This window comes from Rouxiella sp. WC2420 (assembly GCF_041200025.1).
Classification (GTDB): Bacteria; Pseudomonadota; Gammaproteobacteria; order Enterobacterales; family Enterobacteriaceae; genus Rouxiella.
The window spans coordinates 1,147,656-1,378,341 of the sequence record NZ_CP165628.1 but is presented as its reverse complement, the minus strand read 5'-3'; the positions used below and the strand labels follow the sequence as shown (position 1 = coordinate 1,378,341).

203 protein-coding genes, 3 pseudogenes and 1 riboswitch (1 of these 207 running past the window's edge) are annotated in these 230,686 nt (G+C 50.8%); of the genes and pseudogenes, 91 read left to right on the top strand and 115 right to left on the bottom strand.

Annotation, left to right across the window (positions count from 1 at the left end):
• Positions 1-957 precede the first annotated feature (957 nt).
• From AB3G37_RS06450 to AB3G37_RS06420, 7 genes and pseudogenes are all read left to right on the top strand, one after another.
• Positions 958-1,731, top strand: a complete 774-nt coding sequence (locus AB3G37_RS06450) for a glutamine amidotransferase (protein WP_369790073.1) — start codon at positions 958-960, stop codon at positions 1,729-1,731.
• Between the two features lie 19 nt (positions 1,732-1,750).
• On the top strand, positions 1,751-2,524 hold the full coding sequence (locus AB3G37_RS06445; RefSeq protein WP_009638675.1) for an ATP-binding cassette domain-containing protein: 774 nt from the start codon (positions 1,751-1,753) through the stop codon (positions 2,522-2,524).
• 32 nt (positions 2,525-2,556) lie between these two features.
• On the top strand, positions 2,557-3,561 hold the full coding sequence (locus tag AB3G37_RS06440) for an autoinducer 2 ABC transporter substrate-binding protein (protein WP_369790072.1): 1,005 nt from the start codon (positions 2,557-2,559) through the stop codon (positions 3,559-3,561).
• 40 nt (positions 3,562-3,601) lie between these two features.
• Positions 3,602-4,615: an ABC transporter permease gene (locus tag AB3G37_RS06435; RefSeq protein WP_369790071.1), complete on the top strand. Its 1,014-nt coding sequence runs from the start codon at positions 3,602-3,604 to the stop codon at positions 4,613-4,615.
• Positions 4,612-5,601, top strand: a complete 990-nt coding sequence (locus AB3G37_RS06430) for an ABC transporter permease (RefSeq protein ID WP_369790070.1) — start codon at positions 4,612-4,614, stop codon at positions 5,599-5,601. Before AB3G37_RS06435 ends, AB3G37_RS06430 begins: the two co-directional genes overlap by 4 nt.
• Positions 5,601-6,914 (top strand): M20 family metallopeptidase, encoded by a 1,314-nt coding sequence (locus AB3G37_RS06425; RefSeq protein WP_369790069.1) that lies wholly within the window; start codon positions 5,601-5,603, stop codon positions 6,912-6,914. The genes AB3G37_RS06430 and AB3G37_RS06425 overlap by 1 nt, the downstream gene beginning before the upstream one ends.
• Before the next feature lie 141 nt (positions 6,915-7,055).
• A pseudogene (locus AB3G37_RS06420) lies at positions 7,056-7,271 on the top strand (helix-turn-helix domain-containing protein); the annotation flags it as partial.
• 71 nt (positions 7,272-7,342) lie between these two features.
• On the opposite strand, the gene eutC reads toward AB3G37_RS06420, so the two are convergent.
• The 3 genes from eutC to eat are packed head-to-tail and all read right to left on the bottom strand — an operon-like array spanning position 7,343 to position 10,958.
• Positions 7,343-8,140: an ethanolamine ammonia-lyase subunit EutC gene (eutC, locus tag AB3G37_RS06415; protein ID WP_369790068.1), complete on the bottom strand. Its 798-nt coding sequence runs from the start codon at positions 8,138-8,140 to the stop codon at positions 7,343-7,345.
• Entirely contained in the window at positions 8,140-9,528 is a 1,389-nt protein-coding gene (locus AB3G37_RS06410) for an ethanolamine ammonia-lyase subunit EutB (RefSeq protein WP_369790067.1), read from the bottom strand. The genes eutC and AB3G37_RS06410 overlap by 1 nt, the downstream gene beginning before the upstream one ends.
• Positions 9,529-9,548: 20 nt before the next feature.
• Complete coding sequence (gene eat, locus AB3G37_RS06405; RefSeq protein WP_369790066.1) at positions 9,549-10,958, bottom strand: ethanolamine permease; 1,410 nt, start codon at positions 10,956-10,958, stop codon at positions 9,549-9,551.
• 286 nt (positions 10,959-11,244) lie between these two features.
• Here eat and AB3G37_RS06400 point away from each other — a divergent pair, with 286 nt between their 5' ends.
• Positions 11,245-11,790 carry a nucleotidyltransferase family protein gene (locus AB3G37_RS06400; RefSeq protein ID WP_369790908.1) on the top strand — a complete coding sequence of 182 codons (546 nt, stop codon included), beginning with the start codon at positions 11,245-11,247 and terminating at the stop codon, positions 11,788-11,790.
• A 6-nt stretch (positions 11,791-11,796) separates the two neighbouring features.
• On the opposite strand, the gene AB3G37_RS06395 is transcribed toward AB3G37_RS06400, so the two are convergent.
• Positions 11,797-12,726 (bottom strand): LysR family transcriptional regulator, encoded by a 930-nt coding sequence (locus AB3G37_RS06395; RefSeq protein ID WP_369790065.1) that lies wholly within the window; start codon positions 12,724-12,726, stop codon positions 11,797-11,799.
• A 104-nt stretch (positions 12,727-12,830) separates the two neighbouring features.
• Here AB3G37_RS06395 and AB3G37_RS06390 point away from each other — a divergent pair, with 104 nt between their 5' ends.
• Entirely contained in the window at positions 12,831-13,850 is a 1,020-nt protein-coding gene (locus AB3G37_RS06390; protein WP_369790907.1) for a bile acid:sodium symporter family protein, read from the top strand.
• An 84-nt stretch (positions 13,851-13,934) separates the two neighbouring features.
• Here the strand turns inward: AB3G37_RS06390 and AB3G37_RS06385 are convergent, their stop codons facing one another.
• The 3 genes from AB3G37_RS06385 to zipA form a co-directional block, all read right to left on the bottom strand.
• Positions 13,935-14,171 (bottom strand): DUF3820 family protein, encoded by a 237-nt coding sequence (locus tag AB3G37_RS06385; protein ID WP_369790064.1) that lies wholly within the window; start codon positions 14,169-14,171, stop codon positions 13,935-13,937.
• A 45-nt stretch (positions 14,172-14,216) separates the two neighbouring features.
• Positions 14,217-16,241 carry an NAD-dependent DNA ligase LigA gene (gene ligA, locus AB3G37_RS06380; protein WP_009638692.1) on the bottom strand — a complete coding sequence of 675 codons (2,025 nt, stop codon included), beginning with the start codon at positions 16,239-16,241 and terminating at the stop codon, positions 14,217-14,219.
• A 92-nt stretch (positions 16,242-16,333) separates the two neighbouring features.
• Positions 16,334-17,371, bottom strand: a complete 1,038-nt coding sequence (gene zipA / locus AB3G37_RS06375; protein ID WP_369790063.1) for a cell division protein ZipA — start codon at positions 17,369-17,371, stop codon at positions 16,334-16,336.
• Between the two features lie 238 nt (positions 17,372-17,609).
• Between zipA and cysZ the strand changes: the two genes are divergently transcribed.
• From cysZ to crr, 5 genes are all read left to right on the top strand, one after another.
• On the top strand, positions 17,610-18,368 hold the full coding sequence (gene cysZ / locus AB3G37_RS06370) for a sulfate transporter CysZ (protein ID WP_009638694.1): 759 nt from the start codon (positions 17,610-17,612) through the stop codon (positions 18,366-18,368).
• 155 nt (positions 18,369-18,523) lie between these two features.
• The gene (gene cysK, locus AB3G37_RS06365; protein ID WP_369790062.1) at positions 18,524-19,489 is read left to right on the top strand and encodes a cysteine synthase A; all 966 of its coding nucleotides are present in this window, start codon (positions 18,524-18,526) and stop codon (positions 19,487-19,489) included.
• A 403-nt stretch (positions 19,490-19,892) separates the two neighbouring features.
• Complete coding sequence (gene ptsH, locus AB3G37_RS06360; protein WP_003038086.1) at positions 19,893-20,150, top strand: phosphocarrier protein Hpr; 258 nt, start codon at positions 19,893-19,895, stop codon at positions 20,148-20,150.
• A gap of 122 nt (positions 20,151-20,272) precedes the next feature.
• Complete coding sequence (gene ptsI / locus AB3G37_RS06355; protein WP_009638696.1) at positions 20,273-22,000, top strand: phosphoenolpyruvate-protein phosphotransferase PtsI; 1,728 nt, start codon at positions 20,273-20,275, stop codon at positions 21,998-22,000.
• A 47-nt stretch (positions 22,001-22,047) separates the two neighbouring features.
• On the top strand, positions 22,048-22,557 hold the full coding sequence (crr, locus tag AB3G37_RS06350; RefSeq protein WP_009638697.1) for a PTS glucose transporter subunit IIA: 510 nt from the start codon (positions 22,048-22,050) through the stop codon (positions 22,555-22,557).
• Between the two features lie 74 nt (positions 22,558-22,631).
• Here crr and AB3G37_RS06345 read toward each other — a convergent pair whose 3' ends face one another.
• The 9 genes from AB3G37_RS06345 to AB3G37_RS06305 all read right to left on the bottom strand — a co-directional run bounded on the left by AB3G37_RS06345 (position 22,632) and on the right by AB3G37_RS06305 (position 31,022).
• The gene (locus AB3G37_RS06345; protein ID WP_369790061.1) at positions 22,632-23,984 is read right to left on the bottom strand and encodes an ATP-binding protein; all 1,353 of its coding nucleotides are present in this window, start codon (positions 23,982-23,984) and stop codon (positions 22,632-22,634) included.
• Positions 23,965-24,648, bottom strand: coding sequence for a response regulator transcription factor (locus tag AB3G37_RS06340; protein WP_009638700.1), 684 nt, complete (start codon positions 24,646-24,648; stop codon positions 23,965-23,967). The genes AB3G37_RS06345 and AB3G37_RS06340 overlap by 20 nt, the downstream gene beginning before the upstream one ends.
• Before the next feature lie 213 nt (positions 24,649-24,861).
• A complete protein-coding gene (gene cysM / locus AB3G37_RS06335) occupies positions 24,862-25,743 on the bottom strand; it encodes a cysteine synthase CysM (protein WP_009638701.1) in 882 nt (293 codons plus the stop codon).
• Between the two features lie 132 nt (positions 25,744-25,875).
• Complete coding sequence (gene cysA, locus AB3G37_RS06330; protein WP_369790060.1) at positions 25,876-26,970, bottom strand: sulfate/thiosulfate ABC transporter ATP-binding protein CysA; 1,095 nt, start codon at positions 26,968-26,970, stop codon at positions 25,876-25,878.
• Complete coding sequence (gene cysW / locus AB3G37_RS06325; protein WP_369790059.1) at positions 26,960-27,835, bottom strand: sulfate/thiosulfate ABC transporter permease CysW; 876 nt, start codon at positions 27,833-27,835, stop codon at positions 26,960-26,962. The genes cysA and cysW overlap by 11 nt, the downstream gene beginning before the upstream one ends.
• Entirely contained in the window at positions 27,835-28,665 is an 831-nt protein-coding gene (gene cysT / locus AB3G37_RS06320) for a sulfate/thiosulfate ABC transporter permease CysT (RefSeq protein ID WP_009638704.1), read from the bottom strand. The genes cysW and cysT overlap by 1 nt, the downstream gene beginning before the upstream one ends.
• The gene (locus AB3G37_RS06315; protein WP_369790058.1) at positions 28,665-29,693 is read right to left on the bottom strand and encodes a sulfate ABC transporter substrate-binding protein; all 1,029 of its coding nucleotides are present in this window, start codon (positions 29,691-29,693) and stop codon (positions 28,665-28,667) included. The genes cysT and AB3G37_RS06315 overlap by 1 nt, the downstream gene beginning before the upstream one ends.
• Positions 29,694-29,878: 185 nt before the next feature.
• Positions 29,879-30,472: an RpoE-regulated lipoprotein gene (locus AB3G37_RS06310; protein ID WP_369790057.1), complete on the bottom strand. Its 594-nt coding sequence runs from the start codon at positions 30,470-30,472 to the stop codon at positions 29,879-29,881.
• 106 nt (positions 30,473-30,578) lie between these two features.
• Entirely contained in the window at positions 30,579-31,022 is a 444-nt protein-coding gene (locus tag AB3G37_RS06305; protein ID WP_009638707.1) for a DUF2919 domain-containing protein, read from the bottom strand.
• Between the two features lie 283 nt (positions 31,023-31,305).
• On the opposite strand from AB3G37_RS06305, the gene AB3G37_RS06300 reads away from it, so the two are divergent.
• Positions 31,306-31,695 (top strand): YgiW/YdeI family stress tolerance OB fold protein, encoded by a 390-nt coding sequence (locus tag AB3G37_RS06300; protein ID WP_157135344.1) that lies wholly within the window; start codon positions 31,306-31,308, stop codon positions 31,693-31,695.
• 199 nt (positions 31,696-31,894) lie between these two features.
• Here AB3G37_RS06300 and AB3G37_RS06295 read toward each other — a convergent pair whose 3' ends face one another.
• The gene (locus tag AB3G37_RS06295; RefSeq protein WP_009638709.1) at positions 31,895-32,320 is read right to left on the bottom strand and encodes a GNAT family acetyltransferase; all 426 of its coding nucleotides are present in this window, start codon (positions 32,318-32,320) and stop codon (positions 31,895-31,897) included.
• Between the two features lie 309 nt (positions 32,321-32,629).
• On the opposite strand from AB3G37_RS06295, the gene amiA reads away from it, so the two are divergent.
• The 3 genes from amiA to AB3G37_RS06280 all read left to right on the top strand — a co-directional run bounded on the left by amiA (position 32,630) and on the right by AB3G37_RS06280 (position 34,959).
• The gene (amiA, locus tag AB3G37_RS06290; RefSeq protein ID WP_369790056.1) at positions 32,630-33,514 is read left to right on the top strand and encodes an N-acetylmuramoyl-L-alanine amidase AmiA; all 885 of its coding nucleotides are present in this window, start codon (positions 32,630-32,632) and stop codon (positions 33,512-33,514) included.
• Positions 33,515-33,583: 69 nt separating this feature from the next.
• Positions 33,584-34,507 carry an oxygen-dependent coproporphyrinogen oxidase gene (gene hemF, locus AB3G37_RS06285; protein WP_369790055.1) on the top strand — a complete coding sequence of 308 codons (924 nt, stop codon included), beginning with the start codon at positions 33,584-33,586 and terminating at the stop codon, positions 34,505-34,507.
• Positions 34,507-34,959, top strand: a complete 453-nt coding sequence (locus AB3G37_RS06280; protein WP_009638712.1) for a YaiI/YqxD family protein — start codon at positions 34,507-34,509, stop codon at positions 34,957-34,959. The genes hemF and AB3G37_RS06280 overlap by 1 nt, the downstream gene beginning before the upstream one ends.
• Positions 34,960-35,109: 150 nt before the next feature.
• Here AB3G37_RS06280 and AB3G37_RS06275 read toward each other — a convergent pair whose 3' ends face one another.
• The 6 genes from AB3G37_RS06275 to AB3G37_RS06250 all read right to left on the bottom strand — a co-directional run bounded on the left by AB3G37_RS06275 (position 35,110) and on the right by AB3G37_RS06250 (position 41,904).
• Complete coding sequence (locus AB3G37_RS06275; RefSeq protein ID WP_009638713.1) at positions 35,110-36,072, bottom strand: sugar-binding transcriptional regulator; 963 nt, start codon at positions 36,070-36,072, stop codon at positions 35,110-35,112.
• 195 nt (positions 36,073-36,267) lie between these two features.
• Entirely contained in the window at positions 36,268-37,125 is an 858-nt protein-coding gene (locus AB3G37_RS06270) for a phosphogluconate dehydrogenase C-terminal domain-containing protein (RefSeq protein ID WP_009638714.1), read from the bottom strand.
• A gap of 52 nt (positions 37,126-37,177) precedes the next feature.
• Positions 37,178-37,978 (bottom strand): sugar phosphate isomerase/epimerase family protein, encoded by an 801-nt coding sequence (locus AB3G37_RS06265; RefSeq protein WP_369790906.1) that lies wholly within the window; start codon positions 37,976-37,978, stop codon positions 37,178-37,180.
• Between the two features lie 2 nt (positions 37,979-37,980).
• Positions 37,981-38,766, bottom strand: a complete 786-nt coding sequence (locus tag AB3G37_RS06260; protein ID WP_009638716.1) for a triose-phosphate isomerase family protein — start codon at positions 38,764-38,766, stop codon at positions 37,981-37,983.
• The gene (locus AB3G37_RS06255) at positions 38,766-40,526 is read right to left on the bottom strand and encodes a dihydroxyacetone kinase family protein (RefSeq protein WP_369790054.1); all 1,761 of its coding nucleotides are present in this window, start codon (positions 40,524-40,526) and stop codon (positions 38,766-38,768) included. Before AB3G37_RS06255 ends, AB3G37_RS06260 begins: the two co-directional genes overlap by 1 nt.
• 10 nt (positions 40,527-40,536) lie before the next feature.
• The gene (locus tag AB3G37_RS06250; protein ID WP_009638717.1) at positions 40,537-41,904 is read right to left on the bottom strand and encodes an MFS transporter; all 1,368 of its coding nucleotides are present in this window, start codon (positions 41,902-41,904) and stop codon (positions 40,537-40,539) included.
• Between the two features lie 523 nt (positions 41,905-42,427).
• On the opposite strand from AB3G37_RS06250, the gene rpiB reads away from it, so the two are divergent.
• The 4 genes from rpiB (at position 42,428) to AB3G37_RS06230 (ending at position 48,832) form a co-directional block, all read left to right on the top strand.
• A complete protein-coding gene (gene rpiB / locus AB3G37_RS06245; protein ID WP_369790053.1) occupies positions 42,428-42,877 on the top strand; it encodes a ribose 5-phosphate isomerase B in 450 nt (149 codons plus the stop codon).
• A gap of 222 nt (positions 42,878-43,099) precedes the next feature.
• Positions 43,100-44,050, top strand: a complete 951-nt coding sequence (tal, locus tag AB3G37_RS06240; protein WP_009638719.1) for a transaldolase — start codon at positions 43,100-43,102, stop codon at positions 44,048-44,050.
• Between the two features lie 16 nt (positions 44,051-44,066).
• A complete protein-coding gene (tkt, locus tag AB3G37_RS06235) occupies positions 44,067-46,061 on the top strand; it encodes a transketolase (RefSeq protein ID WP_369790052.1) in 1,995 nt (664 codons plus the stop codon).
• 377 nt (positions 46,062-46,438) lie between these two features.
• Positions 46,439-48,832 carry a membrane-bound PQQ-dependent dehydrogenase, glucose/quinate/shikimate family gene (locus tag AB3G37_RS06230; RefSeq protein ID WP_369790051.1) on the top strand — a complete coding sequence of 798 codons (2,394 nt, stop codon included), beginning with the start codon at positions 46,439-46,441 and terminating at the stop codon, positions 48,830-48,832.
• A 79-nt stretch (positions 48,833-48,911) separates the two neighbouring features.
• Here the strand turns inward: AB3G37_RS06230 and AB3G37_RS06225 are convergent, their stop codons facing one another.
• Complete coding sequence (locus tag AB3G37_RS06225) at positions 48,912-49,985, bottom strand: DUF1176 domain-containing protein (RefSeq protein ID WP_369790050.1); 1,074 nt, start codon at positions 49,983-49,985, stop codon at positions 48,912-48,914.
• A 269-nt stretch (positions 49,986-50,254) separates the two neighbouring features.
• Between AB3G37_RS06225 and AB3G37_RS06220 the strand changes: the two genes are divergently transcribed.
• Entirely contained in the window at positions 50,255-51,460 is a 1,206-nt protein-coding gene (locus AB3G37_RS06220) for a hypothetical protein (protein ID WP_369790049.1), read from the top strand.
• 42 nt (positions 51,461-51,502) lie between these two features.
• Here the strand turns inward: AB3G37_RS06220 and nudK are convergent, their stop codons facing one another.
• The gene (nudK, locus tag AB3G37_RS06215) at positions 51,503-52,078 is read right to left on the bottom strand and encodes a GDP-mannose pyrophosphatase NudK (RefSeq protein WP_009638385.1); all 576 of its coding nucleotides are present in this window, start codon (positions 52,076-52,078) and stop codon (positions 51,503-51,505) included.
• A gap of 157 nt (positions 52,079-52,235) precedes the next feature.
• Between nudK and AB3G37_RS06210 the strand changes: the two genes are divergently transcribed.
• Positions 52,236-53,006: a response regulator gene (locus AB3G37_RS06210; RefSeq protein ID WP_369790048.1), complete on the top strand. Its 771-nt coding sequence runs from the start codon at positions 52,236-52,238 to the stop codon at positions 53,004-53,006.
• Positions 53,007-53,021: 15 nt separating this feature from the next.
• On the opposite strand, the gene AB3G37_RS06205 is transcribed toward AB3G37_RS06210, so the two are convergent.
• A complete protein-coding gene (locus AB3G37_RS06205) occupies positions 53,022-53,306 on the bottom strand; it encodes a helix-turn-helix domain-containing protein (RefSeq protein WP_009638387.1) in 285 nt (94 codons plus the stop codon).
• A gap of 406 nt (positions 53,307-53,712) precedes the next feature.
• On the opposite strand from AB3G37_RS06205, the gene acrD reads away from it, so the two are divergent.
• The gene (gene acrD, locus AB3G37_RS06200) at positions 53,713-56,871 is read left to right on the top strand and encodes a multidrug efflux RND transporter permease AcrD (RefSeq protein ID WP_369790047.1); all 3,159 of its coding nucleotides are present in this window, start codon (positions 53,713-53,715) and stop codon (positions 56,869-56,871) included.
• Between the two features lie 358 nt (positions 56,872-57,229).
• Here the strand turns inward: acrD and ypfM are convergent, their stop codons facing one another.
• Positions 57,230-57,289: a protein YpfM gene (gene ypfM, locus AB3G37_RS06195; protein ID WP_139804174.1), complete on the bottom strand. Its 60-nt coding sequence runs from the start codon at positions 57,287-57,289 to the stop codon at positions 57,230-57,232.
• A 245-nt stretch (positions 57,290-57,534) separates the two neighbouring features.
• On the opposite strand from ypfM, the gene AB3G37_RS06190 reads away from it, so the two are divergent.
• A complete protein-coding gene (locus tag AB3G37_RS06190) occupies positions 57,535-57,981 on the top strand; it encodes a GNAT family N-acetyltransferase (RefSeq protein ID WP_369790046.1) in 447 nt (148 codons plus the stop codon).
• A 44-nt stretch (positions 57,982-58,025) separates the two neighbouring features.
• Here the strand turns inward: AB3G37_RS06190 and AB3G37_RS06185 are convergent, their stop codons facing one another.
• Positions 58,026-59,324 carry an MFS transporter gene (locus AB3G37_RS06185; protein WP_369790045.1) on the bottom strand — a complete coding sequence of 433 codons (1,299 nt, stop codon included), beginning with the start codon at positions 59,322-59,324 and terminating at the stop codon, positions 58,026-58,028.
• 121 nt (positions 59,325-59,445) lie between these two features.
• Entirely contained in the window at positions 59,446-60,336 is an 891-nt protein-coding gene (locus tag AB3G37_RS06180; RefSeq protein ID WP_369790044.1) for a polysaccharide deacetylase, read from the bottom strand.
• Positions 60,337-60,528: 192 nt separating this feature from the next.
• Between AB3G37_RS06180 and AB3G37_RS06175 the strand changes: the two genes are divergently transcribed.
• The gene (locus tag AB3G37_RS06175) at positions 60,529-61,233 is read left to right on the top strand and encodes a GntR family transcriptional regulator (protein WP_369790043.1); all 705 of its coding nucleotides are present in this window, start codon (positions 60,529-60,531) and stop codon (positions 61,231-61,233) included.
• 34 nt (positions 61,234-61,267) lie between these two features.
• Here the strand turns inward: AB3G37_RS06175 and AB3G37_RS06170 are convergent, their stop codons facing one another.
• The gene (locus AB3G37_RS06170) at positions 61,268-61,405 is read right to left on the bottom strand and encodes a hypothetical protein (protein WP_369790042.1); all 138 of its coding nucleotides are present in this window, start codon (positions 61,403-61,405) and stop codon (positions 61,268-61,270) included.
• On the opposite strand from AB3G37_RS06170, the gene AB3G37_RS06165 reads away from it, so the two are divergent.
• Genes AB3G37_RS06165 through AB3G37_RS06150 form a run of 4 tightly spaced genes read left to right on the top strand, consistent with a single transcriptional unit; the run spans position 61,404 to position 63,815 of the window.
• Positions 61,404-61,778, top strand: a complete 375-nt coding sequence (locus tag AB3G37_RS06165) for an ArsC family reductase (protein WP_369790041.1) — start codon at positions 61,404-61,406, stop codon at positions 61,776-61,778. The two genes, AB3G37_RS06170 and AB3G37_RS06165, sit on opposite strands and share 2 nt — an antisense overlap.
• On the top strand, positions 61,779-62,906 hold the full coding sequence (gene dapE, locus AB3G37_RS06160) for a succinyl-diaminopimelate desuccinylase (RefSeq protein ID WP_369790040.1): 1,128 nt from the start codon (positions 61,779-61,781) through the stop codon (positions 62,904-62,906).
• Positions 62,903-63,583: a M15 family metallopeptidase gene (locus tag AB3G37_RS06155; protein WP_369790039.1), complete on the top strand. Its 681-nt coding sequence runs from the start codon at positions 62,903-62,905 to the stop codon at positions 63,581-63,583. The genes dapE and AB3G37_RS06155 overlap by 4 nt, the downstream gene beginning before the upstream one ends.
• Before the next feature lie 40 nt (positions 63,584-63,623).
• Positions 63,624-63,815, top strand: a complete 192-nt coding sequence (locus tag AB3G37_RS06150; RefSeq protein ID WP_369790038.1) for a YpfN family protein — start codon at positions 63,624-63,626, stop codon at positions 63,813-63,815.
• A gap of 73 nt (positions 63,816-63,888) precedes the next feature.
• Here the strand turns inward: AB3G37_RS06150 and ypfH are convergent, their stop codons facing one another.
• The 7 genes from ypfH to dapA all read right to left on the bottom strand — a co-directional run bounded on the left by ypfH (position 63,889) and on the right by dapA (position 72,123).
• Positions 63,889-64,515, bottom strand: coding sequence for an esterase (gene ypfH, locus AB3G37_RS06145; RefSeq protein WP_369790037.1), 627 nt, complete (start codon positions 64,513-64,515; stop codon positions 63,889-63,891).
• Between the two features lie 183 nt (positions 64,516-64,698).
• Positions 64,699-66,921: a tRNA(Met) cytidine acetyltransferase TmcA gene (locus AB3G37_RS06140; protein ID WP_369790036.1), complete on the bottom strand. Its 2,223-nt coding sequence runs from the start codon at positions 66,919-66,921 to the stop codon at positions 64,699-64,701.
• 4 nt (positions 66,922-66,925) lie between these two features.
• Positions 66,926-67,378: a DUF441 domain-containing protein gene (locus AB3G37_RS06135; protein WP_009638401.1), complete on the bottom strand. Its 453-nt coding sequence runs from the start codon at positions 67,376-67,378 to the stop codon at positions 66,926-66,928.
• A 787-nt stretch (positions 67,379-68,165) separates the two neighbouring features.
• Positions 68,166-69,050: a neutral zinc metallopeptidase gene (locus AB3G37_RS06130; RefSeq protein ID WP_369790035.1), complete on the bottom strand. Its 885-nt coding sequence runs from the start codon at positions 69,048-69,050 to the stop codon at positions 68,166-68,168.
• A 204-nt stretch (positions 69,051-69,254) separates the two neighbouring features.
• Positions 69,255-69,968: a phosphoribosylaminoimidazolesuccinocarboxamide synthase gene (gene purC, locus AB3G37_RS06125; protein ID WP_009638403.1), complete on the bottom strand. Its 714-nt coding sequence runs from the start codon at positions 69,966-69,968 to the stop codon at positions 69,255-69,257.
• Between the two features lie 151 nt (positions 69,969-70,119).
• Positions 70,120-71,181, bottom strand: a complete 1,062-nt coding sequence (gene bamC / locus AB3G37_RS06120; RefSeq protein ID WP_369790034.1) for an outer membrane protein assembly factor BamC — start codon at positions 71,179-71,181, stop codon at positions 70,120-70,122.
• Positions 71,182-71,241: 60 nt separating this feature from the next.
• Positions 71,242-72,123 carry a 4-hydroxy-tetrahydrodipicolinate synthase gene (dapA, locus tag AB3G37_RS06115; RefSeq protein WP_009638405.1) on the bottom strand — a complete coding sequence of 294 codons (882 nt, stop codon included), beginning with the start codon at positions 72,121-72,123 and terminating at the stop codon, positions 71,242-71,244.
• 149 nt (positions 72,124-72,272) lie between these two features.
• On the opposite strand from dapA, the gene AB3G37_RS06110 reads away from it, so the two are divergent.
• Both AB3G37_RS06110 and bcp read left to right on the top strand, forming a co-directional pair.
• Entirely contained in the window at positions 72,273-72,836 is a 564-nt protein-coding gene (locus tag AB3G37_RS06110; protein WP_369790033.1) for a glycine cleavage system transcriptional repressor, read from the top strand.
• Between the two features lie 56 nt (positions 72,837-72,892).
• Positions 72,893-73,360, top strand: a complete 468-nt coding sequence (bcp, locus tag AB3G37_RS06105; RefSeq protein WP_009638407.1) for a thioredoxin-dependent thiol peroxidase — start codon at positions 72,893-72,895, stop codon at positions 73,358-73,360.
• Positions 73,361-73,503: 143 nt separating this feature from the next.
• On the opposite strand, the gene AB3G37_RS06100 is transcribed toward bcp, so the two are convergent.
• Complete coding sequence (locus AB3G37_RS06100) at positions 73,504-74,568, bottom strand: AI-2E family transporter (RefSeq protein ID WP_369790032.1); 1,065 nt, start codon at positions 74,566-74,568, stop codon at positions 73,504-73,506.
• Between the two features lie 316 nt (positions 74,569-74,884).
• Here AB3G37_RS06100 and AB3G37_RS06095 point away from each other — a divergent pair, with 316 nt between their 5' ends.
• On the top strand, positions 74,885-76,333 hold the full coding sequence (locus tag AB3G37_RS06095; protein ID WP_369790905.1) for a M48 family metalloprotease: 1,449 nt from the start codon (positions 74,885-74,887) through the stop codon (positions 76,331-76,333).
• Between the two features lie 29 nt (positions 76,334-76,362).
• Entirely contained in the window at positions 76,363-76,719 is a 357-nt protein-coding gene (gene arsC, locus AB3G37_RS06090) for an arsenate reductase (glutaredoxin) (RefSeq protein ID WP_369790031.1), read from the top strand.
• Between the two features lie 7 nt (positions 76,720-76,726).
• On the opposite strand, the gene hda is transcribed toward arsC, so the two are convergent.
• The 3 genes from hda to upp all read right to left on the bottom strand — a co-directional run bounded on the left by hda (position 76,727) and on the right by upp (position 79,728).
• A complete protein-coding gene (gene hda, locus AB3G37_RS06085; protein WP_037379161.1) occupies positions 76,727-77,428 on the bottom strand; it encodes a DnaA inactivator Hda in 702 nt (233 codons plus the stop codon).
• Positions 77,429-77,623: 195 nt separating this feature from the next.
• Complete coding sequence (gene uraA, locus AB3G37_RS06080; protein ID WP_009638412.1) at positions 77,624-78,916, bottom strand: uracil permease; 1,293 nt, start codon at positions 78,914-78,916, stop codon at positions 77,624-77,626.
• A 185-nt stretch (positions 78,917-79,101) separates the two neighbouring features.
• On the bottom strand, positions 79,102-79,728 hold the full coding sequence (gene upp / locus AB3G37_RS06075; protein ID WP_009638413.1) for a uracil phosphoribosyltransferase: 627 nt from the start codon (positions 79,726-79,728) through the stop codon (positions 79,102-79,104).
• 254 nt (positions 79,729-79,982) lie between these two features.
• On the opposite strand from upp, the gene purM reads away from it, so the two are divergent.
• The 7 genes from purM to mgtE all read left to right on the top strand — a co-directional run bounded on the left by purM (position 79,983) and on the right by mgtE (position 88,712).
• Complete coding sequence (gene purM / locus AB3G37_RS06070; RefSeq protein WP_369790030.1) at positions 79,983-81,020, top strand: phosphoribosylformylglycinamidine cyclo-ligase; 1,038 nt, start codon at positions 79,983-79,985, stop codon at positions 81,018-81,020.
• Positions 81,021-81,604: 584 nt separating this feature from the next.
• The gene (gene purN / locus AB3G37_RS06065; RefSeq protein WP_009638415.1) at positions 81,605-82,243 is read left to right on the top strand and encodes a phosphoribosylglycinamide formyltransferase; all 639 of its coding nucleotides are present in this window, start codon (positions 81,605-81,607) and stop codon (positions 82,241-82,243) included.
• Between the two features lie 294 nt (positions 82,244-82,537).
• Positions 82,538-83,113 (top strand): spermidine N1-acetyltransferase, encoded by a 576-nt coding sequence (gene speG / locus AB3G37_RS06060; protein WP_009638416.1) that lies wholly within the window; start codon positions 82,538-82,540, stop codon positions 83,111-83,113.
• Positions 83,114-83,307: 194 nt separating this feature from the next.
• The gene (gene ppk1 / locus AB3G37_RS06055; protein ID WP_369790029.1) at positions 83,308-85,392 is read left to right on the top strand and encodes a polyphosphate kinase 1; all 2,085 of its coding nucleotides are present in this window, start codon (positions 83,308-83,310) and stop codon (positions 85,390-85,392) included.
• A gap of 21 nt (positions 85,393-85,413) precedes the next feature.
• Positions 85,414-86,961 (top strand): exopolyphosphatase, encoded by a 1,548-nt coding sequence (gene ppx / locus AB3G37_RS06050; RefSeq protein WP_369790028.1) that lies wholly within the window; start codon positions 85,414-85,416, stop codon positions 86,959-86,961.
• Between the two features lie 63 nt (positions 86,962-87,024).
• Positions 87,025-87,216: a YfgG family protein gene (locus AB3G37_RS06045; RefSeq protein WP_009638419.1), complete on the top strand. Its 192-nt coding sequence runs from the start codon at positions 87,025-87,027 to the stop codon at positions 87,214-87,216.
• Between the two features lie 62 nt (positions 87,217-87,278).
• On the top strand, positions 87,279-88,712 hold the full coding sequence (gene mgtE, locus AB3G37_RS06040; RefSeq protein ID WP_369790027.1) for a magnesium transporter: 1,434 nt from the start codon (positions 87,279-87,281) through the stop codon (positions 88,710-88,712).
• A 112-nt stretch (positions 88,713-88,824) separates the two neighbouring features.
• Here the strand turns inward: mgtE and AB3G37_RS06035 are convergent, their stop codons facing one another.
• The 5 genes from AB3G37_RS06035 to alkA form a co-directional block, all read right to left on the bottom strand.
• Positions 88,825-89,007: a DUF2474 domain-containing protein gene (locus AB3G37_RS06035; RefSeq protein WP_009638421.1), complete on the bottom strand. Its 183-nt coding sequence runs from the start codon at positions 89,005-89,007 to the stop codon at positions 88,825-88,827.
• A gap of 72 nt (positions 89,008-89,079) precedes the next feature.
• Positions 89,080-90,087 (bottom strand): cytochrome d ubiquinol oxidase subunit II, encoded by a 1,008-nt coding sequence (cydB, locus tag AB3G37_RS06030; RefSeq protein ID WP_009638422.1) that lies wholly within the window; start codon positions 90,085-90,087, stop codon positions 89,080-89,082.
• 2 nt (positions 90,088-90,089) lie between these two features.
• Positions 90,090-91,505: a cytochrome ubiquinol oxidase subunit I gene (locus AB3G37_RS06025; protein ID WP_009638423.1), complete on the bottom strand. Its 1,416-nt coding sequence runs from the start codon at positions 91,503-91,505 to the stop codon at positions 90,090-90,092.
• Positions 91,506-91,703: 198 nt separating this feature from the next.
• Positions 91,704-92,168, bottom strand: coding sequence for a DUF2946 family protein (locus AB3G37_RS06020; RefSeq protein WP_369790026.1), 465 nt, complete (start codon positions 92,166-92,168; stop codon positions 91,704-91,706).
• 202 nt (positions 92,169-92,370) lie between these two features.
• On the bottom strand, positions 92,371-93,111 hold the full coding sequence (gene alkA, locus AB3G37_RS06015; RefSeq protein WP_369790904.1) for a DNA-3-methyladenine glycosylase 2: 741 nt from the start codon (positions 93,109-93,111) through the stop codon (positions 92,371-92,373).
• 232 nt (positions 93,112-93,343) lie between these two features.
• Between alkA and AB3G37_RS06010 the strand changes: the two are divergent.
• Together AB3G37_RS06010 and yegD are read left to right on the top strand one after the other, a co-directional pair.
• Positions 93,344-93,580, top strand: a pseudogene (locus AB3G37_RS06010) (N-acetyltransferase); the annotation flags it as partial.
• A 205-nt stretch (positions 93,581-93,785) separates the two neighbouring features.
• Positions 93,786-95,138, top strand: a complete 1,353-nt coding sequence (gene yegD / locus AB3G37_RS06005; protein ID WP_369790025.1) for a molecular chaperone — start codon at positions 93,786-93,788, stop codon at positions 95,136-95,138.
• A gap of 163 nt (positions 95,139-95,301) precedes the next feature.
• On the opposite strand, the gene AB3G37_RS06000 is transcribed toward yegD, so the two are convergent.
• Complete coding sequence (locus AB3G37_RS06000; RefSeq protein ID WP_369790903.1) at positions 95,302-96,258, bottom strand: aldo/keto reductase; 957 nt, start codon at positions 96,256-96,258, stop codon at positions 95,302-95,304.
• 298 nt (positions 96,259-96,556) lie between these two features.
• Between AB3G37_RS06000 and mdtD the strand changes: the two genes are divergently transcribed.
• The 12 genes from mdtD to AB3G37_RS05940 all read left to right on the top strand — a co-directional run bounded on the left by mdtD (position 96,557) and on the right by AB3G37_RS05940 (position 110,669).
• Positions 96,557-98,011, top strand: a complete 1,455-nt coding sequence (mdtD, locus tag AB3G37_RS05995) for a multidrug transporter subunit MdtD (protein WP_009638430.1) — start codon at positions 96,557-96,559, stop codon at positions 98,009-98,011.
• On the top strand, positions 98,008-99,399 hold the full coding sequence (baeS, locus tag AB3G37_RS05990; protein WP_369790024.1) for a two-component system sensor histidine kinase BaeS: 1,392 nt from the start codon (positions 98,008-98,010) through the stop codon (positions 99,397-99,399). Before mdtD ends, baeS begins: the two co-directional genes overlap by 4 nt.
• On the top strand, positions 99,399-100,118 hold the full coding sequence (gene baeR, locus AB3G37_RS05985; RefSeq protein WP_369790023.1) for a two-component system response regulator BaeR: 720 nt from the start codon (positions 99,399-99,401) through the stop codon (positions 100,116-100,118). The genes baeS and baeR overlap by 1 nt, the downstream gene beginning before the upstream one ends.
• Before the next feature lie 118 nt (positions 100,119-100,236).
• Positions 100,237-100,596, top strand: a complete 360-nt coding sequence (locus AB3G37_RS05980; protein WP_369790022.1) for a YegP family protein — start codon at positions 100,237-100,239, stop codon at positions 100,594-100,596.
• Positions 100,597-100,769: 173 nt separating this feature from the next.
• A complete protein-coding gene (gene yegQ, locus AB3G37_RS05975; protein WP_369790021.1) occupies positions 100,770-102,164 on the top strand; it encodes a tRNA 5-hydroxyuridine modification protein YegQ in 1,395 nt (464 codons plus the stop codon).
• A gap of 466 nt (positions 102,165-102,630) precedes the next feature.
• Positions 102,631-103,530, top strand: coding sequence for a lipid kinase YegS (gene yegS / locus AB3G37_RS05970; protein ID WP_009638141.1), 900 nt, complete (start codon positions 102,631-102,633; stop codon positions 103,528-103,530).
• 249 nt (positions 103,531-103,779) lie between these two features.
• Positions 103,780-104,994, top strand: coding sequence for a D-mannonate dehydratase ManD (gene manD / locus AB3G37_RS05965; protein WP_369790020.1), 1,215 nt, complete (start codon positions 103,780-103,782; stop codon positions 104,992-104,994).
• 2 nt (positions 104,995-104,996) lie between these two features.
• Positions 104,997-106,010 carry a Zn-dependent oxidoreductase gene (locus tag AB3G37_RS05960; RefSeq protein WP_369790019.1) on the top strand — a complete coding sequence of 338 codons (1,014 nt, stop codon included), beginning with the start codon at positions 104,997-104,999 and terminating at the stop codon, positions 106,008-106,010.
• Positions 106,011-106,169: 159 nt separating this feature from the next.
• Entirely contained in the window at positions 106,170-107,459 is a 1,290-nt protein-coding gene (locus tag AB3G37_RS05955) for an MFS transporter (protein WP_369790018.1), read from the top strand.
• 62 nt (positions 107,460-107,521) lie between these two features.
• Complete coding sequence (locus AB3G37_RS05950; RefSeq protein WP_009638137.1) at positions 107,522-108,868, top strand: MFS transporter; 1,347 nt, start codon at positions 107,522-107,524, stop codon at positions 108,866-108,868.
• Positions 108,869-108,993: 125 nt separating this feature from the next.
• Complete coding sequence (locus AB3G37_RS05945) at positions 108,994-109,680, top strand: GntR family transcriptional regulator (RefSeq protein ID WP_009638136.1); 687 nt, start codon at positions 108,994-108,996, stop codon at positions 109,678-109,680.
• Positions 109,681-109,784: 104 nt separating this feature from the next.
• Entirely contained in the window at positions 109,785-110,669 is an 885-nt protein-coding gene (locus AB3G37_RS05940; protein ID WP_369790017.1) for a hypothetical protein, read from the top strand.
• Here the strand turns inward: AB3G37_RS05940 and thiD are convergent.
• From thiD to AB3G37_RS05925, 3 genes are all read right to left on the bottom strand, one after another.
• Positions 110,654-111,472, bottom strand: a complete 819-nt coding sequence (gene thiD, locus AB3G37_RS05935) for a bifunctional hydroxymethylpyrimidine kinase/phosphomethylpyrimidine kinase (protein WP_369790016.1) — start codon at positions 111,470-111,472, stop codon at positions 110,654-110,656. The two genes, AB3G37_RS05940 and thiD, sit on opposite strands and share 16 nt — an antisense overlap.
• Positions 111,469-112,290 (bottom strand): hydroxyethylthiazole kinase, encoded by an 822-nt coding sequence (thiM, locus tag AB3G37_RS05930; RefSeq protein WP_369790015.1) that lies wholly within the window; start codon positions 112,288-112,290, stop codon positions 111,469-111,471. Before thiM ends, thiD begins: the two co-directional genes overlap by 4 nt.
• Positions 112,291-112,325: 35 nt before the next feature.
• A riboswitch (TPP riboswitch) is annotated at positions 112,326-112,422 on the bottom strand.
• 36 nt (positions 112,423-112,458) lie between these two features.
• Complete coding sequence (locus AB3G37_RS05925) at positions 112,459-113,184, bottom strand: thymidylate kinase (protein WP_369790902.1); 726 nt, start codon at positions 113,182-113,184, stop codon at positions 112,459-112,461.
• 158 nt (positions 113,185-113,342) lie between these two features.
• Between AB3G37_RS05925 and AB3G37_RS05920 the strand changes: the two genes are divergently transcribed.
• Positions 113,343-114,056 carry a hypothetical protein gene (locus AB3G37_RS05920; RefSeq protein WP_009638131.1) on the top strand — a complete coding sequence of 238 codons (714 nt, stop codon included), beginning with the start codon at positions 113,343-113,345 and terminating at the stop codon, positions 114,054-114,056.
• A 42-nt stretch (positions 114,057-114,098) separates the two neighbouring features.
• Entirely contained in the window at positions 114,099-114,875 is a 777-nt protein-coding gene (locus tag AB3G37_RS05915) for a hypothetical protein (RefSeq protein ID WP_369790014.1), read from the top strand.
• Positions 114,876-114,949: 74 nt separating this feature from the next.
• Here the strand turns inward: AB3G37_RS05915 and AB3G37_RS05910 are convergent, their stop codons facing one another.
• Entirely contained in the window at positions 114,950-115,309 is a 360-nt protein-coding gene (locus AB3G37_RS05910) for a diacylglycerol kinase (RefSeq protein ID WP_009638129.1), read from the bottom strand.
• Between the two features lie 206 nt (positions 115,310-115,515).
• Positions 115,516-116,640, bottom strand: coding sequence for a hypothetical protein (locus AB3G37_RS05905; RefSeq protein WP_009638128.1), 1,125 nt, complete (start codon positions 116,638-116,640; stop codon positions 115,516-115,518).
• 862 nt (positions 116,641-117,502) lie between these two features.
• Between AB3G37_RS05905 and AB3G37_RS05900 the strand changes: the two genes are divergently transcribed.
• The 4 genes from AB3G37_RS05900 to AB3G37_RS05885 are packed head-to-tail and all read left to right on the top strand — an operon-like array spanning position 117,503 to position 121,610.
• Positions 117,503-119,248 (top strand): fatty acyl-AMP ligase, encoded by a 1,746-nt coding sequence (locus tag AB3G37_RS05900; RefSeq protein ID WP_237713110.1) that lies wholly within the window; start codon positions 117,503-117,505, stop codon positions 119,246-119,248.
• Positions 119,245-120,159, top strand: coding sequence for an NAD-dependent epimerase/dehydratase family protein (locus AB3G37_RS05895; protein WP_369790013.1), 915 nt, complete (start codon positions 119,245-119,247; stop codon positions 120,157-120,159). Before AB3G37_RS05900 ends, AB3G37_RS05895 begins: the two co-directional genes overlap by 4 nt.
• A gap of 31 nt (positions 120,160-120,190) precedes the next feature.
• Complete coding sequence (locus AB3G37_RS05890; protein WP_009638125.1) at positions 120,191-120,451, top strand: acyl carrier protein; 261 nt, start codon at positions 120,191-120,193, stop codon at positions 120,449-120,451.
• Positions 120,438-121,610 (top strand): aminotransferase class I/II-fold pyridoxal phosphate-dependent enzyme, encoded by a 1,173-nt coding sequence (locus tag AB3G37_RS05885; protein WP_369790012.1) that lies wholly within the window; start codon positions 120,438-120,440, stop codon positions 121,608-121,610. The genes AB3G37_RS05890 and AB3G37_RS05885 overlap by 14 nt, the downstream gene beginning before the upstream one ends.
• A 146-nt stretch (positions 121,611-121,756) precedes the next feature.
• Here the strand turns inward: AB3G37_RS05885 and AB3G37_RS05880 are convergent.
• The 3 genes and pseudogenes from AB3G37_RS05880 to AB3G37_RS05870 form a co-directional block, all read right to left on the bottom strand.
• Positions 121,757-122,328: pseudogene (locus AB3G37_RS05880) on the bottom strand (YtfJ family protein).
• Positions 122,329-122,421: 93 nt separating this feature from the next.
• Positions 122,422-123,258: a hypothetical protein gene (locus AB3G37_RS05875; RefSeq protein WP_369790011.1), complete on the bottom strand. Its 837-nt coding sequence runs from the start codon at positions 123,256-123,258 to the stop codon at positions 122,422-122,424.
• On the bottom strand, positions 123,255-124,592 hold the full coding sequence (locus AB3G37_RS05870) for a lipopolysaccharide biosynthesis protein (protein ID WP_037379037.1): 1,338 nt from the start codon (positions 124,590-124,592) through the stop codon (positions 123,255-123,257). The genes AB3G37_RS05875 and AB3G37_RS05870 overlap by 4 nt, the downstream gene beginning before the upstream one ends.
• 565 nt (positions 124,593-125,157) lie before the next feature.
• On the opposite strand from AB3G37_RS05870, the gene lptF reads away from it, so the two are divergent.
• Together lptF and lptG are read left to right on the top strand one after the other, a co-directional pair.
• The gene (lptF, locus tag AB3G37_RS05865) at positions 125,158-126,228 is read left to right on the top strand and encodes an LPS export ABC transporter permease LptF (RefSeq protein ID WP_009638119.1); all 1,071 of its coding nucleotides are present in this window, start codon (positions 125,158-125,160) and stop codon (positions 126,226-126,228) included.
• Positions 126,225-127,304 carry an LPS export ABC transporter permease LptG gene (lptG, locus tag AB3G37_RS05860; RefSeq protein ID WP_009638118.1) on the top strand — a complete coding sequence of 360 codons (1,080 nt, stop codon included), beginning with the start codon at positions 126,225-126,227 and terminating at the stop codon, positions 127,302-127,304. Before lptF ends, lptG begins: the two co-directional genes overlap by 4 nt.
• 29 nt (positions 127,305-127,333) lie before the next feature.
• Here the strand turns inward: lptG and AB3G37_RS05855 are convergent, their stop codons facing one another.
• From AB3G37_RS05855 to AB3G37_RS05810, 10 genes are all read right to left on the bottom strand, one after another.
• Positions 127,334-128,566, bottom strand: a complete 1,233-nt coding sequence (locus tag AB3G37_RS05855; protein WP_369790010.1) for a mechanosensitive ion channel family protein — start codon at positions 128,564-128,566, stop codon at positions 127,334-127,336.
• A 186-nt stretch (positions 128,567-128,752) separates the two neighbouring features.
• On the bottom strand, positions 128,753-130,030 hold the full coding sequence (locus tag AB3G37_RS05850; protein WP_369790009.1) for an OprD family outer membrane porin: 1,278 nt from the start codon (positions 130,028-130,030) through the stop codon (positions 128,753-128,755).
• Positions 130,031-130,330: 300 nt separating this feature from the next.
• Positions 130,331-131,479, bottom strand: a complete 1,149-nt coding sequence (argE, locus tag AB3G37_RS05845; RefSeq protein ID WP_369790008.1) for an acetylornithine deacetylase — start codon at positions 131,477-131,479, stop codon at positions 130,331-130,333.
• Complete coding sequence (locus AB3G37_RS05840) at positions 131,472-132,146, bottom strand: DUF1028 domain-containing protein (protein ID WP_369790007.1); 675 nt, start codon at positions 132,144-132,146, stop codon at positions 131,472-131,474. Before AB3G37_RS05840 ends, argE begins: the two co-directional genes overlap by 8 nt.
• The gene (locus AB3G37_RS05835) at positions 132,143-132,577 is read right to left on the bottom strand and encodes a RidA family protein (RefSeq protein ID WP_009638113.1); all 435 of its coding nucleotides are present in this window, start codon (positions 132,575-132,577) and stop codon (positions 132,143-132,145) included. Before AB3G37_RS05835 ends, AB3G37_RS05840 begins: the two co-directional genes overlap by 4 nt.
• 24 nt (positions 132,578-132,601) lie before the next feature.
• Positions 132,602-133,876, bottom strand: a complete 1,275-nt coding sequence (locus AB3G37_RS05830; protein WP_369790006.1) for a flavin-containing monooxygenase — start codon at positions 133,874-133,876, stop codon at positions 132,602-132,604.
• Positions 133,877-134,108: 232 nt separating this feature from the next.
• Positions 134,109-135,098, bottom strand: a complete 990-nt coding sequence (locus AB3G37_RS05825) for an isopenicillin N synthase family dioxygenase (protein ID WP_369790005.1) — start codon at positions 135,096-135,098, stop codon at positions 134,109-134,111.
• Between the two features lie 29 nt (positions 135,099-135,127).
• Positions 135,128-136,546, bottom strand: coding sequence for an amidohydrolase family protein (locus AB3G37_RS05820; RefSeq protein ID WP_369790004.1), 1,419 nt, complete (start codon positions 136,544-136,546; stop codon positions 135,128-135,130).
• A gap of 10 nt (positions 136,547-136,556) precedes the next feature.
• Positions 136,557-137,546 (bottom strand): ABC transporter substrate-binding protein, encoded by a 990-nt coding sequence (locus AB3G37_RS05815; RefSeq protein WP_369790003.1) that lies wholly within the window; start codon positions 137,544-137,546, stop codon positions 136,557-136,559.
• A 263-nt stretch (positions 137,547-137,809) separates the two neighbouring features.
• Positions 137,810-138,745, bottom strand: coding sequence for a LysR family transcriptional regulator (locus AB3G37_RS05810; RefSeq protein WP_369790002.1), 936 nt, complete (start codon positions 138,743-138,745; stop codon positions 137,810-137,812).
• Between the two features lie 178 nt (positions 138,746-138,923).
• Here AB3G37_RS05810 and AB3G37_RS05805 point away from each other — a divergent pair, with 178 nt between their 5' ends.
• The 11 genes from AB3G37_RS05805 to AB3G37_RS05755 all read left to right on the top strand — a co-directional run bounded on the left by AB3G37_RS05805 (position 138,924) and on the right by AB3G37_RS05755 (position 150,312).
• Positions 138,924-139,892, top strand: coding sequence for a 2Fe-2S iron-sulfur cluster-binding protein (locus tag AB3G37_RS05805; RefSeq protein WP_369790001.1), 969 nt, complete (start codon positions 138,924-138,926; stop codon positions 139,890-139,892).
• A complete protein-coding gene (locus AB3G37_RS05800; RefSeq protein ID WP_369790901.1) occupies positions 139,892-141,193 on the top strand; it encodes an amidohydrolase family protein in 1,302 nt (433 codons plus the stop codon). Before AB3G37_RS05805 ends, AB3G37_RS05800 begins: the two co-directional genes overlap by 1 nt.
• Positions 141,183-141,644 carry a RidA family protein gene (locus AB3G37_RS05795; protein WP_009638105.1) on the top strand — a complete coding sequence of 154 codons (462 nt, stop codon included), beginning with the start codon at positions 141,183-141,185 and terminating at the stop codon, positions 141,642-141,644. The genes AB3G37_RS05800 and AB3G37_RS05795 overlap by 11 nt, the downstream gene beginning before the upstream one ends.
• A 24-nt stretch (positions 141,645-141,668) precedes the next feature.
• A complete protein-coding gene (locus AB3G37_RS05790; protein ID WP_369790000.1) occupies positions 141,669-142,547 on the top strand; it encodes a creatininase family protein in 879 nt (292 codons plus the stop codon).
• A 13-nt stretch (positions 142,548-142,560) separates the two neighbouring features.
• Positions 142,561-143,544, top strand: a complete 984-nt coding sequence (locus tag AB3G37_RS05785; protein WP_369789999.1) for an ABC transporter substrate-binding protein — start codon at positions 142,561-142,563, stop codon at positions 143,542-143,544.
• Positions 143,541-144,368 carry an ABC transporter ATP-binding protein gene (locus AB3G37_RS05780; RefSeq protein WP_369789998.1) on the top strand — a complete coding sequence of 276 codons (828 nt, stop codon included), beginning with the start codon at positions 143,541-143,543 and terminating at the stop codon, positions 144,366-144,368. The genes AB3G37_RS05785 and AB3G37_RS05780 overlap by 4 nt, the downstream gene beginning before the upstream one ends.
• A 4-nt stretch (positions 144,369-144,372) precedes the next feature.
• Positions 144,373-145,188, top strand: a complete 816-nt coding sequence (locus tag AB3G37_RS05775) for an ABC transporter permease (protein ID WP_369789997.1) — start codon at positions 144,373-144,375, stop codon at positions 145,186-145,188.
• A 45-nt stretch (positions 145,189-145,233) separates the two neighbouring features.
• The gene (locus AB3G37_RS05770) at positions 145,234-146,637 is read left to right on the top strand and encodes an FAD-binding oxidoreductase (protein ID WP_369790900.1); all 1,404 of its coding nucleotides are present in this window, start codon (positions 145,234-145,236) and stop codon (positions 146,635-146,637) included.
• A gap of 128 nt (positions 146,638-146,765) precedes the next feature.
• Entirely contained in the window at positions 146,766-148,058 is a 1,293-nt protein-coding gene (locus AB3G37_RS05765) for a TonB-dependent receptor (protein WP_369789996.1), read from the top strand.
• Positions 148,059-148,529: 471 nt separating this feature from the next.
• Entirely contained in the window at positions 148,530-149,813 is a 1,284-nt protein-coding gene (locus AB3G37_RS05760) for a TonB-dependent receptor (protein ID WP_369789995.1), read from the top strand.
• 58 nt (positions 149,814-149,871) lie between these two features.
• Positions 149,872-150,312: a GNAT family N-acetyltransferase gene (locus tag AB3G37_RS05755; RefSeq protein ID WP_009638097.1), complete on the top strand. Its 441-nt coding sequence runs from the start codon at positions 149,872-149,874 to the stop codon at positions 150,310-150,312.
• A gap of 82 nt (positions 150,313-150,394) precedes the next feature.
• Here the strand turns inward: AB3G37_RS05755 and AB3G37_RS05750 are convergent, their stop codons facing one another.
• The 5 genes from AB3G37_RS05750 to AB3G37_RS05730 all read right to left on the bottom strand — a co-directional run bounded on the left by AB3G37_RS05750 (position 150,395) and on the right by AB3G37_RS05730 (position 155,015).
• Positions 150,395-151,033, bottom strand: coding sequence for an aldolase (locus AB3G37_RS05750; RefSeq protein ID WP_009638096.1), 639 nt, complete (start codon positions 151,031-151,033; stop codon positions 150,395-150,397).
• A 19-nt stretch (positions 151,034-151,052) separates the two neighbouring features.
• Positions 151,053-151,820 carry a DeoR/GlpR family DNA-binding transcription regulator gene (locus tag AB3G37_RS05745; RefSeq protein ID WP_009638095.1) on the bottom strand — a complete coding sequence of 256 codons (768 nt, stop codon included), beginning with the start codon at positions 151,818-151,820 and terminating at the stop codon, positions 151,053-151,055.
• A gap of 60 nt (positions 151,821-151,880) precedes the next feature.
• The gene (locus tag AB3G37_RS05740) at positions 151,881-152,579 is read right to left on the bottom strand and encodes a molybdate ABC transporter substrate-binding protein (RefSeq protein ID WP_369789994.1); all 699 of its coding nucleotides are present in this window, start codon (positions 152,577-152,579) and stop codon (positions 151,881-151,883) included.
• Positions 152,580-152,868: 289 nt separating this feature from the next.
• On the bottom strand, positions 152,869-153,783 hold the full coding sequence (locus AB3G37_RS05735) for an AEC family transporter (protein ID WP_009638093.1): 915 nt from the start codon (positions 153,781-153,783) through the stop codon (positions 152,869-152,871).
• Between the two features lie 338 nt (positions 153,784-154,121).
• Positions 154,122-155,015 carry a LysR family transcriptional regulator gene (locus AB3G37_RS05730; protein ID WP_369789993.1) on the bottom strand — a complete coding sequence of 298 codons (894 nt, stop codon included), beginning with the start codon at positions 155,013-155,015 and terminating at the stop codon, positions 154,122-154,124.
• 85 nt (positions 155,016-155,100) lie between these two features.
• On the opposite strand from AB3G37_RS05730, the gene AB3G37_RS05725 reads away from it, so the two are divergent.
• Entirely contained in the window at positions 155,101-155,880 is a 780-nt protein-coding gene (locus AB3G37_RS05725) for an NAD(P)H-dependent oxidoreductase (RefSeq protein WP_369789992.1), read from the top strand.
• Positions 155,881-156,059: 179 nt separating this feature from the next.
• Here the strand turns inward: AB3G37_RS05725 and guaA are convergent, their stop codons facing one another.
• Entirely contained in the window at positions 156,060-157,637 is a 1,578-nt protein-coding gene (gene guaA, locus AB3G37_RS05720) for a glutamine-hydrolyzing GMP synthase (RefSeq protein ID WP_009638090.1), read from the bottom strand.
• Positions 157,638-157,899: 262 nt separating this feature from the next.
• Positions 157,900-159,366, bottom strand: coding sequence for an IMP dehydrogenase (gene guaB, locus AB3G37_RS05715; protein ID WP_009638089.1), 1,467 nt, complete (start codon positions 159,364-159,366; stop codon positions 157,900-157,902).
• Positions 159,367-159,545: 179 nt separating this feature from the next.
• Between guaB and xseA the strand changes: the two genes are divergently transcribed.
• Together xseA and AB3G37_RS05705 are read left to right on the top strand one after the other, a co-directional pair.
• Positions 159,546-160,949, top strand: coding sequence for an exodeoxyribonuclease VII large subunit (gene xseA / locus AB3G37_RS05710; protein WP_369789991.1), 1,404 nt, complete (start codon positions 159,546-159,548; stop codon positions 160,947-160,949).
• 390 nt (positions 160,950-161,339) lie between these two features.
• Positions 161,340-161,792 carry a DUF3757 domain-containing protein gene (locus AB3G37_RS05705; RefSeq protein WP_369789990.1) on the top strand — a complete coding sequence of 151 codons (453 nt, stop codon included), beginning with the start codon at positions 161,340-161,342 and terminating at the stop codon, positions 161,790-161,792.
• A gap of 56 nt (positions 161,793-161,848) precedes the next feature.
• On the opposite strand, the gene katE is transcribed toward AB3G37_RS05705, so the two are convergent.
• The 12 genes from katE to AB3G37_RS05645 form a co-directional block, all read right to left on the bottom strand.
• The gene (gene katE / locus AB3G37_RS05700) at positions 161,849-164,107 is read right to left on the bottom strand and encodes a catalase HPII (protein ID WP_369789989.1); all 2,259 of its coding nucleotides are present in this window, start codon (positions 164,105-164,107) and stop codon (positions 161,849-161,851) included.
• Between the two features lie 273 nt (positions 164,108-164,380).
• Entirely contained in the window at positions 164,381-165,862 is a 1,482-nt protein-coding gene (gene der, locus AB3G37_RS05695) for a ribosome biogenesis GTPase Der (protein ID WP_369789988.1), read from the bottom strand.
• 328 nt (positions 165,863-166,190) lie between these two features.
• Positions 166,191-167,372: an outer membrane protein assembly factor BamB gene (gene bamB / locus AB3G37_RS05690; RefSeq protein ID WP_009638960.1), complete on the bottom strand. Its 1,182-nt coding sequence runs from the start codon at positions 167,370-167,372 to the stop codon at positions 166,191-166,193.
• 11 nt (positions 167,373-167,383) lie between these two features.
• Complete coding sequence (locus tag AB3G37_RS05685) at positions 167,384-168,004, bottom strand: YfgM family protein (protein ID WP_369789987.1); 621 nt, start codon at positions 168,002-168,004, stop codon at positions 167,384-167,386.
• Between the two features lie 13 nt (positions 168,005-168,017).
• Positions 168,018-169,292: a histidine--tRNA ligase gene (hisS, locus tag AB3G37_RS05680; RefSeq protein WP_009638958.1), complete on the bottom strand. Its 1,275-nt coding sequence runs from the start codon at positions 169,290-169,292 to the stop codon at positions 168,018-168,020.
• A 150-nt stretch (positions 169,293-169,442) separates the two neighbouring features.
• A complete protein-coding gene (gene ispG, locus AB3G37_RS05675; protein WP_369789986.1) occupies positions 169,443-170,564 on the bottom strand; it encodes a flavodoxin-dependent (E)-4-hydroxy-3-methylbut-2-enyl-diphosphate synthase in 1,122 nt (373 codons plus the stop codon).
• A 162-nt stretch (positions 170,565-170,726) separates the two neighbouring features.
• Entirely contained in the window at positions 170,727-171,734 is a 1,008-nt protein-coding gene (gene rodZ, locus AB3G37_RS05670) for a cytoskeleton protein RodZ (RefSeq protein WP_369789985.1), read from the bottom strand.
• Positions 171,724-172,491, bottom strand: a complete 768-nt coding sequence (pilW, locus tag AB3G37_RS05665) for a type IV pilus biogenesis/stability protein PilW (protein WP_009638955.1) — start codon at positions 172,489-172,491, stop codon at positions 171,724-171,726. Before pilW ends, rodZ begins: the two co-directional genes overlap by 11 nt.
• A 94-nt stretch (positions 172,492-172,585) precedes the next feature.
• Positions 172,586-173,821, bottom strand: coding sequence for a bifunctional tRNA (adenosine(37)-C2)-methyltransferase TrmG/ribosomal RNA large subunit methyltransferase RlmN (locus AB3G37_RS05660; protein ID WP_009638954.1), 1,236 nt, complete (start codon positions 173,819-173,821; stop codon positions 172,586-172,588).
• Between the two features lie 235 nt (positions 173,822-174,056).
• The gene (ndk, locus tag AB3G37_RS05655) at positions 174,057-174,482 is read right to left on the bottom strand and encodes a nucleoside-diphosphate kinase (protein ID WP_009638953.1); all 426 of its coding nucleotides are present in this window, start codon (positions 174,480-174,482) and stop codon (positions 174,057-174,059) included.
• Between the two features lie 181 nt (positions 174,483-174,663).
• Complete coding sequence (gene pbpC / locus AB3G37_RS05650) at positions 174,664-177,009, bottom strand: peptidoglycan glycosyltransferase PbpC (protein WP_369789984.1); 2,346 nt, start codon at positions 177,007-177,009, stop codon at positions 174,664-174,666.
• Between the two features lie 18 nt (positions 177,010-177,027).
• Complete coding sequence (locus AB3G37_RS05645; RefSeq protein WP_369789983.1) at positions 177,028-182,043, bottom strand: alpha-2-macroglobulin; 5,016 nt, start codon at positions 182,041-182,043, stop codon at positions 177,028-177,030.
• Positions 182,044-182,287: 244 nt separating this feature from the next.
• Between AB3G37_RS05645 and AB3G37_RS05640 the strand changes: the two genes are divergently transcribed.
• The 4 genes from AB3G37_RS05640 to AB3G37_RS05625 are packed head-to-tail and all read left to right on the top strand — an operon-like array spanning position 182,288 to position 186,099.
• Positions 182,288-182,926 (top strand): transcriptional regulator, encoded by a 639-nt coding sequence (locus AB3G37_RS05640; RefSeq protein ID WP_369789982.1) that lies wholly within the window; start codon positions 182,288-182,290, stop codon positions 182,924-182,926.
• Positions 182,927-182,972: 46 nt separating this feature from the next.
• Positions 182,973-183,953, top strand: a complete 981-nt coding sequence (locus AB3G37_RS05635; protein ID WP_369789981.1) for a threo-3-hydroxy-L-aspartate ammonia-lyase — start codon at positions 182,973-182,975, stop codon at positions 183,951-183,953.
• A 4-nt stretch (positions 183,954-183,957) separates the two neighbouring features.
• Positions 183,958-184,902, top strand: coding sequence for an ornithine cyclodeaminase family protein (locus AB3G37_RS05630; protein ID WP_369789980.1), 945 nt, complete (start codon positions 183,958-183,960; stop codon positions 184,900-184,902).
• Positions 184,903-184,920: 18 nt separating this feature from the next.
• The gene (locus AB3G37_RS05625) at positions 184,921-186,099 is read left to right on the top strand and encodes a DSD1 family PLP-dependent enzyme (protein ID WP_369789979.1); all 1,179 of its coding nucleotides are present in this window, start codon (positions 184,921-184,923) and stop codon (positions 186,097-186,099) included.
• An 86-nt stretch (positions 186,100-186,185) separates the two neighbouring features.
• Here the strand turns inward: AB3G37_RS05625 and sseB are convergent, their stop codons facing one another.
• The 5 genes from sseB to trmJ all read right to left on the bottom strand — a co-directional run bounded on the left by sseB (position 186,186) and on the right by trmJ (position 191,307).
• Positions 186,186-187,034 (bottom strand): enhanced serine sensitivity protein SseB, encoded by an 849-nt coding sequence (sseB, locus tag AB3G37_RS05620; RefSeq protein WP_369789978.1) that lies wholly within the window; start codon positions 187,032-187,034, stop codon positions 186,186-186,188.
• Between the two features lie 19 nt (positions 187,035-187,053).
• Positions 187,054-188,376 carry an aminopeptidase PepB gene (gene pepB, locus AB3G37_RS05615; RefSeq protein ID WP_009638944.1) on the bottom strand — a complete coding sequence of 441 codons (1,323 nt, stop codon included), beginning with the start codon at positions 188,374-188,376 and terminating at the stop codon, positions 187,054-187,056.
• A gap of 27 nt (positions 188,377-188,403) precedes the next feature.
• Positions 188,404-189,570 carry an IscS subfamily cysteine desulfurase gene (locus AB3G37_RS05610; protein WP_369789977.1) on the bottom strand — a complete coding sequence of 389 codons (1,167 nt, stop codon included), beginning with the start codon at positions 189,568-189,570 and terminating at the stop codon, positions 188,404-188,406.
• 302 nt (positions 189,571-189,872) lie between these two features.
• On the bottom strand, positions 189,873-190,367 hold the full coding sequence (gene iscR, locus AB3G37_RS05605; protein WP_009638942.1) for a Fe-S cluster assembly transcriptional regulator IscR: 495 nt from the start codon (positions 190,365-190,367) through the stop codon (positions 189,873-189,875).
• A 202-nt stretch (positions 190,368-190,569) separates the two neighbouring features.
• On the bottom strand, positions 190,570-191,307 hold the full coding sequence (trmJ, locus tag AB3G37_RS05600) for a tRNA (cytosine(32)/uridine(32)-2'-O)-methyltransferase TrmJ (protein ID WP_369789976.1): 738 nt from the start codon (positions 191,305-191,307) through the stop codon (positions 190,570-190,572).
• Positions 191,308-191,479: 172 nt separating this feature from the next.
• Between trmJ and suhB the strand changes: the two genes are divergently transcribed.
• A complete protein-coding gene (gene suhB, locus AB3G37_RS05595) occupies positions 191,480-192,283 on the top strand; it encodes an inositol-1-monophosphatase (protein WP_009638940.1) in 804 nt (267 codons plus the stop codon).
• 67 nt (positions 192,284-192,350) lie between these two features.
• On the opposite strand, the gene AB3G37_RS05590 is transcribed toward suhB, so the two are convergent.
• The 3 genes from AB3G37_RS05590 to AB3G37_RS05580 all read right to left on the bottom strand — a co-directional run bounded on the left by AB3G37_RS05590 (position 192,351) and on the right by AB3G37_RS05580 (position 195,377).
• Positions 192,351-193,424, bottom strand: a complete 1,074-nt coding sequence (locus tag AB3G37_RS05590) for an acyltransferase family protein (RefSeq protein ID WP_369789975.1) — start codon at positions 193,422-193,424, stop codon at positions 192,351-192,353.
• Positions 193,425-193,716: 292 nt separating this feature from the next.
• Positions 193,717-194,784 carry a nickel/cobalt transporter gene (locus AB3G37_RS05585; protein WP_369789974.1) on the bottom strand — a complete coding sequence of 356 codons (1,068 nt, stop codon included), beginning with the start codon at positions 194,782-194,784 and terminating at the stop codon, positions 193,717-193,719.
• On the bottom strand, positions 194,775-195,377 hold the full coding sequence (locus tag AB3G37_RS05580; protein WP_369790899.1) for a DUF1007 family protein: 603 nt from the start codon (positions 195,375-195,377) through the stop codon (positions 194,775-194,777). Before AB3G37_RS05580 ends, AB3G37_RS05585 begins: the two co-directional genes overlap by 10 nt.
• A gap of 275 nt (positions 195,378-195,652) precedes the next feature.
• Between AB3G37_RS05580 and csiE the strand changes: the two genes are divergently transcribed.
• Complete coding sequence (csiE, locus tag AB3G37_RS05575) at positions 195,653-196,933, top strand: stationary phase inducible protein CsiE (RefSeq protein ID WP_369789973.1); 1,281 nt, start codon at positions 195,653-195,655, stop codon at positions 196,931-196,933.
• A gap of 655 nt (positions 196,934-197,588) precedes the next feature.
• Here the strand turns inward: csiE and glyA are convergent.
• The 17 genes from glyA to AB3G37_RS05490 all read right to left on the bottom strand — a co-directional run bounded on the left by glyA (position 197,589) and on the right by AB3G37_RS05490 (position 216,215).
• Positions 197,589-198,842 carry a serine hydroxymethyltransferase gene (glyA, locus tag AB3G37_RS05570; RefSeq protein ID WP_369789972.1) on the bottom strand — a complete coding sequence of 418 codons (1,254 nt, stop codon included), beginning with the start codon at positions 198,840-198,842 and terminating at the stop codon, positions 197,589-197,591.
• A gap of 346 nt (positions 198,843-199,188) precedes the next feature.
• Positions 199,189-199,527, bottom strand: coding sequence for a nitrogen regulatory protein P-II (gene glnB, locus AB3G37_RS05565; protein ID WP_009638933.1), 339 nt, complete (start codon positions 199,525-199,527; stop codon positions 199,189-199,191).
• Between the two features lie 151 nt (positions 199,528-199,678).
• A complete protein-coding gene (glrR, locus tag AB3G37_RS05560; protein ID WP_369789971.1) occupies positions 199,679-201,019 on the bottom strand; it encodes a two-component system response regulator GlrR in 1,341 nt (446 codons plus the stop codon).
• 29 nt (positions 201,020-201,048) lie between these two features.
• Positions 201,049-201,780: a two-component system QseEF-associated lipoprotein QseG gene (gene qseG / locus AB3G37_RS05555; protein WP_369789970.1), complete on the bottom strand. Its 732-nt coding sequence runs from the start codon at positions 201,778-201,780 to the stop codon at positions 201,049-201,051.
• Positions 201,781-201,797: 17 nt separating this feature from the next.
• Entirely contained in the window at positions 201,798-203,177 is a 1,380-nt protein-coding gene (locus AB3G37_RS05550) for a sensor histidine kinase (RefSeq protein ID WP_369790898.1), read from the bottom strand.
• Positions 203,178-203,759: 582 nt separating this feature from the next.
• On the bottom strand, positions 203,760-205,706 hold the full coding sequence (mrdA, locus tag AB3G37_RS05545) for a penicillin-binding protein 2 (RefSeq protein ID WP_369789969.1): 1,947 nt from the start codon (positions 205,704-205,706) through the stop codon (positions 203,760-203,762).
• A gap of 238 nt (positions 205,707-205,944) precedes the next feature.
• Positions 205,945-206,310 (bottom strand): hypothetical protein, encoded by a 366-nt coding sequence (locus tag AB3G37_RS05540; RefSeq protein ID WP_369789968.1) that lies wholly within the window; start codon positions 206,308-206,310, stop codon positions 205,945-205,947.
• A gap of 202 nt (positions 206,311-206,512) precedes the next feature.
• Positions 206,513-207,631, bottom strand: a complete 1,119-nt coding sequence (locus AB3G37_RS05535) for a mandelate racemase/muconate lactonizing enzyme family protein (RefSeq protein WP_369789967.1) — start codon at positions 207,629-207,631, stop codon at positions 206,513-206,515.
• Between the two features lie 15 nt (positions 207,632-207,646).
• Positions 207,647-208,441 carry a GntR family transcriptional regulator gene (locus tag AB3G37_RS05530; RefSeq protein ID WP_369789966.1) on the bottom strand — a complete coding sequence of 265 codons (795 nt, stop codon included), beginning with the start codon at positions 208,439-208,441 and terminating at the stop codon, positions 207,647-207,649.
• A gap of 41 nt (positions 208,442-208,482) precedes the next feature.
• A complete protein-coding gene (locus AB3G37_RS05525; RefSeq protein ID WP_369789965.1) occupies positions 208,483-209,865 on the bottom strand; it encodes a dihydroorotase family protein in 1,383 nt (460 codons plus the stop codon).
• Complete coding sequence (locus AB3G37_RS05520) at positions 209,865-210,815, bottom strand: ABC transporter substrate-binding protein (RefSeq protein WP_369789964.1); 951 nt, start codon at positions 210,813-210,815, stop codon at positions 209,865-209,867. The genes AB3G37_RS05525 and AB3G37_RS05520 overlap by 1 nt, the downstream gene beginning before the upstream one ends.
• Positions 210,805-211,884, bottom strand: coding sequence for an alpha-hydroxy acid oxidase (locus tag AB3G37_RS05515; RefSeq protein WP_369789963.1), 1,080 nt, complete (start codon positions 211,882-211,884; stop codon positions 210,805-210,807). The genes AB3G37_RS05520 and AB3G37_RS05515 overlap by 11 nt, the downstream gene beginning before the upstream one ends.
• The gene (locus tag AB3G37_RS05510; RefSeq protein WP_369789962.1) at positions 211,871-213,385 is read right to left on the bottom strand and encodes an amino acid ABC transporter permease/ATP-binding protein; all 1,515 of its coding nucleotides are present in this window, start codon (positions 213,383-213,385) and stop codon (positions 211,871-211,873) included. The genes AB3G37_RS05515 and AB3G37_RS05510 overlap by 14 nt, the downstream gene beginning before the upstream one ends.
• A 96-nt stretch (positions 213,386-213,481) precedes the next feature.
• Positions 213,482-214,375 (bottom strand): transporter substrate-binding domain-containing protein, encoded by an 894-nt coding sequence (locus tag AB3G37_RS05505; protein WP_369789961.1) that lies wholly within the window; start codon positions 214,373-214,375, stop codon positions 213,482-213,484.
• A 77-nt stretch (positions 214,376-214,452) separates the two neighbouring features.
• Positions 214,453-214,857, bottom strand: a complete 405-nt coding sequence (locus AB3G37_RS05500) for a RidA family protein (protein ID WP_369789960.1) — start codon at positions 214,855-214,857, stop codon at positions 214,453-214,455.
• 397 nt (positions 214,858-215,254) lie between these two features.
• Entirely contained in the window at positions 215,255-215,797 is a 543-nt protein-coding gene (locus AB3G37_RS05495) for a DUF4865 family protein (protein ID WP_369789959.1), read from the bottom strand.
• A gap of 10 nt (positions 215,798-215,807) precedes the next feature.
• Positions 215,808-216,215 (bottom strand): tautomerase family protein, encoded by a 408-nt coding sequence (locus tag AB3G37_RS05490; RefSeq protein WP_369789958.1) that lies wholly within the window; start codon positions 216,213-216,215, stop codon positions 215,808-215,810.
• Positions 216,216-216,332: 117 nt separating this feature from the next.
• On the opposite strand from AB3G37_RS05490, the gene AB3G37_RS05485 reads away from it, so the two are divergent.
• Positions 216,333-217,214 carry a LysR substrate-binding domain-containing protein gene (locus AB3G37_RS05485; protein ID WP_369789957.1) on the top strand — a complete coding sequence of 294 codons (882 nt, stop codon included), beginning with the start codon at positions 216,333-216,335 and terminating at the stop codon, positions 217,212-217,214.
• A 5-nt stretch (positions 217,215-217,219) separates the two neighbouring features.
• On the opposite strand, the gene AB3G37_RS05480 is transcribed toward AB3G37_RS05485, so the two are convergent.
• Positions 217,220-217,846, bottom strand: a complete 627-nt coding sequence (locus AB3G37_RS05480) for a LysE family translocator (RefSeq protein WP_009637546.1) — start codon at positions 217,844-217,846, stop codon at positions 217,220-217,222.
• A 399-nt stretch (positions 217,847-218,245) separates the two neighbouring features.
• Between AB3G37_RS05480 and AB3G37_RS05475 the strand changes: the two genes are divergently transcribed.
• Together AB3G37_RS05475 and AB3G37_RS05470 are read left to right on the top strand one after the other, a co-directional pair.
• On the top strand, positions 218,246-218,494 hold the full coding sequence (locus tag AB3G37_RS05475; RefSeq protein WP_369789956.1) for a hypothetical protein: 249 nt from the start codon (positions 218,246-218,248) through the stop codon (positions 218,492-218,494).
• Between the two features lie 496 nt (positions 218,495-218,990).
• Complete coding sequence (locus AB3G37_RS05470) at positions 218,991-219,263, top strand: hypothetical protein (RefSeq protein WP_369789955.1); 273 nt, start codon at positions 218,991-218,993, stop codon at positions 219,261-219,263.
• Positions 219,264-219,749: 486 nt separating this feature from the next.
• Here AB3G37_RS05470 and AB3G37_RS05465 read toward each other — a convergent pair whose 3' ends face one another.
• A complete protein-coding gene (locus AB3G37_RS05465; protein ID WP_369789954.1) occupies positions 219,750-220,595 on the bottom strand; it encodes a VOC family protein in 846 nt (281 codons plus the stop codon).
• Positions 220,596-220,983: 388 nt separating this feature from the next.
• Here AB3G37_RS05465 and AB3G37_RS05460 point away from each other — a divergent pair, with 388 nt between their 5' ends.
• From AB3G37_RS05460 to AB3G37_RS05450, 3 genes are all read left to right on the top strand, one after another.
• Complete coding sequence (locus tag AB3G37_RS05460) at positions 220,984-222,246, top strand: MFS transporter (RefSeq protein WP_009637550.1); 1,263 nt, start codon at positions 220,984-220,986, stop codon at positions 222,244-222,246.
• A gap of 171 nt (positions 222,247-222,417) precedes the next feature.
• Positions 222,418-222,672: a hypothetical protein gene (locus AB3G37_RS05455; protein WP_037378674.1), complete on the top strand. Its 255-nt coding sequence runs from the start codon at positions 222,418-222,420 to the stop codon at positions 222,670-222,672.
• A gap of 511 nt (positions 222,673-223,183) precedes the next feature.
• Complete coding sequence (locus tag AB3G37_RS05450) at positions 223,184-224,476, top strand: HAAAP family serine/threonine permease (protein WP_369789953.1); 1,293 nt, start codon at positions 223,184-223,186, stop codon at positions 224,474-224,476.
• Between the two features lie 577 nt (positions 224,477-225,053).
• Here the strand turns inward: AB3G37_RS05450 and AB3G37_RS05445 are convergent.
• The 4 genes from AB3G37_RS05445 to licT form a co-directional block, all read right to left on the bottom strand.
• Positions 225,054-225,725, bottom strand: coding sequence for an aspartate/glutamate racemase family protein (locus AB3G37_RS05445; RefSeq protein WP_369789952.1), 672 nt, complete (start codon positions 225,723-225,725; stop codon positions 225,054-225,056).
• A gap of 97 nt (positions 225,726-225,822) precedes the next feature.
• Entirely contained in the window at positions 225,823-227,220 is a 1,398-nt protein-coding gene (locus tag AB3G37_RS05440) for a glycoside hydrolase family 1 protein (protein ID WP_009637554.1), read from the bottom strand.
• A gap of 15 nt (positions 227,221-227,235) precedes the next feature.
• Positions 227,236-229,182, bottom strand: a complete 1,947-nt coding sequence (gene bglF, locus AB3G37_RS05435) for a PTS beta-glucoside transporter subunit IIABC (RefSeq protein WP_369789951.1) — start codon at positions 229,180-229,182, stop codon at positions 227,236-227,238.
• 246 nt (positions 229,183-229,428) lie between these two features.
• The gene (licT, locus tag AB3G37_RS05430; RefSeq protein ID WP_009637556.1) at positions 229,429-230,289 is read right to left on the bottom strand and encodes a BglG family transcription antiterminator LicT; all 861 of its coding nucleotides are present in this window, start codon (positions 230,287-230,289) and stop codon (positions 229,429-229,431) included.
• A gap of 12 nt (positions 230,290-230,301) precedes the next feature.
• Here licT and AB3G37_RS05425 point away from each other — a divergent pair, with 12 nt between their 5' ends.
• Positions 230,302-230,686 carry the 5' portion of a hypothetical protein gene (locus AB3G37_RS05425; protein WP_369789950.1) on the top strand. 56 nt of this gene lie beyond the right edge of the window, so the window shows 385 of its 441 coding nt (coding positions 1-385); its start codon is at positions 230,302-230,304; its stop codon lies beyond the right edge, outside the window.

Below are 230,686 nucleotides of genomic sequence, written 5' to 3'. Positions count from 1 at the left end.
CAAGTTTGTAGCTCTTTCCAGTCACTCCTCTGTGTGGCGCGTTGCCGCGTGGCTCCGCCATTCCTTCGCTCGGTCAGGAGCCAAAAACGTCTCCCTCCCCTCACTCAGCGCCGTCACGGAGTGCGCCAGTATTAGCCCCTAGGGAAAACCGCTCCCTCCTTTTTTAAATAAAACACACAACTGAAAAGGAAAAATAATGAGTAAGGGCGATGGATTTTGACTTTATGCCGGATGGAAAGTTTTTGGACCTAAGGTCAGGTTGCCGATTTTTCTTTAATAGACCGAATTGGCGGTTTCGGGCCGGCGCTGAGTGAGGGAGAAAGACGTTTTTGGCTTTCGAACGAACGAAGGGACCGCGCAGCGGCGCGTCCAACGCCACACACGGTGGCAACTGAAACAAACTCATCGTCTGGTGCCGTACAAATAAGCGACACCAAAGGGGCGCGGAGATGCAAGAGGGCTCGCCCTGGAGACCTCTTGCCCGGTTCCGGCGCGGCCGGTTAAATGACCATTGAAATGAGTGAACCGGAAAAACGCCTCGGTGATTATTGATCTTAAAAAGTCCGTGCGCAGCACCTAAAGCCGTGTGCGGCACCTAAAGCCCATGCGCAGCACCCAAAACGCGGAGCTGCAAGAGGGCACGGCCTAAGCCAAATCCCCCCTCACCTTCTTTAAAAGTTTTAAGCAGGTTTTTCCAAAAACCGCCCCCTCGGCCATAAGATAATCCTGTCGCAAAAATCCCCTTTCACCTAACCTTCATACAATTGACTTATATTTCGCCACATTGCGCATATTTCAATCACTAAACCGCTTTACTAAACCGGTTTACTTTGATATCAAAGGGACATCAGCCGTTGAGATATTTGAGGATCAATCACGATCCACCCTCCATTTTAAATCGCAACATCCCTCTTTTAAATCCCGGGGGCAAGAGCAAGCCCCGTTCAGGAGAGCAGCATGAGCAAACGCGTATTGTTGTTAGGTGAAAGCTGGGTCAGTTCAGCGACCCATTATAAAGGATTCGATCAGTTTGGCAGTGTGACCTTCCATTTAGGTGCCGAACCCCTGGTCAAAGCGTTGGAAAATACTGAATTTGAGCTGACTTACATGCCGGCTCATGAAGTGGTCGAGAAACTGCCCTTTGACCTCCAAGGTCTGAAAGAATACGACGCGATTATTTTGTCTGACATTGGCGCTAACTCCTTGCTGCTGCCGCCTGCCGTGTGGATGCACAGCAAACCCATGCCTAACCGCCTGAAACTTTTACGTCAATGGACCGCAGAAGGCGGTGGTCTGATGATGATTGGCGGATATTTCTCCTTCCAGGGCATCGACGGCAAGGCTCGTTGGCGCAATACGCCGGTCGAAGATGCGCTGCCTGTGACCTGCCTGCCTTATGACGATCGTCTGGAGATCCCCGAGGGATTCTCGGCCAAGATTGTTGCCGCGAAAGATCATCCAATTTTGCAAGGCATTGACGGCGAATGGCCTCTGCTACTTGGCGCTAATGAAGTATTACTTAAAGACGGTGCCGAGGTGCTAGCCACTCTTCCAGACGAGGAAGGCGGACATCCGCTGCTGGTAAGCGGTGCCTATGGTGAGGGTCGTTCGCTGGTCTGGACCTCTGACATCGGCCCGCACTGGGTGCCGGGAGAATTTATCGAGTGGCCGGGCTATAACCAGCTGTGGAAAAACTGCCTGAGCTGGCTCACCCGTTTAGAGTCCAAATGATAATCAGGGGCGCCGTGCGATGAATCAACCCTACATTCAGGCTAAACATATCAGCAAACGCTTCGGCGCACTGACCGCGCTCAATGATATCAACATTGATATCTATGCCGGAGAAGTGCTGGCACTGCTGGGTGATAACGGTGCCGGAAAATCGACCTTCACCAAAGTGTTGGCAGGAGCCTATCCCGCCACGCAGGGCGAATTGCTGGTCGCAGGCAGGCCGGTGATATTTTCCTCGCCAAAGGAAGCCGCCGACTGTGGTATTGCTACCATTTTTCAGGAACTTGCGCTGTCTGAAAATTTGTCGATAGCAGAAAACGTATTCCTTGGCAGAGAGTTGAAACGCCGCTTTCTTGGCATTCCTTTTTTACGCCAGCAGGCGATGCAAACTCGTGTCGCCGAGTTACTGCAAGAACTTGAAGCGCACATTAGCGATCCGCAAGCCCCGGTTGGCAGCCTTTCGGGCGGGCAACGGCAGGCGGTGGCGATTTGCCGCGCGCTGAATCTCAATGCACGGCTGGTTATCATGGATGAGCCCACGGCAGCTCTGGCGGTAGCCGAAACGCGCAAGGTATTGTCCCTGACCCGCAAACTGGCCGAACGCGGCTGCGCAGTCGTATTGATAAGCCACAACATTTCCGACGTATTTGAGGTCGCCGATCGCATGGTCGTGTTCCGCCGTGGCAGGAAAATCGCCGAACGCCGTCGTTCAGAAACCACACCCGAAGAAATTGTCTCGTTAATTACGGGCGCTCATCCCGACGCGCGAGCGTTCGATGCAGTCACTGTTTAGCCGCGTTATTCCTTTATCGATGGTGGAACCCTATGCTCAAGACTTCAATGCTAGTAAAGACGCTTGCAGTAACATTGGTCGCCTCTACCCTGCTGGTCTCGGGGACTGCAACGACCTGGGCCGCAGACAAACCGAAAGTTGCATTCGTGCCGCAAATCATCGGTATTCCCTATTTCAAGGCGATGCAGGACGGCGGTGAGCGCGCGGCCAAGGCCTTTGGCGTCGATTTTATCTATTCCGGTCCGGTTGATACCAACCCCATGGATCAGCTGCAAATTGTACAGAATCTGATAGCCCAAGGGGTCAATGCGATTTCGGTCAGCGTGCTCGATGCCTCGAGCATTGCTCCCGTGGTCGCTCAGGCGAAAGCCAAAAATATCAAACTTTTTACCAGTGACAGTGATGCACCTGACAGCGGCCGTGCGGTTTATGTCGCTCAGGCAACCGACCAGGGATTGGGTGAAACCATGATTGACCAGATGGTCCAGCGCGTAGGCGATCACGCCACCATCGGTATTGTCTCGGGTGAAGCCACCGCCTCTAACCTCAACGCGTGGATCGGTTTTATGCAAAAACGCGTCAAGGAAAAATATCCACACGTCGTGCTGCTTAAGCCACAGTTTGCCGGTGGCACCGCCAGTCGTGCGGCGCAGATCTCTACCGATCTGATGTCATCGCATCCCGATCTTAAAGGCATCATTGCGGTCGCCTCGACGACTTGCCCTGGCGTTGCTCAGGCTATCGAAACGGCGGGCAAAATTGGCAAAGTGGTCGGCAGCGGATATTGCAGTCCGAATACCGCCCGCAGTTACCTGAAAAGCGGATCGTTTGGCTTCACGGTGCTGTGGGACCCGGAAAAACTCGGCTATCTGACCGTTTGGGCCGGTAAGCAACTCATTGATGGCAAAGCTTTCTCTGCTGAAAACACGGTTCCGGGCCTAGACCAATCGGTTAAATACGATGCAAAAACCGGCATTTTGCTGCTTGGCGCACCGGCGGTGTTCACGGCTAAAAATGTCGATCAGTTTCATTTCTGATCTGGCTCATGAAGTTTGACTCAACGGAGAGCACAGCGCCGTGGCAATTCCATTGACCCTAAAATCGAAAATGTCGTTTTCCGCGCGCGAAATCACGCTGGCCTCCGTCTGCCTGTTGGCGATAGTTATTTTTAGCCTGGCATCGCCCTATTTTGCGACCGCCGATAACCTTACCACCGTGCTGCGCAACAGTGTTGAGCTGCTGCTGATTGGTCTTGGCATGACGCTGCTGCTGGCGATGGGTGGCGTCGATGTTTCGGTCGGCGTGGTGATGGGGCTGGCGGCAATTGTCGTCGGGCAACTGCTGAACACCACGCTAGATCCGACACTCACTGCCTTGGCTGGTCCGGTGATTGGTATTATCGCCGGGTTGATTACCGCAAGCGTGGTAGTGCTCGGCAAGATCCCTTCAATTGTCGGTACTTTAGGGCTGTACGGCGTTTATCGCACGGCGGTATTTGCCCTGCTTGGCGGTCAATGGCTTTCAGGTCTGCCAGCCACTCTCACTCAGCGGCTCGAAAGCCACTTTCTTGGCTTGCCGGTGACTGCCTGGGTGATCATTTTGGCTTATCTGCTGGTATGGCTGGCCCTGCGCCGCACGCCATTTGGGCCGCATCTGCTGGCTATCGGGCATTCTGCCGACAAGGCCAGGTTGTCAGGTATTGCGGTAACGCGCGTGCGTTTTGCCACCTTTATCATCAGTGGCGCACTCTGTGGTCTCGCCGCTACTTTTTACGTCGCCACTTATCGCAACGTCGAAATGACGGTCGGCAGTACGCTGGCATTGGAAGCGATCGCCGCCGTGGTTTTAGGCGGCACCGGAATTATGGGCGGACAATGCAGCCTGCTCGGCACGGTACTCGGGGTATTTTTGCTACGCATCCTGCAAAACGGTCTGCTGTTAATCGGCGTGCCTTCTTTGTGGCAAACGGTAGTCACTGGTGCGCTGCTGCTGGCAGTGCTGATTGCCGAGGTAGTCGCCGGTCGTTTGAAATTTCACCCGTGGCTGACGCGCCCAAAAGCGGTTTCCGTTAGCGGGAGGCCATCTTCGTGATCTTATCCAACTCCTTTAGCCTGCTGCGCTGGTGCCAGCGAAACCTGGTGCTGAGCATTCTTGCCAGCCTGTGGATCCTGTTGGCCATCGTGGTGCTCATCGCCCAGCCTTCGATACTTTCTGGCTCCACGCTGAGCAGTATTTTGCAATTTGCTACCTTGCTGGCTCTGGTCTCGCTCGGACAGGCGTTAGTGGTGCTGTGCGGCGGTGCCGGTATCGATCTCTCGGTGGGCGGCAATGTCTCGCTGTCAGCTATCGTGGGCATAATGAGTCTGCAATACGGCGTTCCATCGGCGCTTTTGCCGCTGGTTTGCCTGCTCTGCGGCGGACTTCTCGGCGCGTTGAACGGGCTATTAGTTGCCAAACTGCGTATTTATCCGCTGATTGTCACCCTCGGCACCTTTTATCTGTACTCCGGTTTGGCGCTGTGCCTCACCGACGGCGCGGCGCAGTCTGGCGTACCTGGCTGGGCGCTGCCGTGGGGTCGAGGCATGCTGGGCGATATCCCGCTGCCATTCTTGACGCTGGTTGTTCCTGCGTTTGTGATTGTCGCGGTGATCCTGTCTTACACCAGCTGGGGTCGCTGGATTTACGCGATGGGCTTCAACGAAAACTCGGCGCGTCTGGTCGGCATTCCGGTCGATAAAGTTCGCATTTTGCTCTACAGCCTGTGTGGCCTTCTGGCGGGTGCTGCCGGCTTTGTTTCTCTTTCCTGGCTGGGCAGCGGCCGCCCTGATGCAGGCGTCAATCTTGAACTCGAATCGCTGACCGCCGCGCTGCTGGGGGGTATCGCCATTTTTGGAGGCAAGGGTGGCGTCAGCGGCGTCTTTGCCGCCGTACTGCTGCTGGTGGCGTTGAAAACCAGCATGTTGCAGTTTGGCATCAATAGCGTCTGGCAGGTTGGCGTAGTGGGTATTCTGCTCATCGCCGTACTGCTTGCCGACCGTCTCTCATCACGCGTTTCGCAAATTAACGGAGCCCGATAATGTCTCTTTCAGAAAAGATTTCAGCGCACATTGAAGCCAACTCACAGCGCATTGTCGATACGCTGTGTGACATCTTGTCATTCCCCTCTATTGTGCTGGTTGACCCAACACAGGCAGGGCCAGGCGAACGCGACTGCCAGCTGTATCTGCAAAAACGACTGGAGTCTCTGGGCATGACTACCGATCTCTGGGACCCCGATGGTCCGGCATTGTATGAAAAATATAAAGGCCGTCCGGGGGCCAACAAAGGCCGTACTTTTGAAGGTCGCCCTAACCTTGGCGGCACCTTAAAAGGCAGCGGTGGCGGCAAATCGATCATGCTAACCGGCCATATTGACGTGGTTCCACCCGGCGCTCGCGCACACTGGAACACAGACCCTTTCGCTCCTGAAGTTATAGACCAGCAAGTGTTTGGGCGCGGCGCAGTGGATATGAAAGGCGGCGTAGCCTGCATGCTGATGGCGGTCGAATTTTTGCAAGAACTGGGGATTAACCTGTCAGGCGACGTCGTTTTCACCACCGTGGTCGATGAGGAAATTGGCGGCATGGGTTCGCTGGCGATGGTTGACCGGGGATTCAAAGCCGATGCAGGGATCATGACCGAACCCAGCGCCAATCGCATTGCGCCACTGTGTCACGGTATCCTGTGGGGGAAAATTCTGGTCAACGGCGTTGGCGGTCACGCCGAGCTGATGCCGAATTCGTGGTACAGCACCGGGCCGGTAGACGCCGTGCAGCTGTGTCGCCAGATTATGGACGGTATCGATATTATTAACCGCCGCTGGCAATTCGATCCCAAAAAGAATCACCCGCTAATGGAACTGCCGAACATGATTCTGGTGACTCAGCTTAAAGTCGGCGAGCACGCCTCTTCAACGGCAGGATACGGCGAAATCGTGATTGACGTGCAATATCTGCCGTCCGAGAAAGACGAGTTCGGCCTCGGCGGTCACGTGAAGCGGGAAGTGGAGGAGCATCTGGCGAATATCTGTCAGGCTGATCCCTATTTACGCCAGCATCCGGCAACCATCGAATGGATTTTAGATGCCGACTGCGCCGAAATTCCGGCTGATCATCCGTTCGTGCAGACTTTTCAGCAAGCAGTGATTGAGGCCGATCTCTCCCCTGCACTCTCAGGATTTGGCGCGCACAGTGACATTGGTTTGCCGACTGGTTTGGGAAATACGCCAACGGTGAACTTTGGGCCAGGCGATCCGGCACAGTCCCACCAGCCAAACGAACGTGTCTCGATAAGCGACCTAGTAAGCTGCACCAAGGCAATCGCTATAGCGGTCGAGAAATGGTGCCGGTGACATGGGTTTTATTGCCTTTTAGATCCAGAGCAAATTCATCATCTTCACGGGCGTAGGCCTGTGAAGATATTTGCCAAGGCAGTTAGTTTTCCATTCGAATTCGAAAGCCCATCATCACGGTTCAATTTCCCTCCTAAAAAATCCTTATCCGCTCTTTCACGAGAGCACGGACTTGCTTCAAGCACATTAAGTAATGCCTTACAAAGACCTTGGCCAAAAGGGGAGAAAATTATTGCAAACTCCATAGGTTTGGAACCTGAAAAAATTTGGCCTAGTCGATACCTAGTAATAACCATTCAAAAAGTATTATTAACTAACAGTCCGGTTAAAAGGAATATTTTAAGAAGCGTCAAATGATCTGCAAATATTGTCGTGTTCTTTAGATTTATTTTTAACCATTAGTCATTACTTACAGTACCGTAATGACTTTATTCCAGCCGAACCCGACCCTGTAATGCCGGATTATCGCTTTCATCTTTAAGATTAACGCCTGAGAGCTGGCGGTGAAATGCCTGTTCCAACAACCAGGCGAGCTTGAACGCTGCCTGAGGATAGTCAAGTCCCTCGGGTCGAACGTTAGAGATACAGTTGCGCTCTGACTCCATGCGGCGCGTGTGCGGCCCCCAGGTCATATAAATCCCCAAACTGTCCGGTGATGAAAGCCCCGGCCGTTCGCCAATCAGAATGGCAACCGCTTTAGCTTTCATAATTTCAGCGATGTCATCACCCAGCGCGACCCTCGACTGATGGGCAAGGATCACCGGCCCCAGCTTGAGATCTAACTGCCCGAGATACGGTAATAGTGCCTTAATCAACGGTACAGCCTGTCGGTGTACAGCTTTCGAAGAGAGTCCATCAGCCACTACCAGAACCAAATCGGCCGCCTCAATCGGCAGTGATTGCAAAAACTCACGGCTATCATGGGAAAGCTTGCGCCCCAGGTCAGGTCGGCAAAGGTATGTCGCGCGATCGGCCGCCGCGCTGTCTACACGCAACGTTTTTAGCCCCAACTCGTGCAACTCCGGCTCCAGCTCTTCGCTGTTAAAAGGTTGATGGACCGCATCGCGAGCCTGTGCATGCGCCAGTCCAAAACGCAGCACTTCATCGGTTGGCAAACTGGCACCCGTGCGGCCCAAAGCAATACGGGCAGCGGTAAACTGGCGCAGAGTTTCCCACGGGTTGGGATGCACTGATTGAAGAGCTTTTTTATCCCCTTCCTTGCTCATTATCGACCTCCCAACTGCGGCAACTGGCTCAGTAACGGATGTGAAGCGCGAGTCTCACGCAGCCTGCCGTCGCCGTCTATAATCTTCATTTTCTCGAGCCATGCCGCAAATTCAGGCGCATGTTTTAGTCCCAGCAACTCGCGGATATATAATGCGTCGTGAAAGGAGGTGCTCTGGTAGTTCAGCATGATGTCATCGGCACCCGGTACGCCAATCAGGAAGGTTAAACCCGCCGCGCCGAGCAGGGTCAAGAGTGTGTCCATATCGTCCTGATCGGCTTGTGCATGGTTGGTATAGCAGACGTCGCAGCCCAGAGGCACGCCGAGCAGTTTGCCGCAGAAATGGTCCTCGAGCCCGGCGCGAATAATCTGCTTGCCGTCATACAGATATTCGGGGCCGATAAACCCGACCACCGTGTTGACCAGCAAAGGTGAAAATCGGCGGGCAATAGCGTAGGCGCGCGCCTCGCAGGTTTGCTGATCGACACCAAAATGGGCATTGGCCGAAAGACAGCTGCCCTGCCCGGTTTCGAAATACATGACGTTATCGCCCAAAGTACCGCGTTTGAGGCTCAGCGCTGCCTGCTGCGCCTCTTCAAGCAGTGCCAGATTGATACCGAAACCGCTGTTGGCTGCTTCACTACCGGCAATCGACTGAAAGACTAAATCTACCGGTGCGCCGCGTTCCACCAGCCGAATCGTGTTGGTGACATGCGTCAGAATGCAGGACTGGGTCGGGATCTCGAAGCGGCTAATCACGTCATCGAGCATGTAATTGAGATTTTCCAGCAATGGCAGACTGTCACTGGCGGGATTGATACCGATCACCGCGTCACCCGAGCCGTAAAGCAGCCCGTCGAGCATGCTGGCCGCGATGCCCTGCAAGTTGTCGGTCGGGTGGTTAGGCTGCAGGCGCACGCTCATATGACCCGGCAAGCCGATTGTATTGCGAAAACGAGTAATCACCCGGCATTTTTTGGCTACCAGAATCAGGTCCTGATTGCGCATCAGTTTACTGACCGCAGCGGCCATTTCAGGGGTAATGCCCTTGGCGACTGTAGCCAGCACTGTCGAGTCGGTAGTTTCACTTAGCAGCCAGTCCCGAAAATCCCCCACGGTCAGGTGCGATATTTCACTAAAAGCGGCGGCATCGTGAGTGTCGATGATCAGGCGCGTCACTTCATCCTGCTCATAGGGGATCAGCAGCTGTTGCAGAAATACCTTAAGTGGGATCTCAGCCAGCGCCATTTTTGCCGCCATACGCTCTTCCGCGCTGTCGGCGGCAACCTCGGCAAGATAGTCGCCGGAACGGGCCGGCGACGCCTTGGCCATCAGCTCGCGTAAATCACGAAACTGATAGTTGCGATGGCTCAACGTCGTTTGAAACATAACACTCCCTGGCAAGCCTGTTATTTAGCACTTTTCACCGGCGCGGGTTTTAATCCCCCAAGCTGTGGGTCGTGATCGGCATCGCTGCGCGCCTGGTGGGTCAGCCTGAACCAGGCGTAGGCCAGCAGCATCATCGCGGCAAAAATCATAAACAGTAAGGTGTTGTAGTAAATCATCGCCCCGAGGCAAACAACCGCCAGCACCAACGCCAATGCCGGTGCAAAAGGATAAAACGGCGCACGGAATGGACGTATCAGCTTAGGCTCGCTGCGGCGTAGCTTAAACAGCGCTGCCATTGAAATGATATACATAACAATCGCGCCGAATACCGACATGGTCACAATATTGGCGGTCAAAGGTTGCCCGCCGATGACAATTAGCTGGTCGGAAAAAATCGCCGCGATACCTACAACACCACCAGCGATAATCCCCAGATGCGGCGTCTGGAAACGCGCGTTAACTGTGGCGAGTTTTTTAGGCAAATAACCGGCTCGTGCCAGCGCAAAAATCTGTCGAGAATAGCCCATGATAATGCCGTGGAACGAGGCGATCAGGCCGAACAGCCCGAGCCATACCAGCATGTGCAGCCAGCCGCTGTTATTGCCAACAATCAGTTTCATCGCTTGGGGCAAAGGGTCATTGATGTTTGCCAGCTTGCTCCAGTCGCCCACGCCCCCGGCAAACAGCATCACGCCCAGCGCTAATACGGTTAGGGTCAAAATGCCGCCGATAAAGGCTTTTGGAATGGTTTTTTGCGGGTCTTTCGCCTCCTCAGCGGCCATCGATGCACCCTCGATTGCCAAAAAGAACCAGATAGCAAATGGGATGGCGGCAAAAATGCCAGAGAATGCCGCCGGACTGAAGCTGTCGCTGCCCGCCCAACCGCCGTGTGTAAAGTTAGCCATACTAAAACCGGGCGCGACGACGCCCATAAAGACTAACAGTTCGAAAATAGCCAGCAGCGTGACCAGCAGCTCAAAGGTAGCGGCAATGCTGACACCGATTATATTTAGCCCCATAAACACGATATAGGCCCCAACTGCCACCCATTTGGGGTCGATAGAGGGAAACTGAACGTTGAGATAAGCACCGATTGCCATCGCAATGGCTGGGGGAGCAAAAACAAACTCAACCAGAGTGGCGAATCCGGCGACAAAGCCTCCGGTTGGCCCAAATGCGCGATACGCATAGGCAAACGGGCCGCCTGCATGAGGAATTGAGGTGGTCAGCTCAGTGAAGCTAAAAATAAATGCGCAATACATGGCAGCAATCACTAAAGCGGTGATCAGAAACCCCAGGGTTCCAGCTTGCGCCCAGCCATAGCTCCAGCCGAAATACTCACCGGAGATAACTAATCCAACGGCGATGCCCCATAAATGGAAACTGCCTAATGTGCGTTTTAACACCGGTGCAACTTTTGTTTTCTGCATAACCGAGTCCCCTGCCAGTGGATGTATCACTGCATTGCAAACCTATCATCGGGTCTTGCAAGGGCTGTACCAACTGCGCAAAATTGGCCTTATCTGGATAACGGCTGATTTAAATCGTTAAACAACTTCAGGGCTGAATGCCACTGCCTCATTTTGGCGCGCGGCCTTGATAGCCCGGTCTTAAAAGGTGCGTCAGACCCGTTATCATTATTTGGTACGGCTCGATTTATTAAAGGACGAGCAAAGGTCTGCCAGGATAAAAATGGCTTAATACTCGGAGGTAATGATGAGTCAGCAGCAGATATTTGAATGGATTAAACAAGATGCGCTGCGCATGCGGGCACTGCATGAAGCACAAAAACTGGGCCTTGAAGACTGGTGCCTGGCGGCAGGATTTGTCCGTAACTTGGTGTGGGACCGCTTGCACCAGCGCCCCGATAATTCGCCGCTGAATGATATAGATGTCGTGTATTTTAATTCACAGGATTTAAGCCCTGAAACCGATCGCCAGTATGAGAAACAGCTCGAAACTCTCGCTCCCGACTTGCCTTGGTCGGTGAAGAATCAGGCCAGAATGCATTTGAAATACAGTCGCGAACCTTACACTTCGACCTGCGATGCTATGAGTTATTGGGTCGAAATCGAGACCGCCGTCGGCGTTCGTCTCAATGCTGACAATCAGTTGGAGCTGGTTGCGCCGCTAGGTATTGATAGCCTGTTTACTTTTACCATCAGCGCCAATCCAAAGCACGGCATCCCTGAGGTTTTGCAGCAGCGCGCGCGTGATAAACGCTGGACTGAGCGCTGGCCGCAGTTGGCAATCAAGCTTTGATATTGATTAAGCTTTGAAATCCAATCCAAAAACTTTGCGCTTCTCCGTAAGAAGCTGCGCCTGCTGTTTGACGACCTCCCAAATGGCCAGGGCGGCGGGCGTCAATGAGCGATTTTTACGTTTCACCAGCATCAACGCTCGATTCACCTCGGGCACCAGAGGGCGGATCACCAACTTGCTGCCCGAAGGCAGGGGCAGCGCCAGCGCGGGCAGAACGCTAATGCCGATACCTGCTTCGACCATCGGAAACAGTGTCGCTGGATGACCTATTTCCTGCACGACGTGAGTTTTTACAGAGAAATCTGCCAGCGCCTTGTCGATAAGCTGGCGGCTACCGGAAGAATAGTCTTGCAGGACCAGTCGCGCATTGTTCAGACTGGTCCACGGCACCGCCTCCATCGCCGCAAACGGGTTGTCTTGGTGGCATAGCAGCAGGAAAGGTTCGTGCAGGATCACCTCGGTGTCCAGATCGTTGCTGTAACCGGGGTCGATCACGATGCCAAAATCCACCTCGGCATTGCGCACGCTGTTCAGCACCAGCTGTTGTGATTGATCCCTGAGTAAAATCTGAATATCAGGGAAAATATCGGCGCTGCTGGCGATACACTGCGGCATCAGATGAGCTGAAATAGTTTGGCTGGAAGCAATCCTCACTCGTCCATTTTGCTCTGTGCCGAAGCTGCGGGTATCGAGCAGCATTGCGTGCAGTTCATCCAGCAAGGGTTCGACACGGTTGGCGAGACGACGTCCGGCATCGGTTAGCGCCACCTCACGGGTAGTTCGGTCGAGCAGCCGCACGCCCATCTCACTCTCCAGCTCTTTGATACTATGACTTATACCTGACTGGCTGAGGCCTATCACCTCGCCGGTACGGCTAAAGCTGCCATAACGCGCCACGGCGATAAAAACCTTGAGTTGCTTGAGAGAATAATTCATGAATCGGATTCATTAATGGATTAGATAAATCAATTTTATAATTTTAACTGAAACAGTCAAAATAGCGCTATTACTTACAAATTATTGAGACAGCTATGAAAGCCCTGCGTTTTTTGCCTGATACCTTTACCCTGATGTTGGTCGCTACCGTTTTGCTGGCGACGTTCGTCCCGGCACGAGGTATTTATATCACTGCCTTCAATGACCTGACGATTTTCGCCATCGGCCTGCTGTTCTTTATGCACGGCGCCAAGCTATCGCGCGCGGCGATCCTTGAAGGCAGTAACAACTGGCGTCTGCATCTTTGGGTGATGTTCAGCACCTTTATTTTGTTCCCAATTCTGGGCCTGCTTTTCCAATGGTGGCATCCGGTTGACGTCAGCCCGCAGATATATTCTGGCTTCCTGTACCTCTGTGTCTTGCCCGCGACGGTTCAGTCTGCAATCGCCTTTACCTCGATGGCCGGGGGCAATGTGGCGGCAGCGGTGTGCAGCGCATCGGCTTCAAGCCTGTTGGGGATTTTCGTTTCGCCTCTGCTGGTCAGCGTATTGATGCACGTTCAGGGCGACACAGGAAACGGCCTGGAGCAGATGTGGCACATCATCCTGCAACTGCTGGTCCCTTTCCTGGCGGGTCACCTGCTGCGTCCGGTTATTGGCAAATTCGTGGATAAACACAAGAAGATGATCGGCAAAACCGATAGAACCTCGATTTTGCTGGTGGTTTACACTGCGTTCAGCGAAGCGGTCACTCAGGGTATCTGGCATAAAGTTGGGCTGGGTACCTTCGCGTTTATCGTGATCGTCTGCATCATTTTGGTGGCGATTGTCATCATCTTTAACACCTACATGGCGCGCTGGATGGGCTTCTCGAAACCAGATGAAATCACCATCGTGTTCTGCGGTTCAAAGAAAAGCCTGGCTAACGGTATTCCGCTGGCAAATATTCTGTTCCCGGTGAGTGCGATTGGCATGATGGTGCTGCCGCTGATGATTTTCCATCAGGTACAGCTGATGATCTGCGCCGTGCTGGCAAAGCGCTATCACAATAAGCAGCTGAAGTTGCAAAACGATGAAGCACAGCAGGCTGAAGGTGGCGCGAGAGTTCAGGCTAAATTGAATTAACTTTCTGATTCAAAATAAAAAAGCCGATCAGTTTAATGATCGGCTTTTTCGTGGAATGACTATGGTTTAATCAATACCAAACATTTATTCGCTGTGCGGGTTGCCGCCGCCGCGCCTCAGGGGTGTCAGTAAATCCTGTAGCCCCTCAATTTTTATCGCCAGCGCCATTTCCATCAGCATGCCGAGCTTGCCCTCGGGGAATTCTCCCTTGCGAGCAAACCATAACAAATACTCTTCCGGCAGATCGATCAGTACCCTGCCCTGATATTTGCCGAACGGCATAACAGTGTTGGCGATTTCAATTAAATTTTCTTTTTCCATAAATTGCCCTCATTACTACCCAACGTCATTGAAGTCGCTGCCGCTTCAAGTACTTTGGGGATCGCCTAAGAGGCGGATCATTTCCTCTTCGTCGATCACCGGAATACCCAGTTCCAACGCTTTGGCCAGCTTGGATCCCGCGGCCTCACCGGCGATCACCATGTCGGTTTTCTTCGACACACTGCCAGTCACCTTCGCGCCAAGTGCCGTCAGGCGGTCTTTGGCTTCGTCGCGCGAAAGAATCGATAGCGAACCGGTCAGTACCAGCACCTTGCCGGCAAACGGGCTGTCAATTTCTTCAGCCACAATCACCTGCGGCGCAGGCCAGCGCACGAAGTTAAGCAGATCGTCGATCACTTCTTTGTTATGGTCTTCGCCGAGAAAATTGACAACATGTTTGGCCACCACATCACCGACATCCTGCACCTTTTTCAGGGACTCAACATCGGCTTCACGCAATGCATCAATAGTGCGGTAGTGCGCCGCCAGGTTTGCCGCCGTAGCTTCACCGACTTCACGAATACCCAGCGCGTAAAGGAAACGCGCAAAAGTGGTATCTCTGGATTTCTCCAACGCCGCCGCCAGATTTTGCGCCGACTTCGGCCCCATGCGATCCAGCCCGGTCATGATCCCGGCTGTTAAGCGGAATAAATCGGCCGGATTTTTGACGTACTCTTTTTCCACCAGCTGGTCGATAATTTTATCGCCCATGCCGTCAACATCCAGCGCGCGACGGGAAACGAAATGCTTCAACGCCTCTTTACGCTGTGCGCCACAGAAGAGTCCGCCAGTGCAACGCGCGACAGCCTCGCCCTCGACACGTTCGACGTCGGAATGGCATACCGGGCATTGGGTCGGGAATACCACTTCGCGCGCATCTTCAGGCCGCTGGTCTTCAATCACCCCAACCACCTGCGGAATAACGTCTCCGGCGCGGCGTACTATCACCGTGTCGCCAATGCGCAATCCCAGCCGCTCAATCTCATCGGCGTTGTGCAAAGTAGCATTGCTGACCATGACTCCTGCGACCAAAACCGGCTCCAGGCGTGCAACCGGGGTTATCGCGCCTGTGCGCCCGACCTGAAATTCAACGTCTTTCACCAGCGTGATTTGCTCTTGCGCCGGGAATTTAAACGCCGTCGCCCAACGCGGGGCTCGGGCCACAAAGCCCAGCGTTTCCTGCGTTTCCAGCGAATCGATTTTTACCACTACGCCGTCGATATCAAACCCGAGGTGGACGCGATCCTGTTCAACCTGACGATAGAATGCCAACACCTCACTGCTGCCGGTACAGACTTTGACCCGCTCGCTGACTGGCAATCCCCAAGCCTTGAACTGCTGTAAACGCTGGAAATGGCTGGCTGGCAGTGTGCCGCCCTCCAGCGCGCCAACGCCGTAGCAGAAGAAGGTCAGAGGACGTTTGGCGGTAATGCGCGGGTCAAGCTGGCGCAGTGAACCGGCAGCGGCGTTACGTGGATTGGCAAACACTTTACCTCCGGTACGTCGCGCCTCTTCGTTTAGCGCTTCAAACCCCGGCTGCGGCATAAATACTTCGCCACGAACTTCAAGGCGAGCGGGAATATTGTCACCGGTCAAACGCAGCGGAATAGCCCGAATAGTGCGCACATTCATGGTGATATTCTCACCTGTGGTGCCATCGCCGCGCGTCGCAGCCTGCACCAGCTCACCGTTTTCGTACAGCAGGCTAACCGCCAGCCCGTCGAGTTTCAGCTCGCAGCAGAAGGTAAGTTCGGTAGAAACTTTAAGACGATCTTTGACGCGTTTATAGAAAGCCAGGAAGCTCTCTTCATCAAACACGTTGTCCAACGAAAGCATGGGTACCTGATGGCGCACCTGATCAAAAGCTGAAAGCGGCGCTGCGCCAACACGTTGGGTAGGAGAGTCTGGAGTAACGAGATCGGGATTTTTTTCTTCGAGTTCGCGCAGGTCGCGCATCAGGCGGTCATATTCGGCGTCTGGAACTTCGGGGGCATCCAGCACGTGATACTGGTATTCATGGTGGCGCAGCTTGGTGCGCAGATCGTCTATTTGTTGTTGAATTGTAGCCATGGCTCACCATCTTAATGATAAAAAACCCCCGACATGCGGGGGTTAGTAAGATTTAGGCAGATTGTAACGCATACTGTTGCTTGAGCGAAGAACTAGGCGGTAGCTTCCAGCACTTCGCGGATACGCGCTTTGTAGGACTCAAGTTTCTGCGGCGTGATCATACGACGCTCGTCATCCCAGACTACGGCACCAACGTCGTCAGCAATACGCTGGGCAGACTGGAGCAACAGTTTGAAATTCTGATGAGCATCGCCGAAGCAAGGCACCATCATAAACAGCGTAATACCCGGCGTTGAGAAATCAGACATATTCTCAGGGTCGAATGATCCCGGTTTCACCATGTTAGCCAGGCTGAACAGCACAGGACCGCTGCCCGCAGGACTGACGTGGCGATGGAAAATATTCATCGCACCAAACTGGAAACCGGCCTGCAGCACGCTTTGCAGCAGTACTTCTCCGCCAATTACCCCACCCTGATGAGCCGCAACGTGCAGCACCAGAACGGTTTCTTTCAGTTTCTCTTTCACCGGCTCGGGCTCAGGCTCGGCAGGTGCGAAAGGCTGTGGTTCGGCGCGAGCGGCTGGCGCAGCGTCAGCATGAATTTCAGCTGGCGGCACCGGCGCGGTATGCTCACGAGCAGGCTGAGCAACAGGCTCGGCGTATGCTTCGTGATGCGGTGCGTTTACCGGCTCGGCAGCGGAGTAACCGCCAAGCAGAGGATCGTCATGCAGCGGCTGCTGAACCGGCGCCTGTGGAGGCACGGGTCTTTGCTGCGGCGCATGCTGAACCGGCTGCTGATGCGCAGGTTGCTGCTGAGTAGGCTGAGGCTGCACAGGTGCCTGCGATGCGCGCTTGGGTTCGGCGTGCATCGGGACAAAACTTTCAGCTTCGTCATAGCTACCCATAGACGGCTCGTCATGTGAGTGGGACGCACGCACGCGCACTTCTCCCACCCCATCAACGAAATCTTCGCTCGGGGTTTGCTCTCGTTCTTTTTTCACTCGTTTAGCTGGACGATCGCGAAAAAGCGAAGAGCGTTCTTTACGGCTGGTCCACAAACCGTGCAATAACAACGCTATTATGGCGATCGCACCAACAACGATTAATATCAGACGCAAGTCCTGCATCATTGCTATCTCTGTTGTTCTTTACCCATAAGGTAATTATTCATTGCCAACGCGGCAAACATTCACCTATCTAACTCTATTTGGCTGAGTTGATAAGTGCAAGTCTGGACACTGTTTTATGCTAATAAACATGAATGTTGCATTCTTTTTGAACACTTTTCATCCAACAAGTGCCTAGTCAGTGCAAAATCATATCGATATGATAGCCCAGCCTATTCAATTGAGAGAGAAAATTTCTTTTATGCCGTCATCTGATGTCAATGGAGTGCATTATTTTGCCCAGGGTTGGAAGTTGATCTCTCTGCCCGGTATCCGCCGATTTGTGGTGATCCCGCTGCTGGTAAACATTTTACTGATGGGCGGCGCTTTTTGGTGGCTGTTCACCAAGATGGGTCAGTGGATCCCGGCCCTGATGAATCACGTGCCCGCATGGCTACGCTGGCTGGATTATTTGATTTGGCCGATAGCCGTGATTTCTGTGCTACTGGTGTTCAGCTTCTTCTTCAGCACGATTGCCAACCTGATTGCCGCACCTTTTAGTGGACTGCTGGCGGAACAGCTAGAAGCTCGCCTCACCGGCAAGGTTATTCCCGATGCCGGTATCTGGGGCATCATGAAAGACCTGCCGCGCATCATGAAACGCGAGATGCAGAAGCTCGGATACTACATTCCACGTGCGCTGCTACTGCTGCTACTGCATTTTATTCCCGGCGTCGGACAAACGCTGGCTCCGGTGTTATGGTTTTTCTTTAGCGCCTGGATGTTGGCGATTCAGTATTGCGACTACCCTTTCGATAACCACAAAGTCAGCTTCGCCGATATGCGCCGCTCGATGGGCCGCCATAAGGTCGATAACCTGCAGTTTGGTTCACTGGTCAGCGTGTTTACGCTGGTGCCAGTGCTCAATTTGCTGATATTGCCGGTAGCCGTTTGTGGTGCTACCGCAATGTGGGTTGACCGTTACCGCCATGTTCATTTGCCCGAATCAGGCAGGCGCTAAGGGTTTTGTACTAGAATCAAAACATATTTCATATTCACATATCATATACTAATTCTTTACTTCACTAGGGGAGACGTTCAAGTATGCTTTTTACGTTTTCCTCTTAATTTCATAAAATTATCCTCAAAAGAATTCGACACAAGGTAGGAAAGGCTATGAGCAAGATCTATGATGACAATTCATTAACAATCGGCCATACGCCGCTGGTTCGCCTGAATCGTATTGGCAATGGCCGTATACTGGCTAAAGTCGAGTCACGCAATCCAAGCTTCAGTGTAAAAGACCGTATTGGCGCAAGTATGATTTGGGAAGCCGAGAAAAGCGGCATTCTGACCAAGGACATCGAACTGGTTGAACCTACCAGCGGCAACACCGGTATTGCACTGGCCTTTGTAGCCGCCGCGCGCGGATACAAGCTGACCCTGACCATGCCTGAAACCATGAGCGTGGAACGCCGTAAGCTGCTGAAAGCTCTGGGTGCCAATCTGGTACTGACTGAAGGCGCAAAAGGCATGAAAGGCGCTATTGCCAAAGCTGAAGAAATTCAGGCCAGCGATCCTAAGCGTTACCTAATCCTGCAGCAGTTCAGCAACCCGGCCAACCCGGCAATCCACGAAAAAACGACTGGCCCTGAAATTTGGGAAGATACCGACGGCGCGGTTGACGTGCTGATCGCGGGCGTTGGTACGGGCGGAACGATTACCGGTACCGGTCGTTACCTGAAAAGCAAAAAAAGCAGCGTAAAACTGGTTGCCGTTGAGCCAATCGATTCACCGGTTATCACCCAAACGCTCGCAGGCCAGGAAGTGAAGCCGGGCCCGCACAAGATTCAGGGTATCGGTGCAGGTTTCATTCCAGGCAACCTGGACTTGGAGTTGCTGGACCGCGTCGAGCTGATTTCCAATGACGACTCCATCTCTTACGCACGTCGCCTGATGGAAGAAGAAGGCATTCTGGCCGGTATTTCTTCCGGTGCGGCCGTTGCTGCCGCGGTGAAACTTTTGGAGGATCCAGAGTACGCTGACAAGACTATCGTGGTGATTCTGCCTTCTTCCGGCGAACGCTATTTAAGTACCGCATTGTTTGCAGATTTGTTTACAGAAAAAGAATTGCAACAATAATGCCACCCCGCCTCAAATGAACAAAAAAGCACCTTTATAGGTGCTTTTTTGTGGTCTGCATCAAAGTTTAGTGCACTTCGTGATTGATTTTAGCAGCAAGGTTTAGTATTTAACCCATCAATTATTTCGATGCGTAAAATTAATCACCGTTACAATTGCTTTTAGCTGAATCGTTTTACTGATTTGTTACAGCATAGTAAATGGCGGCATAATGGAAATGAATCAGAAAAGATTTTGCATCGGGTCTGAAGATTGATCACGGTGTGCGAATTTTTACTTTTTCGGTTGCATCGGAGTTTATCCCTGAACAATATTCAGGCGCTAATCTCACAGGCTAAAGCAAGGCCTTTAAGCTAAGCTTTAGCCCCACAACGTTACTTTAAATTAAGTTGGGGAAACATCAATGTTCCAGCAAGAAGTTACTATTACTGCTCCAAATGGTCTGCATACTCGCCCTGCTGCACAATTTGTGAAAGAAGCAAAAGGTTTCACTTCAGACATTACCGTGACCTCTAACGGGAAAAGTGCCAGTGCTAAAAGCCTGTTTAAACTACAAACTTTGGGTCTGACTCAGGGTACTGTTGTTACCCTTTCCGCTGAAGGTGAAGACGAGCAGAAAGCCGTCGAACACTTGGTAAAACTGATGGCAGAGCTCGAATAAGAAGCTTGGTCAGAGGGACACTTAACAGGACGTTTTTACTTTTAAGCCAATAATTTATACCCGGTATTAATGTCCTGAACAGTCTCTAAAGAGTTAACACCAGTCAACAGTAAGGTAGGGTTATGATTTCAGGCATTTTAGTATCTCCCGGTATTGCTTTCGGCAAGGCGTTGTTGCTGAAAGAAGATGAAATTGTCATCGACCGGAAAAAAATCTCTCCTGAGAATGTCGATCAGGAAGTTGAACGTTTTCTGTCAGGCCGTGCGAAAGCCTCGGCACAATTGGAAACGATCAAGACCAAAGCCGGCGAGACCTTCGGTGAAGAGAAAGAAGCCATCTTCGAAGGCCACATCATGTTGTTGGAAGACGAAGAGCTAGAACAAGAAATCATAGCCCTCATCAAAGATGACAAATCCACTGCCGACGCTGCCGCCTATTCAGTGATTGAAGGCCAGGCCAAGGCGCTGGAAGAGCTTGACGACGAATACCTGAAAGAGCGTGCTGCGGACGTGCGTGACATCGGTAAACGTTTGCTGCGCAATATTCTCGGCATGCCAATTATCGATCTGGGCACCATTCAGAGCGAAGTTATTCTGGTTGCCAGTGATTTGACTCCCTCGGAAACCGCGCAGCTGAACCTGAACAAAGTGCTGGGCTTCATCACCGATTTGGGTGGCCGTACTTCGCACACCTCCATCATGGCGCGTTCTTTGGAACTGCCTGCGATTGTAGGTACCAGCGATGTGACCAAACAGGTCAAGAATGACGACTATCTGATCCTCGATGCTGTAAACAATAAAATCTACGTCAACCCGACGCAGGACGTTATTGAAGAACTTAAAGCCGATCAGGCTCAGTACATCAGCGAAAAAGACGAGCTGGCCAAGCTGAAAGACTTGCCTGCGATTACGCTGGACGGGCATCAGGTTGAAGTCTGTGCCAACATCGGTACCGTGCGTGACGTCGCGGGTGCAGAGCGTAATGGTGCAGAAGGCGTAGGCCTGTATCGTACCGAATTCCTGTTTATGGACCGCGATAGTCTGCCGACCGAAGAAGAACAGTTCCAGGCCTATAAAGCCGTTGCGGAAGCAATGGGATCACAGGCTGTGATTGTTCGTACCATGGACATCGGCGGCGATAAAGAATTGCCGTACATGAACCTGCCTAAAGAAGAGAACCCGTTCCTCGGCTGGCGCGCTATCCGTATCTGTCTGGACCGTAAAGAGATTCTTCACGACCAGCTGCGTGCGATCCTGCGTGCATCCGCTTTCGGTAAACTGCGTATCATGTTCCCGATGGTGATTTCCGTCGAGGAAGTTCGCGAGCTGAACGGCGAGCTGGAATTGCTTAAAGGGCAACTGCGCGAAGAAGGCAAAGCCTTTGATGAGACTATTGAAGTTGGCGTGATGGTAGAAACACCCGCGGCAGCGGTAATTGCTCACCATCTGGCAAAAGAAGTCGATTTCTTCAGTATTGGTACAAACGATCTTACCCAGTATACTCTGGCAGTAGATCGCGGTAATGAACTGATTTCTCATCTTTATAATCCAATGTCCCCATCAGTGCTTGCACTTATCAAGCAAGTTATTGATGCATCGCATGCCGCGGGTAAATGGACTGGCATGTGTGGAGAGCTAGCAGGTGACGAACGTGCTACACTTCTCTTATTGGGCATGGGTCTGGATGAGTTCAGCATGAGCGCAATCTCGATCCCACGCATCAAGAAAATTATTCGTAATACAAACTTCGAAGATGTGAAGGCGCTGGCAGAAGAGGCTCTGGCCCAACCTACGGCGCAAGAGTTGATGAATTTGGTAAACAAATTCATTGAAGAGAAAACACTCTGCTAATTGCGCGTTGCTGGAAAGCTGCCCAAATTAATGCTTAGGAGAAAATCATGGGTTTGTTCGATAAACTAAAATCATTGGTTTCTGATGATAAGAAAGAAGTCGGCATAATTGAAATCGTTGCGCCGATCTCTGGTGAGATTGTCAATATTGAAGATGTTCCCGATGTTGTTTTTGCTGAAAAAATTGTGGGTGATGGCATTGCCATCAAACCATCAGGAAACAAAATCGTAGCGCCTGTTGATGGTACCATCGGTAAAATCTTTGAAACTAACCATGCTTTCTCAATCGAATCCGACAACGGCATCGAGCTGTTTGTCCACTTCGGTATCGACACTGTCGAGCTGAAAGGTGAAGGTTTCAAGCGTATTGCCGAGGAAGGGCAGCGCGTTAAGAAAGGCGATTTGATTATCGAGTTTGATTTGGCCCTGCTGGAAGAGAAAGCCAAGTCGACCCTGACTCCGGTTGTTATCTCTAACATGGATGAAATTAAGGAACTGATTAAGCTTTCTGGTACCGTAGTGGTTGGCGAGACGCCGATTATTCGCATCAAGAAGTAAGATCTTTCCTGATGAAAAACGGCGCTGATTGCGCCGTTTTTTTTGCCTGCCATTTCTAAAAACTTTCTAAATAGTCAGGTAATGATTTTCCAGTGAGGAACTTTAAGATCGATTATAAGACCTCTGGGAGAGCCATTACGCGCTTCAATTTTACCATGATGCGCTACCATCACTTTCTTGGTGATCGCAAGCCCCAGGCCATAGCCCTTGCCAGATAGCGGCGACATCACACGAACGAAGGGATCAAAGATACTAGAAAGCTTGTCTTCCTCGACGCCCGGACCCTGATCGGCGACTTCAACGCAAAGATATTCCTCTTTTGCCCCCAGCGAGACATTCACTGTCTGACCGCGTGCCGAAAAACGCAGCGCGTTACGCACCACATTATCAATAGCTCGGCGCATCAGCTCGGCATTCCCCTTCACCGTATAGTCTTCATCGGCTGCATCGCAGTTGAGCGCAATTTCAACCCCCGGCAACTGAGCCTCATAGCGCGCATCGTTAACCACTGCTTCAACGAGCCCGAAGAGGTCAAAATACTCTTCGTCAGGCATGATGCTGTGCTCGGTTCGAGAAAGCGCCAGCAATTCGCCAATCATCTTGTCCAGCCGCCCTGCCTCATGCTCGATGCGTTTGAGGGAGGTTTCGACATTAATCGGATTTTGCCGCGCCAGGCCGATAGCCAGCTGCAGTCGCGCCAGCGGAGACCTCAGCTCGTGAGATACATCGTGCAGCAACTCTTCACGGGCTTTGACCAGCACCTGCAAACGCTCTGCCATCGAGTCAAAATCGCGAGCAACCTCGGAAAGTTCGTCGTGACGTTTGCCCATGGTCGAAAACAGGCGTACAGATAAATCACCCTGAGAGACACGGCCGAATGCCTTGCGCATTTGTAGCATCGGCCGGGTTAAGTTCCAGGCCATCAGGGCGCTGAATATCAGCCCGCCAATTCCCCCAATCCACAAGAATGGAGGCGGCATATTAAACACGTGATTTTCTCTTTTTGGCCGATACTCATCCATCAGCCCTTCAACATCGTAATGCAGGCGATAGCCCTGACCGTCGGGTGCCTGAACAAATTCGACAACATCTACCGGCGCTTTTCCAGGTTCCAGCTCGTCAACACTTATCCCTTTGGCCGGGATCATGGAAGGCTGCACAGTGAACAAACGCCGATCGTCGGCAGGCCAGCCCGCAATCATATGGTTCAGGGCAGGTAAACCTTCCGTGTGCAGCGTGGAAACCGCCGTAGAGATTTGCAGTTTGACAAAACGCCGCGCAATGCTGCTTTCAGGAGGCTCGTGGTGGTAATAAAAGGTGAATACCGCCCACAGAAGCTGGGTCATGATGACAAAAGTCACCCAGTAAGCCAGCAAGATTTTCCAAAACAGCCTGCCGCGCAGGCGTTTATCGGATTCGATAGCCAATGCTTCGCACCGTCTCGATGGTCATCACATCTCCGCCCTTGAGCGAGGCAAGTTTCTGACGAATATTACTGATATGAACGTCGATACTGCGGTCGTAGGCTTCGCGCGGACGGCCCAGACCTTTCTCGGACAGTTCGTCTTTGGAAACCACGCGTTCAGGAGAGCGTAACAGCAGCTCAAGCAGGTTGAATTCAGACGCGGTCAGGTCAAAAGAAACACCTTGCCATTCGCTGCTGCGAGTCGCCGGATTCAGTGTTAGATCGCCATAGTGAATGCTGGAGGAGTCGGAATGTGTATCCTGCTGCTCTTCAACACGGCGCAGCACAGCCCGCAGGCGTGCCACCAGCTCGCGTGGATAGCAAGGTTTTGGCATGTAGTCATCGGCGCCCATTTCCAGGCCAATAACGCGGTCGATGTTGTCGCCTTTTGCCGTGAGCATAATGATTGGCAAGCGACTGTTTTTACGCACCTGACGTAATACGTCGATGCCGCTCATGTCCGGCAGCATAATATCAAGGATCATTGCGCTGTATTCGCCAGACATTGCCCCTTCAACACCCGCTTTGCCGCTAAGGACCAAAGAAGCATCAAAACCTTCGGCAATCAGGTATTCGCACAGCATAGTGCCCAGCTCAAGATCGTCATCAACCAGTAGAATTTTCATTATTTTTTTCCGCCTTACAAATTTTCGCCTATTTTTACCCCGTTCCGCCCCGCTCGCAGCTGCATTTACTCTATTTTTACCTTTGAGCTGCCTCAATGACACAAAACAGGGTTAATTGCCCGCAAAAATGATTCAATCGGGCCAGGCTTTCAGCAACGATATCTCCAGCTTTAAGCAACAGGATAGTAGTATAGAAAACGGAAATCGGCCTGTTTAATCAAAGACGCCGGTGGAAAGGTAGCGGTCGCCGCGATCGCAGATAATCGCTACAATCACCGAACCGGGATATTCTTTTGCCACCCGCAAGGCACCCGCTACAGCCCCGCCCGAACTCACGCCGCAGAAAATACCTTCTTCACGAGCCAGCAAACGCATGGTTATTTCAGCTTCGCTTTGCGCCATGTCGATCACTTCATCGACCAGCTCCGGCTGGAAAATCCCGGGCAAATAGGCTGCGGGCCAGCGGCGGATACCCGGAATGCTGCTGCCCTCTTCCGGCTGCAGACCAAAAATACGGATATCCGCACGCTGGCTTTTCAGAAAGCGACTGACGCCGCTGATGGTGCCGGTAGTGCCCATGCTAGAAACAAAATGCGTGATACGCCCAGCCGTTTGTTGCCAGATTTCAGGACCCGTGGTGGTAAAATGGGCCAGCGAGTTATCAGGATTATTGAACTGATCCAACACTTTACCTTCGCCACGCTGCTCCATTTCGCGAGCTAAATCGCGCGCGCCTTCCATGCCTTCAGCTTTACTGACCAGCAGCAGCTCTGCACCGTAAGCCCGCATCGCGACCTGCCGCTCCATGCTCATGTTTTCAGGCATCAGCAGTTTGAGCCTGTAGCCTTTAAGCGCGGATATCATCGCCAGGGCAATACCCGTATTGCCGCTAGTGGCCTCTATCAGCGTGTCGCCGGGGCGGATTTCACCGCGTTTTTCGGCCTGATCGATCATAAAAAATGCCGCACGATCTTTTACCGATCCTGCCGGGTTATTGCCTTCCAGTTTGACCCAAATTTCGCTATCAAGATCCTTTGACAGGCGTTGTAACCGCACCAGGGGTGTATTACCGATAAATTGTTCGAGCGTGCTCACTGTGGCTGCCTTATTTCAGTTGGATATAAATACCGCACTAAAATGAATAAATGAGTATAAGACGATAAAAAGGGCGGATTTTACCGCCCTTTTTTTAACCATATTAATTAAAGTTGAAGGATTTTAAAACTATTAGGCCGTTTTAGCGAGCGCAACGGGTTGCAGCTGCTGATCGCCCGCATATAGGCGAGCATTAAGGCCACCAACATAGAAACGGTCACCGCGCTGCGGCGCGCGCTGATCTTCAACTTCACTTAATACCACGGAAATCGGCTCATCGTGCCAACCTTGCGGCTGTACGGTAAGCTGCCAGAAATGACCGCGCGGGCTGACTTCCAAAACCTGTACCGGCAGCGGACAACGAGTGTTCGCCTGAGTAGTGATTTCCATTTCCCACGGATGCAGGAAAAGGTCAACCTTACCCTGATGCAGCGGCGCAATAGCCAGCGGCCAATGATGCTGGCCGACATACAGCTGAGAACCGCGGATCTCGCCGCCGATGCGGTTAACTTCACCCATAAATTCCAGTACAAAACGGGTCGCCGGTTCGCGCCAGATTTCAATCGGCGTGCCAACCTGCTCAATATTGCCCTGACTCATCACCACCACGCGATCGGCCACTTCCATCGCTTCTTCCTGATCGTGAGTCACGAACACGCTGGTAAATTTAAGCTCTTCGTGCAACTGGCGCAGCCAGCGGCGCAGCTCTTTGCGCACCTGTGCATCCAGTGCGCCGAAAGGCTCATCGAGCAGCAGAATTTGCGGCTCGACCGCCAGCGCGCGGGCCAGGGCGACGCGCTGTTTTTGCCCGCCAGAAAGCTGAGCCGGGAAACGGTTGCCGAGATGACTCAACTGAACCATTTCCAGGAGTTTACTGACTTTCTGTTTAATCGCTTCGGCGTTCGGACGCTCGCGACGAGGCAGCACGGTCAATCCAAAGGCGATATTATCGAAAACCGTCATATGGCGGAACAGCGCATAATGCTGGAACACAAAGCCAACCTGACGATCGCGAGCATGCAGGCGCGTCACGTCTTTCCCGTGGAAACTCAGCTTACCCGAGCTTTGATTTTCCAAACCGGCAATAATACGCAGCAACGTCGTCTTGCCCGAGCCGGAAGGCCCAAGCAGCGCCACCATCTGGCCAGAAGGAATATCGAGCGAGATATCATTTAGCACCTTGGTGCGACCAAAAAATTTGTTGATACCGTTAATTTCAATGCTCATTGTTTCCCTCCCGCTCAAGTCGGTCGTTGCTACGGGCTAAACGCCACTGCAAACCGCTTTTCAGAAATAGTGTGACGATTGCAATCAGAGTCAGCAGTGCGGCAGCGGTAAACGAGCCGGCAACGTTGTAGTCCTGATTCAATAATTCAACCTGTAATGGCAGCGTGTAGGTTTCTCCGCGAATTGCGCCGGAAACAACAGACACTGCACCAAATTCACCGATGGCCCGCGCGTTGGTCAATACCACGCCGTAGAGCAGCGCCCAGCGGATATTGGGTAAAGTCACGCGGCGGAACATCTGCCAGCCGGATGCGCCAAGCAGCACCGCGGCTTCATCTTCCTGACTGCCCTGACTCAGCATCACCGGCACCAGCTCACGAATAACAAACGGGCAGGTCACAAAAATAGTCACCATCGCCATGCCCGGCCAGGCAAACATAAACTGCAGATTATGCTCGTCCAGCCAGCCACCCAGCGGGCCGTTAGCGCCGTAAAACAGCAGATAAAGCAGACCCGCAACCACTGGCGAAACCGCAAAAGGAATGTCGATCAGCGTTAACAGCAGTTGGCGACCCGGGAAATTAAAGCGTGCCACCAGCCAGGCCAGCAGCGTACCGAAAATCAGATTCACCGGCACGGTAATCAACGCCATCAGCACTGTCAGCCAAATAGCGTGCAGCATATCCGGGTCGACCAGATTCTTGCCCACGGCTGCAATGCCGTCTGACAGCGCCAGTACAAAAATGGTGATCATCGGCACCACCAGCAGCAGTAGGCAGATTAGCGTGCCGACACCGATTAACGTCCATTTAAGCCAGTCAATGCGGCGTGGCTCGGTATTTTCTACCTGGGTAAGTTGCGACATTATGCGCCTCCCAGTCGACGGCCATAACGGCTTTGCATCGTGTTGATTGCGAACAGCAAGATAAGCGAAGCAGCCAGAATCACCGAGGCAATTGCGCTGGCAGCCGCGTAGTCAAACTGTTGCAGGCGGACAAAAATCATCAACGAAGTGACTTCCGTTTTCCAGGCAATGTTACCGGCGATAAAGATAACCGCGCCGAACTCACCCAGGCTGCGGGTAAACGACAGCGCAGTACCGGCCAGCAGCGAAGGCATCAGTTCCGGCAGCACCACGCGACGAAAGCTCTGCCAGCGCGACGCACCCAGCGTTTCGGCGGCTTCTTCATATTCTGGCCCCAGTTCTTCGAGTACCGGTTGCACGGTACGCACCACGAAAGGAATACTGGTAAACGCCATCGCCACGGCGATACCGAGCCACGTATAGGCAACTTTGATATCAAACTGTGCCAACCAGTGACCATAGAAACCGTTCACCGAGAACAGCCCCGCCAGCGTCAGGCCCGCAACAGCGGTAGGCAGCGCGAATGGCAGGTCCATCAGGCCGTCGAGAATGGTCTTGCCGGGAAACTCGTAGCGGGTAAGGATCCAGGCCATCAACATACCAAAAAAGCCGTTAAAAATACTCGCAACCCCGGCGGACAGCAGCGTGACTTTGTAGGCCGCCACGACCTGAGGATCGGAAACTACCGCCCAATACTGTGCCAGCGTCATGTGCGAAAGCTGGATGACCAGCGCGCTGAGCGGCAACAATAAAATCAGACAAACAAACAGCAGGCTGCTGCCCAGGCTTAGCGTAAAGCCCGGTAATACTCGTTTGGTAGACAACAACATTACTGGTGTCCCTGCGCGATCAGTTTATCCAGCTCACCGCCGGTATCGAAATGGGTTTTCATCACTTGGGGCCATCCTCCAAATTGGTCTTCAACTTTAAACAGTTTGGTCGCCGGGAACTGCCCCTTCGCCTGATCCATCACCTTCTGGTCATAAACGCGATAGCTGAAGCTAGTAATAATCTTCTGCGCTTGCGGACTCCACAGGTAATTCAAATAGGCTTTAGCCGCCTTCTCGGTACCATTTTTTTCGACATTCCTGTCAACCCAGGCCACCGGGAATTCCGCCAAAATATCCACTGGCGGCACGATGACTTCGTATTTGTCCGCGCCGTACTGTTTACGAATATTGTTTACTTCAGATTCAAAGCTTATCAGCACGTCGCCCAAACCGCGGTCGACAAACGTGGTGGTTGCACCGCGCCCGCCGATATCAAACACCTCGACGTTTTTAATCAGCTTCGCCATTTTTTCACGGGTTTGCGCCTGATTATTGCCATCTTCGAGGTTGAATGCGCCCCAGGCTCCAAGATAGGTATAACGGCCATTGCCCGAAGTTTTAGGATTCGGGAACACTAGCTTGACATCGCTGCGCGTCAGGTCGTCCCAGGTGTGAATATTTTTCGGGTTACCTTTGCGTACCAGAAACGCCATGGTCGAATAAAACGGTGAACTGTTGTTCGGCAAACGGCTTTGCCAATTCGCCGGGATCAGATCCCCGCGATCGTGCAAAATTTGTACATCGGTAACCTGATTATAGGTGACCACGTCCGCTTTAAGCCCCTGCAAAATCGCCAGCGCCTGTTTTGATGATCCGGCGTGCGACTGCTTGATCTCCAGCTTGTCGCCATTGTTCTGCTCGGCCCACTGTTTTTCAAACGGCGGATTCAACGCCGCAAACAGTTCACGAGAAACGTCGTAGGAGCTGTTAAGCAATTCAGTCGCAGAGGCAGACGCAACGCCACCGGCAATCAGCAGCAAGGCAAGCGCACCCTTGAGGGTTTTATTCTTAACCGATGTATTGTTCATTCTCTGCCCTAATTGAAAACAGCTATAGATCTACAGTGTATTTATAACTGACTCGGGAGTAGTAAGGGTTTTATATACTATTTGGTGATTTACAAGCATCAAAAGCTATAAGCCACGCGGAACAAGGGGGAATCAAGATAGGAAAAAGCGGCACCGCAGCCGCGGTGCCGAAGATGACGGGTAAATTAGTTGGTTGAAGCGTGCCAGACTATCTTGCTGACCTTCCAGTTTTTAAGCGTGTCATCGGACGGCATCAGCTGGTCCGGACCATCCCACGCGCCGGTGAAGACATAGCTGACGTGCTGGCTGTCAGGCGCTTTACACTCGATGTTCTGCGAATCATCGCCGTGCCCTTTCACACAAGATTCAAAGGCTTTGCTGTACAACGAGCTAAACACTGTACCGATTTTGACACCCGACTGGCTTTGAACCTTAGGATCTGAAACTTCAATCCTGTCAACGTTGCCTTTAGGTTCGCCGGAAACGGTAATTTTAACCGTGTCGCCATCCATCGCCTGATAGAAGGAACGCATCTTGCCGTCGCTCATCGACATTCCACTGCGCAGGCGGTAATCATCGTCGAGGCCATCTTTGATATCGCTTTCATTGAGCGGTGTACTGGCGGTTAATTTACCAACGCCTTTATCGGTGACTTCCAGACTTTTACCGAACCAGTTAAGAGGGTTAAAACTGGACCAGCTCGGCGCATGCATATTCGCCATGGTTGAGCAGCCGGTAAGCATCAATGGTAGCGCCAGCAAAAGTGGGCGGATAGTCATGAAATACACTCCTTGATAATTATTCAAATTTGTCGCTAATGGGCAGTTGGAGTGCATCTGCCGCAAAAAGTGCCGCAAAATATTGAAACCTACAGCCCAAACTTGCTCACACCAGTCGACGCTCTTCATCGAAACAGGCACGCAACCGGCGGCTCAACAGCCAGTAAGCCAACGCGCCCGCATCCATCAGCGCCAAAGCAATATCGATTAGGTTAGGTTCTTCCATTGATTGCCATAAGCCCAAAGCCTGCAACGCAAAGGTGGCAAACATTCCGGCAAGCAGCAGCCAATAGCTCATCTGCCAAATTCTCGGCCAGAGATGGCGTCGGCTACTAAGCAGAAAAATGACTACTGGCGGGATACCAAGAAAGATCCCGTTCCAGAAAGAGTGTCTGTCAGGGTAAAACAATGACAGCAAACCGTTACCTTGCTGCCTCGATGCACCGGCCATCACAAATAACAACCAGGTACGCGCCTGTAGCACTAATATCGTCCAGAACCACAGCGGCAGGCGGAGCATGCCGTGGCTGTTGTAATCGTCAGGATTCATAGCCTGGAAAAATCATCCTCGATAATTTAAGACGCCAAAAATAGCGTCGGAAACACAAACTGATCGCGCGTTAAGCCCGTTGGCCATTGATACTTTGATTATACTTTTGCGCGAACGGCATATCTGCCGCGATCAGCATAAATTAAGTCATCTTAAGAAACTGTTAAGAACAGTCTGCTTTACTGTTCATCAAGGCAACACTCACTGGCCACGTCAGCGAAGAATCTCCCGTTAGGAGGTTGCCTGAAATTCACAGAAATTAAAATTAAGGATGACTATTATGATGAAGAAGATAGCTCTGGCAAGCCTGATCACACTCTTTACCCTTCCAGCATTGGCACAGACCAGCGGAGGTTTTCAGGGTCCGGGAGATCAGCAAACACACGGCAAAGGCGGTTTCTCCGGGGATACGGCGTCATTAAGCAGTGTAAAAGACGTTAAAACCTTGAAAGACGATCAGTGGGTTGCACTAGAGGGTAACATCGATAAACGTACCGGCGACGATAAATATATTTTCCGCGATGCCACAGGCACGCTGACCGCCGAGATTGATGACAAGCGCTGGAATGGTCAAAACGTCACGCCGAAGGATAAAGTCCGCCTCGAAGGCAAAATTGATAAAGACTGGGATTCAGAAGAAATCGACGTCAAAAAGGTCAATATCATTAATTAATAACAAAATGCGCATTGACTCTCCTGACCTGAGTAGGTTGGGAGAGTCGGCATTTAGCCCTGAATGCAAGAAAACTATAAATCCTCATAAAAAATCAGGCCGCATTCAGGAATATCTCCTTTTGCGACCTGATATTTATAATGATGGGTTAAAAACAGGGCTGCGAATAAGCATTGTGCTTACTCTTCTATCTCGAAAATTAATACTCTTGATCGACTATCAGCCGTTTACCCAGACTAATACTCTCTATCACTTCGTAATCCAGCTTTTCATACATGCTGATCACTGCATCGTTTTCGGCGCGAACCATTAACTGAATTTTTGGACAGCCGCGAGCGATCAGTTTTTTCTCTAGACGATTCATCAACGCGTTGGCAATGCCACGTCCGCGATATTCTGGATGCACGCCCAGATAATAAGCCGATCCGCGGTGCCCGTCGTATCCCCCCATCACTGTGCCTGCCACTACGCCGCTGACTTCAGCGACCAAAAATAGCTCGGGATCGTGATTTTGCTTACGCTCGATGTCCAGCTCGGGATCGTTCCAGGGACGTAATAAATCGCAGCGCTCCCACAGGGTCAGCACTTCTTCAAAATCTTCTTGTTTAAATACGCGAATTTCCATCACTCTTCGCCGTTGTAAAAAAGTTATTCATTGATTATCGCGTGATCTGCTTGTTACGCAATATCAAAATCACCGCTTTTACCCTGCAGAGAGGAATTTTTTAATCAGCAGCGGCGATTTTTGACCCTTTCCCTAGCGATTTCATGCCAGCCGGACCGTTCCTCATGAAAAAGTCAGGAAAATATCAGGCCGAGAAAATATGAAAATCGCACAGTTTGTTAATAAACAGCAATAGTTCTCATGTCGATTATGCTGATTGGATACTATATAACATCCGCATTCTGCTTTTTATCAAAGGGCTGCGGACAGATGCTTAATCCACTTAATAAATTTCTCCATTTCCAACCGCTTCCTCGCTCTGCTACGCGTCGTCAGGTTTTACTCACTGGTCTCGGGCTGGCCTTTGGCGCATTTGGTAGCCGCTTTGCACAAGCGCAGCAAAACGAACATGTCACCAAAGTTGCGCCCAAACCCAAGCCGCCCGGTGCCAAAAAGCTGGTGATGATCGACCCCGGCCACGGCGGTATCGACTCGGGGGCAATTGGCCACGAAGGCTCAGAAGAGAAACACGTGGTGCTGGAAATCGCCAACTACGTGCGCCAGCATCTTGCCAGTCACCCAAATATCGAAGTTAAGCTGACGCGCGATGCCGATCATTTTATCCCGCTTTATCAACGGGTCGAGATCGCTCATCAGCATCAGGCAGATTTATTCGTTTCAATTCATGCCGATGGTTACACCAGCCCGGAAGCCAGTGGCGCATCTGTATTTGCCCTTTCCAACCGCGGTGCCACCAGCGCGATGGCGCGCTATATGTCGCAAAAAGAGAACGATGCAGACCTGGTTGCCGGGGCGAAATACAAAGAAGCAGACAACAATTACCTGCAACAGGTGCTGTTCGATTTGGTGCAGACCGATACCATCAAAAATAGTCTGACGCTGGGCCACCACGTGCTGGACCGTATTCGTCCGATTCATCACCTGCACAGCCAGCAGACCGAGCAGGCAGCCTTTGCGGTACTGAAATCACCCTCAATTCCTTCTATTTTGGTGGAGACCTCGTTCATCACCAATCATGAGGAAGAACAGCTGCTCAACACCACCGCGTTTCGTCAGGAAATCGCCGGGGCTATTTCACAAGGAATAGTCAATTTCTTTGCCTATTTCGACGCCCACGAACGAATTCCGCGCTGACTGTGCAAACTGGCGGGCAAATAGGGCTATAATGGCCGCCTATTTGTCCGCAAGACTGCGAGTTATCCCGTGAACCCATTACCTGATATCAACCAAGTAAAAGCCTTTCTGCTGTCACTTCAAGACCGTATTTGCCAACAGCTTGCCGCCGCCGATGGCCGCGCGCAGTTCAAGCAAGACCAATGGGTCAGAGAAGAAGGCGGTGGCGGCCAGAGCAGGGTATTGACCGGCGGTGCGGTCTTTGAACAGGCCGGAGTGAATTTCTCCCACGTTTCCGGCGCTACCCTGCCCGCTTCGGCCACTGCGCATCGCCCGGAGCTTGCTGGCCGCAGTTTCCAGGCCATGGGAGTCTCGCTGGTTATCCATCCGCTCAGCCCGTATATTCCGACCAGCCACGCCAACGTGCGCTTCTTTATCGCCGAGAAACCGGGTGAAGATCCGGTGTGGTGGTTTGGCGGTGGTTTCGATTTGACCCCTTACTACGGTTTTGAAGAAGACGCCCGCCACTGGCATCAGACTGCCGCCTGTCTTTGCCAGCCCTTTGGCGAAGACGTTTATCCGAAATACAAAAAGTGGTGCGACGACTATTTCTATATCAAGCATCGCGACGAGGCGCGCGGCATTGGCGGCCTGTTCTTCGATGACCTGAACACTCCAGATTTCACCCAGTGTTTCGCCTTCATGCAGGCAGTCGGCAACGGCTTTACCGAGGCCTATCTGCCAATCGTTGAAAGGCGCAGGGCGCTGACCTGGGGCGAACGCGAGCGCGATTTCCAGCTTTACCGCCGTGGTCGCTACGTGGAATTTAATCTGGTATGGGACCGTGGCACACTGTTCGGCCTGCAAACCGGCGGCCGCACGGAATCAATTTTAATGTCGATGCCGCCGCTGGTGCGCTGGGAATACGGTTTTGATCCCGCTCCCGATAGCCAGGAAGCCGCACTGTATCGCGATTTCCTGCCAGTACGCGACTGGCTGTCGGAGAGTAAATAATGCAGATTTGGGTTGACGCCGACGCCTGTCCAAACGTCATCAAAGAAGTGCTTTTTCGCGCCGCTGAACGCACCGGCACCCTGGTGACATTAGTCGCCAATCAGACTATTCGTACCCCGCCCTCGCGCTTCCTGCGAACTCTGCGCGTTGAGGCAGGATTCGACGTTGCCGACAACGAAATCGTCAAGCGTGTAGAGATGGGCGATTTAGTCATCACCGCCGATATTCCGCTGGCGGCGGAAGTGATTGAGAAAGGCGGCATGGCGCTTAACCCGCGCGGCGAACGCTACACCACCGAAACTATCCGCGAACGCCTGAACATGCGTGATTTTATGGATACGATGCGCGCCAGCGGCGTGCAAACCGGAGGCCCACCGACCATGAACCAGCGCGATCGCCAGCAGTTCGCCAACGAGCTGGACAAGTGGCTGGTGCAGGCCAGGAAAGGCTAGCCTGAAAGGGGCTGGCCAATCAAATCAAGGCCCGAGGTGATTAATCGCTCCAAAATAAACGATCACAAGAAAAGTGCTCGTGCTGATAAATAGCAAAAGCCCGGCAGTCAGCAACGACAGCCGGGCTTTTTTGCATCGAATGCGAGTCGCTTACTGCGACATATTTAAAATAGTGCGGATATTCAATGCGGTAGTGGCGATAATGTCTATTGCGCCGGTGCGCAGTGCGCCGAGAATTGCCAGCGCCTTGGTGTTTTCTGCGGCAATGGCAATCACGCAGGGGATTTGTCGTAGCTCATCAATGCTCAGGCCAATCACCCGTTCATTCATTACCGTGTCAACGTGCTGGCCCTGTGCGTTGAAAAAGTCATAACCTGCTACGTCGCCAATGACCCCTTGGTTGAGGTTAGCGTCGATAATCTCGTGTGGGGTAAACCAGCCCAGCTTGACCATGTAACTATTTTCATTCATATCACCGATGCCCACCAGCGCGATGTCCGCCTTGCGCGCGCGATCCAGCGTTTCATTGATGGTACCGTTGCGCATAAACGCTTCGCGCTGGGCTTTCTCTTCCACATAGGCCGGTGCGTAAAGTGTTTCACTGATGCCACCAAACTTTTTCGCCAGCCGACGGCTGATGTGATCAGCGTTAATCGAATCGCCGGGACGATGCGTGCCGCCTATGCCACAGATAAACTTGCACTGCCGCTCAGGCATGCTGCCCGGATGATCGGCGATCGCCGCAACGTTGCGCCCTTGACCAACGGTAACCACGGATTGGTCTTTTAGCGTCGAGCCGAGATAATTGGCGACCAGCGCGGCGACCTGACGACGCTGCTCATCTTCATCCAGATTGTCCAGCGCAATCAGCGCGCGTTTGATGGGAAAACGCTCCAGCATTTGCTGCTCAAGGCGCGTGCTGAATACCGGGTGATAGCGCACGTTAATCTCAACGATGCCCTCTTCTTTCGCGCGTTTAAGCAGGCGTCCAACCTTGATGCGCGAGATACCGAATTTTTTGGCAATTTCTTCCTGAGTGATCTCGTCCTGATAGTAGGCGACTGCTATCTCAGTCAGCAGTTCGTTATCTTGAATGACAGTTTGCTTTTCCATCCGGGGCTCAATTCTCCTGGCAAATTCTGCCTTTGATACGCTAATCGATGATTATTGCCTAGATAAAGATATTACGACAGCATGACTTGGAAGAGGCGGAAAAAAAGAGTCATCAAGTGGATCTGCTGGAAGGGGCGCAAACCGGGCGGTCTGCGCCATGTTTCACTGCTGGTTCAGTTAATGTCAAACCGCCAATCAGCGTTTGATAGCATCGATTTTCAACATGCGGGCAATCACGATATCCAGCTCTTTCTCTTCAAAAATCTGTTTCCAGTCTTCTTTGATAATTTTCTCACGGCCATATTCCATGGCGATCATACAAGCATCCGAGAACGGATTTGTGCTGCGAAATGCCACTGCCAGCGCGATTTGAATGTGCCCGTAGAGCATGGCTTTCGCCGCCTCTTCTGGTACGCCGCAGGATTTCACGGTTTCATCCAGAGCTTCTTTCATAAATGAACCGACCATACAGGCAACGGTTTCCACCAGCGTCGGCTCCAGATAGGCCAGCTGCTTGACGGTTACCCAGTGAACCTGCTCGACCGGCCCGTACATTACGCTGACAACTTTTGCCAATTCAATACGATCGGCATCGCTGCCCTGCTCATAGGAAGCCGCCACGTGCTGGATAGCCGCAATGCCGCCAAAGGCGTCGGCATGTTCTTCTTTGGTGTAGCGTTCAAGGAATACCGACGGATGACACGGGTGCGCCACCGCGTATTTAATATCTTCTCGATGGGCAATCAGATTGGCGTAAGCTGCCGCAGGATCAAGAGTCAGCAGCACCGCACCGGCCTTCATTTTAGGCACGATGGCGGTAGAAACCGCACCGAGCGCGATGTCTGGCACTGCCAGAATCACCACATCGCTGTGCTGAACTACGCTGTCAGCATCAGAGATTTCACGCCCCTGAGCCTGGACTTGCTCCTGGGCGCGCGGCGAGTTTTCACAGTAAAACACCTGGTAACCGCTTTTCTGGAAATTGGCAGAAATTCGCATGCCCATTTTCCCGCCAGCGCCCAATACAGTGATGGTTTTCAAAGTCGTTGTCATGATGTGTTCCTCACTTAAATTATTAAATTTCTATAAAATTGTTAAACCCGTTTTATGAATGACGGGACAGCAAAAATTCGAGATTGTGACGCGTCCACGCGTCCTCCATGGCGCAGGTCGCGTCGGCATTTTCCTGCCACGGTAACCAATGCTCGATAATCTGATTGATCCCGCGCGTCTCTGGCTTCACGGCGGCAATCATGGCGTCATAATCCAGCAATCCCTCGCCCATTGGGCATCCGGCAAAGGTAAAGCCCACCCAGCCATCGCGGCGGGAAAACGCAAAATCTTTAACGTGCAGATTCAGCACATAGGGGGCGGTGCTGCTAATCACCTCCTTCGGCGTTTCCAGCGCTGCCACACAGTTGGCAGGATCAAGACAAATCCCCAGCCACGGGGAGTTGAAATGTTTCACCACTGCCAGATTGTCTGCTGTCGGGACTTGCTCGTAAGTTTCAATGCACAGCGCAACTTCACTGCGCTCAAAATCAGGCAATACATGGGCCAGCTGCTGCTGCGCCTCGGCAATGGTTGGCCGCGAGTCCGGGCTGTTGAACATTGAACGCAGAATTTTGGCATCCAGCGCCTGCGCCAGCCTGAGATAGCGGCCAAGATGATCGGCTTTCAAGCCGCGCGTGCCCAATTCCAGCACTACGCCCAGTGATTCTGCGCGCTGCCTCAGTTTTTCAAGGTTATCTACCGAAAGACGTTCGATTCCAACGTAATCACAGATTTGAAACACCTGACCACCCAGCTCGGCGGTGTTTTCCAGCATCGCGTCCAGTCCCATTGGCGCAGGAACGCGGTCGGAATGGCGCCAGAAAAAGGCGTAAGTGCTCAGTCCAATGGCCATCATCAGCTCCTGTTGGCGGGAGAAAGTAAAAGAGTGGCCGCTTCGTCGAGAATGGCTTTATAGGCAGCGGGCTGATGCGAGAAGCGGCCGAGGAACAACCCGCCAGTGCGCGTGCCCAGCTGGGTTAACAGTCCCGGACCGGCGCTGCCACCGTAAATCACCCGACGTGCGCCACTGGCGTTTTCAGCCAGACGAGCGGACAGCCCCTGACAAACCTCACCAATAAAATCGGCCGAAGCAGGCTCTTTCGCGCCGATCGCCCACTGCGGTTCGTAAGCCAGAATCGCGTCGCCGCTTAATGAAAGTTTCTCGGCCGGAGCCAGTGCCTGATGCGCCTGATCCACCGCCTGATCGATGGCCTGTGCCGCCGGGCAGCGTTCGGCCTCGCCAATGCAAATCACCGGGATGAGCGAATTTCTCAGCGCAGCGGTGGTTTTATCGGCGATATGTTTATCGGTTTCTGAAAAATAACGACGGCGTTCGGCGTGGCCGATTTCGACGTAACCACAGCCCATTTCTCGCAGCATCACGCCGCTGACTTCACCGGTGTAAGCCCCGTTGTCTTCCCAAAACATGTTTTGCGCGCCGACTTTCATTGGCGTGCCGCGAAAAGCGTCCAACGTGCCGGCAATGGCGGGTAATGACGGGAAAACAAACAGCTCGACCAGCCCGTCGCGCACAACCGGATGCAGGCGGATGATGTCGGCGATTTGACGAGACCATTCCAGCGTCTGCTGATAGCCAAAATACATTTTGAGGCTCACTCCCAGCGTCAGTTGTGGTTTCATCAGATTTGCTCCTCATGCGGTTTAACGTTGCCAGCAGTCTTGCTGCTGAACAGCGGCAGTAGTGCGTTAACAATTAATGCCAGTGAAACGGCACCGGCATCGGGTGTGCCAATACTTTTTTCAGCCAGCGGACGAGCGCGGCCCATCTTCGGACGCAGATTCGAGGTCGCTTTCGCCTGTGCATCGGCCTCCTGTGCAGCCAGCTGCCAGGCAGTGCCGAAATCATCACCGCGTTTCACGCTGGCGCTCAGGGTGTCGCTGAACGGAACCAGCACGTCGACCAGTGTTTTATCGCCAACCTTGGCTTTACCAAAGTGCATGATGCCCTCTTTGGCTTTACGAACACCCTCGGCGACGCTTGCCGCATCGGGATATTTTTCATCACCAAATACTGTGCCCAGCGCGTTCAGCGCCATGCCCCAAAGTGCGCCAGAGGTGCCGCCTGCGCGATCGGCCCAGGCATCGGCAGCCTGTTGCAGCAAGGTCCCGGCACCTGCACCGCGCAACTGCATTTCTGCGGCTTTTTCAGCGGCGGCCAAAGCACCGCGCTCCATGCCGATGCCGTGGTCACCGTCTCCGGCGATAGCATCGATGCGGCCCAGCTCATCGGCGTGGGTCACTACCGTTTGCGCCAGCGTATTCAGCACACCGACCAGGCACTGTGCGGCCTTTTTCGACTCGGTGCTGGCGGTTGGGATCAATACGGTCTCGACGGCGGCCAGTTTTTGCTCGTCCAGCGGCGCGGCTGCGATCACAGAACCTTTGCGAAACGCGGGGGCATCGGCCGGCGCGCGCCACAGTGTTTCCAACTGTTCATCGAGCCAGAATAGCGTGAGTGAAGCTCCCGCCATATTAAAGCTCGTCACAAATTCACCCACTTCAGCATCCACCGCCACAATTCCGGCCTGATCTAAAAGCTGGGCGATACGGCGATAAACCACAAACAGTTCCTCATACTTCACCGAGCCCAGGCCGTTGAGGATAACTCCAACGCGTTGCCCTTTGGCGCTGGCAATATCATCGGGCAACTCGTCGAGCAGGCTTTTGACCAGCACCTCGGCCAGCTCGTCGGCGGTCGGGATATCTGCCTCACCGATGCCCGGCTCGCCGTGTATGCCCATGCCTAGCGCCATTCTGCCTTGAGGAACGCTGAACAAAGGATGGTCAGCACCCGGCAAGGTGCAGCCGCTAAACGCCACGCCAAACGAGCGAATACGTTGATTGGCGAGGCGGGCAATACGTGTCACTTCTTGCAGAGAATGGCCCTGCTCGGCGGCAACCGATGCCGCTTTGAACACCACCAGATCGCCCGCCACGCCGCGTCGTTTCTCGCGCTCGGCCTTGCTGGCGCTGGAAATATCGTCAGTGACCAGCACGATTTCACAGGGAATGCCTTCGGAAATCAGGCGATCGCGTGCCAGTCCAAAGTGCAGCACGTCTCCGGCATAGTTGCCAAAAGTCAGCAATACGCCGCCGCCGTTGTTGGCCGCACGCGCCACAGAAAGAATTTGCTGGGCCGACGGCGAGGCAAACAGGTTGCCCATTGCCGCGCCGTGAGCCATGCCTTGCCCGACTAATCCTGCAAATGCCGGGTAATGACCTGATCCGCCGCCAATCACCACGGCAACGGTACCGGGTTCACTACGGGTACTTCTGACCACCCCGCCTGGCACCTGCCGAACTTTGGCAGAGTGTGCAGCAACGAATCCTTCGATCAGCTCATTGGCAAACGCTGAGGGCTTATTAAATAAATAGGTCATTTCACTACTCCTAGGCAGCTTTTGCGGAATGCGAGTCTTTCAGGGTGGTGTTTACCGGTTTTGCCGGACGCTGAGTGGCACGCAGCAGCACCATCAAAAGCGCAGACAACAGCATAAATCCGCCGACCACCATCATCGGAACGGTATAGCTCGAGGTGGCATCGTGCAGTGCTCCGGTGACGTAACCGGCTGAAAAACCTGCCACGTTGCCGAGGGTGTTAATTAACGCTACGGCGGCCGCGGCGGAGGCTCCAGACAGGAACTGCGTTGGCAGAGTCCAGAAGTTCGGCAGTGCCGCAAAGATTGCACAGGCGGTAACGGTTATTACCGCGATGGTGGCTGCCGGAGAATTCATGTACAGCGCAAGCGGAACGCTAATGCCGCCAACCAACGCAGGCAGAGCGATGTGCCAGGTTTTGCAACCACGTTTTGAGGCATCACGTGACCAGAAGAACATCACTACTGCGGCAACCAGATAAGGAATGCCGGTAATCAGGCCTTTTTGCAGCACGCTGAAAGTCACGCCGAACTGCTGCTGGAATCCGCCGATAATCGTTGGCAAGAAGAACGCCAGCGCATATAGGCCATAGACAAAGCCGAAATAAATCATGCACAGCATCCATACTCGACCGCTGGCGAGAGCGGCACGCAGACCCTGATGGCCGTGAACATTTTTCTTGCTCGACTCTTCTTTCTCCAGCTCGGTTTCCAGCCATACGCGCTCGTCTGTAGTGAGCCATTTGGCGTCTTTTGGCTTATCGACCAGATAGAACCAGGCTACCAGACCGGCAATAATGGCCGGAATTGAAACGCCGAGGAACATTACGCGCCATCCAGCAAGACCAAACAGGCCGTGATGATTGATTAGCCAGGCGGCCAGCGGCGCGCCGAAAACCACAGTCAACGGCTGAGCCAGATAGAACAATGCGAGAATTTTGCTGCGATAGCGTCCCGGAACCCAGGCACTAAGGAAGAAGATTGCGCCGGGGAAGAATCCGGCTTCAGCCACGCCCAGCAACAGGCGCAGCCAGTAAAGTCCTTCAACGCTGCTCACCCAGGTAAACAGCAGTGAAACGATGCCCCACGAAACCATGATGCGCGACAGCCAACGGCGTGCGCCGAAGCGATGCAGCGCCAGATTGCTCGGCACTTCGAGCAGGATATATCCCACAAAGAAGATCCCCGATGCCAGTCCGAACTGAGCAACCTGAATGCCCAAATCGCTGATCATCCCATTAGGGCCCGCAAAAGAAATGGCGGTGCGATCCAGGAAGTTAATAAAGAACATCAGCGCCACAAAAGGCACCAGTCGCAAACATATTTTGCGAATCGCTGACTTTTCAGCGCTGCCCGGTATTGCTGTAGAAATCGTTGTCATTTTCTTACTCCTTTTGCCCAAAAGCAGGCAAAGCGTTAACTGAGGAGCTTCTGGTGTGCTGACACGTGCAGCGTTCAAAAGCGCGGGATGACTTATCCGACGCTGCAAAATGGGCAATGCTTGTAGGGCTTTTGCAGGCTTGAATCATGGTCTCATCCTCTAACGGGTTTCGAGTTGTTCATAAATTCGTTAAGTGAACATATGAACAGTAGACCTTTCATTAAAAATTGCCTATCACCCGATCACAAAAGTGTGACCTGACTCATAAAGCTGTGGTGAACGGGTTAACCCACCTATAACCACACTTTTTGTTCAAAACATTTAATTCAATAGCGTGGATTTTGATCACTCATCACAAAACAAATGAACACATGTTGAACATATGATTGGTTTTGCGTTATCTTGCATATAATCGTTGCGCGCTGCCGAAAGGCACCGGTTGTCGCAGCAGGTAAATGGACGTTATGTCAAATGGCATGAAGCACTCCCACAGTCATAACCTATTAATTAGGCAGGAGAAATTATGTTACCTATCGCGATTGGAGCCGATGATGCGGCTATTGAATTGAAAAATATCGTGAAAACTTATATCCAGCAGCAGGGGTTTGAAGTGGTGGATTACAGTCAGGACGCCAATAACCCGCTGTATCCGGATATTGCTTTCACCGTGGCTAAGGCAATTAAAGAAGGGAAATTTGAGCGCGGCATTCTATTGTGCGGCACAGGGATCGGTATGAGCATTGTGGCGAACAAAGTGCCGGGCATTCGCGCCGCCCAGTGTCACGACACTTATTCGGCAGAGCGCGCGCGCAAGAGCAACAATGCTCAAGTCATGACCCTCGGCGCTCGGGTTATCGGCCCTGAATTGGCAAAATCAATTGTGGCTGCCTGGCTGGCTTCTGACTTCGAAGGTGGCGGCTCCACCAGCAAAGTCGAGAAAATTGGCTATTATGAAGGATTGAAGAACGCGTAATATTTCTGCTGTTAGCGGGTCCTCGTCATTGCAACCTTCAAGTTTGTAAATCAGGACTCGCCAACAGGTTTCACAACCTGTTGATTTCTAAAGCCATAGTTCTGGCCCATCACAACAATCAGAAAAAGCGCATTCAATGTGTTAATAAAATGATGCAGTCTATGTACTCTAATTAAAACGTATAGACATTTTGCTGTATCGATTCTTCTTAAGGAGTAAGAGATGAACCAGTTAGACGCACTTAAACAGCTAACTACCGTGGTAGCGGACAGCGGCGACATTGAATCCATTCGCCATTTCGAACCGCAGGACGCAACCACCAACCCTTCCCTGATTCTAAAAGCAGCCAATATTCCTCAATACCAACCTCTGATTAAAGAAGCTCTTGATTACGCCCGCAAGCAAGGCGGAAGCAAGGAAACGCAAATTATCAATGCTTCAGACAAGCTGGCTGTGAATATTGGTCTCGAGATCCTTAAAAGCGTACCGGGCCGTATTTCAACCGAAGTGGACGCGCGTTTATCTTTCGATCGCGGAATGTGTGTTGCGAAAGCGCGTAAACTGATTGGCATGTACGCCGATCACGGCATTGATAAATCGCGTATTCTGATCAAACTGGCTTCGACCTGGGAAGGCATCAAAGCCGCCGAGCAGCTTGAACAGGAAGGCATTAACTGTAACCTGACGCTGCTATTCTCCTTTGCTCAGGCCCGCGCCTGTGCCGAAGCTGGCGTTTACCTGATTTCGCCATTTGTAGGCCGTATCTACGACTGGTACCAAGCTAAAGAACCAAACGCGGCTTACGACGTGGCGAAAGATCCCGGCGTTCAGTCCGTGGCCGACATTTACAAGTACTATAAAGAACATCGCTATCAGACTGTGATCATGGGTGCCAGCTTCCGTAAAGTGGATCAGATCCTGGCTCTGGCCGGGTGCGATCGTTTGACCATCTCTCCTAATCTGCTGGAAGAGTTGAAAAACAGCAACGAGCCGGTTGAACGTAAACTGACTCCCTCTACAGAAGCATTCCATCAGCCAGCGCCGTTGGCCGAAGAAGAGTTCCGCTGGCAGCATAACCAAGACCCAATGGCGGTTGAGAAGCTGTCTGAAGGCATTCGTTTGTTCGCTGTCGACCAGCAAAAGCTGGAAGATATGCTGTCCGCTCAACTGTAATCAACTGGAGTAGAACATGTCCTCTCGTAAAGAGCTTGCGAACGCTATCCGCGCACTCAGCATGGACGCCGTGCAGAAAGCAAATTCCGGCCACCCCGGTGCCCCAATGGGCATGGCCGACATCGCCGAAGTCCTGTGGCGCGATTATATGAACCACAACCCGACCAACCCGCACTGGGCTGATCGCGACCGCTTCGTGCTGTCAAACGGTCACGGCTCGATGCTGATTTACAGCCTGCTGCACCTCACCGGCTACGATTTGCCAATCACCGAGCTGGAAAACTTCCGTCAGCTGCACTCAAAAACTCCGGGTCACCCGGAGTACGGCTACACCGCTGGCGTTGAAACCACTACCGGTCCGCTGGGTCAGGGGATCGCCAACGCCGTCGGCTTCGCGATTGCCGAACGCACGCTGGCCGCGCAGTTCAACCGCGAAGGTCACGACATCGTTAACCACCACACCTACGCCTTTATGGGCGACGGCTGTATGATGGAAGGCATCTCCCACGAGGTTTGCTCGCTGGCCGGTACCATGAAACTCGGCAAACTGACCGCGTTTTATGACGACAACGGCATCTCCATCGACGGCCACGTAGAAGGCTGGTTCACCGATGACACCGCGGCACGTTTCGAAGCCTACAACTGGCACGTTATCCGCCACGTAGACGGCCACAACCCTGACGCTATCAAAGCCGCCATCGAAGAATCCCACAAGGTGACCGACAAGCCGACCCTGATCCTGTGCAAAACGATCATCGGTTTCGGTTCGCCAAACAAGGCCGGTACTCACGAAGTGCACGGCGCAGCGCTGGGCGCGGACGAAGTGGCCGCAACGCGTAAAGCGATTGGCTGGAACTATCCGCCGTTTGAAATCCCGCAAGATATCTACGCGCAGTGGGATGCCAAAGAGGCCGGTAAAGCGAAAGAAGCCGCCTGGAACGACAAGTTCGCGGCCTATGCCAAGGCTCACCCAGAGCTGGCCAAAGAGTTTGATCGTCGCGTCAACGGCGAGCTGCCGCTGAACTGGGAAACCGAAGCGCAGAAATTCATCGAAGGTTTGCAGGCCAAACCAGCAAACATCGCCAGCCGTAAGGCGTCGCAAAATACGCTGGAAGCGTTTGGTAAAATCCTGCCGGAATTCCTGGGCGGCTCCGCTGACCTGGCACCGAGCAACCTGACCATGTGGTCCGGCTCGAAGTCCATCGGCGACGACAATGCCGGTAACTACATTCACTACGGCGTGCGCGAATTCGGCATGACCGCGATAACCAACGGTATCGCGCTGCACGGCGGTTTCCTGCCGTATTCCGCGACTTTCCTGATGTTCGTGGAATATGCGCGCAACGCAGTACGCATGGCCGCGCTGATGAAAATCCGCAACGTGTTCGTGTACACCCACGACTCCATTGGTCTGGGCGAAGACGGCCCGACGCACCAGCCGGTAGAGCAGTTGGCCAGCCTGCGCGTGACCCCGAACATGAGCCTGTGGCGTCCGGCTGACCAGGTTGAGTCTGCGGTGGCGTGGAAATACGCTATCGAGCGCAACGACGGCCCGACCACGCTTATCTTCTCCCGTCAGAATCTGACCCAGCAACCGCGTACCGCCGAGCAGTTGGCCAAAGTGGCGCGCGGCGGTTACATTCTTAAAGACAGCGAAGGCACGCCGGAGGTTATTCTGATCGCCACCGGTTCAGAAGTCGGCATCACCGTAGAAGCCGCCGACAAGCTGGCCGCAGCGGGCACCAAGGTGCGGGTGGTTTCACTGCCATCGACCGATGCCTTCGACAAGCAGGATGCGGCCTACCGCGAATCCGTGCTGCCGAAAGCGGTTTCCGCACGCGTTGCCGTGGAAGCCGGCATTGCAGACTACTGGTACAAATACGTGGGTCTGAACGGTGCTATCGTCGGCATGACCACCTTCGGTGAGTCTGCTCCGGCAGAGCTGCTGTTCAAAGAGTTCGGCTTCACCGTGGATAACGTCGTTGCCAAAGCACAGTCACTGTTGAAGTAAAATCAACTCTCGCCACAGCGCTTTGAACGCGCCGTGGTGATCAAAAGCCTCGATGAAAATCGGGGCTTTTTTTTATCTAAAATTTGGACGCCAAGATAACTTGTTAATAACCACACTAAAACTAATTACATTTATATATATAAATTAAACAAATAAGCAGTTTTTGTAACAAATGGATTACAACAAACCGTCAAGATATGTAAAGAAGGGTTGCCTCTAGAAATAAACCCTTTTCGTCTATTGGCAGGACACTCCCGTTTAATTCCTGCTTATCATCCCGACCAAAGTGGCGATGAATTTTGCCTGGTGGGATTATTTTTCAACTAAGGATTGATATGACTAGTTCAGAGTGCGCCTTTGCGAAAGGGGGCCGATGGTTGCTCGCAATCGTCTTAGGCTTGTTTGGCGTTGCCATTGCTGGCGGAGGCGTGTGGCTTATCGCGCTCGGCGGTAACTGGTATTACACCATTGCCGGTATTCTCAGCATTATCAGTGCAATTTATCTTGCTCGCGGTTCATCGAAAGCCACCTGGTGGTTTAGTGTGCTTTTCGTCTTCACCCTTGTCTGGACTATCGTCGAGTCGGGGCTGGATTACTGGGGCTGGGTACCGCGTTTCGCGCTGATGCTGATTTTCGCCATCGCCTTCTCATTTTTACTTCCTACCTTGCACCGTGGCGTTTCGCGTGGCGTAACTCGTGCCGTATCCGGCATTCTGGTACTGGCTTTTGTGGTTGCTGGCGGGCTGGCTTTTGTGCCCTACCATGTCACCGAAGCCAAGGACGTGCCTGCGGGCGCAGATAATCCTTTTGAAGCCGACACCGGAACGGGCGTGAATCACGCTATCCCGTCGACTGACTGGACCTCTTATGGTGGCAATCAGGCCACTGATCGTTACTCGTCAGCCACGCAGATAACCCCTGATAACGTGAAAAATCTGCAGGTTGCCTGGCAGGCCGAGGCCGGCGACGTACCTAAAGACACGCGCTGGGGCGTACAAAACACACCATTGAAGATAGGCAACACGCTGTATGTCTGCGGATATCTTAATAAAGTGGTGGCGCTGGATGCCTCAACCGGCAAAAAGCAGTGGGAATTTGACCCGGGCATCACGCCGGAATCCGTGCCTTATACCCCGTCATGTCGCTCTATGGCTTACTATCAAGACCCTGCTGCACCAGCAGTTTCTGACGCTAGTGCTCCAGCCGCTGCGACCTGTGAACGCCGAGTGATTGTCGGGACTCTGGATGCCCGCGTGATTGAACTTGACGCGCAGACTGGCAAACGCTGTGAAGACTTTGGTAAAAACGGCGAAATCAGCATTACCGAAGATATGGGCAAGGTCTACCACGGCTATGTTTCTATCACCTCTCCTCCTGCGGTTATCCGCGATACGCTGGTGGTAGGCCACACCACGGTCGATGGGCAACGAGCATTTGGTCCATCGGGTGTGACGAAAGCCTATGACGTCAAAACCGGCAGGCTGAAATGGGCATGGGACGCCGCCGATCCGGAAAATACCGCTCCGCGTACTGGCGATGATCAATACAAGCGCGGCTCGCCAGATGTGTGGACTTCATTCACGGGTGACGACAAGCTTGGTCTGGTTTATCTGCCGGTTGCCAACGCCTCCGGTGACTACTATTCCAGCACCCGTACGCCAAACGAGAACAAATACTCCCCTTCTCTGACCGCGCTGGATATTGAAACCGGCAAACCGCGCTGGTCGTTCCAGAATACGCACGATGACGTTTGGGATTACGATCCTGGTTCTTCACCGACTCTGGTTGATTATCCGCAGGCAGATGGGACTAAAATTCCGGCGATCATCTTCCCGACTAAAAATGGTGAAACCTACGTGCTCAACCGCGCGACCGGTAAGTCACTGTTCGGCGTTGAAGAGCGCCCGGTACCACAAGGTGGCCTTGAGCCTCAGGCGCGCAGCAAAACTCAGCCGTTCTCGCTGTTTAACTCGCTGGCCAAGCCTGATCTCAAACCCGAAAACATGTGGGGCCTGACGCCAATTGACCAGCTGGTTTGTCGTATTCAGTTCGCTCAGGCGGATTATCGCGGCAAGTTCACCCCTCCAGGTCTGGACAAACCGATCATCGACTATCCGGGTTATAACGGCGGAGTCGACTGGGGCGGTGTGGCGTTCGATCCTGCGCGTGGCCTGATCATTGCCAACTACAATGACATGCCTAACTATACCAAACTGGTTTCTCGCAAGCAGGCCGATGCGATGGGCTGGAAAGCGCGTGATATTCTCAACGATCCGGTTGCCGAGGCACACGCCGAAGGTGCTGGCGATCCGCAGGAAGGCGTTCCTGTTGCGGTGAACGTCAATGCGGGATGGCAGCTGCCGTTTACTGGCATGCTGTGTAAAGAACCGCCTTACGGTGGCATTCGCGCTATCGATATTCGTGATGGCCGCACCGTATGGGATCGCCCGCTGGGTACCGCGCGTGAGAATGGTCCGTTTGGCTTGCCGACAGGCCTGCCAATCAACATTGGTACGCCGAACAACGGTGGCTCGGTAGTCACAAAATCAGGGCTGATTTTCATTGCCGCCGCGACAGATAACCTGCTCCGCGCCATCGACATCACTACCGGCAAAACTGTCTGGTCAGTGGCGTTACCGGCTGGTGCGCAGGCTACGCCAATGGTTTATGAGCAGGATGGTCGCGAATTTGTAGCGATTACTGCCACCGGACACCATTTCATGCATACGCCACGCGGCAACTTCGTCATCGCTTACGCATTGCCGAAGTAATCCATAGCGTTAATTAGCAATAAGCACCCCGTAAACTGGATTTTGGTCCTGCTTGCGGGGTGTTTTTTTTCAGCGTTTGCTACGAACTTTTGGTGGTCCAAAGAATGGGCCATTGACCGCTTTTACTGTAACCATCACAGCTAGGTTCCGACGCATAAGACGTCAAACGAAACACCTTGCCATCAAATATCCAGCGAGTGGAAACGCCGCAATCACCCAATCCCCGCCCCTTGTCGAAAGTCGACAATATACCGGTTTTCTGATCAAAATCGGCGTTAATCAACTCTGGCGGCTGATCGTCGTCTGCGGACTTGAACGGCATGTTCAACACCAGGTTATCTGCTTTATACGGTGCCTCGCGTGACACTATATAGCCGAGCACGTAGAGATTATAAGCACCCATATCACAGTTAACCGTCATCAACGCCTTGTCATTGGACAGCGCAAAGAGATGCACCTCACGCTCGGCCGAGTCAAGACTGCAATCGTTGTTTTCGACATTGGTGGCGTTATTTTGCGTGATAGCGGAAATCTCGGTTTCTGTCAGCGGATGCGGCTCGTTAAAACGCGGCATGATTGGCTTGGGAGGTGCCGCTGGAACGCTGGAAACGGCTTTATTACCACGACTGGCCCAGGCAGTTTTAGTGCCTTCGCGAGACTGCTGCTGATCGATAGCCAGCAGGGCCGCTTTTAAGCCGTTCAAAGAAATCGCCGGGTGCGTGCTTTGCTGAGCATCGAGTTTGCCACCCAGTAGAATGCTTTTGCCGTCGCGGATAGAATTCACAAAATCATCAACCACCAGGCGATTGGTGGTAGTTACATGCTTCTTGCTGACATCCCATTCACGGCGGTTAAAGGTCAAAGCCTTGCCATTGAGTATCAAACGATTGGCAATCCCGGGATCGGTGCTTTGCTCGTCACTGTTACGCTGATAGTCGATACTGACGCTGGCCTTGCCCTCGGGACCGGCATCACGGGTTAATTGCAGCACTAAGCCTTGGCTGTCTTGCGAACTTCTCGCCGAACAGCGGTTTATGTTGTCGCAACTGACCTGCCAATCGTTGTAGATTCGTTGCAGCGGATCAGCATGCGCGTAGCCGGTTAACAAAGTTGCCAGCAACAGCAGCGGTGTGGCCATCCAATTGGGTGTCATTACATTTCAGCTCTTTTACGAAGTAAACCTTTAGATATTAACCTAAGCTGTGCAAAGACTCTGCTTGAAAAGCATCATTTTTTTACCTGTAAACAGCAATGGATAGCTTGAATGAAAAACAAACTGGCTGCGATACTGACGCAGGACAATGAAATAGTTACAGGTGTCGTGTCATAAACACGTTTTGTTGCGCTGTTATACGCTTAAGCACAATCGAAGCTGATATTCTACTGTGAGCAGCAGTCATATATTTAAAAGGTGCATTAGGGATGGCGAAAGGTAACGACTTTGGTTTACTAAAAATTAAAACAAAAATAATCCTGTTGATGCTTTCACTGCTCTCTACCTCCGCGATGGCGGAAGAGCCTCCTGTGGTGCTGACCGGAACTATCGGCACCTCTGCAGTGGTCATGGAGCTGGACTTAAATAAGCCAGAAGCGATCACCGGCCGGTACTTTTATCAAAAATACCATCTCGACCTGCCACTCAATGGCAGTCTGGAGGACGGCGATTTAAGTTTGCAGGAGGGAATGGATGACTTCAACGACACCCCTCGCCCTATTCTCAGACTTCAATCCGATGGCAAATCAGGCTGGCAGGGAACCTGGTCAAATCCTCAGGGAAAAATCATGCCGATTGAATTGACTCCGGCAAAGCTTCCTGAAACCAATCCCGATGCCTTTCTGACTCGACTGATCCATGATTCACCTTATGAGTACCTGCGCCTCAGCGAGCTGTCGCTGAAGAAAGGCAAACAGCAGAGTTTTATGGGGCACCAGCTGCAATGGTGGCACGAACCGCAGTCCAATATTTCGTTGTTTACTCTGGCAGACGGTTATCCTGAGGCTCAACTCAGCGCCATCAATCAGCATTTGACCGCCCGACTGTGGCAAGAGGTGATCGATTACCACAGCTGCATGCTGGGTGCCAGCCAGTTTGGCTCTGGTGAATTCGAACAAACCGTCACGCCGGAGCTGTTATCCAGCACGGCGGTCAGCGTTAAAATTTCCACCAGCTACAGCTGTGGCGGTGCGCATCCAGACTTTGGCGACTCGCCGCTAAATCTTAATGCCAAAACCGGTAACCCGCTGTCGTTGGAGGATATTTTGTGGATTGGTAAAGATAAGCCGTTCCATTATATGTACGCTGACGATCACGCCGATCAAAACAGCAACAGCGTGGGATTCGACGATTATTCAAACTATCGCGAAAAGAATTTTGCCCCGTGGCTAATTACGCAGTTTAAACAGCTTTATCCTCATGAGATGCAAAAGCCCAGGGGTGACGATGACTGTGACTATAGCGATGCCGAGATTTGGTACTTCCCGTCGTGGTATCTCACCGCCAAAGGTATCCATTTCGGCCCTTCTTTTGCGCGGGCAATGCGCGACTGTGAGGGAACCAGCTGGTCAGTTTTACCCTGGTCCACTCGCAGTCAACATCAGGGCGGCGTGCCGCTGGCACTACCGCAATAAATGGAACTTACTGTGACCGAACCTTGAATTCGGTCACGCAGTTTAGTCCAGCAGACCGTTTATTTGCGCATACTGCAACAAAATCACCGCTTTACCGTCCTTGATTTCTCCATTTTTAATCATCTCCAGCGCCTGGCTGAATGGCACTTCCAGCACCTCGATATCTTCATCTTCAACCCCGCCGCCATCATTTTCGCGCCTGCTATCGTCATATTCCGCAGCAAAGAAATGAATAATCTCGGTAACACCGCCGGGTGACATATAAAGCTCAAACAGTTTGGCGACCGCACCTACCTGATAGCCCGTCTCTTCAATCGCCTCTTTGCGGATGCAGTCTTCCGGCGAATCGTCATCAAGCAGGCCGGCACAGGTTTCAATCAACATGCCGTTAGTGTTGCCGTTAAGATAAATAGGCATCCGGAACTGGCGAACCAGCAGCACTGTTTGTTTATTGCGGTTATACAGCAAAATTGTCGCGCCATTGCCACGGTCATAGACCTCGCGTTTATGCTCAATCTTACTGCCGTCTTTTTTTTCCAGCACGTAGCTGTAATTACGCAGCGTGAACCAGTTATCGGACAGCAATTTATCTTTGATAATTTCGATTTTGACAGTCATAGCGCCTCTAGGTGAATAACAGGAGTCTTAATACTAAATGCACTGCAAAGATTACGTAAGGAACATTAACTACGAATGAACCTAATATTGATAAATATTATATAGCCAGTATGCTCTTGATAATGGATGAAGGCAGTAGCTAAAAGGGAGCAATAGCATGGCAGATCAATATCCTGCGTTTTTTACTAAATCCGCGGCGACTTTCAGTACCACAAATAAGCAATCCTCAGATAATCATTCGGCGGCTTATCTCTCATCGGCCCATCACTCGCTAGCGAGTAACTCATTATTTAACAACTCTTTAGATAGACATTATAAAGTCATGATTGTCGATGATCATCCACTGATGATCCGTGCCGTAGAGCAGATGCTGGGGCTTTCGCCGAATCTGCATGTAGTGGCGACGGCCAATGGGGGTATTGAAGCCCTTGCGGCAGCAAGAATGACCGACCTTGACCTGATTATTCTCGATCTTAATATGCCGGATATGTCCGGGCTTGAGACGCTAAACGCCCTACGCGCCGAAGGTTGTGCCGCAAAAATCATTATTCTGACCTTTTCGGACTCTCCTTGTGATATCGCCAACCTGATCAACGCCGGTGCCGACGCCTATCTGCTCAAAGACAGTAAGCCCGAGTATTTACTTGAGCAAATTCAGCTGACGGCTCAGGGTAATAACTATCTGAGCGAGGAAATGCAAAATTCAGTGGTGGCCGAAAATAATAAGGTAAACCCCCTGGAGAAGTTAACTGACCGGGAAACCTGCGTACTGAACGAGGTGGCTAAAGGACAGTCGAATAAAGAAGTCGCTCGCGAACTGTCTATTTCAGAAGAAACCGTCAAGGTGCATATTCGCAACGTGCTACGCAAGCTTGATGTCCGCTCTCGCGTAGCCGCAACGGTAATATTTCTCGAGTCCAGGGCCTAAACGCGATTATCAGGCTTACCCCTGGGAATCGATAGCCGCGAGGATCTGCTCGCGATGACTGGCTATCCACTGCGGGTTCAACGGACCCCAGTGGGCAATCTGGTAATAACCATCGTTGTTTCGCACGCCCTGCTGAATAAAATTAAGCTCTACCCCCATTCCCGGCAACGCCTTTAATACGTCCTGCAGTGTCCGTCGCGGCCAACCGCTTAGCGCCATTAAATTTGGGACATTAGGGCGCTCATTATTTTCAATCAACCAACATAAATACAGCCGACGGGCAAAAACGGAATTCAGCATAGTTCTACTCTCTGCTTATTTTTATGAGTAAATAGTTTTTATGAATACATTGTTACTTTCTTAAATAACTGAGTCATTTGAGTCTGTCAAAGAAGTAAACACCTTCGTAGCAAGCTTTTTTACAACATCTCCTTTTTTTCTCCACGTTTTTACCGGTGATTAAAGGTAAAGTGCTCAGGCGTACAGGCCTCTTTTTTAGCCTGATCGTGACACTAATCCGCAAGCAAGTGTTGCAAAAAATTGCGCAACCACCAGGATGTGGTGACATAAAAGTAGGCTAATTTATTAGAAAAGATCTTTTATTATTTCCTGATGTTAATCATCGCTTATAACTTCTGGGTTTCACGTTGCGGCACATCGAAGCTGAAAGACAGAGGTTAGAGCATGATTACGAGGTTTGTGAGACATGGCTAACTTCTTTATCGATCGCCCAATTTTTGCCTGGGTATTGGCGATCATCATTTCTCTGGCAGGGGCTTTGGCCATTTATGACCTGCCGGTTGAGCAATATCCTGCTCTTGCGCCGCCTAACGTCCGTATTACCGCCCAATATCCGGGGGCGTCGGCCACGATTGTAGAAAATACCGTGACGCAGATAATCGAGCAGAACATGACCGGCCTCGATAACCTGATGTATATGTCGTCGCAGAGCAGTAATGACGGTAAGGCACAGATTACCCTGAGTTTTGTGGCAGGCACTGACCCGAACGAGGCCTTGCAACAGGTACAAAACCAGCTGCAACAGGCGCTGAAACGCCTGCCGCAAACGGTGCAAAGTCAGGGGGTAACCGTATCAAAAACCGGTGATACCAACCTGATGATGGTTGCTTTTGTGTCGACCGACGGCAGTATGAGCAAGCAGGATATCTCCGACTATGTCGCCTCGAATCTTCAAGACCCGATCAGCCGCGTTGACGGCGTCGGCACCATCAACGCCTATGGCACGCAGTACGCAATGCGTATCTGGCTGGACCCCAACAAGCTCAACAACTACAGCCTGACCACTTCTGACGTCGTTACCGCGATTGAAAACCAGAACAGTCAGGTCGCCGTGGGCCAGCTGGGCGGTACGCCAGCGGTGGACCAGCAGGCGCTGAACGCCACGGTCAACGCCCAGTCACAGCTGCAAACGCCGCAGCAGTTTCGCGATATTACGTTGCGGGTAAACGCCGACGGTTCGGACGTGACTCTGGGTCAGGTTGCTACCGTTGGACTCGGTGCCGAAAACTATAACTTCGACAGCCGCTATAACGGCCAACCGGCTTCCGGGATGGGGGTGCAGCTGGCTTCTGGCGCCAATGAACTGCAAACCGATACCGCCGTGCGAGCCAAGATTAAAGAACTTTCGCAGTATTTCCCGCACGGGCTAAAAACCGAAATTGCCTATGAAACTACCCCGTTTGTCAAAGCGGCAATCACCGACGTAGTGAAAACGCTGTTTGAAGCTATCGTGCTGGTATTTTTAGTGATGTATCTGTTCCTGCAAAACTTCCGCGCCACGCTTATCCCGACCATTGCCGTACCGGTGGTTTTGCTGGGGACTTTCGTGGTGCTGCATCAGCTTGGTTACAGTATCAATACCTTGACGATGTTCGCGATGGTGCTGGCAATCGGGTTGCTGGTCGATGACGCCATCGTGGTGGTTGAAAACGTTGAAAGGGTCATGAGTGAGGAAGGACTCAGCCCGCGCGACGCGACACGCAAATCGATGGGGCAAATTCAGAGTGCGCTGGTGGGGATCACCATGGTGCTGTCGGCGGTATTCGTGCCAATGGCGTTTTTTGGCGGCACCACCGGGGCGATTTACCGTCAGTTCTCGGTGACCATTGTTGCCGCGATGGTGCTTTCCGTGTTTGTCGCACTGACCCTGACCCCGGCACTGTGTTCCACGATTTTAAAACCGATCGCCAAGGGTCATCATCACGGAAAACGCGGATTTTTCGGCTGGTTTAACCGCATGTTTGATAAAAACGCCCGTCGCTATGAGCACGGCGTTGGTCGCATCTTGCATCACGGCTTCCGCTACATGTTGGTGTATCTGCTGCTGGTCGTGGCCCTGGGTTTTATGTTCGTTAAACTACCAACCTCTTTCCTGCCACAGGAAGACCGTGGCGTTTTCACCGTACAAATCCAGCTACCGCCTGGTTCGACCATGGCGCAAACCACCCATGTGGTGTCTCGGGTTGAACAATATTTCCTGACCCACGAGAAAAAAGACGTGCTGTCGGTGTTCTCAACCATCGGCTCAGGGCCGGGTGGTAACGGGCAAAACGTCGCACGTATGTTTGTGCGCCTGGCTGACTGGGACGATCGCACCTCTGGAGCAAATACTTCGTTTGATATCATTGACCGTGCCACCAAAGAGTTCAGCAAGAGCAAATATAACGACGCGAGGATTATTGCCAGCAGCCCTCCGGCAATTAATGGACTGGGCAACTCCTCTGGTTTTGATATGGAGCTGGAAGATCACGCAGGTTTAGGCCACGCCAAACTGATGGCCGCACGAGACTCCCTGCTGGATATGGCAGGCAAAAGTCCGCTGCTGTCTCGCGTGCGCCACAACGGCCTGGATGACAGCCCACAGTTGCAGATTGATATCGACCAGCACAAGGCGCAGGCGTTAGGTCTGAGTATTTCCGAAATTAACAGCACTCTGAGTACAGCGTGGGGTTCAACCTATGTGAATGACTTTGTCGATCGCGGGCGCGTGAAGAAAGTTTATGTACAGGCTGATGCCCCCTTCCGCATGTTGCCCGACGACGTTAATCGCTGGTACGTGCGCAATACCACGGGCACGATGGTACCGTTTTCGGCCTTTACCAGCTCGCATTGGCAAACTGGCTCGCCGCGTCTTGAACGTTATAACGGCGCTTCGTCGCTGGAAATCGTCGGTGAGGCGGCTAAAGGCGTCAGCAGCGGGGCTTCGATGGACGAAATGGAAAAACTGGTGGCAAAATTACCTACCGGAATTGGACTCGAATGGACCGGTATGTCGTATCAGGAAAGGCTGTCCGGCTCGCAGGCCCCCGCTTTGTATGCTATTTCTCTGCTCGTGGTGTTCCTGTGTCTGGCTGCGCTGTATGAAAGCTGGTCGATTCCGTTCTCAGTGATGCTGGTGGTGCCGCTGGGGGTAATCGGCGCGGTTATCGCGACCTACCTGCGCGGTCTTGAAAACGACGTCTATTTCCAGGTTGGGATGCTGACTATTATCGGGCTGTCGGCGAAGAACGCCATCCTGATTGTTGAATTCGCCAACGACCTCAACGTGCGGGGCAAAGCGCTGCTTGAGGCCACGCTTGAAGCCTCGCGCATGCGACTGCGACCAATCCTGATGACTTCGCTGGCGTTTATTTTTGGCGTCCTGCCGATGGCCACCAGCCAGGGTGCGGGTTCGGGAAGTCAACATGCGGTCGGCACTGGGGTTATTGGCGGGATGATTTCAGCCACGGTGCTGGCGATATTCTTTGTTCCGCTATTCTTCGTACTGGTGCGCCGTCGTTTTCCGGGCAAGCATGAACACCCAACGCTGATTAATGAGATCATAGAAACCACACCGGATCCGTGAAGGCGATAGGAATTTTGTCAGGGCAATGTACCAATGAGCTGATTCATAAGGTTATGAGAATAAGTTTATGAATTAAGGCCCGACCGTTGTTTTAAGGAAATCGTTTTCTGGATATAAAAAAGGCGCTAATTTAATTAGCGCCTTTTGTTAATAAAAAGTTATTTATTAGTTATCTGGTGTTTTGAAGCAATTGAAAATAAAGCGTTTCAAATACCATTTTTCATCACCTGCCTGTTGTTTATATCAACATTTTTGGCAAGGCTCACAAGATGATGATGGCTATATCGGTTTTTCACGGATGAAATCTGATGTAACTACAGGATCTTGTTATTAACTTTATCTTGGCAAACTGCTGTTATTAACCACGCAGCATAGCTTCGATAAAGTCTTTCCAATTACCTAACTCTTGCTCGACCATAATACTCCCCTTGATTAACGCAGGGGATTATACGAGCAATATTTAAGCAGACAAACAGTTTATTCCGATAATGACACGTCGATCACGCTTATACATCCGGTAACGTTGTGCTGCCGTTGAAGTAAAAGTATGCAGGATCCCTATTGCCTGAGGCAGATATTACGGCTAATGTTTGAACAATAAACATTTTATTAGCCACCCGAGGGTTCAAAAAACCCTACACGACTTGCAGAGAGATCGCCGCAATGACTTTTGAGATAATCAGTAACGAGAATATTGGATCAGTAGACTGGCAGCGTCTGGCCGATATTCTTGAGCTTAGCGGCCTCAACAAACGCGATTTAGCCAAGCTGGAGCGCGGATTTTCCCACAGCCAGTTCCGCTATCTGGGTTATCTCGATGGCGAGCTCATCGCCTCTGCTCGCGCCATCAGTGACTTCACTTCGGTTTCTTATCTGAGCGACGTAGCTATCCATCCTGATTATCAGGGGCGAGGTTTTGGTGGCGCATTAATGCGCAGGGTAATGCAGGATTTAACGCCATTTGGTAAAGTGATTATTTACGCCGTGCCGGATAAAATTGAATTCTATAAACGCTTTAGCTTTCACCCGCTGCTTACCGCAATGACCTATGCCGAAGGAGAGGCCCTGACTTTTCTGAGTCAAAAAGGCTATATTCCCTCTCCGGCATAGGTTTTTTATTACCCGTAACCGAAATACGCTACGGGAGCCAGACTTTATTCAAAATCAGCGTTGTTGGTTTCCGGCATACGCATATATACAATCAGCGATATCAATGCGGCTACTGCCACATAGAGCCAGATATAATTGATAAAACCGTTAAAGTGCATCCAGGTAGTTATATAAGGTGCGGTGCCGCCAAATATTGCCACCGCCAGTGCGTAAGGCAGCGCAATTCCTGTCGCCCTGACTTCCGGAGGAAACTGTTCAGCCATAATCGCCGCGCAATTACACGAATAACCTAGCAAGAAGATAATTCCGACCAGCTGAACAAACAGCAGGCTCCAGAAATTATTATTCAGCATCGCCAGCAGTGGATAAGAGAATAAAATGAAGCCGATAGCAAAGGCACTCAGCGTTTTCTTGCGGCCTATCTTGTCGGAAAGCATTCCGGCAAAAGGCAACAGCACCATGAATACCGCGATACTGATAGTTTGCGACAAAAAGGCGTCTTTCAACGGAATGCCGGTGGTGATATTGGCGTAAGTTGGCAGATAATTCAGCCAGATATAATAGGTCAGCGTTCCGGCAATAGTAATTCCCGCAACCCGCAGAGCGGCTTTAGGATGATGAACCAGCATCGCTTTTAATGGATGAACCTGTGATGTTACCGCGGGTTTATGTTTGATAAACGCCTCGGTTTCGTTCACCGTTACGCGCAGCCAGATACCAATTAACCCCAGCGCAGCGCCGACGATAAACGCCAGCCGCCAACCCCAGTCCAGCAATGATTCTGGTGATAAAAACCAGGTAAAAGTGGTACCCATAAATGAGGCAATCAGCGTGCCGCCTGCTACTGAAACCTGTTGCCATGAACCGGCAAATGCGCGACGCCCCTTGCCTGCTGACTCCACCAGCAGCGCCGAAGAAGAACCAAATTCGCCACCGGCAGAGAAGCCTTGAACCAAACGACAAAGCAGCAAAATTGCCGTCGCCCACACGCCGATCACTGCATAGCTTGGTGTCAACGCCATCACCAGCGCGGAACCAGACATCATGCTGATACTCAGAATCAGCCCTTTCTTGCGGCCAAACTTGTCAGCGTAAGCGCCAAGAATCGCCGCGCCGACCGGACGCATGATAAAACCAATCGCAAAGAAACCCAACGTGGTCAGCAGACTGGCGACACTATCGCCCGCAGGGAAAAACTCTTGTGAAATAAGCTTGACGAAAACCGCGTACAGACCCCAGTCAACCCATTCCACGACATTACCAATCGCTGCGGCAAAAACGACTTTCTTCTGGTGTGCAGTAAATTTATGAGGCGAATCAATTGAAGCTTCGGTTGCTACCATCCTAAAACCCTCTCTGAATTAAAGTGTTTCCCGCTGTTGACGCCTAAATGTAAATCTTTGTTTTTATTATGATAATTCGCCGCTCTTTTATTGAATAATTATTCGCTCGGCGTTATTGAAACTATTTGCTGTTTTTTAACTGCTTGCCGACATGGTTGGCCAACCCGGCGTGAGTGGTAAACCACACCCCTGCGTGCGAGGTAATGTGCTGCATCAGCTCGTCGAGGATCACCATTCTGGAACGATGCCCAATGACGTGTGGATGCATGGTCAGTTGAAATACGCCGCCCTCTTTATAAGCCTGGTTAAATTCGTCAGTCCAGATTTCCAGCACGTCGCGCGGCTTGGTATGCGGACGAATCGAGTTAAAGCGGTCCATGGTGAAATACGGGGCATCATCGCGGATCCATTCGACCGGAATTTCAACCACGCCGGTCGCCACGCCCTCTTCTATCAGCTCGTAAGGCTCGTCGTCGGCCATCAGGGAGGAGTCATAAATCAGCCCCATTTCACGAATAATTTGCAACGTGTAAGGCGAATAATCCCAGGATGGCGTCCGAATACCGACCGGGCGAACGCCGGAGGTTTTTTCCAGCACGTCGGCGGCACGCAGCATCAAATCGCGTTCGGTGGCGTAATCGAGCAGCGAGTTACGCTCGTGGATCCAGCCGTGAATGCCCACCTCATGTCCCGCCGCCACGTAAGTCTTGCTCTCGTCTGGCCGCAGCAGCGCGCAAACCGCAGGAAGATAAAACGAGGCCGGAGCGCCGTATTTCTCCAGCAGGTTAAGAATACGACCAATACCTACCCGCGCGCCGTACTCGCCCGCCGCCATGCGTCCGGGAGAGGTTTCGCCATCGCGCAGAGGAATAGTTTCATGATCGCTGTCGAAGGAGAGCGCGACAGCAATTTTGTTATTGTCCGGCCATGCAGCCTTTAGTGGTTGCCCGGCGCGTACTTTGTTGACATATCCACGCCATTCGCTTTCCGGCCAAGTCCAGGGTTGTGACATTTTGCGGTTCCTCTTAGGTATGCGTTTCAGATAGCAAAAACATTTCGTGCGGAATTTCTGCTACCGCCATCTCGAAGCGTCTATGCATCTGTTGTAAGCTTTTTCAAACAGCGGTAAAAATCATCAGACAATTCTGTTTTAAATTGTCTGACGAAAAAACGCAAATTGTATTGCAGTGGAGATTTTCTGAGCATGTCAGAACAAAAAACAACCCAAAGTGCCAGGGAACTGGTTGAAGACAGCATTCGCTTAGGGATCGCCGTGGGTGATTTTTTGCCCGGTGAGCCTTTGCGCGAGCGTGAAATTTGCGAACTGAATGGCGTGAGCCGCAGCGCGGTGCGGGAAGCTTTTCGAAGTCTGGAGGCTGAGGGCCTAATCACCACCGTGCGCTATCGCGGGCCAATGGTGTCGCAGCTTTCCATCGAGGAAGTGCGATCAATCTATGAACTCAGGGGGATTCTGGAGAGCCAGGCAGCGCGGTTGTTTACCCTGCGAGCCAGCGACGAACAGTGTGCCAGACTGCGCCAAACCGTTGAAGATATTGGCCGGGGCCACGACACGCAGGACATGGTGCTGGTAATTAGCTCTTCAGCAGATTTCTATCACGTACTGGCAGAAGGCACCGGCAATGTCGCCATCGGGCAGACGCTGTTTTCGCTGCTCAATCGACTGGCTTTGTTTCGCTTCTCCTCAACCCGCTGGCCAGGACGCGCCGAAAAAAGCATGGCCGAGCTGCGAGCCATTATTTGCGCCGTTGAACAGCGCAACGCTGAGGCTGCGGCACAAAGAGCGAGAGAACATACAGAAGCCTCGGGAGAGATAGCCCTATTGGTTATTGAAGAGCGCAACCGAGGTGCATTAGCCAGCGGCCGCACCCGGCGCAGGAAAACCACCTGACCGGCGGGCCGCAAGGGTAGATTCAGCCAGCGTTTTACAGCATTATGTAAAGCATCATTTTTGCGGGAGGCAAACGCCGACAGACAGCGGCTTGCAGCCCGTCATTGGCTATTCTTTCGCCCAATCCTTTGCCGGTATTGGGCGAGTTAACACTTAGGGGTTGTTTAGGCATGGCAGAGAATTCCTCATTCATTATTTATGGCATCAAAAATTGCGACACCGTTAAAAAAGCCCGCCGCTGGCTGGAAGATAACGGCGTTGAGGCGCATTTTCATGATTATCGCGTTGATGGCCTCGACGAGACGCTGATTCAGATGCTTATCGATAAACAGGGCTGGGAAGCGCTGCTCAACACCCGTGGCACTACCTGGCGCAAGCTCGACGAGTCAGTGCGCGTCGCCTGTGATAATGCCAAATCTGCCAAGGCATTGATGCTCGAACATCCTGCGGTCATTAAACGCCCCTTCCTGCTCGCCGCCAGCGGACAATCGCTGCTCGGCTTTAAATCTGAAAGCTATGCGCAATTTGTTGCAGAGGTGAAGTAAATGATTTGTCCGGTTTTAGATCTTGCGCAACAGTTGATCCGTCGCCCTTCCCTAAGTCCTGATGATGCAGGCTGTCAGGAAATCCTGATTGCCCGCTTGCAGGCTATTGGCTTTCACATTGAAACCATGAACATCGGCGATACGCTGAATTTCTGGGCAACGCGCGGTGAGGGCAAAACGTTAGCCTTTGCGGGTCATACCGACGTGGTTCCAACCGGCGATCCGGCGCTGTGGATCACCCCACCTTTTGAACCGGCTCTGCGCGATGGCATGCTGTATGGTCGCGGCGCTGCTGACATGAAAGGCTCGCTGGCCTCGATGGTGGTTGCAGCGGAACGTTTTGTTGCAGCAAACCCAAATCATCAGGGCCGTCTGGCGTTTTTGATCACTTCCGACGAAGAGGCCAGCGCGGTTAATGGCACGGTGAAGGTGGTTGAAGCCATGATGGCGCGTAATGAGCGCATGGATTATTGCCTGGTAGGCGAGCCTTCGAGCACCACTCGCGTGGGTGATATCGTCAAGAATGGCCGCCGTGGCTCAATGACCGCCAATCTGCAAATTCACGGCGTGCAAGGTCACGTGGCCTATCCGCACCTGGCCGATAACCCGGTGCATCGGGCCATGCCTGCACTTAACGAGTTGGTCGCTACCGAATGGGATCGCGGCAACGAGTTCTTCCCGCCGACCAGCATGCAGATTGCCAACATTAATGCCGGCACTGGCAGCAATAACGTGATCCCCGGCGAACTTTACGTGCAGTTCAATTTCCGCTTTAGCACTGAGTTAACCGATGCGCTGATCAAGCAACGTGTTGCAGAGCTGCTGGACAAACATCAGCTAAATTATACTCTTAACTGGGTCGTTTCCGGTCAGCCGTTCCTGACACCTCGCGGTGCGCTGGTCGATGCAGTGATTAACGCCGTGCAGCATTACAGCGAGATTACCCCGGATCTGCAAACTACCGGCGGCACTTCAGACGGCCGCTTTATCGCCTTGATGGGCGCGCAAGTAGTCGAGTTGGGGCCAGTTAATGCCTCAATCCATAAAATTAATGAATGCGTTCAGGCAGCCGATTTGCAGCTGCTTAGCCGCATGTATCAGCGCATTATGGAACAGTTGGTCGGATGATCAGCCACGCCATGCTGACCGGGCGCTCCACCGAGCACCTGGTTGAACTCACCGCTCATCACCGCCTGCAACCCGAGGCAGTGCAAGCCTTTCTGGCGTTGCAGGCCGCAGCGGCCAAGGCCGGATTTAACCTGCATCCGGCCAGCACTTTCCGTGATTTCGAGCGGCAACTGGCTATCTGGAACGGCAAATTCCACGGCGAGCGGCCAGTGTTAGACAGCCACAGTCATCCGGTAGATATCACTGAACTTGATGATTCCCAGCGAGGCGAGCTGATCCTGCGCTGGTCAGCCCTGCCCGGTGCCAGCCGCCATCACTGGGGCAGCGATCTCGACATTTACGATCCCACACTGTTGCCCGCAGACGGCAAACTCCAGCTTGAACCTTGGGAGTATGATCACGGCGGATATTTTTATACGTTGACCCAATGGCTGGATGAAAATATGGCATCGTTCGGCTTTTATCGGCCATTTAGCCACGACAGCGGCGGCGTGGCGGTTGAGCCGTGGCACTTGAGTTATCGTCCGCTGGCCGAGCAGTGCGAAAAGTTACTCACTCCAAAAGTGCTTGAACAGGCGTGGCAAGGTGTTGATCTCGCTGGACACGCCTGGATTAGCAGCCAACTGCAGAGGATTTTCCAGCAATACGTTATAATTACACCTGTAACAGGCGAATAGTTTTACGCAAACGCAGGATAACCAGTAAGGGAGTGAAATTATGGAATGGATTAAAGATTACTGGTGGATAGTGCTGATCATTTTGGCTGGCATACTCATCAGCGGCATTAAAGAACTGCTTCGGGTCGATGTGAAAGCTTACCTGAAAGATAAGCCTGAGATCCCACCGCACCGTGATAACAACGCCGAATGGGATGCAGACGACGACTGGCCAAAGGACAAGAAAAAGTAAAAGCCGGTACGTTTTTTTAAACCTTTAAAACCTCTGGCGGCAGGCGAGAACTACCCTGCCGCATATTTCACTCTCAGGCCTGTAATCTCTCAATTGCCGCGCTAATCATCTGCGGGCTGATACCGTGAGCCACCTTCGGTACCAGATCCAGCGTGCAGGCACAACCCAACTCTTTCAGGCGCTCCGCCGCAATCACCGCGTTATTGGCAGCAATTACCGGGTCACTTTGTCCGTGGATAAAATGGACGGTGGTCTCTGACGCGATTGCTGTTTCCGGCAGACTGGCGAATCGACCGCTAAAGGAAACAATACGCCCGGCCAGATTGTGCTCGACCTTGGTGGATTCCAGCGACATGATCGATCCCTGCGAGAAGCCAATAAGAATAGTATTTGCAGCACTTATGCCACTTTTATGTTGCCAGTCGCGCACGGTCTTGATAAATAACGGCATCGACTCGGCAATACGCTGATGACGATTCTGCTCAGTCACGCCCTGCACTGAGAACCATTGACGCCCCTGCCCTAAATCACAGGCAAACGGACTACCGATAGAGACAATCAGCGCCGCGGGGAAGCTCTGGGTAAAATAGCGCCCTATCTCACCCATTGAAACCGGATTATCGCCCACGCCATGAAACAATAAAATCAGCTGCTCGGCCTGACCCTGCGGTTGTTGAACGATAACGTGATCCGGGCTCATAACTGGACTCCTGTGACTGGCTAAAAGAGGTGTCGCCGTTTCATTACGGCAACGAATATCCTCACTATACGCGGCTGAAAATTGAGGAAAATAGGGTTTTATTGAATAACTCATACTGATTTTTTCAATGTCCTGAATGCCGGTACTCTTCATCAACACTCGTTTCTTGTTGCCAACAAATTTTTATTCAGAAAAATCACGCCACCTGCTGCATTGCCTGGCATCCAATTGCTCTAAAGCCTGACGGGTTTCTACACGCCAGCGCTCAAGCAACGCTTTTTTGCCAATCAATCCAAGCAAAGAAACGACCTCAGGCATCGTCATTTGAGACTGCAAACTGGCACGCAGTGCAGGCAAAGAAAGCGATGACTGGTCCAGCAACCGCAGCAACGAAGCGCGACTGCTCTCGACGGACCGACTTGCAAACGCGAAACCGGACAATTCGCGCCAGTCGGCATCGTTAAGACTCGAGTCATCTTGAGAGTGAATGTGTTGATTAAGCGCAACGGACACCTCTGTGGGAACCTGTTGGCTATTTCTTAAAAATTGTTGCACTGCCTGCTGGCAAAACGTTTGCCCTGATGCGCTCAGCGGCAAAATCGCCATCGCGGCAAAACATCCGCTGCTTGCCTCCCGCTGATTGCCAACGCGCACCAGCTTGAAACCGCAACGTTGCCAAAATCGCCACAAATCGTCGGTAAAACCAAAGCTGACCGAGAGGAAATCCAGCCCTTGAGCACGGGCTATTTTGCGCTGCTGCTCAACCAATGCGCGCCCCACGCCCTGTTTGCGGTGCTCTGGGGCAACAGCAATGCGGGTAATTCGTCGGGAATGCAGCACGGCTGCTTCAGGGAATCCGCCGTGTGCCGCCATTGATTGGGCAACCAGATTACCGCGCGGCCGCCGCCTGCCCGCCCAGACCTCATGTGCCAGCGCAGGACAAAGTTCGCCCTCTTCCACCAACCACAGCGCGGCGGCCAAATGCTCGCCTCGTTTAGCCACAGAGAACGACATACCCGGCGCGTCCAGCATGCGGCGCAGATCTATCGGCGAGGTGCGGTAATGGGCGCTGGTTAACAGATGATAAAAATCAGCAAGCAGCTTGGGATCATTTTCCCACGCCGCTGCATCGAACCAGGTAAAACTCATAAGCGATGGGTTATCGGCAGTATTAGCGATGATTTTATCGCCTGGCTGTTTCTCCCCGTTGGCAGCAAGGCCGCTGCCCATGTTTGATGGAGTAATTTGAGCATTTGAGCAGCTTTCAGGCTCTGGAGATGCACTCGCGTTTACGGTCGAAGCATTCCCTGCTGCGGCATTTTTTATTGCTGTAAAATCCGGCTCGTTAAATAGCAGAATTTTATTGATCAATCTTTCCAGCGGATCGTGCTGCGCCCAGCGGATCGGATCCACCAGCCTTAAATCATGCCACTCTGCTAGCGAAGCACAAAATTTTAGCAAAAAACCTCGACCAGTACCTTCATAACCCTGCACGGTGGTGGTCAGCAATACGCGAGGAAAAAAGGCAATCAGCCGAGTAAGCAATGGCGCAGGAATGGCCGCCGCCTCATCAATCAGCAGCCAATCAGCGTCGAGGGGCGCACCACTTTCACAGTGCGCCAGCAGCGCATCAGGTGCAAAAAACCGCGCGCCCTGCTGACTTTGTTCAGCAATACGCCGTGTCGAGGCTTTGCCCGGTGCAGTGAGCCAACAAAGTCCTTTCCAGTGCTGCACCAACATACCGGCCAACGTTGACTTTCCCCGACCGCGCGCGGCAGTGAGTACAAAAATTCCCTCGGTAGCCTGTAGCAGCAGGTTAAGAATGCTTTGCTGCTGCTCGGTCGGGGCACCCTTGGGAGCAAACCAATCGCCGGTATCTTTCAGCAGTTGCGGCTGGCACGCCTCGCCCTGTCGCCAGATAATAGTTTGTTTATCCTGCTGTAAATAATCACAAAAACGGCTGACAAATCGTGGCGTAGCTATTGCCTCGGGATGTTCACTCCAACGGCGACTGTCGTTATCCGGCATTAATGGCCAGGTTGACCAGGCAGGCGCGAGCAAGATAAGCCAGCTTCCCGCCTGCAAAACGCCGCTGAATGCCGCCAGTGCCTCGGCGTTAAGCCCTTCTCGCGCATCAAACACACCGTGCAAAAACTCTTGCCCAAGCAGCTGATTCACCTTTTCAGGCTCCAGGGTGCGAAAATCCGGCTGCGGCAGCGAGCTAATCCACAGCCAGTCGCCGCTAAAATGACCAGTCAACTTTAATACCAGCCCAGCGGCCCAGTCTGATTCGCCGCTGAGTACCAGCAGCCTGCGCACGCCCTGCTTCAACATTTGCTGCTGGCAATCAATTAACTGAGAAAACAGCAGTTTTGCGGTCGGCGATTCAGGCTCGATGGGGTTCATCCAGTCAACCTTTACCGATCATCAGTGACAGTAAACCGGCGGCAATTAAAGGCCCAACCGGCACGCCCTTGAAAAAGGCGACGCCCAACACTGTGCCGACCAACAGTCCGGCTACCAGCTGCGGCTGGCTGCCCATCAGGGTAATTCCTCTGCCGCCCAGCCAGGAAACGCCTACGCCAACCAGAATAGCGACGATCGATTTCCAGTGAAAAAAGGAATGAATCAACGCGCCAGGGGTGATCTTGCCGTTGGCGATCGGCACCATTACGCCGATGGTCAAAATAATAATCCCTAACGTCAGGCCGTATTTTTCGATCCATGGAAAGAAGTGATTTAGCGGCGTAATGCGTACCGTCAGCAAAAAGAACATGGCAATAGTGACGGCTGAATTGTGACTAAGAATACCTAGACCGGCAAAAACCAGCAGGATAAGCAAGGTTGGATCGAGAAAAGCCATAAGATTCCCAAAGTAAGTCACGATTAAGACGATAAAATTTTATTAATGACGTCAGCTGTCGAAAGTTGCCCCGAATCAGCCCTTCAGGAGCTTACACAACTATGTGGCAGAGGTGAATACGCGCGGGAAATATCGCGGTGGGAAAGATGAAGTGACGTTTCACAATAGATTTCCTGTTGCAGCAAGGCGGCCAGCGGAGACACCGTGGGAGCTTACACAAAGTAAGTGACCACGGTGGATAGCGCGCAGCCAACGCTGCTGCGGTGGGAAAGATGAAGTGACGTTTCACAATAGATTTCCTGTTGCAGCAAGACGGCCAGCGGAGACACCGTGGGAGCTTACACAAAGTAAGTGACCACGGTGGATAGCGCGCAGCCAACGCTGCTGCGGTGGGAAAGATGAAGTGACGTTTCACAATAGATTTCCTGTTGCAGCAAGACGGCCAGCGGAGACACCGTGGGAGCTTACACAAAGTAAGTGACCACGGTGGATAGCGCGCAGCCAACGCTGCGGCGGCGGGAAAGATGAAGTGACGTTTCACAATAGATTTCCTGTTGCAGCAAGGCGGCCAGCGGAGACACCGTGGGAGCTTACACAAAGTAAGTGACCACGGTGGATAGCGCGCAGCCAACGCTGCTGCGGTGGGAAAGATGAAGTGACGTTTCACAATAGATTTCCTGTTGCAGCAAGACGGCCAGCGGAGACACCGTGGGAGCTTACACAAAGTAAGTGACCACGGTGGATAGCGCGCAGCCAACGCTGCTGCGGCGGGAAAGATGAAGTGAAATTATTTGGTGGCGAAAGTGTTGCACTGATCCATGCGGCCACTGTCGTAGCCGCGTTTAAACCAGTCATAGCGCTGGGCGGAGGTTCCGTGGGTGAAGCTGTCGGGAACTACGCGACCCTGGCTTTGCTGCTGTAGCCGATCGTCGCCGATTGCGCGTGCGGCGTCCAGCGCCTGCTTGAGGTCGCCGCTTTCAAGCACCTGTTCCTGTTGCATGGCGTGTCCCCAGATACCGGCGAAACAGTCGGCCTGTAGCTCCATTTTCACCGACAGGCGATTCACCTCGGTCTGTGACGCGCCCTGTTGCATCTGGCGCACCTTCTTGTCTATCCCTAACAGATTTTGCACATGATGCCCGACCTCGTGAGCGACGACATAACCCTGCGCAAAGTCTCCTCCTGCGCCGAGTTTATCTCTCAACTCCTGATAAAATGACAGGTCGATATAAACGGTGCTGTCTGCCGGGCAGTAAAATGGCCCCATCACCGATTGCCCGGTGCCACAGCCGGTGCGGGTTGCACCACGGTACATTACCAGTTTCGGGTCACGATAGGTCATGCCATTTTGTTTAAAAATCTGAGTCCAGACATCTTCTGTAGAGGCAAGAATGACAGAGGTAAATTTAGCCTGTCGGTCGTCGTTAGGACTGATTGAAGCAGGAGTTTGTCGCTGCTGATACTGAGAGGGATTCTGAGTCTGGCCGCCGTCAATCAGCGGACTGAGGTCAATACCGTAATAACCGGCGATCAGCACCACAATAACAATCACGATGCCGCTTTTGCCGCGAATAGGAATGCGCATCCCGCCCATCCCATTGCTACCCTGACTGCCGCCATCATTACGGCGGTCTTCCACATTGTCGCTTTCTCGACGCCCTTGCCAACGCATAATCCACCCCCGCTGTTTTTTCCTAATCCTAGTTAACAAGACGCAGGAATACCAATAGCGGATAGCCAGACTTTGAAGTTGGGTAAGAAGTCGGAAGGTGTTTAAGAAAACGAAGCTATAAAAACGCCCCCTCAGACGACAGCGTTAAGCTGTGTTGACAATCTTGGGGGGCGTAATCGTTTGCGTTGCGTGGCTAAAAAAAGATTAGTCTAATTTAACGCCAATACGTTTCGCGACTTCTTCATAGGCTTCGATCAAACCGCCCAGGCTCTGACGATAACGGTCTTTGTCCATTTTCTCAAGCGAGTTGGCATCCCACAGGCGGCTACCGTCCGGAGAGAATTCGTCACCGAGTACCACTTCGCCGTTGAACAGACCAAATTCCAGCTTGAAATCGACCAGAATCAGACCAGCATCGCCGAAAATCTTGCTCAGCACGTCGTTAGTCTTGTAGCTCAGCTCTTTCATACGTGCCAAATTCTCTTCGTTAACCCAACCGAAGGTTTTGCAGTAAGATTCGTTGACCATCGGGTCATGTCTGGCATCGTCTTTCAGGAACAGGTCGAACAGCGGCGGATTCAGAACCAGGCCTTCTTCTACGCCCAAACGCTTAACCAGTGAACCGGCCGCGCGGTTGCGGATAACGCATTCAACCGGAACCATATCCAGCTTTTTCACCAGCACTTCGTTGTCTGACAGCAGACGTTCCATTTGGGTCGGAATGCCGGCTTCTTCCAGCTTCTGCATAATGAAGTGGTTGAATTTGTTGTTGATCATGCCTTTACGGTCGAACTGCTCAATACGTTCGCCATCCAGTGCTGACGTATCATTACGGAACTCCAAAACCAGCAGGTCTGGGTTTTCGGTGGTGTAGACGGTTTTCGCCTTTCCGCGATACAACTCAGCTAACTTTTGCATCTTAACTTACTCCAGTGACTTGATTGGGGTGGTACAAAAAACGACAGGTATATCTCTATTATTCGCTATAAATACGTATTTGCCATCAACACGTATTCGCTATTCGCCATGAATCGGCAAATGCAAAAAGGGGCCGTAGCCCCTTCGCGTATTACTTGGATACGGTACCGCTTTGATTCAACGCGGCCTGCATCACTGCCACCATCGCATCATTTTGCGACTGCGACAGAACATGCCCTTTAGGATCAATGAACTGCAAGCTACTGCGGTTGTTCAGGTCACCGAGCTGGAGTTTATATTCTCCAGAAGACAGGTCTGGATCTTTCGCGCCGAGCGCATCCCAGGCATCGCTATCCAACGGCGAGTATTTGGCAGTCAAAGTACCCTGCGGACGGCTGCTGTCGGTGACTTTCATGCCTGCTTTTGCCAGCGCGGCAGGCAGACGTTCCCAGACATTGCCGTACGGGGCACGGATAATCACGACTGGCAGGCCGGTATCATCCGCGCCGCTCTGCACGTCGATCTCGCCGAGTTTACGGTTGTCCAGACGATTCTGCTGTTCTTGCTGCAGTTGGCCCAGACCCGCGGTGATGGAGTTTAGCATCTGGCCGGTGTAACGCTGCTGCTCGGTTGGTGAAGTAACCGCTACACCTTTTTGCTGCAGCTCAAGCGTTTTCACCGTCAAGGCATTCTGGTAGCCCTGAGTGGTCACGCTTATCTGATAACGACCCTGATACTGGAAGTCTTCATCTTTACGGTTCCACTGCACCATATCGGTAGTCAGTGTTTGATTGGCATCGTCACGGCTGGCAATCTTGTAGCCGTTTTTCTGCACGATAGTCACTACGTTTGCCCACAGGCCGCTGCTCTGCGTCAGCAATACAGTGCCGGTATCGGCAGTATATTGAGCCCGTGAACCATCGACCAGCGCCAGAGGCTGCAATGGAGGACGGATATCAAGAGCCTTGCCCAACGCGCCTTTGCTGGTGCCAGGCGGTACATCGTAAGTTCCGTTCTCCAGCGGCAAAATCATGCCATTGGGAGTTTGCAGCTCTTTCAACGGTGCAGCCTGAAGGTAATCTTCATTGCCGTTTACTTCTCGCTTGTAGTGCGAATCGTTAGAGCAAGCCGCGAGCAGCATAATCAGGGAAAGACCCATAACCTTTGCTAACGTCGACTTTTGAAAACGTGGTTTTGTTAATGAGTAGGTCATCAAATATCCCTAAAAGTGTTATCCCCTTGGTACTTAACGCAACCGCGCCAACTACTCGGGTTATAGCAAACCGGCCTTGTTTAGTGCATCTTCCACTATTGGACGAGCAGCATCGGTCAGCGGCGTCATTGGCAGACGCACTGTATCGGTTGCTATCAATCCCAGAGCCTTGCAGGCCCATTTCACAGGGATTGGGTTTGCTTCTACAAACAGATGCTGATGCAACGGCATCAAGCGCTGATTTAAACGGCGCGCTTCGGCAAATTTGCCTTCCGCTGCCAGACGGCAAAGCTCGACCATTTCTGCTGCCGCAATGTTGGCGGTCACAGAAATAACGCCTTTACCACCCAGTTGCATGAAGTCCAGACCGCTGAAGTCATCACCACTCAGCAGAATGAAATCTTCATCATCAACCAGCACTTGGATCTGGCTAACGCGACTTAAGTTCCCTGTTGCCTCTTTACAGGCAACAATATTTTTTAATTTTGCTAAACGAGCGATGGTCGCAGGCAGCATATCGCAGCCGGTGCGAGACGGTACGTTATAGAGAATTTGTGGCAGCGCAGTGCTTTCGGCAATGGCTTTGAAATGCTGGAACAGACCTTCCTGAGTCGGACGGTTGTAATAAGGCGTTACCGTCAGACAGCCAACAACGCCAGAATTCTCAAAGCGTTTGGTTAACGCGATGGCTTCAGCGGTGGCATTGGCGCCCGTGCCGGCAATCACCGGAATGCGGCCATTGGCCAGATCCAGCGTCTGTAGAACGACGTCAGCGTGCTCATCATGGTTCAAGGTTGCAGACTCACCGGTCGTGCCTACGGAAACAATCGCCGCAGTACCACTGGACACATGATAATCAATCAGTTTTTTGAGACTCGCGCGATCGACGGCACCTTTGTCGTCCATCGGCGTAACCAGTGCAACAATACTTCCCGTAAACATTGACCTTCCCCTCCACAAACAGGTGACTCATGGTACTTTTGACACATGGGCAAAGCAAGTAAACAACGTGTCGTAACCGTCTGCCGGACGGTTTTTTTTCTGTTTGCAGACAAATTTCATGTCTGCGATAGTAAGTCTTACAACAGGGCATGACGGGAAGAGCTATTTTGTCACAACCACAACAACATTATTTGGTTATCACCGCGCTGGGTGCCGACAGGCCCGGTATCGTGAATACCATTACTCGTCAGGTAAGTAGCTGCGGTTGTAATATCGAAGACAGCCGACTGGCGATGCTTGGCGAAGAATTTACTTTTATCATGTTCCTTTCCGGGAGCTGGAATGCCATCACACTTATCGAGTCCACGCTGCCGCAAAAAGGGGCCGAGCTCGAATTGCTGATCGTGATGAAAAGAACCAGCGCCTCTGAACGACCGCCGATGCCAGCGACCGTCTGGGTAAAGGTTGACGTGAAAGACTCGCCGCATTTAATTGAAAGATTTACTAATTTATTCCACACACACCAGATGAACATCGCCGAGCTTGCATCCAAGACCACGCCAGCCGAGGGCAGTCGCGAAGCACAACTATCAATCCAGATCACTGCTCATAGCCCGGCCAACACCGATGCAGAAATTATTGAGCAAGCGTTTCATCAGCTATGTACAGAATTGAATGCACAAGGCAGTATTAACGTCATTACGACGTCCTGATAGCGTTTAAAAGCCTGCAGATTAACCTCAGCATTGAGAAAATGATGGAGAATAAAATGAGCCCACTGAAAGCCGGAGATACTGCGCCGCAATTCAGTTTGCCGGATCAAGACGGCGAACAGATTAACCTGGCCGACTTCCAGGGACAGAAAGTCCTGGTCTATTTCTACCCGAAGGCCATGACCCCAGGTTGCACCGTTCAAGCCTGTGGCCTGCGCGACAACATGGATCAATTGAAAGAAGCTGGTGTTGAAGTGCTGGGAATAAGCACGGATAAACCAGAAAAACTGTCCAAGTTTGCTGAAAAAGAGCTGTTGAACTTCACGCTTTTGTCTGATGAAGATCACCAGGTTTCGCATGCGTTTGGCGTTTGGGGTGAGAAATCCTTCATGGGTAAAACCTACGACGGCATTCACCGCATCAGCTTCCTGCTCGACGGCAACGGCAAAGTTGAAAAAGTCTTCGATGACTTCAAGACCAGCAATCACCACGACATTGTTCTAGAGTATGTAACGGGTAATTAATTATCCCCTCTTCCCGCGTTATTTTCAGCGCCAGAAGGTTGGAATGGGGGAAGAAACGATTCAGATTATGAGTCGTCTTTTCCCCCTAAACTTTCATCTATAAAAGAGTGAAACTATTTTCAGTTTTAATTCAAATAGTTAATTCACTCTAGCTTTTCATCCAGCTCGTCAGGCCAAGCGTGATATACCGCTTTCACCAGTGTCGCCAGCGGAATCGCAAAAAACACGCCCCAGAATCCCCAAAGGCCGCCGAAAATCACCACCGCCAGAATAATCACCAGCGGGTGTAGATTTACCGCCTCTGAAAACAGCAACGGCACCAGCAAGTTTCCGTCCAGCCCCTGTACCACCAGATAAGCAATAATCAGCGTCCAGAAATCCGCACCAATCCCCCACTGAAACAGCGCCACGACAAACACCGGAATGGTCACCAGCATCGCGCCGATATAGGGGATCAGTACCGAGAAGCCAACCAGCACCGACAGCAATAGTGAATAACGCATGCCCAAAAAGAAGAACACCAGATAGGTAGCGATGCCGACGACGACCATTTCCAGCACTTTGCCGCGAATGTAGTTGGTGATCTGCTGATTCATTTCGGTCCACACCAGTCCGGCAAGGCCTCTGTCTCGTGGCAGTACGCGGCGCACGGCGCTGAGCATCTGGTCTTTATCTTTGAGCAGGAAAAACACCATCAGCGGCACTATCACCAGATAAATCGACAGCGTCAGAATACCCACCAGCGATGCCAGAGAGTATTTCACCACCGACTCGCCGACCCCTGAAATGCGCGAACGCAGATTGTCGGTCATCATATCGAGAATGCCGGCATCGACCAGCGCCGGGTAGCGTTTTGGCAACGTCGCGGCCATCGCGTAAAAGCGATTGAGCATACTGGGCAGATCGGCCATCAGGTTCACGCCCTGTTGCCAGGTCAATGGCGCGATCACAAACACCAGCAGCATCACGATTCCGGTGAAAATAGTCAGCACAATGCACACCGCCAGCGTGCGCGAGCAGCCACAGCGCTGTAATCGAACGGTGGGCCATTCCAGCAAATACGCCAAAACGATGGCAAACAGCAGCGGCGCAAGAATGCCGCTGCAAAAATAGAGAATACAGAATCCGACCACCAGAATTGCCAGCAGCGCAATCGCCTGCGGGTCAGTGAATCTGCGACGGTACCATTGCAATAACATCTCGAGCATCAGTTTTAACTCCTAAAATCTATTAACCTGTCGCTGACGCATTTGTCGCAGATAGTTCAGGCTTAGTGGTTCCAATGTAGTAACGCTTGATTACAATAGAGGACATCGTTGTTAAGGTGATGATGGCCTTATTTGAACCAGCCTGTAGCGCAAACCTTACCACGGATAGGGGTTTCAATGCCTTACGCTGGCTAAATGTCTAAGATAATTCCGTGTCGTCTCGCAAAACCACTCGCGCGAACTACGCTGAATCCTGGCTAAAAAGGTAATTATGGCAATGCGGCTAAAATTAAAGTTGAGCAGACTCATAACCCGCATGGTGGCGACTGGCCTGATTGTCAGTACTCTGAGCGCAGGCGTTTCTCTATATGCACGAGCCGACAGTGCCGATATGCTTCCTGATATGGGTACCACTGCCGGTGGAACGCTGACTATCGATCAAGAGCTGCAAATGGGCGATTACTATGTGCGCCAACTGCGCGGTAGCGCTCCGTTGATCAACGATCCTTTGATTGACGAGTATGTTAATCAGCTTGGCGATCGTCTGGTATCCCACGCCTATTCCGTGCGTTTTCCGTTTCACTTTTTTATCGTCAACAATGACGAGCTTAATGCTTTCGCCTTTTTTGGCGGTAATGTCGTGCTGCACTCGGCGATTTTCCGTTTTACCGATAACGAGAGCCAGCTAGCGTCGGTGCTGGCACATGAAATCTCCCACGTCACCCAGCGCCATCTTGCCCGTGCGATGGAGGACCAAAAACGTAATTCTCCTCTGACCTGGGTCGGCGTATTAGGCTCCATCCTGCTGGCGATGGCCAGTCCACAGGCGGGCATGGCCGGGCTTACCGGCACTTTGGCGGGCACGCAGCAGGGCATGATCAGCTTTACCCGCGCCAATGAAGAGGAAGCGGACCGCATCGGGCTTCAGGTGCTCCAGCGCTCGGGTTTTAACCCCGAAGCCATGCCAGATTTCTTGCAAAAGCTGTCTGATCAGTCGCGCTATTCGAGTAAGCCGCCGGAAATGCTGCTAACCCACCCTTTGCCTGACAGCCGCCTGTCCGATGCCCGCAACCGCGCGAGCCAAATGCCGCGCATCGTGGTGCAATCATCCCAGAATTTCTACTTCGCCAAGGTGCGTATTCTCGGCATGTACGGTACTGAAGATCACCCGCTGACCGACGATTACCTCAATCAGCTAAGTAACGGTAGTATTCGCGAACAGAACGCCGCCAAATATGGACGCGCCCTGCTGTTCTACAAGGCAAAAAGCTACAATCAGGCACGAACAACTCTTGAAGCAATGCTGGCGAAAGAGCCATCCAATGCGTGGTATCTCGATCTGCTCACTGATATCGATATTGACCAGCAGCACGCCCCGCAGGCGATTGCCCGGCTGGAAAAGGCCAACGCGCCGACCAGCAAAGATCCCGTGCTACAGTTAAATATGGCCAATGCGTATGTCGAAGGAAATGAGCCGGCCAAGGCCAGTCGGCTACTTTACCGTTACACTTACGCTCATCCAGACGATCCCAACGGTTGGGATTTGCTCACGCAGTCAGTGGCCCAGCAGGGTCTGAGAGCGCAAGAGCTAGCGGCGCGGGCAGAAAGCATGGCGCTGGTAGGCCGACTGGATCAGTCAATCAGTATGTTGAGCAGCGCAAGTTCGCTGTCAAAGCTTGGCAGTCTGGATCAGGCGCGCTACGACGCTCGCATCGATCAGCTGCGCCAACTGCAAAAACGCTTCCAGCAATACGAAAAAGGCTGAGGAAGCCGCAATACATTAAGGAGCAGAAAATGAAACACGACGTCGCGATTTACCACAATCCACGCTGTAGCAAGAGCCGAGAAACGCTCGCTCTGCTGGAAGAGAAAGGCATCAAGCCGGACGTAATTCTTTATCTGGAAACGCCACCGTCTCTAGACACGCTAAAAGAGTTGCAGCACAAGCTGGGCTTTTCCTCTGCCAGAGAGATGATGCGAACTAAAGAAGAGGTGTATAAAGAAAAAAATCTGGGGGACAAAAGTGTGACTGAAGAACAGCTATTACAGGCTATCTCAGACAGCCCGCGCCTGCTGGAGCGCCCGATTGTGGTCAAGAATGGCAAGGCTCGTCTGGGTCGTCCGCCGGAGCAAGTGCTGGAAATACTTTAACTCACCGCTACAGATGCAACGTCTCTTTCACAAAGGGGATGGTGAGTTTTCGCTGAGCCGTGATTGAGGCGCGATCGAGCTGATCGAGAGTCATAAACAGAGTGCGCATTTCGCGATCAAGGCGTTTTAACAGGAAACGCCCCACGTCCTCGGGCAGCTCGAAGCCACGCAGTTTGGATCGCAGCTGCAAGGCTTGCAGTTTTTCTTCATCGGACAGCGGCTGGAGACGATAGATTTGCCCCCAGTCAAGGCGTGAAGCCAGATCGGGCAGGCCAAGATTCAGCTGACGCGGCGGGCGATCGCCGGTAATAAACAGTCGGGTGCGACCGGTTTCGAGAATGCGGTTATAAAGATGAAAAACCGCCGCTTCCCATTCTTCATCACCCGCGATACCTTCAATATTGTCGATGCAAACCAGCGCTAGCTGCTCCATTCCGTCCAACACTTCCGGCACAAAATAAGCACGCTTATCCAGCGGAACATAACCAACGGCTTCACCACGCAGGGAAAGCTCGGCACAGGCTGCGTGCAACAGATGGCTGCGACCACCGCCTTCACGCGACCAGAAATAAATGTAGGTGCCATGTTCCTGCTGCAATGCAGTTTGAATAGCGGAGAGCAGCGAGGTGTTCTCCCCCGGATAAAAACTGGCAAAGGTTTCGTCGTCGGGAAGATAAAGTGGCAGGGAAAGCTGTGCCGGTGTATTCAGAAGTACCTCACCAAACTGGCGTAGATCAGACCTGTCTATACAAAAAATATCAGGACAAATAATTAATCGAAGAATCTTAGCATAGGATCCGCGAAGAATTGAACTTTTGGCGTGCCAAGTGCGGGTTAATCAGGCGACATACCGGGCAACGCGCTGTTTGCCCGGTAAAAAACTCATCGTTTAACAAAGCCTGGATCACACCGTTGGCGGGTTGCGCTCGTCTGGAACGTCAATGATCTCTTCTTCACCGCGGAACACGTCGAACAGCTTAAACAGCAGGCTCAGGAACACGCCTACCACCGTTGCCAGCGCCATGCCTTTCAGCTCGGCGGCACCGATGTGAACTTTGGCGCCACTAACGCCGATGATCAAGATAACCGAAGTCAGGATCAGGTTCTTTGGTTTGTTGTAATCGACTTTTGATTCGATAAGCACACGGATCCCCGAAGCGCCAATCACGCCGTAAAGCAGCAGGGAAACGCCGCCCATTACCGGAACCGGTACAGCCTGAATGGCAGCTGCCAGTTTGCCGCAGCAAGAAAGCAGGATAGCCAAAATTGCCGCGCCGCCGATAACCCAGGTGCTGTAGACCTTGGTTATTGCCATGACGCCGATGTTTTCACCATAAGTCGTGTTTGGCGTGGATCCGAAAAAGCCAGACAGCACGGTAGACAAACCATTGGCCAGCATCGAGCGGTGCAGACCGGGGTCACGCAGCAGATCCTTTTTGACGATGTTGGCGGTAACCACTAAATGCCCGACGTGTTCGGCGATAACCACCAGGGCGGCTGGCAAAATGGTCAGAATTGCTACCCACTCGAAACGCGGGGTGTAAAAGGTCGGCAAGGCAAACCAGTGAGCCTTTTCTATCGCCGAGACGTCTACCACGCCCATAAAGTAGGACAGCGCGTAACCGACCAGCACGCCGATGAGGATCGGGATAATGGCCAGAAAACCGCGAAACAGCACAGAACCGAGCACGGTAACTGCCAGCGTCACCACGGAGATAGTTACCGTGGTGCTATCGGCCGAGGTGCCATCGGCAGGCAGTAATCCGGCCATGTTCGCCGCCACGCCCGCTAATTCAAGGCCGATAACCGCCACAATGGCACCCATCGCCGCAGGTGGGAACATCACGTTGATCCAGCCTATCCCGGCTTTTTTAACGATAAGCCCGACGATGCAGAACAACACGCCGCAGACGATAAATCCGCCCAGCGCCGCCTCGTAGCCCATTGGCAACAACAGCAATACCGGAGAAATAAACGCAAAGCTCGAACCGAGATAGGCCGGGATTTTGCCTTTACAGATATAAAGGTACAGCAAGGTGCCAATGCCGTTGAACAGCAACACCGTCGCCGGATTAATTTTAAAAAGAATAGGCACCAGCACGGTAGCGCCAAACATGGCAAAAAGGTGCTGTAAGCTCAGGGGAATTGTTTGCAACAGTGGCAGGCGTTCGCTTACCCCAATGACTCGTCGCGTCATAAATTTACCTTATAATCAAAAATTTACTCTAAATAGTTCGAGTTACAGGAAGGCGGCAAGCCTGTGAGGCCCAGAGAGCATAGATAACTATGTGACAGGGGCGAACGAGCGCGGCCAATGCATCTGCAACTTGAAGTATGACGAGTAAAAATCAAAAAAAAGCCGACTTCTCAGTCGGCTATTGCTTATTTAGTACCAAATATCTTATCGCCTGCATCACCCAGGCCCGGGATGATATATCCCTTGTCGTTCAACCCCTGATCGATAGAGGCAGTGTACAGCTCGACTTCCGGGTGCGCTTTTTCCAACGCAGCAATGCCCTCTGGCGCGGCAACCAGCACCAGAACTTTAATGCTCTGGCAGCCCGCTTTCTTCAACAGGTCGATAGTGGCGATCATTGAGCCGCCCGTTGCCAGCATCGGGTCAACCACCAACGCCATGCGCTCTTCTATATTAGAGGCGAGTTTCTGGAAGTATGGCACCGGTTGTAACGTTTCTTCATCACGGTAAACACCAACAACGCTGATGCGCGCACTTGGCACGTGCTCCAGCACGCCTTCCATCATGCCCAGACCGGCGCGCAGGATTGGCACCACGGTTATCTTCTTACCTTTAATCTGATCAACCTGAACCGGACCGTTCCAACCTTCGATGGTCACTTTTTCGGTTTCCAGATCTGCGGTTGCTTCATAGGTCAGTAAGCTACCTACCTCAGAAGCCAGTTCGCGAAAGCGTTTTGTGCTGATGTCATTTTCACGCATCAGTCCCAGCTTGTGTTTTACCAGCGGGTGTTTCACTTCAACGATCTTCATTTTCTCTCTCTCCTAAGGCTTGCTGACCAAAAAAATCGCGTGATTATAACGCCTTTTATTTTCAACGCCAGCGCCAATAGACTGATACGGATCAATGGATTTGCAGTTAGCGACCGGTTAAGCTTTTTTCAGGGTAATTTGAGTATAGATAGAGAAACATAACGAGACCTCTCGCAAACGTTTGCCTGCGCTGTTAGAATTAGCCCGCGCCATTTTCAACAACCACAAAACGCATACGTCGTGGGGATTCCGCAGTGACCGAAAAGACCTCTCTCAGCTATAAAGACGCAGGTGTGGACATCGATGCAGGTAACGCATTGGTAGACCGCATTAAAGGTGTAGTAAAACAGACTCGTCGTCCTGAAGTCATGGGCGGACTGGGTGGTTTTGGTGCCCTGTGCGCGCTGCCGCAAAAATATCGTGAACCCGTGCTGGTTTCGGGAACCGACGGCGTTGGCACCAAGCTGCGTCTGGCAATGGATTTAAAACGCCACGATACCATTGGTATCGATTTGGTCGCTATGTGTGTAAATGATCTGGTGGTACAGGGCGCAGAGCCGCTGTTCTTCCTGGATTACTACGCGACAGGCAAACTGGATGTGGATACCGCAGCCAGCGTCATCACCGGTATCGCCGAAGGCTGCCTGCAGTCTGGCTGTTCGCTGGTAGGTGGTGAAACTGCAGAAATGCCGGGCATGTACCACGGCGACGACTATGACGTTGCAGGTTTCTGCGTTGGCGTAGTTGAAAAATCAGAAATTATTGATGGCAGCAAAGTTCAGGACGGCGACGTTCTGGTTGCGCTGGCATCGAGCGGCCCGCACTCAAACGGCTACTCGCTGGTTCGCAAAATTCTGGAAGTCAGCAAGGCCGATCCTTTGACTACCGATCTGGCGGGCAAACCTCTGGCCGATCATCTGCTTGAGCCAACCAAAATCTACGTGAAATCAATCCTTAAACTGATTGAAAACGTTGAGGTTCATGCAATCTGTCACCTGACCGGCGGCGGCTTCTGGGAAAACATTCCTCGCGTTTTGCCAGACAATACCCAGGCAATCATCGACGAAGCAAGCTGGAAATGGCCTGACGTGTTCGGCTGGTTGCAGCAGAACGGCAACGTCAGCAGCCACGAAATGTACCGCACATTCAACTGCGGCGTGGGCATGCTGATCGCACTGCCGGCGGAGCTGGCTGATGAAGCTATCGCCCTGCTCAATGATAACGGCGAGAAAGCCTGGGTTATCGGTAGCATCAAAGCTTCCGACTCAGAAGAACGCGTTATCATTAAGTAATAGCTTTTTATCAAGTAATACAAAGGCTACAGCGTTTTATCTACATTATTGGCGCTGTAGCAAGGCGGCAAGTGAGTGAATCCCGATGAGCTGACACCGGTCAGTGATTCGGGTGAACAAGTGAAGCTAACGCCGCTACAGCGTCAAGAGCGAAGGTAACGCCGTTACAGCACCTTTACCGAGCTATTGGCACTGTAGCAAGGCGGCAAGTGAGTGAATCCCGATGAGCTGACACCGGTCAGTGATTCGGGTGAACAAGTGAAGCTAACGCCGCTACAGCGTCAAGAGCGAAGGTAACGCCGTTACAGCACCTTTACCGAGTTATTGGCGCTGTAGCAAGGCGGCAAGTGAGTGAATCCCGATGAGCTGACACCGGTCAGTGATTCGGGTGAGCAAGTGAAGCTAACGCCGCTACAGCGTCAAGAGCGAAGGTAACGCCGTTACAGCACCTTTACCGAGTTATTGGCGCTGTAGCAAGGCGGCAAGTGAGTGAATCCCGATGAGCTGACACCGGTCAGTGATTCGGGTGAGCAAGTGAAGCTAACGCCGCTACAGCGTCAAGAGCGAAGGTAAAAGAAGGTAAAATGAAAAGGATTGTAGTTTTAATCTCTGGTGCAGGAAGCAACCTTCAGGCGTTGATCGATTCCTGCGAGCAGGGAAGAGTCAACGCCAAACTCAGTGCCGTTTTCAGCAATAAAGCGTCGGCTTATGGTCTTGAACGCGCCCAGGCGGCTGGAATTCCCGCCCACGCGTTAGATCCGAAATCTTATGCCGATCGTGCGGCCTTTGATGCGGCACTTGCTGAAGAGATCGACGCCTATCAGCCCGATCTGTTGGTGCTTGCAGGCTATATGCGTATTCTTGGCTCCGAGTTTGTCGATCGTTACGCCGGCCGTATGCTAAACATCCACCCTTCCCTGTTGCCGAAATATCCTGGATTACACACCCACCAGAAAGCTATCGACAATCAGGATGCCGAACACGGTACCTCAGTGCACTTTGTCACTCGGGAACTTGACGGCGGACCGGTTATTTTGCAAGCAAAAGTCCCAGTATTTGAAGAAGATACTGCTGAAGATCTCAACGAGCGCGTGCAAACTCAGGAACACAATATTTATCCGCTGGTCATCAGTTGGTTCGTTGATGGTCGCCTGACTCTGCAAGACGGTCAACCGATGCTTGATGGGCAAGCGGTGCCTGCTCAGGGATACGCCGCGGAGTAATCGCTTTCTAATCTTTGAAAACTTTTAAAACTGGCTCAGGCCGGTTTTTTTATTGCCCACTTTTCGCCAATGTTGTTTCCGTTACCCTCCCCAAACACTGATTCAACGACGCCACGCTACAAAAAGATTAAAAAACGCGCTACAATCGTGAAATATTCAGTCAAATACGTTTTTATAGTTGTTTATGCTGCCAGACAGCACATTCTGCAAGTCAGTGACTCCTGCCGATACCAACAGTTTTTACTGAAATCAATAACACTACTCGTTAAGTTAAATAGAACATTAAGGAAATGTATGTTCAGCTCTAGCCGCATCAGACTCCGTCCATTGGAAAAAGACGACCTGGTGTTTGTACACCGCCTCGATAACAACGCCAATGTCATGCGCTACTGGTTCGAAGAACCTTATGAAGCCTATGTCGAGTTGGAAGATCTTTACGCCAAGCATATTCATGATCAAAGCGAACGTCGTTTTGTTACTGAATTCCAAAATACCCGCGTGGGGCTGGTCGAACTGGTTGAGATCAACCATATTCACCGCCGGGCTGAATTTCAGATCATTATCGATCCGAACCATCAGGGGCAAGGTTTCGCCAGTGAAGCCGCTCGTCTGGCAATGGATTACGCTTTTTCCGTACTCAATCTTTATAAGTTGTACCTGATTGTCGATAAAGAAAATGACAAGGCAATCCATATTTACAACAAATTAGGATTTGAAGTCGAAGCCGAATTAAAAGACGAGTTCTTTGTTAATGGCGAATATCGCAGCGTGATCCGTATGTGCATCTTCCAGCCTGAATTCCTCAGGCGTTATAAAACCAAAAGCGCTGAAAGCCCCGCCATTGAAGCTCTGGGGGCGGGGGTTTTATAGCTTTTTCTGATTTTTTAATTTTGAAGAACTTCTAAATTCATTGGTGCCAAAGACCAAGGAGATTGAAATGATGGACATTCCTGTCAATCTCTCGCAATAATGCAAGCAGATACTAGGCCCTCTCCCTAAAAGCTGCGCAGGCCGAAAAATGCGTCTTGATGGGCCAGGTTTCAGGCTAAATGAACGGAGTTAAAATGGGTCAGGAAAAACTATATATAGATAAGGAACTGAGCTGGTTATCCTTCAATGAGCGAGTATTGCAGGAAGCGGCCGACAAAAGTAACCCCCTGATTGAACGCATGCGTTTCCTCGGCATCTATTCGAACAATCTTGATGAATTCTATAAAGTTCGTTTTGCAGACTTGAAACGCCGCATTCTGATCAGTGAAGAACAAGGTTTTATCGGCGCATCGCGCCATTTGGTCAAAAAAATTCAGGCCAAGGTCATGAGAATCGACCAGGAGTTCGACAGCCTGTATAACGATCTTCTTTTGGAAATGGCTCGCAATCAAATCTTTCTAATAAATGAGCGTCAAGTTTCCGAAAACCAGCAAGCCTGGTTACGTCAGTACTTCAAGCATCATCTGCGTCAGTTTATTACTCCTATTCTGGTTAATCAGGAAACTAATCTGGTTCAATTTCTGAAGGACGATTACACCTATCTGGCCGTGGAGATCATTCGCGGCGAGAAAGTCGATTACGCGCTGCTGGAAATCCCTTCCGACAAGGTTCCGCGTTTTGTTAATTTACCGCCGGAAGCGCCACGCCGACGTAAGCCGATGATATTGCTAGATAACATCCTGCGTTACTGCCTCGACGATATCTTTAAGGGCTTTTTCGATTACGATGCGCTAAACGCCTACTCGATGAAAATGACCCGCGACGCGGAGTATGACCTGGTCACGGAAATGGAATCAAGCCTGCTTGAGCTGATGTCATCCAGCCTGAAACAGCGCCTGACAGCCGAGCCGGTACGTTTTGTTTATCAACGCGATATGCCTGATGAAATGGTTGAGCTATTGCGCGAGAAACTGGGTATTTCCAACTATGATTCGGTGATCCCCGGCGGCCGCTACCATAACTTTAAAGATTTTATTGGCTTCCCCAACGTCGGAAAAGCCAACATGGTGAACCGCCCGCTGCCGCGCCTGCGCCATTTGTGGTTTGATAATTTCCGCAACGGTTTTGCAGCGATCCGCGAACAGGACGTGCTGCTTTACTATCCGTACTACACCTTTGAACACGTGCTCGAACTGTTGCGTCAGGCAGCTTTCGATCCCAGCGTACTGTCGATAAAAATCAATATTTATCGCGTGGCCAAAGACTCGCGCATTATCGAATCAATGATTCACGCCGCGCACAATGGCAAAAAAGTGACCGTAGTGGTTGAATTGCAAGCCCGCTTTGATGAAGAAGCCAATATTCACTGGGCCAAGCGCCTGACCGAGGCCGGTGTTCACGTTATTTTCTCTGCGCCCGGCCTGAAGATTCACGCCAAACTATTTCTTATCTCACGACGCGAAGATGACGAAATTGTCCGCTATGCTCATATTGGGACCGGCAACTTTAACGAAAAAACCGCTCGTATTTATACCGACTATTCGTTACTCACCGCCGACTCCAGGATTACCAATGAAGTTCGTCGCGTATTTAACTTCATCGAGAATCCTTACCGGCCAGTCACCTTTGAACATCTGATGGTTTCACCGCAAAACTCGCGCAGTATGTTGTACGAGCTGATCGATCAGGAAATTGCCAATGCTCAGGCAGGGGAACCGGCCGGGATCACACTTAAAATAAATAATCTGGTCGATAAAGGCCTGGTCGACAGGCTTTATGCCGCCTCTAACTTTGGTGTCAAAATTCGCTTATTGATCCGCGGGATGTGTTCACTAATTCCGAATTTGCCCGGGATCAGTGAAAATATTCAGATCACCAGTATTATTGACCGTTACCTCGAGCACGATAGAGTTTATGTCTTTGAAAATAAAGGCGATAAAAAAGTGTTTATTTCATCCGCAGACTGGATGACGCGCAATATCGATTATCGCATCGAAGTGGCCGTTGCCCTGCTCGACCCGCGCCTGAAGCAGCGTGTGCTCGATCTGTTGGCGATTCAGTTTAGTGACACGGTCAAAGCAAGAATTATTGATAAAGATCTTAGTAACCGTTATGTTCCTCGCGGAAATCGTCGCAAAGTGCGTGCGCAGGTGGCGATCTATGACTATTTGAAGGCTTTTGAACTTGAAAATCAAAAACCCCCTATCGAGCCAGCCTGATGATATTGGAGCAACACACTCATGCCGTTAAATAGCCCGATGACTGCCAAACCACAGGAAATTGCCGCGATCGACCTCGGATCGAACAGCTTTCATATGGTGATTGCCCGCGTCGTAAATGGCGCTCTCCAGGTGCTGGGCCGACTTAAGCAACGTGTCCACCTTGCCGATGGCCTGGATCACTACAATAATCTCAGCGAAGAAGCGATGCAGCGCGGCCTTGACTGCCTCGCCCTTTTCGCCGAGCGCCTGCAGGGTTTCCCTGCCGATAACGTGACTATTGTGGGCACCCACTCGCTGCGTCAGGCGGTTAACGCCGAAGAGTTCCTGCAACGCGCGGCCGAGCTTATCCCCTACCCGATTGAAATTATTTCCGGGCAGGAAGAGGCTCGTTTGATCTTTATGGGGGTAGAACACACCCAGCCCGAAAAAGGTCGCAAACTGGTGATCGACATCGGTGGCGGCTCAACCGAGTTGGTCATTGGCGAAGATTTTGAACCCCTGCTGGCAGAAAGCCGCCGTATGGGCTGCGTCAGCTTTGCCCAGCTGTTTTTCCGCGGCGGTGATATCAATCGCAGCAACTTCAAACGGGCTCGTCTGGCCGCGGCGCAAAAGTTGGAAACGCTGGCCTGGCAGTATCGTTTGCAGGGTTGGCAGTACGCTTTGGGTGCATCAGGCACTATCAAGGCTACTCATGAAGTGCTGGTCGAAATGGGTGAAAAAGACGGTCTAATCACTGCCGAACGTTTGGAAATGCTGGCGACTGAAGTTTTGAAATATAAAAACTTTAACTCGCTAAGCCTGCCGGGCCTATCAGAAGACAGACAGTCAGTATTCGTTCCGGGTCTGGCAATCCTGTGCGGCGTTTTCGACGCACTGGCGATTAAAGAACTTCGCCTGTCTGACGGTGCGCTGCGTGAAGGCGTGCTGTATGAAATGGAAGGCCGTTTCCGTCATCAGGATATCCGCAGTCGTACGGCAAAGAGCCTAGCCGACCACTATAATATTGACCGTGAGCAGGCGCGTCGTGTTTTAGAGACGACCGAAATGCTTTACACCCAGTGGTTGGCACAAAACTCATCTTTAGCACAGCCGCAGCTTGAGTCGCTGCTGAAATGGGCCTCAATGCTGCACGAAGTGGGGCTGAGCATTAACCACAGCGGCATGCATCGTCATTCCGCTTATATTTTGCAAAATTCAAACTTGCCGGGATTCACTCAGGAACAGCAAACGCTGCTGTCGACCTTGGTGCGTTTTCAGCGCAAAGCGATTCGTCTCGACGATTTGCCGCGCCTGAACTTGTTCAAGAAGAAGCATTATCTGCCGCTTATTCAGCTGCTGCGTTTAGGCGCGTTGCTCAATAACCAGCGCCAATCGACTACCCAGCCGGAATCACTGCGCCTGACCACCGATGATAACCATTGGACTCTGCGTTTCCCGGCCGGTTTTATGGCGCAGAACAACTTGGTACAGCTCGATTTTGAACGTGAACAGGAATATTGGAACGATGTTACCGGTTGGAAGTTAATGCTGGAAGAAGAAGACGGTGAGGAAGAAGAACAGGAATAATCGTCTTTTTGTGCAAATCAGAGCTATTAAAAGCAGGGATGCTGTTACTCTTAAGATGCCATTATGCGTAAAAAAAATAACATAAGCATGACAAAAATCGTTCTGGCGATAAGCTTTATTATCTTGATTGGCCGTCTGATTTACGCCGGGATAGGATCGTATTCTCATCATCAAAACCAGAAACAGGTACCAGCACAGACTGAGCAAAGCGTTGCCCCTACGGTAGCGCAAAACCAGCCTGATAAAATGCCCTGACCGTCAGAACGCCGTTATTTTTAATGCGCCATTTAAGTTTCCCGTTAGCAGAAGGACTCTGAATGTCAGCAGTAAAACAACAAAACCACTCTCAAAAATTGGCGCAAGTGCGCCACCATATTCTTGATTTACTGTTAAACAATGACGATCTGGCCGACAGCATTCTCGGCGAAAAGACACCCGAAAGCCTCAATTCTGAATTAATGGACCAAACCGCTGACCTCCGCGCCAGCATCGCCCCGCTCCACGCCGCCGACCTTGCCGATATCCTTGAAGCCTTGCCTGAACACCAGCGCCTTGCGTTATGGAGCCTGGTTGATATCAGCGCGCGCGGTAAAGCTCTGGTAGAAGTTTCCGAGACGGTCTGGGACAGCCTGATTGAGGAAATGAGCGATAAAGACCTGCTGCGTGCCATTTCGCTGCTAGACCTCGATGACCAGGTTTATCTTGCCGAGCATTTGCCGCGTGACCTGACCGGGCGCGTGCTGACGGCGCTGGAACCGCGTCAGCGAGAAAAAGTCCGTGAGGTGATGAAGTTTGGCAAAACCTCGGTCGGCAGAATTATGGATTTTGAGCTACTGACCATCAGAGCAGATGTCACACTGGCCACCGTTCAGCGTTACCTGCGTTTTAGGAAAATTATTCCTAAAGGTAGCGACAAGCTGTTTGTCACCGACCGCAATAACCTGTTGCTCGGCGAGCTGCCATTGACGATAGTGTTGCTCAACGCGCCGCTGCATCGTGTCGCCGAGGTCATGAATGATGATCCGACCAGCTTCAGTCCTAACGACAAGGCCGATGACGCCGCCGGCGCTTTTGAACGGTATGATCTGATAACTGCGCCGGTAGTAGATCTGAAAGGCAAACTCATGGGCCGCCTGACTGTAGAGTCAATCGTCGATTTCGTGAATGAAGATTCCGACACCAACATTCGCCGCATGGGCGGTTTAAGCCCGGAAGAAGATGTGTTCTCGCCGGTCGGCAAAGCGGTGAAAAATCGCTGGGCCTGGCTTGCCATCAATCTTTGCACTGCCTTCGTGGCGTCGCGGGTGATTGGGCTGTTCGAGCATACAATTTCCGTACTGGTTGCGCTGGCCGCATTAATGCCGATTGTCGCCGGTATTGGTGGAAATACCGGTAATCAGACCATCACCATGATTGTGCGCGGTCTGGCGCTGCATCAGGTGCAGTTAAGCAATATGCCGTTCCTGCTGCTCAGGGAGTTGGGCGTTGCGCTGATCAATGGCCTGATTTGGGGCGGATTAATGGGGGTGGTGACCTGGCTGCTGTACGGTAATTTGGCAATGGGCGCGGTGATGACGCTGGCAATGGTGTTGAATTTGCTGGTCGCCGCGCTGATGGGCGTACTCATTCCATTAACAATGGTGCGTTTAGGACGAGACCCGGCGTTGGGAGCAAGCGTGATGATTACCGCACTGACCGACACTGGAGGATTCTTTATCTTCCTCGGCCTGGCAACCCTCTTCCTGCTGTAACTTTTTCTGCAAGCCGCTCCCTGACATCAGGGAGCGATGTGGTGTATCCCAACATACTTGCAGCTACTTCTCAATTATCACTTCTCACCCAACTTCTCACTCATATTGCAAGTTAGCTGTGTGTTCTCATACCCGCTGCAAACATCAAAATATGGAAGGCACAGGCTACGACGAACAGGGCAAAAACGCTGCCACCGTAGATCAAAACTAACCATGAAACCTTTTTCCAGAAGGGGACACTTTTGGCCGGTACGGTGTTGTCATCCATCTGTTGAATATTAATAAGACTTTTCATTCAGTCCTCCAATCTTTTGAAGAAAGGGGCAAGTCTGTAACCCTGCCCCTTGGCGATTATTTTAACACGTTATCAGTGGTAACCCTGATCCGGCGTTACTTTCCCACGGAACACATAGTAGCTCCAGAAGGTGTAAACCAGGATGATTGGGATGATGAACAGTGCCCCAACCAGGATAAACCCTTGGCTCGCTGGCGGTGATGCTGCCTGCCAGTAGGTAATGGACGGTGGAATGATGTTCGGCCACACGCTGATACCCAAACCGCTATAACCCAGGAACACCAGTGCCAGAGTCAGCACGAAAGGAGCGTAATGAGCGTTGCGGTTTACCGCTTTAATCAACCAGAATGACACCAGCAATACCAATACCGGCACTGGCAGGAACCAGAACAGGTTAGGCGTGCTGAACCAGCGATGCGCGATGTCTGCGTGAGTCAGTGGAGTCCAGATACTCACCACAGCCAACACAGCCAACAGCACATACAGCAGTGGCTTAGTCAGGTCATGCATGCGAGTTTGCAGGTTGCCTTCGGTTTTCATGGTCAACCAGGTTGCACCCAGCAGAGCATAGGCAACGATCAGACCCAGGCCACAGAACACAGTGAACGGCGTCAGCCAGTCCATTGCGCCACCGGCATAGACGCGGTTAACAACCGGCATACCGTCGATGAAAGCACCCAGAACGACACCCTGGCAGAAGGTCGCTACAACAGAACCCCAGATAAAGGATTTGTCCCAGATATGACGCTTCTCTTCGCTCGCCTTGAAGCGGAACTCAAAGGCGACACCACGGAAAATCAGGCCAAACAGCATGATAGTCAGCGGCATTGCCAGCGCATCAAGAATCACTGAGTAAGCCAGTGGGAATGCGCCATACAGGCCCGCACCACCCAGAACCAGCCAGGTTTCGTTACCATCCCAGACAGGGGCAACGGTGTTCATCATCACATCACGGTCCTGTTCCTTTTTAACAAAAGGAAACAGCAGACCAATACCCAGATCGAAACCATCCATTACGACATACATCATGATGCCGAAAATGATAATAACGAACCAGATCAACGGCAAATCGATACCCATCATTAGCTCCTGGAATCTAGTTTTTCATTTACTGCAGACAGAGGACGAGCAGGGGTACGATGTTTACCCGGACCACCGTCTTCATGATGTTCACCCTCGTGAGCTTCAGGACCTTTCTTGATCAGACGCATCATGTAGCCGTAGCCGACGCCGAATACTGAACAATAGATCACAACGAAAGCGATCAGGGTGATACTCATGTGAACAACACCGTGCGCTGAAACCGCGTCTTTGGTGCGTTGCAGGCCATAAACAACCCAAGGCTGACGACCAACTTCAGTCGTAATCCAACCAGCCAGCAGAGCAATCAGACCAGAAGGTCCCATTAGCAGCATGAAGCGCAGGAATGTTTTGTTGGTGTACAGCTTGCCGCGTTTACGCATGTAAAGACCAACAAAGCCAGACAGAATCATCAGCATGCCCAGACCCGCCATGACGCGGAATGTCCAGAAGATGATGGTCGAGTTAGGACGATCTTCAGGTGCGAAAGACTTAAGTGGCGGGATCTGATGGGTCAGGCTGTGCGTCAAGATGATGCTTCCCAGATCGGGAATTTCAATCTTGTACTTAGTCTCTTCAGCCTTCATGTCAGGCCAACCAACCAATACCAGCGGAGAAGGTTTGTTGTCTGTATTTTCCCAGTGGCCTTCAATCGCTGCGATTTTAGCCGGCTCGTATTTCAGGGTATTCAGACCGTGAGCATCACCCACACCTGCCTGGATAGGAGAAACGATCAGCGCCATCCACATTGCCATGGAGAACATTTTGCGTGTTGCAGGCGTGTCGTTTCCGCGCAGCAGGTGGTAAGCAGCAGCAGAGGCGACAAAGAAGGCAGAAGCCAGGAACGCCGCAATACTCATGTGGAACAAGCGGTACGGGAACGATGGGTTGAAAATAACTTTCAGCCAATCAACAGGAACAATCAGACCGTTAACGATGCTGTAGCCCTGTGGCGTGTGCATGAAGCTGTTTGACGCCAGGATCCAGAAGGTGGAGAAGATTGTACCCAACGCTACCATGCAGGTAGAGAAGAAGTGCAGACCTGGTCCAACGCGGTTCCAGCCGAACAGCATAACGCCCAGGAAGCCAGCTTCCAGGAAGAATGCGGTCAGTACTTCATAGGTCAACAGGGGACCTGTGATGTTACCGGCGAAATCAGAGAATCCGCTCCAGTTAGTACCAAATTGATAGGCCATAACCAGACCAGAAACAACGCCCATACCAAAGTTTACGGCGAAGATTTTGGACCAGAAATGGTATAAATCACGGTAGGAATCTTGTTTTGTTTTCAGCCAGAGCCCTTCGAGCACAGCCAGAAAACTCGCCAAACCTATGGTGATCGCTGGGAAAATTATGTGAAAAGACACAGTAAAGGCGAACTGGGCCCTTGCAAGATCCAGTGCAGTTAAGCCAAACATGGCATTACCTCAGATTGCATAGAAAGTTTCATAAGACAGACAGTCAGTTTGTTCAAAAAAAGTCGTAAGAGCCCCGGTGCAAAAAGCACCTCATAACCCAATGACTAAAATAAAAAATAAATTGTCTATATAGTGGAAAACCGTTGTGGAGATCCACAGGTACTTCACGATGTCTGTATGTATAAACGCGGTGTTCGGTTAAAACGGTGGTGCGCGGGGTTGAAACTCCGCCTGTTTAAAGAAGCTAAACAGTGGAGAATCGAAATGTTCTCTGGGTATAAAAGCTCTGAGGTTACCCGACAACTGAAGCATTACATTTCCCAAACTGATTATAGCCATTTGGTCAATTAATGCACAATATGAGTAGGATAAATCTTCATGCATCGAGACATCATTCGCCGACGCGTTCAGCTGCATTTGCATGCGGCCAAGTTGTTCTGAGATTGATGACTGATGGTCTTTCATGCCCGTGGCAATTACGCGGTCTGCTCCTGAGACAAAGCTCGCCATTGAATCCGTCGTTGCCGACGTTTTCGCAGCGCCCAAGGTAAAGTGTTCCAGAGATCTCGAGATCGCCGGAGCAAACAATACAATGAGTATCGCGAAGATACCCCACCACGCGGGTGAGAAACTTCGAGAAGAATTGATCAGGATTAAAGACACGTTCAGCCTAATGCAGTAGAGACAATTTCGGTTCGCATGAATTGTACGTGTATTTTTTTAAAATGTTAAAAAACTTTCGGCCACTTTGTGCGGTTTTTTGATTTCAAATCCCGTTGATGTAAATAGGATTTCATTTATTTAATATCTGTATCCTTACGGATACTATGGGATAACATTTATTATCAACAAATTTAACAATTGATTATTGTGGTTTCCAATTAGGGTTATTCCAAATAAGCAACGTCGCATAACTTCTCCAGGGTTTCCAAATTTCCGCATAGCGACTTATGGTTGTTGGCGTCATATTTGGAAATCTTTGCTTAATTAAATAATCGCTATGTAAAAATATATCTCTTTCACCCCATGCACGCATCGCGACGTAGTTGGCGGTCCATGCGCCAATGCCCGGCATCGCTACCAGCCGTTTTATACCTTCACGGCTGTCCTCGATATCATAAAGCGGTAACTCGCCGTTTTGTACTGCCTGAGCCACTCCAATCAGGCAGGCCGCGCGCTTGGCCTGAACACCGATGGCGCGCAGCTGCTCTACGCTGAGGCTGGCAACGCGCTGTGCGGTGGGAAATAATCGCGTCAGTCCTGTAAACGGCGTAACAACCGGTTCTCCGCAGAGTTCTGCCAGGCGGGCGCAGAAAGTTGCCGCCATTTTAACGCTCACCAGCTGGCCGAGAATTGCGCGCACCGTCAGCTCAAAGTTATCGATACAGCCTGGCATGCGCATGCCTGCAACATCGTCGCCAAACAGCCCCAACGCCTCGGCTATCAGCTGCGGATTGGCATCTAAATCCAGCAGATGCCTGACTCGCCGGACAACGCTTTGGATATGCGGCTCCAATGAATCAGAAACTTCCAGCTCCACCGTGCCCTCATGCTCCAGCGGCCGCCAGCTCAGCCAGCCACTGGCCGTCACGCCCTGCTCTGTTATCTCTATCGTTCGGCGATAAACATCCTGCTCAAAAGATTCGATTCCTGCGAGCGCCTCGCACTAAGGAAACGGCTCATCCACGCCCAGTCATAAGGAGGTGTATAAGGAAGAAGATATTTGGTCTTTTGCACCGGCTGAATCCTTGCTGAGTGGAGGCTGGAAAACCTGTTGCGGAACTAACAGAGGATAAATAATGAAGATTATTGAATGTAGCATAAGAGATGTGAGTTCGGGCCAGAATGTGACTTTTGCTAATGATTTGTTTAAAAATGGCTCACCCGATCCAGATTCATCAAATTGGCTAAATATAGTGTTAGGCGATAATGTCACCATTGGCAGCGGCAGCACGATTCTTTGCGAGTTTATTTGTAGCGGATCAGTAATTGGTGCCGGCAGCGTGGTAACAAAGCCAATGACTATTAAAGGAATATATGTTGGCAATCCGGCACGGCTTATTCGTGAATTGTAATCAACTTGTTTTATTAAGTTAAATATAATGAGTTGTTTATTAAAACTGCCTACGTATTATTATCGATAATAATTAACAAAATAGTAAAATTGCTTATTACGGCTGCAACGCCTGACAGTCGCTGAAAGATGCGCCGTACTTCCTTCTTGCCTGCTGGCGGCGACTCCGGTAAAGTCGCCCCCCTTCTTTGGCATGGGGAACCGTGATGTTTATTGGATTTGACTACGGCACGGCAAACTGCTCCGTCGCCGTCATGCGTGATAACAACGCAGAACTTTTAGCGCTGGAAAATGGTGACGCTTATCTACCCTCCATGCTTTGTGCGCCAACGCGTGAAGCAGTGAGTGAATGCCTGAATCGTCACTGGCAAGTACCCACCGGCAGCGAAGAGAACCAACAGCTGTTGCGCCGCAGTGTTAACTTCAACCGCGAAGAAGATATTCCGGTTAACAGCAACAGCGTGCTTTTTGGCTTGCAGGCGCTTTCTACTTATATGGAAGATCCGGAAGACGTGTATTTCGTGCGCTCACCGAAATCCTTCCTGGGCGCCAACGGTCTGAAGCCCCAACAAATTGCGCTGTTTGAAGACTTGGTTTGCGCCATGATGTTCCACATCAAACGCCAGGCCGAATCGGTATTGCAGCAGACTATCGAACAAACCGTGATCGGTCGTCCAATCAACTTCCAGGGCATGGGTGGCGAAGAGGCAAACCGTCAGGCACAGGGTATTCTGGAACGTGCAGCCGCGCGCGCAGGCTTCCGCGATATCGCTTTCCAGTTTGAACCGGTAGCGGCAGGCCTGGACTTCGAGGCCACGCTGACGGAAGACAAAACCGTGTTGGTGGTGGATATCGGCGGCGGTACTACTGACTGCTCGGTACTGCTGATGGGTCCGAGCTGGCGCGACAAGGCCGAGCGTCAGAACAGCCTGCTGGGGCACAGTGGCTGCCGCGTTGGCGGAAACGACCTCGACATCATGACGGCGTTCAAGCAGCTGACGCCAAAGTTTGGCATGGGCAGCGAGACGCAAAAAGGCATCGCCATGCCTTCACTGCCGTATTGGAATGCAGTGGCGACCAATGACGTTCCTGCTCAGGTTGATTTTTACAGCGTCGCCAACGGCCGCTTGTTGCGGGATATGATCCGTGATTCCTCAGACCCGAGTCAGGTTAAGCGCCTGTTGAAGATCCACCAGCAGCGACTGAGCTATCGTCTGGTGCGCGCGGCGGAAGAGAGCAAAATAGCGCTGTCTGAACGACCAAGCGTGACCGCAGGGTTGGAGTTTATTGAAGCCGGATTAGCAGAAGAAATCAGCCAGCAGCAGCTTAGCGAAGCGATTGCCCAGCCGCTGGAACGGATCCAGGAACAGGTCAGCCTCGCGCTTGCCAGCAGCGAAATTACTCCGGACGTTATCTATCTTACCGGCGGAAGTGCGCGATCGCCTCTGCTGCGCAGTGCGTTGCAGGCACAGTTGCCAGGCATCCCGCTGGTCGGTGGCAATGATTTCGGCTCGGTCACCGCCGGTCTGGCGCGTTGGGCACAAACGCTGTTCCGTTAATGCCATAGGCTGCAAAACCTCTGCGCTTTGCAGCTAACGGCTGATGAGCTAAAAAAAGCGCCTGACTCACGTCGGCGCTTTTTTTGTGCCCGTTGCTATGGGTTTATATCGCTCAGGGATTATATCGGAATGGTTTTAAAGGGTTAAACCTATAAATTAAAAGTTACTTCCAGGCGCTGGCTTTATCCAGAGCTTCAATATCACCGTGATCCAGCTTCAGCTTGGTGGCCAATGCCAGTTCGTCAATCTGCTTTAATGAAGTTGCGCTGACGATAGGCGCGGTAACGCTCGGACGAGCGATCAGCCAGGCGAGGGATACCTGAGTCGGAGAAGCGCGATGTTTCTCGGCGACAGCATCCAGAGCCTGAATAATCTTGTGCCCGCGATCGTTTAGGTACTTATCGACCACGCCCTGACCGCGCTTACTCTTGCTGGCATCTTCTTTACTGCGGTATTTACCTGACAGGAAACCACTCGCCAACGAGTAATAGTTGATCACGCCAACGCTGTTTTCGCTCGCGACTTTCTCCAGACCAGACTCATAGTCTTTACGATCGTAGAGATTGTATTCCGGCTGTAGCGTCTCGTAGCGTGCAAAACCTTGCTCTTTAGACACCTTCAGCGCTTCTGCAAAGCGTGTTGCGCTATAGTTGGAACCGCCAATAGCGCGCACTTTACCTTCTTTAATCAGCGCATTGAAAGTTTCCAGGGTATCGGATAATGGGGTGTCCTCATCGTCTTTGTGCGCCTGATACAGGTCGATATAATCAGTTTGCAAACGCTTGAGCGAGTTTTCCACCGACTGGCGGATATAGCTTGGCGAGAGGCCTTTTTGCCCGTCCCCCATTTCCATGCCGACCTTGGTCGCCAGAACAATTTTGTCGCGTTTGCCGCTTTTCTTCAGCCAGTTACCGATAATGGTTTCCGACTCTCCGCCCTGATTTCCTTCTGCCCAACGCGAATAAACATCGGCGGTATCAATGAAATTAAGCTGGTGTTCCAATAGCGCATCGAGAACGCTAAAAGAGGTTGATTGGTCGATGGTCCAGCCAAACACATTGCCGCCGAAGGTCAGCAGTGGAACCTGAATACCGGAACGACCCAATTCTCTTTTACTCATCATGCTCTCCTTTTTCTGATGACTTGCTTGAATGAAGAAGTTAATTAGCTTGCGAATCGCATTACTAACCTTAGCACTTCACGCCAATAATACTCAGTCATCATCACCGCGTTAAATTGTCACAGAATGAAAAGGACTCCTTAATTCCTCCATTCTTTCACCGGTCAACTTCGTTAAACTGAATGCCGATGCCAATCTGATTTCTGCTCGCAATCTAAAAAACGATAACAATCAGCTTGCTGTATAGTAAAGTCAGAATTGACGCAGTGAAAAAAACTCTATCAGGCACAACATAGCGATGACTGAAGCTTCCGGAACTACCCTACCCATTTCAGTGCGCTGGCAACTATGGATCGTTGCCTTCGGCTTCTTTATGCAATCTCTTGATACCACTATCGTCAACACAGCCTTACCCTCGATGGCCACCAGTCTTGGCGTAAACCCTCTGCAGATGCACAGCGTAGTGGTGGCTTATGTGCTCACTGTCGCCGTAATGCTGCCCGCCAGCGGCTGGTTGGCGGACAAGGTCGGCGTAAAATGGGTGTTCTTCTCGGCAATTATCCTGTTTACGCTGGGTTCTCTGTTTTGCGCGCAGTCGTCCACGCTGCAACAGCTGGTGATGTCGCGGGTGCTGCAAGGTATTGGCGGCGCGATGATGGTGCCGGTCGGGCGGCTGACGGTGTTAAAAATTGTGCCGCGCAGTGAATATATGGCGGCGATGACTTTTGTGACTCTGCCGGGGCAGATTGGCCCGTTAATGGGTCCGGCGCTGGGCGGTTTTCTGGTCCAGTACGCCAGCTGGCACTGGATTTTCCTGATTAATCTACCGGTTGGCCTGGCCGGAGCTATCGCCACCCTAACCCTGATGCCCAACTATAAAATGCAGACCCGGCGCTTTGATATCAGCGGCTTCTTCATGCTGGCGGTTTGCATGGCGACGCTGACTCTGGCATTGGAGGGTAACAAGGGACTCAACCTGTCACCGCTGGCTCTGGCACTGCTGGTAATTATTGGCATTGCCGCGCTGGGCAGTTACTGGCTGCACGCGCGCGGCAATCTCTCGGCGCTGTTTTCTCTGCGCCTTTTTCACACTCGCACCTTTTCTATTGGTCTGACCGGAAGTTTCCTTGGCCGTATCGGTAGCGGGATGCTGCCGTTTATGACTCCGGTTTTCCTGCAGCTGGGTATGGGATTTACCCCTTTCCATGCCGGTTTGATGATGATCCCGATGGTATTGGGCAGCATGGGTATGAAGCGTATCGTCGTCCGGCTGGTCAACAGGCTGGGGTATCGCAAAGCGCTGGTCAGCGCCACGCTGCTGCTGTCAGTGATCACGCTGTGTATGCCGCTGGTGGCTATTTACGGCGCTTACTGGATGATTCCGGTGGTGCTGTTCTTCCAGGGCATGGTCAACTCGCTGCGCTTCTCGTCGATGAATACCCTGACGCTGAAAGACTTGCCGCCGCGTCTTGCCAGCAGCGGCAACAGCCTGCTGTCAATGATTATGCAGCTGTCGATGAGCCTTGGGGTTAGCGTGGCGGGAATCCTGATTGGCCTGTTTGCCCATCAGCAAATCAACCCCGGCAGCGCCGCGATGCAAAGCGCCTTTATTTACTGTTATATCTGCATGACGCTGATTATCGCGTTCCCTGCCTGGATTTTCCTGCGCGTACCGGATGAATCACAGACTAACGCCCTGGCCGACCGCCGTCATAATGCGTCCGCCTCCTCAGACCCTATGAGAAAATCATGAGACCAGGCATCACCGCCAAACTGTTTCTCGCCATCTTCCTGACCTGCAGTCTGGTGATGGTCACCATGAACTGGGGCGTCAGGCTAAGCTTCGAACACGGCTTCATCGACTATATTCGCCACGGCAATGAACAGCGAGTGGAGATGATCGCCGACTATCTGGAGCAGCAGTACGAGCAGCACGGCAACTGGGATTTCGTTAAAAATAACGATAGAGCCGTCTACCAGATGATGCGCACCTTTGACCAAAACGATGAAAACAGTCAGCTTTTACCACCACTCGGCTGGCGCACCAAATTCTGGATACTCGATAGCAGCGATCGCCGCATCGCCGGTTCAGAATCAGACATTCCCGCCGACTTGATTGGTTCCGGCAGGAAAATGATGGTTAAAGGCACGTTTATCGGCACTGTGGTTTCTACTCCGGCCGAACGCCTGACGCGCAACGCCGACATCAATTTCGACCAACAGCAGCGTCGCACCAGCTGGATAATCATGGGCTTCACCACCCTGTTGGCGGCGGCCGTGACCTGGCTTCTCTCGCGCGGCATGCTGGCTCCGGTCAAACGATTAGTTAAGGGAACTCATCAGCTGGCGGCAGGCGATTTCAGCAGCCGGGTCAAGGTCGGGACTCAGGACGAGCTTGGTAAGCTGGCGCAGGACTTCAATCAACTGGCGATAACGCTTGAGAAAAACGAGCAGATGCGTCGGGCGTTTATGGCCGATATTTCTCACGAACTGCGCACTCCGTTAGCCGTGCTGCGCGGCGAGTTGGAAGCCATGCAGGATGGGGTGAGAAAAATGTCGCTGGATTCACTGGCGTCGTTGCAGTCGGAAGTATCGATTCTGACCAAGCTGGTTGATGACCTCTACCAACTGTCGCTGTCAGATGCCGGAGCGCTGGCCTATCGCAAAGAAGAAACCGACGTGGTACACCTGATTCAATTGGCAGAAGCCGCATTCCGCGAACGTTTCCACGCCAAACAGCTGAGCATAACCAGCGATCTTTCAGAAAAGGCACCCATTTTTGGCGATCCTCATCGTTTATCACAGCTGTTTAATAATCTGCTCGAAAACAGCCTGCGCTATACTGATTCAGGCGGAGGACTAGAGATTATTGCCACTCGTCGTGACAAATTCCTGCAAGTTTATTTTCAGGATACTGCCCCCGGGCTAAATGATGAGCAGTTGCAGAAGATTTTCGAGCGTTTTTACCGCACAGAAGGCTCGCGCAACCGCGCCAGCGGGGGTTCCGGGCTGGGATTAGCTATCTGTCAGAATATTGTAGAGGCTCACGGCGGTAAGCTTAGCGCCGAACATTCCCCATCCGGCGGAGTGAGAATTACCCTGCTGCTGCCGCTTTCACTTCCTATCGGACAAAGATTGTGATGAATGAATACGTTAATGCGGATCACCAACCGCTAAAAATTCTGATTGTTGAAGATGAGCCTAAACTGGGCCAACTGTTGGTCGATTATTTACAGGCAGCAGGCTATGCCACCGAGTGGCTGACCAACGGCAACGATGTTATCCCGCTGGTGCAGTCCAACCCGCCGACCATGATCTTGCTTGATTTGATGCTGCCCGGCAGCAGCGGTCTGACTATTTGCCGTGATATTCGCCAGTTCTCTGATATTCCAATCATGATGGTCACCGCCAAAACGGAAGAGATTGACCGACTGCTGGGGCTGGAAATCGGTGCCGATGACTATATTTGCAAACCGTACAGCCCTCGCGAAGTCGTCGCGCGCGTCAAAACTATTTTGCGTCGCTGCTATCGTCCCAACGAACCGATGGCAGATGGTGTAGGTTTACACATCGACGAAGGCTGTTTTCAGGCACATTATCAGGGCGTAGAGCTGGATCTCACTCCCGCAGAATTTCGCCTGCTCAAAACGTTGTCGATCAAACCGGGCTACGTTTTCACCCGAGAAGCGCTGCTAAACAATCTTTACGACGACTACCGCGTGGTGACTGACAGAACTATCGACAGTCATATCAAGAACCTGCGTCGCAAGCTGGAATCCATTGACGGTGATAAAGCGTTTATTCGCGCGGTCTACGGCGTGGGTTATCGCTGGGAAGCCGATCCTTGTCGGTTAACATAAGTCTGTCGGTACTGTCACAAAATCTTCTGAAAATGCCTGATAATTGTCTTTAGCTCAGGATGAAAATCCAGCGCCGTCTATACTTAGTGATGGATTATTAATTACTGGAGGAACCTTTATGGCTACGGGTCACTATGATCTTAAAAAAGCGAAAAACGGACAATTTCACTTTAACCTGAAGGCCGGGAACGGAGAGATTATTCTTAGCAGTGAAATGTACGCCAGTAAGGCGTCGGCTGAGAACGGGATTACTTCGGTACAAATTAACGCTACCGACGAAGGACAATATGAAATCAAGCCCGGAAAAGATGGACAACAGTACTTTGTGCTGCGGGCGAAAAATCATCAAGTCATCGGCGTTAGCGAAATGTACACGGCCACAAGCGGTCTTCAGAAAGGTATGCTGTCAGTTGTCAAAAATGGACCGAGTACGGACATTCGCGACCTGACTCACGCAGACTCTCTGACACGAATTTGAAATAATTGATTTTTTTGAAGCAATCAGAAATTTGGCGCTGTTTGTCTTGAGCAGCGCCAATATTGTTAATAATTGATCTACATCATGCCTACGGCAATTAGCCCGTCATCTAACTCTCCGGCTCGCTACAATTCCGCTCTTTCATTTCGGTATGCAGAGTTCAGAGAGTTGCTATGTCTACATCACAGTGTAAACCCGAATTATTGTCCCCCGCCGGCACGCTCAAAAATATGCGCTACGCCTTTGCCTATGGCGCAGATGCAGTTTACGCCGGTCAACCGCGCTACAGTCTGCGGGTGCGCAATAACGAGTTTAACCATCAAAACCTGGCACTTGGTATCAATGAGGCCCACGCACTCGGCAAAAAATTCTACGTGGTGGTCAACATTGCGCCGCACAACGCCAAGCTGAAAACCTTCCTGCGCGATCTGCAGCCGATCGTCGAAATGTCGCCGGATGCGCTGATCATGTCCGATCCCGGCCTTATCATGATGGTTCGCGAGGCTTTTCCACACATTGATATCCATCTTTCAGTGCAGGCTAATGCCGTCAACTGGGCAACAGTCAAGTTTTGGCAACAAATGGGGCTGAGCCGGGTTATCCTTTCCCGCGAGCTGTCTCTGGAAGAGATTGCCGAAATCCGCCAACAGGTGCCGGAAATGGAGCTGGAAGTGTTTGTACACGGGGCGCTGTGCATGGCCTACTCCGGCCGCTGCCTATTATCGGGCTACATCAACAAACGTGACCCTAATCAGGGAACCTGTACCAATGCCTGTCGCTGGGAATATAAAGTACAGGAAGGCGTCGAAAACGAGCTGGGAAATATCGTGCACAAGCATGAGCCCATTGCGATGCAGGAAATAGACCCGGTAAAACCAACGCTGGGACAGGGGCAACCCACCCCTCGGTTATTAATGCTCGAGGAAGCCCTGCGACCGGGAGAATACATGAGCGCGTTCGAGGATGAGCACGGCACTTATATTATGAATTCCAAAGACCTGCGGGCGATTGAGCATGTCGGTAGCCTGACCAGAATGGGCGTTCATTCGTTAAAAATCGAGGGTCGCACCAAGTCTTTCTATTACTGCGCGCGCACGGCACAGGTTTATCGACAGGCGATTGATGACGCGGTAGCGGGTAAATCTTTCGACACCAGTTTAATGACTACCCTTGAGGGTTTGGCGCATCGCGGCTATACCGAGGGTTTTTTGCGTCGCCATGTTCATCAAGCACAGCAAAACTATGACTATGGCTTTTCGGTAAGTGACAGGCAGCAGTTTGCCGGAGAGTTTACCGGCCAGCGCGGAACCGGGAATAATCTTGGCTGGGCCGAGATTGACGTTAAAAACCGTTTCTCTGTGGGTGACAGCATTGAAATCATGACTCCTGAAGGCAATGTTCAGCTTTTCATCGACCAAATGCAAAATCGCAAAGGAGAGGCTATCAACGTTGCCCCTGGCAATGGGCACATTGTTTATATCCCGCTACCTGAAGAAATTACACTGCCCTATGCAATTTTGTTAAGAAACCTGATAGATAATAGTAATACGCGTAATCCAAACCCTTAATAAAAGCAATAAACAGCGTGATTATTTCGCTGTTTATTGCTTTTGGATTTCTTAAAACTAGAATTCGATCACATCTCGGAAGGAGATTTTTGGGTAATATTCTTCCCGCAGCAAAATTTAGAATGGAAAAAAACCGTATAATACTGGTCACCAACTATTTGCCGGCTCAAACACCCTGAGCTGGCATTATTTTATTTAATCACCCGCACTTCATTCTTCTATTAATTGATTAGAGTGTTAATTAATTACACGTTTAATTGTTATCACGGCAATAAAAATAATACTCAACTAGAAATATCATAAATTATCTTTAATATAAGAGGGATAATTCTCTCCACGATACTTTCGCCTAATAATTAAGCACTACCCGCTTTACTCCTGATTTTTCCCTGAAAATTCTTATGGCTATTCGCCCCTATAATCATTTATTTTAAAGCCCTACGCGATGGTAAACATGGAGGGTGCAATGAAAGAAGAAACTCAGGCATTGCTGATTATTAATGGAAAAGGCGCTGGCAATGCAGCACTGCGCGAAGCCGTAACCAGCATGCGATCTTCAGGCTTAAATCTAGCCGTGCGTGTTACCTGGGAACACGGCGATGCTGCCAGATACGTCGCCGAAGCCATCGAACTCGGCGTTGAAACCGTAATAGCCGGCGGGGGCGACGGCACAATAAATGAAGTTGCGACAGCATTATTCAAACAGGCTTCCGGCCCCCTTCCAGCGCTGGGCATTGTCCCACTCGGCACGGCCAATGACTTTGCCACCAGCTGCGGTATCCCATTAGCAGTAGATCAGGCTTTGACGCTAGCCATACACGGTCGCGCGGCAGATATCGATTTAGCCTGTGTCAATGACGAACGCTATTTCATCAATATGGCCACCGGTGGATTTGGTACCCGTATTACTACCGAGACTCCTGAAAAATTAAAATCAGCCCTCGGCGGCGTTTCATATTTTATCCATGGGTTATTAAGAATGGACACGTTGAAAGCCGACAGCTGTGAAATCATTGGCCCAGAGTTTGCCTGGCAAGGCGATGCGCTGGTGATTGGTATCGGCAATGGGCGTCAGGCCGGTGGCGGCCAGGAGATTTGCCCGGATGCCTTGATTAATGATGGCCTGCTCCAGTTACGTTTGCTGACCTCGGAAGAACTATTACCTTCATTTCTGCGCAGCCTGCTTGATGGAGAGGAGAATAAAAACATTTTATCGACTTCAACGCCCTGGCTTGAAATTAACGCCCCTCATGAAATGACCTTCAACCTCGACGGTGAACCGTTAACCGGCAAGCATTTTCGTATCGACGTGGTGCCAAACGCCCTGCAATGCCGCCTGCCTCCCCACTGCGCGCTGCTGGGGTAATTCCCGGCAGTTTTTGCTTTCACCTTTATCAAGCTCTTCCCGATATTCTTCCGGCGTTAATACTCTCTCTATCCGCATAGCTCGGGCAATGACGCGTTGCCTGCGCCAACCCTGTTTCCTGCATAACATTTGAGCAACAAACTGTGATCTCTCCCCGCAAATATTGATCTGCATACTTGTATGGTAGTTAGATAAGGGCGTATTTTTCAGCAATGCTTAATGCCGTCTATGTGCAAAAGGTCTCATCTAATGAAAATAGTGAAAGCCGAAGTCTTTATTACCTGCCCGGGTCGCAACTTTGTCACCTTGAAAATTACCACTGACGAAGGGCTAACCGGGCTGGGCGATGCCACGCTCAATGGCCGCGAACTGCCGGTGGCCTCTTATCTGAAAGACCATGTTTGCCCGCAGCTTGTTGGTCGCGATGCCCATCAGATTGAAGATATCTGGCAATTTTTCTACAAAGGAGCTTATTGGCGGCGTGGGCCAGTCACCATGTCAGCCATCTCGGCGGTGGACATGGCACTGTGGGATATCAAAGGTAAGGCCGCCAACATGCCGCTTTATCAATTGCTTGGCGGCGCTTCTCGCACCGGTGTCATGGTTTATTGCCACACCACCGGCCATTCGGTCGATGAAGTGCTGGAAGACTACGCCCGCCATAAAGAGCAAGGCTTCAAGGCTATCCGCGTGCAGTGTGGCGTTCCGGGAATGAAAACCAGTTACGGCGTGACCAAGGGTAAAGGTCAGGCCTATGAACCGGCCACCAAAGGCCACTGGCCGGAAGAGCAGCTGTGGTCCACGGAAAAATATCTCGATTTCACCCCGAAATTGTTTGCAGCTGTGCGCGATAAATTTGGTTTTAACGAGCACGTTCTGCACGACATGCATCACCGCCTGACGCCAATTGAGGCTGCACGTTTTGGCAAAAGCGTCGAGGATTATCGCCTGTTCTGGATGGAAGACCCGACCCCGGCCGAGAATCAGGAATGTTTTCGCCTGATCCGCCAACACACCGTGACGCCTATCGCCGTCGGAGAAGTCTTTAACAGTATCTGGGACTGTAAGCAGCTGATTGAAGAGCAGTTAATAGACTATATCCGCACCACCATTACCCACGCGGGAGGAATTACCGGCATGCGCCGCATTGCCGATTTTGCCTCGCTTTATCAGGTACGCACCGGCTCGCACGGCCCTTCTGACCTGTCTCCTGTGTGCATGGCGGCTGCGCTGCATTTCGACCTGTGGGTACCGAACTTTGGCGTGCAGGAATATATGGGTTACTCCGAGCAAATGCTCGAGGTCTTCCCGCATAACTGGACCTTTGATAACGGCTATATGCATCCGGGTGAAAAACCGGGCCTTGGTATCGAGTTCGACGAGAAACTGGCAGCGAAATATCCCTACGAGCCTGCCTATCTGCCGGTTGCCCGTCTTGAAGACGGCACACTGTGGAGCTGGTGATCATGAAAAGCATCGTTATTCAGCAACCCGGTAAACTGGTTATCGAGACGCGTCCGCAGCTACAACCAGCCGCCGGTGAAGTCCGCATTAAAGTCAGCTATGCCGGTATTTGCGGCTCGGACGTACACATCTATCACGGGCAAAATCCGTTCGCCAAGTATCCACGGGTGATCGGCCACGAATTTTTCGGCCATATCGACTGTGTCGGTGATGGCGTAGACCCGGCTCGTATCGGCGAACGCGTGGTGATTGACCCGGTCGTCAGCTGTGGAAACTGCTACCCGTGTTCGATAGGTCGCCCAAACGTTTGCAGCAAATTACAGGTGATTGGCGTGCATCGCGACGGCGGATTCAGTGACTACGCGGTGGCTCCGGCAGCCAATGCGTACGTGGTGCCAGACAGCATTCCAGATCAACTCGCCAGCATGGTTGAACCCTTTACTATCGCCGCCAATATCACTGCATTTTTAAAACCCGCTGCGCAGGATACCGCGCTGGTGTATGGCGCGGGGCCAATGGGTCTGACGGTGATTCAGGTGCTGAAAGGGGTGTATGGCGTACAGAAGGTTATTGTCACCGATCGTATCGAGGAGCGGCTGCAAATGGCGCGTGATAACGGCGCTGACCGGGCTTTAAATAACCAGCACAACTCGGTAGCAGAGCAGCTGGCGGCGGAAAATATTCATCCGACGCTGGTCATTGATGCAGCCTGTCATCCGTCGATTGTGCAAGAGGCGATAAACGTGGCGTCACCTGCGGCACGCATCGGCATGATGGGTTTTTCCGGCGAGGCCAGCAGCATCAGCCAGCAAAGCATCACCAGCAAGGAAATATCGCTATTCTCTTCACGGCTGAACAGCCATCGATTCCCGCAGGTAATTGAATGGATGGCACAGGGAAAAATAAACCCTGAAAAATTAATCACCCACTGTATGCCAGGCGCTGAGGTCGAAGCTGCCATGACCTTATTTGAAAAAGATCAGCGCGCCTGCTGCAAAGTGTTATTGAAATTCTAAATTTTATTTCGCCGCCTGGCATTTCGCTGGCGGCTATAAATGAAATCTAAATAATTAGCCGAATTACTCAAAGCTGTATTAATACGTCAACACCACCATTATTTAATTACCCTACAACCTCATGCATCACTATTAAAATAACACCAAGTGGAGCTGCTCATGTTTAAGAATCTACGCTGGATAATTGTACTCCTGCTGTGTCTGGTCTACATGATAAATTATCTCGATCGCGTTGCGCTTTCGATTACTGTTCCGATGATTGAAAAAGAACTGACTATTAATCCTGAGCAGTTTGGGATGATATTCGGCAGCTTCTTCTTCGGATACGCAATATTTAACTTTATCGGCGGTTTGGCGATCGATAAATTTGGTCCGACGTTGGTCATGGGGCTAGCCGTAGCACTGTGGTCAATATTCTGCGGCATGACCGCCATCGCCACCGGTTTTTATTCGATGCTGATCCTGCGGGTATTATTCGGCATGGCTGAAGGCCCGATCTGCGCCTCGGCGAATAAAATGATTAACGGCTGGTTCCCGAAAAAACAGGCGGCAACTGCCATGGGCTTGCTCAGTGCAGGATCACCTTTAGGCGGCGCGGTGGCAGGGCCAATCGTGGGTTATCTGGCCATTTCCCTGGGCTGGCGTCCGGCATTTATGATTATCGCGGCTATCGGCATCGTCTGGATGGTGCTGTGGTTCTTCACCGCGGCGGATAATCCAGAAACCAGTAAACGTGTGACCGAAAGTGAACGCCAGCGGGTTAATCAGCTGAAAACCGAGAAGATTAATGAGGAAGAAGACCTGACCCAGTCGGCACACAAGCTGGGTTATTATCTGCGCCAGCCGATTATTCTGGTCACCGCTTTCGCTTTCTTTTGCTACAACTATATTCTGTTCTTTTTCCTGAGCTGGTTCCCCGCTTATCTGGTACAGGCCCACGGTCTAAATATCAAAGAAATGAGCCTGACGACAGTTATCCCCTGGATTGTCGGCTTCTTTGGGTTGGCACTGGGCGGCATCATTTCCGATAAAATATTCAATATTACCGGGCGTTTACTGCTGTCGCGAAAAATTGTGTTAGTCGTCAGTCTGCTGGCGGCGGCGGTTTGCGTCGCGCTGGCAGGTGTGGTCACCAGCGTGGTTCCCGCCGTATTGCTCATGTCGATTTCAATCTTCTTCCTCTATACCACCGGCGCCATTTATTGGGCGATCATTCAAGACGTGGTGCATAAATCGAAGGTTGGCAGCGCCAGCGGCTTTATTCATCTGGTCGGCAGTATTTCAGGGATTATCGGTCCGATTGCGACGGGTTTTATTGTGCAAAATACCGGTCATTTTGACAGTGCTTTTATTCTCGCCGGTGGCGTGGCAGCCGTTGGAGCAGTTCTGGTGTTCTTTGTCATCAAGCCGCCGAAACATCAACCTCAAACGCATATTTCCCACTCTTAAAGCCCTGCCCCGGCCTTTGTGCCGGGGTAAACCCAAATTAGTTATACCTGGAGCACCCTACAATGACACAGGTTTCAACTTCTGCACCTGCCGCCATGACCCAACAAGAGCGCTCGATTTTGAAACGCGTCGCTGGGGCATCGGCAATCGGTACTGCCGCTGAATATTATGACTTTTTCGCCTATGGCACTGCCGCGGTACTTTTTTTCGGTCAGCTATTTTTCCCCAGTACCGATCCGTTAGTCAGTACGTTGGCAGCTTTTGCCACCTACGCTGTGGGATTTCTGGCGCGCCCGCTGGGCGGGATCGTATTCGGGCATATCGGCGACAAAGTCGGGCGTAAAAAAGCCTTGGTGATCACTATTCTGATTGTCGGTCTTGGCACCTTCTGCATCGGGCTGCTGCCGACCTATGAAAAAATCGGCTTTTGGGCACCCGTGCTGCTGATACTGATCCGCGTACTGCAAGGCTTTGGGGTCGGCGGTGAGCAGGCTGGAGCGGTTTTGATGACCGCAGAATATTCGCGCCCCGAACGCCGTGGCTTCTTCGCCAGCTGGGTGCAAATTGGCGCGCCGCTAGGCTTCCTGCTGCCCTCGGCGCTGTTTGCCGTGCTCAATTCTCAGCTTAGCCCCGAACAAATGCTAGCCTGGGGATGGAGAATTCCTTTCCTTATCAGCCTATTACTGGTAATCGTCGGGCTGTTCATCCGCCTTAGAATTGATGAATCGCCGGTATTTGCCGAGATCCGTCAAACCAAAGCGGTGGAATCCCGGCCGGTGGTCGAAGTCATTCGCCTCTATCCGGGCATTATTATTAAAGGGGTCTGCGCCAAACTGATCGAGGCCTGTGCTTTTGCAATGTTCACGGTGATCGTGCTGGCCTTCGGCAAAGCCAATCATCTCAGCGCCAGTATTTTGCTGGATGCGATGATTGTGGCCGTGATCCTCGAAATATTTTCTATCCCATTGATGGGTAAACTCTCGGACCGTATCGGCAGAAAACCGGTCTACATGGCGGGCGCGGTATTACTGGTGATTGGCATTATTCCGTTCTTTCTGGTGCTCAGGCAGGACACATTCTGGATGACGCAAATCGCGATGATTCTGGCGCTGACCTTTGGCCACAGTATGTGCTACGCGCCGCAAGCATCGTATTTTCCAGAGCTGTTTCCCACTCGCATCCGCTGCAGCGGCATCGCGCTTATCTGGCAGATTGGCTCACTTATCGGCAGTGGCGTGCTCGGGCTTTTGGCGGTCAAAATTCTGCAAGTCACCGGCGGCGATTACCACGGGCTGGCGATTTACATGATGGTGCTGGGGGTCATCTCGATTATTGGACTGATGATGATGCCGGAAACCGCTCCCGGCGTGCGCGGCAGTGAATATCATAGCTGGGGTGAAAAACGCTGAAACTGGACGGGCAATGGAATTTACCGGCGCCCGAACCACACATTCAAGGCCAATATCGATTGCAAAACCTGTTGGAAACTCATGCTATTATGGAGTTATCACCCATTCAAATCGCGCCCTTCGCTATGACAGAATCTTATGAATTGAGCGGTAATGTACCGGTAAATCAGCAAATTTATCGCACTTTGCGACAGGACATTGTCGCCTGTGTGATAGCGCCGGGTGCATTTCTTTCGGAAAAGGAAATTTCAGCACGATTCAATGTCTCACGGCAGCCGGTTCGTGAAGCTTTTATCAAGCTGGCGGAAGCCGGACTGGTACAGGTGCTGCCACAGCGCGGTACTTTTGTGATGAAAATCTCCGCCAAACGCGTGGCCGATGGCCGTTTTATCCGCGAAGCGCTGGAAACAGCAGTCATCCGCCGCGCGGCCAGCGTGGTAACCGAACAGGATTTATCACTGCTCGCACACAATCTTCAGCGACAAGAGCTGGCGGCCAAGAGCAATCAGGCACAGGAATTTTTGCAGCTCGACGACGAGTTTCACCGTCTGATTGCGCAAATTATCGACTGCCGACTGGCCTGGGAAACCATCGAGAATATCAAGGCCACCATGGACCGAGTGCGCTTCTTCTCGCTTAGCAAGGTCTCGCCGCCAGAGAATCTGATCGCGCAGCACTACAATATTTACGCCGCCTTGCAGGCAAGAAATCCCGATGCAGCCGAGCAGGCTTTGCGAGCCCATTTGCAGGAAATGATCTTCTCGATAACCCCCATTGCCGAGCAGAACAGCGAATGGTTTGAGGTGGAATAAGCGTAAAAGAGTGCGATCTGCGCCACGATTTTTGCAGTTCATCGCAACCTGTATGACAGCCTGGAGTAAGCTGTAAACCATGTTTCTCAGGCTGGTAACGTGCTATGACCGCGATCGATGCTTTAGCCTCACCGCTGCAAAAACTTTATTACAACGCTCAGAATACCCTGGCTTTATCAGATCTTGATGAAGAAAAAATCAGCCAGATAGCCCGCGACCTTGATAGCGCCAGCAGTGATGAAGAGCACTATGTCACAGGCTGGATGGCACTTAATTCCGTGGTGCTGATTCGCCGTTACCAAAACAACCGAGGCAGCGCCGATGGTCTGGTCTTCACCCGCGCCAATAAATATCGCCTTAGCGTGCAATCGGTGATGTTCCGCATTCCTAAACCCTTGCTCTGGGTGACTTTCCGCCGCCGTCCACGGACCATGAAAGTGATTACTTACAATCGCTTGGGCAGCCAGCAAGATAGCCTGCAACAGTTTGATAATATTCAGGAAGAAGAATTAAAACAACAGCTGGAGGCGGATTGGCGCGAGCTGAATGACTATCTTGGTTTAGCCTGCTGGCAGCGAGAAAACGGCCAACCTTTGTGGAATGCGTTGCAGAAAAACGTCTCGCCAGAAAGGATCTTAAAACTTTGTCAGAGCCATTTTTTCACTCACAGCAGGCTGCAAAAAGAGGGAGATTTTGAAGGGTTGTGGCATAGGGGCCTGTTTATTGCCCGTCGCGGCGACGGTGCGGCTGCATTGCAGCTGTCATGGCAAAATACGCAAACGCAGGAGGTGGCCAGCTATCTTTTCGAGATCTTCAAGAAAGACACTGGCCCTACCCGCCTGCGGCTTTCGCTCAGGCCGGGCAAACAGGAAAAGTTCTACCCGCTCAACCCGTTTGACGCGCAACACTTATACGACGCGATGCAGATGTTTGAACGCGCCGAAGGTGCCCTAGGCGTCCTTGAGCAAAAGTCTTACCACCAACGATGAAAATGATGTACCGGGCCAATACCTTCACCGACCTCAAGTGAATCCGCCTGCTGTAGCGCCTGTTGCAGATATGCTTTCGCGGCGCTGACAGTGTCAATCCAGTTGGCATTTCTAGGTCTGAGCGCGGCAAGCGCAGCGCTCAAGGTACAACCGGTGCCATGAGTATGACGGGTTGCTACGCGCGGTGCGGTAAACCGTTGGTGATAGTGAGCGGTCATTAGCCAGTCTGGACTTTCATTATCGCTTAAATGCCCACCTTTCATTAATACCGCTTCACAGCCCAGCTCCAGCAGCGCTTCACCCTGACGGCACATTTCTTGCTCGGTGGTGGCCATTTCACAATCCAGCAGCGCAGCAGCTTCAGGAAGATTAGGCGTAATCAGCGAAACCTGCGGCAGCAGCCATTTGCGCAGCGCTTCAACGGCATCAGGCGTCAGCAGCGGGTCGCCACTTTTCGCCAGCATTACCGTATCCAACACCACAAAGACCGGGGCTTTTTCCAGCATGCGATAATAGCGCAAACGTTCCGCCACGACTTCCACCACCGCAGTATTGGCCAGCATGCCAATTTTGGCGCTGTCGATGCGCACGTCGCTTAATACTGAATCGAGCTGCGCGCCAACAAAGCCAGGTTCAATGTTATAAACCGACTGCACACCACGGGTATTTTGCGCCACTAACGCGGTGATAACACTGGTGCCGTAGGCCTCCAACGCCGAAAAGGTTTTCAAATCTGCCTGAATCCCTGCTCCACCGCTAGGATCGGTACCCGCAATGGTTAATGCATTGATGCGCTGACTCATAGCTCACCTACCCTGAAATTTTTAGCAGTGAGCCGTTTGGCGTCGAGGGAATAAAGCGCGTCAAGGAAAGCTGGCTGGAAGCTGCCGGGTCCTTTGGCCTCCTGGCTGGCGATTTCTCCTGCACAGGACATCACCCGACAGGCCGCCGCAACATTGGATAACCTGTCGCCCGGAAGAGAAACAAAGGCCGCAACTACCGCCGATAGCGCACAGCCGGTACCAACAACCTTCGTCATCAACGCGTCGCCACCAGAAACCGCGCAGGTATTTTCGCCGTAGCAGATATAATCGATTTCACCTGTTACCGCGACTATCGCTCCGATCTGCAGAGCCAGGCTTTGCGCTGCGGGTAATGCGGCTAATGAAGTATCGGCACTGTCGACGCCACGACCAGAAGCTGCCAGCCCGCTGAGGGCCATGATTTCAGAAGCATTACCCCGGATTGCCGCAGGACGGAGTCTGATAATTTCCTGACAAAACTCTGAGCGCCAGCTGAGTGCGCCGACCGCTACGGGATCAAGCACCCATGGTTTACCCGCATTATTGGCGGCGTGGATGGCGGCTAGCATGGATTGGGCGCGAGAGTCGGTCAAGGTGCCGACGTTTACCAGCAGGGCGCTGGAGATTGCGCTGAACTGCGCGGCCTCGCGGGAGTCAATCACCATCGCAGGTGAAGCACCGAGGGCTAAAAGCACATTGGCCGTTATCGACTGCACCACGTCATTGGTCATGCAATGTACCAAAGGCGAGGCCTGACGAAGCTGGTTTAAGGCATCCGCGGCTTTTTCACCGGGAAAGGCTGAAGGTCGAGTGGTCATAAATTTCCCCACCGGCGTTCAAGAAGGGGTACCGGGTGGAGATACCACGACTTCCCTACGCTGGCATTATCCAGATCAGGTAATACGGGTATTTCTCAGCCTTCACGAAGAAGGGCACCCCGAGTCATTAATGCTTATAGTACTAAATAATTATGCAGTACTTGATAATTATGGAGCAGCGACGGTATGACCTTCGCCAACATAACTATATCCATGGGCTTCCATGAATTTTGATACCGCTAATTCAGCAGTAGAAATCACTTCTGCAAGCGGCAAATTAGCATCGATATTTATAACTTCTGAACCAACAAAGTTCAGTAAAGGAACGACTGCAATTTTTTTAGCCAGCGAGTTGCGGCTATGATCCGGCTTGCGCGCACAGGCAACATCAAGGTCAACATTAAGTTTGATGACCAGGTCAGGCTTCTGCTGAGTCATCCATTCAAAAGCTTTCCATTCACGCTGGGCAATCCACTGTACAAAACGATTACCCTTTATCTTTTCAGGAATGGTAGGACCATCAAAGGCGCTTGGAATTTCAACTTGTGGAAAACGGTCAGATAATATGATGTTACCCTGCTGGCGTAACGCCAGCATACGACGAAAGCGCAATAGTCGACGTATAACAAAAATCATGATTACCGAAGCAGCCAACGGGCCTGGCGCGGCCTTATCAACCTTGACTTTATTATTCGCAATCGACTTTTTAAGAAAACGTCCCATGAAGGGAAACTTGACAACGACGCGTTCGACATTACCCGCCTGTTTTCCCAGGTGAACCATTTCAGCCGGGCCATATTTTTCAACGCAGGTAATAAGATGTTCACAGACAGTGGATTTACCAGAACCATCGCTGCCAATCACCGATATTAGCGGTGGAAGCTTAGAGTGCATAAAAATAATCTCTCCAGAATATACTCCCAATAATATACCATTGGTAAACAAGGATGTCGCTGAAGGTAGCTCTTATAGCTAATAGCAAGGGGAAAAAATATTTTGAAGGGCCGGTCGATTAGCATAGAATAGTTTTTTTAAAAAATTAGGTTTTTGATGTGAGTCAACAGATTAGAGCCATTGCTAATCATCCCCCTGTGCGAGTGATAGCGATAACAGGTTGTGATGGTTCAGGTAAATCGACTTTAGCAGCCAGCTTGGTAAGCCAACTTTCTTCGCAATACCCAACGGAATCACTTTACCTTGGTCAGTCCTCAGGACGTATCGGTGAATGGATTAGCGAACTTCCGATTATTGGTGCTCCTTTTGGCCGTTATTTGCTAAAGAAGTCTGAAAAAGTTAACGACCGCCCTTCTGCTCCTCCAGGTAATGTAACCGCGCTGGTGATCTACTCACTTTCCTGCTGGCGAGCTTACAAGTTCCGTAAGATGTTGAAGAAGAGTAAACAGGGTCTTTTGCTGGTTACCGATCGCTATCCTCAGGCCGAAGTTGCCGGTTTCCGTTTTGATGGCCCGCAGCTTCCTAAAGTCATGGGGGGTAATGCCTGGGTCTGCGCTCTAAGAAAGCGTGAGCAAGAACTGTATCAATGGATGGCCTCTTATCCGCCTCTGTTATTGATTCGACTTGATATCGATGAACAAACGGCACATTCACGCAAGCCCGATCACAAGCTTGAAGCATTGCGTGACAAGATTAGGGTTATACCTGGTCTTACTTTTAATGGTGCGAAGATCCTGGACTTGGATGGTCGAGAGCCCGCAAGTAAGATCCTCGATGAATCGTTAATTGCGATTCAATCCTCTCTTACGTAGTCACGAGTTCAGGCTGGTGATTACCTTTTAATACTAAAGTAAATGCAAACAGATAGATTAAACACTGAAAGCGAAAAGTCACCGGCCTATATTCCTGGATTTATTGCGGTAGTAGGCTGTGACGGCACCGGAAAGTCTACGCTGACTGCAGACCTGGTAAAAAACCTGCAACAGCAATTTAAAACTGAGCGTCGTTATTTAGGCACAATTTCCGGCGAAGATGGCGATAAAATCAAGCGCCTGCCAATTATTGGTGTCTGGCTGGAACGTCGCTTGGCAACAAAATCCGCCAAAACTCAGAGCATGAGCAGTAAAGCTCCAGCACTCTATGCGGCATTGATTATGTACGCGCTTTCATTCTGGCGTAAGGGCAATTTGCATAAAGCAAAGCTTTTGGCAGAGAGTGGTGTGTTGGTGATTGGCGATCGTTACCCGCAGGACGAGATTTCAGGTTTTCACTATGATGGGCCTGGCATTGGCGTGGAAAGGGTGACGGGCTGGTTTATGACTCGCCTGGCAAAAAGGGAGCGCAAGCTATATCAAGAGATGGCCAAGTGCCGTCCTGAATTAATCATTCGTCTTGATATCGATGCAGATACTGCTTTTTCTCGTAAACCTGACCACAGCTATCAAGAGTTACAGGACAAAATCGAGATTATGGTTAAGCTCAATTACAACGGGACCAAAATTCTAGATTTGGACTCCAGAGCGCCATATAAAGAAGTGTTGGAAAAAGCGATGAATGCAGTGACTGCTGTGGCTGTCGATTCACAGCGCGCGCAACAAGTTGCAAGTAATCAACCAAACCAGCCTGCTTAAACTTCCTTTCTAAATGGCACTTAATCCGCGTTGAGTGCCATTTTTTCGTGCATAAATTATTTATGCATCGTGTATTAAAGTAAAATCGTTAACCAAATTATTATCGTCATGACTATGGCGACTAACTGCGCCGCGCCGCCGATATCTTTTGCTCGCTTGGATAAAGGGTGAAGCTCGAATGAAATGCGGTCTACCACAGTTTCGATAGCCGTATTAAGCAACTCAACGACCAGCAAAAAGAAACAGCTGGAAATTAAGATCAGCCGCTCCATCTTGGTGACGTCTAAAAATAGCGCAATAACCACAAATGCCGAGCTAATAATAAACAGCTCACGAAATGCATTTTCTGTTAACAAAGCATCAACAAGACCATCCAGAGAATTTTTTATACTGGTTGTTAATCGCTTGATTCCAGTCTTCTTTTCCAATGCCATCAATATTTGCTCTTGTAACAACCAAAATGACCAATAGTTTCTCAACTAATAAGCAGTTTTGATATTCTAATTTTTTTGTGTTCTTAAACATAGTACTTAAACCGACCATCGGCCATACATTATGTGGCCTTGACTTGTAATTAGTCAAAGCCACTTTCCAATAGACTCACACAGTAAGTTTATGACCGCTACCCTGCAGGTATGGTTTAGAGTTGTTTCTCGTACAGGCGGTAGCGTTTATACGGGACAGCGCCAATTTTTTCAAGAATGGTGCGCATGCCGGTATTAGTCTCAAGGATCCAGGACATTTCTAACGCTTCAATTTTGCGGCGCTCAAACGGGTCATGTAACGCTTCAATTAACAGCAGCGCGATAATCGGCCCCATTCGGCTGAAGTGATGCTCCTGACGAACGCCCATCAATGGCACTCGAGCGGTACGTGTACCACTCACTTTCAGGCGCCATAACAGCTTCGCCCAGCCGAAAGGTAATAAACTACCTTTAAGGCCGGTAATTGCCTCATTGATATTTGGCAAACCTACAATAAAGGCGACAGGAACGGCGTCAATCTCTGCGATATAAATCAGGTCGTCAGGCACCAGATATTTTAGCTGATCACCCATGGTAGAAAACTCATGCTCGGTAAACGGCACAAAGCCCCAGTTGTTCTGCCATCCGGAGTTAAAGATATCGCGCAAGACCTGCATTTCCTGGCTAAAGTTCTTGCGGTTGACCTGACGAACAGTGACTTTTTTACGCACGTTCGCCATCAACTTGTTTAATGATGGAGTGAAATGCAGGTCAGTACGCTTCATCCAATAAGCCAGCAAATCTATACCTTGAGTATATCCCTGCTGCTCTACACGGTCGCCGTAATAAGGTTTGCCGTGAGTCATCATTGCAGAAGGTGGAGTATCGAAGCCATCGATAAGCAGGCCGCTTTCCTGATTGATATTCAGACTAAAAGGTCCGGTAATCTTTGTCGCGCCTTTTGACTTTAACCAATCTTCCGCCGCAGCAAATAACGCACTAAATACTTCAGGGTCATCAATAGCGTCAATCATTCCAAAATGGCCAGTATCCTGGCCATAAAGTTCGCGGTGTAAGCTGTCAATTTGCGCAGTGATACGACCCACAACTTTATCGTCTTTTTTAGCGATCCATGCCTGCCATTCGATATGTTCAGTACCAGGATTTTTCTTGGAAAGATGCTCCTCACGCTCTAAATTAAGCGGATCAATCCAGTTAGGATCGTCTTGGAATAGAGTCGAAGGAAAAACAATAAATTGCTTTAACTCACGCTTATCAATGACTTTTTCGATACGAATCATAATCACCACTAAATCTCAGAATTTGCTATAAAAACACACAATAAACCAGCCAATATTATCCAGTCTGGGATCTATTGATGCTTAACATTTACCCACCCGTCTACCGGCAAAAAATAATTATTTTTTAGACAGGCATGGCCCAAATTGAATCCCTGTTATAATTGGTCTCGCGCCCATAAAGGCAACTAAAAAGGGGCATAATGCCGAACACGCATATCTGCACGTTAGGCATATTATGCTTAGCATTATTATGCGAAGCACGAATGGGGGACGCTTGGCGCGCCAATTGGAAACACTAAAAACAATAAATATCTTAGTGACATTAACTAGAAAAGCATTACTATCGTTTAGCACTTAATGCTCTATCGATGTAAAGAATGGAACTTTTCTATCCTGACCCCTTGAAACCACACAATAAGAATAGAACAATCTTTAAATTCGATATAGTCTTAATTATTCGTCTAATCACCAACGGCGGTTTCCATGGCTGAATCCATGCGTTTACTGACATCCACGTTGGGGTTAATCAGGTTTTCAGCGCCAAAACTCAGTCTCGAAATAGAGCCATGAAGAAATTTTTCGTGCAAATTTTTAAGCTGAACTATGTTTATCTGAAAGTACCCGCTCAATGCAGCAATGGTGCTGGCGCAATTTGCATCTTCTCAAGGACCTATAGATGCAGTCACATTAGTGATCTCGACAGGAACTGTCAGCAACTCATTTTTATCTATGGTTTTGAATAATTTGGGACATAGAATGATAAATCAATCACGATTCCATACAAATTGTTTCAAAAACCATATCTCTTACACGAAAAGTTACATGTATTATCAGGTGTTTTAAATATATGGAAGCGTTGTATATGTCCCCAACAAGCTCTACCCACGCTCTTCCCATGCGCTACGCAGATTTCCCAACCTTAGTGGATGCTTTAGATTACGCAGCCCTGGGAAATACTGGGATGAATTTCTACGATCGACGCAATCAGCTCGTTGCCGCGCTAGAATATCGCACGCTTAAAGAACGCGCGATTACCGGTGCAAGACGTCTGTTATCACTGAACCTTAATAAAGGTGACCGTGTTGCGCTCATTGCAGAAACGAGTGTTGGATTCGTAGAAGCCTTCTTTGCCTGCCAATATGCCGGCCTGGTTGCCGTGCCGCTGGCCATTCCAATGGGTATTGGGCAAAGCGCTACATATATTGAAAAACTCCAGGGCTTATTAAAGAGCTGCAAGCCTGCTGCAATTATTAGCAGTGATGAATGGTTGCCGCTAATTAGTACTGCTCGCAGTGAGGATTCTTCCCCTATTCATATCCTCAGCAATGCAGATTTTAATGCCTTGCCAGAGAAAGAAATTGAATTGCAAAAGCCCTCTCCGGACAATATTGCGTATTTGCAATATACCTCTGGCAGCACGCGCTTCCCTCGTGGCGTAATAATTACTCAAGGGTCTGCCATGGCTAACCTGAAAGTTATTAGCCACGACGGAATCAAATTACGCGCAGGCGATCGTTGCGTCTCCTGGTTGCCGTTCTATCACGACATGGGCCTGGTTGGTTTTGTGCTGACTCCAATGGCAACCCAGCTGTCTGTGGATTATCTGCGTACCCAAGATTTTGCAATGCGCCCAATGCAATGGCTGAAACTGATCACCAAAAACCGTGGCACTGTGTCGGTAGCTCCGCCGTTTGGTTACGATATCTGCCTGCGTCGCAGCAATGAGAAAGAATTGGCTGAACTGGATCTTTCCAGCTGGCGTGTAGCCGGTGTGGGTGCAGAACCTATCCCGTCAGAATTGCTGAATCAATTCAGTGAACATTTTGGTCAAGTCAAGTTCAGCAGCAAGGCCTTTATGCCATGCTACGGCCTCGCAGAGAACACGCTGGCAGTTAGCTTCTTTGATGACACCACTGGCCCGAAAGCCAATGAAATCGACCGTGATATTTTAGAGTACAAAGGTAAAGCGGTTGCACCGACTAAAAATACTCGTGCAACAGTCACCTTTGTAAACTGCGGCAAGGCGCTTCCTGGTCACAATATCGAGATCCGCAGCGAATCTGGCTCTCCATTGCCAGAGCGCGAAGTGGGACATATCTGTATTTCCGGGCCGAGCCTGATGAGCGGATATTTCCGCGACGATGCTTCGCAGCAGCAAATTCAGGCACAGGGATGGATGGATACTGGTGATTTGGGCTATCTGCTCGACGGCAATCTGTACGTCACGGGTCGTAAAAAGGATCTGATCATTATTCGCGGGCGTAATATCTGGCCGCAGGATATTGAATACGTTGCAGAATCAGAGCCAGAGATTCGCTCTGGAGACGCCATCGCTTTTGTGACCACTCAGGAACACGATGAAGGCGCGAAGATTATTTTGCAGATCCAGTGCCGCGTTAGCTCTGAAGAGCGTCGTGAGCAAATCATTCACTCACTGACCTCTCGTATTCAGAGTGAATTCAGCGTCGCTGTTGATATCGTTCTGCTGCCACCGCACAGCATCCCGCGTACCTCTTCCGGGAAGCCAGCCCGTGCCGAAGCCAAGAAACGTTATCTTACTGAGCTAATCGGCGCTCCGGACCTTCGATTAGCAGGCTATGCTCAATGACAAAAACGGTCGCAGTAACAGGTGTGACCGGGTTTATCGGCAAGCACATCGTTGAGGATCTTCTCTCGCGCGGTTATATCGTGCGAGCTTTAACCAGAAAACCACGAACATCTGCAACCCCTAATCTGGTTTGGGTTCATGGTTCTCTGGAAGATAAGGATTCTCTCTCGGCGCTGGTTAACGGCGCTGAAGATGTCGTGCATTTAGCGGGCATGGTGCGCGGTAGTACTGAGCAAACCTTTACTGATTGCAACGTAACAGGCAGCCTTCGCCTGATGCAGGCTGCAAAAGAAAGCGGCAGCTGTAAGCGTTTTCTGTTCATGTCCTCTCTTGCTGCACGCCACCCCGAGCTTTCCTGGTACGCCAACTCAAAACATGTTGCCGAACAGCAACTTATGGCCATTTCCTCTGACATCTCCCTGGGTATTTTCCGTCCAACGGCTGTTTATGGACCCGGCGACAAAGAGCTAAAACCGCTATTTAGCTGGCTCTTGCGCGGCATTCTCCCCCGCCTCGGTTCCCCTGACGCTCAACTCTCGTTTATTCACGTGAGCGATCTCGCCGAAGCTGTTGGCCAATGGTTAACAGTCGAACAATCACATAATCAATCTTATGAACTATGCGACGGCGTCTCTGGTGGTTATAATTGGACGCGCCTGCAAGAAATAGGCGCAGCGGTGCGTAAGGGTAAAGTACGCGTAATCGGAATTCCTTTACCTTTGCTTAAAGGCCTCGCCGATATCAGCATGCTTTTAAGCCGGTTAGCAAGAAAAGAACCGATGCTAACCCACAGCAAAATCCGCGAATTAACCCATCAGGACTGGTCAGCAAGCAACACTGGCCTTTCCGAATCTATTAATTGGTTTCCCAAGATTAGTTTAGAGCGCGCGCTGCGTGATGGACTATATTGATTATCTTGACTAAAGGTATGTAAGAGTTTCTATGCTAAATCGTGAAGTTTTGATGGACTATATTCTGGAGTGCTTACAGGGTATGGTCTCAGGCAATCCAGAGATAAAGCCTGAAAGTGATCTCGTCAATGATCTTGGCCTAGAGTCCATAAAGGTGATGAGCCTGCTGATGATGTTAGAAGACAAGCTGGATATTTCGATTCCTATCAATATCTTACTTAACGTCAGAACTCCTGAACAGCTGCTGGACGCGCTGATGCCACATCTGGAGAGCACCAATGGGTCTTTATGATAAATTTGCCCGCCTGGTAGGCGAGCGTAAACAGTTTCAGGACTCAGGTCTGAATCCGTTTGGCACTTGTATTGATGAGATTTACTCGGCAACACAAGGGCGCATTGGCGATAAGAAAATCGTTCTGGCCGGCACCAATAACTATCTGGGCATGACCTTCAATGAACAAGCTATTGCCGACAGCAAAGCTGCATTGGATGCCCAGGGCACGGGTACTACCGGATCGCGTATGGCTAACGGTAGCTACGGTTCGCACCTTGCGTTAGAGCAAGAGTTATCAGAATATTTCGACCGCCCTACTGCCATCGTATTTTCTACCGGCTACACGGCTAACCTGGGTGTTATCAGCACGCTGGCTGGCCCTGACGCCGTGGTATTGATTGACGAAGACTCCCACGCAAGCATCTATGACGCCTGTGCTTTGGGTGGCGCGCAAATTATTCGCTTTCGTCACAACGACGCCAAAGATTTAGAGCGCCGCATGGTGCGCCTGGGCGAACGTGCCAAAGACGTAATCATCATTGTTGAAGGCATCTACAGCATGCTCGGTGACGTCGCTCCTTTGGTCGAAATCGTTGACATCAAACGTCGCCTCGGTGGCTATTTGCTGGTTGATGAAGCGCACTCCTTTGGCGTGATGGGCGCAACCGGTCGCGGTCTGGCTGAAGAGCTTGGCGTTGAGAAAGACGTCGATATCATTCTCGGCACTTTCAGCAAAAGCCTGGCTTCTATTGGCGGCTTTGCAGTGGGTGGCGAAGATATGGAAGTGTTGCGCTACAGCAGCCGTCCTTACATCTTTACCGCCTCACCCTCTCCCGCAAGCATCGCTTCTGTGCGTTCATCCCTGAAAAGCATCAAGGAGAACCCAGGCTTGCGTGACAAGCTCTGGAGCAATGCGAATCGCCTTTATAAAGGTCTTGCGGCACTTGGCTATGAATTGGGTCCGCGCATCAGCCCGGTAGTCCCAGTGATGATCGGCTCAAAAGAAGACGGTCTGCGCCTGTGGCGTGACCTGATCGCCAACGGCGTCTATGTGAATTTGGTATTGCCACCCGCAGCACCGGCAGGCATCACACTGCTGCGTTGCAGTGTCAATGCAGCACACAGTGATGAAGAGATCGATACCATCATTCAGGCTTTTGCTGACCTGAAAAAGTAATGACCTGAAAAGTAACAGCGATAAAAGTATTCTTCATGCTGCTCATTGATTCACAATGAGCAGCATGCCTTCCAGATATTCCCCGCATCTTCGCATTATGCTTTTTGCAGCAAAACCTCGAGAGTCGGCAGAATTTTCATTCTTTATCAGGTACCAGACTTGCTGTCATTTAGCAGTTTATGCAGCAGCGTAATCACCTGCACCACTTCTTTCGGGCTAAGAGCCCCATCTTTTGACCACTGAACGCGCCCGTCTTTATCCAGTACAAAAACAGAAGTATCCTCATCCAGCTGCCAGGTTTTAAGGCCAAGGCCATTGCTGTCGATGATAAATTGCGCCCAGGGATAATGTCGTTTATTTTTTTCGATTTTACCGCGAACGAAAATACCGGTGCCTAAAACGGCGTCGCCAGAGTTGACGATAGTGGTGGGTTGAAAACGATCGGTAGGAAGATTGGCAGCCTCAACGGCTTTAATCAGGAGTGAATTTTTTTTTTAGCCGAGCTGCGCCCAGCGATGTACTGAACGATACGAACTTTTCCGTCAAACTGCGAGCTATCCCAACTTTTATAACTGATATCGTCATTGCTGCCGAGTATTAACTCACCCATGTCGGCAATTTTTAACGGTGGGACTCGTTGGCCGTCAACCAAGTCATTGGCTGATGCCATCATAGGTAACAGGAAAAGTGAAACGGTCAGTAATCTACGTAAAGTCATAATATTTCCTTTTGCAGGTGTTCCGACTATCTAGTCTTCTTAACGCTAAAAGCAGGGGAAAAAATCCCCCGGCTCTTTAATCGACTTTCAAACTTATACCGGGCAACGTTCGAGAAGCAGCTCCAACGGTTGTCGGATGTTGTCATCTAACAGCGCCGGCTCCTCATAAGGCCTACGTCCCGAGAGTTTGTCTGCCACCATCACATCATGCCGATCGCCCATTAATCCATTAATATTAGACAAGAATCGGGAGATTTTGTAGGCATCCAGATTGCCTGGATCGATAGATCTCAGCGTGTCGTAATACGATACTTGCTGGCTAATAATCTTGCGCACATCGTGGAATTCGGTCCCCGTCAGCAATGGCTTGGCAATCAGCTGGCGCAGCGTAAGGATTTGCTGCTGGCGGTCGGCAATAAAGCCACTAACCGTATCCAGTTCAGGATGACGCAGCCCATAATGCACCAGCTTCCAGCACGGAAAGCTCAGATACATATACAGGATCATACTGTAACGCGAGATATTTTTCTTGTTGCGGTTGCGGAAAGCATCCTGAAAATGTCCAAGAAAAACAGTGGTCTGGCGGAACATCGAGCTAGACATATGACTTTTGCTGTACAACCGCTGGGCGAAGCGCAGATGCTTGTAGCGAGCACGGATATATTTGTACTGCATCCGTTCTGCCTCGGTGAATCCGTTGCCTCTGGCTAGCTTACGCACCAGCCCCAGTAGCTCCGGGCGGTCAAAACCGTCCTCCCAAAACTGCAGGCACAATGCATAGTTATCGTTAATATTTTCCTGGGTACAATTAAAATCAATAACTTCCGGCAGGGTGGCATCTTGATTGACGATGTCATCTTCATCTACCGCAGTAAATAATAGTTGCAACGTTTCTGGTGAAAACTTTTTCCACTTCTTACTGCTTGTCATTTAGTAGTCTCTACGGGGGCGCTAAAGCCCAGTGAATAGCGGTGACGGTAAACCCATAAAGTCGGGATGAGAGACAATAGCACGTCTAAACATTGCCCCCCAAAGTAGCCCCATGCCGAACCTTCCACGCCAAAAGCGTGAGACAGTCCAACGAGCAGTACGATATATGAAACTGATGCGACGATCTGCGCCGTCAAATAAGCTTTCTGCTTACCGGCCATCAACAGCAATGCTTCCTGCGGGAAGCCCACCATTGATACAATAATCGCGGTCAGCATAATTTGAATCAAACTATAGGCTTCGAGATATTTATGCCCAAACACCACCGAAATTAATGGCTTGCCTACGCTAATCACCAATACGGCGACTAAAATACCGACACCACCGGCTAATACTGCCGAGCGCAGTCCCAGTATCCAAGGCCTTTTAGTGCGCGGATCGAGACGCATAATTTCAGGATAGAAGCTTTTTTCCAGTAACTTGGCTGGTGCTCCGGCCGCATCAAAGAAAGTCATCGCAATTTTGAACAGACCAGCCGCTGCCGGGCCAAGAATAATACCGACTAATACCGTGCTGCATGAGTTACGGGCAGCCCAGATAGAATGCGAAATGTTAGTTGCCCAGACAAAGTTCCAGGAGCCTTCAATATTACGCGCGGCCTTGAACAGGCTCGGTTTTAACGCATTGTGGATATCTCGGCGGGCCAGTTCACGTCTTGCAAACCACCAAAATAGCGTGCCGCCAAACAGGTTTGAGACATACCAGGTGATAACAAAGCCTTCGAAACCAAAATTGCCGAAATAGGCAATCACGCTACCAATGGCAATCAGTAAAGGCTTGACGGCCTGCTGGATGGCAATTAAGTCAAAACGATCAAACGCCCTCAAAATACCGGTAGGAGTCGACGATGTCATGGAAGGAATTAAGGTGCAGTAAAGCAGCGCGAGTTTAAAACTGCCCGCGTCGAGTCCCAAAGAGTGCGAAAGAAACGGCAGCAATGCCATCCCCCCCAGAATTGCAACGGCTCCGCTCGCAATATCCAGGCCGAAAGAAAAAGAGACCACATCACGGAAACGCTGAATGTTTTTGCTTTCCAGTGCCGGTGTGCCAAATTGGACCACGAATTGCCAAGTCTGGAACTTGATAAAATCGCTGACCGCTTTGGTGTAGGCCTGAATAACGATAAGTACCCCAAACATTGCGGGTGACATGCCTTTGCCGGCGCAAGAAAGCGCAATTAAACCGAGTATGGCACTCGCCACATTGCCGGAGCCTAAATAGGCACTGTTACGTATGATGGTGCGAAAAGCGCCATCTGAAAACCATTGCTTCATGTTTAAAACCAGCCATACTAGCCACTTCAGCCAGACTCGGATATTAATCACCCGACAGGGCACTGCCTGCCACGTATATATCAGGCACGACAAACCCAAGATATGAGCCTGGACGCGCCTCGCTCCATGGATGTCCATGGAATTAAAGCCAAAACTGGCAGTGTTCTCTTAACGACATCTGAGCTAAAATCGATTAGCCCCCATTACAAGTGGGCGGTAGGATAAATCAAATTCAGGCCAACCTAAAGGCTTTTGCTACTGTCCAGCATTATTGGACAAGCGTCACGTTTAGGAAACGCTAAACTAGTGGCCGACGTACGCGAAAAACCAGCATTAATAAAAAAGGTCCGAATTCAGCCTGCGTCTCCCTGGTATGAAAAGCCGGTAAGCTCACTGAAAGCATGCATGTGGCCAAAACTGCCCGGCAGCAACGGTATTGGCCAGATTGTCCAGTCACTCAAGTCCGTTAAATACTTTCACAACTCTCCATCTCGAGGGGGGTGATCATATGTTATTTAACAGATACTCTATACGCTATCTTAGATATGTTGGATGTTCGTAATATATGCACTTGATTGAGCGCTACATCATGGGCGAGACCCGTCGGCTTGTGATGATCATCGTGGGTTTTCTAATCTTCATTTTTGCTAGTTATTCAGCCCAACGCTATTTGACTGATGCGGCCAATGGCACCTTGGCCCTGGAAGCAGTGTTCTATATTGTTTTTTTCAAGGTGCTGATTGCATTAGAGATGCTATTGCCGGTCGGCCTTTATGTTTCGGTTGCTGTGGCTTTGGGTCAGCTCTATCACGACTCTGAAATAACGGCCATTTCTGCCGGTGGGGCGAGTCCGCTAAAACTTTATAAAGCGATACTTTACCTTGCCATCCCATTAGGAATATTGGTAACAATACTTTCGATGTATGGCAGACCCTGGGCCTACGCAAAAATCTATGAGTTAAGAGATCAGTCGCAATCTGAACTGGATGTCAGTCATTTGCAGGCCAACAAATTTAACCTTAACGACAATGGCCGCATGGTTTTGGCTCGACATATTGATTCAGCCTCAAATAACCTGACCGACGCGCTGATTTTTGCCCCCAATGGTGACAAAACTTATCTGTTCAGGGCTCAAACAGTCAACGTCATTGATCCCTCACCGACCAACCCTTCTGTGATGCTGCATTCAGGTACGGCTTACCATCTGGACCATAAAGGGAAAGATGACAGCCAACAGATTTATAATAATTTTAATCTGCACTTTAAGCCGATGGCCCAGAGTGCCGATAACAAGAGCAAGTCGGCCTCGATGGCTGCATTGACACATTCAACCGATCCCGCAGACAAGGCAGAGCTTCAGTGGCGAGAAAGCCGTGGAGTAACGGCTATTTTAATGGCAATGCTGGCCGTTTCTCTAAGCCGTACCAGACCACGACAGGGCCGTTTTGCGAAGCTACTTCCGCTGGCGGTGTTATTTACTGCCATTTTTTACGGTGGAAATATCTGCCGCACGCTGGTTGCCAATAACACCCTTCCTGTTATCCCCGGCGTATGGTTAGTTCCTATAATCATGTTTATTGGGTTATTGATTTTGATAGCTCGTGAATCTTCGTTACTGCAGAAACTTTCTCGATGAATATCTTCAGTCGTTACATAATTCGGAACTTATTTATCGGTTTCGCAGCCGCGGCCGCATTGCTGATCCCGCTATTTACCACCTTCGATTTTATCAATGAGCTGGATGATGTCAGCTCAGGCGGATACCGTTGGAGTCAGGCGCTGCTGGTAGTATTAATGAGAGTACCTAGATGGTTAATCGATCTGGGGCCTTTTGTCGCACTGCTTGGCGGTATTGTCGGGCTGGGGCAGTTGTCTAAAAGCATGGAATTGACGGCGATGCGCACTGCCGGATTCTCGATTTTTAGAATCGCCAAAGTCGCACTCACTGCAGGGCTAATTTTGATCGTGGGGCTGGGCGCGCTGGATGAATGGGTTGCTTCTCCCCTGCAACAGCATGCGCTGCAAATTAAAGACACGGCCATGGCCGAGGCGGAAAATAGTTCCAACAATGGCAACGCGCTATGGGCAAGGCATAATGATGAATTTGTCACGGTAAATGCGCTGGATGTTAATAATCAACCGATTGGAATCGAGATATTCAACTACAAGCCTGACCTTTCTTTGGAGTCTTATATTTACGCCAAAAATGCTACCGTTCTGGATAAAGGAATGTGGGAGCTGCATGGCGTAAATCAAAAAACCTGGGTCAACGGGCAGGAAACTGTGGCGATAAAAGACAGTTTGCAATGGCAATCTATCTTCACGGATACCAGCCTTAAAGAGCTCAGCATGCCCAGCGACAGTTTTTCCATTAAACAGCTGAGCCATTACATTAACTATCTGCAGAATACCAATCAGCCGAGTACCGAATTTAAGCTGGCCTTGTGGCAAAAACTGGGAAGGCCAATATTAATCCTGGCGATGATTCTTTTAACTGTGCCGTTTACCTTTAGCAATCCGCGTGCTCCAGGTTTGGGCAGCCGTTTGGCTGTCGGCGTAATCATTGGGTTACTGACCTATATCAGTTATCAAATCATCGTCAATCTGGGATTATTATTTAATCTCAATGTCCAGCTCACCACCCTTGCCCCGCCGGTGTTAATGCTGGCCATTGCTCTAACTCTGGTGTATCGCTTCGATAAACATCACTGACCAAAGTTCGCGGTATGGCTGCTCCGGCGCTATACCGCTCGCTTTCTGCTCTGTGGCCAGGTATTACTCACATCAATACCCGACGGCTTCTGATATATCCCCAGTTTGAAATACCCCGCAGTGGCATACATAAACTCAAAAATATCCGACTGCGTTTCTTCATATTCCGCCCAAAAAACGTTAGACGTAAAACAGTAAATCTCAATCGGCAAACCTTCCGCAGTTGGGCTCAACTGGCGCACGATTACGTACATATCATTGCGGATATCTTCACGCTGTTTCAGATAATCAAGAATATAGCCACGGAACAGCCCAAGGTTAGTCAGGCCATGATCAATAAGCTGCTGGTTTGAGCCAGTCCCCACCCGCTGCTCAAGATACTTGGCCATGCTGGTTATTTTTCCGCTTTCTGTAGACTCTACACTTTCGAGCAATTCTCTAGAGGCAAAGGCAATACTCGACTGGTCGATAAATATACTGCGCTTGATTCGGCGACCGCCGGACTCAAACATCGGTTGCCAGTTGGTATAGGTCTCGGTAATAAAATTCTTGGTCGGCACCTGTGATAGCGTATTGTCCCAATTACGCACACTCACTGAATGCAAAGCAATATCGGTCACTTCACCACTAATATTTCCCGCAGGCATATCAATCCAATCACCTAATTGAACCACGTGAGATGACGATACCTGGATATTAGCTACCAGCGAAATGAGCGTGTGCTGAAATACCAGCATCAGCACGGCGGCCACGGCACCTAAGCTTGAAATAATAATCCCTGGCGATTTATCCGACAGAGTGGCAATTACCAGAATAGTGGCAATGGAAGAGACAACAATCTTGCCGATTTGCACATAGCCTTTAATAGACCCGGCTTTTGCGCCATGTCTTCTGGTGTAGGCATTGATGGTGGTATCCAGCAATTCGTTAATCAGCATCGTAATATTAATAATAAACAAAACGCCGCAAATGGTTCGAATCGCTTCAACCAATGGATTAGGCAATCCATTGATCAGCTGCAACATAAAATAGATGGTCACTACTGGCACCACGTTTGCCAGACGTCGGCTAATTCGTTGTTCTTTAACGTGATCGGTTTGTTTATGAGAATGAAGAATAAAGCGACGAACAATGCCTCGCAGGAAAACTTTGCACACCAGCGATGAAATAAAGCCGGCAATTAACATCAACAGAACGGAGACTAAAGAGAAGGCAATCTGGTTGGCGTAAATCCAGTTCCAAAGGTTTAAAACTTCCTGCATGCTAAAATCCTGTCATCTAAACTATGATGCAGTTGATCATGAAGGATTATGACTATTTTTCTGTACGAAAGATGGGATCTTGCAGCAAATCGGCAGTTATTCCTGCTGCTAATCAGCAATAACCGCCCGTAATTACCTGCCAGGGCAAGCACAGAGGGGGTGCTCACCCAAAATGGGCAGAATCAATTAGAAAATCGACAGCGGGTATTCAACGAAAACGCGAACTTCATTACCGCCGACATTATATGAGGATGCATCGGCAGAAACGCGCAGAATAGAGTAGCGCAGTTTGATTTTCAGGTTTTTGGCAACACCAGATGGCACTTTATATTGGATCTGGTTAAACAACTCATGCTCGTGACCGTTATTGGTTTCTGCGGTTTCAATGTTATCCGCCGTCACGTAAGCCACGTCGTAGGTCAAACCTGGCAGACCGACTTTACCAAGGTCAGCGGAGTAGGCCAACTGAATCGAACGCTCGCCTTTACCGTTGAAATCTGACCAGTAGGAGTTGGAGACATAAATGGAGTTGCCGCCGTCACCCACGCCGCCATTTTTGCCATAACCACCGTAGTTATAACCGGTGCTGCCGGTGCTTTGCTGGTAAGCAATTTTAAAGGTGTGCATTCCCGCAACGTAGCTGGTCGCAAAGCTCCAGATATCATTGTGGCGACCAGTGTCCTGGCTTTCGGCATAGCCCTTGTTAAGGTGAGAGTTATAGCCGTTGAAATCAAAAATCAGAGAATGCTCAGGAGCCAAAGGTTGGGTATAAGTCATGCCCAGATATTGTTTGCTGAGAACACTTTCAACGTTTGAGGCGTAAATCGAGCCGCTTAAACGATCGTTGAACTGGTAGCTAGCGCCGCCAAAGGTCAGGGCATGCAGCCCGCTGTTGTGCTTGTTGCTGCTTTTCTGCTGCTCGGCGGTGAAATGACCGGCAGTAACATCAAGCCCGTCGATTTCCTGCGAGTCGAGCATGACACCCGTGTAAGTTTCATCCAGCAGGCGAGAGCTGTCAGCATTAAGAATTGGCAACACAGGAGCTTGCGTACCGTAGCTCAGAACGGTTTTTGATACGCGCATTTTGGCTCTGCCGCCAATTTTCTCGAGATCATTTTTGGACTGGCCGTCCTGATTCTGCGAGAAGAAATCGATACCCGCGCCGCCTCCCTGCCCCCAACCACCGTCGAGGCGAACCGCATATTGTCCCAGCGCGTCAAAACCAAAACCTACCGGACCCTGAGTAAAGCCTGAGGTAAAGTTGAGGATTGCAGCCTGACCCCACTCATCCCGAGTCTCGGTATTTCCACGGTAATTGCGATCAATAAAGGCATTGCGGAACAAAAGGTCAAGATGACTGTCTGCTATAAAGCCGTTGTTGCTAGCCTGTGAGGGTGTAGTGTCGGCGTAGGCAGACTGCGCACAAAGCGCTGCCAAAAGCGTTAATGGCAAAATTTTTTTCACGGTAAATTAACCCTGTCTTATTGGTATAAAAGCGATTTGTTATATAAATGTATAAAAAGCCAATCTGGAAACCCCTTTTTCCAGAGGCCAAGCATACCTTATTTGCAATTATGACAAAATTAATTTGCGCATTAAACGGGCATCTAAAAGGAAATAAATCTCTTTTAAGCAATTATTGACAAGCATTTTTGGCAGGAGCAAGAATTAAACTGAGTGATTAATCAGCAATGAATTAATCAATAATAAAAACTGATTAGAGAATATAATTAATTTTAGTGAGTAACTATTTAACCGATTTTTCTACGCTCTCATCCATGCACATAAATTATCCAACATGAATATACAGCTTTCTAATTGTTCAATGCTGACGAATTCATCCGGTTTATGCCCTTGTTCCATACTTCCCGGACCACAGACCAGTGTCGCGACGCCAGCCTCGTCAAAAAGTCCACCTTCCGTGCCAAAAGCCACAGTAGAAAACGCGTCACTGCCGCACCACTGTGCCAGCCACTGTGCGAAATCAGACAGAGGATCGGTCAATAATCCGGGATATCCGCTCAAGGGCTGAAAACTAATATCGCAATCCTGCGCGCGAAGCTTCATCTCTGGCAATAATTTTTCCTCAGCGTACTGTTGCAACTCGCTAACCACCGAATCTACTTGCGAATCAGGAAGATGGCGGATTTCGAAATCAAACTGGCAGTCCTGCGGCACAATATTCAGCGCCGTGCCGCCGCAAAGAGTTCCCACCTGCAAAGTACTAAAAGAGGGATCAAAGCGGCTGTCCTGCTGTTCGCTCAGCGCCTCACCCAGTTCCGACAGTTTATTAACCAGTTTGGCTGCATAGGCAATCGCGTTAACCCCCAACGGCGCATAAGCCGAATGACAGGCGTGGCCTTTAACATGACAACGCATCGCCAGCTTGCCTTTATGCCCATACACCGGCTGCATGCCGGTGGGCTCGCCGACAATACACATTGCTGGCCGCTCTGCCGAGGCCTTAAGATGTTCAACCAGACTACGGACGCCGAGGCATCCGACCTCTTCATCATAAGAGAACGCCAGATACAGCGGCATACGTAAAGGCTGGGCGATAAAACCGGGGACCGCTGCCAATACGCAAGCCAGAAAACCCTTCATATCTGCGGTGCCACGGCCATAGTAACGCCCTTGGTGCTCGGTAAGCGCAAAGGCCGGATAGGCCCAGCGCTGGCCGTCAACCGGCACCACGTCGGTATGGCCAGAGAGCATAACCCCGCCGTTTCCTGCCGGTCCGATGCGGGCAAAAAGATTCGCTTTTGCACCCGTTTGATCGTGAAAAAGCTGTGTCTCGATGCCAAAGCTCGACAGGTATTTCTGGATAAAATCAATCAGATCGAGGTTGGATTCGCGGCTTGTGGTGTCAAACTTTAGCAGCGAATCCAGCAACCCACGCACCCGGTTATTCATCACCCGGCACGCCATAGCTCGGCGCCTCGCGAGGATCCAGCGCACGGGTAATATATGCCTGCATCTGCGGTTCATAGGCTTGCCACAGTGCGCAAAGTTCGGTGATAGGATCCTGCTCGGTCCAGTCAACCCGCAGATCGACAATCGGCCAGCTGTGACTGCCAACGATCTTCATCGCCGCCGAATGCACCGGCCCGGCTTCACCGCCCGCAACTACGGCTGCCTGCATCGCCGCCAGTAATCGATTGGCCAGTTGCCCCGTAGCGCCTTCAAAGGCCGTCACCATGGCACTGATTACTGCTTTGTCAGCCAACATATTCCCCGCGGCGACACAGTCTTTGCCTTGCACCGCGTGGTTCAGTCCCAGCGTTTTTTCACCGCTGAATACCGCACTTTCACCGTGAACATTGATCGCCGTAAGCTGTCGATACTCACTAAACACATTGCTCGCCAGCGCCTTTTCAAGCGCCTGCGAGGGATTCGTACCAAGGCTGAGTTCGCTTAGAACAAACTGGCCCAGCGCGGGTAGAGTAATGTTCTGGCTCGATACAGCTCCGACGCCGGGCTGCAGCCAGGGGCATCGCGCACCCACGGCAATGCTTGAGGAACTAAGGGCAATCCCCAGCTGCCCGGTTTCGGGGCAGCGGGCGGCGATAGAAAAAGTCATTCAGCCCCCCTGGCGACATAATCATCGGGGATCACCGCGATAATATCGATTTCCATCAGCCACTGTGGCTGGCCCAGCGCCGAAACCACCAGACCCGTTGAAATCGGGAATACGCCTTTCAGCCATTTGCCCACTTCCTGATATACCGGCTCGCGATAGCGCGGATCGATAAGATAGGTCGTGGTTTTGACGATATGCGACAGCTCGCTACCGGCTTCTTCAAGCAGCTGTTTGGCATTTTTCATCGCCTGCTCGGCCTGCGCGCGCGGATCCCCCAATCCAATCAGATTGCCTTCAAAATCGGTTCCGACCTGCCCACGCACGTAAACAGTATTGCCTGCGCGAACGGCCTGGCAAAGATCGTTATCCAGCGTCTGATTCGGATAGGTTTCTTTGGTATTAAACATGCGAATACGAGTATGTGTTGGCATCGATTTATTCCTGCTGTTGATGAATTATTTCAAAGAGCCAGAGTCTGCTGCGCGATATTCACTGTACTGACGCTGGATAGCGATTTGGTCGGCAATGAATTTCGCGTCGTGCCATACGCCCCAGATAAAGGTCGATCCGCGACGTGACAGCCACGGCAGCCCGAGGAAATAAACGCCCGCTTCGCTGGAAACACCGCGCTGGTGCTTAGGTTTGTTATTTTCATCAAACGCGTTGACCTTGAGCCAGCTGTAATCCGCCACATAGCCTGTCGCCCAGATAATCGAGGTAACGCCGGCAGCGACCAGATCAAGCTGTAAGGTGGGATGGGTCATGCATGCAGGGTCAGCGATGAAGTGTCGCGCTTCAGGTTCTTCAGGAAGTTCAAGGCCATTGCGGGCGATATAGGCATCGGCGGCGTCGAGCAATGAGAGGTAATTTTCATCACCGCGATTAACGTTATCACTGAGATCTGACTGGAAAGTTACCACGTCATTTTGGAAATCTTTGGTTAATCCCACCAAATTTACACCCTGATTGGCCAGACGGCGGAAATCAACAGTGTGACCGCCGCGCGCGCCGCTGACGGCAATAGTCACATGCTCTCTGCCCGGCTGGCTGGCGGCAACGTCCCACAGGCCCAGCACGCCAAGCCACCAGCAGAAATCACGGTTGCGATAGGCGCGTGGCGGGCGATCATGAGGCCCCACGGAAAGATAGACTTTTTTGCCCGCCCGTTGCAGTTCATCGGCAATCTGCACGCCAGAAGAGCCTGCTCCGACCACCAGCACACCGCCTTCGGGCAACTGTTGTGGGTTATGGTAATTGGCCGAGTGAATCTGATGCAGGCTGCTTTGTTGCGGAGCGATTGGTGGGATCACCGGGCGCTGGAACGGACCCGTGGCTGCCACCACGCGCAGGGCTTCGATCACGCCCTCGGAGGTTTCAACCCTGAACCCCGCACGGCCCAGGTTACGTTCAACCTTTTTGACTTCAATTCCCGTGCGGATCGGCGCATTAAATTTGTCAGCATAATCAGCGAAATACTCGGCAACCTGATCTTTCGGCACGAAGCCGTCAGGGCCGGTGTCTTTGAATTCCATGCCCGGAAAACGATCGTGCCAGGCGGGTCCGTTGGCGACCAGAGAATCCCAGCGGCAGCTGATCCAGGCTTCGGCGATACGATTTTTTTCCAAAACCAGATGCGGGATGCCGAGCCGAGTCAAGTGCTCACTCATCGCGACTCCGGCCTGCCCTGCACCGACCACCAACGTATCAATTTTTGTTATTTCGTCTGTCATGTCTGCGTCCTGTGAATGGCGTGAGTGAGATAACTTTCACCCGCTTGTAGGATTCAAGACTATTGAACAGACCAGAGATGGTAAAATATTATAAATCTTCTGACTGAGCATAAAATTATGATGCTCTCACGGTGGGAAGCCGCTTGACCTGATTGAACATTACCTGCACCTAGCTGCAAAAACACAGCCTCGAGGGCTGTGTTTTATATATTCAGCAAACTAAATCCGACCTTTATCCTTTGGCAAAATTCGCCTGAATACGCTGTTGCAAATAATCCGCTGCGCTAATAGCGGGGTATTTAGCCTGCGGGCCAAGAATTTCGACGTCTTTGTTAGCCTGACAGAAAAATGCCAGACTGTAGCGCGCGCCCTGATATTCCCCCGGCAGCGGGCTGCGGACGCGATGGAAGTTCGACGGCAGTTGGTCGTCGCTCCAGCGCATCAGCATGTCGCCGATATTACAGGTGATCACCTCTTCGCGCGGCTCGATACTCGTCCACTGCTGGCTCTCATGGTCTTTACCCGGACAAACCTGCAAACCACCCTGCCCCGGACGCTGGAACAGTAACGTCAGACAGTCAAAATCAGTATGCGCCCCGGCTCGCCACATCCCTTGCTGTGACTGTTCGGTCGCGTAATAGTGCAGCATCCGCAACGTGCTTTGATAAGTCTGCTGATCCGGATTATGTGCCTGCTCGAAGAAAGGCTCGGGGAAGCCCAGTTTAAGCGCGAAACATGAGAGCAGTTTCATACCTAGCTGCCAACACTGCGACTCAAACGTCAACATGGTGCTTTTGAACTCAGGCAACTCCTGCTGGCTCGGCCACAGGCCGTTCATTAAAGGGCGAGTTATCTGGTATGACTCTTTCTGGTCCGGCGTTTTTGTTGAAGGGCGCACCTGCGATTTGTTCTCCCAACCGGCATTGCGCGCCAACGGATATTGCGCCTTCACCTCATTGGGCAGCGCGAAAAATTGCTCGGTCATGCCGAAGGCATTGCGGATATCGGCCAGCTCAATACCGTGATTACTGACCTGGAAAAAGCCTATTTCGACCGCCGCCTGCCACAGTTGGTCGGCAATCTCACTTTTACGATGTTCAAAGTCACTGAGATCTATGCAGCGCACCTCGCGGCTAAAAGTTTCTTCTCCCATCGCGCCCATCTGGGCTTCTTTTTCCAATTCCTGTAAGGCATAACCGTTGTTTTCATTTAGGTTGTTCATAATTTTTGTCCTGTTCGAATCCAGTAATTTTAGGCGTTTGCACGCTGCTGTAAGGTACGGACTGCTGCCATCGCGTCACGGCGCATGGTCTCAAGATCCACTCCCGGCACGGTGTCGTCTTCAACGATCGGCCGACCATTGACCATCAGAGCCTTGAGCGAAGCCCGCCCGCCGCAGGCTACCGGCCCAATGGCCATGTCGTGCAGCCCGAAGTAGCGCGGATCGTCGAGGCGATAAACGGCGATATCCGCCTGCATACCGACCTCAATCGTGCCGCTGCGGGATAATCCAAGGACATTCGCCCCGCCCGCGCTTCCCCAGCGCACCACGTCCTCAATGCTGACGGCATCGCCGCCGCCTTCAAAAGTTCCACCATCATAGCGCGGCTGCGCCTGCATTCCTTTACGCGCCCGTTGCAACAGCCAGGCCGCATGGGCCTCGCTCTGCATATCTGCCGCTTCGTTTGAAGCCGCGCCGTCAACGCCAAGTGAAACCGGCACACCCGCCAGCTCTAATGCCAACAGATCGGCGATCCCACTTCCCAGCCGCCCGTTGCTTTGCGGACAGTGCGCGATGCCGGTGCCGGTTTTGCCCAAAAGAGTAATTTCTTCAGGTAGCAGTTTTACCAGATGCGCGAACCAGACATCTTCACCCAGCCAGTCGTGCTCGGCACAAAACTGTACCGGCGTCATATTGAACCTGGCCCGTGCCGCATCGAGATAATCGACAGTTTCAGAAAGATGGCTGTGCATACGAATGCCCAAACGCCGCGCCAATGCCGCCATTTCTCGTAGCTGTGAAGGCGGCGCAGAGTGCAGCAGCGTGGTGGGCGCCATCACCACCCGCCTCATCGAGGTTGGCCGCGCGTCGTGATAACGGCTGACCAGACGTTCGATATCGGCCATGTAATGTTCATAACTTTCTGGTCGCAGCGCCAAGGGTAGGTTCTGTTCGATAGCCCGCGACTGGGTCGCCCCGCCACGACACAGCACTATGCGCATGCCCAGCGCTTCCCCCTCTTCGAAGATGATTTGCGAAGTGTCGAAAGGCATGTCGGGCCAGTAGAGATAGTTGTGATCGGCCACGGTAGCGCAGCCGGAACGCAGCAGTTCAATCAGGCCAATACGCACCGCCAGACGAAAAGTCGGCTCGTCAAACGCAGCGCGAAAACGATACGGCGTAGCGCTCAGCCAGGCTGTTAAACTCTGGTTCAACCCCTGCGGTTCGCCTTTCAGCAGCGATTGAAAAAGGTGATGATGAGTGTTTACCCAGGCCGGATAAACCACGCAATCGCGCGCGTCGATCAACCGTTCATCGGCCAGCGGCGCAAGATGCCCGATGGCCTCGATTACCCCGTCGCGCACACGAATATCGGGTCCTGCACGGCGTGCTTGCTCACCGGGCAAACCAGTAAGGATGGCGTGGGCATTTTTGATTAGCAGTGACATAGCAATCCCCTTAAGGTTCGACGTGCAGATTCTTCACGAATTCAGTGGTGTACGCCTGCTTCCAGTCGGTGTCGGCTTTCAGCAATTTCGCGTTAACCATGAAATCGCGGGTTTTCTGCCAGCGCGCATCGGTCATCGTGCCCCAGCCCTGCGCTGTCGCATCTCCGCCGTCAATCAGGTGGTGCTGTTTGATTTGTGCAACAGCCCAGGCCAAAAGATCGTCTTCCATTTTGGGGTTATCCTTTTTAATCAGCGCGTTACCCGGTGCCGGATTATCAAGATAGCTGACCCAACCTTCCATCGACGCCTTGACGAATTTAGCCATTGTCTCTTTGCGGCTGGCAATCAAGTCATCGCGGGTGATCAGGATGCCGCCATAGGGCGGATAGCCGTGTTCCGAAAACAGGAAAAAGTTGGATTTGACCCCGGCCTTTTTGGCCTGAAACACTTCGGAGCTGACATAGGCCTGCTGAGCGACATTGTCATCGGCGACAAACGGTTGGATATTGAAGGTGTAAGGGCGAGCCTGTGAATCGCTGAGGTGGTATTGCTCTTTCAGCCACGGCCACCAGGTAGATTGCCCGGAACTGGACACCAGAATGGTTTTGCCTTGCAGGCCATTAAGTGAGGTAACTGAAGCGTGCGTCAACAGGCCTTGCGGATCGTATTGGAACGGGGCGGCGATGGCTTTGGCCGGGAATCCGCGCTGAACGGCGTCAAGCAGTTGCAGGTCGTAACCGATTATCACATCGGCGCGTTTTGCCAGCAGCAACTGCATGCCGTTGACCTGCGGCCCGCCGGATTGAATGGTGACATCCAGCCCGTAACGTTTGTAAATACCCGTGGCTAATGCCTGATAATAGCCCCCTTGTTCAGCCTGCGCGTACCAAGACGTCAACAAAGTGATTTTTTCATCGGCATGAGCGGTCAGGGAAATACTTCCCAGCAACAGCGTGCCTAACGCACAACGCGACAGGGGAAACCCGAAACTCAATTTCATTGCTCCTCTCCTTATCAAAGCCGAAGAGAGGGCAAGCAAATGCGGCTCAGCCTCCCATTCGGCGCAAAGTTTGAATTGCGAAATGGTTGCTGAGCAATGTCCCATGCAGCTGTCTGCACTGACCGCTTCTACTCACTGTGAGTTATACAAAAACGATGCCAACTTGTGGAAAGCCCCATCCATGCGCTTTATGGGTGAGTAGTGGCTAAAATATCGCCACCTTACTCTGCAACCTTTGATTCAAAGCAGAGCACGTTGCACCATTACGGTGCAAAAGATCCAGCATTCAGTCCCTGGGTCTGAATCTGACTAAACAGCATCTCAAGTTGCTTTAGCATCATCGAGGCAGCCAAAGAAAGCTGCCGCGCCGGGGCAACACACAGCGACAGGGTAAATGTCTTAAGTTGTGGATCGGTAAGGGGAATAAACGCCAACTCTCCGCTAATCACTTCATCCATGATATCCAGCCAGCAGAGAATACCGATGCCAATCTGCTCTTTAATCAACGAACGAATCATATGGATATTGTTGGAAACGGCGACCTCTTTCACCATCCCGCCGTTAATATTCAGCAACGCCTCGACCGGACCGGACAGCATTAGCGGCGCAGACGGAATAATAAACGGATATTCCAGACACTGATTAAATCTCACCCCGCTTCTTGCGGCCAGCGGATGATTTTTAGGAACCACGATGCCCAAATTGATTTCGGCAAATGCCCTGACCTGCAACTCACGCGAGGTTTGCGGATTAAGCATAATGCCAAAGTCGGCATCACCCGACATCAGCGCCTGCTGAATATCGATATTATTCATAGTGGTAAGAGTAAATGAGATATTGGGATATTCGAGATGCACCTTCTTGAGCATCGACGAAAAGAAGTGCCGATTTATCGCGTCAATGGTGGCGATGCGCACGTGCCCGCGCCTTAAACCACGTAAATCGTCAAGCTGCTCGCACACCCTTGAAAAATCTTTTTTCCAGTTATTGGCAGCATGTAACAGCAATTCTCCTGCTGCGGTGAGCTTTAAACCGGTGGGATGACGCTCAAACAATGGCATCGCCAACTCTTTCTCGACGCGCAGAATTTGGCGATCGATTGAAGAAGCCGCGACGTGCAGCGTTTCAGAGGCTTTACGAAATGATCCCTGGCGGGCCACTTCGGTGAAATACAGCAGAAACCGAGAGAATGCGAACATATCCTGAGTGCTCTCTTTTATGCAACGGGTTGTGCGAATCAAAGCGCTGGACGCAACAGTTTTATCACAATAACGTAGTTTTCGTGCGGCGGGAACAATCGTTTCAATGTCCAAAAATTAATCACAGTGAACTTAAGCGGGATCATTCTGCCCCTGCTGGCGAAAACGGTAAAAGATAATGAAAGATCTAGAATTGATTCCGGTTATTGTTAACAAGCTGAGTAATAACGGCTCAGGGAATATTTCATTACAGCTTATCGCCCAAAATGGCGGATATTTACCGACTTATTCCGCAGGCGCTCATATTGACCTTTTCATACCCGAACTCGGTGCGCGGCAATATTCTCTATGCACTGAAAGCAGCGATGGGAAATATTATGAGGTCTGCGTAAAACTGGCTTCACTTTCGTCGGGCGGGTCGCACTATATTCACCAAACTCTGCAACAGGGCGACGTAATAACTATTTCAGCACCGCGCAATCATTTCCCGTTGCCGCAGGCTAAACATTACCTGCTGTTTGCCGGGGGTATTGGCATTACTCCACTGCTCGCCATGGCAGAAGAGATAGCCAGTCAAGATATTGATTTTGAACTTCATTATTATGTTTCCAGCCAACAGGAAGCTGCCTATATCAGCCGTTGCACAGCCCCTTTGCTGGCCAATAATCTGTTTCTGCATTACAGCGACGCAAACGATTCCCTGCGTCGTAACACCCCGTGCTGTTTAAGCAATCCTCATCAAGACACGGCCATTATCGCCTGTGGGCCAGAGGGTTTTATTCAACGCCTGCAGGATATTATGCAAGAATTTCATTGGCAGCCGACGCAATTATCTTTCGAGCGTTTCACCAATGCGAAATTAAGTCATCAAAATGATAATCAATCATTTTATATCCAGCTGAATTCCAGCGGCCAGCGTTTTTTAGTTGGCCCGAGTCAGACTATCGCCGAAGTTTTATTCAGTGCCGGTGCGGATATTATGCTGTCCTGTGAACAGGGTATTTGTGGGTCCTGTATTACCGACGTGATTGACGGCATTCCCGATCATCGCGACTGCGTGTTGACCGAAGAGGAGCGCGAGGAAAATACGCAAATTACCGTATGCTGTTCGCGCTCGAAAAGCCCACTTTTGGTTCTGGATCTATGATGACGATGCCGAACCAAACTGCGCCCATCCCTAAATTCGCTAAACGGCTCAACGGCCTGAGCAATGTGCGACTGCCTCTATGGGCGCTGCCTGCCGACTGGCCGCAGCAGGCCGGCGAGCCAGTCAATGCCGATATCTTTTTTAATCAAGGGCTTATTGCGTCACTTAAGCCGCGCAGCTCGCAGCACAGTGATTTATGGGATCTGCAAGGCGCGCTGGCGTTGCCTGCGCTGATTGAGCCACACGCTCATCTGGATAAAACCTTTACACTGACCCGCAGCCGCCCAGCTGCGCCGGGCCTGCTGGCCGCCATCGAGGCAATGCATCAGGACCGTCAATACTGGACAGCAGAAGATCTCCGCCAGCGCGCGGCCAAAGGTCTGACCTGGGCGGCGGCCAATGGCGTCACCCATTTACGTACTCATATCGACTGGTTTGCGGCAACGCCGCCGCTTGCGTGGCTGGAAATGAATAACCTGCAACAGCCGGGCATCACGCTGGAGCGCGTAGCCTTGGCTCCGCTCGGGCTGTTTGCCGACGCCGATAACGCGAATGCTATAGCGCAGGCCGTGGCACAAAGCGGTGAACACAGTCTTCTTGGCGGATTTATCCATTCTTCAAACTGGGACCCTGCGGCGATGAGCAATTTGCTGCACAGCGCAACGCGTTGGCAGTTGAATCTCGATTTACACATTGATGAAGAGCTGTCGCCGCTGGCTAATGGTCTGATGTGGCTAGCCGACTATCTCAGCCAACACCCATTTCCCGGTCATATCTGCTGTAGCCACGGCTGTGCGCTGGCCTCCGGCAGTGAGCAGCAGTCAAGACAGGTGCTTGAAGTGCTGGCAAAACATCGGGTTACCCTTATCTCACTGCCGATGACCAATTTGCTATTGCAGGATGCAGTGGTCGGCCGCACGCCGCGCCAGCGTGGGATCACCCTGATTAAAGAAGCCCGGACGGCGGGCATTCCAGTATTAATCGGCTGCGATAACGTGCAGGACGCGTTCTGCCCCGCAGGCAGCTATGACCCGCTGGATACTCTGACCTGCATGCTATTTACCGCCCAGCTGGACAGCGTTTTCGACCAGCATTCACGGCTAATTTGCGACCTTTCGGCCCTGACCGGCAAGCTTGCTGCAGTTTCACCGCTGGCAACAGGCAGTCCGGCCAGCCTGGTAATTTTCCCCGGTAGCGACAGCGTTACCTGGCCTCTTAACAGCGCTGCCCGTCTGGTCATTAACCGCGGCAGGCTGACTCATCAACGGACGTGGAAGCAGGAGTTAAGCCATGAGTCTTGAAGCCGGTGCGGGCAAACCGCTCGCCAAATACGCCGCCTGGCGTCGTGCAGGTGATTACATCTTTCTTTCCGGCATTATTCCGGTGAATCCGCAGACGGCCACCATCGTGCGCGGCTTTCAGGATATTCCCGCCGAGGCAAGACTGCTGCTGGGTGAAACCGGCGAATTCTCCACCGATGCCAAACAGGGGCCGATTCTGGCGCAAAGCTGGTACGTGCTCGAGAGTATCCGCCACACCATTGAAGAGGCCGGTGGGCAGATGAGCGACGTAATCAAGCTGGTGCAGTATTTTCGCAACCTCGACCACTTCCCGTATTACAGCCGGGTACGAAAAATGTTTTATCCCGGCCAACCGCCCGTTTCTACCGTGGTGCAGGTCAGTGAAATGCTGCCCAGCGCCGAGGTGTTGATTGAAGTCGAAGCGACAGCATGGCTCCCACAATCCCGGTAAGTCTTTTTTACGATGAGGCACAACATGATTAACGGTTATATTCCCGCCACGCGCTTTCTTCCCTTTCTAAGCTGGACGGCGATTGCGGCCATGCCAGACAAGGCCAACACCGTGATCGTGTTGCCAACCGGCGCGATTGAACAGCATGGCCCACACCTGCCGTGCTCGGTCGATAGCGTGATTTCATCTGGCGTTACCGGGCACGCCCTCGCCCGTTTACCCGCGGATATCCCGGCCTACGCCATTGCGCCGATTACTTATGGTAAATCAGACGAACACCTGAATTTCCCCGGCACGCTGACCCTGACCGGTGACACGCTGCTGCAAACCATTCTGGAAATTGCCGAATCGCTGTATCGCGCCGGTTTCCGCAAATTACTGATGATCAATGGCCACGGCGGGCAACCACAGGTGCTCCAGATGGCTTCGCGCGAAATGCGCCTGCGCCACGGCGATATGATAATGATCCCCCACGACGTGTTTCGCGTGCCGAATGTCGAAAATCAGTACCTCTCGGCGCAGGAGCAAAAAATGGCGATGCATGCTGGTCACAGCGAGACTGCAGTGATGCTGGCTCTGGCCCCGGAGTGCGTGAAGATGGAGCACGCCGTCGCTAACTATCCGCCGGAATTCCCGTGCCCAACCCTGTCGAGCGGCCGTCCTGCTGCGGCCTGGGCTTCTTACGATTTTGGCCCGAGCGGCGTAATTGGCGACCCCACTGAAGCCACCGCCGAACAGGGACATGCCATTCTGGATTCGCTCGCCGTTAGCTGGGCGCAGGCGATCACTGAAATCCATCACATGGAATGGATGGTGCGCAGCGAACCGACGTGGGGCAAACACCATTGGAACGGTTTTGTGCAATCTACGTTTACTCCTCCTTCCTCTTTGGCCTCTGAATAAAGGAATTTTGGTGATGAAAACATTGCGTACCCCAACCTATACCGCGCTTGCCCTGCTGTTGATTGGCACATCTACCGCCAGTCATGCCGAGGAAAAGTTTACACTGCTGACTAACTGGTATGCGCAGGCCGAACACGGCGGTTTTTACGAGGCACAGGCCAAAGGGCTCTACAAGCAGGCCGGGCTGGATATGACCATAAAAATGGGCGGCCCTCAGGTCAACGTCATGCAGTTGCTGGCTGCCGGTCAGGCCGATTGCACAATTGGTGACAACGGACAGGCGCTGGAAATGTGGCAATCTGGCGTGCATGCAATGACCGTCGCGACAGTATTCCAACATTCGCCAACGGTGTTTATCAGCCACGATAAGGTGACTAAACCTGAAGAGCTCAAGGATAAAACCTTCCTGCTGGCTACCGAAGCCTATACCTCATTCTGGCCGTGGGCCAAGAGCACGCTAGGTTACGGCAATACCAAGATTCGCCCTTACACCTTTAGTGTGCAGCCCTTCCTCGCCGACAACAATCTGGTGCAACAGGGTTACGTGACTTCAGAACCGTTCTCGGTGCAGAAAGGCGGCAAGCCGTTTTACGTCTATCCACTGAGCGACTGGGGTTACCCGCCTTACGGTAATTCGATCATTTGTATGGCAGATACCGTTCAGAAACGTCCTGCGGTGCTGGCAGCCTTTATCAAAGCCTCGATGCAGGGATGGAAAGACTATCTGCAAGATCCGACTGCGGGCAACGAGCTGATTCGCAAAGATAATCCTCGCATGGGCGCTGACCAGATAGCCTTCGGTATCGCGCAGATGAAAAAATACCAGCTGGTGACCGGCGGTGACGCGCAGACCGGCGGTATCGGCATTATTACCGAGCCTCGCCTGAAAGAAACCTGGGACATGCTGGTCAAGAACAAGCTGATTGATGCCAATAAGGTACCGTTTGTTCAGACTTATACCCTGGATCTGGTTAAAGACGCGAAGGTCATGCCATGAACATAGCCCCCAAATTTACGGTGATTGGCGAAGAAAGCCCTGCACCTGCCGCAGCGACTCCGGCAATTGAGGTGCTATCGGCCGAGAAAATTTACAGCAACGGTACTCGCGCACTGCTGCCGGTCAATCTGACGATTAATCAGGGAGAGTTTGTCACCCTGCTGGGCCCTTCCGGCTGTGGCAAAAGTACGCTATTGAAAATGGTTGCCGGGCTGATTGAGCCTAGCGACGGCAAGCTGATGCTATGGCGACGCGACAGCCGCGAAAAGGCGCAAATCCCGCTGTCATTTGTGTTTCAGGAAGCCACACTGATGCCGTGGAGCAACGTGCAAAGCAATGTCCGCCTGCCGCTGGATTTGGCCGGAGTACCGCGCGCAGAGGCCAATACTCGAGTCAGCGAAGCGTTGGAGCTGGTCGGGCTTGGCAAATTCGCCAAGGTCTTGCCGCGAGAGCTTTCAGGCGGTATGCAAATGCGCGTTTCTATTGCTCGCGGGCTGGTGACACGGCCAAAACTGCTGCTGATGGATGAGCCTTTCGGCGCATTGGATGAAATCACCCGTAACAAACTCGACAGCGATCTGCTGCGATTATGGCGCGAACAGGGGCTAACGGTTGTTTTCGTCACTCACTCGATCCACGAGGCTGTCTTCCTTTCACAGCGGGTGATAATGATGGCGGCTCGACCGGGACGGGTAGTAGAAGATATCGCTATTAACGAGCCTTTCCCGCGCGATGACGATTTCCGCGTCAGCCCCACTTTTTCACGCTATGCCAAGCAGTTACAAGATAGCCTGCTGCAAGCCAGCCAATCGGGTATGGAGTAAAGCCATGAAAACTTCAAACAGTTCGCCGCTGATGAGCAGCCCGAAATTTCGCAAAATTCTCTATCCGACACTGGTTGCGATAGCCATGATCCTGCTGTGGCAGGGCTGGGTCAGCTATTTCAATATTCCGCAATTTCTCGTGCCATCACCGATGGCGATGCTCGAAAGTCTGTGGACTAATCTGGGCTCATTGATGATGTCGCTGCTCTACACGCTAAAAATTACGCTGATCTCATTTTTGCTGTCGATCATTATCGGCTCGCTGGTGGCCTTCGTACTGGTGCAAAACCGTTTTGTAGAAACCGCGCTGTTTCCTTACATCGTGTTTTTACAGGTCACGCCAATAGTCGCGATTGCGCCCCTGATCATCATTTGGGTCAAAGATACCACCCTGTCGCTAGTCGTATGCTCGACCCTGATGGCGGTGTTTCCGATTATTTCCAATACCACTCAGGGGCTGCGCAGCGTTTCGCCGGGCCTGCTGAGCTATTTCCAGCTCAGTCACGCCAGCCGCCTGCAAATCCTTATCCGCCTGCGTATTCCTTCTGCCCTGCCGTATTTCTTTGGTGCGCTGCGTATTTCCAGCGGCCTGTCTTTGATTGGCGCAGTGGTCGCGGAATTTGTCGCCGGAACCGGTGGCAATAATACCGGGCTGGCCTATCAAATCCTGCAGGCCGGTTACCAGCTGGATATTCCGCTGATGTTTGCCGCCCTGCTGCTGATTTCTCTCACCGGTATCGCGCTGTTTGGGGTGATGTCGTGGATATCCCGCCGTGCGCTGAGCGCCTGGCATGAAAGCGAAGTTGTGCAGTCGCATTAATCGATCGCCGATAATTTTTCGATAACTTTAGCAGGCAGGATAATGATGGAAAGTGAACAACGTAAGCAGGCGGTGGCGCTGATACAACAGGCACTACCGAGTCTCGAATGGACCTTGCAGTCAGCCAAGGTTAAGCGTCTTTCACGCGATTTTCACTGGTTTAGCCCGGTGTTAAAACGGCAGCTGGAAGATAAACAGGCAGACGCGGTGGTAAAACCGCTCAATCAAGAGCAACTGCGCCAGCTGGTTGCCGCCTGTGTAGAACATAAATTACCGCTGATCCTGCGCGGTGGTGCGACCGGCAACTACGGTCAGTTAGTGCCGCTGGAGGGCGGAATTCTGGTGGATATGACCGGCTTTAATCAGGTCTGCGAGTTGGGCGACGGCACGGTGCGCGCTCAGGCCGGTATTCGTCTGGCAGATATTGAAGCCCAGACCCGGCCTTCCGGCTGGGAGCTGCGCTGCATGCCTTCTACCTATCGTCTGGCAAGTCTCGGCGGACTTTACGGCGGCGGTTTCGGCGGCATCGGCTCGATCAACTATGGTCCGCTGGGTGCACCGGGCAACGTGTTGGGTATCAAAGTCATGACCATGGAAGCCGAACCGCGAGTGTTAACCGTTCCGGCTCCACAGGCCTTACTGCTCCATCATGCCTACGGCAGTAACGGCATTGTGCTGGAAGTCGAGCTGGCGTTGGCACCGGCGCATCGCTGGATTGAAAGGTTGGACGTGTTTGACAATTTCATCGACGCGCTGGATTACGCCAATGCGCTGGCCCGATCTCCAGGTCTGGTAAAACGTCAGATTGCGCTATTCGCGGCACCGATCCCGAGCTATTTCAGCCATTTAAACGGGAATTACCGGGCCAGCCAGCATGCGGTAATCAGCGTCGTAGCACAGGAAAGCGAAGGCCTCGGCGACGGGATACTGGCCACATTTAACGGCGAGGCGGCGATTCGCCAGACGGCAGAAGATGCGCGCGAAGCGAATGCTTCATTGATGGAATATTGCTGGAATCACACTACCCTGCATGCGTTAAAAATAGACAACACATTAACCTATTTGCAAACGGCGTTTGATTATTCCAAATATCGCGAACAAATAATCAGCATGGCGGAATATTTCGGTGACGAAGTGATTTCACATATTGAATTCCTCCGTGACAACGATGGAAATATAACCGCTAGCGGTTTGCAATTAGTACGTTATTCCAGCGATGACCGATTGAACGAAATAATGGAGATATTCCGCAAGAATGAGGTAAAAATAAACAATCCGCATGTTTTTCAAATTGAAGATGGTAAGCAAGGAGTCGTTCGCACGGAGGTAGTTTCAGTAAAAAATGCATTAGATCCTAATGGATTACTTAATCCCGGCAAGCTGCGTGGCTGGGAAATACGTGACCAGCTTGAAATTGATAATGATCCACTCTTATTGACTGAACGATAAAAATAACTATTATCGCCCCGCCCTTTGTTTAGCGAGGTGGCAACCGTTTGCGTCAAATTTGAGAAACACAAACAAATAGGCCGCTTTTAAGGCCCGCAAATGACATTACTTTTGACAGGATGAAATGAATGAAACAACAAAAATTAAGCTTCTCATTGAAGCTGGGCGCGCTATTGGTTTCACAGGCACTGTTTATGGGTCATGCGGCGGCGGCAACAGCCGCGACGTCTGACTGCGACGCTGGCGTTGCCGACTCACTGACCCAAATGTTCACCTGCGGTTCAGTACACGGCAGCCTGCGTGCGCTTGATTACTCGACACATAACGCATATTTTTCAAAAGGTTACAGTCAAGACACCTTCAGCTACGGCGGCACCGTAAAATACACCACCGCAGAATATTATGGCCTGAGCTTTGGTCTCGGTGGCATTTTCCAGCGTGGTATTGATCACAATCAGGATCATTTGGTCTCTGAGCTCGGTTCAAATCAAACCGGCGTCGGTGAGGCCTACATCAAATATCATTATAAAGATTTCAGTATTACTGCCGGTGATCAACGCCTTAGCATTCCATTCCTCGGTGATTATGACTGGCGTATCACCCCAATGCTGTACCGCGCTGTTGATGCCAACTACGGCGATGCCGATAACTTCCTGCACGCCACTAAAGTCACCCGCTTTAAAAACTGGGGTGATCAAGGTTTCCACAGAGACACTGCCTATACCAATGCAGATGGCACTAACGAAGGCATGAAAACCAACGGCATGTGGGCCATCGGCGGCGGTCGCGCAGTCAACTTTGATAATAAAAAGCTGACCGGCCAGCTGTGGTACGAAGACTATAATAATTATACTAAAATGTATTATGCCGACAGCTACCTGTCGTGGACCGATACCTCTTACCAGCCAAAAATTGGTCTGCAAGTTATTCGCGGCCTTAGCTCGGGCAATGCCGTCGCGGGCGAAGTTAACAGCACCACTTACGGCGCACAGTTCGCGATGAACTTTACTCCGTCTCTGCGCTGGTCTCTGAACTGGGATCACATTGCCGCCAGCAATAATGCCTACGGCGACGGCGCACTGGTCACGCCATATGCGCATAATGCTTCATCAGGCCCGTATTTCGCACAACCGTTCTTCACCAGCACTCAGGACTTGGGCAGCGGCAATGCCTACGGCACCGACCTGAACTGGACGGCAACTTCCAGCATTTCTGTTGGTACTCGTTATACCTTTATGGATCTGACTCCTAGCTCTGGCGCGAGCAGCACTAATCAGTCGGAATACCTGATTTACGGCACATACAGCTTTGATGGTGTGCTGAAAGGCCTGAGCGTGACCGATTTTGCCGGCGTGCAAACCACCTCTAACTCAGCTGGAAACTTCTGGCAAAACCGAATCAGTCTGGAATACGACTTCTAACCAGGTCTACAATCCCGGCGTTCAATTCGCCGGGATTTATTTTATTAATTACTGTACGGCAGCAACGATAATATAACGGTACGTAACTTGTAATAAGCACATTATTTAAGCAAATAAATAATGAAACAAATAATACCGATATTTTGCAACATCGCGGTAAAAACAAACAAGTTATGATGTTTTAAAATCAAGCACGACAAATAAAGAAACGTTTATCCATAAATTAGCTCACCTAAATAATTTAAATAAATAACAAATAGTTACATACACCCAGCGTGCTTTTAGACCCTAAATATGTATTCGGTTTAAAATGATAACGATCCGTTCTTATTGACCAAACTATAAAAATATCTATTATGCCCCCGCCCTTTGCTCAATGAGCTGGCAACCGTTTGCGTAAAATTTGAGAGACAAAAGCAAATAGGCCGTTTTATAGCCCGCAAATGACATTACTTTCGACAGGATAAAAGAATGAAACGACAAAAATTATGCTTCTCTTTGAAGCTAGGCGCGCTATGGGTGACGCAAGCAATGTTTATGGGGCATGCGATGGCGGCTACGTCTGACTGTAGCGCGGGTGTTGCTGACTCACTGACGCAAATGTTTACCTGCGGAACGATACACGGCAGCCTGCGTGCGCTTGACTACTCAACGAATAACGCCTATTTCGAAAAAGGTTACAGCCAAGATACCTTTAGCTATGGCGGCACACTAAAATACACCAGTGCCGAGTATTACGGCCTGAGCTTTGCACTTGGTGGCATCTTGCAGCGTGGTATCGACCACAATGAAGATCACCTGGTTGCAGAACTTGGCCCAAATGAAACCGGCGTTGGCGAAGCCTACATTAAATATCATTATAAAGACTTCAGTATTACTGCCGGTGACCAGCGGCTGAATATCCCATTCCTCGGTGATTACGACTGGCGTATCACCCCGATGCTGTATCGTGCCGTTGACGCCAATTACGGTGACAGTGACAACTTCCTGCACGCCACTAAAGTCACCCGCTACAAGTCATGGGGTGATCAAGGTTTCCACAGAGACACCGAATATACCAATGCTGACGGAACGAATGAAGGCATGAAAACAAACGGTATGTGGGCTATCGGCGGAGGCCGCGCAGTCAACTTTGACAACAAAAAACTGACCGGCCAGCTGTGGTATCAAGACTATAATAACTATACCAAAATGTATTATGGGGACAGCTTCCTGTCGTGGACCGATAATCCATATCAGCCTAAAATTGGTGTGCAGGCGATTCGTGGTCTTAGCTCGGGCAATGCCGTTGCAGGCGAAGTCAACAGCACCACTTACGGCGCGCAATTTACAATGAACTTCACCCCGTCGGTGGTTTGGTCCCTGGGTTGGGATCACATTGCCGCCAGCAATAATGCCTACGGTGATGGAGCCCTGGTCACGCCTTACTCGCACAATGTCTCATCTGGAACGTATTTCGCTCAACCTTACTTTACCAGTACTCAGGACCTGGGCAGCGGCAATGCTTACGGCACTGAAGTAGACTGGGCGGCCACCTCAAATATTTCTGTCGGCGCACGCTATACCTTTATGGACCTGACGCCAGGCAGCGGTGCGAGCAGCACTAACCAGTCAGAATATCTGGCTTATGGTACTTATAGCTTTGGCGGCACGCTTAAAGGCCTAAGCATAACCGAATACGCCGGTGTGCAAACTACCTCAAATTCCGCTGGAAACTTCTGGCAAAGCAACTTAGCTTTAGAATATGATTTTTAAATAGTAGTTAAATCCCGGCGACCGATTCGCCGGGATTTCAATTTGCAAGGAGTTGCCTTTGTCTATCAGGGTCCGCCCCTATCAAGAAGCCGATCGTCCTTTTTTGCGCACCCTATATCTCGCCTCTCGCAAAGCGGCCTGGACCTGGTTGGACAGCAGCGAATGGAGGCTTGAGGATTTTGATCGTGCGGTGATTGGCGAAAAAATCATTGTTGCCGAGCAAAACGAGAAAGTGGTCGGATTTGCTTCGATAGAACTGTATGAGAATTTCCTGCACAACCTGTTTATTGACCCTGAAGCTCAGGGCCAAGGGGTGGGTAGTTATCTGATTGGCGTAGTTGAAAAGAATTTTACCCGCACTGGCGCATTAAAATGCCTGACCCAAAATAAATCAGCGGTGGCTTTTTATCTTCATCGCGGTTGGGAAATTATCTCCAGCGGTGAAAGCTCAACCGGTGAATACTATCTGTTTCACTATAAAGTCCTGCGTAAAAAATAACTCAGACTGATAATTAGGTGCTTTCCCCTCGTTAATAAAGCTTTTTTTTTCATGATTTTGCCTTAATCAGCTTGATTTTTTATCACCACTGCGCCCCAAAAACCTGAGCCAATTCGTCAAGGCTGTGTTGTGACAGTGGCAATGGCTTACTCAACTGCATCGCCCACAGGCGCGCTGTTTCCTCTAGCTCCTCAAGGGCAAAACAGGCTTTTGAAACACTGCTTTCCCAAACAACCGGCCCTAGCCTTTCCAGCATGACACCTCGCACCTGATTCGCCAGCGCAGCAACTTGCTCAGCGACTTCCGGAGCCCCCGGACGGCAGTAATCAATCAGCGGAATCTTGCCCACCTTCATGACTTGATAGGGGGTGATCGGCGGCAGAATGCTCTCTTTACTCCACACTCCTGCCAGCGTTAACGCCACCAGCGCGGTAGAATGGGTGTGCAATACTGCGCCAACTTGAGAGTTGTTGTCGTAAACCTGGCGATGCAGCAGCAAAGTTTTTGAAGGCTTATCACCAGACAGCCATTCACCGCTGCGGCCAACCTTGGCAATGGCGGCCGGGTCCAGCCGCCCGAGGCAGGCATCCGTCGGGGTAATCAGCCAACCATCATCGAGACGAGCACTGATATTTCCCGCGCTACCCACCACGTATCCCCGCTGGTACAGGCTTACACCTGTCTGACAAATTTCTTCACGGATTTTGCTTTCAAGGGACATGATCTTTTCCTTTTTAAAATTACACCGGAACAACGTGGAGCTGTATCCCCTCGTTCCTGATGCTGATTTGCTCTTGCAGCGGTAATAGTGAATCAGTAATCACTTCTTTTATTTCGTCGAGCGGGAAGATTTTATATTTGCCATACTTGCCGTATTTACTGCTATCGCTGACCAGAATATTCCGGCGCGAAACGCTGAGCACCGCCTGTTTGACGATAGCCTTGCCTTCATAAGGCGTCGACACCCCGTATTTCAAATCCCAGGATGAACTGCTGATAAACGCAATATCAATGTTTAGCGACTTTAGAAATGAGGCCGCGCAAATCCCCACTGTCGAGTAATTGCGCTTATCCACCTCGCCACCGATGTGAAAGAGATTGACCTGGGGCTTGTCCATCAAATATTGAGATATTGAAAAATCGTTGGTGATCACTGTGAGATGAAAGCGCTCAGCCAGACAGCGGGCAATTTCAAAAGTCGTGGTTCCTGCATCGAGGTAAACCACCAGCCCGTCTTCAACACAGCTCGCGGCGTATTTGCCCAGCAATATTTTCTGCCGATGATGAAGCTGTGCCTTGTCAATGTATGCCAGCTCCTGCCGTAGCGCTTCATTCAGCCTGACGCCGCCGCTCACCCGAGTGATTTTCCCTTCTCTTTCCAGCTCTTCTACGTCACGACGGATAGTCATGTGCGAAACACTCATCAGGCTGGCAAGCACATTGATTGCTGCCACCTGGTTTTCGTGCACATAGCGAAAAATATAGTCTCGTCGTTCAACAGGAAGCATGTTCACTCTCGATGATGTCCTTTCAAAATGCTTGTAAATTTCAGGCCTGAAGTGTGGCGATTAAAAACGTGGATCCAGCCCCTGAGCCTGGTAAGCACTGGCAGAAGCCGCTGATTGTAAATGACTCAGGAAGGCCTGACTCAGCTGAGGATTTTTCGCGTCTTTAAACACCGCCGCCGAGAAAGATGTCGCCTTTTGTACGGCTTCAGGCAGGGGACCGATCACTTCAATACCAGGAACTACCAGCAGTTCGCTTATCTGCTGCACCGCCAGACTTGCTTCGCCAGTGGTCAATTTTTCTGCCGTGAAACCTTCGGGAATCGTACTCGCCTTGCTATTAACTTCCTCGGCAATACCCAGTTTCTCGATCAGTGTCTTAAAATAAATCCCGCTGGCACCGCCAAGCGAGTAAGCGACAGAACGCGCATTGCGCAGAGTTTCAACAAGCGCATCCGTATCCGCGATATTCGGGTGTGGTTCACCCGCTTTGACCGCCAGACCAATGCGTGATTCCACCAGCTCGATCCGGGTACTGCCATCGACAATACCGGCCTCGATCAGCTCATCCATTGCTGCCACGGTGACAATCGCGACATCGGTACGATAACCGCTGCGAATGTTATCCATAATCACTGTGGTAGGATTCCATTTAACTTCTACGCCGTTACCCTGCTCTTCCCAGGCAGGAAGAATGCCCGCATCAAAAGGGGAACGAACCACTAATGCACTGATAACCTGAACTGTCGTTAACTGACTCATTATTGTTTATCTCGTGATTTACAGGTCACCCGGTAAAGTCTGCCTATGAGTTCATAGGTGGGTTTAACCTGTCAGATGAGTGTGTGTTTAACATTATATTTAACGATAATTCACAAAAACATGCCTGATGCCACATTTTTCACAGTCAGCAAGAAAAGTAAAAATTAACTTAAATCAATGAATTTATTAATATAAAAACATTCAGGCATTTTAACTTTTATTCACACAGGACTGTGAGTTTACTGATAACTCATAAATTCGTTTCACAATTAACTTAACTTCACAGCCTTTAAAATACAAAGGATAGTGTCAGCGGTACGGTGATCAGTGCCAAAATGGTACTCACCATGATGGCAAAAGAGGCTTTCTCAGGATGAACGTCCAATGCCGCAGCAACGGCAGCGATATTCCCCGCCAGTGGGTTGCAGGCCAGCATTACCAGAACAATTTTCTCGGCATAGGTGAGATTAAAGAAATAGGTGAAGATAAAGATGATGACAACGGTATAAAGACCTTGTTTCCAGATAATTGAATAGGCGGTGAATTTCCAGTCGGGAATTAATTTCTCATACCTTGCCAATGAAAGTCCTATGACCATCATACCTAATATGCTGTAGCCGCCAGTAAAGCCGCTCAAGCCAGATGATAAAAATCCTGGTAAATGAAAGCCAAAATATTTTACGATTAATGCCAAAATAGTCGCATGCAGAGTCGGCATTTTTATCACCATCAGCAAGCTCTTTTTAGCTGAATAATGACTACGTGCAGTTAAATAAAATGCCATTGTAAATTCATAAATTGTCGATGCAACTTTACAGAACACAATAATACCAATCGCTGCTGCACCGCCCTCTTTTCCCTGAAGCAGGCCAATTGCCAGCGGTAAAACAAAATAACCGACGTTTCCCTGGCCGCCTGCGGCTGCAAAAAGATTGGCTCGGTTATCCTTCCAAATTAGCTGTCCAACAAATAATGCCAGCACGGCCGCAATGCATGAGACAACATAAAATAGAACAGAATAAAGCACATAGCCCACGTTTGCAGGCGAATCCAGAATCAAGACAAAGCTAACGATGGGCGAGAAAATATAAATTAATAGTGAAGAAATATCCTTGCTGCTGATTTTAAATTTCTTGCCGACATACCAGCCGAGTAAAGAAACGGCGATAAGAAAGGCCACGCGTTGGAATATATCCATAAACATGATGTTTTCCCCTGTAAATAGCTTTTATTTTGACATAGCGATTTATTGGCACGGATAAATCTCCGGCACTCGGTTATCGCTGGTCTTTTTTTAATTCTTAGAGTTGGGCAGCTTCAAGCTTTGATTAATGAAGTATCACTATTATTAAGGATAGGGATTCACATTGAAACGATGATTATCACAGTTCCAATGGGTTTAATTAGGGTAATCAAGAGGACTATCGCATTGAATCAGTGTGCATTTATGCACTATATTTATCCGCCGTGAATTAACACGATCCTGTGAATGCTGTGCTTTACTGTGAATTAATGATGCTGATCGCCTATTTTAACCCTTTATCACAATGCCGAGACAAAGAAATCTCTTAGCCATTGATGAGCCGGATCGCGATGTGAGCGCTCATGCCATAACATCGCCATTTCAAAGCCCGGAACTTCAAGCGGCGGTTCAAAAATCTGTAATGCCGGATTGTTGCCAATTAGCCGTGCAGGCAACATCGCGACCAGATCAGTAGTGGCCAGCGCCGAGAGAACAAACAGGAAATGCGGTACCGAAAGCACCACCTTACGCTTAAGCCCGCACTCACTCAGTACCTTATCGGTGATGCCGTAAAATCCACCGCCGTCGGGTGAAACCATTACGTGCTCAAGCTGATTAAATTCATCCAGACCAGGATTCTCTTTCAACGTCGGATGCCCAACGCGGCTCACTAAGCGGTAGGTTTCATCGAACAGTTTTCGACGACGCAGCCCGCCAGGTATGCCATCCCCCGTATGAAACAGCAAATCAATCTCCCCCAGCTCCAGCTTTCTGCCGACCTTCGCAGGCTGAGTTTCAAATATCGCTAAACGAGCAAAAGGGGCGGCGATGCGAAAACCCTTTAAAGCCGGGAGCAGTACTGCAGATTCGCCGTAATCAGACGCCGAGACGCGCCAGGTTTTATCACTTTTAGTCGGGTCGAAATGGCTAACAGGGGAAACCGCCAGCCTTAGCAGCTCGATGGCGTCACGCAACGGCTGACGCAGCTCATCGGCTCTGGCGGTAGGCAGCATGCCCCTTGGTCCCGGAAGCAGCAAAGGATCGTTAAAAATATCCCGCAGTTTTGCCAACTGGACACTGACCGACGGCTGCGACAGATGCAAACGCTGCGCCGCGCGCGTCACGTTATGCTCGGTGAGCAGTGCATCGAGCGTCAGTAAAAGGTTGAGGTCCATATTGGCGAAATTGCTCATAACTATACCTACTATATTTTAAATTCATTTCTACTATACCTTAGTCCCCCCTACTCTGCGCCTACCACTTAACGGAGAGTTAGCTATGAATATTCTTATTGTTTATGCCCATCCAGAACCCCAGTCATTAAACGGATCGCTTAAAGATTTTGCCGTACAGCGGCTTGAAAGTCAGGGTCATACAGTTCAGGTCTCAGACCTTTATGCCATGAACTGGAAAGCACAAATTGATGCCGACGACAGCAGCGCCTACAGCGGCGATCGGCCATTCAACCCGTCTCTGGATTCTAAAAAGGCCTTTGAGAATGGCACTCAGAGTGCGGATATCGCCACCGAACAGCAAAAATTGCGCCAGGCCGATGCAGTAATTTTTCAGTTTCCTCTTTGGTGGTTCTCGATGCCAGCAATTATGAAAGGCTGGTTTGAGCGGGTATATGCTTACGGATTTGCCTACGGCGTGGGTGAGCATTCAGATACTCACTGGGGAGACCGCTACGGTGAAGGAAATATGGCAGGCAAACGCGCGATGCTGGCAGTGACGACCGGTGGATGGGAATCCCACTATAGTCCGCGCGGCATTAATGGCTCTCTCGACGATATTTTATTCCCGATTCAGCACGGCGTTTTGCATTATCCAGGATTTGCGGTGCTGCCTCCGTTAGTTTTTTACCGCACCGGTAGAACCGATGAATTGCGTTATGCCCAGCTTTGTGAGGAGTACGGCCACCGCCTGGATGATTTATTCACAACTCAGCCGCTCCCTTACCGCCAGCAAAACGGCGGCGATTACAATATCCCTGCACTCACTCTCAAAGAAGAATTTGCCACAGATAAAGAAGGCTTGAAAATACATTTGAAGGATTAAAACAGGTGACGGTATCAATGAGCTGAGAGTAAAACTTTTATATTGATACCGTGAATTAAACCGTCAGGAAAATGAGTCTCTCGGCATTCGTTATCAGTCGTAAAAAAGAAAAAGCCCCCTGCTTTCGCAGAGGGCTTCTGATCTTGCTATCGGTCTAAGCCGTTAACAAATCGCGGGATTTATTCCCACTCGATTGTCGCTGGCGGTTTACCAGAGATATCGTAGACAACGCGGGAAATACCGTCGACTTCATTGATGATGCGGTTAGAGCAGCGGCCAAGGAAATCGTATGGCAAATGCGCCCAGTGTGCGGTCATAAAGTCGATGGTTTCTACTGCGCGCAGTGAAACAACCCAATCGTATTTACGGCCATCACCCATCACGCCAACAGAACGAACCGGCAAGAATACGGTGAATGCCTGGCTGACTTTATTGTACAGGTCAGCTTTGTGCAGCTCTTCAATGAAGATAGCATCGGCGCGACGCAGCAGGTCACAGTACTCTTTCTTCACTTCGCCCAGTACGCGAACGCCTAAACCTGGCCCCGGGAACGGGTGACGGTAAAGCATGTCGTATGGCAGGCCAAGTTCCAGACCGATCTTGCGCACTTCGTCTTTGAACAGCTCTTTCAGCGGCTCAACCAGACCCAGCTTCATCTCTTTTGGCAGGCCGCCAACGTTATGGTGAGACTTGATAACGTGTGCTTTACCCGTCGCCGAAGCGGCAGATTCGATAACGTCTGGATAGATAGTGCCCTGGGCCAACCATTTGAACTCGTCACGCTTGCTGGCTTCTTCGTCGAAGACTTCTACAAACACGCGGCCAATGATTTTGCGTTTGGCTTCTGGATCATTTTCGCCAGCCAATGCAGACAGGAAGCGATCTTCAGCGGCAACGTGGATGATGTTCAGACCAAAGCGGTCACCAAACATTTCTAACACTTGGTCGGCTTCGTTCAAACGCAGCAGTCCGTTATCAACGAACACGCAGGTCAAACGATCGCCAATTGCACGGTGCAGCAGCATCGCGGTAACGGAAGAGTCAACGCCGCCGGACAGGCCGAGGATTACGTGATCGTCGCCAATCTGCACTTTCAGACGTTCAATCGCGTCTTCGATGATTTTTGCCGGGGTCCACAGCGCTTCACACTCACAGATATCCATGATGAAGCGTTCCAGAATGCGCAGGCCCTGACGGGTGTGCGTCACTTCAGGGTGGAACTGCACGCCGTAGAAGCGTTTTTCTTCGTTGGCCATAATGGCAAACGGGCAGTTATCGGTGCTGGCAACGGTAACAAAGTCAGAAGGAATAGCAGTGACTTTATCGCCATGGCTCATCCAAACATCAAGCAATGGCTTATTGTTGGCGCTCAGAGCGTCTTCAATATCGCGAACCAGGGCGCTGTTGGTCTGCACTTCAACTTGTGCATAGCCAAATTCACGTTCGGTTGAACCTTCAACGTGGCCACCCAACTGCATTGCCATAGTCTGCATGCCGTAGCACACGCCCAAAACAGGGACGCCAGCTTCGAATACGTAATCCGGTGCGCGAGGGCTACCATGTTCAGTGGTGCTTTCCGGGCCGCCAGACAGAATGATGCCGTTCGGATTGAATTCACGGATTTGAGCTTCAGTCACATCCCAGGCCCAGAGTTCGCAATACACGCCGAGTTCACGAACGCGGCGTGCTACCAGTTGGGTGTACTGGGAACCGAAATCAAGGATAAGAATGCGATGCTTATGAATATTTTCACTCATGCGGGTGATTTTCCAGAGCGTTAAAGTTTTAAAGAAATAACTAAGAAACTGATAACCCGGCCTAAACCGGGTTTAACACGGACTCAATCAACTCGACCAACTCAATCAAATCAATCAACTCGATGAACTCAATCAAGGAATCAGCGAGCTAAGGTGAGACAAGGCGGAAGCGGACGAAAAAGCGCAGTTTACATAAGTAAATGAGCATTTTAAGTCCGGTTTCAACGCAGTATCACCAACGCGCAGCAACTCCGAAAGAAGATCAAGAGCCCATGCGGTAGTTCGGAGACTCTTTGGTAATCGTCACATCGTGTACGTGACTTTCCTGAATACCGGCACCGCTGATACGAACAAATTCAGCCTTGGTGCGAAGATCCTGGATAGTAGCACAGCCGGTCAGACCCATACACGAACGCAGGCCGCCCATTTGCTGGTGCACGATCTCTTTCAGGCGGCCTTTATAGGCAACGCGACCTTCGATACCTTCAGGTACCAGTTTGTCAGCGGCGTTATCGCTCTGGAAGTAACGGTCAGAAGAGCCTTTGGACATCGCGCCCAGAGAACCCATGCCGCGGTAAGATTTGAATGAACGGCCTTGGTACAGCTCGATTTCACCCGGGGACTCTTCGGTGCCTGCCAGCATACCGCCGACCATCACGCAGCTTGCGCCAGCAGCGATAGCTTTAGCGATGTCGCCAGAGAAACGAATGCCGCCGTCAGCGATAACCGGAATACCGGTGCCTTCCAGCGCTTCAACCGCGTCAGAAACTGCAGTGATCTGTGGAACGCCAACGCCGGTAACCATACGAGTCGTACAGATTGAACCAGGGCCGATACCCACTTTAACTGCACTCACGCCAGCCTGAGCCAGTGCCAGAGCACCTTCGCCGGTTGCAACGTTGCCGCCGATGATTTGCAGATCAGGATATTTTTCGCGAGTTGCGCGGATGCGTCCGAGAACGCCTTCGGAATGACCATGGGAAGAATCGATAAGCAGTACGTCAACACCAGCAGCAACCAGGGCGTCGATACGCTCTTCGTTACCGGCACCAGCGCCAACCGCAGCGCCTACGCGCAGGCTGCCGTTTTCGTCTTTACAGGCGTTAGGTTTACGCTCTGCTTTCTGGAAATCTTTAACGGTGATCATACCCAGCAGGTGGAACTGGCTATCGACAACCAAAGCTTTCTCGACGCGTTTTTCGTGCATTTTCTGCAGAACAACTTCGCGCGCTTCGCCTTCTTTAACGGTAACCAGACGCTCTTTCGGCGTCATAACCGCGGTGACTGGTTGCTCCAAATCGGTCACGAAGCGAACGTCACGACCGGTAATAATACCGACCAGTTCGTTGCCTTCGGTCACAACAGGATAACCGGCAAAGCCGTTGATTTCGGTGAGTTCTTTAACCTGACGCAGGGTCGTGGAAGGTGTTACGGTTTTTGGATCGGCAACGACGCCGCTTTCATGTTTCTTAACGCGGCGAACTTCTTCGGCCTGACGTTCAATGGACATGTTTTTGTGAATGAACCCCATCCCGCCTTCCTGAGCCAGGGCAATTGCCAGGTTCGCTTCGGTAACGGTATCCATTGCTGCAGAGAGCATAGGAATATTTAGACGGATTTTTTGAGTCAGCTGCGTGCTCAGATCGGCCGTGTTAGGCAGAACTGTGGAGTGAGCTGGAATGAGGAGAACGTCGTCAAACGTGAGTGCTTCTTTCTTTAAACGTAACATAGGCAATATCTCACCAAGGTGGATGCGGAAAAGATAAAATATTGCAGCGAGAGTATACAGGCACTCAATCGTTTGCTCTAGTACTATTTCACATTATTTTAAAAAAACTCTTGAATACTTCATTTTCGGCTGTAGTATCGATTGATTAAGTCTCTGTTTTCGAATTTGATCTGGGTCACATGCCGCTACCTTCTTCGCCACCCATTTTTACCGTAAGCCGCCTAAATCAGACGGTTCGCGAGTTGCTGGAAAACGAAATGGGTCAGGTCTGGCTCTCCGGCGAAATTTCCAACTTCTCCCAACCTTCTTCCGGCCACTGGTATTTCACGCTGAAAGACGCGCGCGCCCAGGTCAAATGCGCGATGTTTCGCAACAGCAATCGCCGCACCACTTTCCGTCCGCAAAATGGTCAGCAGGTATTGGTACGCGCCTCCATCACCCTGTACGAACCACGCGGTGACTTTCAGCTAATCGCCGAAAGCATGCAGCCTGCCGGTGATGGCTTGTTGCAGCAACAGTTTGAGCAGTTGAAACAAACCTTGTCTGCGGAAGGTCTGTTTGATATCGAGCACAAGCAACCGCTGCCCTCTCCGGCCAAATGTGTCGGGGTCATTACCTCGGCCAGCGGTGCCGCCCTGCACGATATTCTTCAGGTTTTGAAACGCCGCGATCCTTCTCTGCCGGTGGTGATTTACCCGACAGCGGTGCAAGGTGTCGATGCGCCGTTGCAAATTGTTAAAGCTATTACTTTGGCCAACCAGCGTCAGGAATGCGACGTGCTGATAGTCGGGCGCGGCGGTGGTTCGCTGGAAGATTTATGGAGCTTTAACGACGAACGCGTTGCACGAGCGATATATAACAGTCGCTTGCCGATTGTCAGCGCCGTGGGTCATGAAACTGACGTCACTATCGCCGATTTTGTCGCCGACCTGCGCGCGCCAACGCCTTCTGCCGCTGCCGAACTGATCAGCCGTAACCAGCTTGAACTGCTGCGTCAGATTCAGTCACAGCAGCAGCGACTTGAAATGGCGATGGATTACTATCTGGCTCAGATGACCCAGCGTTTTACACGTTTAAATCATCGGCTTCAGCAGCAACATCCTCACTTGCGTCTGGCGCGCCAGCAAACCGCGCTGTTCAAGCTGCGTAGCCGCATGGACGAGGCAATGCAAAATCATCTGCGTCGCCTGCTGCGCCGTGCGCAGAATCTCCAGCAGCGCCTGAATCAGCATCAACCACAGCGTCGCATCCACCAGTTGCAGCAGCGAGTGCAAAAGCTGCAGTATCGCCTGCAGCAGTCAATGACAGCGCAGCTTGGGGAACATCGTCAGAATTTTAGTACTGCTGTGACGCAACTGGAGGCGGTAAGCCCCCTGGCAACGCTGGCTCGCGGTTATAGCGTCACCACGACCCCTCAGGGCGCATTGTTGAAGAAAACCGCGCAGACGGCGGCGGGAGAGATGTTAAAAACGCGACTGGCCGATGGCTGGATAGAAAGCGAAGTCAAAAGTCTGCATCTGGAAGAAAAGCCTGCCGAGAAGAAGCCTCGTAAACGCGCGGCTGCGGCAAAAAAAACCGAGTAAGGCGTTCTGAAAGGGACGGTAATTTCAGGTATTAGTCAATAAAGATCCCCGCGGCGAAAACCATCAATAAAGCATGTCGCTTGATGTTTTCTCGACCTTGCGCCCTTTTCGATGTAATAATTTATATTGAACACATCACAATTAACCAACTAATTAAATATAAGGTAATTAGTATTAAATTACATTATATCTTTGTCTATTAATTATTTTTACAGTAAACAAACCCATAACATTAAAAAATCCCTCCTCCTTTTAAAACCCGCAAGATAATATTAGTGGTATAGTGCTCCCGTTAACCCACCAAGCAAAAAAACAACAAAACAAAATTAATCAGATTAATTATTAGCGAACAATATCATAGATAATTTTATTACTTTAGGAACCTCAAAAATGAATAGATTTAAGTATATTCTACTAACTGTTTTATTGGCGATCGCCTCGCATCAGGCTGCCGCTCATAGCCAAAAGCAAGCTTGCCCTGCAACACCAAGTATTGGCAATGCCCAAGATAGTGTATTTCGCGCCTCAGCCGAATCAGGTGAATGGTCAGGTATTTTACCGGGCAAAAACCCTGACAGTAAAACAGTCATTCCATTTACACAGACACTTATTATTCAAGATAATAAAACGGGGGTTGCACAATTTCAGTATTGCACCCAAAAAATAACCGGACATGAGAAGCCCTCTGAAATGGGTTTAAATATTGATAGTCAAAAACATCTGATAATTACCACCACGGGTACCATCGGGCAAGATAAAACATCCAGCTTAGGGTTAACACATATTACCTGCGAAAAAACAGCTCCGGAAAACTGTACTTTTACAATACAAATAAAAGATTGATATAAAGCACTCCCTCGTAATGAGGGAGATTATAAAACATCTGTAATTAATTATCCTTAAGCAGGCACTTCTGCCGCAGCCGTTTCTCTTGACCACACTCGGTGCTTTTTCAAGGCTTCGATAAATTTATCAGTAACCAGTTTGGCATCACTATCGACAAGCACGCCCTCATCAGGAGTTGGCAACGGCAGCGCTTCATACAAACTTAGCGCCTCACCCTGCAAGCCGATGGCTTTAAGATGCTTAAAGGCCTGTAAAATATAGTTTTTGGCGTTACCATTTTTTTTCAGCACCTCGGTGCTAGCCTTACCGGCAGGGACAATAACGCCGTCAACCAATACCGATGGATTGCCTTCAATCGTACCATCCGCATTAATCTCTTTACCTTGCAGGGTTTTAATTTTCCCCAGTCGCGGCGCAAAGATTTTGCTGTGTATCCCCAGGGCATTAAGCTCAGTAGTAATCGTCGCGACAGAATCACCACATACGCCGTCGGCTACCAGCAGCGCTACCTGGCGTGATTTAACCGGATGTTCACGATTACCGTACAGGCTCAGCGCATCATCTTTGCTTAGACCGTTTACGGCTTTTGGCAACGCGTACTCTTGCTGTGCTTTACTTAGCTCAATCCCAAGATTCTCTGCCACCCGAGTGGCCAGGGAATGATCAATATAGCTTAGTTGATCGACCACGCGCTCACGGATCCACGGGCGCACAACCTTGCCTAATTCAAAGCTGAAAGCGCCTACCACATGATCCTGCTCGTAAGGAGTTTGGCTAAGCCAGAACAGTCGCGGCTGCGAATAGTAATCCGCAAATGAATCGCTACGACGGCGGATCTTCTCACCGTTCAGCGGCTGTGGAGAAGTCTCGAAACCGCCATGTTTTTTCGCCGGAGGCGTTTCTCGCGGCCAGTTGTTGTTAATTGAATTTGGCTCGTAGTTCGCTGCGCCAGAGATCCCCATCCGATGCATACCATCACGCTGGTGATTGTGGAACGGACAAACGGGTTTATTGATCGGGATCTCATGGAAGTTAGGCCCACCAAGACGGCTGATCTGGGTGTCCAGATAAGAGAATAAACGGCCCTGTAAGAGGGGATCGTCCGAGAAATCTAAACCTGGGACAATATTTCCCGGACAGAATGCTACCTGTTCGGTTTCGCTGAAATAGTTGTCAGGGTTGCGGTTCAGCACCATCTTGCCAACAATTTGTACTGGCACCAGGGACTCGGGGATCAGCTTGGTGGCATCGAGAATATCGAAATCAAACTTGTCCTCGTCCTCTTCCGGGATAATCTGCAGCCCCAGCTCATATTCCGGGAAGTCGCCTGCTTCAATAGATTCCCACAGCTCACGCCGATGGAAATCAGGGTCTCGGCCGGTCAATACCTGGGCTTCATCCCAAATCAGTGAAGCCGCGCCGCAGGTTGGTTTCCAATGAAATCTCACAAAATGACTTTTACCTTCCGCGTTGATCATTTTGTAGCTATGAATCCCGAAGCCTTCCATCATGCGATAACTGCGCGGAATACCGCGATCGGACATTGCCCACATCACGTTATGCAGGGTTTCAGGCTGCAGCGAAATATAGTCCCAGAAGGTGTCGTGCGCGCTTTGGCCTTGCGGAATTTCATTGTGTGGTTCAGGCTTCACGGCGTGAACGAAATCCGGGAATTTAATCGCATCCTGAATAAAGAATACCGGCGTGTTATTACCGACCAGGTCGAAATTGCCTTCCTGGGTGTAAAATTTGGTGGCAAACCCGCGGATATCCCTTACTGAATCAGCAGAGCCTTTTGAACCCTGCACGGTTGAAAAGCGCACAAACACTGGCGTATCAAGTCCGGGATCTGCCAGAAAACCTGCTTTGGTTAATGCCTCAAGAGACTGATAAACCTGAAAATAGCCGTGTGCCGCCGCGCCGCGTGCATGTACTACTCTTTCAGGAATACGTTCATGGTCAAAATGGGTGATTTTTTCCCGCAGCATAAAATCTTCAAGCAAGGTAGAGCCGCGAACACCCGCTTTTAGGGAATTCTGGTTATCGGAAATTCGGATACCCTGATCGGTGCGTAACGCCTGACCCTGTGGATCATCGCGGAAGGCGTCGAGCTGTTCGAGTTTCTCACTGGTAGTAGACGGATTTTTGTCTGAGCCTGCCGCGGTAGGCTCTGCGCCAGGAGGACTAATGCTGTTCTGAGGTTTTAGCGGAGCACCCTGCGGTGCGGTATCGTTAAGATGTGGCTCAGCGGATGCAGCTTGGTTATTACCATCACCTGGTTTGCTTACTGCTTTATCTTTGTGGTCCGACATTAAAACTCTCCTTAAAAGACTTACTAAAAAAGGGACTACTGCGAAATTATAGTTCCTATACTCATTAGTGCTTTTAGGAGAGCCTTGGTCGGGGAGATGAGCCTGGGTTAACTTGCGAACTAACGGGGGCTTAGCGATAAAAATCAGTAAAAAAAAACTGCATCTCGATGTTTCAGACCAGAGTCCAAAAATCAAAATGCAGTTTATTACCAAGGCACTAGCCTTTAACCAGCATCACACCGCCCTGAAAAGAACGGCATCAATTTAGGGTGTTTATTTCTTTTTCAGGTGCGACATCAGACGCTTACGTTTACGCATCTGGTTTGGCGTCAGAGGGTTGCGCTTACCTTCAAACGGGTTTTCACCCTCTTTGAATTGAATACGGATTGGCGTACCCATGATTTCTAATGAACGGCGGAAATAGTTCATCAAATAACGTTTGTAGGAGTCGGCCAAGTCTTTTACCTGATTACCGTGGATGACCACGATAGGCGGGTTATAACCCCCGGCGTGAGCATATTTCAGCTTAACGCGACGTCCGTTAACCAGAGGCGGCTGGTGATCTTCTGCAGCCATCTGCATAATTCGAGTCAGCAAAGACGTACCAACGCGCTTCGTAGCGCAATTATAGGCTTCGTTAACTGATTCAAACAGGTTACCTACGCCGCTGCCGTGCAGCGCGGAGATAAAGTGGATACGGGCAAAGTCAATGAAGCCCAGACGCATGTCGAGGGTATCTTTCACTGCATCGCGGGCTTCCTGAGACAGGCCGTCCCATTTATTCACCACGATGACCAGTGAGCGCCCACTATTGAGGATAAAGCCGAGCAGAGAGAGATCCTGATCAGAAATACCCTCGCGTGCGTCAATAACCAACATAACTACGTTGGCATCTTCGATAGCTTGCAAGGTTTTGATAACCGAGAATTTCTCGACGGTTTCAGTGACTTTGCCGCGCTTACGCACACCGGCGGTATCAATCAGCACGTATTCGCGCTCATCACGAACCATCGGGATATAAATACTGTCACGCGTGGTGCCAGGCATGTCATAAACCACAACGCGGTCTTCGCCGAGGATGCGGTTGGTTAGTGTTGACTTACCTACGTTAGGACGCCCAACAATCGCCAGCTTGATTGGCAAAGTGGTCGGGTCGAAGTCGTCTTCAACGTCTTCCGGAATTGCGTCTTCATCGCCAAGCTTCTCTGCCCAATAGGCCGCATTGGCCTCTTCTTCGCTCAGCTCAACTTCTTCAGGCTTTTCACCGACGAATGGAATTAATACGTGCTCGATAAGCTGAGTTACGCCACGACCGTGGGAAGCGGCGATAGCATAAACTTCGCCCAGACCGAGGGAGTAAAAATCGGCAGTTGCGCTGTCTGCATCGAGACCGTCGGTTTTGTTTGCTACCAGGAAGGTCGCTTTCTCACGGCTGCGAAGATGCTGGGCAATGCCCTGATCGGCAGGCATCACGCCTGCACGGGCATCGACCATAAACAGCACGATGTCTGCTTCTTCAATTGCCAGCAAAGATTGCCCCGCCATGCGGGTTTCAACGCCATCTTCGGTACCATCGATACCACCGGTATCAACAATAATAAATTCGTTACCCTCGATCTCGGCACGACCATACTTGCGGTCACGCGTTAGCCCGGGGAAATCCGCCACCAACGCATCACGCGTCTTGGTCAAACGGTTAAATAAGGTGGATTTACCCACATTCGGGCGCCCAACTAGCGCGACGACAGGTATCATTTTTTGAAGCCTCATTTTTTTACAGCCAACAAGTGTCGAATCCCAAAGGAATTAAACAACCGATCGCCATAATGCAAATCATTAAAATTCAATTTCTTACAACAAAAAGAATGACCATTCTTGCTGTTTTTAGAATACGAAACGGCCCCTGAGCAATTCAGGAGCCGTTTAATGGCCGAGCTATTATACCCATGATGTGGATATATACCCAAAGTAATTGACGAGGCAGTTAGGCGGCAAGAGAGCGAATCCCCAGAAGCTTACATTAGTAAGTGACTGGGGTGAACGAACGTAGCCAACAAAGCTGCATCTAAAATTACGAAGGATATTAGCGTTTGAAGGAGTAAACCTCGCCGCCCTTGGCCTGCACCACCAGCTTGTCGCTTGCCACAATTGGCGCGCTCAGCAGGCCAGATGAGTCCACTTTCTGCTGGGCGACAAAGCGTCCGTCGTTGGTGTTCATCCAATGCAGATAACCCTCGGCATCGCCGACCACAATAAAGCCATTGTACAGCACTGGCGCGGTCAGGTTGCGGTGTAGAAGCGCACTCTGAGTCCAGATAGTCACGCCGCCTTCAGTGTTGAGGGCCATAACGCGGTCATTCTGGTCAACCATATAAATACGGTCGCCGTCGACAACGATATTATTCACCGAGCCAACTTCACGTTTCCAGGCAATTTGCCCTGAGCGCAGATCCATCGCAACCAAATTACCGTTGTAAGCAACAGTATAGATAACGCCGTTTGCGATAACTGGCGTGGTATCGATATCGCTCAGGCGGTCGATTTCAGTCGCTCCGCTCGGCTCAGAGATACGTTGCTGCCAAATCATCTGGCCTTCTTTCATCAGCACTGCGCTGACACGACCGTTGTCGCCGCCGACGATAGCCGCACCAAATGCCGTAGCAGGGGCAGATTCGCCGCGCAAGGACAAGGTTGGCATATCAAGGTTGGCGCTCCAGGCAACAGTCCCGTCTTTCTGGTTCAATGCCTGCAGAATGCCGTTACCGGTGTGGATTAATACCAGACCGTCGCTGACAACAGGGCGTGAAATCGCTTCACCTGCTACCGTGGTTTTCCAGGCAAGTTTACCGTCGGCCGTATTCAACGAGTAAACAACAGCTTTTTCACTGCCGATATACAGGTTGGAACCGTCAACAGTCACACCACCAGAAAGCTCGGCGGAAATGTTGCTGGAGAAGAAGCCAGGGTTTTCAGAGAGATCAACTTTCCACTTCTCTTTACCGTTGTTGGCATCCAGCGCTTTTACGGTACCAAAACGATCGGCAGCGTAAATAGTGTTGTCTTTCCAGGCCGGGTGCAGGTGAGAGTAATACTCGCCTACGCCATCACCCACGGAAGTGCTCCACACTTCTGTTGGTGTGAACTGATTCTCAACCTTTGGCAGCGGAGACATTTTAACGACGTCTTCTTCGCTGTTAAACAGGGAACAGCCGCTCAGGAAGGCGACGGAAACTAATCCCACCAGGAGAGTTTTACGCAATTGCATCGGGGTTCCCCTTAGCTGGATAAATTATTCAATTTCATACGCAGCATAGTTTGCAGCGTTTGAGATGGCTTGGAATCAAGGCCTTTACTGTATGCATCCCTGGCACCTTTGGTGTCGCCCTTCGCGAGAAGAACATCACCACGTACCTCTTGTTGCATCGCCATCCAGCCGTCACCCTTAACATTGTCGAGGGTTTTCAGCGCGTCATCCAGTTTGTTTTCCTGCAACTGAATCCGTGCCAGACGGTAGTTAACCAGTGATAATAAATTTTCGTCTTTGGAAAGCTGGCTCGCCTGGTTCAGCTGCTTTTCAGCATTGGTAAAGTCTTTGGCCTGAACGAAGTGGTCAGCTAATTGCAAAGCTGCAAAAACGCCGTAGCTGTTGCTGTTGTTCTGGGCAAACTTCTCTAAATTGGCAACGCCGTCGGCTTTGTTATCCGTCAATGCGGTTGTAGCTTGCTGGAATGAGGCTGAGGCTTCTGTCAGAGCGGTATTCTCATGAGACTGCCAATAACGCCATCCACCTAACGCAGCAATACCCAGCACGACACCAATGGCCAGCGCTTTACCGTTTTCGGCAAAGAAGCGGCGGACGGCATCAACCTGTTCATTTTCAGTGGTATAGACTTCCACGTGGTCCTTCTCCTTAACCTAACATCGAGGCCAGACGCACAGCCAAATCGCTCTGCGCCAGCGTTTCTTGCTCACCACTTTGCAGATTTTTAACTACTACCTGCTGAGCCGCGACTTCGTCCTCACCTAATACCAGGGCGATACGCGCCCCCCATTTGTCGGCGCGGGCAAACTGTTTTTTAAAGTTTCCGCCGCCGTAGTTAGTCATGACTTTCAGCTCTGGCAGTACATCACGCAGCTTTTCAGCCAGCTGCATAGCCGCACCTTGCGTACCCGTACCGGAAGAAATCACATAGGCATCGACCGTGGCAGGCGCTTTAAAATCAGGGTTAACCGCTTGAACCAACAGAACTAAACGCTCAAGGCCCATTGCAAAACCTACTGCCGGTGTAGCGCGTCCACCAAGTTGTTCAACCAAACCGTCGTAACGGCCACCGGCACACACGGTACCTTGCGCGCCAAGACTGGTCGTCACCCACTCGAACACTGTGCGGTTGTAGTAGTCCAAACCGCGCACCAGACGCTGATTAATCGTATATGGGATACCTGCAAGGCTTAAAAGTTCACACAGACCGGCAAAGTGTTCACGAGATTCTTGGTCGAGATAGTCTGCCAGCTCCGGCGCGCCGTTCAGCAAAGCCTGAACTTCTGGATTTTTAGAGTCCAGAACGCGTAACGGATTGGTGTACATGCGACGTTTACAGTCTTCGTCGAGCTGTTCTTTATGCTGTTCAAGGAAGGCAACCAGAGCATCACGATAGTTGGCACGAGCCTCCAGCGAACCAATCGAATTCAGTTCAAGAGATACGTTTTCCGCGATACCCAGCGCACGCCACCAGCGAGCACTAAGCATGATGAGCTCGGCATCGATGTCAGGGCCGTTAAGGCCAAACACTTCGACACCCAGCTGATTGAATTGACGATAACGACCTTTCTGCGGACGCTCGTAGCGGAACATCGGACCGATGTACCACATACGCTGTTCCTGATTGTACAGCAGACCATGCTCGATACCGGCGCGAACGCAGCCAGCAGTACCTTCCGGACGCAGAGTGAGGCTTTCACCGTTGCGGTCTTCGAAGGTATACATTTCTTTTTCAACCACGTCGGTAACTTCACCGATCGCGCGTTTGAATAACGGGGTCTGCTCTACAATCGGCATACGGATTTCGCTATAGCCGTAAGTGCCAAGGACCTGCTTGAGCGTGCCTTCAATACGTTGCCATAAAGCGGTGTCGGCAGGCAGATAATCGTTCATGCCGCGGATAGCCTGGATGTTCTTTGCCACGTCAGTTCTCTATCTTTTTTATAAAAATGAACCCGATTATAGGTGTTTTGCATCCTCAGGTTCAATGCGGATACATCAACACTTCATATCGGGTTCAGATTAACTCAGCCCAAATGGGCAGGCGTGCCGGCATTGCGGCACGTGCTAAGGTTACTTTTCGAGATGATTGATAACAATGCGCTTACTTTGATCCATCAGAGCCGCTTTAGCCCGGATCTTGGCTTCAAGCTGATCGATCATCTGCTCATTATCGAATCTGTCTCTCTGACGAACGCCGTCTTCGTAGAAACCGCTTTTGTTGTGACCGCCAGTTACGCCAATAGTTGACACCAGTGCTTCGCCCGGACCGTTAACTACACAGCCAATAATCGAAATATCCATTGGAGTGATGATGTCTTCGAGACGTTGTTCCAGCGCGTTAACCGTGCCGATCACGTCAAATTCCTGACGCGAACAGGTTGGACAGGCGATGAAGTTGATCCCGCGCGATCGAATGCGCAGCGACTTGAGGATGTCGAATCCAACTTTGACTTCTTCGACAGGATCGGCAGCCAGAGAGATACGCAGCGTATCGCCGATCCCTTCAGACAGCAGCAGACCAAGACCAATGGCAGATTTAACCGAACCGGCGCGCAAACCACCAGCTTCAGTGATGCCAAGATGCAGAGGCTGAACGATTTGCCTGGCAAGCAGGCGGTAAGACTCAACGGCCAGAAAGACGTCTGAGGCCTTCACGCTAACCTTGAACTGATCAAAGTTAAGCCTGTCGAGGATATCGACGTGACGCATCGCGGACTCAAACAGGGCTTGAGGCGTAGGTTCGCCAAATTTTTCCTGCAGATCTTTTTCCAGCGAGCCGCCGTTAACACCGATACGGATAGGAATATTTTTGTCGCGGGCGCAGTCAACAACCGCGCGAATACGCGATTCATTACCGATATTGCCTGGATTGATACGCAGGCAGTCAACCCCGTATTCGGCAACTTTCAGCGCGATACGGTAGTCGAAATGGATATCTGCAACCAATGGAACGTTAACCTGCTGTTTGATAAGCTTGAAGGCTTCAGCTGCGTCCATGGTTGGAACAGAAACACGAACAATATCGACGCCAACACGCTCAAGAGATTTAATCTGAGCAACGGTTGCCTCGACATCGGTGGTGCGGGTGTTGGTCATTGATTGCACCGCGATTGGTGCACCATCACCGACAGGCACCTTGCCGACGTAAATCCTTGTTGATTTGCGACGGGTAATGGGTGCTTGGTTATGCATTTTTACTCTTCTCCATCGTTGCCTATCTGCCTTGGTACATAAAGCTACAGCTGCGTTGTCTTCGTTTATTCACCCGACTTACTGACCGAGGTCAGCTCATCGGGATTCATTCACTCGTTGCCTTGCTGTAGCTTCAATGACCTTGCCAGCACTTTAGTATTATTACTGCGCAGCTAAAGTCAGACGAGCAACACGGTTTGATTTAACGAAACGGCTTAGATCAACCGGCTTACCTTGGTATTGAATATCAACCGCACCAGGTGCACCGATTTTCAACTTGTAAGGAGCTTTACCTTTAACACTCAGAGTTTCTCCCCCTTTCTTGATCCCGCTGAACAATGATTTGCCAGTGGCATCATCAATCTGCAACCAGCAGTTTGATTTAAAGGTCATGGTCACAGCGTCTGCATCAGCTGCAGCAGTAGTGGCCTGAGCATCGCCAGTAGGCAATGTAGAAGACGGGGTCTCAGCCGGAGCTGGCTGGCTGGTTTGATCCGCAGCAGGTTGCTGAGTCTGTGCAGTGCCCACATTGGTAGCAGAGCCTGGCGTCGTGTTCAGCGGAATCGAGTTCTGAGCCTGTGGAGCAGCAGCATTACCCGTAGAGGTATCGGCTGGAGCGGCTGGCTGAGCTGCGTTCGTTGCTGTGTTCTGTGAAGAAGTATCACCACTGTTCAGAGGAATAGATTGCCCCTGAGCGTTGTCCTGGTTAAGCTGCGCGGTCGATTGATCTGCCATATTGGCAATCTCTTCCTGCTGCGCTTGATGATTTTGCCACCACCATGCACCGGTCAGGCCGAGGACTACGAAAACAATAAGCCAGGTAAAGCCCATCAGCCAGCCATCGCGTTTTTTGCGTGACTTGCGTAATGAAACACCCTGCATAGACGCCACTTTTGGCACATTGATTGGCGCTTGCTTGCCAATTAACGTTGCCAACTCCTCTTCAGGAACGTGGACCAGTTTTGCATAGGAGCGAATGTAACCGCGCAGGAAAGTCGGCGCCAAGTCTGCCGGCGTAGTTCCCTCTTCGATTTGTCGAATAGTCGAAAGCTTCAGGCAAAGGCGTTCCGCCACAGCCTGATGGCTGAGTCCCAACTGCTCACGAGCTTGACGCAGGCGCTCGCCCGCTGTCACTTTAGTACTTTTATCTTGAGTGGCTTCAGTATTCATTAGCTAAGAAGTGCTGGTACTGTTGGGATTGTGGAAAATTCCGCGCAAGCTGCTTTCCATAACGTTGAACGCTATCTGGATTGCCGGCTAACGCCGCGAAACGAATTTGTAACATAAGACTGTCAGCGCTGGCTGGCAGAACATGTTGATAAACATCCAGTAAAAGTTGCGCGTCGGCGCGATTACCTTCCTTGTACTGCCTGTTGGCTTCAGTAATCAGCGGTGCGCCTTTGTCAGGATCGTGTTTCAAAGCCTGGCTCAGTAACATTTTTGCCTCATCATTCTGATTAGCCTTCAGAAAACAGTAGCCCGCATTTTCAAGGCTGTCAGCTACCGGACCGGAATCAGGCAAGCTGGCAGCGATGCTAAACTGCTGTTGTGACGGTACATACTGCCCTAAACTACACAAAAACGCACCGTAATTATTCAGGACGGTTCCATTTTGCGGAGCGAGCTTAAAGGCTTGCTGGTAGCGGCTTTGTGCAGCATCGTTGTTGCCGATTTTTTGCTCGTACAACGCCATCCCCAACTGGTTGCGATAATCCTGTGGCGATGAATCCACAGCCTGTTGCAAATTGACTTTAGCAGCAGGAATATTGCCCTGCTTCAAGTAATCCATTCCCAACTGAAGTTGCGTCTGAGGTGCGCCAGAGGCGGCCTCGACCGGCGGCTGCTTTGAGCTGGAACAGGCTGCCAGCAGGCAAACTGCCAGACTCGCGGCGAAAAACCCCTTCGACTGCCACTGCACTATCGCCATTCTAAATCCTTTTACCTGCTACCGATTAGAAGACAAACGCAAGCTTAAAATCGCAACCCTAAATTAGGTCGTTTGAGCTACAAAAGAAGCCTAATTACATGGATTTCATCATAATAGCGTCGTTAGCCATTTTTTTCTTCAAAGTACGCTTGGTGCGGTCAATGACTTCACCTGCCAACTGACCGCAGGCTGCATCGATGTCATCACCGCGTGTTTTACGCACAATGACAGTAAAACCATATTCCATCAATACTTTAGAGAAACGGTCAATGCGGCTGTTGGAGCTACGTCCGTATGGAGCCCCCGGGAAGGGGTTCCATGGGATCAGGTTAATCTTGCACGGAGTATCTTTCAGCTTTTCGGCCAACTCGTGAGCGTGCTCGGTACCGTCGTTGATATGATCAAGCATAACGTATTCAACGGTAACGCGTCCTTGATTCGCATTCGATTTACCCAAATAGCGATTTACCGAAGCCAGGAAGGTATCGATGTTGTATTTACGATTAATCGGCACGATTTCATCACGGATAGTGTCATTTGGTGCATGCAGAGAGATTGCCAGCGCGACGTCGATCATATCGCCCAGTTTATCAAGAGCAGGAACCACACCGGAGGTTGAAAGCGTTACACGGCGTTTAGACAGACCAAAACCGAAGTCATCCAGCATGATCTCCATTGCAGGAACCACGTTGTTGAGGTTAAGCAGTGGCTCACCCATGCCCATCATCACCACGTTGGTGATTGGACGAGTACCGGCAATTTTTGCAGCACCGATAATTTTAGCGGCGCGCCACACTTGGCCGATGATTTCTGAAACACGCAGATTGCGGTTAAAGCCCTGCTGCGCGGTGGAACAGAAAGTACATTCCAGCGCGCAGCCTACCTGAGAAGACACACACAGCGTGGCGCGATCGCCATCAGGAATATAAACGGTTTCAACCTGCTGATTGCCAACCTGAATAGCCCATTTGATGGTGCCGTCGGCAGAGCGTTGTTCCACGGCAACTTCAGGGGCGCGGATTTCGGCAACGCGTGCCAGTTTTTCACGCAGCGTTTTATTGATATCGGTCATATCCTCGAAATCATCGCTGCAGTAATGGTACATCCACTTCATAACCTGATCGGCACGAAACGGTTTTTCACCCATTTTGAGGAAAAACTCGCGCATTTGCTTGCGGTTCAGGTCCAGAAGATTAATTTTGGCGCTCACCGGTGCCGCAGATTTCTCAGCCAGTTCGGCTATGGCTGCGTTTTCTGCACGGATGACGTTCAGGGAGTCGATCTCGTTGGAACTAAGAACGGGGATATCTAATTCGATAGTATTCGACATGCTTTATTGGCCTCGTTGTTACACGTTATGGCTCGAAGGAAGTGCGGGTCGCGTTAACCCACCAATGCTTGTTGCTCAAACCACCAGAAAATAAACTGCGCCCCAAAAGCGTAACTCTTGGGGCGCAGTATTGTACAAATTTTAAGGCGGAGTAGCTATGAATGAAAGCCCGTCAATACAAAATTATTGTATCTGCGAGTGAATCCATCCTGGCTTACTCATGCCTGACTTCTTATTAACGAGCGCAGATTTCGCTTTCGTCGAAGAAGTAAGCGATTTCGCGCTGTGCTGATTCAACCGCGTCAGAACCGTGAACGGCGTTAGCAGTGAAGCTGTCAGCGAAATCAGCACGCAGAGTACCAGCCAGAGCGTTGTCTGGGTTGGTTGCGCCCATGATGTCACGGTTACGCTGAACGGCATTTTCGCCTTCCAGAACCTGAACAACAACAGGACCAGAGGTCATGAACTCTACCAGACCGTCGAAGAATGGGCGGCCTTTGTGCTCAGCGTAGAAGCCTTCAGCTTTTTCTTTGCTCAGACGGATCATTTTAGAAGCGATGATCTGGAAACCAGCACGTTCGAAACGAGCAGTGATAGCACCGATGTCATTGTTAGCAACGGAGTTTGGCTTGATGATAGAAAAAGTACGTTCGATAGTCATAAAAACCTCTGTCTGACTTAAGGTGGGGCCGGTTAATTTAAATGTTAACACTGCCGGAAAATGGCGCCGATTATAGGGGGCGAAGTAACGCTTGCCTACAGGAATAACAACATTTGATTAAAAATATATGTCACTGATTCACTTTTTGGCGCAAAAGCCGCATTTTCCATAAAGAATTTCATTAATCAAGGGTGAAATTCAGCGTGTTTACCTGACTGCCCTCATCAAGCACCGTGAGCTGGTACTTACCGGGCTGACTCAGGGTTGTCTGAAAATGTCGATTGTCCGTCCCGCTCGCGATTTGTTCGCCATTCAAAAACCACCAGCGCTGCCCTGATCCGCCCTGAGACTCAATGCGCAAATCAATACTGTTCTTGCCGGGCAATGGTCTGAGAATCGCGTTATCCCGGATCCCAAGCAATAACAGCGGCTGCACGGCCGGTTTACCCAATGGTGGACAAAAAGCGTCGTGGGCTGGCAACCGCTGACTGCGATGCTCCTCTTGCGGCAGCCACGGTTCCAGCGGAGTTGGCCAAAGGGCGATTTGCGAAGAGTGAGAGTCGGGACAGTTGGCGGCAACCTGCTTACCGTGCGAGTTTATCCACAACGTGATTAGACTGCCTTCCTGCGACTCCTGGCCGGGTGCTGCGAGCGTTGGCGGCACAGTGCCGTCTAATATCCAGCTATTGCGTTGCTGTCGGCAGTTGGTATCCCCTGCAGGCAGCGGCTGACCACCGGGCCAGCAAAGCGTGGTGATACCCACGGATTTCGGGCGCGGATCGGCTACCGACATTCGTTGATTAAAACGCGTCGAGCCTGTGAGAAGGTTGTTCACCTGATTGAGTACCGGCACCGCTGTTGCATAGCCAAACTGCCCTGCAACCGGCGTTGCGTCGGGTCGCCCTACCCAAACGCCGATGATATAACCCGGATTGACGCCCATCGCCCAGGCATCTCGATAACCATAACTGGTGCCGGTTTTCCAGGCTAATTGAACACTGCCGGGCAAGGTATCATCGGGCTGGGGTTGAGCCTGTCCGCCTAAAATTCGTCGCACAATCCACGCAGCACCCGGTGACATAAGCCTGCGCTCGATTAAAGGCTGCCGAGGTTCAAAACGTAATCTTGCTACATTTCCACCGCGTGCAAAAGCGCTGTAGGCCTCAACAAGCTGGTCGAGCCGCGCGCCGGTACCACCTAAAATCACTGCCAGACTGGGGTCACTGTTAGGTGGAAAACGCAGTGCTACCCCGGCATTGCGTAAGTTGGCGGTAAAACGCTTTGGCCCATAGGCATCGAGTAATTGAACCGCGGGGAGATTCAGCGACCTGACCAGCGCCTCACTGGCACTGACCGGCCCGTGAAAACCGGTGTCAAAGTTGCCGGGACGATAATCGCCAAAACGCCGTGGGACATCCTGAAGCAATGATTCTGCCGCAATAAGGCCATCATCCAGCGCCAGACCATAAAGCAGCGGTTTAAGGGTTGACCCCGGCGAACGCCAGGCACTGACCGCATCGACCTGACCGAAGCGGCCGTCGTCTTTAAAATCCACCGACCCCAGATAAGCCTTTACCTTCATGGTAGAACTTTCAACAATGATCACGCCTATGGAGGTTTTCGACGGCAGCTGGTTCTTCCAGCCTGCCGCCAACTCCTCAAGTTGTCGCTGTAAGGTGGCATCAATCGTGGTGGTTATCACGTCGAGATGATTATGATTAGTCAGCCGCCTTGCCAGCAAAGGAGCCAGTTGCGGCACCTGACGCGGGGCCAGCCAGATTGACTCCTGTCGAATATCATCAACCCTTTTCTGCGACCAGACGTGATACTCGGCCAATCGGGCGAGTACCTTGTCTCGGGCAGCCCTGGCTCGTTCTGGAAAACGGTCCGGACGTAAGCGGCTCGGCGCCTGCGGTAATACCGCCAGCAGCGCAGCCTCTCCCGGTGTCAGCTCTGAAGGTGGCTTGCCCAGATAGGTCCAGCTCGCTGCGGCGATTCCCTGCAAAGTCCCGCCATAAGGTGCGCGGTTAAGATAAATTTCGAGGATCTGCCGTTTTGATAGCATCCATTCCAGCTGAAAGGTGCGTGCAATCTGGCGTAATTTACCTGCGAAAGTACGTGGATGTGGATCGATAAGTCGGGCCACCTGCATCGATAATGTACTACCGCCAGAAACAATGTCGCCGTCGCGAATATTTTGCCAACTGGCGCGCAGCAGCGACAGGGGATTAATGCCGGGATGATCCCAAAACCAGCGGTCTTCATAAGTCAGCAGCGCCTGTAAATAATAAGGCGAAACCTCTTCAAGACGCACAGGATAGCGCCATACCCCCTGAGCGTCGGCATAGCGCCAAAGCGGCGTGCCGTCTTCTGCCGTGACGACCCGCGCAACCGGCAGTTCCTGCAATGGAAGCGGCCAGATGCGGTTTGCCGCCCACAGCAGCGCGGCTCCCATTACCAGCAGCAACAGGAAGAATCGCACGACTCTGAACCCAAAAAAGGTTCGCACGCCCTCTGCCTGGCTCATTGCTTTTATCCCCTCGGATTAGCGAACATTCATTTTTTCCGATGTCTGTCCTGTCGCGCGCCAGGCTGGCACATACATAGATTCTACCTGTGGCGCAGGCACGGCATAGCTTCCCGGAGTCACCGCACGGGCCAGGTAAAGCAGTGCAACGTGTCGATATCCGTCAACATCAATGGCGGCGACATAGCGATCGTCACGGTATTCCTGATGTTTAATATCGGCCTGTTGCATGTCAGTCATCAACTCAGTGAGTTTGCTGGCCGAGTCTCCAAGACTTGCACTGCTGTCAGCCAGATTCTGATTTTCAAGCTCCAGACCTGCGGGCAGAAGATCGACCACCAGCGCATCCGGTACGTGGGAGTCAGCCCAGACGTCAAGATGGACTACCACTAAATCGCCGCTTTTTAGCGATGCCAAAGAAAGCGGTTGTCCGTCCATGCCCAGATAATTTCGTTTAATGTGCAGGACGCTGCTGCTCTCGGTCGGAGCCTGCAAAGGATAACCAGTAACATCAAAACGGGTATAAACCGCCGCGTCTCCGCTATTTTTCAGAATCACTGGTTGCTTGAGATGAATCGCATCAAAACCTCGGGTGACCGCCACGGTACCAGCAATCGCTTGCAAATCACCGCCGAGATTGACCTGCCACGGTGCTTCGGCACTGTTAATCAGGCCACGACCGGCCATAAACAGTGCGTTACTTTCCTGTGTCGACAACCAGCGCTGGCCGTTCAGGCTTTCTGAAAGAGAAAGCAGCAAACGGTCGCGCACTTCCGGCAGCAAATTATTTTCAGTGAGCAAGGACAGTATTAGCGCGTTATCTCTCAGCGGGCTGCCATAATCTTCCAGCCAGTAATTTTTCTCTGGTCGAACTTTAGCAACGCCCTCTGCTAGGGCAGTTTCGGCGCGCGGCATGTCACCCATCATCTTCAGGGCGATACCCAGTTGCACCAGTGGCAAACCGGACTGCGCCGCGCTGCGTTTTTCATAAAGCTGGCGCAGTGCACCAAGCGGTGCCTGTTGCTGCCCGGCAAGAACTAACCCAGCGTAGGCCTGAACGGCAAAACGCGTGCTGTCGGGCTGCGTGCTGTAGCGCACGTCAATCTGATTTGGGTCCTGCAAATAACGCTGCAAACGTTTGTTTGCTTTGTCTAATCCGTCGGTAGAAACGCTGTACCCTTGCTGTGAGGCGCGTACCAAGAAGTCGGTAGCGTAGGCGGTCAGCCAAAACTCTTCCGGGCTATCTTTGCTCCAAAGGCCAAAGCCCCCGCTGTCTTTCTGCATGCCGAACAGCCTGTCGATACCAATATCGATATTATGACGGCGAATATCATCGGTTGAGGTTTTAATACCCATGGCCGCTAATTGAGCACGGCTGGTGTACAGCGAAGGGTAAAGACCGCTGGTAGTTTGCTCAAGACAACCATAAGGATAAGCCAGCAGTTCGCTGATATAACGAGCCAGATTCAGCGGCGGTTTGCTGCTGAGTAACAAGCGCCCCTGTAACGTATCTTGCTCCAGTTGCGCATTGGCGTCAGGCGGCAGTTGCCAGGTTTCCCCTGGATGCAGCACGGTGGCAAAATTACGGGTCAGCGCCGGGAAGGCAGGTCGAACGCCAATAGACCAGCTACGATGATAATCAGGTAGTTTTTCATTGGGCAAATTCATACCACTAACGGTCAGGCTAACCTGACCTTTGCCAAACCCAGCCAATGCCTTGACGGGAATTGAAATCGTTTTACGCTGCCCCTGCGCCAGCACAACGCTTTGATCAGAAATTGATCCATTCAGGCTTATTAACCCGCTGGTTGCCACACTGAGGCTAAGCGTCTGCTCTGCGCCTGAAAGATTGGTAACATCCAGAGCCAATGCTGCGGTATCGTTATCGGCCATAAAGCGCGCAGTTGCAAGATCGGCAATTACCGGCGCGGCCACCACAACTTTAGACTCGGCGCTGCCAAAATCTTCATCACTCCAACCCTGAGCCATTAAACGCAGTTCGCCGTTAAAGTCAGGGATAGGAATTTGCACCTCACCTTCGCCATTATCATCAAGCGTAACCGGCATGGCCTGCTGTGCCACGATTGTCACTTCGGTCACCGGCTTCTGCCCCCCTCTTGATAACGGGTCTTCATCTCCATCACCGCCGAAGCTCAGGCTAGCCATACGGCCTTTGCCTTCAATCAAATGGCTATAAACGTCATACTGATCAACGCTATAACGTTTACGACCCAGAAATGCATCGTAAGGATCGGGAGTTTTAAAACGAGTTATCGACAACACCCCGGCATCCACCGCCGAGAGCAGCAGATTGATATGATGAGGCACAGCTTTACCTTCCACCGTGGCTTTAACTTTCACGGTTTGCAGCTGGTTAGGGCGAATCTTGGCCGGAGCCTGGAGTTGCAGGTTGAGCTTACGGCCTTCAGTAACCAGCGGCAGATGCAATAATCCTACGGCGCGTTTGGGCGTAGACTGCTGCTTCTTATCGCCAGGACGCAATACCAGCGCGCTGAAATAAAGGTCGTGACGCCGCCATTCGCTGTTGATAGGTACGTCGACATCAATACCGGCCTCAGGTACGTTTATTTCCTGCCACCAAAGCGGTCCGTCGCTTGACTCCACCAGCAGATAGCCCTTACCCGCCGCGGGAGCCTGAATGTGTATTTTTGCCCTCTCGCCCGGTTGATAAGCCGGTTTATCAAGTTTTAATTTGACCTGATCGGGACGCACAGCATCGGTGCTATCGGTATTGTCCTGCCAACTGTAACCGGCCCAGAAACGCAGGCTGCTGACCTGATGAGTTTGCGGATCTTCAACCTCGATACGATACGCACCCCATTCGACCGGGAAGCTGACTTTGGTCGAGCCATCGGCGGCAATATCTATCTGCTGACGAGCCAGCACCAAATCCTTTTTGTCGTATAAAGATTGCCAGCCGTCACTCTCTGACCACTGCCAATAATAGTCGCGACGCTCGCGGACCAACCGAACCTCAAGCCCCTTCGCCGCCAGCTTCTGACCTTCGGCGTTGGCAGAAACAATGTCAAAATCAGCCTGAGTGTTTTCATTGACTACCGCCTGCGACACCGTTTTATCGGTACGGTAATCGTAAATATCCTGCTTGTTAAATAGCGGGCGGATTCCTGGCAGCACCTCGGCTGGCCATATCGCCTGATCGACCCGACGGGTTATCGGTCGACCGCCCGACTCCAGCAGGCTCGCCTGAAGAATCACCGTCAGCGGTGAATGCACGCTGTTCCAGCTGTTCTCAATGCTAACCTCGCCCTTACCTTCGGCGTCTAATGTCTGGTCAATATCGCTCAGCGTTCTGGAAAGGTTTTCTTCATTAACTACGCCAAACTCGTAATCAGGCAAGGCAGAAACTGCCTCTCGCAACGGCCGTAAATAAACCTGCCCTTGAAGGCGATTTCCCGCCGCCGGTGCACCATAGAGATAACGCCCGGTCACATCAAACTTGACCTCAGCATCTATCGCCAGCGGTTGCTTACTGCTGCCGAGATCCAACGCCATACGTTCTGGAAGAAAATCCTCGACCTTGAATGGATAATAACGCAGCTGGTTATCGCCAAGATTAAAACTGACTTTCCATTCACCGGTCGGCCCATCTTGTGGGATAGGGTATTGATATTGATATAAACCGTTTTGTGGCTGCCACATAAAGGTATGCGCAACCTGACCGTCGGGTTTAATCAGCTGAGTTTTGATCGGCTGTGTAGAAACTGGTTTTCCGTCGGCATCGCGCAGCAGAGCATTTAAAAGCAAGGTTTCACCTGGCCGATATAAATCTCTCGGCCCAAAGGCAAACAGCGTTTTGCTATAGCCTTGCGGACCGGCAATATCAAACTCAGCCAGATCTAGTGCCGATTGGTTGAGATTAATCAGGCTAGTTTCGCCGTCATGCTGGGCAAGCAATAACACCGCCTTTGAATCTTTGGCAAATTTGGCGTGGCCCTGACTGTCAGTCTTGCCCTGCGACAGCGTGTGCCCTTTCCCGTCTAATAGTTGCAGATTGATATCGGCGAGCGGCATACCGGCTTCAAGGCCTTGAGTGTAAACGTCAATCTGTTGACTATAACTATGTAATGACACGCCGATATCGCTAAGCGTAAATAGGGTCGCCGGATTAGTGTAGCTATAGCGCCCGGCCTGTTGCATTACCGCAAGATAGACTCCCGGCTGCTTTAGCGTTTCAATTCCTGCCAGAGGTAGTAACAGATGCTCGCGGGTATTAAGCTGAGGATTAAGTGCAAAACGCCCGGTATAAACCAGATCGGCACGCTTTAACAGGGTCTCGGACTCCCAGGAAGACAGCGCGCTGCGTGATTGCCAATCGGCAAGAAACTCTGGAAGCGATTCACTTTTAATTCGGAAAAAATTAACGTCAACATTATTCACGTTGAGCGCGATGACAGGCAAACCCTCGGCCCATCGAGTTGGCAGCAGCGAGCCTTTACTGGCAAAACCTACGCTAGGTTCAATATTTCGAGTCTCGAGAGTCTTCTGCTGCTCGGCCCCCAACCCTGCTCCGTTAAGCGCTTTGAGATTTGCGTCGACAGTGACTACCAGTTTCCTGTTGGGTAATAGATGGCGGAATCTTAGCTCCGTGAGATTATCTGATAGCTCCCAGGCTCCATCTGGATTTCCACTTTTGGTATCGACCAAATGCACCAACGATGCAAAATTCTGTTCAGGATCGAGAGGAACGGAAAAGGTCAATACCAGCGCACTCGCGCCGTCAAGCTGAAGTTCGGAGGCATCAAGCAGTGCAAGCGGCTGTCCGGCACTCTTTTTTGCCAGCGCCTCACGTTGATTGCTATCAAGCTTCTGTGCCAAAGGAGAAGCGATTTTCTGGGCAGATACTTTTTCGGCAATCTGTTCTGAAGGCGGCGGCGGTGGATCTTTAGGTTTAGGATCATCACAGGCACTTAAACTCAACAGAGCTAACCCGACAGCTAAAACCTGCCAACGTTTCACTGCCCTGCATAATCCTGAACCTAAAGACTTGCCCATTGCGCTATCTCCCTGATGATCGATCAATTCTTCACGCTGCCCAAACGCGGCTAAACATGCGCCAGACAACAATCAAATACAACCACATATTTTGAAAAATTGCGTTACCGCGAGACGCAAAGATACATCAGAAGACATTTTTTGCCATCACGTTGCGAGACAGCTCGCAAACCTCTGCTCGAGACTCGCGGTCTATAAAACAAACAAATTGACGATTTGTAAAATTATAGATAAATTGTCAATTATGAAAAAACAGACTTCCGAACATCACGCCAATCAGGCGCTGCTAAGTCAGCTGGATCAAATCGCTCAGGGGATTGGTGAGACATTTGCCCCTTTTTGTGAGGTGGTGGTCCACGACTTGCTTGACCCTAAGCACGCTATTTTGTCGATCCATAATAATCTCTCGGGTCGTGAAGTCGGCGCGCCAGCCACTGAGCTGGGCCTGGCACGGATTGCCGATCCTGAATACCCACAGGTCATAGCTAATTACGCCAACCGCTTTGCCGATGGAAGACGAGCAAAAAGTACCTCAGTTGGCATTAAAGATGCACAAGGGCGTTATGTTGCAGCGCTGTGTCTGAATATTGATCTCAACCTTTTCAGCCAAATGCAAAGCATGCTGGCGCAGTTTTGCCAGACCGGTAATGTGGAAATCAGAGAGACGCTGGACCCGGCCAATGCTGAAGCAATCCGTGAGCAAATCGATAAATTTGCCACCAGCCGCTCCCGGATCCCTCAAGCGCTAAAAGCCTCAGAACGCCGCCAACTATTAAATGAACTGAAAGACGGCGGCTATCTTGAGATACGCAAGGCGATGAGCATTATTGCCGAACATATTGGAGTGTCACGGGCCACGCTTTACAACGATGTAAAACCTTAAAATATCTGGCATTCAATGTCGTTAAACAGCAAGCAAAGAGGGAACAATGATCACACTGCCTACTTATGATGATGTTGTGGCTGCCGCCGGAAGAATCGAAGGCTATGCCCATAAAACGCCGGTGATGCAGTCAAGTATTCTTAATCGAGAGCTGGGCGCTGAAGTTTTTTTCAAGTGTGAAAACTTGCAGCGTATGGGAGCCTTCAAATTCCGTGGCGCGTTTAATGCCCTGTCCCTGCTCGACGAATCACAGCGTAAAAGAGGTGTGATCGCCTTTTCCTCTGGTAACCACGCACAAGGCATTGCGCTGGCCGCCTCCTTGCTCGGCATTCCAGCGACCATTGTCATGCCACTGGATGCGCCAAAAGCCAAACGTGCGGCTACCGAAGGCTACGGCGCAAAGGTGGTTGAATATGATCGCTATAATCAGAGTCGTGAAGACATTACTCGGGAACTTGCCGACAAATTCGGCTATACGATTGTCCCAGCGTACGACTACGCCCCGGTGATTGTCGGGCAAGGCACTGCGGCAAAAGAGCTTATCGAAGAAGTCGGCGAGCTTGATGCCATGTTTGTTCCGTTGGGCGGTGGCGGTCTGCTGGCTGGCTGTGCCCTCGCCACTCGCGCCCTGTCACCCGCCTGCAAGATTTATGGCGTTGAACCGCAAGCCGGTAATGACGGGCAACAGTCTTTCCGCTCGGGTTCCATCGTTAAAATAAGCACTCCGAAAACTATAGCCGACGGCGCGCAAACGCCTTCTCTCGGCCAGATAAACTTCTCTATTATTCAACGCGATGTCAGCGATATTTATACTGCCACGGACGAACAGCTGGTTGAAAGCATGGCCTTTTTCGCTTCTCGTATGAAGCTGATTGTGGAACCAACGGGTTGCCTGGGGCTGGCGGCAGTTCGTGCCAATACCGATTCGCTGCGCGGTAAACGAATCGGTATCATTATCAGCGGTGGGAACGTTGATTTAGACAATTACAGCCGCTTGCTGGCCAAATTCGCCAGCCAGAAGGATTAACATTATGCGATTTATTTCAGCAGCAGAGTGTTTAACCGTGGTCTCTCACCCGTTGGCTTTCGAGGCAGTTGAAGCTGCGTTTATTGCCGTCGCTTCAGCACAAAGCACGCTGTTTCCCGTACTGATCGGCCACGGGTCAGAGACCAGCTCGCGTTTTACCGTCAAGTCAGCAACGCAGTCTGTGACAACCCCTTTAACCGGTTTAAAAATAGGCACTTATTGGCCAAACAACAGCGCCAAAGGTCTGCCGAATCATAACTCGTACATCATGTTGCTCAACGATGAAACCGGCGAACTAGAAACCGTTCTCGAGGGTGGCAAGGTTAACGCCTACCGCACCGCAGCTGCCGATGCGGTAGCGGCAAAATATCTAGCCAGACCCGATGCTACACGGCTGGCAATCTTTGGGGCCGGTCATCAGGCATTTTATGAGGTCGACGCGCTGCTTGAAATTCTGCCGATTGCCCACGTTTATATCGTCAATCGGGACCAGACCAGAGCCGAAAGTTTACGCCAGCATCTGCTGAATAAAGGCATTGATGCGAGACTCAGTGATGCGGAAACGGCCTGTAAAGCCGCTGATATTATTGTCACCGCCACCGGATCACGCTCTCCTTTATTTCAGGCTGAATGGGTGAAACCCGGCACGCACGTTGCAAGCATGGGGTCAGATGCGCAGGGTAAGCAAGAGCTGCCCGCAGAACTATTTAATCAGGCACGGCTTTTTGCCGACCTGCCGGAACAGTCGCGAACGATTGGCGAGTTTCAACATCTGGCCACGCAGTTTGCCGCTAAAGATACCCCGGTTAATGCCATGGGTGACGTGATCCTTGGCAAAACACCGGGTCGCAGCAATCGAGATGAAATCACTGTTTTTGACAGCTCGGGCATCGCGCTGCAAGATCTCTTTATTGCCGCCGCGATTGTTAACGCGTTGGATTCTTTTTAATTTTTCCAGGCTACCGATATGACTGACAAACTCAATATTCAAGATACTGCCCCATTTCAAGGGGAGAGCATTCACGACAGAGAAACGCCTTTCCTGCTGCTAAACCGCGACCAGCTTGAACGTAATGTTGCTCGACTGCGCAAACACACCGACAGTTTTGGCATCCCTTTGCGACCGCATCTCAAAACGGTTAAATCAGTTGAGGCAGCCAGGCTTATCCTCACTGGCGGTAATGGCCCGGCGACAGTTTCTACGTTAAAAGAAGCTGAAGTCTTTTCAGCGGCAGGCTGCAAAAATCTGATTTACGCCGTGGGTATTGCACCGCAAAAGCTGGCTCGCGTCGTCGCTTTGCTAAAAGCAGGCACGGATATCAGCGTGATTTTAGACAGCATTGAGCAGGCGCAGGTCGTAGCAGACTATTCCCGACAGTCCGCGGTCAAAATTCCAGCGCTGATTGAAATTGACAGCGACGGCCATCGCAGCGGCGTGGTGCCAGGGGATGCTCTACTTATCGAGATAGGTAAAATACTGCATAACCAGGGGGCGGAACTGCGTGGCATTATCACTCATGCCGGTGAGTCTTATCACTGCAAGAGTTTGCAGGAGCATCAGGCCATGGCGGAAAGAGAACGCTCTGCCGCCGTGGCCTGTGCCGAAACACTGCGCGAAGCGGGATTACCGAGCCCGGTTGTCAGCGTAGGCTCGACGCCAACTGCCCATTTCAGTCAGAATTTAACCGGTGTTACTGAAGTTCGTGCGGGAGTTTATACCCTGTTTGATCTAGTCATGACCGGTGCGGGCGTTTGTCAGACCTCAGACATTGCCCTGTCAGTGGTTGCTACGGTGATTGGTCATCAGCGCCAAAAAGGTTGGATCATGGTGGATGCTGGCTGGATGGCAATGTCTCGCGACCGAGGCACGGCATCGCAGGATGTCGATCAAGGCTATGGCATCGTCTGCGATATGTCCGGTAAGCCGCTGGGAGATTTAATTATGACCGGGGTGAATCAGGAACACGGGATTCTGTCTTTACGACCTGGCAGCCAACAATCGCTTCCAGAGTTACCCTACGGCAGTCGGGTGAGAATTTTACCCAATCACGCCTGTGCGACAGTGAGCCAACACGAGGAATTTGCGGTCGTCAGAGATAGCAGTGAAAAGATTGACGCGCTGTGGCCAATAATCCACGGATGGTAAATCTTCAGCCAGTAAAAAGGCCGCAATCTGCGGCCTTAACTTTATTCAGTGAAATGTACTGGCGATTATTCCGACGCCAAACTCACTCAGGCTTTGCCCGATGAAGGAATAATATTGCGTAACCAACTGCCCCATTTACGCTGATAGAAAGGCTGAGTATGGCTAACCAGATAATGGCTCAGCCCCCTCTCCTTCTCATTCACCACGCAGAAATCAACCGGCTTATCGTCAGGTGACGTTTCGCTAGCTACATTTCCGGCCTCGCGGATCAAGGCGTCAACTTCAGCCTCGGATCCATCAGCCTCGATCCCAATCAGCAGATTGGGTTCTGGATCGACAGTTTTATCGTGTATCAGCGCCAAAAATGCCCGGCGAACCGGTTTTTTCTGGCTAAACAGGGTGGTCAACGCATCGACTATTGCCGACGGATATTCCTCCGGCTGACCGATTAACAGCTGGCTTTCGGCGTCGAGGACCAGCTCTGTCGGCACCGACAACCCGCCAGTATTGAGCAGCATGGTTATCTCACTCGGGTAAAGCTCTTTGCCGTACTCCGATTTTGGATTGAGAAACAGCTCCTCGCCCTGAGTCATCTCAAACAAGATCTTTGCCGGTAAGGCGACAAAAGACTGTTCGTCTTCACTTTCACCTGCCGCAGCGCGCTCAAGCACTTCAACAGAAGAGAAGAAAGGAATGATCGAGCTGCCATCCTGCTTTTCCCAATGCAGCAAGTTTAGCTCGCTGCCCGCGTTAATTTCAGACGCCAGGTCGCCGTCCTGCTGGCCTGCATCGCCTAACACCCACACCGTTGAATCAAGCAATAGCTGATAAAAGGCCGGGCGATAGGCTGCCTGAGTCACAGAAAGCCTGAGCAAACGCTCAAGCTCGTTTTCATCCGTAGCAGTTGCGGCAGGAATATCGTGCGGGACGCTCATCTTGTCTCAATCCCTCGGCTTATTGGGTTTTGCCAGTGTTGGCTTTTGCTAACAGCAAATTGGCAACCGTACGCACGCCAACACCGGTAGCGCCCGCAGACCATTGGTCGGCAGCGCTTTTGCGATAGGTAGCAGAACAGTCGATGTGCAGCCAGCCTTTCTTATAGTTTTCAACGAAGTGCGACAGGAAAGCCGCGGCAGTGCTGGCACCCGCGCCATAGGCAGGGCCACCGATATTGTTCAATTCGGCAAAGTTCGACGGCAACTGTTTGCGATGGAACTCGGCCAGCGGCAGACGCCAGAACGGTTCATGTTCAGCAGCAGCACTTTCAAGAAGCTCCGCGGCCAGCGCATCATCAAAGCTGAACAGCGCATGATAATCGTTGCCCAGCGCAGTTTTCGCAGCACCGGTCAGCGTTGCGGCATCAATCAGGATAGCTGGATTATGTTTTGCAGCGTCGATTAGGCCATCGGCCAGAACCAGACGGCCTTCGGCGTCAGTGTTCATCACTTCAACGGTTTTGCCGTTGCGATAATGAATGATGTCGCCCAGCTTCAGCGCATTACCGCTAACCATGTTGTCGGCACAGCACAGGTAAAGTTTGACACGTTTGTCCAAACCACCCGCTGCTGCCAGTGCCAGCGCACCTGTCAGCGTGGCGGCGCCACCCATGTCGGCTTTCATTGAATCCATTGACGCACTTGGCTTTAAGCTATAACCGCCGGTATCAAAAGTAATACCTTTGCCTACCAGACAGGCAAACACTGGCGCGTCCGGGTTACCGGTCGGGTTGTAATCCAGAGACAGCAGAACCGGTGGACGGTCAGAGCCGCGACCCACGGTGTAAAGCCCGTTGTACTCTTTCTCGCGCAGCTCTTCGCCCTTGCGGATACGATAGCTGATGGAGTCACCAAACTCACACAGCAAATCTACGGCGCTGCGAGCCAGTTTTTCCGGGCTAAGATCTTCAGCCGGTTTGTTGATGATATCGCGAACCCAGTCAATAATCTTCAGACGCTGTTGCAGGGTTTTAGTATCGGCAGTGGACAGCTCCGCCCAATCAACGCTGCGAGTGCCTTTCGGGCCACGGAAGCCTTGCCAGAACGCCCAGCTGTTTTCAAGATCCCAGCCTTCACCTGCCAGTTTAACTTTTTTTACGCCCTGACCGTCGATACGACGCGCCGCACGTGAAATAGAAGACAGTGTGTCTTCAGCAGAAAAATGAATAGTGATGCCGTTGGAATCCGTGCTCAGCAGGGCTTTTTCACCCCAACGTGCGTCGGCCGGTTGTGAAGACAGCAGGACGGGCATTACATCATTAGTCGTAGCTTCGGTCGTCATTACAACACTCCTGATTATTCTTAATCTTCAATGATTAGCGTTCGAAAATTCGCGCAGACGGCTTATTGATTTACCGATCAGCGAAATACTGTAATCGATCTCTTCTTCAGTAGTAAAACGCCCTACCGAAAAACGAATGGAACTGTGCGCCAGCTCATCGTTAAGCCCCAGAGCCTTTAATACGTAAGAAGGCTCAAGGCTGGCGGAGGTACAGGCAGAACCAGACGATACCGCAAGATCTTTAAGGGTCATGATCAGCGATTCGCCGTCAACGTTGGCAAAGCTGACGTTGAGAATATTGGGAGCGGTATGACCTTCTGCTCCATTAAGGAAGACATCTTTGTTCTGGCGAACACCAGCCCAAAGTCGATCGCGCAATGTCGCCAGACGAACGGCTTCTTCAGTCATCTCAAGCCTGGCAATGCGATAGGCTTCGCCCATGCCAACAATCTGGTGAACCGGCAAAGTTCCGGAACGCATACCGCGCTCGTGTCCACCACCGTGGATCTGGGCTTCAATCCGAACCTTGGGTTTTCGGCTGACAAACAGTGCGCCGATGCCCTTCGGGCCATAAATTTTGTGCGCAGAAAACGACATCAAATCGACCTTAAGCTCGCCGAGATCGACCGGGATCTTACCTACGCTTTGCGTCGCATCGACGTGGAACAGGATCTCGCGGCTACGGCAGATTTCACCGATGGCGGCGATATCTTGAATCACGCCAATTTCATTGTTGACGTGCATCACTGACACTAAAATTGTGTCATCGCGCAACGTCTGTTCCAGCTGTTGCAGACTCAGCAGCCCATTGGCCTGCGGATTGAGATAGGTGACGTCGAAACCTTCACGCTCGAGCTGCTCGCAGGTGTCCAGCACCGCTTTATGTTCGGTGGTGAGAGTAATGATGTGGCGGCCTTTATGCTGATTGGCCAGCGCGGCACCCTTGATTGCCAAATTGTCCGATTCGGTTGCGCCAGAGGTGAAAACTATTTCGCGCGGATCAGCGTTGATAAGCTCGGCAATATTATTTCGCGCTACATCCACCGCCTCTTCAGCCTGCCAGCCATAGCGATGGGAACGAGAGGCCGGGTTACCGAAAGTACCGTCCAGCGTTAAACACTGCATCATCTTTTCGGCTACGCGTGGGTCAACCGGCGTAGTGGCCGAATAATCCAGATAAATCGGTAATTTCATGGCAAAAATGCTCCGTACTGCGCGTCCGCAAACGAACGTGACTATTTATTATCGAGGCGAGTTCATTGTCGGGTTAGTTTAAAACGGCTTTACTGCTGGGTAAAAGGGAAATCATGCCAAACGCGGGTCGGAAAGCAGAATATGCTTATTAAGACGGCCTTCTAATGAGAAAGTTCATAAAACAAAAACCGGGCGACAAGTCTGCAATGACACATTGTCGTTGCGCTTATCCAACCCGGTTTTTATTACGCCCAAATTGCAGAGCAAAATGTTTGGCGTCTAAGAAAATGCGTAACCTATTGCTAGGCGCGCAAATTCACATTAATCGTTTCTTGTGGACGACCGTTCGGCATACGGCGAAGATCGTTATTCTGGCGATCGGCAACTTCCAGCACGTCTTGGTTATTAACCAGTTCGCCGATAGTAATGTCATTCAAGAAGCCGCTAATGCGCTCGCTCAGATCACGCCATAAAGTATGGGTCAGGCAGCGTTCGCCACCCTGGCAGCCTTCTTTACCTTGGCAACGGGTCGCATCGATAGATTCGTCAACGGCAGTAATCACCGCACCCACGGAAATTTCGGTGGCTTCACGACCTAACAGATAACCGCCGCCCGGACCACGAACGCTGGCAACCAGTTCATGTTTACGCAGACGGGAGAATAGCTGCTCCAGATAAGACAGAGAGATGCCCTGACGTTCAGAGATGTCAGCTAAAGGCACTGGGCCTTCCTGGGAATGCAGTGCTACGTCCAACATAGCTGTAACAGCATAACGACCTTTAGATGTCAGTCTCATAACATGTTTACCTGTTAGTAGAAGTCAAAAATTCATAGGGGGGACAACATGAAAATGAGTCTGACATTCCCGACTAATTTAGTCAACTATTTAACCTAGTAATTTACTCAAGTATTACATACGTAGTTTCCATGGTTAATTTTTCCATAAAAAACCAGCATGTAATACTTTGATAAATAACTATATTAAAGAATAATAAAGCTTATTCCTTATCGATACTTTGCTTATCTACGGCGCTTAAAATGCCACGCAGGATGGCTAGCTCTTGAGATTCTGGACGCGCGCGGGTGAATAAACGACGCAGTCTGCTCATCACCTGACCTGGGTGCGCCTTGCGAATAAACCCTACTTTTAGCAGGACTTGTTCAAGGTGAACATAGAATCGTTCAAGGTCTTCAACCAGCGGATAAGGTGTCTCTTCGTATTCAATCTGAGGCTTTTCAGCTTCCAATTGGCTTAACCAGGCGACGCGAACTTCGTAGGCAATAAGCTGTACTGCCATGGCCAGATTCAGCGAGCTATATTCCGGGTTGGCGGGAATGCAAACGTGATAGTTGCACTTTTGCAGCTCTTCATTGGTTAACCCTACACGTTCACGACCAAACACCAGCGCAACGGGAGAATTGACTGAAGTTTTAGCGCTGAGCTCGCCGCATTCGCGAGGTTCCAGCATAGGCCATGGCAAGGTGCGCGAACGTGCGCTGGTACCGATGACCAGGCTGCAACCTTCGAGAGCCTGATCCAGGGTTTCGACGATAGTGGCATTGCCAATTACGTCGCTGGCCCCTGCGGACATCGAGATTGCCTGTGAATCAGGTTTTACGAGCGGGTTGACCAAATAAAGGTTAGACAACCCCATGGTTTTCATAGCGCGGGCGGTGGACCCCATATTCCCGGTGTGGGAGGTTTCAACCAGGACAATGCGAATATTGTGTAGCATACAAACTCTGAGCGTTGCGGAAAATCGCAACAGTTTATCACAATCCGGCGCTGCGTCATGGTTTAGCAGGCGGTTTATAAGACAAAGGGTGCAAATTCGTTGGCGTTTAGCATAACTATTGCTATACTGCGCGCCGTTTCCCGTTCTTTAACATCCTAGTTGGAAGATATCCATGCATCCGATGCTCACCATCGCCGTGCGCGCTGCGCGCAAGGCCGGTAACCTGATTGCCAAACATTACGAAATGCCAGACTCTGTAGAAGCAACTCAGAAAGGCACTAACGACTTTGTCACTAACGTAGATCGCGATGCAGAAAGCATGATCATCGAGGTTATTCGCAAGTCGTATCCAAAACACACCATCATCGGCGAAGAGTGCGGTGAATTGGCTGGCGAAGAAAATGACATACAATGGATTATCGACCCGCTGGATGGCACTACCAACTTTGTAAAACGTTTCCCTCATTTCGCAGTTTCTATCGCTGTGCGCATCAAAGGCCGCACCGAAGTGGCTGTAGTTTATGACCCAATGCGTAACGAACTGTTCACTGCTACCCGCGGTCAGGGCGCACAGCTGAACGGCTATCGTCTGCGCGGCACCTCGGCTAAAGACCTCGACGGAACCATTCTTGCTACCGGTTTCCCATTCAAACTGAAACAGCATGCAACCAGCTATATGAAAGTGGTTGGCAAACTGTTCACCGAATGTGCAGACTTCCGCCGTAGCGGTTCAGCCGCGCTGGATCTGGCTTACGTCGCTGCTGGCCGCGTTGACGGTTTCTTCGAAATCGGCCTGAAGCCTTGGGATTTCGCCGGTGGCGAGCTGCTGGTTCGTGAATCAGGCGGCGTAGTGACTGATTTCGTTGGCGGCCACAATCATTATTCTTCTGGTAACATTGTTGCCGGTAACCCACGTGTTGTTAAGGGTATCCTTAATGCAATGCGTGATGAGCTGCACGATGCGCTTAAGCGTTAATCGTTAGCAGCGAAATTTTAGGACGCCTCGGCGTCCTTTTTTTTGCCTGCTTAACCCCGTCATTGTTTCAGGATTTTTTTAAGTTTGACGGAATATGGGCCACGGCCGCAGTTTTGAAGATGAGCCTTTTTTCAATCAATCGGTAGGTTATCTCTCCAAACACAACGGCCGCCAGGAACACCACAATGCCTATCAGACCCAAGGTTAAATTACTCAATCCGCTGCGAATGATCAGCATGGCATAGGCGGTGGTAAAAAATGTGTGGGTTAAATAGAGTGAATAAGAAGAGTTACCGATTTCAAGCACTGGGCCTGATACTTTTTTAGCCGTAAACAGATAAAGAAACAAAACAATAGCATTCAAATAGGGAAGATATACTGCATTGTCACCTAACTCGCTGTATTTAAAAATGATAACAAGCATTAATATCACGAAAAGTGTTAAAAGTCCTCCTCTAGCCATTTTAAAACTTATCAAGCCAAGAATTTTTTCTTGATGATGAAAAATGAACATGCCGACAATAAAAAGATAAGATATTTGAAATGAAAAAAATGACTTGGCATTTTCAGAAGTCATTAATTCAGACGACATTCCCAATGTGATAAATAATATCGTCAAGATATAAATACCGCTTTTCCGATGTTGCCCGCAAAAAATAAGCACTGCAAAGGAAATATAAAAGAAAATCTCATACATTAGTGTCCAACCCTGCCGAAGGATAGGATCAATAACATCGCCATTAAATGAAACATAAGGGATCAACAGATAGGAAGTTATTATCTTGCCAAGGGAATAATGCTGCGCGCTGTTGAACATTCGCAGTTCCCACAAAACCACACACACCGTAGTCCAAAAAAAATAGAGTGGATAAATTCTGACTGCCCGCTTGACGATAAACGCCCTGCTGTGTGCGGTACCGCCTGCCTTGTCATTGGTGGTCATCGACATAATATAACCGCTAATAACAAAAAACACGCCAACACCAACCTGTCCAACTAACTCCATATTATGCAGGACTACACTTCCTAAACCACCCACGTTTCTATATGCAGCAAAGCTTGAAGCGATATGTGCGAAAACAACGCTTAACGCCGCTACTCCACGGAGATATTGTATATTCTCGTTTGTTTTCAATTTCATTACCTCTCACGCTATTTTGGTTTCAAAGGTAATACAAACTTAACTATTAAGGTAGGCTAATGAACTAGGCGACTTTTTAAAATACCATTAAAATAGATCATCCCTGACTTCAGCACAGCTGCGGTGCACAAGATTTTAATTTAATAAATCGGTGGGCATTATTATGAGTAAAAGGTATTCCTGAGCTGAATATAGGCTAGATATTGCGTGAGAAGCAAGATGAATATCTTAGGGGACAAAGACGTGAAAAATAAAGAACCAAATATTATCTTTTGGCTCTTTATTAATTAAATCATAGCGATGACGAATGACCGAATGGCCCTATTCCACCGCCAAAAACCGAATCGCTGGCCTGGTAGAGTAAAATCCCTGCAAATATCAGAATTAGCCCACCCAGAAGTGAAAATAACGACCAGCTTAATCGGGTTGCGAGTGAGGGAGCTTGATTAACGCTGAGTTTCACCGCTAACTCTCGGCTATAAAATACTAAAAAGCCTACCAGTGACACCGTCAATGAGGTGCCTAGTGCCATTACCAGCGCTGACAATACGCCCCACCAGTAAACCCCGATGACTTTGGAAAACAGTAAAACCATAATAGCGCCCGAGCAGGGTCTAAGCCCCATCGCCAGCACCACCGCTATCTGTGTGCGCCAATCAGTATCTGATTGAAGCTGGCTATCGCTTGGAACGTGCTGATGCCCGCAACCACAGTTGGCATCATGCTGATGATCGTCGGCCAGGCGAATAGTTTGGATCTTCATCGGCCGGGATTGTGATTTATTCTCACGCCATGCAGCTTTCAGCAGGGTCAGGCCTCGTCGAATCGCGCGCCAGCAAAGGATTGTTCCCAATAGCATCACCAAGACATAACTGCCCTTCTCCAGCCAAAAACTGCTCTGATGGAGCTGACGAGATGAAAGTTGAAACACGCCCAGCACCAGTGTAACCAGCAAAATAGCCACCAGCCCTTGCACGACTGCAGAGGCAAAAGTTAGCCGCAAACTGTTTTTAAGCCGAGACGGATGAGTGGCCAGATAAGTAGTGATCACCACTTTCCCATGGCCCGGCCCTACAGCGTGAACAACTCCATAAATCAGGCTTAGTAAGGTAAGGCTAAGTCCCGCCTGCGCTGGGTGAGCGCTTACTTGCTGGAGAATGGCGGCAAGGTGTTGATGCAGGCCACGTTGCCAAATAATACTGCTCAATAGAATGCGCGGCCAAAAATGCCACAGCGCTGCACAGGCGAATACCAGCAAGGCTACAAACAGCGCCAGCGGCCAAAGTTTTACCCCTTTCGAGCTGGAATTTTGACCCTTTGGAGTCTTGGTCGATAGCAGGGGCAGCTCTTTTATTGACATTGCAGGGTCACCTTCTGGGCAAATTGCTGACCAAGATCCATGGTTTCAGGCGGTGCGTCGGCCTTATCCAGCGACAGAGCGTAAGCTTGTAAGGAGGCATTCGGCGCCGGAGTAAAAAGAGACAACTTGCAGCTGGGCTGAGTTTCGGCAGATAGATGTAAAGCTTGATCGTCTTTATACGTCATATCAACAAAATAGCTGGGATCATAAGTCGAGATGACCAACGGCTTTCCCGCCAACGGAGCAGGCTCGGCGAGCGGGATCACAAACTCCAGCACAGCTTTGGCGCCGTTAAGTGATAGTTGGTACTCACTGGGTAGGCGCATATATCTCACCGGTTTACCATCGCGATATACGTCGGTGAAATAGTGCTGTGCCATTACTCGCGCCATAACCTCGGCCGCCAGCTTTTTCCACACGATGGAATCAGGGGCTGCTTTGCCTGCATCATAGAGCAAGTCGGCGGAGGTGATTTCATCCATCGTCCATACCATTTTGAGACCAATCAGGCTTTTATCTCTGGTCACTAAAGTGGTCTGCATATCAATAAAACTGTGTGGGTGAGCCAAAGTCGGAAAAGCACAAGCCATCATCATAATCACACCCGCTAATTGGCAAAGTTTTTGACGCGGCGTAAATTTTTGCCTGAAGCGCAATGGTGAAATTTTCAAAAGAGGGTCCAAATCAAGTTAAATGCTTTAATTGTTATAAAGTAACATCTTAAAACAAATCAATTAAGAAGCTTAGTAAAAAATAACTGTGATCTGGGTTGTAAGGCGGTGTAAAACCGCGACCAGTAGCACCTTGAATCGCCAATGATTTGCTATGCTAATGAAGAATTTTAAATAAAGCGAATACAGAAGGTAATATGAGCCTGGACACCTCCCCTGTGCCTGAGCTCTCCGCTCAACAACGTCGCTGCAATCTATTGTTGATGCTGTATGCGCCGTTCGCGGCGATACAATTGGAGAAGGTTGGTCAAATCAATGGTGTAGACCTGGCGACAACGCAAAAAGACCTTGCGCAGCTCTCCACTGAAATTCAGCGCCTCCATCGGCTGGAAATTGTCGTGACCGAGAAACAGATTTATCGGCTACAGGGCGATTTGCTCGATCAAAGAATATGTTTGATTAACGGCCTGCGCCGAGCGATACGCACCAGCCCTGACTTTATCCGTCAGCACTTCTCGCCAAATTTAACTCAGGCTCTAAGCAACACTGCCAATTTTGATAACCCGCACTATCATGGCCAGTTTCCTCTGCTGCTTGAGCGTATCTCACAGTTGCTCAGTCGCGAGTTCAGCCCTCGAGATGAGCAATTCCTGAATCTGTATCTGCAGTTTTGCCTGTGGCAGGATATCAGCCCGACTCAGATCGCATTTAGCGACGGTCAGCGCCAATGGCTGCATGAAAAACCGGAGTTCGCGGCGGCAGAATTGATCGTCAACAAACTACAAACGCTTTGTGCCAGCAACATTGCCGACTGTGAAAGGGACTTTATTGCTCTGCTGCTCACACTGATAAAAAACTACAGCTACGAAAGCTCCGGTACGCCGGAAGATGAAAAGCTGATGAAGCAGATTGAAGAGTTGGTTGCCAATTTTCAGGACGTATCAGGCATGACTTTCAGCAGCTATGAAGGGCTGATCAGCCAGCTTTTTGCCCATCTAGGGCCGGCCATAGAGCGCTGCCGTTTTGCCATCGCGGTTGATAGCCAGATGCAAGATGAAGTCAATCGCATGTACCCGAGGCTAATGCGAACAACGCACGACGCGCTACATGACTTCAAGCAAGCCTACGATATCGAATTCTCACCGGAAGAAGTGGGGTTGGTGGCGGTAATTTTTGGTGCCTGGCTGATGCAGGGTAATGCCTTGCAGGAAAAACAGATTTTACTGTTAACGGATACCGACCCAAAACTTGAGGAGGCCGTAGAACACCACATTCGTGAAGCCACTCTGATGCCGTTGAATATTAAATATCAGACTCTGGAAGAGTTTCACCGACACGGTGCGCCCAGCGGCGTGGCAATGATTGTTACACCCTACGCGACCTTGACCACCGATGCCGATCCGCTAGTGATTTACACTCAGCTGCCGCTAACCAAAGACGAAAGAAAAAGAATTCGCTCATTACTGGAAGCCAGCTAACCCCATCCTACAAATCCATGATCTGGATTAATATCTATTCATTAATTTTTCCATAGAGTGTTTTTTCACTCATGGAGGAATAAATAAAATGCCGCCTGGAAAAGGCTTATCGACACAATATACAAATACTCAAACGGGGATAACACGGCAAGATCCTGTTCAACAGTCTTCATCGTCTCATCTACCTCTGACCAACACTTCTAACAGCACCTTACTTCCCAAAAGCCTGCAACCTCCATTGGCCACACCTAATACCCAATTGGGAAATTTGGATAATCAGATCAATGTACAGTCCAGATTAACGCTTCCAATCACCTTAAAAGCAGAACACAGGCAGTATATCGAGGGTTGTGTCGAGAAATATACTGCCGCCAATGGCTCTTCATCTTTTAATAAAATCAGTTATAGACGATAGAAGAGAGCGTTCCGATTTTAATTCCATGTATTCTCGGTATATGGATCTAAATGATGAAATAAAAAATCAGATTGCCAATCAAAATAACGGAATTAACAGCGGCTTCCTGTCTTTTTTTTAACTTTAAGGTTGCAAAGCGTGAATAATAGCTATCAATATTGAAGCAAAAAAAAGCCATGTCCACAGACATGGCTTTAGTTCTTCCTGGTGGCGGACAAAAACCGCTACCAAGCGTCTACCTTATGCATATACCGGATGACGTGCGCAGATATCCAGAACTTTTTGCTTAACGCGTTCAATAGTTGCTTCGTCGTTGATATTATCGAGCACGTCACAAATCCAGCCAGCCAGCTCACGCACGTCAGCTTCTTTAAAGCCGCGACGGGTCACTGCCGGAGTACCGATACGGATACCAGAAGTCACGAACGGGCTTTTCGGATCGTTTGGTACGCTGTTTTTGTTAACAGTGATGTTGGCACGACCCAGTGCAGCGTCAGCTTCTTTACCGGTCAGACCTTTATCAACCAGATCCATCAGGAACAGGTGATTGTGAGTTCCGCCAGAAACCACGTTGTAACCGCGCTCAAGTACCACTTCAACCATGGCTTTAGCGTTTTTAGCAACCTGGTGTTGATAAACTTTGAACTCAGGTTCCATTGCTTCTTTAAATGCAATCGCTTTACCGGCAATCACGTGCATCAATGGACCGCCCTGACCGCCAGGGAACACGGCAGAATTCAGTTTTTTATACAGATCCTCGTCGCCGCCTTTAGCCAGGATCAGGCCACCGCGTGGACCCGCCAGGGTTTTGTGCGTAGTGCTGGTAACGATGTGAGCGTGTGGAACCGGGTTAGGATAAACGCCCGCGGCTACCAGGCCAGCAACGTGAGCCATGTCCACGAAGAACCATGCACCGATACTGTCTGCGATTTCACGCATTTTTGCCCAGTCAACAACACCGGAGAAGGCGGAGAAGCCACCGATGATCATTTTTGGCTTGTGTTTCTCAGCCTGACGAGCCAAATCTTCGTAATCGATTTTGCCAGTTTCGTCGATACCGTAAGGAACGACATTATAAAGTTTGCCAGACAGGTTAACCGGAGAACCATGAGTCAGGTGGCCGCCGTGCGCCAGGTTCATACCCAGAATGGTATCGCCCGGTTGCAGCAAAGCAGTGTAAACCGCGAAGTTAGCCTGTGAGCCAGAATGGGGTTGAACGTTTGCGTAATCTGCACCGAACAACTCTTTTGCACGGTCAATCGCCAGTTGCTCAACGATGTCAACGTATTCGCAGCCGCCGTAGTAACGCTTGCCCGGATAGCCTTCGGCATATTTGTTAGTCAGTTGAGAACCCTGAGCCTGCATCACGCGCGGGCTAGTGTAGTTTTCTGACGCAATCAGCTCGATATGCTCTTCCTGACGTACGACTTCCTGCTCCATTGCATGCCACAGCTCGGCATCATAATCGGCAATGTTCATTTCACGCTTTAACATCTGCATCTCCTGACTCGACAAACTTAAATAAACGCCCCTGATGGGTTCTGGCGCACAGTGTAAACTGTTTCCACCCCATTGGCATAGTCTCAGGCACAGGTTTTTAAGCAAACGATTGGCTTCCCGTGGGGCAAGGCTTTGATCTGTTATAGGCAAAGCCGTTTCAAGCGACTTTTCTTCATTCTTGCATGCAAATCTTTCAGCTTTGTGAGCTGTCCCGCAACTGAAGGTAACGCGTTACAGAGCAACGACAAAAGGAATTTTAAGGCAAATTAACAGCAGGGATTAGACGAGGGATGATGCAGGGGTTAGGTGCGGGCCGGAAGTTCCAGCCCGCAAAGAGTGCTTAGATAGCCTCTTCGTCCTCTTCACCGGTACGGATACGCACAACGCGAGCCACGTCAAAGACGAAGATCTTTCCGTCGCCGATTTTGCCGGTTTGCGCGGTAGTCATGATAGTTTCAACGCAGGTGTCAACGATATCGTCAGCAACCACGATCTCGATTTTCACTTTTGGCAGAAAATCCACCATGTACTCGGCACCGCGATACAGTTCGGTATGACCTTTCTGGCGACCAAAGCCTTTGACTTCAGTTACGGTCATCCCGGTGATACCCACTTCAGCCAGCGCTTCACGGACGTCGTCGAGCTTGAAAGGTTTAATGATTGCGTCAATTTTTTTCATGGCAGGCCCTTTTATCGTTCATTTACCGATGTTTTTTATCCACAGCGGCAAGATTTAATTTTTAGCTTTAAGGTGCCAAGGGCACCGGCAGGCGCATAAAGTATCATATCCTCATGCCCCTTAAAATCTGCGGGGGCCAAGGAAGTCGTTTTTAAGACTCTTTAAAGTCATTGGCCTCGAGTTCATGCCTTGAAAGCAGCTTATAGAACTCAGTTCGGTTGCGCCCGGCTATTCTCGCCGCCTGCGTCACATTGCCACGTGTAATCTGCAAAAGTTTGCGTAAATAGTGCAGTTCAAAGGTGTTTCTTGCCTCGACAAAGGTCGGTAGTGCCGTATTTTCACCTTCCAGGGCCTGTTCAACCAAAGCTTCACTGATTACCGGCGCAGACGTGAGCGCCACGCACTGTTCAATCACATTGACCAACTGGCGCACGTTGCCGGGCCAGCTGGCAGCCATCAGGCGTTTCATTGCATCGGTCGAGAAACTGCGCACAAACGGCTTATGGCGAATCGCCGCTTCGCGCAGCAAATGACTGGCAAGCAGCGGGATATCCTCTGCTCGCTCGTGCAGCGCGGGCAGTTTGAGATTCACCACGTTCAGTCGATAATACAGATCTTCGCGAAACTCGCCCTTCTCCATCGCCTTGGGTAAATCGCGGTGAGTCGCGGAAATAATCCGCACATTGACATCAATGTCGTGATTACTCCCCAGCGGCCGCACTTTGCGTTCCTGCAAAACGCGCAACAACTTTACCTGCAATGACAAAGGCATATCGCCGATTTCATCCAGAAATAGTGTGCCGCCATCGGCCGCCTGAAACAAACCTTCCCGGCTGTTCACCGCGCCGGTAAAGGATCCTTTTGCATGACCAAACAGTTCAGACTCCAGCAATTGCTCCGGCAATGCGCCGCAGTTAATGGCAATAAATGCCTTCTTGCCGCGCGGACTGGTGCGATGGATAGCCTGAGCAAGCACTTCCTTACCGGTGCCGCTTTGCCCGTTAATCAGCAGGCTGACGTCCGACTGTGCAACCATTTTGGCCTGCTCCAGCAAACGCAGCATAATCGGGCTACGCGTCACTATCTGTTCACGCCAGCTATCGTCACCGGCAGGAGCAGACTGGGCCAGCGCTTCATCAATGGCTTTGTAGAGCGCGTCACGGTCAACCGGCTTGGTCAAGAATCCAAATACGCCCTGCTGAGTCGCGGCTACTGCATCAGGAATAGAGCCGTGAGCGGTCAATATAATCACGGGCATACCAGGCTGATGCTTCTGAATTTCTGCAAACAGCGCCATGCCGTCCATCTCGTCCATCCGCAAATCGCTCAGCACCAAATCAATGCGTTCACGACGCAGCAGTTTCAATGCCTCTTCACCGCTGGCCGCGGTGGTCACCTGGAATCCCTCGCTGGAAAGGCGCATGCCCAGCAGCTTCAACAGGCTGGGATCGTCATCCACCAGCAGCAGGCTGGCATTTTTCCGTGCGCTCATTTTTCTCCCGTTGCTTGTGTCTTTTCATTTTATTTGGACTGGCTCGTCTTGGCCGGTACGTAGGTATCTTTGTCAGAGCCAGAAACGCCGCGCCCGGCCCCCGAGACGTTACTGTCGTTGTCAGGCAGTTCGCTTTGCAGCTGTTTGCGTGATGACAGCTGGCGCTCGATATCGGTCAGGTTTTCCAGCTTACGCCGGGTATCATCCAGACTCGCCTGCAAAGCGGTTTGCTGATTGGTCATCTCCTCTATTTTGGCTTCATTGGAGGATTGCTGGCGAGCGTTACGCGCTTTTTCATCTTCAAAGGCGATTTGCAACGACTCTCTCTCACGCCACATCTGCACTAGCGGGCGGATCTCGCCGGGCATCTGGCCACGGTAATCATTGACGCTATTGAGCAACGCTCTGCGCTGAGTCAGGTCAGGCTCGGCCCCGGCGGCCAAAATGCTCTGTTTAAAGATATTAGCCCATCCTGAGGCAGGAATTAGCGCCGCCTGATAATTTGCCTGCGCGGTGCTCATGCGATCGGAGCAGTCCATCGCCCTCAGCCAGTACAATGAATTGGTGACCGTGGCATTATCATCCAGCGCCCAAAGCGTTTCACAGGGCGCCACACGAAAATCGATCACTTTACTGTCAGGGATAACATCCTCAACCGGCTGGGAAAGTTCTTTACTATGATGATGCGTACAACCACTCAGCATCAGCAGCATGGGCGTTAGAATCGCCGATGTGAGCAGCAGTTTTAATCTTGTCTGCATGGTGTGATTATACTCGGCTAAGTTTTCCCGGCGTTGGAGGGTAATTCAATGCGGAAACAGACATCGGCGTAGTCGACGTCGACCAGTTTCAGCTTGCCCTCCATACGCTTGATACAGTCTTTGGCGATACTCAGCCCCAACCCGCTGCCTTTGACGGCACCTTTGCGCAGTTGGCTCCCCTGAAAGAAGGGCTCAAAAATCATGGTTTGTTCGTCGACAGGAATAGGCGTGCCGCTGTTGGCGACATCAATGTAGGTGCGTGCGCCCTCCTGCCAGCTATGCAGCCAAATGTTACCGGATTCGGCGCCATAGTGCACCGCATTGGAATACAGATTATCCAACACCCGCACCAATAGAATAGATTCGGCCCAACATTGCGCGGCATCGGTAGTGATTTCGGTATGGATCATCTTGCTGCGTGCCGTAAGGCTGTGTGCCGCCGCCACGCGGTGGAGAATTTCAGGCAGATTGACCTGTTCTTTGTCGGTCGCAATGTCGGCCAGTCGGCGATTATAATCCAGCAGTTGCTCAATCAGGGTTTGCAGATGGCGACTACTGCTATTGAGAATAGCCACGACCTCTTGCTGATCGGCGGTTAAAGGACCGGCAATTTCATCACGCAGCAGCTCGGTGCCTTCACGCATGCTGGCCAGCGGAGTTTTCAGTTCGTGCGAGATATGGCGGAGAAATTCGTGACGCTGAGATTCAAACCACGCCAGACGTTCACTGAGCCAGTGAATACGTTTTGCCAGCGCGCGGATCTCGCGCGGCCCGCGAAATCTGGCGACACTTCCCGGCGAGCGGCCTTCCCCGAGCAGATTAATCATTCTCTCAACCCCCTTCACCGGCCCGATAATCATGCGGGTAAACAGCAGCACCAGCATACCGCTGAGCAGGAATAACACCAGCGCCTGCCAGCCGAAGAACTTGCCGCGTGCGGCGATAGCATGCTGCAACTTCTGGCCTCGGGAGTAGATGACTTCCCGCGTCGCCTGAACCATTTCGGCGTTGGATCGCGAGAACTCTTCGAGCTGGCGAGAGGCGTCAGGGATCGGACTATTATTTTCACATTTAAATGAAGAGAGCTGAGTCAACAGGTCGCGCAGATTTTGGTTGTAGCGCGGATCGGGCAATATTGGCGCGTGGGCATCCAGCATCTGCGAATATTGACGCAGCTGACTTTGGTAAAGAGTTGAAAGCGTTGGGTCGTCGAGCACGCAGTATTGTCGATAGCTGCGCTCCATTTCCAGCGCAATACTGGTCATCGACTCGCTGCGTCGGGCATCAACAATGGTTGTGCGGTTGATTTCTGCCGCCTGCTCGCTGAGGTGTTTTAGGCTGGCATAAGCCTGATAAGCCAAAACCAATAGAGGTAACAGCACCAGCAAAAAGGCCATCAGGACTAGCTGACGCAGAGAACCTGGGAATATACGCCGCTTTTTCAAGGAATCATCTCGCTCTCAATCAGTCTGTTGATGCTAACCGAGCCGGATAAGGAAGAAAAGAAGAGAACTCAGAGGGGTTGCCCTGCAAACTTCCCAAAGAGAGGTCTACAGGGCAGAAGAGGTGGTGCCTCACTCAACGTGTCGTTCGATGCTTGATAAGATTGCCGTAGCAACGATATCGGTTTGGTGAACGATAGGCACCTTTTCTACGGCGTCATTCTGATGTTATGAGCGCAAATTGCGGTAAAACCGCCGAGGCATTTATAACTGATTGAATGAGCAACCGCAGTGAATATAGCAGGAATCGTGCCAACTTATAAATATAAATTTTAAACGTCTGGTTTTAAATGATTAATTTTTTTAAAAGGTGTTGAGCTATTTTTTACAGTACTTTTTTTCGCTGTAAAATCCAGCGGTTAGTCTCCAAAGAGAGACGTTTTATCCAGCAAAAAACTGAATCTATAAATATCAATGAGTTAAATGTCTCTATTTGGCGACAGATAAGTTAGCCGTTGTCGCCAAACAAAGACAGTATTAATGCTCGTCGTATCCTTCAGTACCAGGTTTTAGTTCGGTCAACTGGCAGGCAGGGCTACTCTTGTTCTTGTCATCCTGACAATCTGTAGCATCATCTTTCACAAATATATGATCAAGTATCGCGCGCATTGTCGGCCCGGCAACCACTCCATCACCGCCGCCGTTTTCCAGAATCAGAGCCACGGCAACTGTTGGATGGTCAAACGGAGCAAAGGCAGTATAGAAAATATGGTCACGCAGGCGGACCGGTGTCATTTTGGCATTGTAGTTCTGATTTTCACGCAGGCTAAATACCTGAGAAGTTCCCGATTTAGCGGCAATCTTATACGGCGCTGTGTGGAACAGCTTGTAGCCGGTGCCGTTTGGCGCATTGGCCATGCCAAACATCGCATTTTTCACAATCGTCCAGTACGGTGATTTTGGATCGCCAATCTGCGAGGTTTCCGGCATCTTGAATGGCGTAATGACCTTGCCAAGCTGCATTGAATCCATCAGATGCGGAGTCATGATCTTGCCGTTATTGATCAAAATTGTTAGTGCCTTGACCATCTGGATAGGCGTGGCAACCCAGTAGCCCTGACCGATACCGACAGAAACCGTATCGCCTTGATACCATTCCTTTTTGTGGACCTTCATCTTCCATTCACGGCTAGGCAGGTTGCCGTAATATTGTTCATCGAGGTCGATTCCCGATGATTTTCCGTAGCCAAACTTGCTGAGCCACTCGTGGATACGATCGATACCCATTTCATAGGCGACCTGATAGAAGAAGGTATCCGCCGATTCCTCAATCGCCTTGGTGACGTTCAAATAGCCGTGACCGGTTTTCATCCAGTCGCGATAATGGCGATCGGTACCCGGCAGCGTCCAGGTCGGCGCGCCAAAGAAGGTAGTTTGCGGGGTGATAACCCCGGCAAACAGCGCCGACATCGCCATATAAGGTTTCACCGTTGACGCAGGCGGGTAAAGGCCCTGTGTCACGCGGTTAATCAGCGGTAAATCTGGATTTTTCAGCAATGCGCTATACGCCTTGCCCGAGATGCCGTTAACAAACGGGTTAGGATCATAACTCGGGCTGGACACCATCGCTCGTACAGCGCCATCGCGCGGGTCAACCACTACCACGGCGGCACGCTGGCCTTTTAACAGTTGCTCGATATATTGCTGCAGGCCGAGATCTAAAGTCAGCTTGATGTTTTCCCCAGCCTGCGGTGGAGTTTCCGTCAGCAGGCGCACCACGTGCCCATGGTTATCAACTTCAACTTCCTGATAACCGGTTCGGCCATGCAGCTCTTTTTCGTAATATTTTTCAATGCCCTGCTTGCCGATATCATGGTCGGCCGCGTAATTTTCGGCCAGCCCCTCTTCAGAAAGCTCTTTGTCATCGCGATCGTTTATCTTGGAAACATAGCCAACCACATGCGCCAGCTCTGCACCATAAGGATATCTACGCTGTTGATAGCTACTGATTGACACGCCAGGGAAATTGAACTGATTTACCGAGAACCGCGCTACTTCTTCGTCAGTTAACGCCAGCTTAAGCGGTATTTCATTGAATTTGCGACCGTGATACATGGCGTCTTTGAAATTGGCCAGATCGTCCGGCGTCAGATCGACAATCGGGGTCAGTGCTTTGATAGTCGCCTGTAAATCAGGAACTTTGCCCGGGATCACCTGAATCTGATAAAGGGTAATGTTCTGCGCCAGAATCACGCCATTGCGATCCATGATCAGCCCACGGCTCGGCGCGATCGGCAGCATTTTAATATCATTCTGATTGGAGCGGGTCTGATAGAAAGAGTGCATGCCCACCTGCAGGTGGTACAGGTTGAATCCAAGCACGCCAAACAGCAGCACCACCACCACAAAGGCGATGACAGCACGACGGATAAAGAGCAGGGACTCAGCCGTATGGTCGCGGATTTCTTCGTTCAATAGGGCCATTACCGGGGGATTACCTTTCTTGTCAAACGTCAGAGCTTATGCGAAAAATGCGGGGATACAGAAAGTGCGAAAGGATAACGCTTATCGCTCAGTCCGACCATAAGAACTGTGCTAAACGGCGAAGAGTAATGTTTCTATTTATGAATAAGTAAGGAAAATGCAAAGTTAAGCCATGGGGCAACAAGCAGCAAGATTTTAGCCCCAAACCCCGGTGAATTGGGCTGAGGCGGCAGGCATATTATTTGGTGTCTATTTTTACACAGTCTGCGTAAATATAGCCTTCGGTTTCATTGGCAATCACAAAGCTGTTTTGAACGTGAATATACATTAGATGATTTGCCGTCCCTGCCTTCATTGGCTGATTATTTTGCCCAATTATATCGATCAGCTCCGGGCTGGTAATGGTTTTCATTCCGTCTGGCGAAACGGTAAAGGTATTCCCCGCATCAGTGACTCTGGCGTCTTTATTCAGGACTTCAGCCGAATCATCGCCATCCGGGCGCTGAATGCTGTGGGTCAAAACGCATTTATAGTGAGTATCCGCAAACGCTGTATAAGAAGTTAAAGTCAGTAATACCGCAATGAAAGCGACGAGCCTGGCCATTGAAAAATCCCAACTAAGAAAAGTGAGCCACATCCTATCACTTGGCAATATTATAGAAAGTAGGTGGCAAAAAAATAGTCATAAACATTCTCTCAAGAGCTGTAATAAAAAAAGGCCCGCACAACAAATAGCGGGCCGCAATAAAGAGTCAATGCAAAAAGAATGCTAAAAAAATCCCAAATTTATAATAACAAACAAGGCATTAAGCCGTTCTCACTAGAAACTTTTCGATAATATCCATTCTTGGTTCAACGCCTAATCCCGGACCCGACGGCAGGAAGGCGTAGCCATCGGTAATTTTCACCGGCTCTTTAGCCAATGAACGACTAATTTCACCCGGCTCCACGCAATATTCCATTACCAGGGCATTTTCAATCGCACAAAGGAAATGTAGTGACGCAGCGGTATTAATATCGGTAGTGAAATTATGATTACACACTTTACGGCCACGGCTGTGAGCATATTGCGCAATCTGCATCGCCTGAGTAAATCCAGTGCGCGTCACATCTATTTGAACAATATCAATTTGCCCTTCGTCGATCAGTCGCTGGAAGCCGACTACCGTGCACTCTTCCTCCCCCGCCGCAATATGTTGGGAACAGCTCTGCGAAACTTTGCCATATCCGGCATAGTCGTCCGGATGCAAAGGTTCTTCAATCCAGAACAGACGATAGGGTTCAAACAGCTGGGCGCGGCGAATGGTGGTTTTAGCATCCCAGGCCAGCCCAACGTCGAGCATAAAATCAACGTCGTCACCTATCGCGTGACGGATGGCTTCTACGTATTCGATATCGCGTTTTTCATCGAGGCCAAACGGTTCCCAGCCAAATTTAACACCGGTATGCCCGGTATCCACAGCGTGACGAGCTCGCGCCACGGTATCTTCGATGCTGAACTGGAACATATTTGAGGAGTAAACGCGCATGCGATCGCGCATTGCTCCGCCCAGCAATTCAACAATCGGCTTGTCTAACGCTTTACCTTTAATATCCCACAGCGCGATATCAATCCCCGCCATAGCCTGAATAACGGCCCCATTACGACCGTAATAAATTGTCGCGCGATGCATTTTTGCCCACAGGCGGCCAGTCTCCAGCGGATTTTCGCCAATCAATAAAGATTTCAGACCGGTGACCATGGTGTGCGAATAAGGTGCTTCAATAATCGCTTTAGTGACGTAAGGACTGCCATCGACCTCGCCCCAGCCTACCACGCCCGCATCGGTGGTGATTTTAATCAGCAGGGCATCCTGAGAGCTGTCGGTGCGCGCTTCAATATTGGGAAGCCGCAAATAAAAGGCTTCTACATCTGTTATTTTCATGGCTTAACCTTATATTTATTCCGCCGCAGACGCCGCCCGGCGTCGGTCAGCAATAATTTTCTGATAGTCCACGTCCAAAGCCTGCACGCGAACGTGTAATTCAATTTCTTGAGTCATTTGCGCAATATCTCCGGCTGCAAAAACCTGAGTTAATTGGCGATGCTCTTCTACGATGTCGGCCATGGATTTGCCCATTGTTGATAGCCCGAAAATCACTGTGAGCTGGCGAGCTATCGATTCCCATAGATTGCTCAGCACGGGGTTTTCCGCGAAGCTGCACAATACGCGGTGAAAATCGGTATCCGCCGAGGCAAAACCGTAGACATCTCCACGCTGCATCATCAGTTCCAGCTCTTTGACGCTTGCCTCAAGTCGGGTAATTTGCAGCTTGCCGTTGCGGCCGTTCTCAATCGCGCGACGACAAGCCAGCGTTTCCAGCGGAATACGCACGTCGATGATCTGCTCCAGCCGCTGCTGGGAAATATCCATCAGGCGAATACCTTTATACGGCTCGCTGGAGACGATGCCCTGACTCTCGAGGATGCGCAGCGCCTCACGAATCGGCACCCGACTCATACCCAGCCGCATCACCAGATCCGGTTCAGAAACGCGATCGCCGGGCAGCAGCAAACCGCGCGACGCAGCAGAGAGAATGGCGTCAACCGCGTGATCTACCAGCGTGCGAGGTCTGGCCGCCTGCCACTGAACCCCCTCCTCGCCAGCGGCCTGCATCAGCGGTGACACCTCGGCGTCGGCTTTATTTGCAGACTGTTTGCCCAGCGTTTTTTTTATCGCCTGTTTTGCTGCCATGATGCTTCCTGATGCCCTTTCCAGGACGAATAGTTTGGATATTATTGGCTTATCGCACGGGTGATAAACTGCCCAAAGCCCGGCTCGACCTGGGTCTTGCCATCCTTATAAACCATGACCCCACGGATCATCGTCATCGCAACCTTGCCCTGACAGTTCAGCCCCTCAAACGCGCTCCACTTGCCGAGTCCGTAAAAATCGGCACCTTTTACCGTCCAGGCCTGCTGTGGGTTGTAAAACACCAGATCGGCATCAGATCCTATCCTAATCGCCCCTTTTCGTGGATAAAGGCCGAAAGTTTTCGCCGGACCCGTGGCGGTCATGCGGGCAAATTCCGTCAAGCCAAGACCTCGCTTGACGTGCCCTTCGCTAAAGAACATTGGCCCCAGCGTTTCAACGCCGGTCAGCCCCATGCCCGCATCCCAGATGGATTCGTTGCCCGCCGCTTTTTGTTCCGGCAGGTATGGGCAGTGATCCGAGGCCAACATGTCCACCTCGCCGTCGAGTACCACTGACCACAGCGCATCCACAACCGGACGCGGGCGGATCGGCGGCCCGCAGCGCGCGTTAGGGCCAATGCGCACCAAATCTTCTTCATCAAGGATCAGATAATGAGGACAGGTTTCGAATGAGACCCGCGCCCTGCCGCGAGCCTTGACGATATTTTTTGCGGCCCGCGCCGAACTGACATGTACGATGTGACAACGCGCGCCGGTCTCCTCGGCGATGGTCAGCACACGATTGACAGCCTCAACCTCGGCAATTTCAGGGCCAGCCAGCGCGTGGGCGCGAATATCTTTGCGTCCGGCACGGCGCAATTCAGCCCCTGCTCCGATCAGAATGTCGTGATTCTCGGAATGAATGCCGATCAATCCGTCAAACTCGCGCAACGTTTGCATAGCGCGCAGCAGGCCGTCATCGTCAAGGCGCGGCAGCCCTTTCGGGTCAGTGGCACCGCCATCGGGATCGCCGCTGCATAAAAAGGCTTTAAACGCGATCGCGCCGGCAGCATCCAGACTCGCCAACTGATGCAAATTTTTGCCGTCCAACCCGGCCCACATGGCAAAATCCACCGTAACATTGGCGTCCAGCAGGCCGCGCTTCCAGGTGAAATTCTCCAGCGTAGTGGCTGGCGGCAGTGAATGTGGCATTTCTACCACCGTGGTGACGCCGCCCGCAGCCGCTCCCTGTGTTCCTTCGCGCAGTTCCTGCTCGGGGAAATCGTGCGAACCGGTAAAGTGCGTGTGTACATCGATGGCACCGGGCATCACGATAAGCCCGCTGGCGTCGATCACCTCATCGGCCTGCGGCAATAGGCAATCTGGCGCAAAAATACCGACAATTTTACCCTTGTCGATGGCCAGTTCGGCCCGCAGCTCGCCGGTTTCGGTCACCAACAATCCGCCGATAATCAAGGTTTTCATCAGTTTTGCTCCTTTATTAAGCTGCTATCTACCAGCGCGGCGTAAGGTGCAGCCTGCTTTAGCCAACCTGCCTGCTGTAGAATGTCCGAGAAGTGGCGAAAATCTTGTTCCGCGATCGGGGTGGATGAAGCAAAAGTCTGCGAGGCCTGATAGCCGCGGACGGCTTCTATCAATCCTTCGGCAGGATAATCAGGATAGAAAGGCGCGATAACCTGGCTCACTTGCTCGGCTGACTGTTCGCGCAACCAGTTTAGGGCCCAACCAATAGCACAGGTAAAGGCTGAAAAAGCCTGATGTTTTGCAGCAATAATCTCTGGCCGGGCAATATAGGCGCTCCAAGGCACCGGGCCGGTTGCGGCCGACAGGCTTTGTACTACGGCAAGTTGGCCGCTGGCGATAGTTGGAGCCAGTGCGTGCAACGAGTGCAAGGCATAGTCAATTTCACCTGCGGCGACCGCTGCAAAATCTTGCTGCGGATTGCCACTGCCGGGGATCAGCTCCAGTTCGTTTTCACCGATGCCCTGCTGACGCAACAACCAGCGAAAACAAAGGGTTGCAGTGCCAACATTGCCAACGTCAATGACCGTGCAACCGCGCAGCGACGCAAAACTAAAATCCGGCTGAGCACTCGCGGCAGCCAAATACCACGGATTACCGGCCACCGCAGCACAAAAACACTTAAGCAACGGGCCGTTTTCTTCGTGATTTTTCATGATAACCATCGGCCCACCGATTGTCAGATCAGCCTCTCCGGCGATAACGGCCGGAACCTGCCCTCCCTGAATGGTGTGGCCGCCGGACTGGGCGGAAGTGAATTCGATTTTCACTCCTGCGCGGGTAAAAAAGCCCAGGCTCTCAGCGATAAAATGCGCACAGTAATAAACTCGCGCCTCACTGGCATCGCCCTGATTAAGGCGCAAAGTCGGTAATGCCAAAGGATTACTGCTCATGACTGGCTCCCATAATGGCTACATAATCCGCGTTAAGCTCGCAGATATCGCTGACCCCGCACCAGCTGCACAAAGCCGTTATTTCATTGATTAAACCGCAGAGTAAAGACTCAACGGCCTGTTCGCCACCGGCGGCTAAAGCGGCGATTATCGGGCGGACAATTACCGCAAGCTCAGCTCCGAGGCTGCGCGCGACCAGCACGTCCGCGCCGCTGCGTATCCCACCGTCAATTGCGAGTAAACCTGTAAAAGCAGGAACAATGTGGGCCATCGACTCAACCGGTGTTACCCAGCGCGCACTTTGCCGCAGGCCGATATTTGATACCATCAGCGCCTGTGCGCCAGATTGCGTAGCCAACATAGCGTCCTCTGGATGCAGAACGCCTTTAACCATGACGCTCAAACCTTTAGCCGTCGCGTGTTGAATCACGGTTGCCAATTCTTGCCATGACCAGGCAGGAAATGCGGGTAGCGGATGCACGCCCGCTGCCGTCGAACCGATAGTTTTCCAACCCCGACGCAGTAGCTCGTCGCCAATCGAAAACCCGCCCGGTTGCAGGCCATTAACCGGATGAACCGGTGCCAGCACGGTAAGAATAATCCCCTGCGCCCCGCAGTCGGCGGCATTACCCATCAAATCCAAGATGCGATCCACCGGCCCGGCGGCACGCAGCTGTAGCCAGCAGTCATCGTGTTCAGCACAAATATCTGCCAACGGGGTTACGGTTTCTTCGGAAATAAACAGTGGCAGCTGCAATCGCTGGCAGACCCGTGCAATCGGCAGCAATCCTTGCGGATGAAATACCCGATCGCCAGCGAATGCGCCGACCGCCAACGGAGCGGACCAGTGACGCTTAAACGGCTGGCTGCTGATATTCAGGCTCTGACAACCTCGCATGACTCGCGGCACCAGTCGATATTGTTGCAGAGCCGCGGCGTTGGCATCGTCTGCGCCTACAGGCAAGTCTTTGGGCTGGCCAAGCATGTAGCGAAATAGCGCCTCGCCCAGCTTTTCGCGCGCCTCGATAGCGTGCGGTAAGCCCTGTAAATGGTGATCAGCTATTTTCATGAGTCAGCTCCTGTTGCAGGAAGGCGGAAAACGCTGTTGTGGTTGGATGTTGCAAGATTTCTGGCCCGCCCTCCTCCACCAGCACACCGTCTTGCAGGAAAACAATGCGATCGGCGACGGTGGCGGCAAATGCGATGTCATGAGTGCTGATTAGCAGTGTCATGCCCGTTTTCGCCAGCGAACGGATGGTTTGATTGACCTCGCGCACCAGCTCAGGATCTAACGCCGAGGTCGGTTCATCAAACAGCAAAATACGCGGTTCGGCAGCCAGCGCACGGGCGATCCCGACCCGCTGCTGTTGCCCTCCAGAAAGTTCGTGTGGTAAAGCCACCTCAAAATTCTCGAGCCCGACCAGCTTCAACGCGCTTTTGGCCTTGAGCCGCGCCACGTCTTTTGGCATCCCCTGCACCAGCAAGGGAATGCTCATCGTGTTTTGCAGCGCGGTCATGTGATCAAACAAGGCAAAGTGCTGAAATACGATACCAATCCCGGAGTCGGCGCGATTGCCGGGCAAAAGGCGCTCGGCCAACGGCTGCCCTTTCGCGTCACGGCCCATCAGGTGACCTTCTGTTTCTATACTGCCTCCGGCTCGCGGCGTCAGCGCCAGAATGGATTTCAGCAAGGTACTTTTACCGGAACCGGAACGGCCCAGCAGGACCACCACTTCCCCACGGCGAACCTTTAAAGTCAGCCCTTTTAGCACCGCTTTGCCCGCGTATTCCACCAGCAGATTTTCTATATCCAGCACCACGGCGGCATTTTTGCTTTCCCAATGCTGTTTCGGCAGCAGTGCCTGAGTTTCCTCAATCGGCACTTCGACGGCGTTTTTCACCAGACGCGCGCGCCGCGCCCGTTCTTCAAGATTGAAATGCTTTTCAAGCCAGTATTGGATACCGGCAAGGCCTGAAGACATGATCATATAAATGCCGCCAGAGGCAACCAGCACAGGAATAAACAGAAAGTTTTGCGAAACGATGGTTTGCCCACGCATCGTCAGTTCATTAACCCCGACGACGGAGGCCAGCGAGGTGGATTTCAGCAATCCGACAGCTTCATTGCCCAGCGTCGGCAGAATGGCGCGCAACGCCTGCGGAATAACCACGTGGATCATTTCTTTGGTGCGCGAAAAGCCAAATGCCTGCGCGGCGGTGCGCTGGTTGCGATCGGTGGCTACGATACCACCGCGAATAATCTCGGCGCAAAACGCCGTTTCATTAATCATCATCGCCAATAAAGCGCTGGAAAATGGGCTAAAACGTAGACCAAACTGCGGCAACACGTTGTAGAGCAAAATCAGCTGCAACAGCACCGGCGTGCCGCGCAAAATATAGATGTAAATCTGCACCGGAAGGCGAATTATCGTATGACGGGAAGTGCTGGCGAGCGCCAGAAAAAATCCGATGATAATCCCCCCAGTTAGAGCACCGACTAACAGTTCGACGGCGATTACCGCACCCTGCCATAAATACGGCAGCGTGAGGTATTGGAAAAAATCTTGCATATCGTCGACTCCTGACGGTCAGACTGGGCATTCAAAAAATCTACTGCATAGGGGAAAAACTGGGGCGGTCACAATCAGCAGCCCCAGCTCCATGCTTTAGCCTTTATCAACTGCGGGACGTTCGGCACTGCCGCCCTGGCCCCAGAAATCCAACAGTTTTTTCTGCGCGCCGCTGCTCTGAATCACTTTCATGGCGTCCAGCACCGCGTGGCGCATCACAGTGTTGTCTTTGGCAATAGGGAAACCGACCATGATCGGCAGATCGACAGTAAATGAAGTTTGCAGGGAAGGATCGGCCTTGGCGACTTCACGCGCCGATCCGGCCTCAGTGAGATAAATATCGGCGCGATCGCTTTTGATCGCCTGAATGCTGTTATCGGTGTTCTGCACCATCAGCATATCGATCTCGGGCTTGCCTTCTTTCTTGCAGATAGCATTTTGCCGAGGAACCAGTGTTGCAGCTTCATAGGTTCCTGCCGCAGCGGCCACGGTTTTACCGCACAGGTCATCTACGGTTTTAATATTTTTTGGATTGCCTTTTGCTACCAGTGATCCGTCCTGCACCTGCACCGAGGCGACAAACGCTATCTGTTTCAGGCGCGCATCAGTAACGTAAAGCATCGGGCCGATATCCGCACGACCGCTGGTGATCGAGGTTAGCAGCACGTTAAAGGATCCATTTTGATAAGTGTTAGTGAAACCAAGACAGCCACCAAGACGATCGAACAGTGAAGGATCCAACCCTTCAATCACTGAAGGATCCTTTGCCGACGGAGCCTCAAAACCTTTGGTATATCCGCCAAGGCCGACCACCACCTGCTTGCCGACCAGAGAAGGATACTTGGCCTGCAAGGTTTTACATTGGGCCATAGCGGCAAAGTCTTTGGCCGAGGGTTTGATGTCATCCGCAGCCTGAGCTGCAGATAGGGAAGAGAGCATAATTGCGGTGAATCCCGTCATCCAAACAGCCAGTCGCAATGCATTGTTCATGATTAAGTTCCCCTGGTGCTGAAAAAATAGGCTTTCGCCTGTGATTTATAATTTTTTAAAATAATTGCCGCTGCTTGTTATTTTGCAATCTGACGCATCGCTGTTGCTTCCATTTCCACCAGCAGATCGGGATGATTCAGCGTAATACCTACCGTGGCACGAGCAGGATAGGGAGCGGAGAGCACTTCGCCATAAACTTCATTCATGCCGGCAAACTGTGAAAGATCGGTGAGGTAAATTGTTACGCGAACCAGACAGTCCAGCGTCATATCGGCCTGCTTGAGCAAAGACTCAATGTTCGCTAAAACCTGACGTGTCTGGGACGCAATATCACTGCCAACAATTTTGCCGCTGTAAGGATCAATGGCGACCTGTCCAGAAATAAACAGCATCGGTTCAGATAAAATGGCGGCTGAAAGAGGAGCAGGCCCCATTGGTCGGTCTTCAGTTCCCAACCCAGGATAGGTAATCGCGGTCTTCATTGGTCATTTCCACAGCAAATCAACATGAGACCAATTTCGTATACGATTATACGAAAGTCAATCTAACCGCTTACTTTGTGAGCGGCGATATTGTGATGAAAATCACTTTTTATGACTGAAGTTTTTTAGAAAATTAAACAAATAAAAACAGACAGTTAAATTGAATTTTGAGTCTGATTTTTTGACTTTTAATGCAGTAATTAGCCTGTTTAAGCTGGGTGATTTTTATCCATACGGATTTATTATCATACAAAAGAAGAATTGTATTTTAGCGGTAGGATTAACGATTTTTGCGGTATGTTAAGTCGTACAATACAGGGGCTCAGGCCCAGCCGATGCCTTTCGGCCGTGCCATAATAAAGACTTATTGATTAGGCTTTTTTACTCAGTGCATGATTCAATTTTTCGGCAGTGAAATATGGCCAATTTGATAGTTTTGGCTGGTTGAGGCTACCTCTTGCGGCAATATTTTCCACAGACTCAAGCCAATCAGCTGCCAATTTTGCGGATCCCAGGCAACTAAACGCGCCAACTCTTCTCCTATTTTTACTGGCTCACCTAGTGACGAAAGACTGCTGTAAGGCCTGATTGGCTCAATCTTCCGGCAGGCGAATTTAGCCTGACGGATGTCAGGCGATAATGCCACCGAAAGCACGGGATAAATCTTGACCTCTGGCCTGCCGAAAGCCCGCGATACCGCCGCAAACCCCGGACTTAACAGAAAACTGTTCAGGCTTGCGGCGTCCTGCCAAAGATAGAAAGGCGCATAGAGATTCTCGTCACTGGCGGTTAACCCGTCGTTCTGAATCGCATAGAGATAAGTTTTAAAAATCAGCCCCGGATAACCATCCAGCAGATGACCGTTATCGGCGATACGACGCTCGATAATGGTCATATCATAATCGGCCGGAAGCGTGAAACTGTATTGCATCGCCAGCATGTTCTTCTCCTTAAGGTCGTGGAATATCAGAGACCTTAAACAGCTTTCCACTGCCGAAAGACCAGTCTTCAGGCTGAGTAAAAGTAATCACTACCATCACGTCCTGCGGCTTGATACCTATGGATTGCTCAAGCAGTTCCACCAACTTCAAATACAATTTCTGTTTCTCCTCTGGTCCGCGCGGTCTGCCTGCGGTTATCTGAAACAGCAGAAAATCCTCACTGCGGCCCTGCTCAGATCCAGATAAATAGTGGCGGTCAAAGATGCGTTCCTCCGGCTGATAGCGGTCAAAAAGTTGAAAACAGTCGGTTTCGGGGATGTCAAAACTGCTAACCAGAGTCTGTTGCAGCGCACGGGAAATCGCGTCGCGCCAAAGTGTGAATCGCTGTTCCGGGATCGCAATACGGGTCATAGGCATGATTATCTCCTGCTATTACGTTACTCAAAAGGTGTAATAAAGAAGATAAGCGCCTATGATGATTTATAAAATCAGATATAACAGCACCATTATTCCCGAAAAACAGGATGATTAATCATGGCAAAACGCCCTCTGACATTTGATGCAGAAGCATTGCGGACTTTTGTAACCGGCATTGAGTTGGGAAGCTTTGTATTGGCCGCCGACCGGTTGGGTCGTTCAACCTCGGCCATCAGCGCGCAGCTTAAAAAGCTGGAACAGCAGGCAGGCACGGCACTGATGCAAAAATCTGGTCGCCATCTGGCATTAACCGCTCAGGGCGAAATTTTGCTGGGATATGCGCGCAGATTATTGAATCTCAATGATGAAGCCTGCGCGGCAATGAGCGCCAGCACCGTTGCCGGCGAAATTCGTTTAGGTTTGCAGGAGGATTTTGGCGAAGCACTGCTACCGGCTATTCTCGGCCAGTTTTCTCGTATCCATCCAAAGGTGCAAATCTCGGCAACCGTGACTCGCAATGGCCCATTGCTTAGTGCTATCAGGCAAAACGAGCTAGATTTAGCCCTGAGTTGGCAGGGGGAAGAAACCACGCCTTTCAACCAATCATTAGGCAGCCTGCCGCTGCATTGGATTAGCGCGACTGATTTCGAAATTACGCCTTATCTGCGAGAAGGAACTCCCTTACCGCTTCTGGTTTTCGATGCGCCTTGTATTATGCGCACTCTCGCCATCGCCGCTCTGGATCATGCAGGCATCCCTTGGCGCATTGCTTTTACCAGCCGTAGCCTCAGTGGAATATGGGCGGCCGCATCTGCAGGATTGGGAATGACTTTGCGTACCGAGATGGGCATGCCAACCAGACTAAAGATCATTGACCGACCTGAACTGCCTGAGATGGGCAATATTGGCATTGCCCTGCATCAGTCAAATAGCCATCTTTCAGAAGCCACCGGTTACCTGCATAAGACCATTTGCGAAGTCTTTCCGCTGGCTTTTTGAGAGTTTTATTTGGTCAGGATCAGCCTTAACCCAAGCGCCGCCATCACTCCACCACTGATACGGCTAATACTTTTCTTATAGCGTAAATAAACACGCTGTGGCTTGGCCGATGACAAGACATAGGCCACAAAGGTGTACCACAGTGAATCAATGGCAAAGCCCATTACCGGTAAAAGCCAATAGAAGTAGCCGGGGATGTCGCGAGGGGACAATGCAGCAAAAATACCGGCCAGGACTAAAACCGTCTTGGGATTACATAGTTGGGTAATCAATCCGGTCATAAAGGCTTTTTTGAAACCAATCCTTGCCGATTCCCCCCCTTCTCCCAACGTTAGTTTCTGACTCGCCCCCCGGAAAATCTTGATTGCCATATAAAAAAGGTACAGGCCGCCGCAAATCTTCAGCGTGAGATAGAGCCAGGGAACGGTAACCAGCAAAGTATGTAGCCCGGAAAAAGCGATTAGAACCAGTATTGCGCAACCGATCCCCATACCCAACGCGGTCGCCAGACCATCGCGACGTGAGGAAGCGATAGCCGTTTTTGCCACAAAAATAAAACTGGGACCGGGGCTCATCGCCCCAACTGCCAGCGCTACAGCAATGGAAAATAGAGAAAGCAGTTCCGCATGCATCATAACCTCCATGGATAATTTCACCCCCGTAAGTGCGGTAACAGAAAGCAGGCATCATCTCGGGCGCGAGTTATCGATAACAAATAGGTAAGAAATAACCTATGATTTCTCCTAATGTAAATCAAGAAATTCTGCTTTGCCTGTCGCTCAAAAATCAATCACTCGGCAAATTTAATGAATACAGGAAGTTATGAAAACTCTACATCAAAGGTTTGAATACTTTATATTTAGAAAGTGGATTGCTTAACAAGCACTCAATATGCTCACACTTACAACAAACAGGAAAGAATTAGCATCTTTAAACAATTTACTCTATTTCCAATTAAAAAAATCGAGAGTAGTATAACTTCGTTAAGATTAATCCTAACAAAGTTATATTAAAACCTTGGACACACGAAAATGATGCAAATTAAAAGCATTGATAATTGTGATTTTATAATCAGCATTGCTGAAATCTATTTAATTAAAAGCAATGGCGACAAAACAGTTTTTTTCCTTCGTGGATTTGAAAAAGCTATCTACACAGAGCACAACATAAACGAAATGATCGCTTTTCTAACACAGCGCGGTATATTGAAAGGTTCAGCGCCAATGGCGAACACTCAAGAAAACTTACCAGACAATAGTTTAAAATACATTAATTTATAGTCATCCACTTTATTTTCGTATTAAGCATGATTAATTAACAATTCATCAACGAAATTCAAACCTCATAACAACTGGAGATGAAGATTAACTCAACGTCTCGAAGCAGGAAATCTGCTCTAAGTTAAATTTTATCCGAAGATAGCTATCGCTCATGGGAACGGGGCCAAACAGACCAGAAACCCGGAACTGCATTGACAAATTTTTTTAACCAAAGGTTGTGAGTTGTTTTGATTGAGGAAAAAGCGAAACATGCCGCAGGCAAAGCTTTGCAGCTCTCAAAAATCGCTTTTGGTAGCGAGAATGTATGAGATATGTGACGGGAATTCTTGATCTAACGGCCTTCATAAGCCTATATTGATAAGATTATCTCAAGTGATTGGCCGTACGTAGACCGATGAATATGAGGGTAAAGTCCCTAAAATTAGTAGGCAAACCTCATTCAAAGCATCAAGTTTGTCTGAATGTATCTAAATAAATAAAATACGAGAGGCTATATATGATATTAACATTGGATATGATGATTCATGGAATCGCTACTTATGAAGCACCTGAGGACTTCTTTCAGTATGTTAAAACAGAACTGCAAAAACAAGTCGAGCCTGATGCATATAGAGAAGTCACCATGGAAAATGTCGTCAAAAAAACAACTATTGCGATAGACTTCTTTATAAAAGAGCTAATTGTTGATAAAGCTGTTGCTGAGACTGATAAAAGTCGAAGTGAAATTGAAAACATAATTAATAAGATTGAAGATTATTCATTAAACTAACAATGAATACAATCAGTAAAATGATGAACGCAGGGATGAGGGATAGCCATAATGTTAATATTTTTTAGCCAGCAACTTTATTATTTAGATTCTGCATGTTTTTTTAAATCATTCAACACCGATTAAGTTTTTTAAGCGCTTTCGTTGATCTAAATCAATAAAAGCGCTCAAAAATATAATCCATTGCAGGAAAGTACCATTTTCCTGCAAAGCATTTTAATACTCATAAACTTAAAATTAGAACGCAGCTCCCGCACTTATCGTACCCGATCCTTGAATCTTGGTATCACCTGAAGGACTCTGATACGCACAGCCGCTTAGAGTGGCTAAAATCAGGGCTAGAAGGCAGGCTTTTGCGTAAATACACTTTATGCTATTCATAAAAGTTGTTCCTTAACGTTGATAGTTTACTTTTCGACCCAGTCTATCAACGTTAGTTTCCACCTTTACTTAACGTTTTCAATTCTAAACTTTCAATTTCAACCTTCAGTTCTCATAAAAGGCTAACGTTAACCCGAGTCCATGCCCGACCTGCGCAAGGATTCGCCCCCCAACCTCGGTAAAGTGAATCTCACCGCGCTGTAAACTTTGACGCGTGGTTTCCAGCGAATAGGTGCCAAAACTCAGCGCTACCATTTTTGCCTCATCACAATCATCCGTTAGCGTGATGCCGAAAACAGCCTGAGCTTTCTCAGGAGTGATAAAGCGCACCTTGGCACCTCCGGCCTGCAAGGCAACTTCCTGAGGATCTATCTCATTAATGTGCTCCTTACCAAAAATGTCCACATACACTTGTGCAGCATGGCGGATATCTCTGGCAGAAATCACAAATTCACTAATATGCGAGACCGCATTAGGATGGGTTTGCCATTCGGCACGCCAAACCAGTTCAGGCGTTAAGTGCTGACAAAAAAAGCTCCGACCATGCGGGATGCGAGAGGCTTTAACCGGCACGGTTTGAAATCGCGCGTTGGGTTCGGTGCCATCGTTGAGCTTAACCGGGCGGAAAAAAGCTTTGGGTTCGGCTTCGGCCAACTGATGCTGCGATAGCTGCTGATACACAGCAGCGGCGTCCTGGGTTTTCCACACCAGCCCATTAAGCCCCAACGGCGCCTGATACAGATCCTTACGCTGTAGCGTATTGCGGTCTTCATAACCGAGTAACTCAAGATAATTATCATTGAAGATGGCTAAATGATTGCTCGATCCAAGCGAGTGATGGCCGCGAGTTGTCAGGTTAAATCCCAACCTGCGAAACAGCTGCTCTGACAGGTTAAGACCCTCGGCAACATTTATAACAACGTGATCAAGATAAGGCACCAAATCCGACATAACGCGCTCTCTTTAAAAATTTTTTCCAATAGCGTGCAGAGTAATAAGAAGGCCCCTTTTCCAGAACGAAGTTTTCTGCAAAACCAATCCCTGTTTTGAGCTAAACAAACTCATCGCTGTGCTTTTGACGTTTTTCAGATAGCAGACAGCAAACCTAACTACGTTGTTGATGATGTAGATCAACTAAAGCCAGGCACCAAGCGGCCTGACAAAACAGATTTAAGCCAAATTATCCTCTGTAAAAAGGACACTTTAGGTCATTCATACCGCTATTAATGCACTTCATTCCACTTCAAAGGCATCTCATGCCTGAATCGATTCATGTCCTCAAATAAGACTTATCATAACGCCAATCTAATTGAATCAATCTCGCTCGGGAGAACCCACTATGAGTGATAAATCAGGCCTTAAAAAAGCGGCCGTCCAGCAAAGCGCTGCGATACCCAATCATAATCGCACCCGCTGGTTTACCTTGTTTGGTACCATTATCACCATGTTTGCACTCGGCTCGGTTTATACCTGGAGCCTGTTCAACGGGCAGCTTTCCGCCAAACTCGATGAACCCATCAGCCGCGTTGCCTTCTCATTCGGTTTATTAAGCCTGGGCCTGGCCGTAGCCTCTTCTGTCGCCGGTAAATTACAGGAACGCTTCGGGGTAAAAAAAGTCACCATCGCCTCAGGCATATTGATGGCCGTTGGATTCTTCCTCACCGCCCACTCGACGAATCTCGTCATGCTTTACCTCAGCGCAGGCGTGCTGGTCGGACTGGCCGATGGTGCCGGTTATCTGATGTCCCTTTCGAACTGCGTAAAATGGTTCCCGGAACGCAAAGGCGTAGTTTCAGCCTGTGCCATTGGCGCCTACGGTTTTGGCAGCCTGGGATTTAAGTTTATCTGTGGCTACCTGTTAAGCATCGGCACGCTGGAACATACCTTTATTATCTGGGGTTTGTTAGCGATGACGATGGTGATTATCGGCGGCCTGATGATGACCGACGCACCAAAACAGCAAGCCAGAATGATTGACAATCACCAGGAGCAGCCGCGTGATTTCAGCCTGGCCGAAGCCATTCGCGTCCCACAGTATTGGATGCTGGCGCTGATGTTTTTGACTGCCTGCATGAGCGGACTGTATGTCATTGGGGTGGCCAAAGATATTGGCCAAGGCCTGGTGCATCTCAGCGCGATGACCGCTGCCAACGCCGTTACCGTTATTGCTATCGCCAATCTTAGCGGTCGCCTGGTTCTCGGCGTGCTTTCAGACAAAATGGCGCGTATTCGAGTGATCTCGTTAGCCCAGGTTATCTCTCTGATTGGCATGAGTATTATGCTATTTACTCATATGAATGAAACGTCGTTCTATGTTTCCGTAGCCTGCGTAGCCTTTAGCTTTGGCGGCACGATCACCGTCTATCCTTCACTGGTCAGCGATTTCTTCGGCCTTAACAATCTGACCAAGAACTATGGCCTGCTTTATCTCGGGTTTGGCGTCGGCAGTGTTTTAGGCTCATTGATTGCCTCAATCTTTGGCGGCTTTGCCATAACCTTTAGCTTCATTACCGTGCTATTAATTATCTCACTCGCGATTTCTGCCACGATTCGCCTACCGAATAAAGAAATCGAGGAGCAAAATACGCTCCAACATGTGTAGACCCTTGTTCTGATCCTTTCTGCATGATCAACGGGAGCCATGGCTCCCGTTTTTTATTGCCAGCCTCACAGCTTCTACACAAGCAAGCAGACAATCAAACTCCCAACACCTCATGGCCAGCTCATGCCAGGTGAACAGGCGTTAACCTTAAGATTCTCGGACATACCTAAAATGACCAGCAGTAAAGTTCTACTCGCAGCAATGGTGCTTGCGGGCGCAGCATTCGGCACACAGGCTTCAGAAATTCCAATGAACACCAGTTCACAGCCTTGCGTTGAGCATTCATCATTTAACAATGTTGCGGATGCTCGCGATATGATGACCTCACCACAGCGCCCGGCTCACCAGTCGGCGACGCATTGCCTGACCAGTATCCAAAACAGCAACAGCAATAAGCTTTTCGGCAATAACGAGCTGTTTAAATAACAACCTATTAGTTGCATATCCTGAATCAGTAATGATTAACTGATTCAGGTCCATCAATACCGTTATTAACTCCGCAAATGCATTCCAATATTGCCCATAAGGCAGTTTCTACCTGTTGAGAAACAGAGTTTTAAATCAAATTTCCAGCCGCTATGGCCATCATTATAAGAAATTAAAAAATCTAATTTAATAATATTCATCTTAGAGTGAAACTTGGCAATTCAAGGGAAATAAGGATTATGCTACTCTCTTGCCTGAATTTTTAAGCATGGCCTGAGCAATGAATAAAATTTTGATTAATCTATATATTTACCAGCAGCCCGTATCTTTATCGAACATGAAAGAAATTAGCCATATATTCAGCCATAGGTGATCAGAATCACGGACATTCATACTGCTCGTGAGTATCATCCCGCTATCCAAATTCTGTCTCATTAGTATGATGCCAGTTTTTAATATTGTGACTCAGTCTCTCGCAAGAGATGATTAAATTTTGTTCACCAGAGGTTTTATGAGTAATTCTCAAGTTGACGTACTTGCCACGGAAAATACCGACGAAACAGGTGCATGGCGCAAAACGGATACCACATGGATGCTGGGACTGTACGGAACGGCAATAGGCGCGGGCGTGCTGTTTTTGCCAATTAATGCTGGGATTGGTGGACTTATCCCGCTGATTATCATGGTTATTCTTGCATTCCCCATGACATTTTATGCCCACCGTGGACTAACACGCTTCGTATTGTCCGGGAAGAATGCAGGGCAGAATATTACCGACGTTGTAGAAGAACATTTCGGTATTACCGCAGGTAAACTAATTACCTTGCTCTATTTCTTCGCTATTTTCCCGATATTATTGGTTTATAGCGTAGCTATTACCAACACTGTCGAAAGTTTCATCACCCATCAAATGCATCTGCCTGCTCCACCGCGAGCGATATTAGCGCTAGTGCTGATTCTGGCATTAATGACACTGGTTCACTTTGGTGAGCACCTTATTGTTAAAACAATGAGTGTTCTTGTTTATCCATTTGTTGTTGTGCTGATGGCGTTAGCGCTTTACCTTATTCCGCACTGGAATGCCTCTATTTTTGAGCACGCTCCAGCGGCAACTGGAGGTACTGGTAATGGCATGCTGATGACCCTGTGGCTGGTTATTCCAGTGATGGTTTTCTCGTTTAACCATTCGCCAATTATCTCATCATTTGCCGTCGCAAAACGTAAAGAATATGGCGACGATGCCGAGAAAAAATGCTCTAAAATCCTGACCTTCAGTACTTTGATGATGGTTGTAACGGTGATGTTCTTCGTGTTCAGCTGCGTGCTGAGCCTCTCCCCGGCGGACCTGATGGAGGCCAAAAATCAGAACATCTCGATTCTGTCCTATCTGGCCAACCATTTCCAAACACCGGTAATTGCCTATATCGCGCCAGTGATTGCCTTTATCGCCATTACCAAGTCGTTTCTGGGTCATTACCTGGGTGCTCGCGAAGGTTTTAACGGTATCGTGAGCCAATCGCTGCGCAGCCGTGGCAAAAACATTTCTCTGCCGAAAATGAACCGCATAACCGCAGTATTTATGCTGGTTTCGACCTGGGCCATCTCTACCTTGAATCCAAGCATTTTAGGAATGATTGAAACCCTGGGCGGCCCAATTATCGCCATGTTGCTTTTCCTCATGCCGATGTATGCAATTCGCAAAGTTCCGGCAATGAGAAAATACAGCGGCCATATCAGCAACGGTTTCATTGTTATTGTGGGTTTAGTTGCGATGTCGGCAATTGTTTATAGCCTGTTCGGCTGATCAATTACCACTGCTGCATAGTCGCGGCTGGTTACTCGAGGCTTACCCTGAAAAGTAAGCCTTTTTTAATCGCTAATACAAATGTTGGAAGGTAAGACGGCGCTTTACACATCGATTCTAAAACTTACCTGACGATGACAAAACCATACATTGGCTTTGGTATCTTAAACCCATCGAGAGAAAGTGATGTCCCTGTGTAAATCTGTAGAACCCTGTAAGAACCCTGTTGTTTAGAAACCCTGTTGTTTAGAAACCCTGTTGTGTAGAAACCCTGTAGTACCCCTGTTATTTGCCCGCCTCTGAGCGGGCTTTTTTTTGCCTGCTTTCCAGTGAAAACCGAGCCCTTTCTGTTCAGAGTAATTTTAGTAAACTACAGACGGCAAAAAGCCCTGTTGATCAGACAGGGCTTTCTATTTATCCCCTTTCCCGGCGCTTATCTCCGGCACTCGTTTTAAACGGTGTTAGCTCTGCAAGGCGATGAAGTGATAATACGCTTTTGTCGGAACAAGAATTAACAATTCTTGCTCTGCTAATAGTAACCTACATTATTATCACTTCAGCCTGATGAAAACAGCACTCAACGCTTAAGCAATTTTTTTACTGCCAGTCCTGCAGCAAGCACCGGGTTTATTATCGCTATAGAAGTATAAGGAGCCACCAGCGCCGCCACATCCGTTGTCGCCATGCCGGTACAAGCTAAAGCAATGACTTTTGCCCCATCTTTCTCACAGGCCAGTACCGCTTCGATAATAGCCGCTTTGCCATCCTCGGTATGGATATCGTGCGTATTGTTCACGCCCTTTGGCTGGCGATAGGTGCGCAGCCGGTCATGCAGAACTTCGTAGAATATTGCCGGTGCTCGAGGTTCGATACCAATTGCCCCGACACTTTGGCTAACAGTTAGCGCTTGCTCACAACAGGCTTGTCCGGCCCCGACGACCGGTATGCTCAGCAGTTGGCGCAGCTGTTTAACCGCCGGATCCGAGGCGCAGCTTACCAGCAGAATATCGTAGTTTTTTTGCAGCTCAAGTCCCAGAGCAACCAGCTTAGGCACTGCCAGCTCTAATGTTTTGGCATCGTGAATGCCATCATATTGATCCGCAAGGCAATAAGTTGTCATCGCCAATTCAGGCTGTTCAGCAATAATCAGCTGTTGATGAATATCCAGAAAACTCTGGTCCTCAGAGGTCACAACGCGAATTAATGCCACGCGCGCCTTGGTTTCTTGTTGGAGTAATTTTTCTGTCATGCTTATTTCCCCGGTTAAAACGCAAAAGGTACGGAGTTCAACCTGCTGCTCGGCGGGCCAAACCCTGTACCTTTATCACACAATTTTCCGGATTACTTTAGCGTTTTAGCGCAGCGCCATTGCTTTCAATGACGCTTTTATACCAATAGAAGCTTTTTTTACGTCGACGCTCAAGGGTACCGTTGCCCTGATCATCGCGATCGACATAAATAAAGCCGTATCGTTTGGAGAATTCTGCTTTCGAAGCACTAACCAGATCGATTGGCCCCCAACTGGTATAACCCAGCACTTCAACCCCGTCAGCAATCGCTTCACCAATCTGCACCAGGTGGTCGTTCAAATAGGCAATACGATAATCGTCGTTAATCGTGCCGTCGGCATCAGGTTTGTCGAAGGCCCCCAAACCGTTTTCCACGATAAATAGCGGGATCTGATAGCGATCATAAAGCTCGTTCATCAGAATACGAATCCCCTGTGGATCAATCTGCCAGCCCCAGTCAGAACTCGCCAGATGAGGATTTGGCACCATAGAAAGAATATTGCCGCGCGCTTTCTGATTAAGTTCTTCATCAGTCGTGACGCAACCCGTCATGTAGTAACTGAAGGAAATAAAGTCGATAGTCGATTTCAGCGCCGCCTTGTCTTCACTGGTGACATTAATCTCGATGCCACGATCGGCGAAGTAACGTTTCATATAGGCCGGATAACTGCCGCGCACCTGCACGTCGCCAAAGAACAGCCATTCGCGATTTTGTTGCAGGGTTTCCATTACGTCTTGCGGCTTAGTCGTCAGCGGATATAGCAAACCACCCAACAGCATATTGCCGATTTTAGCGTCAGGAATAATCTCGTGACAGGCTTTGACCGCCTTGGCACTGGCTACCAACTGATGGTGAATTGCCTGATAAACTTGCTGTTTGCTGCTGTCTTCAGGCAGGCCGACTCCAGTCAGCGGCGCATGTAATGACATATTTATTTCATTAAAGGTCAGCCAGTATTTTACCTTGTGCTGATAACGCTGGAATACCGTCCGGGCATAGCGTTCAAAGAATTCGATAGTCTTGCGGCTGCCCCAACCGCCGTGTTTTTTTACCAGCCCGTAAGGCATCTCATAGTGCGACAGCGTCACCAACGGCGTGATGTTATATTTCGCCATTTCATCAAACAGGCGGTCATAAAATGCCAGCCCCGCCTCGTTAGGCTCCAGTTCATCGCCTTGTGGAAAAATACGCGTCCAGGCAATAGAGGTGCGTAGGCAGCTAAAGCCCATTTCGGCAAAAAGTTGCATATCTTCTGGATAACGATGATAAAAATCGATTGCAACGTCTTTAATGCCGCTATCTCCGGCAACTCGCTCGACTACGCCGCCGAAAATACCTTTCGGCTGCACGTCTGAGGTCGACAATCCCTTACCGTCGGTCAGATAAGCACCTTCAACCTGGTTAGCGGCAACTGCACCACCCCATAAGAAATTTTTCGGAAACTGTTGGCTCATGGTTTTTCTCCTGAATTAGCGAATCAATGTCAGTAATGAAGTATTTTCTACAATTTCTGCGCTGTCGTTCACATCGACATCGGTAAACTCATCGCTGTTGGTGATAAGCACCGGAGTATCGAGGCTATAACCCGCAGCACGGATTGCCTCGGCATCGAACTCAAGCATTAACTGGCCACGCACCACGTCGTCGCCTTCGCGGACGTGGGGAGTAAAATATTGTCCATCGAGTTTGACCGTATCGATGCCAACGTGGATCAGAATCTCAGCCCCCAATGGCGACTCCAATCCGATGGCATGAAAGGTTTTAAACAGTGACGCAACCTTGCCATCGATCGGCGAGACAACACGGCCACTGGTCGGTGAAATGAATGCACCTTTTCCGAGCAGGCCACCGGCAAATATCGGATCACTGATCTGTTCCAGAGGTTTAAGCGCCCCGCTCAACGGACTGTAAATAACCTCCCGCGCCTTGGCATTTTGCAGCGAAAGGTTACTGGCAGTTGAGACAGGATTTAGCTCGTTGATATTTAGCGCAGCGGAGTTGTCGTTTTCGACAGCATGTCCAGCCGCAGCAGGCAGCTCGCGCTCGACAGCTCGCGGCGTGGCAAAGCAGTAGGTTAATCCGGTGGAGATAATCAACGATATGATGATACTCACAATCACTGCCACGACGGTCATATCAAAACCGCTAGGTGGAATGACCTGAGTCAGGCTAAAAATCCCAGGAAATCCAAAGGAATACACTGCACTATGGAAATAGCCGACCACGCCCGCCCCGGCTGCTCCACCGAGACTTCCGAAGACAAACGCGCGACGATTAGGCAAGGTAATGCCATAAACGGCAGGCTCGGTGATACCGCAGATCCCGGCGGCCATTGCAGAGGCTGCGTTGCCTTTGAGTTGAGCATCTTTACTACGCAGGAAGATCCCCAGCGTTGCGCCAACCTGACCAAAAATTGCCGGCACAAGCAGCGGGATTAGTGTGTCATGGCCAACAACGCTGAGGTTGTTCATCATGATGGGTACAATCCCCCAGTGGATGCCAAACATCACGCAGACTTGCCACAATCCGCCCATCAAAACGCCGGCTATTACTGAATTAAAGCCGTAAATCAGCTCATATCCCTGAGCAAGCATATTACTTAGCCAGGTAGCCGCAGGCCCAATCAGCAGGAAGGTCAATGGAACTACCACCGCCAGGCAAATCAGCGGCGTTAAAAAATTACGCACCGCGCTGTGTAAACGTGGATGAATCGCCCTCTCAATTTTTGACGACAGCCAGCTGGCTAAAATAATCGGGACCACCGTTGAGCCATAGTTAATCATCACCACCGGAATGCCCAGAAAATGATGCGGTTGCGCGCCTGGAAGCTGAGATGCGGTAAACGCCGCCAGCATCATTGGATGAGTCAGTGCTCCGCCAATCGCCATGCCGACAAACGGACTTCCGCCGAATTTTTTGCAGGCGGAATATCCTAAAAAGATTGGCAGGAAATAAAACATCGCATCACTGGCGGCGAATAAAATCTGGTAAGTATCGGTTTTCTGGGTCGTCCATCCGATGGCGAGTGCAATGGAAAGCAGCCCCTTTAGTACACCACCGGCAATCAGAATGCCGATAAACGGCGTGAATACTGCAGAAATAATGTCGATCAGACGAGCGAAAAGCCCCTCTTTCGACTGAGCATCGCCAGGCAGTGTTTCGGGGAAACTGCCTTCAAGCCTGGCCGCGATTGGCGTATAAACCTGACTGACATCATTGCCGATGACAACCTGAAATTGCCCGCCGCTCTCGACAACCATGATAATACCCGGCGTCTTTTTTAGTGCCTCAGTCTGCGCTTTGCTGCTGTCACGCAGTTTGAATCGCAAGCGGGTCGCGCAGTGAACCAGGCTGATGACGTTTTTTGGGCCGCCGACCTTTTCCAGCACTTCTACGGCTAATTCATTATATTTCATGTTATTACCCTTCTTCCCTGTGCAGCACAATGCTCTGATACGAGAAAAAACCGGAATTCAGGCCAAAAAAAAACCTAAACCGATTTTTGGTTACGGGCCTAAAAGCGCCATAACAAAAAAATCGGTTTAGGTTTTGCCTGCTTACCAGTAACAATCCTAAGCTCTGATTTGCAGAATGCCCTGCTACAGGGGTTTACTCAAGGCCGTGTTTAATCGGTATTAAAAATTTGTGAGCAATATCTCGAATTACTCAGATTGTAGCCGTGAAGGATTCAGCGTTTCTTTGCGCACACGCTCTATGTGGATAGCCAGAAACATTTTCTCCTCCTTGGTCAGTGCATAACCATAGGTTTGCTGAATGTGATGCTCGACTTTTTGCACACACTTCCAGGCTTGGGGATAGGAATTCATCACTTCATCATGCAGTGATTCATCTTCGTTTCGCACAAGCTTGCTGCTCAGCATCCGTTGGGCGAAAAATTTCAAATGTGTAATAAATCGATGATAACTAAGGGTATCCTCCCGATAATCCAGCCTCAGCTGATATTTCACAATATGCATTATTTGCTGAATTATTTTAGTGACTTGCACGACCTCCGACATTTCCCCCTTCAATTGCCCCTTAACCAGATGCTGTGCGATATAACCGGCCTCGTCCTCCGGCAGGCGCACGCCCAGACGCTGTTCAATAATATCTAACGCCTCAAGACTGACGGTAAATTCGCGGTGATATACACGCTTGATATCCCACAGCAGCCCATTGGGTAGAGAAATTCCCTGCTTGAATCGTTCAATGGCAAAATGGCAGTGATCGGTCAGGGCAATATACAAATTATTGCTGAGTCGTTCGCCAAGTCGGGCTTCGGCGAGATCAATAATTTTTTCAGTGGTCGTGAGCACGTCGAGAGGTATTTCAGCCAACAGCTCGCTCAGACGGCCATTAAGCGCGTTATTTTTTAATGAGAAAACTTTCTCGACCAGCGCCACGTCCAGCAGTTCGCCGACTCTTTTTTGGAATGCCAAACCTTTACCCATCATGACTTGCTCGTGCAAGGTCTCATCAACGGCGATCACGGCATTATTATTTAAGATTTTTATAATTTTCATCGTGTTCCCTGAATGAAAAAGGACAAAATCGCGGTGTGCTTCCCTATCTGGCCTGATAGCGCATTCGTAAATTCTGCTGATAATAGCTGCTATTATTTGGATAATCCGCAGGAAAAAGCGAGGACTCGTTTCTTATTGGCTGAAATTGAGTTAGGGTTTGCCTGTTTTAAACAGGAGGCTGAAATGAGCGAAGAAAATTTATCCCAAAGAATCGATCAACTGGAACGCGTTAACCGCGAACTGTTGGTTCAAGTGTCGGCAATGCGCATTTTATTTGGCAGCGTAGGCAACACGATGAACACAAAGTTTGAAAATAGCTTCACGACAGGGGTTAAAACCTTCGTTGAACGTGAAAAAGAAGCGCTGAACGCCAGCGAAATGGAAGAAGCATCAAAGA

What these genes read in the sequence shown, in the direction of transcription:
- guaA (WP_009638090.1), bottom strand. Translation starts at nt 157,637, where the DNA reads ATGAGTGAAAATATTCATAAGCATCGCATTCTTATCCTTGATTTCGGT.
- AB3G37_RS05940 (WP_369790017.1), top strand. Translation starts at nt 109,785, where the DNA reads ATGACCGCGATCGATGCTTTAGCCTCACCGCTGCAAAAACTTTATTAC.
- AB3G37_RS05455 (WP_037378674.1), top strand. Translation starts at nt 222,418, where the DNA reads ATGACCAGCAGTAAAGTTCTACTCGCAGCAATGGTGCTTGCGGGCGCA.
- der (WP_369789988.1), bottom strand. Translation starts at nt 165,862, where the DNA reads ATGATACCTGTCGTCGCGCTAGTTGGGCGCCCGAATGTGGGTAAATCC.
- speG (WP_009638416.1), top strand. Translation starts at nt 82,538, where the DNA reads ATGTTCAGCTCTAGCCGCATCAGACTCCGTCCATTGGAAAAAGACGAC.
- AB3G37_RS05505 (WP_369789961.1), bottom strand. Translation starts at nt 214,375, where the DNA reads ATGAACAATGCATTGCGACTGGCTGTTTGGATGACGGGATTCACCGCA.
- AB3G37_RS05785 (WP_369789999.1), top strand. Translation starts at nt 142,561, where the DNA reads ATGAAAACATTGCGTACCCCAACCTATACCGCGCTTGCCCTGCTGTTG.
- AB3G37_RS05925 (WP_369790902.1), bottom strand. Translation starts at nt 113,184, where the DNA reads ATGCACTCTAAGCTTCCACCGCTAATATCGGTGATTGGCAGCGATGGT.
- pepB (WP_009638944.1), bottom strand. Translation starts at nt 188,376, where the DNA reads ATGACGACCGAAGCTACGACTAATGATGTAATGCCCGTCCTGCTGTCT.
- AB3G37_RS06000 (WP_369790903.1), bottom strand. Translation starts at nt 96,258, where the DNA reads ATGAGTAAAAGAGAATTGGGTCGTTCCGGTATTCAGGTTCCACTGCTG.
- ptsH (WP_003038086.1), top strand. Translation starts at nt 19,893, where the DNA reads ATGTTCCAGCAAGAAGTTACTATTACTGCTCCAAATGGTCTGCATACT.
- cydB (WP_009638422.1), bottom strand. Translation starts at nt 90,087, where the DNA reads ATGGGTATCGATTTGCCGTTGATCTGGTTCGTTATTATCATTTTCGGC.
- AB3G37_RS05905 (WP_009638128.1), bottom strand. Translation starts at nt 116,640, where the DNA reads ATGATTCGTATCGAAAAAGTCATTGATAAGCGTGAGTTAAAGCAATTT.
- AB3G37_RS06210 (WP_369790048.1), top strand. Translation starts at nt 52,236, where the DNA reads ATGGCAGATCAATATCCTGCGTTTTTTACTAAATCCGCGGCGACTTTC.
- cysA (WP_369790060.1), bottom strand. Translation starts at nt 26,970, where the DNA reads ATGAGCATTGAAATTAACGGTATCAACAAATTTTTTGGTCGCACCAAG.
- AB3G37_RS06255 (WP_369790054.1), bottom strand. Translation starts at nt 40,526, where the DNA reads ATGACCTATTTATTTAATAAGCCCTCAGCGTTTGCCAATGAGCTGATC.
- AB3G37_RS05660 (WP_009638954.1), bottom strand. Translation starts at nt 173,821, where the DNA reads ATGTCGAATACTATCGAATTAGATATCCCCGTTCTTAGTTCCAACGAG.
- AB3G37_RS06260 (WP_009638716.1), bottom strand. Translation starts at nt 38,766, where the DNA reads ATGAAACCACAACTGACGCTGGGAGTGAGCCTCAAAATGTATTTTGGC.
- AB3G37_RS05500 (WP_369789960.1), bottom strand. Translation starts at nt 214,857, where the DNA reads ATGAAGACCGCGATTACCTATCCTGGGTTGGGAACTGAAGACCGACCA.
- AB3G37_RS05725 (WP_369789992.1), top strand. Translation starts at nt 155,101, where the DNA reads ATGAATATTCTTATTGTTTATGCCCATCCAGAACCCCAGTCATTAAAC.
- AB3G37_RS06165 (WP_369790041.1), top strand. Translation starts at nt 61,404, where the DNA reads ATGGCAGAGAATTCCTCATTCATTATTTATGGCATCAAAAATTGCGAC.
- AB3G37_RS06045 (WP_009638419.1), top strand. Translation starts at nt 87,025, where the DNA reads ATGCGTAAAAAAAATAACATAAGCATGACAAAAATCGTTCTGGCGATA.
- baeS (WP_369790024.1), top strand. Translation starts at nt 98,008, where the DNA reads ATGAGACCAGGCATCACCGCCAAACTGTTTCTCGCCATCTTCCTGACC.
- mrdA (WP_369789969.1), bottom strand. Translation starts at nt 205,706, where the DNA reads ATGGCCCTATTGAACGAAGAAATCCGCGACCATACGGCTGAGTCCCTG.
- glrR (WP_369789971.1), bottom strand. Translation starts at nt 201,019, where the DNA reads ATGAGCGCACGGAAAAATGCCAGCCTGCTGCTGGTGGATGACGATCCC.
- AB3G37_RS06425 (WP_369790069.1), top strand. Translation starts at nt 5,601, where the DNA reads ATGTCTCTTTCAGAAAAGATTTCAGCGCACATTGAAGCCAACTCACAG.
- AB3G37_RS05585 (WP_369789974.1), bottom strand. Translation starts at nt 194,784, where the DNA reads ATGTCAATAAAAGAGCTGCCCCTGCTATCGACCAAGACTCCAAAGGGT.
- AB3G37_RS05530 (WP_369789966.1), bottom strand. Translation starts at nt 208,441, where the DNA reads ATGGCAGCAAAACAGGCGATAAAAAAAACGCTGGGCAAACAGTCTGCA.
- AB3G37_RS05825 (WP_369790005.1), bottom strand. Translation starts at nt 135,098, where the DNA reads ATGAACAACCTAAATGAAAACAACGGTTATGCCTTACAGGAATTGGAA.
- zipA (WP_369790063.1), bottom strand. Translation starts at nt 17,371, where the DNA reads ATGATGCAGGACTTGCGTCTGATATTAATCGTTGTTGGTGCGATCGCC.
- rpiB (WP_369790053.1), top strand. Translation starts at nt 42,428, where the DNA reads ATGTTACCTATCGCGATTGGAGCCGATGATGCGGCTATTGAATTGAAA.
- AB3G37_RS05740 (WP_369789994.1), bottom strand. Translation starts at nt 152,579, where the DNA reads ATGAGTCAGTTAACGACAGTTCAGGTTATCAGTGCATTAGTGGTTCGT.
- AB3G37_RS05745 (WP_009638095.1), bottom strand. Translation starts at nt 151,820, where the DNA reads ATGCTTCCTGTTGAACGACGAGACTATATTTTTCGCTATGTGCACGAA.
- AB3G37_RS05610 (WP_369789977.1), bottom strand. Translation starts at nt 189,570, where the DNA reads ATGAAATTACCGATTTATCTGGATTATTCGGCCACTACGCCGGTTGAC.
- AB3G37_RS06445 (WP_009638675.1), top strand. Translation starts at nt 1,751, where the DNA reads ATGAATCAACCCTACATTCAGGCTAAACATATCAGCAAACGCTTCGGC.
- purN (WP_009638415.1), top strand. Translation starts at nt 81,605, where the DNA reads ATGAAAAGGATTGTAGTTTTAATCTCTGGTGCAGGAAGCAACCTTCAG.
- AB3G37_RS06205 (WP_009638387.1), bottom strand. Translation starts at nt 53,306, where the DNA reads ATGCTGAATTCCGTTTTTGCCCGTCGGCTGTATTTATGTTGGTTGATT.
- AB3G37_RS05790 (WP_369790000.1), top strand. Translation starts at nt 141,669, where the DNA reads ATGATTAACGGTTATATTCCCGCCACGCGCTTTCTTCCCTTTCTAAGC.
- qseG (WP_369789970.1), bottom strand. Translation starts at nt 201,780, where the DNA reads ATGCAGACAAGATTAAAACTGCTGCTCACATCGGCGATTCTAACGCCC.
- AB3G37_RS06220 (WP_369790049.1), top strand. Translation starts at nt 50,255, where the DNA reads ATGGCGAAAGGTAACGACTTTGGTTTACTAAAAATTAAAACAAAAATA.
- csiE (WP_369789973.1), top strand. Translation starts at nt 195,653, where the DNA reads ATGAGCCTGGACACCTCCCCTGTGCCTGAGCTCTCCGCTCAACAACGT.
- AB3G37_RS05950 (WP_009638137.1), top strand. Translation starts at nt 107,522, where the DNA reads ATGACACAGGTTTCAACTTCTGCACCTGCCGCCATGACCCAACAAGAG.
- AB3G37_RS05535 (WP_369789967.1), bottom strand. Translation starts at nt 207,631, where the DNA reads ATGAAAATAACAGATGTAGAAGCCTTTTATTTGCGGCTTCCCAATATT.
- ppk1 (WP_369790029.1), top strand. Translation starts at nt 83,308, where the DNA reads ATGGGTCAGGAAAAACTATATATAGATAAGGAACTGAGCTGGTTATCC.
- AB3G37_RS06265 (WP_369790906.1), bottom strand. Translation starts at nt 37,978, where the DNA reads ATGGCCATTGGACTGAGCACTTACGCCTTTTTCTGGCGCCATTCCGAC.
- AB3G37_RS05980 (WP_369790022.1), top strand. Translation starts at nt 100,237, where the DNA reads ATGGCTACGGGTCACTATGATCTTAAAAAAGCGAAAAACGGACAATTT.
- AB3G37_RS05470 (WP_369789955.1), top strand. Translation starts at nt 218,991, where the DNA reads ATGATATTAACATTGGATATGATGATTCATGGAATCGCTACTTATGAA.
- ligA (WP_009638692.1), bottom strand. Translation starts at nt 16,241, where the DNA reads ATGGCTACAATTCAACAACAAATAGACGATCTGCGCACCAAGCTGCGC.
- AB3G37_RS05915 (WP_369790014.1), top strand. Translation starts at nt 114,099, where the DNA reads ATGCAAACAGATAGATTAAACACTGAAAGCGAAAAGTCACCGGCCTAT.
- AB3G37_RS06295 (WP_009638709.1), bottom strand. Translation starts at nt 32,320, where the DNA reads ATGGAAATTCGCGTATTTAAACAAGAAGATTTTGAAGAAGTGCTGACC.
- AB3G37_RS06450 (WP_369790073.1), top strand. Translation starts at nt 958, where the DNA reads ATGAGCAAACGCGTATTGTTGTTAGGTGAAAGCTGGGTCAGTTCAGCG.
- AB3G37_RS05875 (WP_369790011.1), bottom strand. Translation starts at nt 123,258, where the DNA reads ATGACAAGCAGTAAGAAGTGGAAAAAGTTTTCACCAGAAACGTTGCAA.
- AB3G37_RS06100 (WP_369790032.1), bottom strand. Translation starts at nt 74,568, where the DNA reads ATGCTCGAGATGTTATTGCAATGGTACCGTCGCAGATTCACTGACCCG.
- AB3G37_RS06175 (WP_369790043.1), top strand. Translation starts at nt 60,529, where the DNA reads ATGTCAGAACAAAAAACAACCCAAAGTGCCAGGGAACTGGTTGAAGAC.
- AB3G37_RS06305 (WP_009638707.1), bottom strand. Translation starts at nt 31,022, where the DNA reads ATGAATCCTGACGATTACAACAGCCACGGCATGCTCCGCCTGCCGCTG.
- mgtE (WP_369790027.1), top strand. Translation starts at nt 87,279, where the DNA reads ATGTCAGCAGTAAAACAACAAAACCACTCTCAAAAATTGGCGCAAGTG.
- AB3G37_RS06275 (WP_009638713.1), bottom strand. Translation starts at nt 36,072, where the DNA reads ATGGAAAAGCAAACTGTCATTCAAGATAACGAACTGCTGACTGAGATA.
- AB3G37_RS06410 (WP_369790067.1), bottom strand. Translation starts at nt 9,528, where the DNA reads ATGTTTCAAACGACGTTGAGCCATCGCAACTATCAGTTTCGTGATTTA.
- yegQ (WP_369790021.1), top strand. Translation starts at nt 100,770, where the DNA reads ATGTCTACATCACAGTGTAAACCCGAATTATTGTCCCCCGCCGGCACG.
- xseA (WP_369789991.1), top strand. Translation starts at nt 159,546, where the DNA reads ATGCCGCTACCTTCTTCGCCACCCATTTTTACCGTAAGCCGCCTAAAT.
- glnB (WP_009638933.1), bottom strand. Translation starts at nt 199,527, where the DNA reads ATGAAAAAAATTGACGCAATCATTAAACCTTTCAAGCTCGACGACGTC.
- AB3G37_RS05945 (WP_009638136.1), top strand. Translation starts at nt 108,994, where the DNA reads ATGACAGAATCTTATGAATTGAGCGGTAATGTACCGGTAAATCAGCAA.
- AB3G37_RS05795 (WP_009638105.1), top strand. Translation starts at nt 141,183, where the DNA reads ATGAGTCTTGAAGCCGGTGCGGGCAAACCGCTCGCCAAATACGCCGCC.
- cysK (WP_369790062.1), top strand. Translation starts at nt 18,524, where the DNA reads ATGAGCAAGATCTATGATGACAATTCATTAACAATCGGCCATACGCCG.
- tal (WP_009638719.1), top strand. Translation starts at nt 43,100, where the DNA reads ATGAACCAGTTAGACGCACTTAAACAGCTAACTACCGTGGTAGCGGAC.
- ypfH (WP_369790037.1), bottom strand. Translation starts at nt 64,515, where the DNA reads ATGAGCCCGGATCACGTTATCGTTCAACAACCGCAGGGTCAGGCCGAG.
- acrD (WP_369790047.1), top strand. Translation starts at nt 53,713, where the DNA reads ATGGCTAACTTCTTTATCGATCGCCCAATTTTTGCCTGGGTATTGGCG.
- AB3G37_RS05775 (WP_369789997.1), top strand. Translation starts at nt 144,373, where the DNA reads ATGAAAACTTCAAACAGTTCGCCGCTGATGAGCAGCCCGAAATTTCGC.
- AB3G37_RS05770 (WP_369790900.1), top strand. Translation starts at nt 145,234, where the DNA reads ATGGAAAGTGAACAACGTAAGCAGGCGGTGGCGCTGATACAACAGGCA.
- baeR (WP_369790023.1), top strand. Translation starts at nt 99,399, where the DNA reads ATGAATGAATACGTTAATGCGGATCACCAACCGCTAAAAATTCTGATT.
- AB3G37_RS05490 (WP_369789958.1), bottom strand. Translation starts at nt 216,215, where the DNA reads ATGCCTATGACCCGTATTGCGATCCCGGAACAGCGATTCACACTTTGG.
- AB3G37_RS05640 (WP_369789982.1), top strand. Translation starts at nt 182,288, where the DNA reads ATGAAAAAACAGACTTCCGAACATCACGCCAATCAGGCGCTGCTAAGT.
- AB3G37_RS06385 (WP_369790064.1), bottom strand. Translation starts at nt 14,171, where the DNA reads ATGGAAAAAGAAAATTTAATTGAAATCGCCAACACTGTTATGCCGTTC.
- AB3G37_RS05855 (WP_369790010.1), bottom strand. Translation starts at nt 128,566, where the DNA reads ATGCAGGAAGTTTTAAACCTTTGGAACTGGATTTACGCCAACCAGATT.
- AB3G37_RS05830 (WP_369790006.1), bottom strand. Translation starts at nt 133,876, where the DNA reads ATGACAGACGAAATAACAAAAATTGATACGTTGGTGGTCGGTGCAGGG.
- AB3G37_RS06110 (WP_369790033.1), top strand. Translation starts at nt 72,273, where the DNA reads ATGACGGGAAGAGCTATTTTGTCACAACCACAACAACATTATTTGGTT.
- AB3G37_RS05750 (WP_009638096.1), bottom strand. Translation starts at nt 151,033, where the DNA reads ATGTCCCTTGAAAGCAAAATCCGTGAAGAAATTTGTCAGACAGGTGTA.
- AB3G37_RS05590 (WP_369789975.1), bottom strand. Translation starts at nt 193,424, where the DNA reads ATGAAATTGAAAACAAACGAGAATATACAATATCTCCGTGGAGTAGCG.
- cysZ (WP_009638694.1), top strand. Translation starts at nt 17,610, where the DNA reads ATGCCGTCATCTGATGTCAATGGAGTGCATTATTTTGCCCAGGGTTGG.
- AB3G37_RS05645 (WP_369789983.1), bottom strand. Translation starts at nt 182,043, where the DNA reads ATGGGCAAGTCTTTAGGTTCAGGATTATGCAGGGCAGTGAAACGTTGG.
- AB3G37_RS06440 (WP_369790072.1), top strand. Translation starts at nt 2,557, where the DNA reads ATGCTCAAGACTTCAATGCTAGTAAAGACGCTTGCAGTAACATTGGTC.
- AB3G37_RS05960 (WP_369790019.1), top strand. Translation starts at nt 104,997, where the DNA reads ATGAAAAGCATCGTTATTCAGCAACCCGGTAAACTGGTTATCGAGACG.
- bamB (WP_009638960.1), bottom strand. Translation starts at nt 167,372, where the DNA reads ATGCAATTGCGTAAAACTCTCCTGGTGGGATTAGTTTCCGTCGCCTTC.
- AB3G37_RS06130 (WP_369790035.1), bottom strand. Translation starts at nt 69,050, where the DNA reads ATGCGTTGGCAAGGGCGTCGAGAAAGCGACAATGTGGAAGACCGCCGT.
- AB3G37_RS06150 (WP_369790038.1), top strand. Translation starts at nt 63,624, where the DNA reads ATGGAATGGATTAAAGATTACTGGTGGATAGTGCTGATCATTTTGGCT.
- AB3G37_RS05450 (WP_369789953.1), top strand. Translation starts at nt 223,184, where the DNA reads ATGAGTAATTCTCAAGTTGACGTACTTGCCACGGAAAATACCGACGAA.
- mdtD (WP_009638430.1), top strand. Translation starts at nt 96,557, where the DNA reads ATGACTGAAGCTTCCGGAACTACCCTACCCATTTCAGTGCGCTGGCAA.
- AB3G37_RS05900 (WP_237713110.1), top strand. Translation starts at nt 117,503, where the DNA reads ATGTCCCCAACAAGCTCTACCCACGCTCTTCCCATGCGCTACGCAGAT.
- tkt (WP_369790052.1), top strand. Translation starts at nt 44,067, where the DNA reads ATGTCCTCTCGTAAAGAGCTTGCGAACGCTATCCGCGCACTCAGCATG.
- AB3G37_RS05870 (WP_037379037.1), bottom strand. Translation starts at nt 124,592, where the DNA reads ATGAAGCAATGGTTTTCAGATGGCGCTTTTCGCACCATCATACGTAAC.
- dapE (WP_369790040.1), top strand. Translation starts at nt 61,779, where the DNA reads ATGATTTGTCCGGTTTTAGATCTTGCGCAACAGTTGATCCGTCGCCCT.
- iscR (WP_009638942.1), bottom strand. Translation starts at nt 190,367, where the DNA reads ATGAGACTGACATCTAAAGGTCGTTATGCTGTTACAGCTATGTTGGAC.
- AB3G37_RS05540 (WP_369789968.1), bottom strand. Translation starts at nt 206,310, where the DNA reads ATGGCCAGGCTCGTCGCTTTCATTGCGGTATTACTGACTTTAACTTCT.
- AB3G37_RS05480 (WP_009637546.1), bottom strand. Translation starts at nt 217,846, where the DNA reads ATGCATGCGGAACTGCTTTCTCTATTTTCCATTGCTGTAGCGCTGGCA.
- AB3G37_RS05835 (WP_009638113.1), bottom strand. Translation starts at nt 132,577, where the DNA reads ATGCCAACACATACTCGTATTCGCATGTTTAATACCAAAGAAACCTAT.
- AB3G37_RS05885 (WP_369790012.1), top strand. Translation starts at nt 120,438, where the DNA reads ATGGGTCTTTATGATAAATTTGCCCGCCTGGTAGGCGAGCGTAAACAG.
- suhB (WP_009638940.1), top strand. Translation starts at nt 191,480, where the DNA reads ATGCATCCGATGCTCACCATCGCCGTGCGCGCTGCGCGCAAGGCCGGT.
- AB3G37_RS05780 (WP_369789998.1), top strand. Translation starts at nt 143,541, where the DNA reads ATGAACATAGCCCCCAAATTTACGGTGATTGGCGAAGAAAGCCCTGCA.
- AB3G37_RS05810 (WP_369790002.1), bottom strand. Translation starts at nt 138,745, where the DNA reads ATGTTCGCATTCTCTCGGTTTCTGCTGTATTTCACCGAAGTGGCCCGC.
- bcp (WP_009638407.1), top strand. Translation starts at nt 72,893, where the DNA reads ATGAGCCCACTGAAAGCCGGAGATACTGCGCCGCAATTCAGTTTGCCG.
- AB3G37_RS05910 (WP_009638129.1), bottom strand. Translation starts at nt 115,309, where the DNA reads ATGGCATTGGAAAAGAAGACTGGAATCAAGCGATTAACAACCAGTATA.
- AB3G37_RS05635 (WP_369789981.1), top strand. Translation starts at nt 182,973, where the DNA reads ATGATCACACTGCCTACTTATGATGATGTTGTGGCTGCCGCCGGAAGA.
- AB3G37_RS06140 (WP_369790036.1), bottom strand. Translation starts at nt 66,921, where the DNA reads ATGAACCCCATCGAGCCTGAATCGCCGACCGCAAAACTGCTGTTTTCT.
- bglF (WP_369789951.1), bottom strand. Translation starts at nt 229,182, where the DNA reads ATGAAATATAATGAATTAGCCGTAGAAGTGCTGGAAAAGGTCGGCGGC.
- eat (WP_369790066.1), bottom strand. Translation starts at nt 10,958, where the DNA reads ATGCAGAAAACAAAAGTTGCACCGGTGTTAAAACGCACATTAGGCAGT.
- AB3G37_RS06270 (WP_009638714.1), bottom strand. Translation starts at nt 37,125, where the DNA reads ATGACAACGACTTTGAAAACCATCACTGTATTGGGCGCTGGCGGGAAA.
- AB3G37_RS06170 (WP_369790042.1), bottom strand. Translation starts at nt 61,405, where the DNA reads ATGCCTAAACAACCCCTAAGTGTTAACTCGCCCAATACCGGCAAAGGA.
- rodZ (WP_369789985.1), bottom strand. Translation starts at nt 171,734, where the DNA reads ATGAATACTGAAGCCACTCAAGATAAAAGTACTAAAGTGACAGCGGGC.
- AB3G37_RS06300 (WP_157135344.1), top strand. Translation starts at nt 31,306, where the DNA reads ATGAAGAAGATAGCTCTGGCAAGCCTGATCACACTCTTTACCCTTCCA.
- dapA (WP_009638405.1), bottom strand. Translation starts at nt 72,123, where the DNA reads ATGTTTACGGGAAGTATTGTTGCACTGGTTACGCCGATGGACGACAAA.
- lptG (WP_009638118.1), top strand. Translation starts at nt 126,225, where the DNA reads ATGAATATCTTCAGTCGTTACATAATTCGGAACTTATTTATCGGTTTC.
- yegD (WP_369790025.1), top strand. Translation starts at nt 93,786, where the DNA reads ATGTTTATTGGATTTGACTACGGCACGGCAAACTGCTCCGTCGCCGTC.
- AB3G37_RS05495 (WP_369789959.1), bottom strand. Translation starts at nt 215,797, where the DNA reads ATGCTGGCGATGCAATACAGTTTCACGCTTCCGGCCGATTATGATATG.
- yegS (WP_009638141.1), top strand. Translation starts at nt 102,631, where the DNA reads ATGAAAGAAGAAACTCAGGCATTGCTGATTATTAATGGAAAAGGCGCT.
- thiM (WP_369790015.1), bottom strand. Translation starts at nt 112,290, where the DNA reads ATGACCACTCGACCTTCAGCCTTTCCCGGTGAAAAAGCCGCGGATGCC.
- crr (WP_009638697.1), top strand. Translation starts at nt 22,048, where the DNA reads ATGGGTTTGTTCGATAAACTAAAATCATTGGTTTCTGATGATAAGAAA.
- AB3G37_RS05630 (WP_369789980.1), top strand. Translation starts at nt 183,958, where the DNA reads ATGCGATTTATTTCAGCAGCAGAGTGTTTAACCGTGGTCTCTCACCCG.
- sseB (WP_369789978.1), bottom strand. Translation starts at nt 187,034, where the DNA reads ATGAGCGTCCCGCACGATATTCCTGCCGCAACTGCTACGGATGAAAAC.
- guaB (WP_009638089.1), bottom strand. Translation starts at nt 159,366, where the DNA reads ATGTTACGTTTAAAGAAAGAAGCACTCACGTTTGACGACGTTCTCCTC.
- upp (WP_009638413.1), bottom strand. Translation starts at nt 79,728, where the DNA reads ATGAAGATCGTTGAAGTGAAACACCCGCTGGTAAAACACAAGCTGGGA.
- AB3G37_RS05955 (WP_369790018.1), top strand. Translation starts at nt 106,170, where the DNA reads ATGTTTAAGAATCTACGCTGGATAATTGTACTCCTGCTGTGTCTGGTC.
- AB3G37_RS05525 (WP_369789965.1), bottom strand. Translation starts at nt 209,865, where the DNA reads ATGAAAACCTTGATTATCGGCGGATTGTTGGTGACCGAAACCGGCGAG.
- licT (WP_009637556.1), bottom strand. Translation starts at nt 230,289, where the DNA reads ATGAAAATTATAAAAATCTTAAATAATAATGCCGTGATCGCCGTTGAT.
- AB3G37_RS05735 (WP_009638093.1), bottom strand. Translation starts at nt 153,783, where the DNA reads ATGTTTATGGATATATTCCAACGCGTGGCCTTTCTTATCGCCGTTTCT.
- bamC (WP_369790034.1), bottom strand. Translation starts at nt 71,181, where the DNA reads ATGACCTACTCATTAACAAAACCACGTTTTCAAAAGTCGACGTTAGCA.
- AB3G37_RS05895 (WP_369790013.1), top strand. Translation starts at nt 119,245, where the DNA reads ATGACAAAAACGGTCGCAGTAACAGGTGTGACCGGGTTTATCGGCAAG.
- AB3G37_RS05475 (WP_369789956.1), top strand. Translation starts at nt 218,246, where the DNA reads ATGATGCAAATTAAAAGCATTGATAATTGTGATTTTATAATCAGCATT.
- AB3G37_RS05800 (WP_369790901.1), top strand. Translation starts at nt 139,892, where the DNA reads ATGACGATGCCGAACCAAACTGCGCCCATCCCTAAATTCGCTAAACGG.
- nudK (WP_009638385.1), bottom strand. Translation starts at nt 52,078, where the DNA reads ATGACTGTCAAAATCGAAATTATCAAAGATAAATTGCTGTCCGATAAC.
- AB3G37_RS05460 (WP_009637550.1), top strand. Translation starts at nt 220,984, where the DNA reads ATGAGTGATAAATCAGGCCTTAAAAAAGCGGCCGTCCAGCAAAGCGCT.
- pilW (WP_009638955.1), bottom strand. Translation starts at nt 172,491, where the DNA reads ATGGCGATAGTGCAGTGGCAGTCGAAGGGGTTTTTCGCCGCGAGTCTG.
- AB3G37_RS06400 (WP_369790908.1), top strand. Translation starts at nt 11,245, where the DNA reads ATGAGTCAGCAGCAGATATTTGAATGGATTAAACAAGATGCGCTGCGC.
- uraA (WP_009638412.1), bottom strand. Translation starts at nt 78,916, where the DNA reads ATGACGCGACGAGTCATTGGGGTAAGCGAACGCCTGCCACTGTTGCAA.
- AB3G37_RS05550 (WP_369790898.1), bottom strand. Translation starts at nt 203,177, where the DNA reads ATGGCCTTTTTGCTGGTGCTGTTACCTCTATTGGTTTTGGCTTATCAG.
- AB3G37_RS05440 (WP_009637554.1), bottom strand. Translation starts at nt 227,220, where the DNA reads ATGAGCCAACAGTTTCCGAAAAATTTCTTATGGGGTGGTGCAGTTGCC.
- AB3G37_RS06095 (WP_369790905.1), top strand. Translation starts at nt 74,885, where the DNA reads ATGGTGGCGACTGGCCTGATTGTCAGTACTCTGAGCGCAGGCGTTTCT.
- ndk (WP_009638953.1), bottom strand. Translation starts at nt 174,482, where the DNA reads ATGACTATCGAACGTACTTTTTCTATCATCAAGCCAAACTCCGTTGCT.
- lptF (WP_009638119.1), top strand. Translation starts at nt 125,158, where the DNA reads ATGCACTTGATTGAGCGCTACATCATGGGCGAGACCCGTCGGCTTGTG.
- eutC (WP_369790068.1), bottom strand. Translation starts at nt 8,140, where the DNA reads ATGAGCAAGGAAGGGGATAAAAAAGCTCTTCAATCAGTGCATCCCAAC.
- AB3G37_RS06180 (WP_369790044.1), bottom strand. Translation starts at nt 60,336, where the DNA reads ATGTCACAACCCTGGACTTGGCCGGAAAGCGAATGGCGTGGATATGTC.
- AB3G37_RS05625 (WP_369789979.1), top strand. Translation starts at nt 184,921, where the DNA reads ATGACTGACAAACTCAATATTCAAGATACTGCCCCATTTCAAGGGGAG.
- AB3G37_RS05730 (WP_369789993.1), bottom strand. Translation starts at nt 155,015, where the DNA reads ATGAGCAATTTCGCCAATATGGACCTCAACCTTTTACTGACGCTCGAT.
- trmJ (WP_369789976.1), bottom strand. Translation starts at nt 191,307, where the DNA reads ATGCTACACAATATTCGCATTGTCCTGGTTGAAACCTCCCACACCGGG.
- katE (WP_369789989.1), bottom strand. Translation starts at nt 164,107, where the DNA reads ATGTCGGACCACAAAGATAAAGCAGTAAGCAAACCAGGTGATGGTAAT.
- AB3G37_RS06315 (WP_369790058.1), bottom strand. Translation starts at nt 29,693, where the DNA reads ATGAACAATACATCGGTTAAGAATAAAACCCTCAAGGGTGCGCTTGCC.
- ppx (WP_369790028.1), top strand. Translation starts at nt 85,414, where the DNA reads ATGCCGTTAAATAGCCCGATGACTGCCAAACCACAGGAAATTGCCGCG.
- AB3G37_RS06155 (WP_369790039.1), top strand. Translation starts at nt 62,903, where the DNA reads ATGATCAGCCACGCCATGCTGACCGGGCGCTCCACCGAGCACCTGGTT.
- AB3G37_RS05465 (WP_369789954.1), bottom strand. Translation starts at nt 220,595, where the DNA reads ATGTCGGATTTGGTGCCTTATCTTGATCACGTTGTTATAAATGTTGCC.
- AB3G37_RS05520 (WP_369789964.1), bottom strand. Translation starts at nt 210,815, where the DNA reads ATGAGCAGTAATCCTTTGGCATTACCGACTTTGCGCCTTAATCAGGGC.
- AB3G37_RS06225 (WP_369790050.1), bottom strand. Translation starts at nt 49,985, where the DNA reads ATGACACCCAATTGGATGGCCACACCGCTGCTGTTGCTGGCAACTTTG.
- AB3G37_RS06025 (WP_009638423.1), bottom strand. Translation starts at nt 91,505, where the DNA reads ATGTTTGGCTTAACTGCACTGGATCTTGCAAGGGCCCAGTTCGCCTTT.
- pbpC (WP_369789984.1), bottom strand. Translation starts at nt 177,009, where the DNA reads ATGAGCCAGGCAGAGGGCGTGCGAACCTTTTTTGGGTTCAGAGTCGTG.
- AB3G37_RS05580 (WP_369790899.1), bottom strand. Translation starts at nt 195,377, where the DNA reads ATGATGGCTTGTGCTTTTCCGACTTTGGCTCACCCACACAGTTTTATT.
- AB3G37_RS05515 (WP_369789963.1), bottom strand. Translation starts at nt 211,884, where the DNA reads ATGAAAATAGCTGATCACCATTTACAGGGCTTACCGCACGCTATCGAG.
- AB3G37_RS05760 (WP_369789995.1), top strand. Translation starts at nt 148,530, where the DNA reads ATGAAACGACAAAAATTATGCTTCTCTTTGAAGCTAGGCGCGCTATGG.
- AB3G37_RS05840 (WP_369790007.1), bottom strand. Translation starts at nt 132,146, where the DNA reads ATGACTTTTTCTATCGCCGCCCGCTGCCCCGAAACCGGGCAGCTGGGG.
- AB3G37_RS06135 (WP_009638401.1), bottom strand. Translation starts at nt 67,378, where the DNA reads ATGGCTTTTCTCGATCCAACCTTGCTTATCCTGCTGGTTTTTGCCGGT.
- argE (WP_369790008.1), bottom strand. Translation starts at nt 131,479, where the DNA reads ATGAATAACCGGGTGCGTGGGTTGCTGGATTCGCTGCTAAAGTTTGAC.
- AB3G37_RS05485 (WP_369789957.1), top strand. Translation starts at nt 216,333, where the DNA reads ATGGCAAAACGCCCTCTGACATTTGATGCAGAAGCATTGCGGACTTTT.
- cysW (WP_369790059.1), bottom strand. Translation starts at nt 27,835, where the DNA reads ATGTCGCAACTTACCCAGGTAGAAAATACCGAGCCACGCCGCATTGAC.
- AB3G37_RS06250 (WP_009638717.1), bottom strand. Translation starts at nt 41,904, where the DNA reads ATGACAACGATTTCTACAGCAATACCGGGCAGCGCTGAAAAGTCAGCG.
- AB3G37_RS06190 (WP_369790046.1), top strand. Translation starts at nt 57,535, where the DNA reads ATGACTTTTGAGATAATCAGTAACGAGAATATTGGATCAGTAGACTGG.
- AB3G37_RS06395 (WP_369790065.1), bottom strand. Translation starts at nt 12,726, where the DNA reads ATGAATTATTCTCTCAAGCAACTCAAGGTTTTTATCGCCGTGGCGCGT.
- AB3G37_RS06310 (WP_369790057.1), bottom strand. Translation starts at nt 30,472, where the DNA reads ATGACTATCCGCCCACTTTTGCTGGCGCTACCATTGATGCTTACCGGC.
- ispG (WP_369789986.1), bottom strand. Translation starts at nt 170,564, where the DNA reads ATGCATAACCAAGCACCCATTACCCGTCGCAAATCAACAAGGATTTAC.
- AB3G37_RS05765 (WP_369789996.1), top strand. Translation starts at nt 146,766, where the DNA reads ATGAAACAACAAAAATTAAGCTTCTCATTGAAGCTGGGCGCGCTATTG.
- ptsI (WP_009638696.1), top strand. Translation starts at nt 20,273, where the DNA reads ATGATTTCAGGCATTTTAGTATCTCCCGGTATTGCTTTCGGCAAGGCG.
- thiD (WP_369790016.1), bottom strand. Translation starts at nt 111,472, where the DNA reads ATGAGTCAGCGCATCAATGCATTAACCATTGCGGGTACCGATCCTAGC.
- arsC (WP_369790031.1), top strand. Translation starts at nt 76,363, where the DNA reads ATGAAACACGACGTCGCGATTTACCACAATCCACGCTGTAGCAAGAGC.
- AB3G37_RS05890 (WP_009638125.1), top strand. Translation starts at nt 120,191, where the DNA reads ATGCTAAATCGTGAAGTTTTGATGGACTATATTCTGGAGTGCTTACAG.
- AB3G37_RS06185 (WP_369790045.1), bottom strand. Translation starts at nt 59,324, where the DNA reads ATGGTAGCAACCGAAGCTTCAATTGATTCGCCTCATAAATTTACTGCA.
- cysT (WP_009638704.1), bottom strand. Translation starts at nt 28,665, where the DNA reads ATGTTGTTGTCTACCAAACGAGTATTACCGGGCTTTACGCTAAGCCTG.
- AB3G37_RS05815 (WP_369790003.1), bottom strand. Translation starts at nt 137,546, where the DNA reads ATGAAATTGAGTTTCGGGTTTCCCCTGTCGCGTTGTGCGTTAGGCACG.
- AB3G37_RS06035 (WP_009638421.1), bottom strand. Translation starts at nt 89,007, where the DNA reads ATGAAAAGTCTTATTAATATTCAACAGATGGATGACAACACCGTACCG.
- amiA (WP_369790056.1), top strand. Translation starts at nt 32,630, where the DNA reads ATGCTTAATCCACTTAATAAATTTCTCCATTTCCAACCGCTTCCTCGC.
- glyA (WP_369789972.1), bottom strand. Translation starts at nt 198,842, where the DNA reads ATGTTAAAGCGTGAAATGAACATTGCCGATTATGATGCCGAGCTGTGG.
- AB3G37_RS05805 (WP_369790001.1), top strand. Translation starts at nt 138,924, where the DNA reads ATGAAAGATCTAGAATTGATTCCGGTTATTGTTAACAAGCTGAGTAAT.
- manD (WP_369790020.1), top strand. Translation starts at nt 103,780, where the DNA reads ATGAAAATAGTGAAAGCCGAAGTCTTTATTACCTGCCCGGGTCGCAAC.
- purC (WP_009638403.1), bottom strand. Translation starts at nt 69,968, where the DNA reads ATGCAAAAGTTAGCTGAGTTGTATCGCGGAAAGGCGAAAACCGTCTAC.
- AB3G37_RS05445 (WP_369789952.1), bottom strand. Translation starts at nt 225,725, where the DNA reads ATGACAGAAAAATTACTCCAACAAGAAACCAAGGCGCGCGTGGCATTA.
- AB3G37_RS05820 (WP_369790004.1), bottom strand. Translation starts at nt 136,546, where the DNA reads ATGTCACTGCTAATCAAAAATGCCCACGCCATCCTTACTGGTTTGCCC.
- AB3G37_RS05510 (WP_369789962.1), bottom strand. Translation starts at nt 213,385, where the DNA reads ATGCAAGATTTTTTCCAATACCTCACGCTGCCGTATTTATGGCAGGGT.
- AB3G37_RS05705 (WP_369789990.1), top strand. Translation starts at nt 161,340, where the DNA reads ATGAATAGATTTAAGTATATTCTACTAACTGTTTTATTGGCGATCGCC.
- AB3G37_RS06280 (WP_009638712.1), top strand. Translation starts at nt 34,507, where the DNA reads ATGCAGATTTGGGTTGACGCCGACGCCTGTCCAAACGTCATCAAAGAA.
- AB3G37_RS06340 (WP_009638700.1), bottom strand. Translation starts at nt 24,648, where the DNA reads ATGAAAATTCTACTGGTTGATGACGATCTTGAGCTGGGCACTATGCTG.